We start from the raw sequence: 207253 nt of genomic DNA on the forward strand, positions 1-207253 counted from the left end.
AAAAACGCTCGGCTGGGATACCCCAGCCGAGCGTCTTCGTGATCTACTCACCAGCTAAGAAGCAGGCGGTGTTGCGACGACCCCTGAAATCCAAGCGGGCGATGGGGCCGTTCTCGCGTTCGCGGGAGTCTTCCGGGATCATGCGGCCACCCGTCGAGGCATGTGTCGGCGAAAAGCCCCATGTCCCGCTGGCGATTCTCGACCGACCGGGACGCCGCACCCACACCTCCGGGATGTCCAACTCTGGATCAATGATGCGAAGGGGTGCCGGACATGGGGATCACGAGTCCGCAACCCATTCCCGGTGTCCCCCAGGGGATATATCCGACTCCTATCCGAAGCTGCTCGCCGAGGTAGTCGATAGACGATGCCCTGCCACCCGGTTTGGTCGTGCGGCAGGGCCTTTCGCACGCCTAGAATTCAGACCGACCCGACAGGCCGCACCAACAAACACTCTTGCTGATCGAATACCGTTGCACTACAGCATTTTTGGACTACATGGATCTTGGATCGCGTAGTCGGATCACAGTGTTCTTGGGAGGGGCTCACATGAAATCAAGGTTTCGATTCGCAACCGGGGTTGTCGCAGCTACCGTCGCCGCGTTCTTCTCCGTACCAGGAATCTCGGCGGCCGAACCACCCCCGGCGTCGCACATCGTCCACGTCGTCCCGGTATCGGACAGTTGCTTCCACGAATGGGACGTTAGTTGGTGCAGCTACAACGAGTGCGTGACCGATGTTAGGCGCGCAAATCCTGATCTGCGCATCCATGACTTCTCGTGCTACCAGGATTCCGCATCCGGACGCTGGCACTACAACTACGACAGAAAATAGTCGCCGTAGCGGATATCAACCGAGAATGTGCCGCCATCGCATCGATGGCGGCACATTCTATTCTGCACAGAGCTGCCGAATGTCCTGCTCGACACAGCCTGAATAGGTGCTACCGGGGTGCACGGCGCTGCCACCGATAAGGAGGCAGCGCCGTATTCTGCGTGCGCACCCGAGCTGACGCTCGGGTCAGCGACCGGCGTCCTGGAATGCCTTGACTGCGGCTTCCAGTTCATCCAGCGCCTTGCCGAAGTCCTGGAAGTTGCCCGTGCGCATGGCATTACGCACATTCTCGAGCTTCCGGTTCAGCTCCGCTGCGGCAGCGTCCTTCGCGGCCGATGAACCCAGCGGCGGAGTGACACCGGCAGGCGGCGGGGTGACACCGGCAGGCGGCGGCGTGGAGCTCTCCACCGGTGGCGGCACCGCACCGGGTACCGGTCGCGACGCGGGATCACCCCCGAACGGGGTAGCCAGCGCACCGGCCCCCGGCACCACCTGGTTCAGCGCCTCGGCCAAGGTCGAGGCGTAGCCGACCTTCACACTGCCCGCCGCGTCACGGTAACTCACCAACACCCGCAGAAGCTGCGGGAAAGTGGAGGTGCTCGGCCCGGTATTCCGTTCGTTGTAGAACGGCTCCACGTAGAGAATTCCACCATCGGCGATCGGCAAGGTCAGCAAATTGCCATACTTGATCTTGTTCGAGTTGGACAGCAGGGTCTTCTCGCGTGAGACGTCGGGCGCAGTCGTCATTCTGTTCTGTGTCTGCTGCGGTCCCAAGGTCTGAGTGTCGGTCGGCAATCGCAGAACGGTGAATTTGCCGTACCCTTCCGGATCTGCCCGCACGGAGATATACGCGGACAAGAACTCGCGGTTGTAACCGACCATGGCGCTGGTCAGGTTGAACACCGGCTTGTTCGTCTGCGGATCGCCCAGCAGCACGTAGAACGGCGGCTGTTTGAAGTTGCCACCGCCGTCGACAGTCGGGTCGGACGGCACCGACCAGAACGCGTTGTTGGTGAAGAACTCTCGTGGATCGTCGACATGATATTTGGTCAGCATGTCGCGCTGCACCTTGAACACATCTTCCGGATACCGGAAGTGGGCCCGCAACTCCGGTGAGATCTCGCTCTCCGGCTTGACCGCGCCGGGGAACACGCCGCGCCACGCCTTCAACACCGGGTCGGAGGAATCCACCTCGTACAGGGTCACCGTGCCGTCGTAGGCGTCGACAGTGGCCTTGACCGAGTTACGGATGTAGCTGACTTCCTTGCGCGGCAGCAGCCGGCCGGTCTTCTTGTCGATGCTGTCCTCGGCACCCTCCAACGAGGTGCTCTGCGCGTAGGGGTAGTTGTCCAACGTGGTGTACGCATCGACGATCCACTGGATCCGGCCGTCGACGACCGCCGGGTAGGCGTTCCCATCGGTCGTCAGCCATGGCGCCACCTTCTGCACCCGATCGCGCGGGCTGCGGTTGAAGATGATCTTGGAGTCGTCGCTGATGGCCGAGGAGAACAGGATATTGCGCTCGGCGTACTTGGCCGCGAAGGCCAATCGGTTGAACCAGTTGCCGATCGATACTCCGCCCTTGCCGGTGTAGGTGTACTGCGCGGTGTCGGAGTCGTATTCGCGCGGACGCTGGCCTTCCATCGAGCCGACAATGGCGTAGTCCGGATTCGCCTGCGAGATCAGCTCGCCGTAGTACACCCGCGGCTGGTCGACCTTGATCCGTTGCTTGTCCGTCGGGGTGAACAGATCGCTGACCATGAAGATCGGGTAGCCGCTGTCGCTGCTGCCACCGGTCGCGTTGGGATCCTCGGACTGCGGCTTGTTGACGCGGTTGGCCGGGGCGGCGACGAAGCCATTGCCGTGGGTATAGACGGTGTGGCGGTTGATCCAGTCGGTCTGGTTCCCGCTCAGCGCCGCGGGGGACAGCTCACGGGCCGCGACGATGTAGTCCTGGATATCGCCATCGATGTTGTAGCGGTCGATGTCCAGCGACTCGGGGAAGCCGTAGAAGTTCTTCAGCTGCCGTAGCTGAGTGAAGGTGGGCGACAAGATGTTCGGATCGAGCAGCCGGGCGTTGCCGATGGTCGCCGCATCGACCGGGACATCCAACGGGTTCTTGCGGCTTTCGCCCTTGTAGTCCTTGTAGTCGATCTTGTCGTTGGTGATGCCGAACGCCTGCCTGGTAGCGGCGATATTGCGTTCGATGTACTCGCTTTCCTTATCCGCGGCATTCGGGCGCACCGAGAACTGCTCGACAACCAGCGGCCACACCGCGCCGACCAGGATCGACGACAGTACGAGCAGAGCCGCGGCCATCGCGGGTACCCGCAGATCGCGGAGCACGATGCCGGCGAAGAAGGCCACCGCACAGATCACCGCGATGGACAGCAGGATCAGCTTGGCGGGCAGCACGGCGTTGATGTCGGTGAACGAACCACCGGTGAAGGTCGGCTCCTTACGGCTGCTGGAGAGCAGTTCGTAGCGGTCGAACCAGTACGCGACGGCCTTGAGCAGCACGAAAAGCCCGGCAAGCACCGCGAGTTGGATGCGCGCGGGACGAGTCAGGGTGCCTTCCTTGCCCGAAAGCCGCAGCCCGCCGAAGACGTAGTGCGTCACCAGGTTCGCGAAGAACGCGATGACGACAGCGACGAACAACCAGTTCAGCACCATCCGGTAGAAGGGCAGATCGAATGCGTAGAACCCGACATCCAGGTTGAACTGCGGATCCTTCTGCCCGAACGAGCCACCGTTGAGGAACAACTGCACGGTGACCCAATTCGACTGCGCCACCAGGCCCGACAGCAGACCGAGCAGGACCGGGATGCCGATGCCGAACAGCTTCAACCTGCTCATCACGGTGGTGCGGTAGCGCGCGATCGGATCATTCGGGCCCGCGACGGGGATGAAGACCGGACGAGTCCGATAGCCGAGCAGCAGCGCCAGCCAGGCGACTAGGCCGACGAACACCGCGACCACCAAGAACAACAAGAATCGGGTACGCAGAACGGTGAGGTAGACGTTCCGGAAACCGACCTCGCCGAACCACAGCCAGTTCGTGTACGTGTCGGTCAGTCGTGGTCCCAACAAAAGCAGCGCCGCCACAATGATGGCCGCCACCAGCAGCACTCGGCTGCGTCGGGACAACGAAGGTAAGCCGGTGGGGGGCCGCATGCCCACGATGCCACTCTCCAAGGTCCGGCGGCACTCGCACCGATATTTCGGCCGATGCGCCGCAGTCCGATGTTGCCGATGGTCCTTGCGGACCCTCTTCCGCGCCCACTCTACGGAATCGGACACCGTTCAGACGGCAGGGCCGCAATTGCGCAGACCAGAGGGCCGGCGCTAACCCGGACCGGCGATTGGCGATCGTCCGAGCGTTTGATTGGATATCTGCGTGACCGCTGACCTGCACGCCGAACTCGTCCTCGCCCGCTCCGTCCGGGAGGTGGCCGAATTCGTGGACGCCGAGGGCTGGGGGCACCCTCCGCAGATGTTCGCGCTGGTGCGCACCGCCGATCTGGTCGCGGCCGAGCCCGGCCTCATCGATCAGCTCGATGACGGCAACGAGCTGACTCCCGTTGCCCAGGAATCCTTTCCGGACGACGTGACCGGCGGGTCGATGGCACTCGACGAGTTTCTCGCGACCACGAGCTGGCCCGACGCCGTGGAGGGCTGTGTGCTGGTGCAGGAAATCGTGGTGCTCCCACCGGACGCCGAGAGCACTCTCGATGACGCGCTCGCGCCTTTGCTCGCCGACCACGACGCCGCCGACGCCGCCGCGCGCGCAGCGGCCGAAGCGCACCCGGAACGTCGTGAGGCGCGGCTGTTCGCCGCGGTGCTGCGCGAGGGCACGTCGCTGGCGCTGCTGCAGGTGCGGCCGGAGGAAGCGGAAGACTTCGGCGACCTGGATCTGCGCACGTACCCGAACCTGGCGCCCAACGTCATCGAGGCCCTGCACCACACGTTCGAGTAACCGCCGACGGCTGCGCGGCCGACCGAGCGAAGGCGAGGCAGCCGCAGAAGCGCCGGGGCGAGCGAAGGCGAGGCAGCCGCAGAAGCGCCGGGGCGAGCGAAGGCGAGGCAGCCGCAGAAGCGCCGGGGCGAGCGAAGGCGAGGCAGCCGCCTAGTTGCAGGAGACCGTCGGCTTGCCCGCGTTGATGTCGTTGAGCGATGCGACGGCGCCGTCGAGGTTTTCGACCTTCACCAGGCGCAGGCCGTCCGGAGTGCGCTGCTTGGCCTCATTGCAATTGGCGGCTGGAACGAGGAAGGTTTCCGCGCCCGCGTCACGGGCGGCCATCATCTTGTACTGGATGCCGCCGATCGGGCCGACCTTGCCGTCCTGGTCGATGGTGCCGGTGCCCGCGACGAACCTGCCGCCGTCGAGTTCACCGGGTGAGAGCTTGTCGATCAGCGCGAGGCTGAACATCAGACCTGCCGAGGGACCGCCGATGTCGGCGAGATTGAAGGTGACCTGCATCGGGGGACGCGCGCCTTCGGTCGGTGTCAGACCGAGGTAGCCCTTGGCCGCGTCGTCCGGACGGGGGGCGAGGGTGATGTTCGCGCTCTGCTCGGCATTGCCGCGCCGGAACACGATCGTGATCTGGGCGCCGGGCGGCTGCGAGGACACGGCGGCGACCACGTCCTTCGGCGTGCTGGCAGGTGCACCGTTGATGCTGATCAGCTCGTCGCCCGCGGCGAGCACGTCCTTCGCGGGGCCGTCGTCGCCGACCTTGCGCACCAGCACGACCGTCGGCAGGTGCAGATGGTGCAGTGCGGCCACCTCGGCGTTGCCCTCGGAGTCCTTGAAGTCCTGCTGGTTGTTCTTGTCGATTTCCTCACGCGGCACTCCGGGCGGATACACCTCGGCGCGCGGCACGAGGCCGTGTTCGCCGCTGACCCAGAAGCCGAACGCTTCGAAGACGTTGAGCCCGTCGCGCACCGAAACGGTGGTCATGTTCAGGTGCCCCGTGGTGGGGTCGAGCACCGCACCCTGCACATCGACGACCTGCTTGCCCTCGACCTCACCGAGGGTATTGAACGTCGGCCCTGGTCCGAGTGCGACGAACGGCACAGTGAATACGCTGCCCGCGACACCGAGCACGAGCACCGGGATCAAAGCGGCAACGAGGGTGAGGATCCGTCGATTCACCTCGACCACAGTAGTGACCGCCTGCACCGATGCGCGGCGCAGGCGTGCATTTACCACGTCCGGGTGTCCCTTGTGTTCGCGCCGCGCGAACACAAGGCCCCCATGACGCACGCGTAACGTAAGGGGTATGAGCGACCTCCCCTTCGGATTCTCGAATCGCGATGATGACGACGCGCGCAAGCGTGGCGAGGAGCCGAGCGGTCCCGATGCGAACAACCCGTTCGGCTTCGGTGCGGGCGGCTTCGACCCGTCGCAGCTCGGACAGATGCTGACCTCGCTCGGACAGATGCTCAGTGGCATGGGTCAGCCGGGTTCGGCCGCGGGCGGTCCGGTGAATTACGACGTCGCCAAGCGACTGGCCCGCCAACAGCTCGGAGCCGACCTGACCCCGTTGACCTCGGGTGCGGCGGGCGCCGTGACCGATGCCGCGCACCTGGCCGAGGTCTGGCTCGATGGCGCGACCACCTTGCCCGCGGGTGCGACCAAGACCGCGGCATGGACGGCCAACGACTGGATCGAGGAGACGCTGCACACCTGGAAGCGGCTGTGCGATCCGGTAGCCGAGCAGATCTCGGGCATGTGGACCTCGCAATTGCCCGAGGAGGCAAGGGAATTCGCGGGTCCGATGGTGGGCATGCTCGGCCAGATGGGTGGCCTCGCCTTCGGATCACAGCTCGGGCAGGCGCTGGGGCAGCTGGCCAAGGAAGTCCTGACCTCCACCGACATCGGTCTCCCACTGGGACCGAGCGGTACCGCAGCGCTACTGCCCACGGCCATCTCGGAGTTCAGCGCCGGGCTGGAGCAGCCGGAGAGCGAGATTCTGGTGTTCCTCGCCGCCCGCGAGGCAGCCCATCAGCGACTGTTCGGTCATATCCCGTGGCTGCGCCAGCAGGTGCTCGGCGCGGTCGAGGACTATGCGCGTGGCATCAAGATGGATTTCTCCGCGATGGAGCAAGCGGCGCAGGGCATCGACCCGATGTCGTTGAGCGATCCCTCGAAGCTCGAGGAGCTGCTGTCGCAGGGCACCTTCGAACCGCAGACCACCCCGGAGCAGAAGCAGGCCCTCGAACGCCTGGAGACCCTGCTCGCACTGATCGAAGGTTGGGTCGAGGTCGTCGTCACCGAGGCGGTCGGCGATCGCCTGCCCGGCGCGGGCGCGCTCGCCGAGACGCTGCGCAGGCGCCGCGCCACCGGCGGCCCGGCCGAGCAGACCTTCGCGACCCTGGTCGGCCTGGAGTTGCGGCCGCGCAAACTGCGTGAGGCGGCCACGCTGTGGCGGCGTTTGACCGCCGACGCGGGTGTGGAGGCACGCGACGGCATCTGGGCGCACCCGGATCTGCTGCCGGATTCCGACGATCTCGACTCCCCTGCCGGCTTCATCGACTCGGTGATCGGCGGCGGTGCCACCGCGTTCGACGATCCGCTGGCCCAGCTGGCCGAGACCGAGGCCCGCGAACGCGACGAGGCCGAGCGCAACCGGGCCGCGTCCGACAAGCCCGGCGCCGACGGCCCCGACCTCCGCAAGGACAGCGACGAGTCCTGAACTGCTCTGTCAGTACCGCGAGCCCCTGTGGATAACTACAGGTTTCGCGGGGATTCCGGCCGTCGCTGGTCCGCATACTGCTGGCCATGACAACAACGATCCGCCCACATGGTCCGATGCTGCATCCCCGGGTGACGATCCTGGTGCGCCCCTCTGGTGTGGTCCAGCTCGGCTGGGACCCGGAGGGCGCACTACTGCTGCACCCCGCCGAGCTGACCGTCGACACGGTACTCGCCTTCCTGCGCCTCTTGGACGGGCTTCAGACCAGACCGCAGCTCATCTGGCGAGCCGGAGAACACGGCATCGCACCGGAGCGTGCGTTTGCCCTGCTGGCCGAGATCGACGATGCGGGCCTGCTCGTGCACCACGGCGATACCGCGGGACCTGTCCGTGCCGTGCGTGTACACGGATTGGGTCCGCTCGCGGACGCGGTGTCGGCCGGACTGCGTCGGCTCGGGCTGCGGCCGAGCCGCTCCCGGGACTACCGTCCCGACACCACGGTCACCGATTGGCGGGCCGACCTGGTGGTGCTCACCGACTCGCTGGTGATAGATCCGCGTCTCGCCAGTGACCTGGTGCTGCAACGGATTCCACATCTGCACGTCCGCATCCGTGACAACAAGGGCGTCATCGGGCCGCTGGTGCTGCCCGGGATGACCAGCTGCTTGCGCTGTGTCGACCTCATCCGCTGCCAATACGACCAGGATTGGCCGTTGCTCGCCGCGCAACTGCTCGGCCGGGTCGGGCACGCCTCGCCCGCCGGTATCGCGGCGACAACGGCGTTACTGCTCGGCGAATTCGAGGCGATCCGCAGTTGTTCGCCCCGCCACGAGCTGGCCACTCTGAACTCCACCGTCGAGCTCGATCTTGCTTCGCATGTGATCGAGCGGCGCGAGTGGCCGCCGCACGCCGCATGCGGATGTCGCGGCATCTTCGCTGGTCCGGCCACATGATGGTGGCGATTCTCCCACTCTGCCAAGCAGAGACATCACCGTGCGATGGCACAGTGCCGGGTCCGTCCGCCATGATGGGTACGTGTCCGAGATTGTGCGTCGTCGCTCATCCCGCAATGCCAAGTTAGCCAAGATTCCGCTGGGGATCGCAGGCCGAGCCGCCGTAGGGTTCGGTAAGAAGCTGGCCGGTGGCGACAAGTCCGAGATCAACGCCCAGTTGAACCAGAAGGCCGCCGAACAATTGTTCACCGTGCTCGGTGAGCTCAAGGGCGGCGCGATGAAGTTCGGGCAGGCGCTGAGCGTGATGGAGGCGGCGGTTCCCGAGGAGTTCGGCGAGCACTACCGCGAGGCGCTGACCAAGCTGCAGGCCGCCGCGCCCCCGATGCCGGCCACAACCGTGCATCGAGTGCTCGACCAGCAGCTCGGCACCCAATGGCGGCAGCGATTCCAGTCCTTCGACGACACTCCGGCCGCATCGGCCAGCATCGGCCAGGTGCACAAGGCGGTCTGGTCCGACGGCCGAGTCGTCGCGGTGAAGGTGCAGTATCCCGGCGCCGACGAGGCCCTGCGCGCGGATCTCAAGACACTGTCGCGGATGACGGGTCTGTTCGCCTCGGTGATTCCTGGGGCCGATGTGAAACCGCTGCTGGCGGAGATCACCGAGCGAACCGAAGAGGAACTGGACTACCGCAACGAGGCAACCAACCAGCGCGCGTTCGCGAAGGCGTTCGACGGGCATCCCGAGATCGTGGTGCCCAAGGTGGTGGCCAGCGCACCGAAGGTGATCGTCACCGAATGGCTCGACGGCACCTCTGTCTCGGCGATCATCCAGCAGGGTGCGCAGGATCCCGAGGGCACCCGAGTGCTGCGCAATCGCGTCGCAGGTCTGATGGGCAAGTTCCACTTCTCCTCACCCGAGACCGTCGGCCTGCTGCACGCCGACCCGCATCCCGGCAATTTCATGATGCTGCCCGACGGCAAGCTCGCGGTCATCGATTTCGGTGCCTGTGCACCCATGCCCGACGGCTTCCCCGAGGTGCTCGGCCGCATGCTGGCGCTGGAGGTTGAGGAGCGCTTCGACGAGCTGACGGAACTGATGTACGACAACGGCTGGGTGATTCCCGGTCGCACGATCACTGATAAGGAGATCGCCGACTACCTACGGCCTTTCACCGACCCGGTGCAGACGGATTCGTTTCATTTCACCCGTAAGTGGATGCAACGGGTGGCGGGCAAAGCGTCCGATCTCACGAGTCCCGAGATGAAGACCGCACGTGCCCTGCAGCTGCCCGCCGAATACTTGATGATCTTCCGCGTCCTCGGCGGCTCGGTCGGCATCCTGGCCCAGCTCGATGCGGAACTGCCGTTCATGCAGTTGGTGAAGACCTGGATGCCGGGCTTCCGGGAAGAGCGCACAGCCAGCTGACTTCGAAAGACGAACGGGCCGTTCACCACTGGCCGGTGTCAACGCAAAAGAGCCGCCCACCTGATCTCGAGGTGAGCGGCTCTTGTGCTTTCTCGTTCGTGGGCCCCGATCCGGGGTGAATCGACCGGATGGGCCTCAGCGACCGGAGGGAGGGAGGTCACAGGTCTCGGCATCATGCCTGCACTTCGCTGACGCTCAGTTTCGGCACGACGCTGAGGCGCTGCGCCGAGGTGAGCTCGCGACGCTCGCTCATGCCGAGATCGCGACCTTGCGCGGACGTCCGCGTGGGCGCTTGCGGGCGATCACGACACCCTGGTCGAAGATCTCACCGCCCCAGACACCCCACGGCTCGCGCCGATCCACAGCTGCCGCCAGGCAGCCTTTACGGATCGGGCAGGACTCGCACAGCGTCTTGGCCTGCTCCAGCTGGGCAGGGCTCTCGGCGAACCAGAGATCAGGGTCTCCGGCTCGACAAGGCAGGACCTTCGTAACCTCCCGAGTGCGGGTGGGCAGTGCCACGGTTCGGCATGTCACGCCAGCGGTGGCCTGCGGCCAGCTCTCTGCGGTGAACACGTCGTTCTCCTTCAGCTCGTTTGCAGCGGTTCGTTTCGTTTCTTCTGCGAAACCGGTGCCGCCGGCTGAAGGGCCGGGAAAAAAATACTGGCCACGGTTTCGCTTCGGGCGATCCGTGGCCAGGAGGTCGGGGTGTTCCCTACCTAGGTCGACATCTGTGTCGATTCCTGATCACGGTCGCTGGGTGTGCGGTGCGGAGGCGTGCTGCCTGCAGGTCCGCCGGTGCATAGCCGGCTTCGAATGCGTCGGTGCCGACGGCCGCTTCCACGGCTGCCGGGTGCCAACCCGCGCTGGGCTTGTCCTGCGTGAGGGTGCAAATGGGGGAATGCATGTGCGTAAATTGCGCCCGCTCCCCGAATACACCGACGCCGGACAGACCGATCCCCTGCAAAGCGAGGATCCCCCGGGAGGCCGACACGACGGGTGCATTCACCGCAACGTCGTTCGCGTTGAAGTTCATGTAATCGTTCATTGGTCTGCCTCCCTCCTTAACTCGTTGTCTGTCGCTGAACTCTGCGCGCCGAGATGACCTCCCGGTGCGTGATTCCCACCATATGCAATGTCGGCAGAACCGACAACCTATTTTCTACCTGCGGTTTTGTGGGCTTGACCGCAGCCGGGACGCCACAATCGCCAGCACGTCCGCGCCGTATTGATCGAGCTTCTTCGACCCGATCCCCGGGATCGCCGCCAGGGCGTTGTCGTCGCCGGGCAGTTGCTCGGCGATCGCGGTGAGTGTGGTGTCGGTGAACACCACGAACTCACGGACCTCCAGTGCCAGCGCTTTCTCTTCCCGCCACGCCTGCAGCGCCGCCAGTAGCTCGGCGTCCAGTTCCGCGGGGCAGCGCCGACAACGACCGAGCATGGTGGCGTAGGTGCCGATCAGCGGTTTGGCGCAGACCCGGCAGGATGGGCGAATCCCGTTCGAGCTGATGCCGGAGGCGGGCGCTGCGATCCGCGAAGCGGGGGAATCATCGGGGACCAAGCCATTGAGGAACCGGGAGCGCCGACGCGTGCGCCTGCTGCCCTCGCCGCGCGACAACGCCCAGGACAGCTGTAGGTATTCGCGGGCCCGGGTCACACCGACGTAGAGCAGGCGGCGTTCCTCTTCCAGCGCCGCCTCATCGGCGACCGAGCCGTTGTCGCCGAGCACATGTGCGATCGGCAGCGTGCCGTCGGCGAGACCGACCAGAAAAACCGCGTCCCACTCCAGGCCCTTCGCCGCATGCAGCGACGCCAGCGTCACGCCCTGGACGGTCGGTGGGTGCCGTGCCTCCGCGCGGGCGCGCAGTTCGTGCAGCAGACCGGGCAGGTCGAGCTGGTCATCGTGACCGATGAGTTCCTCGGTCAGCCGCACCAGTGCCACCAGTGACGACCAGCGCTCCCGCGCCTGCGCGCCCGCGGGTTCGGCAGCGGTGAGTCCGAGCGGGCCGAGCACCGCCTTGACCAGGTTGACCAGGGCGCTTCCGCTGCGTGCCTGGTCGGGCAGATCATCGCGCGCCGCGGTCGTGCGCAACGCTTGCACGGCCTGCCTGACCTCGGCTCGCACGAAGAAGCCCTCACCGCCCCGCAGCTGATACGGGATGCCGAGTTCGGTCAGCGCCTGTTCGTAGGCCTCCGACTGCGCGTTGATGCGATACAGCACCGCAATCTCCGCGGCGGGCATGCCTGCCTCGATCCGCCGCTTGATGAATCGCGCCACGGCGGCGGCCTCGGCGGGGGCGTCGTCGTATTCGGCGAACACCGGTTCGGGTCCGTCGGGCCGCTGACCGATCAGCTGCAGCCTGGTGCCCGCGATACGGCCACGCGCGGCGCCGATCACTCGGTTTGCCAGCGACACCACCTGCGGGGTCGAGCGATAGTCGCGTTCCAGCCGAATCACCCTCGCCTCGGGGAAGCGCCGGGAAAAGTCGAGCAGATAGGCGGGAGTGGCGCCGGTGAAGGAGTAGATCGTCTGGTTCGCGTCGCCGACCACCGTCAGATCGTCACGTTCGCCGAGCCAAGCGTCGAGCACCCGCTGCTGCAGTGGGGTGACGTCCTGGTATTCATCGACAACGAAACTCCGGTAGCGGCCACGGAATTCGTCGGCCACCGAGGGAAAGTCCTCCAGCGCGGCGGCAGTGTGCAGCAGCAGGTCGTCGAAGTCGAGCAGTAGGCCGTCCGGCGAGGTCTTGAGTGCTTCGTAGGCGAGGTAGACCTCGGCGACCCGCGCCGGGTCGTAGGGCGGCTCGCGCCGATGCTTGGCCACCGCGGCGGGATAGTCCTCCGGCGCGATCAGCGAGGCCTTCGACCATTCGATCTCGCTCAGCAGGTCGCGCACGCTGTCGGTGGCCGAGGATAGCCCGGCCTTGGTCGCGGCCTGCGCCACGATCGGGAACTTTCGATCGATCAGCTGCCACGGCACCTCGCCGACGACCTGGGGCCAGAAGTACTTCAGCTGGCGCAGTGCCGCGGCGTGGAATGTGCGTGCCTGCACCTGATTCGCGTCACCGCCGAGACCGAGTTCGCGCAGCCTGCCGCGCATCTCCCCCGCTGCCCGCGCGGTGAATGTCACCGCGAGGACCTGATCAGCCTTCACATGCCCGGCCGACACCAGATGCGCGATCCGGTGGGTAATGGTCCTGGTCTTACCGGTGCCTGCGCCCGCGAGCACGCACACCGGCCCTCGCGGCGCGCGCACGGCGGCAGCCTGCTCCGGATCGAGGGCGGCGAGGTCGAGTGCTGGCACGGGCTCCATCATGACAGCGCCGACCGACAAGACCGCCGCCTGCCAACGGCGCGACGAGGCCGACAGGTGGTTGTTCCGGATATCTGTCACTTGATCAGGCTATTTGTCGCCGTCGGTTGGTGATGTGCGACTCCCAGCTATGCATGGGCGGTTCCCAGCTGTTGGTGGCGGAGCTCGGCGGCAAGGGCTATCGGCCCTCGATCCGAACTGCATGGTCACGTGTGGATGTTGAGGCTTCGTCGGTTCCAGAGGGTGAGGTGACTGCTGGTGGCGATCGCGAGGGTGAGTCCGGAGGGGGAATCCGGCGGCGCGAGTTCACGGCCCGTGATCGTGTACGAATCCGCCAAGTAAACCTGGGGGCCTGGGTCCGGAGTAATCGCCGAAATCCAACGAAATTTGGGATGCCCACCCGGTAGAGCGTGATTCGGCGATTCCGGTTGGGGGTCGGGCTTGTCGGTGCTCGGCTCGGCTGCCGATGAGGTTGGTCGGAGCCACCCAGCCGCGGGACCCGACAGCGACGATCACCACCCGCACCCCGAGGGCCGGCGCGATATCCCGGTGCAGCCAGCCATGGGCACCATCGGCCCAGTTTCTGCTGCTAGGTTGCGGCAGTGGAGACAGCGGGCCTGGACAGGTTGCAAACATTGCTGGCCGGACAGTCGTTGAGCCCCGACGAGTGGTGGCGCCTGGACAAAGGCGAGGTGGCAGCGCTGCTCGACGAAGTGCGCGAACAGGCCGGTGCCGCAGATCCGAACATGCGACAACAGATTTGGGATGCCCTGGATCGAGTTGTCGACGAACGGAATCGAGACAACCTCCTCGCACTCGTGATCACGCGTTTCGATGCAGAACAGTTCCGGAGGGTGCTGACCGACACCGATCCGGAGGTCCGCCGCCGAACATGGCGGTCGCACACAGTGCGGGGTCGGTTCACCGAGGTCGTGATGGAACTGCTGGCGGATGAGCATTTCGACTACACCTGGCCGGACTGCATCGAGATGCTCCGCGAGCCGACGCCATTCAACGACCTAGTCCGCGCTCTCGCGCAAGCACCGAAGGATGGTTTGCGCGAACGGCTCTGGGTCGCGCTCGGGCTCCCGGCCGACACTCGCGCACCCGAGTTCCTGCCGGACCACTCGTCTGCGACGCTCGTCTCGTGCACATTCTGCCCGGAGTCCTATGACGACGTCGCCATACACGAGTGCCGGCATCTTCCCATTGTCGTGACACTGCTGGGGAGTTCGCTCGACGAGGTCCGCCAGCAGACAATGAAGTCACTGATGGTGTTCGGGCTCGGCGTGGTCGATACCTTGCGGTCGATACCACGAGCAGACCGGAAGGTGCGGCGCGGAGCCCTCGCCATGCTGGCCGAATTCGGGTGGCACCTGCTACCTTCCCGCGACCTGATGACGCTGGAGCGGTTGATCCGAAGCAAACAGCAGGCCGAAACACCCGAAACACTGGACTTCGCATGTCTATCCGGATCGTGGTACGCGCTGCCGACCACCGATCAGAACGCCGTCCTGGACGCCCTCGACCTGCGCGACCCGGTTCCCGTGACCCTGCGAATGGGATTCGCCCCCTTGCGATTCACGCCATGGCAGCGGACACACCCCATGACCATGTACCTCGAGACCTGGGCAGGCGTGCACGGCTTCGCCGAGTGGAACGCCGAAGCCACCAGGGATGCCTACCTCCGAGATTTCTACCACCAGGTGTTCGTCACCCCGGCACTCGACGGCTGGACATTGGTGTTCCACAAGACCAAGACCCTGCCCGCCGCACTGGACACACCCCTCGAACAGCAGCGACTCGAAATGTACATGCGCATGGAGCAATTGAGCCTTCGATTCGGAACAGCACAGTGGTTCGAACAACGACCCGACAGCTACGCGCCGGGAGAATGCTGGAGCCAATGGTGTCTCGCACAGGACGGCGACATCCGCATGCACTGCGTATCATCCGGCGATGTACGGATCCGTCGATCCGACGAGATCGACCCGACCGCACCGCTCGACCGACTGTACGCATGGCTGGAAACCAACGGCCACCGATACGAGACACACACCGCACCGGCGGACAACGATCGCGTCGAGGCATACGTGGCCACGCTGCAAAAGCACGACCACGAACGCTACCTGCCGGATGACGAAGACGAACTCGACTCGGCAAGCACCATCCAAGACCTGGTCTTCGGCGCCCGAGGAGCATCGCGGCGGTTGTCGGTCAACCTCGAAGCTCTCGGCCCACACACTCACGTCCAGGGCACGGGAGTGCTCGCCGTACCAGCACACCTACGACACCGGCCACGCCGCGGCGCACTACCGATCTAGCCCGCCCGGGTTCCCGCACAGTCGGGCCGCAGCCCCCATTCGATCGAACAGCCGGAGGCGTCGGGCCAGTCACACCGCTGCTGCCCACGCCCCCGCTCGGCGACTTAGCGCGGTGTCCGGCGCTCTACCCGGCCTCTCGACTGGAGGTGCCGTGCCGCGCCTCGACGAATAGAGACCGCGGCTACCCGAGGTCAGGGGGTCGCGCGGTCGCGCAGTTGGGTGAGCGCACCCGCGAAGGCACGCCCGTCCACGCCGAGCGGAGCGAAGAATTCGCTGTCGCAGTTCTCGACCGCGACCAGGGCCCGATTGGCCAGCGTCACGCCGGTCTGGGTCGGCACCAGCGCCTTTGCCCTGCGGTCGTGCGGATGATCGCGGCGTTCGATGAGGCCCTTCTGTTCCAGCGTGCGTAGGACTTGTGAGGTCATCATCGGGTCGGTAGCGGCATGGTCGGCGAGGTCGCGCTGCATGACCGGCGCTTCTTCGCGGGTGGCCAGGTAGGTCAGCGACGCAAGCAGGACGAACTGGACGTGGGTGAGGTCGAATGGAGCCAGGGCCGCGCGCTGAGCCGCCTGCCAGCGGTTGGTCACTTGCCAGAGCAAGAGCCCCGGGCTTTCGTCGGCCTCCGCGAACCTGCTGCGCAGGCCGTTGTCGGATCGGTCCGCACTCATTTGCCTCCCTCGACGCCGTCGAGCATGGCGTGTGCGATCAACGCGTAATCGTGCGCACTGAGTTCTATCAACCCACGACGCAGCACCATTCCCCAATTCGGCACGCTGGTGAGCTCCAGTTCGGCGCGCAGGCTCTCGATTGGGACTTCCTGTGCCTCGGTCCGGTAGCTCACCGACCGGCGCCACGGCTGGAAACAGCCGCCGTCGGGGATCTGCTGCGGGTCGGCCTGCCACACCGGCCGGTCGTCGACGGTGCCGAGGGCGGTGAACGCACGGATCGGCGTGCCCGCTCGCATCCCTTCGCGCGGCGAGTAATAGACGAACCCGTCGCCGGGGCTCAACCGCTCGACCGCGGACCGCTTGCCGTGGTTGGCCTGCGCGATGCCCAGCTCGACCCCGCGGCGGACATGTTCTCTGGAAACGACGCCGAGCCAGTACCTGGTCGGCGTGCCGGATCGAGCTGTATCGATACTTGCCATACTTTTACTATGCGCGCTTATTAAATAGCGCGCAAGCGCCGACCGATGGAACAGGAACGCACCACCGGACGTTGCACGATCCGTGACTGACGCGACGCCTGACCTGACGATGTACTCGACCACCTGGTGCGGTTATTGCCGCAGGCTGAAGACCCAGCTGGACGAGGCCGGTATCACCTACGTCGAGATCGACATCGAACAAGACCCGACATCGGCCGAATTCGTCGGCAGTGTCAACAACGGCAACCATGTGGTGCCGACGGTGAAGTTCGCCGACGGCTCCACCGCGACCAACCCGTCGCTCGCCACGGTCAAGTCGGCACTTGCCGCAATCGCCTGACCGACCATAGATCCGAATAGCACATCCGCGCGGACCGAATGCGGCCCGCGCGGATTCGCCCGCTTGGCACGCGTGGTCAGTCGAGCGCTGCCCAGGATTCGACAATGGTGCGGGCGATGGAGATCGAGCCGGGCAGCAGCAGTCGCGTGTCCTCGGTCTTGGCCGACCAATCCCCTGCCGTCAGCGCCTCGCGCACCTCGGCGCGGGTGAACCAGTGTGCCTCGGCGATCTCACCGTCGGAAAAGACCAGTGGCTGTTCGGGATCGGCCACCGCGGCAAAGCCGAGCATCAGCGAGCGCGGGAACGGCCACGGCTGGCTGCCGAGATAGTGGATGTCGCGCACATCGAGCCCGACCTCCTCGAGCATCTCGCGCTCGACACAGCGTTCCAGCGACTCGCCCGCCTCGACGAAACCGGCCAACAGCGAGAACAACGACTGCGGCCAGCTGTGCTGACGGGCCAACAGCACCCGGTCGCCGCCATCGTGGATGAGGCAGATGACCGCGGGATCGATGCGCGGGAATTCCTCGTATCCGGACTCGGTGACCCGCGACCAGCCGCCTTTGGCCGAGACCGTGACAGTGCCGTCGGCGCTGTTGAAACCGGCCTTGTCATGCCAGTTCAGCAAGGCGATAGCGCTGGAAAGCAGGCCGGCGGTGAAATCGTCCACCCCGCCTGCCATGGCACGCAGGTCGGTCAGCGACCCGGTCACCTCGGGATCGCGCACCGCCCATAAGTGGATGCCTTCGTCGATACCGAGGAACACCGCCTCGGGGCTCGGCTCCGCGGCGAGTTCGATCGCCGAATCCAGCACCAGCGCGCCGTCCTCGAATTTGACCTGACCCCGCCGGTTCACCCGTAGCAGCTTGGCCTCGGCCCAGCCCTCTTTCAACGCCTGCGCATCGGCCCTGACCTCTTCGGCTCGATCGACGACGGTACGGGACAGCAACGGAACATCATTGAGCTGAAATGCCACGCTTCGAGACTAGCTGCCGCCGGAAACGCCGGTTCTCGCGCAGGTACCGGGCGCAGGCGATGTCACTTGGACACGCGACGAATGTAGAGCAATTTGTCACCGGCCTCGATGGCGTCGACTTCGGGCTCGCCGACCCGGATCAGCTCGCCGCCGCGCACAACACCGAGCACGATGTCGCTGAGATGCCTCGGCGAGCCGCCGATCTCGGAGGCCTCTACCTCGCGTTCTGCGACCGCGAAACCCTGTTCGGGGGTGAGCAGGTCCTCCATCATTTCCACGACGGTCGGCGTCGTGGTGGAGATACCGAGCAGCCTGCCCGCGGTCTCCGAAGACACCACCACCGAGTCCGCGCCGGATTGGCGCAGCAGATGGGTGTTTTCGGCCTCGCGGATAGCCACTGCGATCTTGGCCGCCTTATTGAGCTCGCGAGCGGTGAGCGTCACGAGGACAGCCGTGTCGTCCCGGTTGGTGGCGACCACGACCGCCGCCGCATTCTGCGCGCCGGCCAGCCGGAGCACATCTGATTGGGTGGCCGAGCCGTGCACCGTCACCAGCCCGGCACTGGCGGCGGCCTCCAGCGCGACGACATCGGTGTCGACCACGACGATGTCGCTGGCCTGCACGCCGTCGCCGATCATGGCGTCGATCGCGGTGCGACCCTTCGTGCCGTATCCGACGACCACGGTGTGATTACGCACGCTGCGCCTCCAACGCTGAATCTTGAATGCCTGCCGGGAGCGTTCGGTCAGCACCCCGAGTGTGGTTCCGACGAGCACGATGAGGAAGAGAATGCGCAGCGGAGTGATGATGACAATGTTGGCCAGCCGCGCCTCTGCCGTCACCGGAGCGATATCGCCGTATCCGGTGGTGGACAGCGACACCGTCGCGTAATAGAACGCGTCGAGGAACGACAGCTCGTCACCGGAATTGTCGTGGTATCCGTCGCGACCCAGATAGACCACCAGCGCCGCGCTGAACAGCAGCGCGATCGCGAAGGCCACCCGGCGCGACAGCGAAATCCATGGACTCGTCTGTATTTCCGGAATGCGCAACACACCCACCAGCGCGAAATCCGGGTGGTCGGACACTCCTGGCCTGACTCGATCACCGAGCACCGGAATCACCCACCCTGTTGCGCGCCGAGATCGCTGTCCCCGGCTCTCCTTGTCCCTCCGGCACAGCACGGGAGCCTACCCGGTCAGCGCTGCGATGCCTGTTCTCGACTCGAACAGGAGACGAATGCAAGGGTGAGGCGTGGCAGATAGCACTCTCGTCCCGCACGACACCGGCCGACGGCCCGCACTGATGCTCGCGGCGCTGCTGTTCGGATCCGGCGTATTGCACTTCGTGTGGCCGAAGCCGTTCGATTCGATCGTGCCGCGCGCGCTGCCGGGCCGGGCCCGCGATTACACCTACGCCTCCGGTGTCGCCGAACTGACCGTCGCCGCCGCGCTCGCGCTGCCACGCACCCGTGGCTTCGGGGGTCGGCTCGCGGCGCTGCTGTTCATCGTCGTGTTCCCCGCGAATGTGCAGATGGCCGCCGACGTGCTCGGCAATCCCCAGTCGCCGCGGGCATTCAAGATCGGGACGGTGCTGCGACTGCCGCTGCAGTTGCCGCTGATCACTCAGTCGCTGAAGGTGAGCCGACGGGCGCGGCGCTCCTGATCAGCTCGGCCAATTCGTCGGGGCCGGGCAGCGCGACCGGCGCGATGGTGCGTCCGGAGCGCACGTAATGGAAAGCGGCGCCGACCCGGTCGAGCATCTCCCGCTCGGTGCCACCGGCACGCGCCGCCATCAGCCGCGCCCAGGCCAGCCGATACACCGCCAACTGCATTGCGACCGCGGATTCCTCGGCGGCACCCGGCTCGGCGCCGGTCTTCCAGTCCACCACTATCCAACGGCCGCCCGGCTCGGCGAACACCGCGTCCATCCGGCCGCGGATGACAGTGCCGGCGATGGAGGTTTCGAACGGGATCTCCACCTCGAGCGGGCTGCGGTGCGCCCATGGCGAGTTCAGGAATGCGTCCTGCATCCTGGTCAATTCCACGTCAACGCCCGCGTCGGCGGCGCTGCTATCGGCGGCGCCCGGTAGCTCGTCGAGGCCGAGTAGCCGATCGGCACCGAACCACCGCTGCACCCAGGCGTGGAAAGCGGTGCCGCGGCGCGCCAAGGGATTCGGCGGGAACGGGAGCGGACGGCGCAGGCGCGCAGCGAGTTTCGTAGGATCGGCGCGCATCTCGACGAGTGCGGTCGCCGCGATCTGCCCCGGCAGTTCCACCACCTGTGCAATCGCGCGAGCCGCTTCGTGTTCGGCAAGGAGGGCATCGACGTCGGCGGCCCAGCCGTCGGGGTCGTTGTCCACGCCGGTCGGGTCCGGGCCGTCGGGGTCGCCGTCGGCTCCGGTCCGGTCCGGGTCGCCGGGGGCACGGACGGCTGCGGTCGGTTTCGGGTCGTTGGGGCCGCGGTCGGCAACGACCTCTCGGCCGTCGGAGTCACGGTCGGCCTGCTTTCGGCCGTCGGAACCCCCATCGGACCCGGGCCGGGTCCCGCGGCCGGGATCGTCTTCCACTCCAGCCTGTTTCGGGCGGCTGGCATCGGCATCGGCATCGGCATCGGCATCGGCATCGGCATCGGCATCGGCATCGGACAAAGCTTGCGTGTCGGTGGGTCCGCCTACTATCACTGCTATGTCGTCCGAAGCATCGAACTCCGCCATCAGTTGGAGCTGCACGGGCTCGACTGTGGCTGTGGCGGATGCCGATTCCCTTTGTACGAGTAGCTCTTCCAGGGCGGCGCGGACCAGTGCCGCGCCTTGCTCGATGGGATCGCGACGGTTGCCGAGTGGGTCGCGGGGCCACTCGGCGGTGGCCGGGTTATCGGTGAAGGGGTTGACGGCGTCGACGGCGGGCGGGTCGTCCCAGCGGTCGATCTCGACGGCGCCGTTGGCCGGGCTGTCGGGGGACTCGCCGGCGTTTTTGAGTTCGAGGAGAAAATCCGACGGGCCCTTGGGGGTGGTGCCGGTCTCGGCCCAGTGGTGGGCCGAAACAAGTAGAACCCGTTCGGTTCTCGTGAGTGCGACGTAGAACAGGCGGCGGTCCTCATCGAGGCGTCGGCGGTCGAGAGCTTCTTTGTGCACCTTGATCGCGCGGTCCAGATCGGCGCGGTCGTAGAGATCCGACAGGTCGAGGACCGGAACGCCTTCGGTGGCGTCGTCCTGGTGGCGATCGCCACGCAAGGTGGTCGGCAGTTCGGCAAGCGCGCCGAGCCAGCTACCCGAGGCTGCTCCGGACGGAAACACACCGCGCGCCACGTGCGGGACGGCGACGATCTCCCATTCGAGCCCCTTCGCGGCATGCACGGTGAGCACCTGCACGCGATCGCGGGCCACCTCGACCTCACCCGGTTCCAAACCGTTCTCCACCGATTCGGCCGCGGCGAGGAAGGCGAGCAACCCGCTCAACGACGCTCCTGAATCGCTGGCATATCCCGCGACCACCTCGGCGAAGGCATCGAGATGCTCGCGCCCGGCTCCTGCACCCGCCATCGCCCGCCTGGCCTGAGTCTCCACACCGACCCCGATGGTGCGTTCGACGTCGGCGACCAGTTCCGCGAGCGGCTGGCCGCTGCGCTCCCGCAGTGCGGCGAGCTCCCTGCCGAGCGCGACGATCCGCGTGAATCCCGACTCCGAATACTGTTCCTGCGGACCGGGATCGGCGATCGCATCGGCCAATCCGGCCTGTTCGGACGGTTCCGGCGCCACCTCGCGCAGCGCCGCGGCAAGGGTGGTCGAATCGGTGATCTCGTTGGCCTCGCCCGTGGTAAGTCGGCTGATCGATAGGTCGCGGGCGCGACGAGCGAGCGCCGCGATGTCCGCGACGCCGATCCGCCAGCGCGCGCCGGTGAGCACCCGCATCGCGGCACTGCCCGCGCCCGGTTCGGCGATCAGGCGCAGTGTCGCGACGATATCGGCTACTTCCGGTGTCGCGAGCAACCCACCGAGACCGACGATCTCCACCGGAATTCCCTGCTCGCGAAGAGCTTCCGCGAGCGGGGCCGCGTCGGCGTTACGTCGAACGAGCACCGCAGAGGTGGGCGGCGGTTCGTCGGCGGCTCGACGCACCGCCCATTCATCGGCAATCCGGACCGCCACCCAGTCCCGTTCGTCGGCGACGGTTTCGGTCAATGCCAATGCCACGACGCCCGACTCCGCATCAGGTTTCGCGCGCAAGGCGTCGACGGTCACCCCACCCGCATCGATCGCGCTGCGCCGCAACGGCTCCGCGACCAGGTTCGCCAAGGCGAGCGCCTCCGGCGGATTACGCCAGCTGGTCAACAGCGGCAGAGTCGGCGCGGGAACACCGGGGGCAGTGGGAAAGTCGGTCGCGAACCGGGGCAGGTTGGCCGCGGAAGCGCCGCGCCAGCCATAGATCGATTGCATCGGATCACCGACGGCCGTCACCGCCAATCGCTGCCCGACCTGACTGGCGTGCACGAATAAGGAGGAGCTGTCTATATTTTCGGACGTACTCGGCCGGGTATACGCGACAGCGGCAGACCGCTGATCGCCATCCGACCGCTGGCTCACGCTCGAACGATGATCAGAGACCGCAGGCCGGCCCGCGTACGCTGGCGGGCTGGAGGCCGACCCTGCGTTCGAGCCTGACGTCGCACCTGTGCCCGACCTGGCATCCGCGTCGGGGTGCCCACTCGAGTGCGACTTCATATCGGCGCTCGGCTGGACATCCGAGCTGGATCGCGCGCTCCGGTTCGACCGCGCTTGCGAGTACCAGGCCGAGCCCACGGTGGCATCGGTGCCCGACGCGTCGCCACCGGACGACCGCTCGCTCGAGTCCGACTCAGTTGAGCCCGTCCCGTCAGCCGAGTCCGATGGCAGTCCGGGGCCTGGCGGCAGACTGAGGTCCGACGCTGCACCGGAGCGTTGCCGGTCACCCGAGCGCGGTAGCCGGCCCCGATGCTGCGACGGGTCGAAATCCCGTGGCGGCTCGAGATCCGGAGGAGCCTCGAAATCCGGCGGTGGCTCGAAATCCGGCGGTGGCTCGAAATCCGGAGCGGGTGCAAGGTACGCCGAGGGCTCGAAGTTCGTGGGCGGGGCAAGATCCGATGCGGGCTCGAAGTTCGCGGACCGGGCAAGATCCGATGCGGGCTCGAAGTTCGTGGACGGCTCGGTCGCTGGAAACTGGGCACGGCGGGGTGGCTCGACGGCGGTTGGACGTGCGGCAGTTGTCGAGGCTCGATCGGGTTGGCGCTGTTGCTCGGCAGGTGGTGTGCCACCGAACAATGCGGAGAGCAGGACGCGTTGGGCGTGGCCGGTGTCCTGGTATTCGTCGAGCAGGACCAGACGGAAGCGGGCCCGTTCGGCGGCCGCGACCTCGGGGTGCTCTGCGGCGAGGCGGGCGGCCAGGGACATCTGGGCGCCGAAGTCCAGGGCGCCGCGCCGGCGCAGCGCCTCGGCCAGTTGCTGAACCAGCGGCAGGAGTGCGACGCGTTCGCGTTGTACCTGAACGATATTGAGCAGCGTCTGGCTCGGTCCGCCGCGCTGGCGCGGCCCTGCGGGCAGCGTGAATACCAGTTTTTCGAGTTCGGTATGTGCTTCGGCCAGCTGTTCGGGTTCCACCAGGTGCTCGGCGAGCTGTCCGGACAGCGCGAGCACCGCCTCGGTCACCGACACCGGGGTGCGCTCGGTATCCAGGTCACCGTCCCAATTGCGCACCACCTGGTGCGCGAGCTGCCAGAGCTGGGTTTCGGTGAGCAGCGTCGCCGCGGGTTCCACCGGAAGCAACAGTCCATGTTCGGTGAGCAGCCTGCCCGCATATGAGTGATAGGTGCTGATCTCCGGCTCGGCGCCGGCCAACTGCGCGCGCAATTCGCCACTGACATCCAGATCGCGCAACAGCGGCGACCCTGCCAGCCTGGCCAACCGCGTACGAATGCGAGAGGTCAACTGCTGTGCGGCTTTTCGGGTAAAGGTCAACCCGAGCACCTCATCGGGCAGCACCAGCCGATTGGCCACCATCCACACCACCCTGGCGGCCATGGTCTCGGTCTTGCCCGCACCCGCACCGGCCACCACCAGCGTCGGCCCCGGCGCAGCCGCGATCACCGCAGCCTGCTCATCGGTTGGCGGCGGCAAACCGAGCGCCTCCGCCAACCGATACGGCGTGACCCGACTCACGACTGCGCCTCGCGACCACGCGGCACCGCAGCCGCTGAAGCTCCAGCGCCGACGGCCCGATCGTCGCGCTCGAGGTACTCCCTCACTCGTCGGTCACCTGCCTCCCGGTGTCCTGAACCGGGCAGCTGCCCGCGACCGAGCAGTGCCTGCAGCCATCGTTGCGCATGGCGAGGTAGCTCGGCCCCTGGGTGGCCGCCGCCGCGTCGTGAATGGTGCCGCGCCAATTCTCGAGGGCTTCGGCATCCAGCGGCAACTGCATGCGCTGGGTCGCGCCTTCCTTGCTGCTCGGCTTGGCGACGTAGACCAGCCGTGCCCCACCGGGCTCCGTCCGCATGCCACCACGCACACCGGCGCCACCCAGGTCAGCAGAAGACATCCGAACTCCAGCGCCGACACCGGCCATACCGCCCGGTCCCCCTGGTTCGCCCGTGCCGAGTTCTGCATCGTCGGGCACGCTCCAGGATTCAGTGGTGGCGCGCCTCGATTCGAGGGCGGGAGAGCGGGATTCAGGGCTGACACCTCGGATTTCGGTGTCGAAGCCACCCGATTCACCGTGTCGGTTGTCATCCGGCGTGCCCATGGTCGGGTCGAGCGCACCCATCGCCGCGGCCACCTGGTAGGTCGCGAGTTGGGCGTGGTCGGCGGCGGCTTGTTTGGTGACAGGGGACTTGCCGGTCTTCACGTCGACGATCACGAAGCGGCCGAGGGCGTCGCGTTCCAGTCGATCGACTCGGCCGCGGATGCGGACGGGGCGTTCGTCGTCAGCGCGTGCGGGTAATACGCAGTCCACCGGGATCTCGACGCCGGCCTGGGTGAGTTCGCCTCGGGTGTTGCGGACCCAGGCCATGAATGTCTCGAGCATGGCCTCGGTGCGGCGCAACTCCTGGCGGGAGTGCCAGCCGGTGCCGGGATCGATAGCCTGCCATGCCTTGTCGAGGGCAGCCAGCACCTGCGCCTCCGGCACTTTTCCGGCCAGCGCTTGGACCAGCGTGTGCACCAAGTTGCCTTTGACCGCGTGTGGGTTGTCACCATCGGTGCCGCCGTGGCGTTCCAATGCCCAGCGCAGTGGGCAGGTGCGCAGGAGCTCCACCGTGGACGGCGACAGCGCGACGGCGGCGTCGTCCTCGTTCCACAGGGACCGTGATGAGCTGAGATCGGCTGTGCCGTACCAGTCTTCGGGGTGCGTACCGCGAATGCCCGCACTCGCGAGCCGGGCCAATTGGTGGGCCGCGCGGCGCCTGCGGTCCGGATCTGCCTCGGGATCACAGACCACACCGCGCATTTCGGCAACCAGGGAATGCATCACCAGGGCCCGGCCGGGATCGGCGACCGGAAGAGCGCCGGGTTCACCGTCGTCGTCGTGTCCGAGCAGCTCGGCCAGGAAACGGGACGGCACGAGATCACGGTCGCCCGATACCGATTCCACCGCAGTGACCAGCAGCGATTGCCGAGCCCTGCTGCATGCCACCAGCAGCAGCCTGCGTTCCTCGGCCAGGATCGGCGCCGCGCGGCTCACGCGCTCTCCGGCATCAGCGATCCCCGCTGTCACATCGACCAGATCCTCGTTGCCGAGCAACGTGCCGCGCGGACGCGGATTCGGCCAAATGCCTTCCTGCACCGCGGCAACGGCGACCACATCCCACTCCCGACCCGTGGACGCGTGCGCGCTGAGCAGCGCGACCGCTTCTCCCGGCGCGGTCAGCGCGGCCGTGTCGTGTGGGATCTCCTGTTGCAGTAGGTATTCGACGAATCCTTCGATGCCGGCGCGCGGCAGCCGGTCGACATAGGCCGCGGCAGCGTCGAAGAGGCCGACCACGGCGTCGAGGTCTCGATCGGCCTGCATCCCGATCGCGCCACCGCGTTCGGACTGCGCGACCCAGCGCCGCTCCAGTCGCGACCCGGTCCACAGCGCCCACATCACGTCTTCGAGTCCAGCGCCTTTGCCCCGCGCCTTCCGAGCCCGATCCAACGCGTCGAGGACCCGGCGCAGCGGTGCGGCCTCCACGTCGGTCAGCCGCTCGACGAGCTCGCGGTCGGCGTTACCGATCAACAGATCCCGCAGCACCTCCGCCGAGGACCGATCCAGCAGGCCGCTGTCGTCGTCATCTCCCGCGAATCCGACGCCGGACTTCGATCCGTTCCGTTGCGACTCCAGCACGCTGCGTCGAATCCCACGCCGCAGCCTGCGCAGACTGATTTGATCGGCGCCACCGAGCGGCCCACCGACCAGGTCGAGCGCATCCTCGTCGGAGAAGATCGGCTCGGTCGTCGGTGGCGCACTACCCTTGGCCGGCTCGCTCGCGAGTACAGCGCGCAAGGCGAGCAGCATCCAGGCCGCGCCGCGTCGTCGGGCCAGCGGCGCATCGAGCGCGGGTTGCTGCACCGGTACCCCGGCTGCGAGCAGCGCGCGCCGCAGTGGTGCCAGCGATAGCGGCACCGAACGCACAATCACCGCCATGCGCGACCACGGCACGCCCGCCGTGAGATGGGCGCGCCGCAAATAGTCGGCGATCAGCCCGGCCTCCTTCGCCGGCGTTGCCAGCACCCGGACTCGCACCGCGGTACCGTCGTCTTCCGGTTCGGTATCGCGCCTCGGCAACGACAACCGTTGCGGCGCACTGCCTGGCAACTTGGCCGCGATCCTGGCCACGGCCAGTTCCACCTGACCGCCGGATCGGTGGTTGTCCCGCAGGATGATTCGCTGCCCCTCCGGCACCTCGAGGTCGGCGACGAACCGGGTGTCCGCACCACGGAAGGTGAAGATGCCCTGATCCGGGTCGCCCGCGATCACCGCAGTCTGCGCGGTGTTGCCGATCACTCGAATCAGCAACGCGGCCTGCGGATCCAGATGCTGGGCGTCGTCGACAAGGAGATATCGGATCCGAGAGCGTTCCGCAGCAAGCAGGTTCACGTCGCTTGCCAAGGCGTCGAGGGCGGCGCCGACGAGTTCGGCCGCGTCCAGTGCGGGTGCGGTCGCCTCGGGCGCCTCCACCCCCACCGACCAGCGCAGCAGCATCGTCTGCTCGTACCGCACCGCGAATTTGCCCGCCGCCACCCACTCCGGCCGAGCATGTTCACGGCCGAGGCGGACCAGGTCCTCCGGCCCGAGCCCGCGCTCGGTGGCCCGCAGCATCAGGTCGCGCAACTGTTCGGCGAACCCACCGAGACTCAGTGCGGGCTGTAACCGCTCGGGCCACAATCCGGTCGCCCCCGCCGCGATATCGAGCAGGTCGCCGCGCAGCATCTCGCGAACCACGGCATCCTGCTCGGCACCGGTCAGCAACCGTGGCGGCGGGTTGCCGTGCGCGGTGGCGTGCCTGCGTAACACCGAGAAAGCGTAGGAGTGCAGTGTGCGCACCAGCGGCTCGCGCGTCGCACCGGGTACACCTGGTTCGGCGGATCCCGGGCCGGTCAGCCGGGCGGTGATGGCATCACGCAGCGCGCTCGCGGCCTGCTTCGAATGGGTCAGCACCAGCACCGATTCCGGGTCGGCTCCCGCGGCGATCCGATCGGCGGCCAGGTCGATCAGCAAGGTGGTCTTGCCGGTGCCCGGCCCGCCGAGCACCTGCCATGGCCGCCATCCCGGGCGGATCGGGCCGATCGCGGCCTGGGCGTCCAACAGCGCGCGAACATCGGCACCCCAGACCCGAGGCCGGGGTGCCGCCACGTTTCGGCGAACAAGTCGCACCGCGCTATCCGATCGCACCACGCGGGCTATTGCAACAGACGCGACCGACACACCCTGCGCCGCTCCGGGTCGGCTGGGGCTGCGACGGGTTTCGACACACGTCAAAATAGATGCCGTGTCCCCTCTTCATGTCCACCGCTTCGGGCCCGCCGACGGACCGGTCGTCCTGGCCCTGCACGGCGTCGTCGGCCACGGCAAGCGCTGGGAAGCCATCGCAACCGAACACCTGCCCGATGTCCGGATCATCGCCCCTGACCTGCGTGGACATGGCCGTTCAACCGGGCTGCCGCCGTGGAATTTCGAGACCATCGTCGCCGATCTGGCCGGAGTGCTCGCCGCGGAAACCGACGAACCCGTAGTGGTGGTCGCGCACTCGTTCGGCGGTGCGTGTGCGCTGCACCTCACCCATAGCCATCCGGAATTGGTCCGCAAGTTGGTGTTGCTCGACTCGGCGATCGCCTTGGAACCGGAACTGCTGATGGACGTCGCGGTGTCGAGTCTGGCGTCGCCGGACTACGTCGACGTCGAGCATGCGCGTCGAGACAAGATGGCGACCGGGTGGAGCGAGGTGGACCCGCACCTGCTGGACGCGGAACTGGCCGAGCATCTGATGCCGACCGCCGACGGCCGCGTCGGCTGGCGGATCAGCCTGCCCGCCGTCAACTCCTACTGGGGTCAGCTCGCGCGACACTATGTGCTGCCGCCGCGCGATCTGCCGACGGTGCTGGTACAGGCCATGAAGGTGGTGCCGCCATTCGTGACACCGGAGTTCCGTGCCGCCCTGATCGAGCGGCTCGGCGACAATCTGACACTGCTCGAATGGGACTGCGACCACATGGTGGCCCAGATCCGGCCCGCCGAGACGGCGGCGCTGATCCGATCGGTGCTCTGACCACAATGGCCACCTCGGATGCCCAGGTCGAGCTGGTCCGCGCCTTGGTCGCGACGATCCCGCTCGGCCGGGTGGCCACCTACGGTGACGTCGCCGCGGCTGCGGGGCTTTCCACCCCGCGCACGGTCGGCTGGATCATGCGCACCGACGCCGCGGATCTGCCATGGCATCGAGTAATCGGGGCAGGCGGCAAGCCGGCCGCGCATCTGGCCGAGCGTCAGCTACGCCTGCTCGCCGAGGAAGGTGTCACGATCCGTGACGGGCGAGTCGACCTGCGCGCAGCGCGCTTCACCTTCCCCGACACACCGAACGGGTAGTGCCGCGCAATCCCGGCACACCGCCCACGTTCGACGGTTACCGTGGAAGTCATGTCCACCCGCCTGGCATGTGTCGTGTTCGATGCCGACCAGCCACGGTTCGTCGCGAACTTCTGGGCCGAGTTGCTCGGCTGGGGGGTGACCGTGGACCGCACCGACGAAGTCGATGTCGCGGCCCCCGACCCCGACGGCCTCGAGCTGGCCCTGACCTTCCTGCCCGCGCCGCGCACGAAGCGCGGGAAGAACCGCCTCCACCTCGACCTCGCCAGTCGCTCCATCGACCACCAGCGCGTGCAAGTCGATCGGGCGCTGTCGCTCGGTGCGCGCCGGATCGACATCGGCCAGGGGATGGTGCCGTGGGTGGTGCTCGCCGATCCGGAGGGCAATGAATTCTGTGTGCTGGAGCCGAGGGAGGAGTACGTGGACACCGGCGCGGTCGCGGCGATCGTCATCGACACCCACAACCCGGTCCGGCTTGCCGAGTTCTGGTCGGCCGCGTCCGGCTGGCCGTTGGAACACGCAGGCGCGCAGGTAGCCGGCCTGCGCTCGGCGACGGGGCTCGGTTCCTGGCTGGAGTTCGTATGGACGCCCGATGTGAAGTGCGGACGCAATCGACTACACCTGGATCTGTCCTCCTTCCCCACCGACGACCAGGCGGAGGAGGTCGCCAGGCTCCGCGCGGCGGGCGCGACCCAGATTTCGACCGGGGATGTCGGTGGCGCGCCGGGGCAGGTGCTCGCCGATCCGGAGACCAATGAGTTCTGCCTGCTCCGACCGGCCTCGAGCTACACGACGGTCTGATCGACCGCGCCCGCTTGGGCGGTTGTGCGGTGCCGACGAATTAGCATGTCGGCCATGTTGTTCCTCGCTCCAGGTTTCGGCTTGTGACGGCCGCCGACGCGATCATCCTCGCGGGCGGACGTGCCAGCCGCATGGGCGGCGTGGACAAACCTGCCATCGTCATCGGCGGCCGATCCATGCTCGACGCGGCCCTTGCCGCCGTCGCAGGCTGTGTGCGCATCGTCGTCGTCGGGCCGCAGCGGCCGGAGCTGAGCTCCGCGATCCAGCAGGTTCGGGAAGTCCCGCCGGGGTCGGGACCCGTGGCCGCGGTCGACGCGGGCTTGCGGGCGCTCGGCGCCGCCGCGTCGCCACTTGTGGTGGTGCTCGCCGCGGACATGCCGTTCCTGACCGCGGCGGTGGTCGTCGATTTGATCAGGCACGCCACCGAATCCGGCGCGGACGCGGTGTTCGCCGCCGACGAGTCCGGGCGGCCGCAGTACCTCACCGGAGTGTGGAGACGCTCGGCGCTCGCCGCAGCCCTCGCGAAGCTGGATTCGCTGGTCAATCAGCCGATGAAGGCGCTGGTTCCGACCGATACGGCGACCGTGGCGATGCCCGGAATAGCCGATTGCGACACCGACGAGCAGGTGCGGCGCGCGCGAGCGGCGGCCCGGACGGTGGACGACACGACCGCCACGAGCGCTGCGCCGCAGGCGAACCCGCCCGCGCCCTCCCGGTCGGCAGGGGCCGGACCGGCGCGACCGACCTCGATGGTCGCCACGGCGCGCCGGGAGCGCCCGGCACTGACTCTCGACGAGGCGCGAAACACGCTGCGCACCGATATCCCTCGACTGACCGCGTATCGGGCCGACCTGCGTTCGGTCCGCGGCGCGGCACTGGCCGCGCCGTTGTCGGCCGTCGGCCCGCTACCACGCTTCGATGTGTCGGCGATGGACGGCTACGCGGTCGCAGGTAACGGCCCGTGGCGGTTGCGCCGCGATGTCGGCTTCGCGGGTGGGAAGCGCCCTGTCGGGTTGCTGACCGGAGAGGCAGTGCGCGTCGCCACCGGCGCGCACGTGCCCGACGGCACCACCCACGTCGTGCGGGACGAGTTCGCGAGGATCGACGCGAACAACAACACCCTGCACCGGCTTCCCGACACCCCCGTGCGCGAGGACATCCGCCGCAGGGGCGAGGACCGCGGCCGCGGCGATCTGATCGCACCCGAAGGCACCCCGGTCAGCGCGACCCTGATCTCGGCAGCCGCCAGCGTAGAGGCGACCGAAGCGCTGGTCCGCGGCCCGGTCCGGGCCCGGATCGTCATGACCGGTGACGAAATCCGTAGCCGGGGCCCCCTGCGTGCCGGCCAGACCCGCGACTCCATCGGCCCGGTGCTGCCGGACATGTTGTCCTGGTACGGCATTCACACCATCGCCCGCGTCCATCTGCGCGACACCCCCAATGGATTCGACGAAGTCCTCACCGCGGCAACCGATTGTGATGTCCTGGTGGTCGTCGGCGCAACCGGAGGCGGCGCCGCCGACCAGCTGCGCGGCGCTTTGACCCGTGCCGGCGCGAGGATCCTCGTGCACCGCCTACGCCTACGCCCCGGCGGTTCCACCGTCGTCGCGGAACTTCCCTCGGGTACCGCCGTCCTCGGTCTGCCCGGCAACCCCTTCGCCGCCGTCGCCATCTTGATGGCGCTGGCCCCCGCCCTCGTCGACGGCCGCATCGGCAGTCCACCGCGGCGCGCACTGACCGGCCCCCTGCACAACGCGGCCGAGATCGCGGGCCCGGTCCCCCGAATCGTCCCGGCCCGTATCGACCAGGGCGGCGGCTGGCACGGTGATGCCCACTTCCGAACCACTCATCTCGGCGGCCTCGTCGACCGCGACGGCGTGGTCATCGTCCCCACCGAAGCCACCGACGGCGATCAGGTCGAATTCCTGCCTCTGCTCAGCTGATTCCGACCGCCTATTTCCGCCCGTTTCCACCGAAATTGCGACGATTCGACCGACACATCGGCATTTTCCTTCCGCGATTGATGCCCGCTCGCTATTGTGTGGTTGTTAGGCGAACATTAATCACCCGGAAAGGACCGAGTGGAGATGGCTGAAAAGTCCAAGAAGACGCCTAAGAAAATGCCCAAGCAGATGCCTCGGCAGCAGCAACAGCAGCGCCAGGAGCAGGGCATGCCGCGAGCAGGCGGGAGCGCTGAAGGCCAGAAGATGATGCCGGACCAGCAGCGACGCCAAGGCGAGCACGACCCCAACCGCATCGATCGGCGGCCGGGGCAGCACTGATCCAAGTCCTGTAAAACGGGCCGCTGGTTCCTGCAATGCAGGAATCAGCGGCCCGTTTCAATTATGGGGATAAATTCGAACTTTCGCCGCACGCACCGATACGCAACAGCTATTCGGAATCGACATACACCGGCTTTCTGGCGACAGTCGGATCCGGAGTCGGCACCGCATCGAGCAATCGATGTGTGTAACCCTCGCGCGGGCGAGCGAAATCATCTGCCACCGGTCCGTTTTCGACAACGGATCCGGCACGCAACACCACGACCCGGTCGGCCACATGATGCACGACGGCGAGATCGTGGCTGATGAACAGGCAGGCGAAGCCGCACCGGCGCGGAGATCCGCGAACAGGTCGAGGACCTGAGCCTGGACCGAGACATCGAGCGCGCTGGTCGGCTCGTCGGCCACCAGCAGTCATGGCGCGAGGGCAAGAGCGCGCGAGGGCGACCGTTGCCGCTGGCCGCCGGAGAGCTCACTCGGTCGGTGTGTGGTGTAGTCCCGTGGCAGACGAACGGATTCCAGCAGATCGCGGACCTTCGCACGCGACGGCGTCTCCGCCGCGAACCTGCTGCGCGACCCGCAGGCCCGCACACCGAACAATATTCCGAGATGACAGGACACCGCGACTTCTACCGCGACCTGGAAGCTGCTGTCTCTGCACGATCCCGGCGCAGACATCGATGCCCGGCACTGCCGGCTGTTCGATCTGCGCACCGATCCGACCGAGCTGCACGACCTTTCGCAACAGTACCCGGACAAGGCCGCCGAACCGGCGACGGCCTGGGACGAATCTGCCTGGGCCAATGCGGTTTTCCCGCTGCTGACGCGGTGACTTACACCCCCGGCCCGATCCGCGTTCCCGAGGCCACCATCGAGGCGGTGCAACACGCAGCGGAATTCGTTGCCGAGTAGGCACTTTGCCGACGGTATTTACCTACGAGGTAATTGTCCGACGTATCCGCGCGGCATACGTTCGGTAAGTCGTCCGATAGTGACGGTGCTGTCCAACGAAAGGATACGACCGTGCCCGCCTATGGTTTCGCCCATCTGCGCAGCCGACGCAATCACCCGGACATCATCGAATACCTGGAGCGCATCCAGCGGACCCTCGATCCTTTCGCGGGCCATTTCGTCATCCACGGCCCACCGACCGAGGTGGTGGAAGGTTCGTGGCCCGGCAGTATGGTGCTGATCGAGTTCCCGGGGATGGCCGAAGCAAAGGCCTGGTACGACTCTGCCGCGTACCAGGAGATCCTGCATCTGCGCACCGACCACATCGAGGGCGACCTTCTGCTGATCGAGGGTGTGGGACCGAACTACGACCCCCGCGAGCGGGCGGCGAAGCTTCGGGCGCAGGCGTGAGCCGATTTTTCGACACCGCGCCTGGTCGGATACCGTTGACCAGGCACAACAGCACTCTTCACGACTAGAAGGACGCACCTGATGGACGACAGTTCCCTTATCTGGGACGACGGTGCGCTGGTCACCATCGACCAGCGCGGGCTGCCGCATGAGGTACGGGAGCTGCGGCTCACGACGGTCGATCAGATCATCGACGCCATCCGGGTGCTTGCCATCCGCGGCGCTCCGGCAATCGGGATCGCGGGGGCCTTCGGGGTGGTCATCGCTACTGCCGCGAACACGGCCGATGGTGTGGTCGATGTGGCACGCGTGGAGGCCGACGCCGAGCGCATCACCGCAACCCGGCCCACCGCAGTCAACCTTGCCTGGGCGGTGCGCAGGGTAACGGCCGAGGTGCCGCTGGGTGCGGACGCGGTGCTCGCGGAGACGCTGGCCATCCTCGCCGAGGACGGCCGGGTCAACCGGGCCGCGGCAACGAATGCCGCCGATCTGGTGCAAGAGCTCTGCCCGGATCGCCCGCTACGGGTGCTGACCCATTGCAACACCGGCAGGCTCGCGACGAGTACGTTCGGCACGGCGATCGGCACGCTTCGGGTGCTGTTCGAGCGCGGCGCAATCGCGGACGTCCTGGTCGACGAGACCCGTCCATTACTACAGGGCGCACGCCTGACGGCTTGGGAGCTGGCCGAGGCGGGCATCCCTCATCGCCTCACCATCGACTCCGCGGCGGCCTGGGCCATGGCCACTGGTCAGGTCGATTGTGTCCTGGTCGGCGCCGATCGCGTCACGGTCAACGGCGACGTCGCGAACAAGATCGGGACCTACGCACTCGCGCTGGCCGCCCGCCATCACGGGATTCCGTTCATCGTGGTGGCGCCCGAATCCACCCGCGACCCGAATATGGCGACCGGTGACGACATCGTCGTGGAACAGCGAGCCGCTGCCGAGGTCACCGGATTCGCAGGTGTCCCAACAGCTCCCGAGGGCACCGCGGTTTTCAACCCGGCCTTCGACGTGACACCCGCAGACCTGGTGACCGCCGTGGTCACCGAACTCGGCGTGGTGCACAGCGCGACCACACGAACTTCGGATCCGGGTACGGCGATCGCCGCCATCGCGCGCGAACTCTATGAACGCGGCTGGATGCCTGGCACCGCGGGCAATACTTCCGCGCGCACCGGCGCGAACGCCGTGATCACCGGCAGTGGCCTGCCGAAGGGCGAGCTGACCGAGCACGACATGGTGACCGTCCGCATCTCGGATTCGACGCCATTGCCGCAGCAGACACGGAAACCCTCGGCGGAGACCACCATTCACACTGCTATCTACCGGACGACCGACGCCGCCGCAGTCGTTCACATCCATCCGCCGTATGCGACAACCCTTTCGACGCAGACCGGTTCCTCGGATGGAGTGACCACCCTGCGCATTACCGACTTCGAACTCATCAAGGGACTCGGCGGCACCGACCCGGCATCCATCGATATCCCGGTGTTCCCCAACTGGTCCGACGTTGCGCGAATCGGTGCCGACATCGAGCGGCACCTGTCCGAGAATCCCACCGCGCCACCAGTTCTGGGCATCACCGGCCACGGCATCACCACGTGGGGGGACAATCTTTCCCAGGCACGTGACCGCGCCGAATGCCTCGAGGCATTGTCCGAACTGGTGATTCGCACCGGTCGACGGCAGGCGTTCGCCGCTGGCGACTGCTCGCAGGTCGCTCGAAAGAGCATGGCGCGCGAGGAGATCCGCAACCCGACCGACACCACCGACCACTCCTCTCCACCCAACCTCTGATAGGAGGATGGCGCTTGCGCTCCCCAGGAACGAGGGAGCGTCAGCGCCGAACACCCGATGACGCTTTTGCAGGTGATGGCCGCCGACGATGCCGACAAGGTGCTGCTGCGGACCACCGACGACGCGGTGATCGCCGCCCAATTGGCCGACCGCGGAATCACTTTCGACCGCTGGCCGGTGGTGGACAATGCGGCCGACACCGCATCGGACGCGCTGCTGGCCGAGTACACCGACCGGGTCACCGAGCTCAACGCCTCCGGGCGATACCGACACATCGACATCGCGCGCATCCATCCCGACGACGCGAACCCCGAATGGCCGCGGATCGCCAAGGGCGCCCGCGAGAAGTTCCTTGATGAACACCGGCACGCCGAAGACGAGGTGCGCTTCTTCGCAGGCGGCCGCGGGTGCTTCTACCTGCACCTCGATGATGCGGTGCTGGCCGTCGTCTGCGAAGGCGGCGACCTGCTCTCGGTCCCGGCCGCAACCCTGCACTGGTTCGATATGGGCACCCGCCCCGATTTCATCGCCATCCGTTTCTTCGAGGAAGAAGACGGCTGGGTCGGCGATTTCACTGGTGACCGCATCAGCGAAGGTTTCCCGACCCTCGACCAGCTGCTCGCGGCGCCGTGATCGCCGCGGTCGTCGTCGATATCGAAGGCACCACCAGCCCCACCAGCTCGGTGCGCGAGGATCTGTACGGCTACACCAGGGCCAGGCTTCCGGAGTGGCTTGCCGAAAACCGGACGGGGGCCGCCGTCCCCATCATCGCGGCGACCAGGGCGCTTGCCGAACGCCCCGACGCCGACGCGGCCGAGGTGGCCGCGATCCTGCGCGATTGGCTCGGTTCGGATGTCAAGGCGGAGCCGCTCAAGGCAGCGCAGGGACTGATCTGTCACGAAGGCTTCCGCTCCGGCGCCCTGCACGGCGAGTTCTTTCCCGACGTCGCGCCCGCGCTCGCCGCATGGCGGGCCGCCGGACTCGATCTCTATGTGTACTCGTCGGGATCGGTACGCAACCAGCAGGATTGGTTCGCCTTCGCCCGCGGTGGCGAACTCGCCTCGCTGATCGGCGGCTATTTCGACCTGTCCACCGCGGGGCCGAAACGGGAGTCCTCGTCCTACGAGAAGATCGCGGGCGCGATCGGTACGCCCGCCGGGCGGATCCTGTTTCTGTCCGACCACCCCGATGAACTCGACGCCGCCGTTGCCGCGGGGTGGTCGGCGATCGGCGTCCATCGGCCCGGCGAACCCAATCCGCCGCGACCACCGCACCGCTGGGTCGACTCGTTCACCGAAGTCCACCTGCGCTGAGTCCTCTCCAGCTGCGCTGACCCACCCCGAGCTGCGCCGAATCACGCCAACCCGCGCCGAGCCGTTCTCAGCGGTGGCCGACCCGCGTGCTCAAGCGCCGGAGATGCCGATCTGGCTGCGCGCCGCATCTCGGTGACCGTGCTGTACGGAGGCGAAGATGCGACGCGCATGCACCGCGACGGGACTGGTCGACCAGGGCGCCATGGCGGTGGTGAACATGAGCTCGCACCAGGACATGGCAGGAACATCGCCCGCGGCCAGCGTTGCGATGAGCGACATCTCGGTGTCGTGGCCCGCCCACGCGGCGAGCAGCCAGGCCGTGTCGAGCCTGCCGATGAATTCCTCGGCATCCTCCGGCAGACCGTGCGGGGTATCGACAGCGAGATGGACGACCGCGGCGATCGCGTGCCGCATCCTGGCATCCAATCCGACGGCGTCGTGCAGCAGCAGCGCTTCCAGCGCGGAGCGCAGCTCTACACCGGGGTCGAAGGCCGAGTTGTCGACCATCGGGTTGCTAGCGCGCGAGCTGCGAATCATTGGAACTATCTCCTTCGAGTCGGTATCGAGTTGTGGGTGCGCGATGACCGAGCGCAGAGCGCACGACTCGAGCACACCGGGTCGGCCGTCCTCGACCAGGCTGACCAGCGCACCCGGGTTCCAGTCCAGCCTGCCGAACGCCAGGCACCAGTCCAGCGCCGGATTGTCCTCGGCTACCACCACATCCAGCGCCAATCCCGACATCGACGCGGTGCACGCCAGGGTGACGGCATCTACGTCCGGTTCGGTGATGGTCAGATGCAGGGTCGCTTCGTCATGGCCCGCGTCGGCGCGAGCCCGGCCCGCCAACCAGACCGCGCGGGCCGCGGCGGCCATTGCTCCGGCACGGCGGTCACCGTGCGGATGATCGAGATCGGTATCGAGAAAGGGGCCGTACCAGAGCGCTCGGCCCTCGTCCCCGCATACCGCGAAGGTGCCGTTCGAGCAGTCCGCGGCCGCAGCCAGCGTGATGTGGGGCACCAGTTGGATGTCATTCACCATGAAACACTCACTCCCGCAATGTGCGCGCAACCTGTCCTCATCGGCCGGATACTCGCGAGGTCGTCACCAACTTCCCGAATTTCCCGATAAGCGGATCAAATACGCTCCGACACGGCTTGTCCAGAGAATCGATAACATCGTGCAAACCCTGTGATGTACTTACACCGGACAGTGAAACTCCGCCCGGATGCAACACTCAACTGTGTAGCGCATCCGGTGGGCAATACCGTGGCCGGCGACCTTTTGAGCGGTACCGTCACCGTCATGCCTTATGTTCAATCCGGCTCGGTCACAGTTCATTTCCAGCAGAGCCGGAGTCGCGGACCTGTTCTGCTGCTCGCCCACGGATTTCTCATGGACGAATCTATGTTCGATCCTGTACGGAAACCCCTGACCGCCGCGGGAATCAATGTGGTGACGTGGGACGCGCGCGGCCACGGCGGAACAAGAGCACCACGCGACGAGCCGTTCACTTATTGGGATCTAGCAGCCGACGCACTTACGGTTTTGAATGCGCTCGGTATCGAAAAGGCCGTCATCGGCGGGATGAGTCAGGGCGGTTACGCGGCGCTGCGCACTGCTCTGCTCGCACCCGATCGCGTACTCGGACTTGCTCTGCTCGATACCGAGGCAGGCGCGTGCAGTCTGCCCGAATGGACGCACTACCGCGCTTTCTTCGACGCTTGGTGTGGTCAGGAAGAACCCCTTGCGCTGATCGCGGAGGCCCTGGCGCCGCAGCTGATCGGCGGTCCGGACCCGGCCGCGTGGACGCGCTGGATCACCCGCTGGCGAGCGGGTGATCGCCGCGCTATCCGCGCGGCCGCGCATTGCCTGATGACCCGGGATTCGGTGCTGCACCGACTGCCCGAAATCGAGGTGCCCGCGCTGGTTCTGCGTGGCAGCCTCGATGCATCCAGCACCGCGATCAAGTCGGCGGCGTTGGCCTACGGGCTCCCCGGCGCGTCCGGAGTGGTCACGGTGCCCGATGCCGGGCACGGCGCGGTCTGGACCCATCCCGAGCTGGTAGCACCGCCATTGCTGCAGCTCATGTGCCGTGCACGCTACGAACCGAACGATTCCGTTGTGGGCGCGGTCGCAGGGCACGAGGTGCGGATGCCGAGAAAGAATTGGACCCTGCCCGGATAGTTACCAGAGTCCACCCGGAACATCTGGACATCGAGGCTGTAGCACTCGTCGGTATCGAGGTCACGAACATACATCGGCTGGTCTCTGCCGTAGATGGTGCGGCCCGCGGCCCACATGGCTCGAAATTCCGGATAGTGGCCGAGCTCGTCGAGCAGTTCGGCAGACCACGCGGTGTCACCCGATTGGCCGATGAGGCCACGCAGCCAGTCCACCGTGAGCGCGGCCTCGCGCCGCCAATCGACCATGACCCGTTTGGACAGCTCGTTGCCGAAAAACCAGCGCAGGATATTGACGTCCTCGACCAACCCGGGAAAAGTGGCGTCGTAGGCGTCATTGCACGCCAGAATGTTCCATCTGGTGTCCAGGTAGCTGGCGGCATTCGGCTCATGCAGTCGCAGCCCGTTACGCATGTCATCACTGATCTCGGCACGCAACTGCGACACGCCGGGAAACGTTTCTTCGGACAGCCCGGCCAGATCGCAAAGATGTCTACGCTCGGCATCTGCCAACGGGCTGATCCGATCCAGATAGGCGATCAGCGAGGTCACCACCGCCTTGGTCGGGTGATCGCGATCGCCGCCCTCGAGATGAGTGATATAGCTGGAGCTGACCCCCGCGGCGAATGCCAGCTTTTCCCGGGATATGCGCCGATCGTCACGCAAACGGCGCAGCAGCCCCCCGAACGTAGGGGGGCGTAATTGATTCTCTTCACCGGCATCGGTCGACTTGCTCAACACAGCAATCCACTCCTATGAAGCTGTAGTCGTATCAACAAGTTGGGTACATCTACACCAGAGCAAGCCGAACAGTTCGCGCCGCCCGCGGCGCGCATTCGATCGGGCCGGTCACGAGACCATCGTCGGCGCTGCGAGTCCGCTCCATGGGAGTCGATATTAAACGATGTTCGTTCTTTATATTCGAAGCACACGCCGCCTAATAGCAACGTTGTAGCAATATTCACGAAGTCGAATCCGGCTCGCAGCCACCAACATTCGAGACCGCCGAGACCCACATCGGCAGCCCAACCGAAGCCTTGACACCTCGACGATCACCCGGCCGACCGGACTCGCTGAATGGTTGCAGGCCACGAAATCCGCTCGACGCCGCCGCGGCCGTGCCGATCCGGCCGCCGCGCGGTCCAGACATCGACTGTCGTGATCGCGGCGACCGAATCGCGACGCGGTTCGAGAGGACAGCCCATCGAAGCCCGACCGCACCCGGCGCGGTGGCCGGACCCTCCGACATCTCGACGCTGCCGACCGATGGCAACACGCACCGCCGCGCAGGCACCGCCACCGGCGGCCGATCCGATCGCGGCCTCGACCCCCTACACGTACGAAGAATAATCCGCCTGCACGACGGCCGCCGAAATTATCGGCAAATGCACAGCGACACGGCACGGTGCTTGCAATAATCGCTCCGCACGTCCTATCCGCAGGACCACAGGGCACGGCAAGCCATCCACGGCACCCGTCGAGAACGTGTTAACAAATGTAAAGCAAACAATAACCAGCGGTTTCCAAAGCTTCACCGGCACGCCCCCGAAACACTTGCCGGTAGCGGCATTTCAGCCGGTCAGACCGCATCGACGCTGGTCGCACGCAGGTCAGCAGCGATTCGCCGCTACCGCACGGTGACCGTGATATTGCCGCGACCTCACAGCTCACCAAGCGCAGACGCGCGTTGTGAGAGAACCATTTTGACGCGCCACCCGACCTCCCTACAGTCGGAGCATCAGCCCGATTTCACAGCTCGAAGGGGGCGTCGTGGTTAATTCACGCACTCGGGGCTCCGCGCCCTCCGATTCGGCCGATCGGCCATCGCCCGATGCCGGCGATGCGCTCCTTCGATTGGGCAAATATTTTCGGCGCGGCGAGGCCTCCGCCGATCAACGCAGCCTGCATCAGGTCGGCGGGCGCAGCGCCGACGAGTTCTACCGAGATCGGTGGTCACACGACAAGGTCGTGCGCTCCACACACGGGGTCAACTGCACCGGGTCGTGCTCATGGAAGATCTACGTCAAGGACGGCGTGATCACCTGGGAGTCCCAGCAGACCGACTATCCCTCGGTTGGTTCGGACAAGCCCGAGTACGAGCCACGCGGCTGTCCGCGCGGGGCCTCGTTCTCCTGGTACACCTACTCTCCGGCGCGAGTGCGCTACCCGTATGTGCGCGGCGTGCTGTTGGAGATGTACCGGGAAGCCAAGGAACGCTGTAAAGATCCGGTGCTGGCCTGGGCCGATATCGTCGAGGATCCCGCCAAGGCCGAGCGCTACAAGACCGCGCGCGGCAAGGGGGGTTTCGTGCGGGCCGAGTGGTGGGAGGCCGCGGAGATCGCCGCTGCCGCGCACGTGCACACCATCAAACGCTACGGTCCGGACCGCGTGGCGGGCTTTTCCCCCATTCCCGCCATGTCCATGGTCAGCCATGCTGTCGGCGCCCGGTTCATCTCCCTGCTCGGCGGTTCGATGCTGTCGTTCTACGACTGGTACGCCGATCTCCCGGTGGCCTCACCACAGGTGTTCGGCGACCAGACCGATGTTCCGGAATCAGCCGACTGGTTCGATGCGGGCTACCTGATCATGTGGGGCTCGAATGTGCCGGTCACCCGAACACCGGACGCCCATTACATGACCGAAGCCCGCTATCGCGGGCAGAAGGTCGTTGTGGTGTCGCCCGACTATGCCGACAACACCAAGTTCGCCGACGAATGGGTGCCTGCGCGTCCGGGAACCGACGCGGCCCTCGCCATGTCGATGGGGCACGTCATCCTGAAGGAGTTCTTTGTCGATCGCGGCACGCCGCGGTTCCTGGACTACATCAAGCGCTACACCGACTTGCCGTTCTTGGTGTGCGTGGATGACCCGGAGGGCTGGGACGCCGACGGCGTCTATCACCACGACGGCGCGGTGCCCGGCAAGTTCCTTACCGCCGCCGACCTCGGCCGGACCGGTGAGGGTGTGGAGCACAAGCCGGTGCTGCTGGACGAGGCGGGAAAACCCGTGGTGCCCAATGGTTCGCTGGGACACCGTTTCAGCGCGAGCGATGCGGGCAAGTGGAACCTCGACCTCGAAGGTGTCGATCCGCTGTTGACCCTGCACGGCAGACCGGATCAGCAGCCGGTCACGGTGCGGCTGCCGCGCTTCGATTCCGACAAGCCTGGCGTACTTCTGCGTGGCGTGCCGACCACGATGATCGGCGGCAGGCGCGTCACCACGGTCTTCGACCTGCTGTTGGCACAGTATGGCGTCGGCAGGGACGGGCTGCCCGGTGAGTGGCCGACCGGCTACGACGACGCCTCCCAGCCCTATACCCCGGCTTGGCAGGAGACCATCACCGGCGTTCCCGCCGCACAGGCCGAGCGGATCGCCCGCGAATTCGCCGACAACGCCGACAGATCCGGCGGCCGCTCGATGATCCTGATGGGGGCAGGCACCAACCACTGGTTCCATTCCGATCAGATATATCGCGCCTTCTTCACCCTCACCCTGCTCACCGGATGTCAGGGCGTCAACGGCGGCGGCTGGGCGCACTATGTGGGCCAGGAGAAGTGCCGACCGGTAACAGGTTGGGCGACTTTGGCTTTCGGCCTGGACTGGCAGCGCCCACCACGGCAGATGCAGGGCACCGTGTTCTGGTATCTGAGCAACGACCAGTGGCGCTACGACCCGTTCACCGCACAGGCTTTCGCCTCCCCGTTAGGCAGTGGAGCTTTCGCGGGACGGACCGCCGCCGACAATATCGCGCTGGCCAGCCGACTCGGTTGGATGCCGAGTTACCCGACCTTCGACCGTAATCCGCTCGACCTCGCCGACGAGGCCGACGCGGCGGGCAAGAGCGCCCCCGACCACGTGGTGGACAGCCTGAAGTCGGGCACGCTGAGTTTCGCCTGCGAAGATCCCGACGCGCCGGAGAACTTCCCGCGCTGCCTGACCGTATGGCGCGCCAACCTGCTCGGCTCCTCCGGCAAGGGCAACGAATACTTCCACCGGCACCTGCTCGGCGCGGACTCCAACCTGCAGACCACCGACGACACCGGCGTGCGACCACAAGAGCTGGTCTGGCGAGAGAACGCACCGACCGGGAAGCTCGATCTCCTTCTCTCCCTGGACTTCCGGATGACAAGCACCACCCTGTTCTCCGATATCGTGTTGCCCGCCGCGACCTGGTACGAGAAGCACGACCTGTCCTCGACCGATATGCATCCCTTCGTGCATGCCTTCTCCCCCGCCATCTCACCACCGTGGGAGGCCAAGACCGATTTCGATGCCTTCCACCGGATCGCACGCGGCTTCTCCTGGATGGCCGAAAAGCATCTCGGCACGCGCAAGGACATCGTCGCGGTGCCGCTGCAACACGATTCGCCCGATGCGCTCGCACAGGTCGGCGGTCGGGTGCTGGACTGGAAAGCCGGTGAGTGCGAGCCGATTCCGGGCAAGACGATGCCGAAGATCGTGGTGGTCGAGCGGGACTACTCGAAGATCGCGGAGAAGATGGCCGCACTCGGACCGCTCGTCGAAACACTCGGTGTCACGACCAAGGGCGTCACCACCCATCCTGACGAAGAGGTCGCCTACCTCGCCGGTGTGAACGGCACCGTGGTTTCCGGTGTGGCGCAGGGTCGCCCGTCGCTGGCGAAGGATACGCACGCCGCGGAGACGATCCTCGCGTTGTCCGGCACCACCAACGGCAGACTCGCGGTCGAAGGCTTCCAGGCGCTGGAGCGACGCACCGGAACCCAGCTGGCGGATCTGGCCGCCGAGCACGAGGGCAAGCGAATCACTTTCGCCGACACCCAAGCCCGGCCGGTACCGGTCATCACCTCACCGGAGTGGTCGGGTAGCGAGACCGGCGGGCGCCGGTACTCGCCGTTCACCATCAACACCGAGCGGCTCAAGCCATGGCACACCCTGACCGGGCGTCAGCACTTCTATCTCGACCACGACTGGATGGTCGAACTCGGCGAGCAACTCCCGATCTTCCGGCCCCCCTTGGACATGACTGCCTTGTTCAGCGAGCCGGATGTGGGTGAGGTCGGCGCAGGCGGTGTGACAGTCCGGTATCTCACACCGCATTCGAAGTGGTCGATCCATTCGGCCTACCAGGACAACCTGCACATGCTGACGCTCTCCCGCGGCGGCCAATCGATCTGGATGTCGGAGAAAGATGCGGCGAAAATCGGTGTGGCCGACAATGATTGGATCGAAGCGGTTAATCGCAACGGCATCGTCGTCGCACGCGCGATCGTCAGCCATCGGATGCCGGAAGGCACTGTGTTCATGTATCACGCCCAGGACCGGGCGGTGGGTGTGCCACGCATCGAAACGAGCTCCGAGATCAATGATGCGCGCGGCAAGCGCGGCGGCATCCACAACGCGCTCACCCGCATCATGATCAAGCCCTCACACCTCATCGGCGGCTATGCGCAGCAATCCTTCGCGCTGAACTACCACGGCCCCACCGGAAATCAGCGCGACGAAGTGACGACGATCCGTCGTCGCTCGCAGGAAGTGGAGTACTGATATGCGCGTGATGGCACAGATGGCCATGGTGATGAACCTCGACAAGTGCATCGGCTGCCACACCTGCAGCGTCACCTGCAAGCAGGCCTGGACCAATCGTGGTGGCACCGAGTACATGTGGTTCAACAACGTGGAAACTCGTCCAGGACAGGGCTATCCACGGCAGTACCAGGATCAGCAGAAGTGGAAGGGCGGCTGGGAACTGGGCAGGCGCGGCAAGCTGACGCTGAAATCCGGCTCTCGGATGAAGCGGCTGCTGAACATCTTCGCCAATCCGGACTTGCCGACGGTGACCGATTACTACGAGCCGTGGAGCTACGACTATGACAACCTGCTGTCGGCTCCGGCCATGGACACCACGCCGGTTGCCCAGCCGAAATCACTGATCACCGGGAAGAACACCGACATCACCTGGGGCGCGAACTGGGATGACGACCTCGGCGGCGGCCCGGAGCAGGTCGGCAAGGATCCACTGCTCGCACGGTTGTCGGATCAGGTGAAGCTGGAGTTCGAGCAGACCTTCATGTTCTACCTGCCGCGGATCTGCGAGCACTGCCTCAACCCGTCCTGCGTCGCCTCGTGTCCCTCGGGCGCGATCTACAAACGCTCCGAAGACGGCATCGTGCTGGTCGATCAGGACAAGTGTCGAGGGTGGCGGCAGTGCATCACCGGCTGCCCGTACAAGAAGATCTATTTCAATCACAAGACCGGCAAGGCCGAGAAGTGCACCTTCTGCTACCCGCGCGTGGAAGTCGGCATGCCGACGGTGTGTTCGGAAACCTGTGTAGGGCGGCTGCGCTACATCGGCGTGATGTTGTACGACGCCGACGCCGTGCTCGCGGCCGCGTCTGTCACCGACACCAAGGACCTCTATCCGTCGCAGCTGGGTGTTTTCCTCAATCCGCACGACCCCCGCGTGGTCGCCGAGGCCGAACGCGCCGGGATCTCACCGGAATGGATCGATGCCGCACAGAACTCGCCGGTGTACAAGCTGATCGTCGATTACCAGATCGCACTGCCACTGCATCCGGAATACCGGACCATGCCGATGGTCTGGTACGTGCCACCGCTGTCGCCGGTGGTGGATGTGCTGTCGGAGACCGGTCACGACGGCGAGAGCGCCTCGAACCTGTTCGGCGCCATCGACGCACTGCGCATCCCGATCGAGTACCTCGCCGAGCTTTTCACCGCCGGTGAGGTCGGGCCGGTGCGCGCCGCGCTCCAGCGGCTCGCGGCGATGCGGTCTTTCATGCGCTCGGTGAATCTCGGGGTGGAACCGGATCCTTCGATCGCACCGTCGGTGCGACTGGAGCCGGAGGAGATCGAGGCGATGTATCGGCTGCTCGCCATCGCGAAATACGAACACCGCTATGTGATTCCGACTGGTGCGGGGACCCAGGCGCACGAGTTGGACTCCCTTGCCACCGGTTGCAGCCTGGACACCGACGGCGGGCCGGGTATGACGGCATTCGACACCATGGTCGAGAAGTTCCACCTCACCGACACCAATGGTGCTGCGCCGGAGGAGAAGTCGAATCGCATCAACCTCCTGAATTGGGACGGGCGCAATACCGAGGGATTGCTTCCTGCCGCGAACGGCGCCAATGGCAACGGCCACGGCACGAACGGCGCGGCGGGGAACGGCGTGGCGCGCGATGCTTCGGCCACCACGCCGACCGGAGCACAGCGATGAGTCTGCTGAAAGTGCGCAGGCGACCCGAACCGGTCGTCCCGATGCCCGAGCGGGACCGCCGCCTGGTGTGGCGGATCGCCGCACTGCTGCTCGACTACCCCGGCGAGCAGTTGCTGGCCGAGCTCGACCAGATATTCGACGCCGCAGCGCAATTGCCCGTCGAGGTCCGCCCACACCTCCTGGACTTCCTCGCCCATCTGCGTAGCGTCACGCAGCTCGAGCTCGCGAAGAAATACGTCGAGACCTTCGATATGCGCCGCCGGTCGAGCATGCACCTGACGTTCTACGCCTACGGCGACACCCGCAAGCGCGGGATGGCGCTGCTGCGGTTCAAGCACGCCTACCGGCATGCGGGCGTCGAGCTCGGCGACGAGGAATTGCCCGATCACCTGCCGGTGCTGCTGGAGTTCGCGGCGACTATCGACCCGATCGGCGGCGAACGACTGCTCGGCGAGCATGTGCCGGTGATCGAACTGCTACGACTGTCGCTGGCCGACAACGGTTCCCCGTATGCCGGGGTGCTGGCTGCCGTGGTCGCCACCCTGCCGCCACTGACCACCGCGGACCGGCGGCGCATTGCCGAGCTGGCCGCGCAGGGCCCACCGGAGGAAGAGGTCGGACTCGACACCTTTGCCATGGACCCCGCGCTGTTCGACGGATCGGGAGGCCGCCGATGACGACAACCTTCTGGATGACGCTGCCCTACGTGGCGTTCACCTCGTTCCTGCTCGGTCACCTGTGGCGCTATCGCAACGATCAATTCGGATGGACCACAAGGTCATCGCAGATCTATGAGAGTCGATTGCTGCGCCTGGGCAGCCCGCTGTTCCATTTCGGCATGCTCGGCGTGATCGGCGGACATGTGCTCGGTGTGCTGATACCGGAGTCCTGGACCACAGCCGTCGGCATCTCCGAGCACACCTACCACGTGGTCGCGGTATCGGCGGGCTCTGTCGCCGGACTCGCGGTGCTGCTCGGCGTCGGCATCCTGCTCTACCGCCGCGTCACCGTGCCCGCCGTCCGGAAGGCAACCACCCGCAACGACCAACTCATGTACGCGCTACTGGGTGCGGCTCTGGTCACCGGCCTGCTCAACACCTGGGGCAGCAACCTGCTGTGGGGCACCTACAACTACCGCGAGACCGTCTCCCCGTGGTTCCGTAGCCTTTTCACACTCCACCCTCGGCCCGAGCTGATGGTCGGGACCCCGTGGACCTTCCAAGTCCACGGCCTTGTCGTGCTGACACTCATCGGAATCTGGCCCTACACCCGCCTCGTCCACATGTTCAGCGCCCCCGTCGGCTACCTCACCCGTCCTTACATCGTCTACCGCAGTAAAGAATCCAACGCTCCCGACAAGCGCCGCTATGCCCGTGCCTGGGATGCCCCCGTCACGCCGGAACACTGGCGCTGACCCCGAGTTCGGGTCCTCTCACCCGATGCCCGACAGCCCCGCCCCCACTAGAACCCAAGACCTCGGAGGGCGGGGCTGTCCATATCGTGAGCGGCCCTATCCGGGCTCAGGCCTGGCCGTAGGCGTCCTGAAGAGCGCGCAGGTCGATCTTGGACATGCTGCGCAGTGCGGTGGCTACAGCGGCGGTCTTGGCGGGGTCGGCGCCCATCATCTTGGCGAGTGCGGCGGGGGCCACCTGCCAGGACAGGCCGTAGCGATCGGTGAGCCAACCGCACGGCCCCGGCTCACCGCCCTCGACCAGCGCGTCCCACAGGCGATCGACCTCGGCCTGGGTGTCGACGATGAGCTGCACCGACGCGGCGTCGGTGAGCGGGTGCCCCGGGCCGCCGTTCATCAGGGTGTAGGACTGGCCGTCGAGTTCGATGGCGACAATGAAAGCCGAACCGTCCGGGTGGCGGGTCACCTCGACGACGCGGGAGTTCGGCACGATCTCGGTGTAGCGGGTTGCGGCTTCCTCGGCCTGGCTGTCGAACCAGAAGAAGGTGGTGACGGTCATGGTGGCTCCTTGCTCGATGGCTGACGTGCTGTCACCCTTCGGTCGGAGCCGCCTGCCGCGCTTCGACGGATGTCGGCAGATTTCTCCGAGATTCTTTTCGCGGGCGCGGGGTGCCGATCAGGCGCAGGGCGGGGCGTCCGCGTCCTGGAAGAGAGGTTTGCCGGTGGGCGGGGCATAGACCGCATCGAGGACCAGCGGTTCGGTGCCGAGGTTCCGCCCGATATGGACATTCCACGAGCCGGCGGGTTCGTAGATGACCTCGCCCGTGCGGTACACGGGCGCGCCACAGTCCGGGCCGGGGTGGGTCAGAATGCCGGAGCGAACGAAGGCGAAGACCGGGCCGTCGTGGTAGTGCCACCCGGTGGAACCGCCTGGACCGATGGTGATTTCGCGGACGACGAGGTCCGTTCCTGCCACCAAGGGCAGCAGCCCGGCCGGTATCTGTGTTTGTGCCAAGGTGACCGCCGTGATGTCCGAACCCGGGGTGGCCTGCGCGGTGGCCGCGCCCAAGGATGAACCGCCCAGCATCAGCACCGCAATGCCCACACGTATGAATGGGGTCATCGAAGCAGCCTAGTCATCCGCACCCGACACGGGGAAGATCCGCCCGGCCGAGAATTCCTCGGCCACTGAAGCATTCGGTCAATTTGCACCGATTGTCCGATATGCCGTATCCGGTATGGCTCGCGGAATGCGAGTTCACCCACTATTCGTCTATGGCTCAGTGGTGTCGAGTTGCCGGACGCGCCGCGGACGTACAGCATCGGATGCCATGCCGTCGAATTCCTTGAACCCCGCGGGTGATGTTCCGGACACCGGAATACCGGCTGGCTCGGCCGCCCATATGACGATGGACGAGCAACACGAGTGGCATCGGGCGTTCCTCCGCCGCCACACGGTTTCCCGGCGCAATATCCTGCGCGGTGCGGCCGCCGCCGCAGCGGTCGCGGCAGTCGGCGCCTCTCCGTTCGGTAAGCGGGCCTACGCCGAAGGCACACAGCTCGCGGTCGGCGGGCGACACGTCGGATACGGAGCGGATGCGGCGAGTCAACTCCGGTTCTCCGGCCAACTGTCCCGTTCGCCCGCGGGTACGAAGGTCTTTCTGGACCACGGGCCGACGCCGGCGCTCGGCGGGACCGTCGAGGCCGAGGTCCGCAATCTGCTCACCCAGGTGCCCTCGAGCGACGGCGGGGTGCTCGCCGCGGAACAGTTCTATGTGCACGCGCCGGTGGACGGGCTGCCGGGGCGATTGCCGCACTTCTACCGGTGGCGGACCTCGGACGGCTTCCTCGGCGACATCCGGACCGCGGCCCCTGCGATGCCCACCGCCCGCGGCGCGATCGTGCCGTTCCGCTTCACCATGATGGGCGACCAGGGCACCGACGAGACTCCAGGACAGCCGCTCGGTGTCGCGGCGGGCGATTACGACGACAAGTACTACAAGCCGGACAACGACCCGACAGCGCCACACGCGTCCAACGTGCTGCGCCAAATCGCCTCCGCCACACCCGATTTCCACATCCTTGCCGGCGACATCGCCTATGCGGACCCCTCCGGCGCCGGCAAGCCGAATCGGTTCGTGGCCCACGGCGCGCAGCTACCGAGTGGATTCGACAAGTTCAATCCGTATGTGTGGGATGTCTACTTCGGCGCCATCGAGCGCAGCGCCGCTCAGACGCCGTGGCTGTTCGCCACCGGCAACCACGATATGGAAGCGACCTACGGAAGCCACGGCTACGCCGGTCATCTGGCGCGCCTGGATTTCCCCGGCAACGGACCGGCCGGGTGCCCCTCGGCGTATTCGTTCACCTACGGCAATGTCGCGGTCCTCTCGCTCGACGCCAACGACGTCTCCTATGAGATTCGAGCGAACACCGGGTATTCCGGTGGGGCGCAGACGAGTTGGGTCGAACAAACCCTCGCAGGCTACCGCGCGAACCCGGACATCGACTTCATCGTCTGCTTCTTCCACCACTGTGCCTACTCGACCACCGAAGCGCATGCCAGCGACGGCGGCGTCCGCGATGCCTGGACCGGGCTGTTCGACCGATATCAGGTGGATCTGGTGTTGCAGGGCCACAACCATGTCTACGAGCGGACCGACCCGATTCGCGCAGGCGCGGCGACGAAGGTCGCGGGCGACAACTCCCTCGTCTACCCGGAGACCGACGGCACCGTCTACTACACCGTCGGCGGTGGCGGACGGCCCCGCTACGACTTCCAGCCCGGCTCCCGAGAATCGTTCCGCGGCAACGAGTTGCCGGATACCACCGTGCCCGACAGCTACGTGTGGACGCCCGGCGGCGACAAGCAGGACGAATCGGCCCCGTGGTCGCGGGTCCGCTTCCGCAACTACTCGTTCCTGCGCGTCGATGTCCGGCCAGGCATCTTCGCCAGCGAAATGGAGGTGGTCGCCGTGGACGAATACGGTCGCGAGTTCGACCGCGTCACCTTCCGGCGGCTGGCCAGGCCGTAGCTCGACTCATCACCTCTTCGCGGGCAACGAGCGGGCGTAGTCGACACTGCGCTCCACCCACTCGTGCAGCGCCTCCTCACTCACCAGCGCTTCGTCGGTGACCCGCAGCCAGCCGCGCATCGACCGGCCGCCCATCACCATCGTCTCGACGAAGTCGTTGGCGAGCAGTTCGTCGGATTGCTCGGGATCGACCCTGGCCAGCAGCCCGCCCTGCCCGCTCGCCGCCACCGCCATATTGCCGCCGATCAGGAATGCCAGACCACCGAACATCTTCTTCTCGGTCAGGTCGGGTCCGGGTTCGATGAGCTCCCGGATCCGGTCGGCCAGTTCCACGTCGTATGCCATGGTCACATTGTCGCCCCGGGTACCGACAGGTTCGCGGCATCGCTTCCGGTGCGGCGACCCGCTCGCCTGCGGCTATGCGCCGATAGCCGCGGCGAACATCGGCCAGGACTCGTGCAGGTCGTCTTGCCAGTAGGCCCAGGCGTGCGTGCCGGGGCGCAAGTTCACCACAGCGGGGATGCCGAGCGCGGCGAGGCGGTCGACGAAGGGGCGGGTGCAGCCGCCGATGATGGTTTCCATGACGCCACCGACGAGCATGCGGTCCGCCAGCCGCGCGGGATTGCCGTCGATGCCCGGGTCGCTGAGGGTCTCGTGCACGCCGGGAGCGCCGTTGCCCGCCGAAACATAGAGGGCGACGCCGCGCAGGCGCTCGGTCTGCACCATCGGGTCGTGCTCGGCCCACGCCGGGTTGTCGGGTGCGCCCCACATGTTGTCGGCATTCGCGCCGAACGGCGCGAGCGAGGCGTGGACATAGGCATTCGCCGCCGGGTCACTGGTTCGCGGACACCCACTGTAGGCGCCGACCGCCTGATAGAAGCCGGGTGCGCCGATCGCGAGGTTCAGTGCGGACGTCGCGGACATGGACAGTCCCGCAACGGCATTGCGGCCGGTCATCCCGAATCGCGCCTCGAGCAGCGGGGGCAGCTCCCTGGTCAAGAAGGTCGTCCACTGATTGCGGCCGAGCGCGGGATCGTCGCGCAGCCAGTCGGTGTAGTAGGTGGCCCGCCCGCTCATCGGCAGGATCACGTTGACGTTCTTGTCCGCGAAGAATTCCGCGACATCGGTGCGGCGCGTCCACGCGCCGCCCTCTTCGCCGCCGTCCACAGCATTCAGCAAATACAGAGCAGGCGCGCCAGGACCTGGGTGCGACATCCACAGTGTGATCGGACGATTCATCGCCGCCGAGTGGACCACCACCTCGAGTTGCCGTCCGCCGAGCGGGCGCACATCGAGGATGCTGGAGTCGTTCGGGTCGGCCGCAGCCACCGTAGCTGGGGCTATCGCAGCCGAAAGGGCAATGACGGAAACCAGGCATCGCAGCAGCCGGTACATGATCTGGATTCTTGCGCATCGAAACGCTGGGGGCTCGGACATTCGCCACGCGTGTTCTCCAGCCGAAAGCACCCGCATGTCGACGCCGCCTTCGGGTGCCGGATAGGCGCGCAGCTTGCTTTCAGCAATCGATCAGTGGAGCGTGCGCGGCTGATCCCGGGGCGGCGTGCGACCGGTAGGCATACAGCCACTCCGCGCCTGCGACGAGGAACGGGACGCCAGTGTTCATCACTCGCCGAAGCAGGATCGGGAAGTTCTACCCCCGCCGGCGCCGGCAGATTCGGCGATTCGCTCGAGGCACCGACCGCAGGATCGGACCGATCATGGTGCTTGCCCTCGCGCTCCAGGGTGGACCATGGACGAGGTTTCGAGTCGCCACACCATCAGGTGCAGCCCGATACCGGCACGACAACCGACTCGTGGTGCACACCATAGTGATCGATGATGTAGTCGGTCAGCGGTCCGAGCTCGCGATGTGTGACGACCACACCTTTCGGCGTTCCGGTGGTACCAGAGGTGTAGATCAGATAGGCGGGATGACCCGGCCGCAGCGCACGCGCCCGGTCGGCATTGCCGACCGGGGAGCCCGCCCGCCTTGCCGCCCGCCCGACCGCGCGCGGATCGTCGAGCGCCAGCCAATCGATGCGGTGCCGACCGAGGTGGTCTACTCCGACGTACAGTGCCGCGTCGGTATCACAGTGCGCCGCATCATCAGCACTGCGCCGAGGTACGTCGCCCGTGCCATATCGGGCCGCGTCATCGGCAGCGAAGTCGACACCGTCATCCTGCGAGAATTCACCCGAACAGGGCAGGCTCGGCCGTATCGCGGCGATCGTGAGTCCTTGACGTGCACCGGAATCCGCGATCACCGCGGCGATGCGACAGGCAGGCTCGCTCGGATCGACCGGCACGAAGCAGGCACCCGTCTTGGCCACGGCCCACAGTGCCAGCAGGGATTCCGGGGAGCGCGGCACCGCGACCACGACGAACTCACCGGGCCCCGCACCATCGGCCAGCAGTTCCCGCGCCCAGCGCGAGGACGCCTCGTCCAACTCCCGGTAGGTCATGCCGTGCCCGCCCGCACGCAGAACGACCGCTTCGGGAACGATCCCCGCCTGCGGCAGTTCCGGTGGCAACCGGGTCCGCGCGAGGTCGGCGCACACGCTTCGCCGCGCCTTCGGCACGGTGTCGTCGCCGACTTCCGTCACAACGCCTCCCCGCCATTTCGGAAAGCATGCCGCTGAAGAATGTCCGGGCAAACCTACGGCATCCGATAGGCAGGCGCGGGTATTCCACGCCGTCCGGATGTCACCCTGGACAGGGCTATGCCGGAACCCTCGGGGCGTGGGCGGATGCCGATTACGCAACCACCTCCGCGAGTACGTCATCGAGATCGCTGGCGGTGACGCCGAAAGTGTTCCGGATGGCCGAATCGTCGACGATGAACTTCCGGTGCGACATGTGGTAGGTCTCGAACAACTCGATCCAGAACGGGTCGGTGTTGCCGAGCAGCGTCAGTTCCCGATCCGTCATCACCGAGAGCTGCGGCGCAGGCGCGCCTGCCACAGCGGCGAACCGCTCGGCAACCGTACGCACGGTGGATGTGATCGTCGGCGCCAGCCAGGCCCTGCCCCACGCCCTATCGTCACGGGCCACCGCGATCAGTGCGGCCGCGGCGTCGCCGATCGCGGTGTAGGGATGGGGCAAGTCGAGTTCCTGAGGCACCAGCGCAAGCTGTCCGGCGAGAACTTTCGGCTGCACCACGATCGAGAACAGCGACACCGCGCCCGCGCCGAGGTACTGCCCGGCCCGGACCTCGGTAGCGCGCAGCCTGCCCGCATCATGTGCGGCCTTCGCCTCCTGCCACATCTGCGCACGCACCCGACCCTTGGGCCCGGTCGCGGCGAGCGGTGCGTCGTCGGTGACAACGCTGTCCGACGGGCCGTAACCGTAGGTATTGCCGAGCATCACATAGTTCGCTCCGGACTGCTCCGCGGCGGACTGGATGGACCCGAACAAGGGCGGCACTGTCTGCGGCCACGTGTGATAGGCGGGCATGGCCAGGTTGAACACGGTGTCGGCGCCCTTCGCCAGTGCGGTGAGGGTGGCTGTATCACCGGCGTCGAGTGCGATCCGTTCGATATTCGGATGCTCCGGGCCTGTCCCGCTACGGCTGACCACCCGTACCCGGTCGCCGGATTCGGCCAGCCGAATCGCGGTTGCCGATGCGGTGCCGCCACGGCCGACAATGACATGTGTTGACATGCGAATTCCCTTCTTGGACAGGTTAATTCACGCAAATCCCGGGCGCGGACGCCGGTTGCGGTTCGCGTGGGATCAACTGTGCCCGCAGCGCCGGAGGTAGGCTAGTGGCCCAACAGCCAGCTATCCCAAGGATCAGGCCATGAAGACTGTGGCAGTTGTCGCCGTAGCGCCGGTGAAAGCCTTCGACCTCGCCATGCCCGAAACACTGCTCGGTGCGGTGGCGACGGACGGCGAGCCCGGGTACCGGATAGTGGTGTGTACCGCCGAGCCCGGCGTGGTGCGGGCCACCCTGGGTGGTTTCGATGTCGTCGTGACGCGCGGCCTGGACGCCATCGACGAGGCGGACACGGTCATCGTGCCGAGCACGGGTAGTCGTGGCACGGCCGACGATGCCACTGTGGCGGCGTTGCGGCGCGCCGTGGAACAGGGCAAACGCGTCACCTCCATCTGCAGCGGCGCCTTCGTACTCGCCCAGGCGGGCCTGCTCGCGGGCCGCACCGCAACCACCCATTGGGGACTTGCCGACGAACTGGCCACGATGTTCCCCGACGTGACCGTCCGCAGCGACGCCCTGTTCATCGAGGACGGACCGATGACCACCGCAGCGGGCGCTGCCGCCGGAATCGACCTGTGCCTACACCTGATTCGTCGCGACTACGGCGCGGCCATCGCCAACGCGGCCGCCCGCGCCGCCGTCGTCACACCGGTTCGCCCCGGCGGCCAGGCCCAATTCGTCGACGCCCCACTGCCGCCCGAGAACGGTCTTTCCCTGGCCGCCACCCGCAACTGGGCCATGGAACGCCTCGACACTCCCCTGTCCCTCGACAAGCTAGCCGGTCATGCCCGCACCAGCGTGCGCACCCTTACCCGCCGCTTCCACGAGGAGACCGGACTCAGCCCGCAGAAATGGCTACTACATCAACGCATCCAGCGGGCACGGGAACTGCTCGAGTCCACCACACTGCCGATGGATCAGGTGGCCCGCCACAGCGGCATCGGCTCCGCGGAATCGTTGCGTCAGCACATGATCCGCCACGTGGGCATCCCGCCGACCGCCTATCGGGCCTCGTTCACCCGGGCCCCACACCGGACCGCCTGAAGACGGCGTCCGATCCGACACGGCCGCACACCTCGTGCGGCGAATCCCCGAGCGCCCACGATCGCACCCAGGACCACCGATCCAGACGTGGTCGTTCCTTCCCGAGGTCGTGTACGCAATGATGAGCAGAGCCCTGGTAGGCGGACTCCGGCCACTGCGATCCGCTGGTGGAACGGGAGTCGGAACGCGCCGCTACCGCCGTCGGTCGGCAATTCCGCGCCGAGGTGACGACAGCGAGACAACCGTGCGTTCAGCGTGCGCGGACGCGGACCAATTCGTGTGCGGCGGTGCGATAGCGGTTGGCGATGAGGCGGACGACAGCCGGATGGACGCCGATCGGCTCCGCGACGCCGTCGGCTCCCGCCTCGTGCAGCCGCTGCTGGAACAAACCGTGCGCCAGCAGGTAAGAGGCGATGAAGACGCGTCGAGCGCCCGAATCACGCAGTGCCGCGACCACGTCCGGAACACGGGGCGCTCCGGTCGCGACGTAGCCGATACGGACCGGTGCGCCGAGGTGCTCGGCAAGCATCGCCGCGGCACGCCGAACATCCTGGCGCGCCCTGGCATCGGAGGATCCCGCGGCGGCGAAAACCACCGCGTCACCGGGACGCCAACCTGCGGCGCGCAGGCGCATGGCCATGACCCGGGCCAACGCCGGGTCCGGGCCCATGGCCGCGGTGACCGCGACGGCGGGGTGGCCGCTTTCCGATACTTCCCGTGGCACATCTTGATACACGTGGTACCCCGAGGCGAGGAACGCCGGAACTACCACGGCCGCAACGGCTTCGCCCGCGGCGTCGGTCAGGTCACGCAGGACTTCCGACGGCGAAGGGCCGAGCACATCGACGAATGCGGTACGCACCCGGAGCCGCTCGTCCTCCGAGGTACCGGGACAACCGGCGTCGCGCCCCGAAACCGCGGCGCCGAGTTCCCGCGTCACCGCCTCGGCCAGCGCGGCGATCATCTGCACGCCCTTGGTGCTTCTGGTGCCGTGCGCCACCAGAACCAGGGCCGGAGCCGTCACCAGCTCCCCGCGACCTGTGCGTATCGCGGCGCTCGCGCCGGTGTGGCAATGCCGGACGGATCCGGACGCGGATAGTTGTCGGTGCATTCGACGGCGTCCAGCGCCAGCCGATAGCCACGTTTGACCACAGTCTGGATCGCTTTCGGCGCGCCGAGCCCGGCACGCAGCCTGGCAATCGCGGTTTCCACGGCATGCGTGTCGTCACCGCCGCCGGGCAGCGCCGCGAGCAGATCCTCACGGGACACGACCCGACCGGGCTGCCGAGCGAGCGACCGCATCAATGCCATCGGCGCGGGCGCCAGCTGCCGTACCGATCCGTCGACGACGACACACGCGCCGCGCACGCTGATCGTGTGCCCCGCCGCGTAGATTCGATTCGCGCGCCGGGGCAGCTCCTCGGCGACATGCCTGGCCAGCGCACCCAGCCGGGCCCGGCCCGGCATCGTGGTCGGCACCCCGAGTTCCTCGAGCGGCGCCGCCGTGATGGGCCCGACGCAGGCAGGCAGCACCCGACCGCGCAACGCGTGCAACACCCCCTCGATCAGCCCGGTTTCCTTGGCGCGCATCAACAGTGACGCCACTGCCGGCGCACTGGTGAAGGTCACGCAGTCCAGGCTTCCGGTGACGATGGCCTCGATCAGGTTGTCCATCGGACCCTGATCCTCCGGCGGGATCCAGCGGTACACCGGGACCGGAACGACATCCGCTCCCGCACAACGCAATACCTCACAGAAGTCGGGAACCGGCTCCCATTCGGTGGTGGCACCGTGCAATTGGACCGCGATCCGCACGCCTTCGACGCCCTCGGCGAGCAGATGGTCGAGCACCTCGGCCGAAGACTCCGAGGCCGGCGACCACTCTTCGCGCAGTTCCGCGGCGCGGATCGCCCCCTTGGCTTTCGGACCGCGCGCGAGCATCCGGACCGAAGCCAGCGTGGTGCGCAGATCTTCGGCGATCCCCCAGCCCTCGGCCGCCTCCATCCAGCCGCGGAAGCCGATTCCGGTGGTGGCCACCGCGATCTGCGGCGGATCCTCGACGAGCAGGCGGGTCACCCGCTCCAATTCGGTGTCGTCGGCGAGTGGAATGATCCGAATGGCCGGAGCGGAGACGACACCGGCGCCTCGTCGAACCAGCAGCGTGGCGAACTCGTCTGCTCGCCTGGCCGCCGTGATGCCGACCGTGAATCCGGCCAGGCAGGCGCCCGCATCGATTGTTGTCATGCCGATCCACCGTCCGCGGAGGAGTCGAGCTCGGTGACGACCGGCTCGTTGGAAATCGAAACGATGCCGTCGTAGACCCGCACCGCGTACACCGGCAGCGCTGCCGAATCGTCGTCGAGGCACTGCCCGTCGAGCAATGAGAATGCCTGCTTCAGCAGCGGCGAGGCCACCACAGGGATGCCGCCGCGATCACCGACGATCCCGCGCGACATCACGGCCGCTCGACCGATCGGGTCGATATTGCCGACGGCAGCGAGTGTGCCGTCCGATAGCAGGAACAGGGCAGCCTGCCTGCCGCCTTTCAGCAACACCGCAACGCCGCGGCCGGGAATCAGGTAGTCGAGCCGGCAGGCCTGCGTCCAGCCGGTGGTGGCCACTGCGGGAATACCGGGGGTATCGATCACGGTCATCGGTGTCATCCTCCAAACGCCTTACCCATTGGTACCGGCGTCCTGTTTCTAGGGGGTTACGCGGTTATTGCCCGCTCGAGGCAACCGGGATTTCCGGCATCCCGAGCAACACCGGAACCTTTCGTTCCCCGCTGTCGTCGAACGAAATGGTCGGATCCGACTCTTCGGGAGCGTTGACGAAGGAGACGAAGCGCGACAGCTTCTCTTCGTCGTCGAGCACCGCGGCCCATTCGTCGCGGTAGCCGGCGACATGCTGAGACATCGCGGCCTCGAGATCCTCGGCGATGCCCAAGCTGTCCTCGCAGATGACCTGCTCGAGGTAGTCCATCCCGCCCTCGAGGGCCTCTTGCCATGGCGCGGTGCGCTGCAAGCGGTCGGCGGTGCGAATGTAGAACATCAGGTACCGGTCGATGTACTTGATGAGTGTCTCGTCGTCGAGCTCACCGGCGAGCAGCACCGCGTGCTTGGGCGTGAGACCACCGTTGCCGCCGACGTAGAGGTTCCAGCCGTTTTCGGTGGCGATGACACCGACGTCCTTGCCACGAGCCTCCGCGCACTCACGAGCGCAACCGGACACCGCCAGCTTCAGCTTGTGTGGCGAACGCAGGCCGCGGTACCGCTTCTCCAGCAGCACGGCCATGCCGACCGAGTCCTGCTGGCCATACCGGCACCAGGTGGAGCCGACACAGCTCTTCACGGTCCGCAGCGACTTGCCGTAGGCGTGGCCGGACTCCATGCCGACATCCACCAGACGCTTCCAGATCAGCGGCAGCTGTTCGACCCGCGCGCCGAACAGGTCGATACGCTGACCGCCGGTGACCTTGACGTAGAGACCGAACTCCTTGGCCACCTCGCCGATGGTGATCAGCTGGTCGGCGGTGACCTCGCCGCCGGGCATGCGCGGCACCACCGAATAGGTGCCGTTCTTCTGCAGGTTGGCAAGGAAGTGGTCGTTGGTGTCCTGCAAGGCCGCTTGCTCGCCGTCGAGGATGTGTTCGCTCGAGGTGGAGGCCAGGATGGAGGCGACCGTCGGCTTGCAGATATCGCAGCCGGTGCCCGTGCCGTGCTTGGCGATCAGGGCCGAGAAGGTGCGGATACCGGTGACCTGGACGATCTGGAACAGCTCGGCCCGGGACTGGCCGAAGTGCTCACACAGCGCCTTGGACATCTCGACGCCGGACTGCTCCAGCAGCTTCTTGAGCATGGGAACGCAACCGCCGCAGGAAGTTCCAGCGGAAGTGCAGCTCTTGACAGCGGGTACGTCGCAGGCGCCGTCGGCGATTGCCCCGCAGATCGCGCCCTTGGAAACGTTATTGCAGGAGCAGATCTGGGCGTCGTCGGGCAGTGCGTCCGCGCCGAGTTCGGCACCGGCCGGCGAGATCAGCGCAGCGGGCTCGGCAGGCAGCGGACGACCGACCAACGGACGCAGTGCCGCGTAGGCGGTGGCATCGCCCACCAGGATGCCGCCGAGCAGGATCTTGGCATCGTCGGAGACAACGAGTTTCGCGTAGGTGCCCTTGGCAGCGTCGTGCAGAACCACCGACAGCGCGCCCTCGGTGGTGCCGTGCGCATCACCGAAGCTGGCCACGTCGACACCGAGCAGCTTGAGTTTGGTCGACATGTCCGCGCCGGGGAATTCGCCTGCGCCACCGAGCAATCGGTCCGCGACGATCTCCGCGGTGGTGTAGCCGGGAGCGACCAACCCGTAGCAGGTGCCCTCGACAGCAGCGCACTCGCCGATCGCGTAAACGTTCGGATCCGAAGTCCGCAGGCCGAGGTCGGTGATGATGCCGCCGCGCGGGCCGACCTCCAGACCGGAGTCTCGGGCGATCTGATCGCGGGGGCGGACACCGGCGGAGAACACCACCAGCGCCGCGTCGATCACCGTCTCGTCGGAGAGGGTGACCTTCAATCGGCCGGCCGGCGTGCTGTCGGCGGCAGTCTCGATCGACGAGGTGCCGACACCCGTGTGCACTTCCAGGCCGAGGTCGCAGACCAGGCGCTCCAGGATCGCGCCGCCGCCCTCGTCGACCTGGGCGGGCATCAGCCTGGCGTTGAACTCCACCACATGCGGAGTCATCCCCAGCAACCGCAGCGCGTTGGCCGCCTCCAGGCCGAGCAGACCGCCGCCGACGACCACACCGACCGCACCGGGACCTGCCGCCGTCGCGGTCGCCCGGATGCCGTCCAGGTCGTCGAGGGTGCGGTAGACGAAGCACTCCGGCAGGTCGTGGCCCGGCACCGGCGGCACGAACGGGTACGACCCGGTGGCGAGCACCAGCGCGTCGTAGGCGATGGTGTCGCCCGCGGAGGTGGTGACTTTGCGGGCCGCCCGGTCGATGGCCTCCGCGCGCTGACCGAGGCGCAGCTCGACCAGGTCGTCGCCCGCGTACTCGTTACCAGGCAAGGCGAGCGCGCTCGTATCCCACACCCCGACGTAGGAGGAGAGACCGACCCGGTCGTAGGCGGGCAGCCGCTCTTCGCTCAGGATGACGACCTGCCATTGGCCTGCCTCGTCCCTGGACCGCAGTGCCTCCACGAACCGGTGCCCGACCATGCCGTGGCCGACGACCACCGCGATCTTGCGCTGAGCGGGTTCGACTGTCGAGTTCATGACTGTCCTCCGTTGATATTTCGGCGTCAGGCTCGGGCCGACGGGCTCGCGGACGTGGAGTTGGTGCTGCTCGAGTCGATGGCCTCGGCCTCGAGGACGAGTGCCTCGGCCTCGACGACGACGTCGGAATCGAGGCTCGTGGCGGTGGAGGTCGCCCGCATGCTCGGGCGGCGCAGGAAGACCACCCAGGTCAGCGCGGCGCACGCCACATAGAAGGCCATGAAGACCCAGAACGCGGTGGTGGCCGACGCGGTCGAGGCGTAGGAAGACCGCAGCACCAGGTTGATGCCGACCCCGCCGAGCGCGCCGATGGCGCCGACGAAACCGATGAGGGCGCCGGAGGTGTTCTGCGACCACGCGGCCTGGGAGGCCTGGCTCACGTCCAGACTCTTGGACTTGGCGTCGAAGACCGACGGGATGATCTTGGTGACCGATCCGTTGCCGATGCCGGACAGCACGAACAGCGCGATGAACCCGCCGATCAGCGCGACCATCACCGCACCGCTCGGCACACCGCCGTTGCGATCACCAACGGTGCTGGCCGCCGCGACGATGACGGCCGCGACCATCATCGCCCCGAACACGTACATGGTGACCCGGCTGCCGCCGATCTTGTCGGCCCACTTGCCGCCGTAGGGTCGCGCCAGCGACCCGAGCAACGGTCCGATGAAAGCGATCTGCGCGGCATGCAGTGCCGCCTGCGCAGCGGTATCGCCACCGGCCTTGAAGCTGATCTGTAGCACCTGGCCGAAGGCGAAACTGTAGCCGATGAAGGAACCGAAGGTGCCGATGTAAAGGAACGCGATCGCCCACGACTGCGGCACCCGCAGCGCCGTGATCATGTAGGACAGATCGGCCTTCTGGTTGCGCAGATTGTCCATGTACAGCGCGGCGCCGACACCGGCCAGCGCTACCAGCAGCAGGTAGGCAGCGCAGATCAGCGAGGCGTAGCCGTTGCCGAGAGTGGCGATGATCAGCAGACCGAGCAGCTGGATCACCGGGACACCGATATTGCCGCCGCCCGCGTTCAGACCGAGCGCCCAGCCCTTGAGCCGCTGCGGATAGAAAGCATTGATATTGGTCATCGAGGAGGCGAAATTGCCGCCACCGAAACCGGCGAAGCCCGCGACCACGAGGAAGGTCGTGTACGAGGTGCCGGGCTGGTTGATGAAATACAGCGTGAGCAGCGTCGGAATAAGCAGCAGCACAGCGCTGAAGATGGTCCAGTTGCGACCGCCGAACCGTGCCGTCGCGACGGTGTAGGGAATCCGCAGAATCGCGCCGACGAGGGTCGGCACCGCGACAAGGAAGAACTTGCCCGCCGGATCGATGCCGAATGTGTCGGTGGGCATGAACAGCACCATGACCGACCAGATCGACCACACCGAGAAACCGACGTGCTCGGCGAAGACCGACCAGATCAGGTTTCTTTTGGCAATGTCTTTGCCGCCTGCCTCCCAGGCCGCGACATCTTCGGCATCCCAGCGCTCGATGTTGTGGTTACGCGTCAGCGTGCTCAACAAGGGCCTCCCAAAATCGGTTAGCCCAACCGTAGGAAACGGGTATTGCCGAAATGCTGCGCGAAATGACCGTCAAATCAACGGTTGCTCACGATTACCCGGCCGCACAGGTGAGAACCCACCGAATGTTTCGGGTATATGACGCAACGGTTTCCGCGCGTCACAAACAACCGACCTCGACATCGGCAGCCGACGCAGGGTGTGACGCACAGCATGCTCGGCCCATCACGACCTCGCAACTCGACGCGAGGTTCGGTAATCGCGACGAACGCCGGCCGCCGACGCTATTGATGCCAGGTGTCTTCGAGCATCCGCGGCTTGCAGGCCTGCCACGCGCCGGTGAGCAACACCAGCACCGCGACGCTGAGTAACGCGAACGGTGCGAGCCAACCGCCGGTCGCGGTGTGCAGCATGCCGAACAACAGCGGCCCGACGCAGGCCACGGCGTAGCCGACGCCCTGGGTGAAGCCCGACAGCGAGGCCGAGCCCTGCGGGGTTCTGGTGCGCAGGTTGATCAGTGTGAGCGCCATCGGGAAGGTGCTCGGGCCGAGGCCGAGCAGCACCACCCACAGCACCGGTGCGCCCATCGGTGCGATCAGCAGTCCGGCGAAGGCGATGAAGAAGAACAGCGCGCAGCCGACGACGAAGGGGAAAGGATTGCGGAAGCGCGCAACGATAGTCGGTGCGGTGAACGCGGAAACCAGCCCGACGAGCGCGAAGAGCGCGACCATGGTGCCGCCGAAAGCGTCGCTCGCACCGGCCTCGCCGAGGATCTCGGGCAACCAGGTGAAGATCGAGTACGTGGTCAGCGAGGTCATGCCGAACATGCCCGCCATGCCCCAGGCCACCGGCGAACGCCACGCCTTGCCCTTGGGCTCGCGCCTCGCGGCAGGCAAACCGGTCGAGTCGACAACGTCGCGGCCGCGGCGATCGCGCAGTACGCCGATCCACGGCAGCGCCGCGGCGAATCCGAGCACCGCCCACAGGCCGAGCGAGATCCGCCAGCCGTGCGCCTCGGCGACGGGGACGGCGATGAGGGCTGGCACGACGGTGCCGAGCTGCACCATGGTGATGTACAGCGAGCTCACCACCGCGAGCCGGTCCGGGAAGTACCGCTTCACCAACGGCGGGATCACCACGTTGCCGATACCCATGCCACCGAGGGCGAGGGCGGAGAAGACGAACATGGCAGCGGTGCTGCTGATGGTGGCCCTGATCAACATGCCCAGCCCGGCCATCAGCATGGCGACCATGGCGGTGCGTTCGAGCCCGAGCCTGCGCACGAAGATCGGCGTCAGCAGACCGGACACCGCGAACATCGCGGTCGGAATCATGCCGAAGACGCCGATCACGGCGGTCGAATAGCCGATGTCGGCGCCGATTCGCTCGGCGAGCGGACTGAATGCGGTGACCGCAACGCGGAGGGTGAGCGCGGACACGACAATGGCACCGAGGATCAGGAGGCGGCCCTCGGTCAGCGCACGTCGGCGTTGCTCGACCCGGTCGGCTACCAGGCGAGTTGTCGTCTCCTCGAGGGTTGCGGTCACCGAGAAATCATAGGATGACCCGATGATAGGAGGCAACCATTTGTGATGGGCGGTACTCTGTTCCGGTGCAACCAGTCCGGCGCACCAGCCTCATAGCCCAGGTCACCGAACAGCTGCGTGCCGAAATCCGTTCCGGCCGTTGGCCTATCGGCTCTCGCATCCCTACAGAACCGGAGCTCACCGAGCTAACGGGCACCGGTAGGAATACCGTGCGCGAGGCGGTGCAGGCGCTCGTCCACGCAGGCATGCTGGAGCGCCGACAAGGCTCCGGCACCTACGTGATCGCCGCCTCGGAGGTCGGCGGCACACTCGCGAAGTACTTCGCCGACGCGGAGGAGCGCGACGTCCTGGAGCTACGCCAGGCCTTGGACTCCACCGCTGCCGCGCTCGCCGCCCGCCGCCGCGACGACTCCGACATCGCGAATTTGCGACACCTGCTGGTCGAACGCAATCAGGAGCACTGGAACGCGGAGAACGTGGCGGCCATCGAGGCCGACGTCGAACTACATCGCGCGATCGTGGTCGCCAGCCACAACGCGGTATACCTCGAGTTCTACGACTCGTTGTTGCCGACCATCGAACAGGTGATCCGCGCGCGGACCAAGAAGTCCGACGACGCGTTCGACGCGGAGCACAACGAGTTGGTGCAGGCCGTGATCGACGGTGACCCCGATCGAGCCGCTCAGGCGGCGACCTGTTTCCTGGCCACGCTCATCGCCGAATATCCCGCACGTGACGAACAAGCGCGGTAGGTAACCGAGTGGTCACCGGGCGGCGTCCCACCATGTGAGTCGGAATTGCCGGGAACGTCACCGACGGCCACTCACACGCAACAACCGGCTTCTACCTTTGTCTCGACCGTAGCTGGGCAACAAGCCGAGCCCAATCGAGAGGAAGCCGATGACCGCCACAGTAGCTGCCACCGGCAAGCATTCGGACACAACCACTTTCGAGCACCAGAAGCGTGGTCGCTGGCTGGATACTTGGGAGCCCGACAACGCAAAATTCTGGGAATCGGGCGGCAAACTCACCGCTCGTAAGAACCTGATCTTCTCCGTGTTCGCCGAGAATCTCGGCTTCAGCGTCTGGGTCATCTGGGGCACCGTGGTGACCAGCATGGGCCTGGCGGGCTTCGACTTCCTGGCCGGTCTCGGCAAGGGCAACCCGACCGCGGTGAGCAATGCCCTACTACTCACCTCCACCCCGACACTGGTCGGCGCGGCGTTGCGCATTCCCTACACCTTCGCCATCCCCAAGTTCGGCGGGCGAGCCTTCACCGCCTTCAGCGCCGCGATGCTGTTGATCCCGACCTCGGGCCTGGCCTATTTCATCAATCACCCCGGCACACCGATGTGGGTGTTCATGATCCTGGCCGCGCTCGCCGGTGTCGGCGGCGGCAACTTCTCGTCCTCGATGGCCAACATCAACTTCTTCTTCCCCGAGGGCAAAAAGGGTGCGGCACTCGGTATCAACGCCGCGGGCGGCAACCTCGGCGTCGCCCAGACCCAGTTGGTGCTGCCACTGCTGATCACGCTCGGCACGCACATCATGGCCAAGGACGCGGCGGGCTACCGGTTCGGCATCACCCTCTCGGTCCTGGTGTGGATGCCGTTCATTCTGATCGCGGCCTTCGGTGCGCTCCGGTACATGGACAGCATCAGCACTGCCAAATCCGATGGCAGGTCCTACAAGCTGGCGCTGACCAACCGACACACCTGGGTGATGTCGTTCCTCTACATCGGCACATTCGGCTCGTTCATCGGGTTTTCCTTCGCCTTCCCGACCTTGATCAAAGCCAACTTCCCCGACCTCGCCAAGATCGGCTGGATCACCACGCTCGGCAATCTCGCGTTCCTCGGCGCACTGGTCGGCTCCTTCAGCCGCCCGTTCGGCGGTTGGGTGTCCGACAAGGTCGGCGGCGCCAAGATCACGGTGTACGTCTTCGGCGGTATGGCGGTGGCGTGCGCGCTCATCTTGGCCGCGCTGGAGCTGAAAAGCTTCCCGCTGTACCTGATTTCGTTCCTACTGCTGTTCGTCCTCACCGGCATCGGCAACGGCTCGACCTACCGGATGATCCCCTCCATCTTCAGCGCCGAGGCCAAGAAGTACGCCTCCGAACACGGCCTGGATGCCACCGACGCTGTCGCATCGGCACGGCGGCAGGCAGGCGCCGCCATCGGTGTCATCGGCGCAGTCGGCGCGGCGGGGGGATACGTGCTGCAGCAGGCACTTCGCTTGTCCAACATCAACTTCCACAGCATGACCCCCGCGTTCTGGACCTACGCGGCCGCCTTCCTCGTGATGGCCACCGTCACCTGGTTCTTCTACCTGCGCTCCACGCTCGGCGTCGGGCGGATCCCCTCGCTGGCCTACGCCAACGTGTAATCACCAGCGCCGCAGTACAAGCCGAACGCCACACCGCTCGTTCCGACTCAGGTCGGGACCCGAGGTGTGGCGTTCGGCTTTCACCCGTCTCGCCCCCCTCGCGGCACCGACGCTTTACGCTGGAAAGCGGACTCACATCGGGGTGACAGAGGTGAGCATTTGAATATCAGCAAGAAGTCGCAGACACCGTTGTATCGGACTGCGACGCGGGAGGACCTTGCCGACATCGCCGCGTTGGAAAAGCAACAGCTCGGGGACCTGGCCTACTCCTCTGTGATCCTGCGCCAATTGTTCGATTTGCACGGATCACACTGGGTGGTGGCCGAAATCGGCGGGCACGTCTGCGGATACGCGATCGTCGGCATCAACGCGGCGCAGCTGGCGTGGGTGCTCGGGCTGGCCGTCGCCGGTGCCCACCAGCGGCGCGGCCTGGGCACCGCGCTGCTCGATCGGGCCATCGCGAGCTGCCGCGCCGCCCGCGTCGACCGGATCTTCATCACCGTGCGACCGACCAATCAAGGCGCCGCCGCCATGTACAAGAATGCGGGCTTCCGTTGGGTCGGCCACGATCGGCGGTATTTCGGCGACGACGAGCCGCGCGACGTGCTGATGCACCGGATCCATCGCACTGCCCTCGCACCACCGATCGCCGGACCGAACGACAAGCGTTGGCTCAAGCCATCGCCGGAGCCGACCAATAGCCGAATTCCATTGCTATGGTGGAAATAACGTCTTGCCGACGTGTCACTCCCGGGGGAGATCTACATGTCCGATCAACCGGATCTGTCATCCACTTTCGTCGCGTCGATGACAACCCGGATCCATCGGCACGCCGCTGTGTACGCAGAAGAGATCATCGACCACCTAGCCGGTCTCGACGGCCGATACCGGCAGCCGCGTGAGGAGCGGCTGCTCGACTCCTTCAACACGCATGTCGAAACCGTCGTCGCCAGTTACGAACCGCCCGGCATCCGGCGGCGTGGCGACAGCCTGGTGTTCACGAATCTCTATGGCGCCACCCGCGAACCACATACCGACGACGACGAACACGGCACCGTTCCGCTGGAATTCCTGGCCGCCCTGCTGGCCGCCGAGGTCGAGTTCCGCGGCCCGCTGCGGCTCAGCGGCACCCAGAACACCATGCTCGCCGAGGTATACGAACGCCTCGGCGACTGCCTGCGCTCGGCCGGACTGTCCGGTCACGCAGCACTCGCGTTCCGGCGCGCAGGTAGTCTGCACCGCCAGAACGAGGACGACGACGATGCCGACCGATGTGGCCTCGCCCAGGCGCGCGCCCGGTTCGAGGCGCTGCCGCCCGGCTGGCGCCGGACCGGCGGCCATATCTCGGACCTGTTGTGCGGCTACGGATATCAGCCATTCCGGCTCCTCTCCTGGATGGCTCTGCTGCTGGTCGGGTTCACACTCACCATCAGCTTCCTCGCCGGTGTGGAGGTGCCTGCGACGTTCTATCTGTGCCTGATGAACTTCCTCAACCCAGTCGGCGTCGGCGACACCACAGACATCGGCGGCGTCGGCCAGACCCTGCTGGTGATCGAAGCGTACGTCGGCACGGTCTCGACCTCGGTGTTCTTCGCGCTGCTCGTCCGCAGGTGGTTCCGGTTGTGACACGGCTACCAGTTCGTCGTGGATACCTTGGCTTCACGCAATGCGGCCAGCGTCGCCACCGAAAGCCGGTTACGCAACTGCCCTACCCGACTGTCCCAATCACGAGTGAACCCCGGCCTGAGCTCCAGCTGCTGCCACAGTCCGAGGAACCGCGGCGGAGTGTGCGCTCCCGGCATCCACAGATGCGCGAGGTGTTCGAGGACCGCGGCGAGGACGCGCGCGGAATCCGGGCTCGCCGTGTCGTACCGATCCGCCTCCTCGACCGCGTTGACCACCGCGGTCAGCAACCAGTCGTGCATCGCGAGGTCGGCGCAGAACTGTTGGGCCACAGCCAAATCCTCGACATCCCGGACGGTGATCTGCACGGTGCGGACCTCGTCGTCCTCGAGCCGGAACTCGACATGCGGAACCTCCACGGCACCGAGCCCGGCAGTCCACTGCAATCGAGTCGAACCGGTCAGCAGCGGCGACCGCTGATCCAGTCCGCTATCCAACCGCACCCTGGCCAGCAGCCGCTCGCTGATCGAACCGAGGTCCAGGGTGTCCGGCCCCATCGGCCGGTGCAGGAAACCGTGCACCAGGTCTGTCCCGACGTCACTTCTGATCTTGTTGATCACCTCGGTCACCCCGCCCCTGCGCAGATAGTGCTCCCACTTCTCGCGCTGCGGCCTGGCGGCCCGCACCACTGCCGTGCGCACCGAACTCTGCAGCACCCGGCCGCCGACCACCACGGCATCGGTGGCCACCGTCCCCCTGGCCTCCACCTTGGCACCGGTGCCTGTCGCCAGCAGACAATCCACGCCCACCAGGATGCTGGGCGAAATCGCCATCGGAATGGGCCGCTCCCACGACCGCACCGGACGACCTGGCTTCAACGCCAGCAGATTACGAACCTCGACACGGCTCAATGCTCCCGAGGCCGGCACCAAGCAGGTGCGGACTTCGCCGAGGACGATGAGCGTGCGCTCCGGAAGGACCATCGCATCGGCCATCTCAGGCGGTCGTCGCCCGGCCGGCCCAGGTTTCTGGGACGAACAGGTGCTCGAGTCGATGGCTGACCGGACGTGGCACCGTGACACCGTCTTTGACACCACTGCGCACCGCGAGATCGATCACCTCGTCGTCGATCTCGAGATGGCCGAGGATGACCTCGACCGCATGCTCGATGCTGACGTAGGTGCGCGGCAGAATCGACACCGCCCGATAGGCGGCGAACGGGTGCGCGTCGGGGTTCAACTGCACCACGGCGGGTAAATCACGCCACGCATTCGGCCAGGTGAATTCGCCGTCGGAGACGGGCCACAGTTGTGGTTGCGCCACCGGGGCGCCGTGGTATCGCAGGAGATCCAAGCGCATCAACTGCCACACCGACGCCAGGAAGGGGCAGGCCCATACTCGGTCCGCATCCGCTCGAACCCGCGACTTCTTGGTCGGCACGGCCCACAACTGGGTGTCGAGAAAGATCGAATGCTCGCGCCGACCGTACTCCTCGGCGGGCCGGTATTCACCGCTGCGCATCGCCTGCACCGTGTCGTAATCGGAAGATCGGCGACCGTTGCACAGCCAGCCCGATACATCGGTGGGCGGCCTGCGCCCTGTCGTCCGCAGAATCGGTTCCGGCACGATCCAGGAGGCGACCATCTCAGCAAGCGGGATCCGCGCACCGGTCGCGACACCGTCCACGTACACCGGGGACTCGAAGCAACCTTCCTCCCGGGCCAGATAGTCGATCGTCATACCGCATTCATCGGCGGCTTTGAGCAGCTTTCCGATGATCTGGCTCGGGTCGGTGTCCGGGCCGAAGTAGTCATCGATCAGAAAGCACGTACTCACCTTGGCCTTCGGTCCGAATTCGTCCTTCGCATAACCGATATTCGAGTCGAGGCGCCTTTTGACCTCTTTGAACTGCGCCCTGATCCGATCCTCGCCATTGGTGAGGTCGTTCATATAGAAATGCCCGACCTCGATAGACAGATGCGAAAGCGGCGCCGATGTGATCGTCGCGCTTGCCGTCGCCTCGCTGTAGCCCGCAGCGGTCTCCACTGGCGATCGAAATCCTTCCTGGAAGGGGGTGGGTCAGAACGTTTCCCACACAGCGTCATCGGTGAGTTGACGGGCGAGTTCACCGAAAGCAGTGGTGGTCTCGATGTTGGCGATCTTCGCGTCGACATCGGCGTCGAGGATCACTTGTTCGCGCCACTGCAGCATCGGCTCCATCGGCGTTTCCCCGAGCAGCGTGCTCTGGCCCAGTTTCTTGGTGGACGCCAGCTTTTTGAGCGCCGCATTCTGTTTCAGTAGCCATCGTGCCTGCGCGGATTCGTCATTGCCCGGTTGTGTGAACGGGTTGGGGACCGCCGTTCGAATGAACCGAATCGACTCGCGCAGCTTCTTCTCGTCGTGCCCGTACCCGACACCGGACTCCAGCAGGCCACTCGGACCGTGCACCAGCGAGCTGGCCGCCATGATGTGCTGTCGCGTCCAGCGGTGGAAGATCAACCAGCGGACGGTCTCTTCGGCGAGCTGCGGGTGCGCTGTCGCCTCGAGAACGAGCTGCGCCGCCGCCGAACGCCCCGCGCTGAGATCAACGATGACGACATGGAATTCACCCATCACCTTCGAAAGCAGCTTCACACACTGTTCGACCATGGCGGTTCCGGTTGTCGGGAATTCCGCGCCGCCCTCGTCACCGGGAAATAGTACGAGCTTTCCGGAACGCATCGGCATGCGACACAGTTCGACACGATCGGATTTGGCGCGCACATCGATTCTGGTCGTCGTCTCTTTTTCGTTCAGTAGATAGGAGTGCAGCCCGGTGCCGTCGGAAATGCCACGTTCCACCGCGCCGATCTCGAACAGCGCTCCCGCGGTCGGCGAGCCGAAATCGAAATCCAGATACGCGACGTTCTTGCCGCTCATACACAGCCTGAAAGCGATGTTGCAGCTGGTCACCGAGCGACCGGTGCCACCTTTGTCGGAGGTCGAGAACACGAGCATGGCGTCAGTTGCTCCTCATCGCGTCCTGGTCGGCGTAGGCCAACTCGTCGAGTTGGTCCAGCGCTCGCATCGTGAGAACGACTGCGGTTCCGGGCCTTTCGTCGATCAACCGTCGTGCTCGGTCGAGATGGCGTTCGATGCGCGCGAGCGCCCTTCGGTTGGCCGTGAAGTCGGCGGCATTGACCTCGAGCAATTCGCGATTGAGCAAATGTTCGGCCTCGTTGAGCAGTGCCACCGCGTCGTCGACCAGTGTCACCGGACGCAAGGGCAGCGAGCGATAGGTGCGGTCGGCGGTGACAAGACCCTCGATCACCCGCTCCGTCAGATACCACGACGGCTGCGACGGCGAGGTGTCCGTCAGACCGAACGCACGTGCGGAATCGTCCCACAGCCCCGCGGCAGGCCCCTCCTGGATGACCCGCGAATCCAGGTGCTCCATGACCGATTTCGCGAGTTCCATCAAACGGTCGCGAGCGGTCACATTGCCGGACAATCTGGCCGCCTGCAGAATTCTTTTGAGCAGCACCGGCGCGAAGTCGGAGACGATCCAGGACAGCCTGGGGCCATCGCCGATGTCCTCGGTGCCGACGAGTGACATCCGCACCCCGGGCACATGCACAGCCACCGAGGGGTCGTCTTTGGTGACGCGTCGGGTGATTCGGCCGCGCCGCGCCAATTCGTCGAAGATCTCCACCGCTCGTGTCAGATCCTCGTCATTGGCGGTGCGGTTGACCAGATCCTGGATCAGCACCGCGGAAACGACGAGGCTGTAGTAGTCGGATTCCTGACCGTCGGAGGTTCGCCACGGGATGTCTTCCAGCGGCCAGCGGCCTGCGCCGAACCGGGCGACCGTCGACCAATAGAGCTGGGTGAGATGCCAGCGCGTCTGCAACGCCTCGGCCAGCCTGCGCTGGGTCTCGTCGAGCAGGTCCAACTGCCGGGTCCGCTGCGAGGTGAGGTCGTTGATGCCGTCGAGCGCGACGACGCTGAAATACAGATAGGGGCGTGGATCCGCGGCACCGGGCTGATCGGCGATCTTGGCCTGCACGAAGTCGATACTGTCGGCCTTCTTGGCGATGCCCCACGTCCAGCCACACTCGAAGAGCATGTCCTCGGCACCGAGTTCGGCGCCGGGAACAGTGGCGAGCTTGATGCCGCGCAGCTGGGTACGCACCGGTTCCAGACCACGAATAATGTTCTCCGCCATTACCTTCGGAGGCTGACCGGTCTGGTTCAGCATTCTGATGATCGTCTCGCCCGGTTCCGACTTCGTCGATACCGTGTTGACCACGAAACTTCGCAGCAGACCGACCATCGCCGACGTCAGCCGGATACTGATCTTCTCGCTGAGCACGTGGATGCGTTCGCCGAGCTCTTTGGCTTCATCGTAGGTCTGCCCCTGCACGAACCCTCGGAAGACCCGAAGAAAGCCCAGCGCCGCGATACTCAGGGTCAGCGACATGGAGTACGAGTCGACGACCTCGATCTCGCGTTGCACTGAGGTCGGCTCGAGCCCGCCGTTGGCCCGAAGATAGCTTCCCGCAGCGAATTCGGGCTCACCGTTGGGGTCGGTGTGTTTTTCGATGTACTCCTCGAGCACGCGCACGATGACCTCACCGATCCGCGTCGCGCCGCCCATCGCCTCGAGGGTGTCCCTGACGTCCTCGGCCATGTCGTCCGGCCGGTCGAGCGCTAGCACATTGATTTCGGTGGCGGGATACAACAGGCACAGCAACTGCTCGGCATCACTGATCGAGTTGGTGCCGTCCCGACCGCCCCACTGCCACTCGCCATCCTTATAGCAGGTGGCGATCAAGGTCTTCCAAACATTCAAAATCTGTGCCCGAGGCTGAATTCTCACCTGCCGCCGTCCTCACCCCATGTCGCAGACATCAAGCAACCCAACGGATTACCGCACCGGCGACTTCGTCCAAATTAGCACGGGCGCCACACTTTTCGCGCGGCCTCCGCAAGGGTAGATCCAACCTGACACCGACGTCTGCGGAGCCAGGTTTGCAACCGTCAGAGCATGCGCGACTGCCGAACAATCGGGGCAGTCGTCGAAGCAGAACACAGCCGCCGGACCGCGGCGGTTGTCAGAGCATAGAGCAATCGTGACGCAGGCCACAGTCAGCCCCCCGACGGGCCCCGGAGCAGCAGATCGACAACTTCTCAGAGCATGAGGCGGACCATGTCCGCGGTGCGGGCGAGACCGGGGAAAGCCTCCGGGGTCGACCGCGGGTGCAGTGCATGCACGGCGAGCCGAAACATGACCGCGCGCAACAACATCTGCGGCCATTCCGGAAGATCGGACCAGCGCTCGAGCAGACCGTCGTCGGCACCGCCCCACGCCAACGCATCCACCACGATGACCCCGGCCGCCCATGACGCCGGGCGCCAATAGGGGGTGAGGTCGGTGAGACCAGGGGTGAGGGCGCCCGCGAAAAGAACAGTGCCGAACAAATCACCGTGCACCAGCTGAGCAGGCGACTGCACCGGCTTGCGCAAGGTAGCCAACTGGCCGATGAGCTCCATGCTGCGCACGCCGTCCGGCGAGGTGGCAGGTGGCGTGCCACCGGACCGCAGGCTGCGCAGCGGCACCGCCTCCCAGGCGGCGCGGTCGGCCGCGACGAACACATCCACGTCCACCCACGGTGCCACCGGCGGCTGCACCAGAAAGCGGGGCCGCTCGAGTTTTGCCGTGGCCTGATGCAGGCGCAGCGATACCGAGATCACCTCGTCGTGGCGCGGCTCGGGAATCCCCTCCAGGAAAGTGTCTGCGCGCCAACCGGATACGACATACCGGCCGTCGGTTGCACGGACCGGCCGGGCCAGTCGCAACCCGTCGACCTTCAATGTCTCGCGCACTTTCGCCGACCACGCCGCTCGGGCATGATCGGCAACGGGACTGAGCACCACGTCACCGAGACGCCAGCCGCCGTCCCAATCTCCCAGCGAAACCGGGGTCACTTCGCGCAGACCGAACGTGGCGCGCACGTGCTCGGGAGGTTCCACAGAAGTCACGGCCGTACCGTACTCCCAGCATCTGCCCCATAAAGAGTGCCGCGCCGAAGTATCCGACGGCCGGTCCACGACGCCGCCGGGACCCATGCCGGGACCCGGACGGCGCAGGCGCGCGAAGGCGCGTCAGTACACCGGCAGGGACGGATCGACCTGGTTGGCCCAGGCGATCACACCGCCCTGCAAGTGGGTGGCGTCGGAGAAACCGGCGCGCTTGAGTGCGGCAAGGGCTTCCGCGGACCGGACCCCGGTCTTGCAATGCAGCACGATCGGCCGGTTCTGCGGCAGCTCCGAGAGCGCGTCACCGGAAAGGATGCGGTCCTTCGGGATCAGTGTGGCGCCATCGATGTGCACGATGTCCCACTCGACCGGCTCACGGACATCGATGAGCTCGATCTCCTTGCCCGCATCGATGAGCTCCTTCAGCTCCCGCGCGGTAATGGTGGAACCGGCCGCGGCGGCCATGCCCTCTTCGGACACCACACCGCAGAACGCCTCATAGTCGATCAGCTCGGTGATCGGCTGACGCTCCGGATCCCGGCGCAGCTTGATGGTCCGATAGTTCATGTCCAGTGCGTCGTACACCATCAGCCGACCGAGCAGCGGCTCGCCGATGCCGGTGATCAGCTTGATCGCCTCGGTGACCATGACCGAACCGATCGAAGCGCACAGCACGCCGAGCACGCCGCCTTCGGCGCAGGACGGCACCATCCCGGGCGGCGGCGCCTCCGGGTACAGATCGCGGTAATTGATGCCGCGGCCGTCCGGAGCGTCCTCCCAGAACACCGAGACCTGGCCCTCGAAACGATAGATCGAGCCCCAGACATAGGGCTTGCCTGCCAGCACCGCCGCGTCGTTGACCAGGTAGCGGGTGGCGAAGTTGTCGGTGCCGTCGACGATCAGGTCGTACTCGGCGAACAGCTCGACCGCATTCTCCGGCTCCAGCCGGATCTTGTGCAGCCGGACGTCGATGCCGGAATTGATCTCCAGGATCGAGTCACGCGCGCTGTCGGCCTTCGGGCGGCCGATGTCGGACTCGCCGTGAATGATCTGTCGCTGCAGGTTCGACGCGTCGACCTCGTCGAACTCGACAATGCCGAGGGTGCCGACACCGGCGGCCGCCAGATAGAGCAGCGCGGGCGAGCCGAGTCCGCCTGCGCCGATCACCAGCACCTTGGCGTTCTTCAACCGTTTCTGCCCGTCCACCCCCAGATCGGGGATGATCAGGTGACGGCTGTAGCGGGCGACCTCGTCCCTGGTCAGCTCCGCGGCCGGCTCGACAAGCGGCGGGAGGGACTTAGGTGATGACACGTCCAGGACTCCTCGAATCGAATTGGCCGATCGCAGTGCGGTAGCCGCGCTCCTGGCGCGACTCCTCTTTGTCCAACACCGACGACCGGACCGTTCTTCCCGCCCCATCGTCCCGCATTCACGGGTCGCCCTACCCGCGGGGGTAAGGCCAGGGGTTGAAGCGACAGCGCTTGCCGTCCATCGGGACCACGCCGTCGGGATCGAGCGCGGCGATGTCATTGTTCTTGATGCCGAAGGTCTGCTGCATCATCACCGGCGCGAGTCCACCGTCGGTCTCGCAGGGCTGATGCTGGTGGTAGCCGATGGCGTGACCGACCTCGTGGTTGATTTGATACTGCCGGTAGGAGCCGATATCGCCCTCGTAGGCGATCGCGCCGCGCACCCATCGCACCTCGGAGAGCACCACCCGATGCTGGTCGGCGTTGAAACATGAGGAGTCGATCGGGATGTCGAAACCGCATGCCTTGCGCGCGGATTCGCGCGAGGCGAGGGAGACGCGGAAGTCCGGTCGGCCCTGATCGATACGCCGGAAAGCGAACTTGCTGTCGTGCGCCCAGCTCTTCGGGTTGGCCAGGGTGGAGTCGATCATCTTGGCGACGGACTGGTCGCCGCCGAATCCGGAGGTGTCGACTCCGTCCTCGATCTCCACGGTGTAGCTGAACTCGAACTCGGTGCCGGTACCGATCTGGCCGGTGGTTCCGGGCACCATATGCCAAGCGCCGGTACCGGTTTCGGTGAACGCGCCACCGTCGGGCAGTGCCCCGGACGGCAGATCGGTCGGGAAGTGACCGTCGCCGGGCGGTGCTCCGATGATGCCGGCGGATGCCGCGTGGGGGCTCAGCCGCCCGAATCCTGGTGCGCCGCCCGCGGCGCTCGCCGCATCCGGTCCGCCCCGCACCGCGTCCACGATCACCAGCACGGTGACCACGAACAGCACCGGAAGCGCGTAGGCGCGCCAGCCGTAGGTGGATACGAATCTGCCCAGGGCACTTTGCTTTTTGGTATCGCGTTCCGGCCGCGGCCGCTGACGGCCCTCGTCGGGTGCGGTGGGATCCCAACGGGCCCGCAATGGCTGGTGGGATCGGTCCGCGGGTTGGCCGAGACCCAACGGGTCATAGACCTCGACCCTGGCTGGATCACGGGTGGTTCGGGACCGCGCCGAGGGGCCTGCCCCTGCAGAACCGGACGCGTCGGAGCCGGCGGGGCGGTGCGCATTTCGCCCGCCGCCGGGTCTTTCCGGTCGGTCGGTCACACACACCAGACTCTCACAGCGCACAAGACCCGAAAGCCGGGCACACCTCCAGACGCAGTTTGCTGCGACATTTCTCACCAGCGGGCAGGCGTGGGCACCCGGGTCCGCATATGGTCGATGAACGGGTATCGTTCATGGGATACCCGGTGTACATCCCCTCTTGCCGGGGCATCGACTGGGAGAGCCGAAAATGACTGACCTCGTGGACCGGATGACGTCCCGCAGATCGTCGTCCGCCGCCGTGGCACCGACCAAACGCGGTACCCGGCTTCCACGCGACGAGCGACGGCTACAGCTGCTCGCTGCGGCAAGCGAAGTGTTCGTCCAGCGCGGCTACCACGCCGCGGGTATGGACGAGATTTCCCAATGCGCAGGCGTCAGCAAGCCGGTGCTCTATCAACACTTCGCGAGCAAGCTGGAGCTTTACCTGGCGGTGCTACAGAACTACGTCGACATGCTGGTGTCGAGTGTCCGGCAGGCGCTGCGCTCCACTACCGACAACCGGCAGCGGGTGCGCGCCGCGGTGCAGGCGTATTTCGATTTCGTCGACAATGAGATGCAGGGCTTCCGACTGGTCTTCGAGTCGGATCTGACCAGCGAGCCGCAGGTGCAGCGTCGGGTCGAGCAGGCCACCGAGGCCTGTGTGGACGCGGTGTTCGATCTCGTGGCACACGATTCCGGGCTGGACCCGTATCGCGCCAGGATCCTCGCCGTCGGCCTGGTCGGCACCAGTCAGTTCACCGCCCGCTACTGGCTCGAGGCGGACCGTCCCATCCCGAAGGAAGAGGCGGTCGACACCACCGTGCAGCTGGCGTGGGGTGGCCTGTCACACGTGCCGCTGCACCCCATCGCCTGAGGGTTTCCTCCATTCATCGGTCGTTCCGGAGACTCGTCCGGGACGGCCGATTTCGTCTGCTCGTGCGGCAGGTCGCCGAAAAGCAGCGAATGCCGCAACCGTCGTCCTTCGAACGACAGTTGCGACACCCGGTGGTTTTCAGCCCGAATACGCGGCGGAACGAGCTCAGACGGCGGCGAAACCGACCCGGCCGCCGGTGGGCGTGCCGATCTCGACATAGGCGACCTTGGCGGCCTGGATCAGGAACTTGCGCCCCTTCTCGTCGGTCAGCGCCACGACACCGCTTTCGCCGCTCAGCGCACCGGACACCAGCGCCTCGACCTCGTCGGGAGTCTGCGAGCTGACGATCACGATCTCCCGCGGGCTATCCGAAATACCGATCTTGACCTCCACGGCCAACCTCCGAACCTAGAGTCCTGTGCGGCGTGCGGACCTTGGTCCACCCGAGCGCTCTTCGCTGTCCGATCAAGGCTAGTGCAGGGCCGTATCACGCAGGCACACGACCACCTGCGCTCTCAGCGAACAGGGCGCGCCCGTTGCTGAGGCCGGTTACTTGGGCTCGACGAGCTGGATTTCCAGTTCGATCTTCACGGTGTCACTGAGCATGCCGGGCAGCAGTCCGCCGACGCCGAAATCGGTGCGCTTGATCGTGCCGGTCGCCGAGAATCCGGCGTGCCGATCGCCGGTGGCCCCGAGTTCCTGCACACCGCCCCACTCGACCTCGAGCGTGATCGGCTTGCTGAGGGCGCCGAGCGTCGCTACCCCCTCCACCACGAACGACTCGGTGATCCGGACCGGTTCGACGGCACGGAAGGACAGCGTCGGCCGGTTGGCCACATCCAGGAAATCCGCGTTGCGGACGTGGGCGTCCCGATCGGCGTTGCCGGTGTCGAAGGAGTCCAGATCGATGACGGCGCCGATGGTGGCCGCCCCGGATTCCTCGACGACGAACTCGGTCTCGAAGCGCGAGAACCGACCACGGACCTTGGAAATGCCGAGATGCCTAATACTGAACTCGACCGAGGAATGCAGTGGATCGAGCGCCCAAGAACCCGAGCTGAGCGAAGTGGAGGCTGCGGTATTGGATTCGGAAATTGTCATGCTTCGACGATTGTCGCGTCACGATCGCGTAGCCAGACCGCCGTTATCCTGGACCTGACAGGGCGCGGATAACCGTCCCAGGACAAGGCACGATGGAAACATGGCACGAAACGGATTCGCGGAATTCCTGATCGCGCGCCGCGCCGAATTGCGGCCGTCGGATGTCGGGATGCCCGAGGGTGGGCGCCGCCGCACCCCCGGGCTGCGCCGCGAGGAGGTCGCGGTCCGCGCCGGGGTGAGCGCCGACTACCTGGCCAGGCTGGAACAGGGCAGAGACACCAATCCCTCGGTGGCGGTGATCGATGCACTGGCCAAGGCGCTGATGCTGGAAGGCAAGGACCGCAACCACTTCAGCTGGCTCGCACTGACCTCCAGCAACGAGGCACGGTGCCCCAAGGCCTCGTCCGCGGAGGAAACCCTCAGCCTCGGCATCCAGACGATCCTGCGGGCGCTGCATCCCACCCCCGCCTTCGTCGTCGGTAGGCGGCTGAACGTGCTCGGCTGGAATCCGGCATGGGAGGACCTGGCGACACCGCTCGGCCTGCTCGACGATCCGGCGCACGTGAATCTGGCCTGGTACACCTTCATGCACCCGCTGGCACGAAAGGTCGTGCGGAACTGGTCGGAGGCCGCGGATGTTTTCTCGGCCGAGCTGTGCCGGGCCAAACTGCGCTGGCCCGGCGACGAAAAGCTACTCGAGGTGATCGAGGCGTTGCATCACCATCCCGATTTCGCGGGGCGCTGGCAGCCGCATCGCCTGCAGGAGCGCATTGTCGCCGAGTTGGATCTCGACCATCCCGAGCACGGCGCCATGAAGGTCGCCTTCGAGATGCTGGACACGGGCAACGACCAAAGCATCATCGTCTGGCTCAGCGACCACACCCAGGTCCGCGCCCCGGAACTGCGCCTGGTGTCCAAGCGCGCCGTCAACGAGTAACCGGGTCAGATACCCAGCACCGCCATGCGTTCGGCGTGGCTGGCCTGCATGCGCTCGAACAGCGCCGCGATGCCGTTGAGATCGCCGGTCGCGGTCAGCACCAGCTCGGTGAGTTCGTCGCGCTGAGCCATCACGTATTGCGCCTGGGTGATCGCCTCGCCGAGCAGCCGCCGGCCCCAGAGGGTGAGCCGATCGCGTTCGGAACGGCTGGTCGCGACCGCGCGCCGCACCTCCTCCACCACGAATTCGGAGTGGCTCGTCTCGGCGAGCACGTCCCGGACCACGGCGGCGACCTCGGGAGTAAGAGCGCCTGCGATCTCGGTGTAGAAGTCGGCGGCGATGCCGTCACCGACATAGAACTTCACCATCGACTCGAGCCAGGTCGAGGGGTCGGTGGAGTCGTGGTAGGCGTCCAGTGCGCGCACATAGGGCGCCATCGCGTCGAAGATGTCGACGCCGCGCTCGGCCAGTGCCGACTCCAGGGTCTCGAAGTGCCGCATCTCCGCGGCCGCCATCTTCGCGACCGCGACCTTGCCGCGCAGTGTCGGGGACAGCTTGGCCTCTTCGGCCAGGCGATAGAAGGCGGAAATCTCACCATAGGCGAGCACCGCGAACAGCTCGGTGACTCCCGAGTGGTCAGCGGCGATGGACGAAACATCTAGCGCGGCAGATGACTGGGCTCCCATGCCACACAGCCTAGTACTCGACTCACGCAGCTTCCCGCAGGAACTTGTCGAGGTAGGTCCACGTGGTGTCGCGGGCAGTCAGGCCCGCGAGGATACCGAGGTGGCTGCCCGGGGCCGTTTCGTAGCGCACGGACTCGGCACGAGCGAGGGTCCGAGTGCCCGCCTCGACCGCGGCGGCCGGGGTGATGACATCGCTCGGCCCGCCGACGAGCAGCACCGGCGCGGTCACCTGCGCCAATTCGATCCGTCGCTGACCCAGGTGCACGACGCCGCGGCCGATGTCGTTGTTGAGAATCAGCCTGCCCCAGAGCTGGCCGTAGAAGCGGCCGGGATACCCCGGCATCTCGGCCATGAAGCGGTCGATCGTCTCCATTCTCGCCAGGGTTTCGGTGCGCGCGATATTGCTCGCCACGAACCACGGTCGGGTGAGTTCCCTGTCCCATGCGGTCACCTTGTAGGCGAACCGCGTCAGCGCGGCCGGGATGCCGCCCGCCGCGCGCACGGCCGTCGAGGTCGCGATCCCGCCGGTGAGCTTGGCGACCGCCCGCAGCTGCGGAATGCCGGTCATCTTGTCGTAGTCCAGCGGCGAGCCGACCGCTGTAATGGACCGGATCGGCAGCTGCCGGTGTGCGGCGGCGGCGAGCAGCGCCAGCGTCCCACCGAGGGACCAGCCGACAAGATCGACCGGCCGACCGTTCTGATCGGCGCAGGTGCGCAGGATCGCCTCGGGCAGGATGTCGTCGATCCAGTCCTCGAAGCCCATCCGCCGATCAGCAAAGGTGATCTCGCCGTAGTCGACGACATACGGCGTGCGGCCGGTGTCGAGCAGGAACCGGGCCAGGCTCTGATCGGGCCGCAGATCGAAGCAGCTGGCGGGCGCGGCGAGCGGCGGCACGAGCAGGACCGCCTGCCCCGGTGCCGTGCCGGCGGATTCGGGTCCCTCGAACCGGCGCAACTGTCGGTGCGGTTCATCGGAAAGCACCGTCGACGGGGTCGGGTCCGGCGCCTCGACGCCGGGGCCGAAGGTCAGCGCCCAGGCATTACGGGCGGCGATGGAGACGGTGTCTGCGAAGCTCACAGACAAGAATCTCTCACACGGCGGTACCCGCGGTAACAGGCAAGTCCGATTCGCGGCTACGGGTGTCCCATTCCGATGGGATTGATCGGCGGCACCAAGGATGTCTGCACCTGCTTCACCAGTGGCGCGAGGACATCCATCAGCTCGGCGCTCGCGTCCTGCGACAACGTCGAAAGCGCGCCGTTCCATGCGGCATCGTCGGTGCTCGCCTCGACTCGCTGCAACAATTCCGCGCCGCCGACCGTCAGTGCGGGACTCGTCGGCTCACCCGTGATCAGGCCGCGGGCGCGCAGTTCGTCGGCGTTGTCGGACCACTCCTGCTCCGACCAGCCGCGCGCGGACCGCATGACCGACGCGGGCACCTTGCCTGCGGCCACCTGGATCACCAAGGCCTGCGCGCCGGTCAGTCCGTGCGCGACCAGCGCGGCCACGTGCCCGTCACCGCGGTGCTCACGCAACGACGTGGTGAGCTGCCACAACGCGGCGACCGGATCCTGCGACAACGGCAATTCGGCATTCGCCGCGAACAGCGCCCGCCCGGTGCGATCCGCCGCACGCACCACCGGTGCCAGCAACTCGACGCCGCGAGCACATTCGGCATTCCCCGCGCCCGCGCCGCGCAACAGCCCGGTCGACACGGCGAGTCTGGCCTCGAGGCTGTGCTGCGGGGTCGACCTGGTCCAGGCATCCGGCAGCGCTTTGCCGACCATGTCGGGGTGGAACCCGGCGAAGGTCGCCACCACGGTGCCCGCCGTCACAGCGCCGAGTGGGGCCGCCCGGAATGCGAAGTATGTCTGCCAATATCCGCGCAGGCCGATCGCGACTCCGGCCTCCTTGATCGGCGTCCCGAAATACACCACGTCGTGCAGTGGTTCGAGGCTGGTCCAGATTCGTCGCGCACGATGAATTGCCATGTGGCGCAGCGTACGTCGGCGAGCCGCGCGAGGAAACCGGACTTTTGTGTCGAATTTATCGCGGCGGCAATTCGAGCCGTGCACAATATCACGCTACAATCACTGCGGACAACGAAAAGTTTCGCCCGACCGAGTCGCCGAATCGCATGGTCACACGGGCACCGGGTGCGAGGTTTTCGACGTCCAGGAAAATGTGCGCGCACCAGATCCGCATCACCACAGCGCCGCGCCGATGTCTCCAGGTAGCTGCCGTATAGACGGCACCCGCTGACATCAGGCTGTAGCCGGAGTGAGCATCACAGGCGGATACGTGGTTGTCGCGGGCCGACCGGTCCGCCCCACGCCTCGTGCGCGCGTGACGCGCTAACGAGGAAAGGCACGAACCTGAGCAAGATCACTATCGAACAGGAACCGGGCTTGGCAGACACGCTGCTGACCGCCGAACTGGACGAAACCCACACTGCACCGACTTTTGCCGAATTGGGCGTGCGCGAGGAAATCGTACGCGCACTCGGCGAGATCGGAATCGAACGCACTTTCGCGATCCAGGAACTCACCCTTCCGTTGGCGCTCGCCGGTGAAGATCTCATCGGTCAGGCGCGCACCGGCATGGGTAAGACATTCGGATTCGGTGTGCCGCTGCTGCATCGCATTGCCACCGCCGACACCGGAACCACACCGCTGGACGGCACCCCACGGGCCCTGATCATCGTGCCCACCCGCGAGCTGTGCATCCAGGTCACCCAGGATCTCGAGAACGCAAGTAAGTATCTGAAGAACCATCAGGGCTCACTACGCGTGCTATCGATCTACGGCGGCCGTCCCTACGAGTCCCAGATCGCCGCGCTGCGCTCCGGCGTCGACGTTGTGGTCGGCACCCCGGGCCGCCTGATGGACCTGGCCGATCAGGGCCACCTGATCCTCGGCAAGGTCGGCGTGCTGGTCCTCGACGAGGCCGATGAAATGCTCGACCTCGGCTTCCTGCCGGATATCGAGCGCATTCTGGGCATGGTTCCCACACAGCGCCAGACCATGCTGTTCTCGGCGACCATGCCGGGCCCGATCATCACCCTGGCCCGCACCTTCCTGAGCAGGCCGACGCACATCCGCGCCGAGGAGCCGCACGATTCCGCCGTGCACGACCGCACCGCGCAGTTCGTCTACCGCGCGCACGCGCTCGACAAGAGCGAGTTGATCGCCCGCATTCTGCAGGCCGAGACCCGCGGCGCGACGATGATCTTCACCCGCACCAAGCGCACCGCGCAGAAGGTGGCCGACGACCTGGCCGAGCGCGGGTTCTCCGTCGGCGCGGTGCACGGTGACCTCGGACAGATCGCCAGGGAGAAGGCGCTCACCAAGTTCCGCAAGGGCACCATCGATGTGCTGGTCGCGACCGATGTCGCGGCGCGCGGCATCGACATCGACGACGTCACGCACGTCGTCAACTACCAGTGCCCGGAGGACGAGAAGACCTACGTGCACCGGATCGGTCGCACCGGCCGCGCCGGCCGCACCGGCGTCGCGATCACCCTGATCGACTGGGACGAACTCAATCGCTGGGCGAGCATCGACAAAGCGCTTGGTCTCGGTATCGCGGAGCCGGTCGAAACATACTCGCGCTCACCGCACCTCTACTCGGAGCTCGGTATCCCGGAGGGCGTGACGGGCACCGTCCGCAAGCCGAAGGTGGAGCGCGACGAGGACGCCGTTGTCGTCGAGCGGCCCGCGCGTGCCCCACGCAAGCGCAACCGCAGGCGGACAAGGGCCGGGGAGCCGATCGACACGGCCGAGACCACCGGCACCGAGGACGGCGTGGTCACAACATCCTCCGAGACCGTGGCACCCCTCGACAACGCCGACACCGAGGACGCGAACTCCGAGAAGCCTGCCCGTCGCCGTCGCCGTAGGCGCAAGCCCGCAGGAGATGCCGACACGGTCACCGACACCGGCAGTGCGGACAGCGACACCACCGACAGCGGGACCGCCGCGACCGACAGCTCCGATAACGGGGCCGCCGGGGTGCCCGCGAGCGCGGACAACGGCGGCGAGGACGCCGAGTCGGCCGATCAGCCCGCACGACGTCGACGTCGTCGGCGCAAGCCCGCGGGCGAGAACGGCAGCGACATCGCCGCAGAAGCAGGCGCCGCGGCCACGGCATCGGTCTAGTCCGGCGGATCCGCTACTCTCGCAATCGTGCTCGCACCTGAGCGGCGGACGCGCGCCGACATCATCTCCGCAGTCGCGATCGCCGTGCTCGTGGCGATCGCGGCGGCGTTGGTGTGGGCGCGCGGCGACGCCATCGGCACCGAATCGCTGACCGCGGAACACCCCGTGCCGACCCCGCCCGCCGCGGACCAATTGCCGACCACTCTGCACGAACTGTGGCACGCGCCCGACGGGGCAACGGCACGCGCCCTCGTCGCCGGTGGCGCGGTGGTCACCGGCGACGACGGCATCGTCGTCGGCCGCGATCCGCAGACCGGTGCGCAATTGTGGCTGTATCGACGCGACATGCCCCTGTGCGGGGTGGAGTCGCAATTCGGCACGGTGATCGCGGTGTACCGGGATCAGCGGGGCTGCAGCCAAGCCACCCTGCTCGCGGGCGAGGACGGTTCGCGGCGCACCGCCCGCAGCAGCTACATGGACGAGACACTGCAGTTGTCCGTCGACGGCACCTACGTGCTCGCCAAGGGACCGCAGCGGCTGGAGATGTGGCGCTCGGATCTGGTGCGCACCCTCGAATACGGCTATGTCGACGCGCCGGTGAATGTGAAAACTCAACCACGCAAGGGTTGCTCCCTACTGTCGGCCGGGTCGAGCGCCTCTCGAGTCGCGGTGCTGGAACGCTGCCCGGAAGACCCGGCCAACCGGCTGACCGTGCTCAACCCGGCACCGAAAGACAACACCGTTCCCGAGGAGCACGGCTCACACGTGCTGACGGGGTCGGGCACCGATTCCGCCGACGCCCGGGTGATCGCGGTGTCGGACAACCGAATTGTGCTGTACCTACCCGGCGGGCCCGTGGCCCCGGGCGTGGAAGCCACGACACCTCGCCTCGCCGTCTACGACGGCACCGGTAATCCGCTTATGGTGCACCAACTTTCGGCGCCGCTGACCGACAAGGCGACAACAACCCGAATCAGCTCGGCCTTCTTCGTTTTCACCGGCAACAGCGTGATCGCGCTGAGTGCTAGCACTTTCGACCCACTGTGGACCATTCCGAACGCCCTCGGCGGACCCGCGTTCATGGCGGGCAGGCTGCTCGTTCCGGTAGCCGGAGGGCTCGCCGCCGTCGATCCCGCTTCGGGCACCGAGCTTGCCCGCATCCCGGTGCTTCGCCAGGGCTCCGAAAACGCCCCCATCTCGCTCGCTGTGCTCGGCACCACGGTGCTGGAAAAGCGCGGCACGCAGCTGTACGCCCTCGGCCAGTGACGACCGGTTTCGAGAGCACATGGGTAGCCCACCGGGTACCGGCCGACAACCCGAGACCGCACCGCCGGCCGCCCACGCCACCGTCGCGGTAGCTAGTCTGGCCTGAAGACGCGAAAGAGGCGGGAAGCAACCATGTCTGCACTCGATGACGCCCGGCTCGTGCTGCTCCGGCACGGCGAAACCACCTGGTCGACTCAGCGCCGCCATACCGGGCGCACCGATCTGCCGCTCACCGAGCACGGCGAAGAGCAGGCCCGCCGGGCCGGTCAGCTGCTGATCGAGCTGAAGCTGCGCGCTCCGCTGGTGCTCACCAGCCCACGCCAACGCGCCGTGCACACCGCCGCGCTGGCGGGGCTCACCGACACCGCGGTCGACGACGATCTGGCCGAATGGGACTACGGCGACTACGAGGGTCGCACCACCGCGGAAATCCGCCGAACCGTCCCTGGCTGGACCATCTGGACCGGTCCGGCGCCTGGCGGCGAGACCGCCGACCAGGTGCGCGCGCGGGCCGACCGGGTGCTGACCTCGGTGGAACCCGCACTGGCCGAACGCGATATCGTGCTGGTGGGGCACGGACACTTCTCTCGAGCACTGATCACCCGCTGGGCCGAGCTGGACCTCAGGGAGGGCCGCCGCTTCACCATGTCGACCGGGGCGATCAGCGTCCTCGGTTACGAACACGACGTGCGAACCATCCTGGCGCACAACCTCGTTCCCGCACCGAACGGAGCACCCCTGTGACTCGATCCGGCAACGGCGTCATCCGCCGTGCGACGCCCGCCGACGTGCCCGGTCTCGTCGACCTGGTCTATGACCTCGCCGAGTACGAAAAGGCACGAGATGAGTGCACACTGACCACCGAGCAGCTGCACACCGCGCTCTTCGGCCCGACGCCTGCGCTGTTCGCTCACGTGGTCGAGGAGGACGCCGGACTGGTCGGCTGCGCCATCTGGTTCCTGAACTTCTCCACGTGGAAGGGTGTGCACGGCATCTACCTGGAGGACCTGTACGTCAAACCGGAGACCCGGGGCAAGGGGTACGGCAAGGCGCTGCTGACCACGCTCGCCGAGGAAGCCGTCGCCAACGGTTACGGCAGGGTCGACTGGGCGGTGCTGACCTGGAACACCCCGTCCATCGATTTCTACAAGTCGCTCGGCGCCGTCGGACAGGACGAGTGGGTCGGCTACCGGCTCGAGGGCGCGGCTTTGGACGCACTCGGGCGCGGCGGCAACTAGTCGCGCAGCGGGGCGAGAGCAAGGACCGACATGCGGGTGAGCGCCCCGGCCGAGTGGCCGACCACAGCAGCTGAGGCAGCGGCGATACAGGACGAGCTCCGCCCGTCGGTTGTCACGGAGAATCTTGCTACAGCAGAGTTTCGGACCGTCGCCGGGCTGGACTCGGCCTATCACGACAACGGGAGGTTCGCCGCCGCCGTAGTCGTATTGGACAGCACCACACTGGAACCCGTCGACACCGCGGTCGCACACGGCACCGTCACCTTCCCCTATGTGCCGGGCCTGCTCGCGTTCCGCGAGTTGCCGACCACCCTCGCGGCGCTCGAAAAGCTCTCCACCACACCGGATCTGCTGGTCTGCGACGGCCAGGGCCTGGCCCATCCGCGACAGTTCGGATTGGCCTGTCACGTCGGCGTACTCACCGAACTGCCGACCATCGGTGTGGCCAAGTCGGCGTGGGGCGACTACACCGAGCCCGCGCACCGACGCGGCGCGACCGCCGACATCACCATCGACGGGCAGATCGTCGGCCGCGTGCTGCGTACCAGGAGCGGGGTCAAGCCGGTCTTCGTATCGGTCGGCCATCTCATCGACCTGGACACCGCCTGCGCCCAGGTCCTTGCGCTCGCCCCGCGCTACCGGCAACCCGAGACGACTCGGCAGGCCGATCAGCTCTGTCGGCAGGCGTTGCGGACCGCCACCGGAGCCTGAGCGGCACCACCACTATCCGGTCCGCGGCCCGTCATTATCGATGCCGTACTCCTGTGCCATCCATCGCGACGAGGGCGGCGCGAACAACAGCACCAGTGCGGCGATCACCACGACGCCGAGCAGGACTCCGTAGATAGGCTGGTGTGAGTCGGTGAGCAACGACCAGGTGACCGGCAGCAACAACAGCTGAGCGATCACCGCGATCGCCCGGCCCCAGCGGTGGCCGAGCAGTAACCCGATGCCCGCGGCGAGCACGGCGCCGCCGAGGATGCCGAACCACGCCGCGGTGCCGTACCCGCTCGTGGCGCTCTGGTCATGCCCGAGCAGCCCTCGGACCACCAGCACGATCGCCGCGACCACGGCGGCGCCGCCCTCCAGTGTCACCAGTCCACCCGCACCGCGCACCGTGGTCGGCACACCGGAAAACTCGCCCTTGTCGGTCTCAGCCACGCGCCAAGCCTAAACGGCCACCACCGGCGCGCGCCCGAGCGCAAGGCTGTCGCCGGACCGTCTCGGTCAGCGCGCGATTAGGCTTTGAAGAGTGCGGACGTTGCTGATCGTGAATCCCAATGCCACCTCGACTACACCGGCGACACGGGATCTGCTGGCACACGCCCTGGAGAGCCGGACTCAGCTGACCGTTGCGCACACCCAGCATCGCGGGCACGCGGCGGAATTGGCCCAGTGGGCATCGACCAATGAGATGGATCTGATCGTCGTGCACGGCGGCGATGGGACGGTCAACGAAACCATCAATGGTTTCCTGCCATTGCCCGAGCTCAACGACGGTCAGGCATGGCTGCCTCGGCTCGGCGTGATCCCGGGCGGATCGGCGAATGTCTTCGCGCGGGCGCTCGGCATTTCGCCGGATCCGGTGACCGCGACCAACCAGTTGATCGATCTGCTCACACTCGACCGCGACCGCAAGATCGGTCTCGGCATCGCCGATGACCGTTGGTTCACCTTCAGCGCCGGAGTCGGACTCGACGCCGATGTGTGCGAGGCGATCGACGCCAGCCGCGCCAACGGCCGAGCGGCCACGCCCGGACACTACGTCCGAACCACCGTGCGCCAATTCTTCCGCGCAAAAGGCAAGCAGCCGAGCGTCCGGATCGAGATCCCAGGACACGCACCGGTGGACGGTGTCCATTACGCATTCGTAACGAACGCCAGTCCATGGACCTACCTGAACTCCACGCCGGTGCACACCAACCCCGGCACCACCTTCGAGACGGGCCTCGGCGTGTTCGCGGTGCGGTCGATGGCGGTGGTCCCGACCCTGATGCTCGCGCGCCAGTTGCTGGCAACCAATGGAAACCCCAAGTCTCGCAACCTGTTTCGCGAGGACGATGTTCCGTCGGTGCGGATCCACGCCACAGAGCCCATCGGCCTGCAAATCGATGGCGATTTTATCGGAAAACGCAACATGGTGGATTTCACAGCTGTGCCCGACGTGCTCGCCGTCGTCGCTCCGCGACCTTCCTGAGCACGAAACGCGCGCAAAACATCGCGTTTGCGCTGCGAAAACCGGGTAGAGCGAGTACAAAGGACCCGGCAGGTTCCCCTAGGGGAACCTTGAGAGCGTGAGCTTCCCCACGGTGCACCAGATACCTATTGACATCTACGGTGTTCGTGAAAGCATTCACAAGCAACCGTGCGGAAACATTCGAGTCGCACAAGTGAACGATCCACAAACCGTAGGCGCCCTTTTCGGCGCCCAGCAAAGGAGCAGAGGAATGGACTGGCGCCACAAGGCCATCTGTCGCGACGAGGACCCCGAGCTGTTCTTCCCGGTGGGTAACAGTGGTCCTGCGCTCGCGCAGATTGCCGATGCCAAGCTGGTCTGCGCTCGCTGCCCCGTTACCGCCGACTGCCTGTCCTGGGCCCTGAAGTCCGGGCAGGATGCCGGCGTGTGGGGTGGAATGAGCGAGGACGAGCGCCGCGCGCTCAAGCGTCGCAACGCGCGCACCCGCACCCGCACTGTCGTCTGATTCTCGAGGCGACCAGCGTTACCGGGCCATTCAGCCCGGACCGGTAACGCATTGGGCCCGGCACCTTCCGAGGTGCCGGGCTGATTTGTTTTTGTAGCTGTGTTTTTGGCAGCGCCTGCGGCGCTGCGGGTTCGCGGCCCCCTTGGTCTCGCTGCCGAGAGGCCGAGACTCGCGCCTGCGGCGCATGCGCTTCGGCCTCTCGGCAGCGAGACGGGCCGCGAACTCTAGTGCTGGATCTCGCTTCGCTCGGAAGGTGTCATCGTGCCGAGTGGGGGTGTTGGTCGTTGAACTCGCGACTTTATGGATGCGTTCGGCCGTTGTGGGTGGCAGGCACCGCGCGGTTCGGTCGCGAAAGGTGGCAACAGACCTGGTGGGGCACCAGTGGCGATCCTACGGTTTCGGTGGATGCGCTTCGGCCGGTGCGGGAGGGGGACAGGCCGCTAAACCCTGGTGCCTGCGCGCACACTTCGCCCGAAAGGCGTCCTCGTGGCTGGGGGGTAGCGGGATTGCCCGCGACCTTGGTGGATGCGCCGGCATCGATCGTGAAGCGAGTTGCGAATACCGAATGTTGATCATGGAGCGATCGAAAGTTGTTGATTGCCAAGGGGATCGTCGGGGTTGATGTCACCGTTCAGGTCAGCGACCAGAGCGGCGGCCCAACGGGACTCGCAGCACGGCGTCCGTGCCGACGTCGGCGCCGGGGTGCAGGCCGATCGAACCGCCCAGTTCGGCGGTGACCAGGGTGCGCACGATCTGTAGGCCGAGGCGGTCGGAGGATTCCAGGCTGAAGCCGGGCGGCAGCCCGCGGCCGTCGTCGCTGATGATCACATCCAGCCAGCGCGCCGACCGCTCGGAACGGATTGTCACCGAACCGTTCTCGCCGGAATCGAAGGCGTGCTCGATGGCGTTCTGCACCAGCTCGGTCAGCACCATCACCAGCGGCGTCGCCCGCTCCGCGGAAAAGACACCGAGCGAGCCCGCCCTGCGCACCTTGATTCGCGCGGTGTGCACGGTGGCGACATCGGCCATGATCGGCAACAGCCGGTCGACGACCTCGTCGAGATCGACCTCTTCGTCCACCGACATCGACAGCATCTCGTGCACGGACGCGATCGAGGTGACCCTGCGCACCGACTCGGTCAGCGCGACCTGCGCCTCCTCATTCTCGGTGCGACGCGCCTGCAGCCGCAGCAGCGCGGCCACCGTCTGCAGATTGTTCTTGACCCGATGGTGGATCTCCCGGATGGTCGCGTCCTTGCTGAGCAATGCCCGGTCGCGGCGTTTGACCTCGGTAACGTCCCGCACCAGCACCGCGGCACCGGCCAGCTCACCGTGCGGGCGCAGCACCAGGGTGCGCAGCAGCACGGTCGCCCCGCGGGCCTCGACCTCCATCCGCCGCCCGGTCCGGCCTGCGAGCGCGGCCTGGATATCGCCGACCACCTCTTGCGCGTCGAACGGATCGGTGATCAGCGACCGTGTGGTGACAGCGAGATCCTGGCCTGCCAGATCCGCCTGCAGACCCATACGGTGATAAGCGGACAAGGCATTCGGGCTCGCGTAGACCACGATGCCTTCGGTGTCGAGGCGGATGAAGCCGTCGCCCGCACGCGGGCTGGAGTGCGTCGCGGCGCGGTCCTCCGTGGTCGGGAAGGTGCCGTCGGCGATCATTTGGCACAGGTCGTCCGCGCAGGCCACATACGCGATCTCCAGGGTGCTGCGCACCCGGGAACGCTGCAGATCGGTGTCGCGGCTCAGCACGGCGATCACATCGTCGCCGCACCGCACCGGGATGGCCTCACGAATGGCATGCACCGGATGCGGGTGGTAGACCCCTTCGGCCTCGGCATCGCTGTCGGCGCGCACGATTTTGCCGGTCACCAATGCGTCGAACACCTGCGGATGGTCGGCCTGGAGGGCGAGCCCACCCACCCGATCCTCCGGATGCACGGTGGGCGCTGTCGTCGGACGGCACTGCGCGACACAGACGATGTCCGCGCCATCGGTGATCGGACCCGCACCGACCCACAGGAGCAGATCGGCGAAGGACAGATCGGCGAGCAGCTGCCAGTCCCCCACCACCCGCTGCAGATGGTCTACTGCGACGCCGGGTAGGTCGGTGTGCTCGGCAAGGAGCTCGCTCAGTGTCGCCATGTTCGGTCTACCGCTTCGGTTCGCTCAGGAAATGACGGCGATCAGGTCGCCCTGCTGTAGGACCTGACCGGGCACGACGACGATCGAGGTGACTTCACCGTCGATCTCGGTGAGCACGGGGATCTCCATCTTCATGGACTCGAGCAGCACCAAGGTCTGGTCCTGTTCCACCTTGTCGCCCACTGCCACTTCGACGGTGAGCACTGTCGACACCATCTCCGCGCGCACTTCCTCAGGCATGACACCCCATTCACTCGTCGGCGCTGCATCCGCTGCGGGTACAGCCAACCACACATGAAACAATGGCCTTCAACAGAAGGGAGACTACCGATGGGTAAGCGTGGTCGTAAGAAGCGCAGCCGCAAGGGCAGCGCCGCAAACCATGGCAAGAGGCCGAACGCCTGAGCCGTTGCGCTGACAGAACACGAGCGGCACGCTCCTCCAGGACGGAAGAGCGTGCCGCTCAGTCGTTTCGGGGGTCGCCCGCGATCAGGACTCGGTCGCGTGCGGCGATTCGTGGGTAATCGTCACCGATCGGCGGATCTCCACGGTCAGCCGGTCACGCAGCGAGTCCGGTGCGCGGTCGCCACCGCATTTGCGGCTCAGCAGACCCTTGATCTTCTCCTCGATGCCGTAGGCCTCGATACAGGGCGAGCAGTGATCCATGTGATGCTGCAACCGAGCGCGGGTCGCGGCGTCACATTCACCATCGAGCATCAGCCAGACATCGGCGAGCACCGCAGTGCAGTCGAGCTCCATATCGGGGTCGCGCTCCGTACTCACTGCTTGACCTCCTGGCGTTCCGCCTCGTTGCGGTTGAATCCACGTTCACGCGCCACGTCCGCGAGCAAACCCTTCAGCTGCTTACGACCGCGATGCAACCGGGACATCACCGTACCGATGGGGGTACCCATGATGTCGGCGATTTCCTTATACGGAAAGCCCTCCACGTCGGCGTAGTACACCGCCATCCGGAACTCCTCCGGCAGCTCCTGCAGTGCGGCCTTGATGTCGTCGTCGGGCAGCGCGTCCAGCGCCTCGACCTCGGCCGAACGCAGACCCTGTGAGGTGTGCTCGGCGGTCGCCGCCAGTTGCCAGTCGGTGATCTCGTCGGTCGGGTACTGCGCGGGCTGACGTTGCTTCTTGCGGTAGGAGTTGATGTAGGTGTTGGTCAGGATCCGGTACAGCCAGGCGCGCAGGTTGGTGCCCTCTTTGAAGGACTTGAATCCCTGGAATGCCTTGACGTAGGTCTCCTGAACCAGATCCTCGGCGTCGGCCGGGTTCCTCGTCATGCGCAGCGCGGCACCGTACAGCTGGTCGAGCATCGGGAGCGCGTCCCGCTCGAACCGCTGCGCCAGCGCGGTTTCGTCGACCGCGGCGCCGACCTCACCGTCGGTCACCACATCGTCGTCGCTCGTCACACGTGTCCCTTCGATCGCCGTACCTGCCAAATCTACCGGCAGCGGCATTTCGAACGGGAACCGGTCATTCGTCGGCGACACCGCGGTCCATACCGGACGTTCCTCGATCAGAACGGGCACCCGACTTCTCCTTTGCGTCGTGCACAAGGCTGCTTGTGTATTTGCGTCAACAGACTCGGCCCCGGCTGTGTTCCCACGGCAACGTCACGGCATCGAAAAGCCATTGCCCGGAAAAGCCATTGCCCGCCTGTGCCGTCACGCAACTAAGGTGTCCGCCATGGCAGGAGCCTCGACCCCGGCGATCCGCACCTTGACCAAGGCCGGAGTCGCCCACCATGTGCACGCCTACCCACACGACCCGCGCGCCGATTCCTATGGCACCGAGGCGGTCGACGCGCTGGCAGGCGAACTCGGCCTCGACGCCGCGCAGATCTTCAAGACCCTGGTGCTCGAGCTGTCGACGGGAACCCTGGCCGTCGCGGTGCTTCCGGTGCCGAATATGTTGTCGCTCAAGGCAGCTGCCGCGGCGCTCGGAGCACCGAAGGCGGCGATGGCGGACAAGGCGAAGGCCGAACGGGTCACCGGTTACGTGCTCGGCGGCATCTCACCGCTCGGGCAGCGCAAGCTGCTGCCCACCGTGGTGGACGCCTCCGCACTGACCTGGGATCGGGTGTTGTGCAGCGCGGGGCGGCGGGGGCTCGAGATCGAGGTGGCGCCGGGCGATCTGGTTCGGCTGACCAATGCGGTCACCGCGCCGGTCACATCGGTGTAATCGAACCCGAATTCCCGGCTATCTGTGCGTTACTGGACGGACCCAGATTCGTCCGACCCGAGGATGTGATGCGAAATGTCTCTGCGCACCATGATCGTCTCCCTGTTCGGTGCGCTGGTCCTAGCTTGTGGTTCGGTCGCGTTACAAGCTCCCGGGGCCGCGGCCGCGCCGGACCTTCCCTCGGTGACTCAGATCGCCGACTTCCCGTTCGATGGGCTCGGCGCCGACGACGCACCGAGCAGAGAGGGCACCCCGAAGCGGGATGAAAAGGCTGATAAGGCTGAGAAACTCGGCGGTGGTGTCACCACCAAGGTCATCGATCTGATCACCGGCATCATCAAGTGCGGGCTGAATATCGCAACGCCCAGCGTCAAGTGCCAGCTCTGAATCACCGCTAGCGACACACCGATAGGCCGGGCGGTCACAACAGGCTGATCTGCCCGGCCTGTTCGGTGTCCGCCGCGGCACCCGATACCCGGGCCAGCAGTTCCGGACCGTTGTTGCGCACGCTGTTGACCAGATCCGGCACCGGCCGTGCCACGATGCCGGCGACGGCGTCGATACCGGGGGTCTCCAGCAGGGTGGCGGGTGCGGGATGGTCCGGATCGAGCCAGGCGTCCCAGTGCTCCCTCGGCATCGGCAACGGCATCCGATCGTGGATCCGCGTCAGGTCGCCGACCGCGTCCGTGGTCAGAATCGTGCACGACAACAGCGGCTCGCTCGCCTGCTGCGCTCGATCGCGCCACACCGACCACAGACCGGCCATGTACAACCGGGAACCGTCGGCGGCCGACATATAGAACGGATGCTTGGCCACCTTCCCCTTGGCCCCGGCGAGCGCATCGGGCTCGACGACCCATTCGTACCAGCCGTCCATCGGCACCAGGCAGCGCCGATACTTCACCGCGTCGCGGAACGATGCGGTGGTGGCGGCCTTGTCGGCCCGGGCATTGAACAGTGGCTTGCCCTTGACCGGAACGCCGGGCTCGGCGGTTTTGGTCCACGTCGGGATGAGGCCCCAGCGCATTCGCCGGATCCGCAGCCGCGGATCGTCGTCTTTGTTTCCGTGCTCGTGGCGTTCGACGACCGTCAGCACCTGAGTGGTCGGCGCGACGTTGTAGTTGGTGAAGCCACCTGTCCGCGCGTCGGTTCCGGCATCGGTCTCATCGATGGCGTCCAGCTCGACGGCAAGCCGGCCGGGATCGGTGGTCGTCGCATATCGTCCGCACATATGTCGATACTCCCACCGAGGGCCGACAGAGTCGGGAACAATTGGTAGGCAGTAGGTGACCTTGTGAGAGTTCTGACATAGCATTCTCTCAAGGAATGGGCGGTAACTTATGTTGCTCGTTCCGGCATGCGCACCGATCGCCACGTCCGGCCGCCGTTACCGGCAAGAGGAGAAACCCACCGTGACCACCATCGAGACCACCCCTGCCGCGCCAGACACCGCGTTGACCTCGGTCGACCCTGCCACGGGCGAGGTCATCGCCACGCACACCGTCGCCGATGAAGACGCGGTGCGCGCGGCGGTGGCCAAGGCTCGCACCGCCGCCGCGACCTGGGGGACGCTGAGCTTCGACGAGCGCCGCAAGCACCTGCTGCGCTGGTCGACCCAGCTGGTCACGAGTTCCGACGAGTTCTGCGCGCTGATCCACAAAGAGAACGGCAAGCCGCTCGACGACGCCTTCCTGGAGCTGATGCTCGCACTCGAGCACATCGCATGGGCAGCCAAGAACGCCAAGAAGATCCTCTCGCCGAAGAAGATCTCGCCCGGCCTGCTGATGTCGAACTTCTCCGCCCGCCTCGAGCAGCGCCCGCTGGGCGTCGTCGGCGTGATCGGCCCGTGGAACTACCCCGTCTACACCCCCAACGGCTCCATCGCCTACGCGCTCGCCGCGGGCAATACCGTGGTGTTCAAGCCGAGCGAATTCTCCACCAGCATCGGCAATTTCCTCTCCGAGGCCTTCAAGAAGGCCAATCCGGAACTGCCGGAAGGCGTTTTCGAGACCATCAACGGCTTCGGCGTGACCGGCGCCGCGCTGGTCAAGTCCGGTGTGGACAAGCTCGCGTTCACCGGCTCGACCGCCACCGGCAAGCGCATCATGGCCGCGGCAGCGGACTCGCTGACCCCGGTGCTGCTGGAATGCGGCGGCAAGGACGCGGTGATCGTCGCGGATGACGCCGACATCACCGCCGCCGCTGACGCTGTCGCCTGGGGCGCCACCGCCAACAGCGGCCAGACCTGCGCGGGCGTGGAGCGGGTGTACGTGGATCGCTCGGTGCGCGACGCATTCGTCGCCGAGGTGAAGCGCATTCTGACCGACATCAAGCCTGGATCCGGCGCGGGTGCCGCCTACGGCCCGATGACCATGCCGAGCCAGGTCGACATCGTGCGCCGCCATATCGAGGACGCGCTGAAGAACGGTGGCACCGCTGTCCTCGGTGGGCCGGAATCGGTGAAGGCACCGTTCATCGAGCCGGTGGTGCTGGTCGATGTGGACGAGAACTCCGAAGCGGTGTGCGAGGAGACCTTCGGCCCGACCATCACCATCCGCACCGTGGACGGCGTGGACGAGGCGGTCGAACTGGCCAACAAATCCAAATACGGCCTGTCCTCTGCGGTGTACTCCAAGAAGAACGGCCTGGAGATCGCCCGCAGGCTGCGCGTCGGCGCCACCTCGGTCAACTCCGTGCTCGCCTTCGCCGCCATCGCAGGCCTGCCCTTCGGCGGCGTCGGCGATTCCGGCATCGGCCGCATTCACGGCGAGCCCGGCCTGCGCGAATTCTCCCGCCCGCACTCGATCGCCGTGCAGCGCTTCGCCATCCCCGGGATGGCGCTGCTGAGCTACTCGCGCACCGACTCCACCATGAAGCTGTTGCGCAAGCTCGTCCCGTTCCTCCACGGCCGCCACAAGTAAGCCGATTCCTGGAAACCGCCCGGCCACCGACAAGCCCGTGGCCGGGCGGCCAACTCACCGAGCGGGCAGGTGCCGAGATGACCCAACAGCACCCGAACAAAGTGGCAAGCTCGGCGGCGGTGCCGACCGCGGCCGCCCTCAGGATGACTCTCGGTAGCGGGCGGCAATCGCGGCGGCGCGGTTGCGCAGGGAAGTACGCAACGAACGCGGGGCCAGGGCTTCCGCGTCCGTGGTGAGCTGCCACAGCGCCCATTCGGCATGCCGTGAATCTTGGAAGGTCACCTCCAGCCGCAGCCAACCGTTCACGTCGGGTTCCTCGGTGCGGACGGCCAGTGCGGTGCTCACCAGATCCTCCCTGCGCGCGGGGTGCACCCGTACCAGCACGGCGATGTGGTCGCCGCCGGTCCGAAACTGTGTGCTGCGTTCCTGCCAGGCCAGGTCCAGATCGACCCGGTCCGGTCGCTGTGCCGGTTCGGGAAGTTCCTCTGCGGCCAACACCCGCGACAGCCGGTAGGTGCGGTCCGCGCCAGATCTCGTGGCCAGCAGGTAGCCCTTGTCGCGAACGATGACCAGGCCGATCGGGTCCACCGTGCGCCACTTCGGGGTCTGGTCGAGGGCGGCGTAGTGGATGCGCAGCTTGTTTCCGGCGAATACCGCCCGCCGGACCTCGGCCAATATGGTGGCGGGCACCTCCTCAGCGGCCAGCCGACGCGACAGCAGATCGGTCTCTGGGTCGATGAGCAAACGCTCGGCCACGTCAGCGGCGGTGTCCCGATAGCTTGCGGGTAGCGCGTCAACCACCTTGAGCATCGCCGAAGCAAGCGCCGAGCCGAGGCCGAATGCTTGCGCGCCACGCCGCGATCCGGCGACCAGCAAGGCAAGCGCCTCGTCGTGGTTGAGCCCGGTGAGCTCGGTCCGAAACCCAGGTAGCAACGCGAAACCACCGCGCCGGCCGCGTTCGGCGAAAACCGGGACACCGGCCGCGGACAGCGCCTCGATGTCGCGCAACACGGTGCGGGTGGACACCTCTAACTCGTCGGCCAGCTCGGTTGCCGTCAGCCGACCACGCTGGCGCAGCAACAGCACCAGCGACACCAACCGGTCGGCGCGCATACGAAAAACTCTATCGAATACACGACACAGGATGTCGTGATTCGCTGGGAGGCTTACCACCACGGCGTCACAGACAGCAGCTACCGGGCCGATGGACGTACGTACTTCAACGAATCGAATGGAGCTGATGTGGTGGCGGAACGAACGGCAGTCAACCCGGTGACGTGGTCGATGGAGATAGGGTTCAACCAGGGAGAGCTCGTCTCCGGGCACACCCGAACCTTGTACTGCTCCGGGCAAACCGCGATGAGCGGCGACGGCAAGCCCCAACATGCCGGCGACATGGCCGCGCAGGTGGCGCTGAGCCTCGACAACGTGGAGGCAGTGCTCGCAGAAGCCGGCATGTCCCTGGCGAACCTCGTCCGGCTCAACGTCTACACCACCGACGTCGATCTGCTTTTCCAGCACTACGGCGTGCTGGCGTCGCGGTTGGGCGCTTCCGGGGTGTCACCGACTACCACGATGCTCGGGGTCACCCGGCTGGCGATCCCTGGCCAGATGGTCGAGCTCGAGGCAACCGCCGTCGAGTGATGCCACTTCGCCGCCTCCGGTAGAGCTGCCGGAGGCGGCGAGTATTACACCGGCCGGACAGCCAACCGCCCGCGGCACGCTCACCCGTGCCGTCACCACGTCCAGCCCAGCGACGACTAGAGTTCGCGGCCGGTCTCGCTTCCGAGCGGCCGAAGCGCAGGCGCGGCGGGCGCGGCAAAATCAACACCGCCCGCGTGTCCGAGTGCGCGATGGGCGAAGATGGACGGGTGAGTTTCTGGCCAGCGCCCCATGTCGATGTCCCTGTGCACGCGACCGTGACCTTGCCCGGATCTAAATCCATTACCAACCGGGCCTTGATCCTGGCCGCCCTTGCCGATGGCCCTTCGACGATCTCCGGCGCGCTGCGCAGCCGCGACACCAATCTGATGATCGGTGCGTTGTGCGCCATGGGCGTTCGCATCGAAGGTGACGGCGACACGCTCACCGTCACACCCGCGCCGCTGGGCGGCGGCACTGTCGACTGTGGCCTTGCCGGCACCGTGATGCGGTTCCTGCCTCCGGTGGCGGCGCTGGCGAGCGGCGATGTGGCGTTCGACGGCGATGAGCAGGCGCGGGCCAGGCCGCTGGGCACCATCCTGGAGGCACTGCGCAGGCTCGGCGCCGATATCGACGGCGGCGCGATGCCTTTCACCGTGCACGGCAAGGGCGCGTTGCGCGGTGGCAAGGTCACCATCGACGCGTCGGGGTCCTCCCAGTTCGTGTCGGGGCTGCTGTTGTCGGCGGCCCGGTTCGACGAGGGCGTGATCGTGCACCACGACGGCAAGGCGCTGCCCTCGATGCCACATATCGAGATGACCGTGGAGATGCTGCGGCGGGCCGATGTCGCCGTTGAGGCTCCAGCCGACAGTCGCAAGGCCCAGACCTGGACGGTCGCGCCGGGGCCGATTCGCGCGGTGGATTGGGATATCGAGCCCGATCTGTCCAATGCCACACCGTTCTTGGCCGCCGCCGCGATCACCGGCGGCGAGGTACGCATTCCGCATTGGCCGCGGATCACCACCCAGCCCGGCGATGTGATCCGGGAAATCCTGGTGCGCATGGGCGCCGAGACGAGCCGCTTCGACGGCGTGCTCACAGTGCGCGGCCCGGAGCGCCTGGCGGGCATCGACATCGACCTGCACGACGTCGGCGAGCTGACCCCCACCGTGGCAGCCCTTGCCGCACTGGCGGATTCGCCGTCCCGGCTGCGCGGTATCGCGCATTTGCGCGGCCACGAGACCGACCGCCTCGCGGCACTGTCCACCGAGATCAACCGGCTCGGCGGCAATGTCACCGAGACCGAGGACGGGCTGGAGATCATCCCGGCCCCGCTGCACGGCGGCGTCTGGCACTCCTACGCCGATCACCGAATGGCAACGGCGGGTGCGATTCTCGGACTGCGGGTGCCCGGTATCGAGATCGAGGACATCGGCACGACAGCGAAGACGCTGCCCGGTTTCGTCGCGCTGTGGGAGCAGATGCTCGATCCGACATTCTCGAACCAGGGAGCGGCACGCTGAGGCGTCGCGAGTACGACGAATCCGATGTCCGGGTGCGCCCGGGCAAGAGTTCTCGTCCCCGCACGAAAACCCGTCCGCAGCACAATGATGCGGAATCCGCGATGGTTGTCGCGGTGGACCGCGGCCGCTGGGGTTGTGTGCTCGGCAGTGACCCGGATCGACCGATCGTCGCGATGCGGGCCCGCGAACTCGGCCGCACTCCGATCGTGGTCGGCGATCAGGTGGACGTGGTCGGTGATCTGTCCGGAAGACCCGACACCCTCGCGCGCATCGTGCGTGTTTCCGAACGCCGAACAGTGTTGCGCCGCACCGCCGATGACACCGACCCCTTCGAACGGATCGTGGTAGGCAATGCCGAACAGCTGTTCATAGTGGTCGCCCTCGCCGACCCGCCACCGCGCACCGGTTTCGTCGAGCGCGCCATGGTCGCCGCGTATGCCGGTGGGCTGGAACCCATCCTGTGCCTGACCAAACACGACCTGGCCGCCGAATCCGAATTCGCGGCCGCCTTCGACGATCTCGACCTCACCATCGTCTATGGCGGCATCGATGATCCGCTCGGCCCGATCAACGAACTCCTCGACGGCACCCTCACCGCGCTGATCGGCCATTCCGGCGTCGGCAAGTCGACATTGGTGAATCGTCTTGTCCCCGAAGCGGATCGGGCCGTCGGCATCGTCTCCGGTGTCGGCAAGGGCCGCCACACCTCCACCCAATCCGTCGCGCTGCCCCTGTCCGCGGGCGGCTGGGTCATCGATACTCCGGGCGTCCGCTCCTTCGGCCTCGCCCATATCACCCCCGACGACGTCATCTCCGCCTTTGCCGACCTGGCGGCCGCCATCGAGGATTGCCCCCGCGGCTGCACCCATCTGGGTCCACCCACCGACCCCGAATGCGCTCTCGACCTACTGCCGGGCAAGGAGCGCCGAGTAGCCGCGATCCGCCTGCTGCTCACCGCCTTGAACTCCAACGACTCCTGGAAACTCGACCGCGGCGAGTGAGAATTCGGGAGTGCCGGGCGGCCTCGGCAACTCTGCTGCACCGACTGGGCAACCACTCGCACACGAACCGCCTCTACCGCCTTCCGTGAGCTCGGTCGCATCATTCGCACGATCATGCTGGCGCGGTTATGTACGAATCTGGCTTACGAAGCAGATCACCGCGATCACGCATAAGGTCGAGGCGGTTCACGGCGATGCGGAATGGTTGATGATCGTCGCGCGTTCAAGACCGTTCATGACCAGTTGCCATGGACAAAGGTTCCACTCATGTTGCCAGGAAAGTTCGACCGATTGAATCCAGCCTGTACCGAGCGAAGCTTACGCCTTTCTCGTACGGCACCTACTCATAAACGGCAGCAGCAAGTCGAGTTCCCGAGCAAGCGACCCCGATCCTGCACCTAGTGGTCGAGGCCGCTCCGGAACAACTGCGACAACGAGTGTTAGAAAGGGCATTCTGCGCTGCTACTGCACCATGCTGTCCCTGATTCACGTGCCCGATGGAAACAATACTTCCCAGTTCCCTTGGCGGCATTGTGTCCGAAGCAAGAGGTGCAATTTGCGGACCGGCTCTGCAACTACCGCCATGTGCACATCCACTCGGTATCCCTCATCACCTAACAGGGTGGCATAGTCGTTGATCGCGGCAACACTACTGATTGCCGTCTCCAGAAAAATGTCGGCTTGCAATCCGATCGCATAGTCCAGCGCCATCATCGCCCATGATCGTGCATCCTCGACTACAGCATCTTGAGTACGCGTCTCGCCGGTCCATATCAAATCCCAATCCGCCGGATGGTAAGCCGCCAACAGATCTGGATCTATCATTACACCTGCTGCGCCTGCCCGGTCGTTTCGGAGCCTGCGGATCGTGCTGCTCTTGCCCGAACCCGCTGCGCCACCGACGATAATCGCCCGGGGATTGCTTTCTCGGGTGCCGATAACGATTTCGGGGAGGATCTTCTGATCGAAGATTGCGGCTCGCTCGACAGCATTGAGCGGGAACTCAGCGGGTTTCGATAGTGACCTTCCTCCAGTCTGCGTTCGCAACTCGCGAATTGTCGGACCATGGGTCCGAATGACATCGATGACTTCAGCCTGATCCGCTTGGTCGAGGTCGTGCAGTGCCGCGAGATAATAGAGCCGCTGGAGCGTGTGCCGGCCAGCGGCTTGTGCATCCGGCGGGTCGCCGTGCTCGACAGCTCTTTGCGCCGCAGAATATCCGGCTATCAAGCTGATGATGATATCCCGTGCGCACTCGTAGTACAGCCCGTCATCCTGTTCCATACCTCATTGCCCCTTACTGTCTTGTCCCTCACTACCAACCTCTGTCCTGTCGGCACCGCTGTCGACCGTGTCCGACATGCCGGCCGGAGACGGAGTCTTGCCCTGAACCCACTGTTCGGCATCCCGTTCGATAACGTCGGCGTCACCCGCGAGACGTTCCCAGCGTTCTGCATCCAGCGGATTCTCCTGAGCTTGCAGAGAAACCCAGTCGCGGAAATTCCCGAGCCGGTCGTTAAATGATTGCGACTCCCCCGCGGACAGTGGTTCATTACGCTTGGCCTCCAGCACCTCTGCGGCGCGGGGGGGCTCGGGCCACTCTCCGGACGCATCGCGCTCGATGTGGTAGAGGTCCCCTTCGCGGCTCGACACGGCCAAGCCGTGGACGTTAACTGGAGGGTTGTCCGACTGCAGCATTCGAATCGTCTCCCCCGACCCTGAGACACCGGCATCATGGATCTCCAACGGAGTCAGCAATCCGACTCCCGTGTTATCTCGCTGCTCCATATACCTGGTGCGCGTCGACAACCGGCTCTCAGGCGGCGCTACCGCCAATGTCTTCACCGTCGCGGTATACCGTTTCTCTACGAAGCGGCCGATCATTTGCGCTGTTCCGCGGGGGTTCATCAGGGTCTGTTCGAGTAACACGTTGTAGTGGTTGTCGGTCGCGTGATCTACGCACTTGCTCATCAGTTTCCAGGCGTCATCGATGAGCAGGTGCGTGGCGGTATCGTCGTGCCCGACGATCTCGTCATATCGGGGGAGATACTTCATAAACGTATCCGCGGTCCCGATATAGACGGCTCCACCACGTCCTTCGAACGAGGCGAGCAGGTCAGGCACCATAAACGACTTTCCCGATCCGGGCTGCCCACCGAGGACCAGCACCTCGGGGTTGTCTACGCTACTCAGGTTCTCGCCGCCGAATATCCTAGGATAGACCTTCTGCCGAAAGACTTCGTTCAACTCGTCGTCGGAGAGAGAAATCTCGTCCGCCCGAATCCTTAACCCGGAATCAACGTCTGCCGAACCGATACTATGAACACCGCGGAACTCCTTGTCTCCGTCGGATAGTGTTCGGACCGCGTCCTCGGCTCCATGAGCCAGGGGACGGATAACGTGTTCGGCATCAGCCCTTGCCATTCTGGCAATGCCGCCGCTCAAGTCTCGGACGCCTTGAAGAACTGCCTGCACAATCTCTTCGGATCGGATCAGCAAAATAATGCCCTCGGCCTGCCCAGCACAGCTTCCTCGCCTTCTCCCAGCGCCGTCGCGAGGGTCTGGGTGGCCATGCGATCGGCGATCATCGGTCGGGCCCGTGATTGCGACCGAGAAGGGCCTCACCGCAATCAGCGGATTCTTACGTGCGTATCTGTTGGTACAGGGGTTTTTGTTGGGTGACGGTGTCACGCCGGCCGTGCGGTTCGGTCGCGTTGGAGGTACTGCAACGACTCTTGGAAACTCGACCGCGACGAGTAGGGCTACGGCTGTGGCACGGCGGCGGCGCCCGCGGCGGCGACGCACACCGTCCCGGCTGTCCACGGGACGTTGCGGGTGATCACCACGATGTGCTCGGCACCGAAGTCTGCCAGGTCTTTGCACCGGCGCGCGAATTCGATAGCCGACTCCCCTGGCGCCAGAGCCGTCGTGACGGTCTTCTCGATGTCGCCGTACGGCCTGCCGGTCTCGGCGCAGTGCTCAGCAAGCACGGCGAGCTTGTGCCGCAGCGTCTTTCCGCGGTCGGGGATGTCGAACAGATTGCAAGCATCGGCGTATCGCGCGACCAACCGGAGTGTCCGGTGCTCCCCCGCACCGCCGACGAGGATAGGCGGGTGCGGGCGGCGCAATGCGTTCGGGCTGTTCGCCGGATGCTCCAGCCGGTAGTGGACGCCGACGAACGGTGCAGTGTCACCTGCCCACATTTGACACGCCAGCCGCAGCGTCTCCTCCAGACGCTCGAAGCGTTCGGAGACCGACGGCAACGACAACCCCATCGCGAGTGCTTCATCCTGTTGGTAGCCTGCGCCGATACCGAACCGGGCGCGACCACCGGTCAGCACATCGAGGGTGCTGATCGCCTTGACCATCACGCTCGGCGGGCGGAAGTGCACCGCCGTGACCAGGGTGCCGAGGCGCACCCTTTCCGTCTGTGCCGCAAGGAATCCCAGCGTGGTGCATGCCTCGAGCATGGCGTCGTCGATCGCACTCATCGGATCGGCGGGAAGCAGATGGTCGGGCACCCACAGCGTATCGATGCCCGACTCATCCGCGACTCGCGCGATTCGCGTCAGATAGTCGCGCAGCCGTGGCGGGCCGCCCGGCACGGTGAAGTTCGTCATGCTGATACTGACCCGCATCGCGGCGCTCCTCAGCTCGCGGGGGACTGGAACGGCATCGCGCCGATCGGGGACAGATGCATTCCGGCCAGCGCCCACCGCAGGCCGTCATGGGCGAATATGTGCGTGGCACGGAACGAGCCGTCGACCGACGTGCCCTGGAATTCGGCCTCCTGGGTGTGCACACCGACGGCGACGGCGGCGTTGCCGTACTCGCGAACTGTCACGTCATGCCAGGTCAGCGCCTTGATGACCAGTCCACCCGCACGATAGCGCGCTAGCCACCGCGGTTTATCGAGGACGAAGCCGAGTGGTCCGACCAGGGTGAAATCGTCGGTCGTGATGAGGTCGAGTTCGGCGGTATCCGCGCGCTGTTCGGCCGCGGCCCAACGCGCGCTCAGTTCCAGGATGTCATCGGTGATCGTCATGATTGCCGCTCTCTAATCGTCCAGACGTACTGTCACTGTAAAAATACAGTTACTATACGTCAATGGCAATCATGACCGCTCGATCGACCCGGCGTGTGGGCGCGCAAGAAACTCCAGACCGCGCTGCCGATCATGCGCAAAGCCCGCGGCACAGTCACCGAACCCGGATCCGCCCCCCGCCACTCAGCTAAATATCCTGCCCTGCAATCATTTTCGAGAACCCGATTCAATCCTGCGCACTCGGCGCGGACCCGATGGCCGCTTACCGCCAACGCCGCTTTGGACACCCAGAACCGACGATGAACACATCCATGGCCCGTCGGACCCGCCAGGAGCGCCTGCGGCCGCCTACTCAGCGGAAAGTGGACCCGAGATACTAGGCCAGATCGTCGGCCAACGCGGCCCGCTGAGCGAAGCCCAGGTACCCATCGGGTCGCACGACATAGACATCGCCGCCTTCGGCGCGGTACATGCGCGCGAAGTCCGCACCACGGTCACCGATCACCGGCAGCACCGCCTCCTCGACAGCGGCACCCGGCGCCGCAACGAGGTATACGTCCATTCGCCCATGTGCCGCACGACGGGCGGCATCCGCAAGGCTTTCCCGTGCCCTGATCGCATCGCTACCGGTGCGGTCGTCGGCGTAGAGGAGGGAGGACCACCGCACCGGCATTCAGGACGCGCACAACCTTGCGTGGAAACTCGCGCTGGCGGTCACCGGCGTCGGCGCCTCGGGCCTGCTCGCGAGTTATGACGCCGAACGTCGGCCGGTCGGCGCGGAGGTCTCGTTTTTGCGGAAGCCCGATGAACGCGTAGGGCAGGGTGGTCTCCATCCTGGATACCTCGGCGCGGTTGACATACACGATCTGGCCGCGCAGCTGGATCGAGGCGTCGAGCACCTCGCGCAGCACCCCCACACCCTCGAATACTTCGAGGGTTCGCGGCTGGATTCCGCTTGTCATAGCTGATCGCTACAGCGTATCGGCGGTTCGCCTAGTGCCCGTCGTGCTGCCCCGGCGCAAATGGCCACTCCTCGAACCACACGCAACGCCCGTCCGGATCGAACCGCAGAACCCACAAATCGCGCCACCGCGACGGCTGATCCCTGGCGTACTCGACCGCAACCCGGACGACGGCGGTGGACCCATCCACCGCAACGATCTCCGACCGCATGGTGAACACTTCGTCGGGCCCATCCCGCCCGGCCTCCCAAAACGCCTCCAGCGCAACCAACCCGACCACCGGCTCCGACCATGGTGACATCTGATACCCGACATCGGCGGCGAACAGCTCACCCAGTTCCCGCGTCCCCGGCGTCCGCCAGGCCCGTTCGTAGCAGGCGACCCACTCCTCGACAGCGCTGCAATCCATACCTCGAACCTAGCGGTGCACCCGCTGCTCCTGCGGTATTGCAACGCGAAGGCGCCCATGGACTCGGAGTCCATGGGCGCCTGTGCAATTCGGTTCCGATTGCGGCCGTCAGTGCCTGCGGCGGGTCTTCGGGGCGCGCTTCGGCTTGGCCTGGTCGCGGGCCGCCTCCCGACGTTCACGGCGGGTGCTGCCGTCGCCGTACTCCTCGGAGTCGTCGTGCACCTGGGCGCGTCCATCCTCGGCAGGGCCCGAGTAGTGGAAGCCGCGAGAGCCGGAATCGTCGATGCCCTTGGCACGCAGCGCAGCCGGTGCACCGTTGGGGACGGGGGCCTGCTGGGTAGGCAGCGGACGGGGAGCCGACATCGCACCGACCGGCGAGCGCAGGCCGGTGTCCACCGAAACTCCCTCCGGCTGCGGCTGCTGGACCTCGACCTGCAGGTTGAACAGGAACCCGACCGATTCCTCCTTCAGACCCTCCAGCATCGCGGAGAACATGTCGAAGCCTTCGCGCTGATACTCGACGAGCGGGTCGCGCTGCGCCATCGCGCGCAGGCCGATGCCCTCCTTGAGGTAGTCCATCTCGTAGAGGTGCTCGCGCCACTTGCGGTCCAGCACCGAAAGCAGCACCTGGCGTTCGAGATTGCGCATGCTGCCGTCGCCTGCGAGACCGTCGATCTCCTGCTCGCGCTTCTCGTACGCGTCATGCGCGTCGTCGAGCAGTGCGTCGGCCAGTTCCTCACTGGTCAGGTCACCCGCCTCACCGACCGTGGTCTCACCGGTCAGCTCCTTGACGTCGAGGCCCACCGGGTACAGCGTCTTCAACGCCGCCCACAGCTTGTCCAGATCCCAGTCCTCCACATAGCCCTCGGCGGTGGCTCCGTCGACATACGCGCTGATCACGTCGGTGATCATGCTCTGGACCTGGCCCTCCATGTCCTCGCCGCGCAGGATCCTGTTGCGCTCGCCGTAGATGACCGTGCGCTGCTGGTTCATCACCTCGTCGTACTTGAGCACGTTCTTGCGGATCTCGAAGTTCTGCTGCTCGACCTGGGTCTGCGCGCTCTTGATCGCCTTGGAGACCATCTTCGCCTCGATCGGCACATCGTCGGGCAGGTTCAGCCGCGTCATGATGGCTTCCAGCGCCGCGCCGTTGAAGCGGCGCATCAGCTCGTCACCCAGCGACAAGTAGAAGCGGGACTCGCCGGGGTCACCCTGGCGGCCGGAACGACCACGCAGCTGGTTATCGATACGCCGCGATTCGTGCCGCTCGGTGCCGAGCACGTACAGCCCGCCCGCGTCACGCACGGTCTCGGCGTCGTCGGAGGTCGTCGCCTTGACCCGCTCCAGCGTGGGCAGCCACGCGGCCTGGTACTCCTCCGGCGTCTCGACCGGATCGAGGCCCTCCTTGCGCAGGATGATGTCGGTGATGATGTCCGGGTTGCCGCCGAGCACGATGTCGGTACCACGACCGGCCATATTGGTCGCCACGGTCACCGCACCGGGCCGACCGGCCTCGGCGATGATCTCGGCTTCCTTCTCGTGGAACTTCGCATTCAGGACGTTGTGCGGGATACCGCGCTTGGTGAACTGCTTGGACAGGTACTCCGAGCGTTCGACGCTGGTGGTACCGATCAGCACCGGCTGGCCCTTTTCGTGCCGCTCGGTGACGTCATCGACGACCGCGGCGAATTTGGCCTCTTCGGTCTTGTAGATCAAGTCCGACTGGTCCGCGCGGACCATCGGCTTGTTCGTCGGGATCGGCACCACGCCGAGGGCGTAGATCGAGTGCAGCTCGGCCGCCTCGGTTTCCGCGGTGCCGGTCATGCCGGAGAGCTTGTCGTAGAGGCGGAAGTAGTTCTGCAGCGTGATCGTGGCCAGGGTCTGATTCTCCGGCTGGATCTCGACGCCTTCCTTGGCCTCGATCGCCTGGTGCATGCCCTCGTTGTAGCGACGGCCGACCAGGATGCGTCCGGTGAACTCGTCGACGATGATCACCTCGCCGTCACGGACGATGTAGTCCTTGTCGCGAGCGTAGAGTTCCTTGGCCTTGATGGCGTTGTTCACGTAACTGACCAGCGGCGAGTTGGCAGCCTCATAGAGGTTGTCGATGCCGAGCTGGTCCTCGATGAACTCGACGCCTGCCTCGTGCACGCCGATCGTGCGCTTCTTGATGTCGACCTCGTAGTGCAGGTCCTTCTTCAGCAGCGGCGCGATCCTGGCGAACTCGGCGTACCACTTGCTGGAAGCGTCCGCGGGACCCGAGATGATCAGCGGGGTGCGCGCCTCGTCGATGAGGATGGAGTCGACCTCGTCGACGACGGCGAAATTGTGGCCGCGCTGCACCAGATCGTCCAGCGAGTGCGTCATGTTGTCGCGCAGGTAGTCGAACCCGAACTCGTTGTTGGTGCCGTAGGTGATGTCGGCGTGGTAGGACGTGCGCCGCTGCGCAGGCGTCATACCGGACAGGATCACCCCGACCTCGAGACCGAGGAAGCGGTGCACCCGACCCATCCACTCGGAGTCGCGCTTGGCGAGGTAGTCGTTGGTGGTGACGATGTGCACGCCGTCGCCGCTGATCGCGTTCAGGTAGGCGGGCAGCACCGAGGTGAGCGTCTTGCCCTCACCGGTCTTCATCTCGGAGATATTGCCCAGATGCAGCGCCGCGCCACCCATGATCTGCACCTTGTAGTGCTTCTGGTTCAGCACTCGCCAGGAGCCCTCGCGCGCGACGGCGAACGCCTCGAGCAGCAGATCGTCCAGCGACTCGCCGTCGGCGTAGCGTTCCCTGAACTCGTCGGTCTTGGCCCGCAGCTCGGCGTCGGTGAGCAGCTCGATCTCCGAGCCGAGCGCGATAACCTCGTCCGCGAGATGGGCCAGGCGCTTGACCGTCCGACCCTCACCAATCCGTAGCAACCTCGTCAGTGTCAGCGCAGGCACGAGTCTCGTCAGTCCTCTGGTCGGTGTGTCATCGTGTTGTCGGCCGCCGCCCGCGTCAGGCCCGTGTGCGGAGCCCGGCCGGGCCGGTGCGCACGGGCCCGCCGGGTATGACGGAATCCGCAGCACGCTTCATGGTAATGCGGCACCCATGGTAAGCGTCGACGAGCAGCGTTCTGCTGCCTCACCCCGGCCCCGCCATATGGTCCCGCCCGTTACTTGCCACCGTACCCGCCGCGCGGCACACCTCCCAGGCACGGTCGGGTACCACAGTTGGTCGCACGCGCAGGTCGGCGCATCTGTCCCGAACCACGGCCCCAGCGAACTTTCAGCGAATCGAATTGCTACGGAACCTGTTCCAGTCCCGATGTCGTACGATGTAAGCCGTCTATCGTCCCCGCGCGGACCCACCCCTGGTAACGGTCTGCCCGCGAGGAGACGACATGCAATGTCGGCAGGGCAGCGCAGCTGATGCGGAGCCGGACAGTGACGCCCGTCTGCTGTGCACAACCCTTCCCCTTGTGATCGAATCGAGTTCACCGAGCTCGGGTCGGCGCAGCCTGCCACCGACCCGGACAGGGTAGAAGAGGTGTGCCGGTTTCGCTGGATGTGCCACAGGGGAAGAGGCGAACCGTTGTGGAGTGAACACAATCGGCGTCGACCAAGGCGTCGGAAGGAGCACCGGGCAGCGTGATCACGAGATTGTCGCCGCAGGACGCGGCGTTCTATCGGCTCGAGTCGAGTAGCAATCCGATCCATATCGGCTCTCTCGCGATCGTCCGAAACACCGACCCCACTCCCGGATCCGACGAACCCGCACTCGACTACGACCGGCTGGTCGATCTCGTCGAGGCCAGGCTCGCGCTGGTGCCGCGCTATCGCCGCAAGGTCCGCGAGATCCCGTTCGCGCTGGGACGCCCGGTCTGGGTGGAGGACAGCGCCTTCGACATCACCTACCACATTCGACGGTCGGCGCTGCCCGGTCCCGGCACCGACGAGCAGCTGCACGACCTGGTGGCACGGCTCGCCTCGCGGCCGTTGGACCAGAGCAGGCCATTGTGGGAGATGTACCTGATCGAGGGTCTTTCCGACGGCAGGCGCGCGATCTTCACCAAAACGCATTCGGCGCTCGTCGACGGGGAAACCGCACTGGAGATCGGACACGTCATCCTCGATGCCAGCGCCTCACCACGCGCTTTCGCCGACGACGCCTGGCACGCGCCGCGCGAACCCAACGAGATGGAACTGTTCGTCGGCGCCGTGACCCATCTGGCCGCGCAGCCGCGCGAGGCACTGGAGGTGGCCCGCCATGCGAGCGCGAGCGCGTTCGCGGTGATCGGGGCCGCGGGCAAGGCGGTGGACTCGGTCGTGTCGGCGGTGCGCGTGGCGACCGCGGGCGCGCCCGACAGCCCGCTCAACGCCAAGACCTCCCGCAACCGCCGGTTCGATGTCGTCCAGACCGACCTCGAGGACTACCGCAAGATCCGCAAGCGCTTCGACTGCTCGATCAACGACGCCATCCTCGCGGTGGTCACCGGCGCACTGCGTAACTGGCTGCTGTCGCGCGGCGAGGCGCTTACCGAGTCGACGGTGCTGCGCGCGGTGGTGCCGATGTCGGTGTACGTCGAGGGCGTCGACGGCGACCAGCCGCAGTCTGCCAGCGAGGTGTCCTCGTTCCTGATCGATCTGCCGGTCGGCGAACCGAACCCGGTGATGCGGCTGTCGCACATCTCGCACGCGACCGACGCCACCGGCAAGCAGCGGCGCGGAGTCAGAGCGCGCACGCTGGTGCACCTGGCCGGGTTCGCTCCGGCCAGCCTGCATGCGATGAGCGTGCGGGCGGCGAGTACGTTCGCAGAGCACACGTTCAATCTGGTGATCACCAACGCGCCGGGTCCGCAGACGCCGATGTTCATCGGTGGCGCGCGGATGCTGGAGATGTATCCGGTGTCGCCGCTGCTACGCAATCAGGCCTCGAGTATCGGGATCACGTCCTACGACGGGCGCGTCTTCTACGGACTCAACGCCGACCGCGACGCGATGGCCGACATCGGCGTGCTGGCCGCGTCGGTGCACGAGTCCATGGAGGAGATGCTCGGTGCCTGTATCTGACCAGAACAAGCTGCGGGTCTACATCCCCGCGACGGTGCCGATGCTGCGCGAACTGGTGGCGAACCGGGAATTGCGCGCGGTCAGCGGCACCGCTTTCGCGGTGACACCCGCGCTACGCGAGGCCTATGCCTCCGGCGACGACGACGAACTGGCCGAGGTCGCGATGGGTGAGGCCGCCCGCGCTTCGCTGCGGCTGCTCGCCGCCGAACGCCAGGAGCCCGCGGAATCGGCGGACTACGACCCGGCCGACGGTGCCGACGCCGAGCCGACGGCCACGCACAGCCACAGCCACAGCCCGGTATACCGGCGCGCGGTGATCGCCGCCGATGTGCTCGGCGCGAAACTGCGCTCCGACCTCGATGACGCCGTGGTGCGATTGACCGGTCCCATCGGCTACGACCAGATCGCCTCGGTGCACGTCGACCTCGCCGAGGCCGAGCCCCAGGTCGCCAAGGCCGTCGATGTCGTCGACGCCGCCGACCTCGGCGACACCGATGCCGAGTTCGTGCTCGGCGACGCCGAAGACCACCAGCTCGCCTGGTACGCCGCGCAGGAGCTGCCCTTCCTGCTCGAATTGCTGTGAGCGACACCCTCGTGCGAGGCCCGCGCAGCTAGATCGCCTATCGAACCTGCCGATCCCCGCTCGAACCTACGATGCCGTAACCTGACTGCAAGGCGGCCGTGACAGCGGCCACTACGACAGGGAGACGAACGGCAGCGATGGTCTTGAAAAAAGGGGGATTCTCGGTGCGGGGTGTTCGGGAGTGGCTGGAAGCACCGGCCGCCGAGGTCGCCGAGCGCGGTGGACGGCTGAACGTCTTGCGCGGCGCCGTCGCCCGGGTCACCACCCCCCTGCTGCCCGATGATTACCTGCATCTGGCCAACCCGCTGTGGTCGGCACGCGAGCTGCGCGGGCGAATCGTCGAGGTGCGCAAGGAAACTGCCGATTCGGCAACCCTGGTCATCAAGCCCGGCTGGGGATTCGACTGGAAGTACGAGCCGGGTCAGTACATCGGCATCGGCATCCTGATCGACGGCCGCTGGCATTGGCGGTCGTACTCGCTCACCTGCCCGCCGAACTGGACCGACCCGGAACACGGCAGCAAGCGGCTGATCACCATCGCGGTCAAGGCCATGCCGGAGGGCTTCTTGTCCAGCCACCTGGTCAGCGGCGTCGCCGCGGGCACCATCGTGCGGCTCGCCGCGCCGCAGGGCGGCTTCGTGTTGCCCTTCCCGCCGCCGGAGAAGGTGCTTTTCCTCACCGCGGGCAGCGGTATCACCCCCGTCATGTCGATGTTGCGGGCCATGGATCGTCGCGACCGGGTGACCGACGTTGTGCACGTGCACTCCGCGCGCACCGACGACGACGTGATGTTCCGCGCGGAACTGCGCGATATGCACGATCGGCACCCGAGCTTCTCCTCCCATCTGCAGCTCACCAGCGAGCAGGGCAAGTTCTCCCTCACCGCACTGGACGAGCAGTTCCCCGATTGGCGCGAGCGGCAGACCTGGGCCTGCGGCCCGGCCGCGATGCTCGACGAGATCGAACACCATTGGCGCGATGCGAACATCGCCGATCGACTGCACGTGGAGCGCTTCGAAATCGAGCGCTCCGCGGTCGGCGAGGGTGGCACGGTGACCTTCGGGAAGACCGGCCGCAGCGCCGAGGTCGACGGCGCGACCAGCCTCCTGGAGGCAGGCGAGTCGGCCGGGGTCCAAATGCCCTTCGGCTGCCGGATGGGCATCTGCCAAACCTGCGTGGTGACGATAACTTCCGGACATACGCGCGATCTGCGCAACGGTGACGAGCGCCGCGAGGGCGACAAGGTGCAGACCTGCATCTCGGCCGCGGCGGGCGACTGCACACTCGACGTGTAACAACGGGCACCGCGAGCGCACCGTAGCCGGAGCAGCCGCCAGGTACCCTCGAGGTAATTCCAGCAGCGAAAGGACCCCGGTGGCCATCACCGACATCAAGACGTTCGCCCATCTCACGGCCGCGGACATCGAAACACTGGGGCAGGAGCTCGATTCGATTCGCCGCTCGGTGGAGTTGTCGCGCGGTGAACGTGACGCGAAGTACATTCGCCGCACCATTGCCGCGCAGCGTGCGCTCGAAGTCGCCGGCCGCGCGGTGCTGTTCGGCAGCCGCAACCGTTGGGCGTGGCTCGGCGGCACGGCTCTGCTGTCGGTCGCGAAGATCATCGAGAACATGGAGCTCGGCCACAACATCAGCCACGGGCAGTGGGACTGGATGAACGATCCGGAGATCCACTCGAGTTCGTGGGAATGGGATATGACCGGGCCGTCGTCGCAATGGCGGCGGGCACACAACTACTCCCACCACACCTATACCAACGTGCTCGGCAAGGATGAGGACCTCGGCTTCGGCATTCTGCGAATGACCCGCGACGAAGAGTGGCGGCCGATCCACCTGGTCCAGCCGTTCGCGAACGTTCTGCTCGCCGCCACCTTCGAGTGGGGCATCGCGCTGCACGACTGGGACATCGAAAAGCAGCTGTCCGGCACGCCCAAGCACCTGATGTCGGAGCCGAACAAGGAGTTCGCCCGCAAGATCACCCGTCAGGTGGCCAAGGACTTCGTGTTCTACCCGGCACTCACCGGCCCCGCGTGGAAGAGCACGCTGAAGGCCAACGCGACGGCCAACTTCGTGCGCAACCTATGGGCCTACGCAGTGATCTTCTGTGGCCACTTCCCTGACGGCGCAGAGAAATTCACCGTCGAGCAGCTCGAGGGCGAGACCAGCGGCGAATGGTACCTGCGGCAGATGCTCGGCAGCGCCAACTTCAAGGCCGGTCCGGTCATGGCCTTCATGAGCGGCAACCTCTGCTACCAGATCGAGCACCACCTGTTCCCCGATCTGCCGAGCAATCGGTACTCGGAGGTCGCGGTGCGCGTTCGCGAGCTGTGCGACAAGTACGACCTGCCCTACACCACCGGCTCGCTCGGCAAGCAGTACCTGCTCGCCTTCCGGACCATCCACAAGCTGGCGTTGCCGGACCGGTTCCTGCGCCGCACCGCCGACGATGCCCCCGAAACCTCCTCGGAGCGCAAGTTCGCGGGCATCTCCATGCCGACCATGCCGTCGATGCCGAACACCGAGCGGTGGGCAGACCGGTGGAACGAGACGCACTGGCTGCCCGTCGACCCTGAGACCGGCCAGCGACGCGGTCTGCGTTCGGCGCTGAACGAGGCCAAAGTGGTGCTGAAGGAGAAGGCACGGCACGAGAAGGAAGTACTGCGCGAGGCCAAGGTGGCGCTGCAGGAAAAGGCCAGGCAGGAACAGGCGACCCTGCGTCGGAAAGCCGTGCGGGAGCGGGCGTTACGCCGCATTCGGCGCAAGCGTTGATATAGCAGCTCCTCCCGATCCCTGCAATGGGGGATTTGCCACATTCAGAGGCCCGATCCCGCAACCTACGGTCTCGTAACTTACGGTACTGTAACCGCCATGGCGATCTCGGATGTCAAGGAATACGCACACCTCACCGAAGCCGATGTAGAAGCGCTCGGCGCGGAGTTCGACGCGATCCGCCGCGATATCGAAGCCTCGCGCGGCGTGCGCGACGCGCAGTACATTCGCAACGTCATCCGACTGCAGCGCGCCCTCGAAATCAGTGGCCGCGCGGTACTGTTCGCCAGCTTCCTGCCGCCGGCCTGGCTGGCGGGCGTCGTTCTGCTCAGCACCGCCAAGATCATCGAGAACATGGAGATCGGGCACAACGTCATGCACGGCCAGTGGGACTGGATGAACGATCCCGAGGTTCACTCCAGCTCGTGGGAATGGGACAACACCGGACCGTCCAAGCACTGGAAGCAGACGCACAACTACCTGCACCACAAGTACACCAACGTGCTCGGCATGGATGACGACATCGGCTACGGGCTGCTGCGCGTCACCCGCGACCAGCGCTGGAAGCCGTTCAACATCGGCAACCCCGTCTACAACCTGCTGCTGCAGCTGTTCTTCGAATACGGCGTCGCGGTCCAGCATCTGGAACTCGGCAAGGTGGGTCGGTACAAGGAAGGCTCACCCGAGCGCGCCGAGTTCGAGGTCAAGCGCCGCGAGGTGCTGTTGAAGATCGGCAAGCAGGTCGGCAAGGACTATCTGCTGTTCCCGCTGCTGACCGGTCCCGCGTTCCTCTCGACGCTGACCGCGAATATCGCCGCCAATATGGTCCGCAACGTCTGGACCAACGCGGTGATCTTCTGCGGACACTTCCCCGACGGCGCCGAGAAGTTCACCAAGGCCGATATCGACGGTGAATCCAAGGGCCAGTGGTACCTGCGCCAGATGCTGGGCAGCGCGAACATCTCCGGCGGCCCCCTCATGCATTTCATGACCGGCAACCTGAGCCACCAGATCGAGCACCACCTGTTCCCGGACCTGCCGAGCAACCGCTACGCCGATATCGCGGTGAAGGTGCGTGCCCTCGCCGAAAAGTACGACCTGCCCTACACCACCGGCTCGATGCCGGTGCAGTACTTCAAGTCCTGGCGGACCATCCTCAAGCTGGCGCTGCCCAACAAGTACCTGCGCGCCACCACCGACGATGCCCCCGAGACCGCCTCGGAGCGCAAGTTCGAGGGTGACACCCTGCCGACGATCGACCCGATCACCGGCAAGCGCCGGGGCCTGCGCACAGCTCTCACCGAGAGCCGTCGTCGTTTCACCCGTCGCGCCGTACCCATCGGCTGATCGGCAGCCCATACCGTTCGCCTTCCCCTCGGCGACTGCCTCGACCGCGGCGCTGATCGACCGACGCACCTCATATCCCGCAGGCAACCGTCGACGCGGAGACAACCCGCGTCCCGGGTGCGGGTGGCGGTTCGCTGCTGGTTGACTGGGCCCGTGTGTGCTGATCATTTGAGCGTGTACGACACTATCCGGTTGCGTCGGGATGTGCGTGCGGAGTTCATCGGAGACGTCGTCGACGATGCGACGCTGTGGCGAATTCTCGATGCCGCGCATCGGGCACCGAGTGTCGGCAACTCACAGCCGTGGGACTTCGTTGTCGTGCAAGATCCGGTGACTCTGCGTAGGTTCGCCGACCACGTCGCGGATAAACGGATCGAATTCCGGGATGCACTACCGCCGGAGCGTGCGGCGACCTTCGAGCCGATCAAGATCGAGGGCATTACCGAAAGCGGCACCGGCATCGTGGTCACCTACGACCACAACCGCGGCGGTCCGCAGGTGCTAGGGCGGGGCACCGTCCCCGAAACCGGTGTCTACTCCGCGGTTCTGGCGATCCAGAACCTCTGGCTGGCCGCGACCGCGGAGCAGGTCGGCGTCGGCTGGGTGTCGTTCTACGACGCGGAATTCCTCACCGAGCTCGTCGGCCTCCCGGACGGCATCCGTCCGATCGCCTGGCTCTGTGTCGGCCCGGTCCACGAATTCCAGCGGGTCCCCGATCTGGAACGGTTCGGCTGGCGCACCGGACGTCCCCTGACGGACGCGGTGCACCAGGAGACCTACCGGCACTGAGCAGCCGGGCTCAGACGCGCTCGAGTACCGCCGAGGCGCCGATGCCACCCGCGGCACAGATGCCGAGGAGAGCGGCACTCTTGCCGGTGCGGGCGAGCTCGTTGGCCATGGTGGTCACCATGCGGGCGCCGGTCGCGCCGAACGGGTGGCCGAGCGAGACCGAACCCCCGTGCACGTTGAGTTTGTCGATGTCGACCGCGCCGACCGCGGTGTCCCGGTCGAGCCTGGTCTTCGCCCATTCGTCGCTGGCGAGTGCGGCGAGCACCGACAGGGTCTGGGCGGCGAACGCCTCGTGAATGTCGACGAAGTCGATATCCCCCAAGGACATTCCGGCCTTGTCCAAGGCCCGTGGCATGGAAATAGCGGGGCCGATGAGCACCTGGTCGGTCGGGTCGACACTCACGTAGCTCCAGGAACGGAATGCGGCAAGCGGCCGGTAGCCGAGTTCGTGTGCCTTCTCCTCGCTCATCAGCAGTACCGCGGCGGCGCCGTCGGTGAGCGGGCTGGCATTGCCTGCGGTGACGCTGCCGTCGGCGGCGAATACCGGCTTCAGGCGCGCGAGCTTCTCGATGCTGGTGTCCCCGCGCACCAACCCGTCACGCGCCACCTCGACACCCTCCGGGGTGCGCACCCGCAGCACTTCGTCGTCGAAACGTCCCGACTCGATGGCGGCGGCGGCACGCTGGTGCGAACGCGCGGCGAATTCATCCTGGTCGGCGCGGCTGACGCCATGAATGCGGGCCATCTTCTCCGCCGACTCCCCCATCACCTCGCCGGTGGTGCGCTCAGCGATCTTCGGCCTGCTCGGCAGCAGATCGGTGAACGGCGCGAGCTGGGCGATCGCAGACAGGTAGTCCTTCGGCTTCGGCTTGCCGAGTGCGAGCGGCGCGGCCGCGTGCACCACCTTCTGCGGCAGCTTCACCTCGGCATTGCTGGTGGAATCGCTGCCGCCGGCGATCATGATGTCGTACTCGCCGCGCTCGATCGCCGCGACCGCCGACGTCACCGCCTGCAATCCGGACGCACAGGCCCGCGTCACCGTGTACCCCTCGCACCCGGCGTCGAGCCTCAAATCCAGCGCGATCTCCCGAGCGATGTTCGGCGCAACGCTCGGCAGGATCACCCCGCCCCACACAATGGCCTGCACCTGCCCGCCCGGCAGCCCGGTCCGCTCCAGCAGGCCCCGCACCGAAGCATCCGCCAATGCGATCGAATCCATTCGCGTGTAATCGGTGAACGCTCGCACGAACGGCGTCCGAGCACCGGAAACAATGACAGCACGGCGAGCAGCTTTGGTAGCCATGGGTTTTCCCTTCGAGAGCCTCGACCCCCTAACTTACTCCAAGGTAAGTTCCTGCGCCACGCCCCGGCTCAGCGATCCCCTCCAGTGCCGCTGAGCCGGTTCGTCGCCGGTGAGCCGGTCTGCCGCGCGCCATTGCGCAACAGACCGGGCGCCAGTCCCGGCGAACGCCCCTGCTCGTTCCGGAACTACCCAAAGCCGACACTTTGCAAGGCCGACGTCGTCCACTCGGCGCCAAGAAACAGTAGCAATTTTTTCATGGATTTTTCAAATATTTTCTATCAACTTGTCTTTTTGGCTACGCTGGATCTACCATGAGGCCCACTATGCAGAGCCCTTCGGAGCTGTCGCGACAGAAGCGCTTCGGCCGAATCATCAAGGAGCGCCGGGATGAACTCGGCCTCACCCAGATGCAGATCGGTGATCTTGGAGGGCCCTCGGCGCCGACGATCAGGAAGATCGAAGACGGCGACTCGGCAATCAGCACACACACGCTCAACAAACTCGACACGCCCCTGCGCTGGCTGCCGGGCAGCGCCGCGCGCACCTACGCGGGCGGCACCCCGGCCGCACAGGACATCGACGTGCACGCGCCGAAATCCGACGAATCGATCGTGTCGGGACCCGATTCGATCCGCTTCGAAATCTCGGACCTGACCGGCCTGCTCGCGGCGGCCGGCCGACTCAACGACGCCGTCGAGCGCGGCCGAACAACCGAACCCCATGTGGTCTCGGCGATTTCGGACCTCAACGCCGTCGTCTCCCGATTATCGGCGCGCTATGCGACGGCGATGCTCGAACGCAACGGCGGGCCGGGTAGGCACCTGCATCCGCTCGTCGAGATGGCATTTGCGCATCTGCTGGAGGTGCCCGCCGAGGCCGACGATCCGACAGAGTTCGAAGAGCGACGCTATCGCCGCTGGTTGGCAGGCCGGACCGAGGACATGGACCCTACCGCCGAGGCCCGGTTTCGGGCCCGCTGGCTGGCAGCCAACAATGGTGCGACACCGATCCGGAACGGCAGGCACTGAGGGTGAAGGACATGACCGACGACGCGGCAGCCCGAGCAAGTCTCACGCTCGGCCAGAAGATCAACCGGCTGTTCGCCACCGTGCACCCACGCTCGGCCCCCGAACGCAGTACGTCCTCGGTGGCCGAGCACGTCAGCGAACAACTGCGGCGCGAGGTCCGCGAGAGTGACATCGACAGATTGCGCCGCGGTGAATTCGACGGAGCGGCCGCCGCGGTCGATACCACCGTGCTCGCCGCGATCGCCCAGTGCTTCGGCGTGAGCGCCGACTACCTGATCACGTCGGGGCAAGCCGCGGTCGCGATCGACCGGGAATTGGAGCTGCTCGCGACCATGCGCGACGCCAATGTCGCCAGCATCGCACTGCGCGGTTCCGACATCGATCCGGCCACGCTCACCACCATCATCGAGAGCGCCGATCGACTCGGGCCACCGACTCGGTAATATCGTCTCCTACCGGGGCGGGAACCGTAGTGCCGCTGTAGGTAGGAGATCGAATCGAATGGCCGGTTTGGACAACCGATTTCGGGAACTTTCCCGCACCGTCCCCATACCTCACCCGTGGGATCTGCCGACCTATCTGAACACCGTCGCCGCTCATCGCGGCCGCACGATAACCCTGCTTCCCGTCGACACCCCCATCCTCTCGGGCACCGGCTGCGGCACCGGCAGCGGCCTGTGGATCGCCAAGCACGACAGCGACATCATCGCCTACGGCGCGGACACCACCGAATGGCATGCCGAGCACATCATCGTGCACGAACTCGGGCACATGCTGCTCGGACACGGCGCCGAACCGTCACGTCCTCCGACGCAGAATTACGCCGTGATCGCCGACCTGCTCCCCTCGATCTCCCCGGAATCCATCGCACACGTCCTCGGTCGCAGCGATTACGAATCCACCCGCGAGCGCGACGCCGAAACCTTCGCCGACCTCGTTATGCTCCAGGCCATGCGCCCCCAACGCCGAGAATCCTTGCTACACAAGACATTCTTCCGCGACAGACGGTGAACGACCGCGCGCATCGCAGTTCTCCGGGCATCCAACTCGGTGCGCTGAATACCCGGAGAGGCGCAGCGCGGTAACTACGCGAGCCTGATAAGGCCGTAGTCGAATGCGTGACGACGGTAGACAACCGACGGTCGGTCGGTCTCTTTGTCCTGGAAGAGGAAGAAGTCGTGGCCGACGAGCTCCATCTGGTAGAGGGCGTCATCGACAGACATCGGCGTCGCGGCATGCACCTTGGTGCGGACGATGTGGCCGGGGCCTGCCGCGTAGTCCGTTGCCTCCGACGTTTCGGAAGCACGGCGGCCTTCAGCCTCGGGATGGGCGTGCGCGGTAGTGGATCCGTCGTCGAGAACGAAGAGAGAATCGTCGACCAGGTCCGCGGTGGCCTGGGCAACGGACACCGGAGTCTTGTCGCCGTAGTGAACTCGGCGCCGATCCTTGGTCCGGCGCAACCGGCTCTCCAGCTTCGCGGTCACCGATTCGAATGCGGCATAGAAACTATCCGCGCAGGCCTCCGCCCGCACGATCGGACCCTTGCCGCGCGCGGTGATCTCGACTCGCTGACAGCTCTTGCGCTGTCGACGATTTCGTTCGTGAAAGAGTTCGACGTCGAAGAGGAAGATCGATGGATCGAAGCGTTCGACTCGGGAGAGTTTCTCCGCGACGTAGATTCGGAAATGATCGGGTACTTCGACGTTGCGACCTTTCACAACGACGTCCGCGCTAGGGGTCCTAGGACGGTCCGCTGGGGGTTGCTCTGTCTGATCCTGGGTGCCGGAATCCAGCACCAAAGAATCGGCGTCTTTCACTGAAGGTCGTGAAGAAGTCGTCACGCGTACCTCCCGGATATGGCCGCACAAACCGATGCACGTGCGGCGGGATGAGCCGTGCCGATTGACAATCTCTCGGCACTTGATGTCCGAGGCGCCACCTCCAAACTGCCGGTTCGGGTGTGTGACCGCGACGGTAGTACGACATCGGGCGGTCCGCCAGTGTTCACGCAAATTTCCCGGAGTCAAGCAGCACACGTCACCACCACAGCGTGTACCCGCACCCCGTTACCGGCCAGTATTCGGACCGATTCGGAGGCGGTGGCTCCGGTCGTCAGCACGTCGTCGACCAGCGCGACCTCGGCATTCTCCGGTATCATCCCGCCGCAGCGACTGCGCGCCACCACGATTCGGCCCCGCAGATTCTGCCGCCGCCCACTCGCTGTCAAGCCCACCGAATCCCGCACGCCCCACCACACCCGCAACATCGGTACCACCCGGCAATCGGGCAGCCACCTCGCCGCGGCATGAGCCGTAAGCACCACGGGATCTCCGCCCCGACGGCGCGCGGCCACACTTCTGCTCGGCGCCGGAATCAACACCAGCGGCCGACCATCGGCCCGCAATAGCGCTAACGCAGTCGACAGTGCCATGCCGAGCGGCTCCGCCAAGTCGCGGCGCCCGTGCTCCTTGGCCGAGAGTACCGCCCGCCGCCCTGGACCCGCATATCTCGTGAGGGCCCAACACGGCACCCCAGGCTCGGTACGCGGCCGCACCCGCACCGGCCCGCGTGTCAGCACAGCCGCGCAATCGGCGCACCAACCGACCCCTACCACCCCGCATCCAGCGCAGACCGACGGCAGCACAAGATCCAGCAGTGTCCGCATCACCCGAGTGTGCGCGCACCCACCGACAGGTTCGATCGACCGATCTCGCGACGTAATTCGAGCGTTGTCACTGCGATGGCCCGTCGGCTGGTCACCGATTCCGTTCCAGCACAACCGGGACGCCGCTACCCGGGGTCCGAAGCACTGATCGGGTTACCGGTAGCGTTCGAGCGCACGCAGGCGACCTGACAACCGCGACGATCAGCCGGGCAGGACCGGAATGGCGTTCGCGCCGAGACCGGGTACCTCACGCCAGTAGGGCTCACCACCACCGGGGTTACTGGTCAACTCCAATACCGCGCGCAAATCCGCGACGTACTGGTGTTCCGGTGACGCGCTCACCAGCCGCACCGGCGGGGTCAGATTCTGACTCGTCTGCGGGAGCGGTTGGGATCCATCCACGGACACACTGCTGACCGGGTCGACATCGCCCGCGCGGGCGATGAGCAGGGTGTCGGCACCTAGCCAGTCGACGGAGACAGCGGCCGTACTCAGTCCGACAGCCAGCGGAAGCGGTGAGGTCAGGGCGTACTTGCCGTTCGGTTGTGGGACGACGACCGCTACATAAACCTTGCCGTCGGCGATCACCGCGGCGCGCACCCCGGTTCGAGAGATCCGCAGTTCGGTTATCGGCAATCGGAATGTCAGGCCCGGAATCGCCGAGGTGAGCGCCGAGATGTCGACATTCTGTACCGACACGGTTCCGGTGGCCCGGTCGTTGACCGCACGGATCACCCGTTCGCCGTCTATGACCGCCCATGCGGCACTGCCGTCGGCATTCCAGGATGGCCTGCTGATGGTCGTGCCCTCGGCGACCGGGAACGCATTGCCGCCGTAGCTGCCGACCATCAGCGTGCGCGGCGGTTCGGGTGGCGGCCTGCCCGCATCGGCGACGGCGGCGACAAGTTGACCGTCCGGCGACAGCCCTACCGACTGCAAGTTGTTCACGGCACCGAAGTAACCGGGCGGGGTGACCATTCCGTCGGCAGTGACCTGCACGAGGGATCCGTTGCGCAGGGCGTGCAAGCCGATCCGATTCCGCGTATGTGTCGCCACGCTGAGATGGTCGACGTCGGCGACCGACCAGCCGTTGGCGGCGAATCGATCGTCCAGCGGTTTGCCGTCGGCAAACAGCATGTACGGGCCGAGGATGTCCGCGCCCGACAGCGTGAGGACCACCTGCCCGGCGAGCAGTTCGCGGTCGCGAGGCGACAGGTTGGCGACGCCCGCGAAGTCGAGGCGCACCCCGCCGAGCCCGACGCCGACTTCACCGGGATCGCTGCCCGCCTTGGTGATCGGACTACGCAGCGCGACCGGCGGAGCCAGCTCGTTGCGCACCACGGTCGACAGTGCGGGCGCGCTGCCCTCGGTGAGCAGAGTCACCAGTCGTTGGGCCAATTGATTCTTGGGAACCGCGATCCACCGCAGATCGGGGACCACGGTAGTGCCGGAGGGGTCGACGAAGTAGAGCACGTAGCGCCGGTAGGACTTGGCGAACGCGGAGTGGTCCATGATCACGCCGTCGGGCAGCTGGTCGATGCGCCACTCGCCGTCGACCTTCGACATTTCGATCTTGTTTTCCAATGGCAAGTCGTTTGCCCGATAGGCGCCGTCCGGCGCCAGCTCACCGATCTTGTGTGTGCGGATCACATAGGTCGCTTTGTCTCCGGCACGAGATTCACGCAGCGTGTCCGTCTTCTCGACGATCGTCGTACTCGCGGTGTCGTCCCACTGCGCCGACGCCGACGGCGTCATGTACTGCCGCGCGGCCAGGTGCCGGTTGGTCGGGTCCGCGGTGGCCTGCAGGAAGTCGCGTAGCAGCAGGTCGGGATCGCGTCCCGCGATGGGCGGCGGCGGTCCGTCGTTGGTCGGCTCCCTGTTGATGGTGCCGAGTGCCTGCGGCGCCGAGGACTCCGGCAGGCTCGCGCAGCCGGTCAGCATCAGCAACGCCGCGATGGCGGCCGCACCGAGCGCGGACCGCCGGCGCGACATCGGAGACCAGGCACGCATCCTCATCACTGTATGTCCCCCGGTTCGGCGGCTTCGGCGTCGGCGACGGCACTCTGGTCGACCTGCGGTCCCGCGCCGTTCGTTACCTCGGCACGCTCGACCGGCTCCTGCTCCGGCACTACTGGCGCGGGCTGCTCGGCCTCGCCGTTCCCTGGCACGGCGCCGACCGCACGCAGCTGCGCGTGCTTGCGCAACGCAGGCTCGAGCGGCAGCGGGCTGGCACCGAGCTTCTTGCCGCGCACCAGCGGTAGCGTGAGCCGGAAGCAGGCTCCGACGCCTACCTCACCCCACGCTTCCAGCTTGCCCTCGTGCAGGTTGGCGTCCTCGACGCTGATCGACAGCCCGAGTCCGGTGCCACCGGAACGACGCATCCGCGACGGATCCGAGCGCCAGAATCGGTTGAAGACGAGCTTCTCCTCGCCAGGTCGCAGACCGATGCCCTGATCGCGGACGATCACCGCGACCGCATTGGCGTCGAGATCGCCGCGCATCCGGATCAGCACCGGCTTGCCCTCGCTGTGGTCGATCGCGTTGGCGAGCAGATTGCGCAGCACCCGCTCGATGCGGCGCGGATCGACCTCGGCGACCAGTGGATCCTCCGGCAAATCGATCACGACCTCGACGCCGGCCTCCTTGGCCAAATGCCGGACGGTCGAGATCGCGGCCCGCGCACACATCCGCACGTCGAGGGATTCGACCTGGAGTTCGGCGACGCCCGCGTCATGACGGCTGATCTCGAGCAGATCGTTCAATAGACCCTCGAAGCGGTCCAGCTCGGTGACAAGCAGTTCGGCACTGCGGGCGAGTGCCGCGTCGAGATCGTCGCTGCTGCCGTGGATCAGATCTGCGGCCATGCGCACGGTAGTCAGCGGAGTCCGCAGCTCGTGGCTGACATCGGAGGTGAAGCGGCGTTGCAGATTGCCGAACTCCTCCAGCTGGGTGATCTGATTGGACAGGCTTTCGGCCATCTCGTTGAAGGCCTGGGCCAGCCGCGCCATGTCGTCTTCGCCGCGCACCAGCATGCGCTCCTTGAGCCTGCCATCGGCGAAACGGCCCGCGATTCGCGCGGCCGAACGGATCGGCAACACCACCTGACGGGTGACGAGCGCGGTGATCGCGGCGAGGAGAACCAGCAGCACAATGCCGCCGATCATCATGGTGCCGCGCATCAACGACAGGCTGCGTTCCTCGTTGGCCAGCGGGAAGATCAGATAGATCTGCAGCGTCGGAATCTCGGCGCTCGGGCTGCCGATGATCAGCGCACGGCCACGGTAACCATCGGGGTCGGAGACCGTGGCGAACTGGTAACTGACCTGGTTGCGCTCGACATAGCGGCGCAGCTCCTCCGGCACCTCCTGGATCGGACCGGTCGCGATCTGCTGCAGCGGCGTGCCGCCGACGATGCTCAACGCCGAGTCGAAACTGCCTGCCGCACCACTGGACTGACCGGTGCCGCCACGGTTGGACAGCGCGTTGCGCGCGTCGGCGAGGCGCTCCCGCTGGGTACCGATGTCGTGCACGCCCGCGAGCTGGTTCTCCACCGTGTTACGGGCGCGATCCATCTCCTCGACCGCCGCGTTGATCTTGGCGTCGAGTAATCGATCGGTGATCTGACTGGTCAACACCACGCCGAGGATCGTGATGACGATCAGCGACAAGGTGAGTGTGGAGACGATGACGCGCAGTTGCAACGAACGACGCCACACATGGCCGAGCGCGGTGCCGACCTCCTTGAACCAGGCGATCACCGGTGCGAGCGATCGTTCGAGACGCTGGGCAATCCCTTCCCCATCGTTCGAACGATCGGCATCGCTTTCGATCACGGGGGTCCAGCCTTGTAACCGACGCCGCGGACGGTGAGCACGATCTCCGGGTTCTCCGGATCCTTCTCGACCTTCGCGCGCAGTCGCTGCACGTGCACGTTCACCAGGCGGGTGTCGGCGGCATGCCGATAGCCCCAGACCTGCTCGAGCAGCACCTCACGGGTGAACACCTGGCGGGGCTTGCGGGCGAGCGCGACAAGCAGATCGAACTCCAGCGAAGTCAGCGAGATCTGCGCGCCGCCCCGCGTCACCTTGTGCGCGGGCACGTCGATGACGATGTCGGCGATCGACAGCAGCTCGGCGGGCTCCTCCTCGGTGCGGCGCAGGCGGGCACGCACCCTGGCGACAAGCTCTTTGGGCTTGAACGGCTTGACGATGTAATCGTCGGCACCGGACTCCAGACCGAGCACGACGTCGACCGTGTCGGTCTTCGCCGTGAGCATCACGATCGGAACTCCGGAGTCGGCCCGCAGCACACGGCATACATCGATGCCGTTCATGCCGGGCAGCATCAGGTCCAGCAACACAAGATCGGGGCGGATCTCTCGAACCGCCGCCAGCGCCTGCGTACCGTCGCCGACCACATGCGGGTCGAACCCTTCCCCGCGCAAGACGATCGTGAGCATCTCAGCGAGCGCCATATCGTCGTCGACGACCAGAATCTTGGGCTTCATAATTACTATGGTGTCATCTCTCCGGCTCGGATCGGGCCGCCACGCCAACACTCGTGGGATCCCGCGGCACATCCAACCTTATCGGCCTGCCATTTCGGCTAGTCGCGAGGCCAGTGAGTCCGGATCGTCATCGGATCGGTATATCCACCACCGGCCGTGCCAGTCCCGTTCGGCCAGCGCGCGGTACACCTCCAGGGTCCGCTGCTGCAGTCCGCCGTCGCGTTCGTAGGCATCGAGAGCGCGGCTGTCGTCGAGTTCGCCTCGGCTGCGGGCACGCTCGGCCGCGACCTCCGTCGAGACGTCCAGCAGCACTTGCAGCGTCGGCTCGGGCATGCCGAACCTGCCGAACTCCAATTCGGCTGTCCAACGCGCGATCTCGCCGTCCATGGATTGGTGCAGCCGGGCCGCGTTGTAGGCCGCGTTCGAGGCCACGTAGCGGTCCAAGATCACGATGTCATTGTCCGCCAAGAGTTTCGACAACTCGTCACGGGCATCGGCCCGATCGAGCGCGAACAGCAACGCCATTGCATAGACCGACGCCGCGAGATCACCGTGCCCGCCGTGCAACGCCTCGGCGGCGAGATCCGCATGCACCGAACGCCCGTAACGTGGGAAGGCCAACGTGGCCGTCCGCAGCCCCCGTGCGGCGAGCACCGCGACGACGGCGTCGGTCAGCGTGCGTTTGCCCGCACCGTCGAGGCCTTCCACCGCAATCAACACGCCCATGGTCAGGAGGCTACATGCGCCGTGTTCGGCACCGAACGACAGTGTCCCGCCGACCGCTGGGGTCGGCGGGACACATGTTCTTCACCGCGCGTGTTCAGTGCCGACGAGGCGTCAGTACCGGTAGTGCTCCGGCTTGTAGGGGCCTTCGACGTCGACGCCGATGTACTCGGCCTGATCCTTGGTGAGCTTGGTCAGTGTGCCGCCGAGCGCCTCGACGTGGATCTTGGCGACCTTCTCGTCCAGGTGCTTGGGCAGCCGGTAGACCTCGTTGTCGTACTCGTCCGGCTTGGTCCACAGTTCGATCTGCGCGATCACCTGGTTGGAGAAGCTGTTGGACATGACGAACGAAGGGTGACCGGTGGCGTTGCCCAGGTTCAGCAGGCGGCCCTCCGACAGCACGATGATCGACTTGCCGGACTCCTTGAACGTCCACAGGTCGACCTGCGGCTTGATGTTCAAACGCGTTGCGCTGGAACGCTCCAGCGCCGCCATGTCGATCTCGTTGTCGAAGTGGCCGATGTTGCCGAGGATGGCCTGGTCCTTCATCGCCTTCATGTGATCGAGGGTGATGATGTCCTTGTTGCCGGTCGAGGTGATGACGATGTCGGCGTTGCCGATCGCCTGCTCGACGGTGACGACGTCGTAGCCGTCCATCAGCGCCTGCAGCGCGTTGATCGGATCGATCTCGGTGACCTGTACCCGGGCGCCCTGTCCGGCAAGCGATTCCGCGCAGCCCTTGCCGACATCGCCGTAGCCGCAGATCAGCACCTTCTTGCCGCCGATGAGCACATCGGTGCCGCGGTTGATGCCGTCGATCAGCGAGTGCCGGGTGCCGTACTTGTTGTCGAACTTCGACTTGGTGACCGAGTCGTTGACGTTGATGGCCGGGAACACCAGCTCACCTGCGGCGGCGAACTGGTAGAGCCGCAGCACGCCGGTTGTGGTCTCCTCGGTGACACCCTGCACCGAGTCGGCGATCTTGCCCCACTTGGTCTTGTCGGTCTCGAAGCGCTCGCGCAGCAGGTTGAGGAAGACCGTGTACTCGGCCGAGTGATCCTCGTCGGCGGGCGGCACCACGCCGGCCTTCTCGAACTGCGCACCGCGCAGCACGAGCATGGTGGCGTCGCCGCCGTCGTCGAGGATCATGTTGGCGGGCTCACCCGGCCAGGTGAGCATCTGCTCGGCGGCCCACCAGTACTCCTCGAGGGTTTCGCCTTTCCAGGCGAAGACCGGGGTACCTTTGGGTTCCTCTACGGTGCCGTTCGGACCGACGACGACGGCCGCGGCGGCATGGTCCTGGGTGGAGAAGATGTTGCAGGAGGCCCAGCGCACCTCCGCGCCGAGACTCACCAGAGTTTCGATCAGCACCGCGGTCTGGATCGTCATGTGCAGCGAACCGGAGATCCGCGCACCCTTCAGCGGCAGCACCTCCGCGTATTCGCGGCGCAGCGCCATCAGACCGGGCATTTCATGCTCGGCGAGGCGGATTTCCTTGCGGCCGAACTCGGCCAGCGCCAGGTCGGCCACCTTGTAGTCGATGCCGTTGCGGACATCGGCGGTCAGGGACGTGCGTGCGGGAAGTTCTGAGGTCGTCATCTGCCTCTATCAGCCTCTCCTGGTTCGTCAGTACCGAGGCAAGGCTAGTCGCTGAATCAGCCCCTGGACTATGCGGCTGCCTCGCCTTCGCTCCCCCCTGCGTGGGCGAAGGTCGGACTTCGTCCGGCAGGGTCCATTATGCGGTCACTCCGTAGGACGACAGAATCCGGCGGCGCTTGCGTGGCTGAATGTTCGCCAGGGTGATGTCACCGTCGTAGTGCGCGAGCACTCGGTGATCCATCACAGCGCGCCACAACGGCGGAATCGTCGCGTACACGATCATCGTGGCGTATCCGGCAGGCAATTGCGGCGCCTGCACCGAGCTGCGCAAGGTCTGGTATCGACGGCCGGGATTGGCGTGATGGTCGCTGTGACGTTGCAGATGGAACAGGAAGATATTGGTGACCAGCCGGTCGCTGTTCCAGCTGTCGCGCGGCGAGCATCGTGCGTAGAGCCCGTTGGGCCTGCGCCCACGCAGCAACCCGTAGTGCTCGACGTAGTTCACCGTCTCCAACAGGGCGATCCCGATCACGGCCTGCAGCAGCAACCAGGGCAGCGCACGCCAGCCGACCACGCCCAGCAGCAGACCGAACAGCGCCAGGCTCATCGACCACGCTTGCAGAATGTGGTTGTGCACGCTCCACCAGCGGTGACCTTTGCGCGTCAAGCGCTCGCGTTCCAGGGTGATCGCCGAGCGGAACCCGCCTGCAACGGTGCGCGGCAAGAACTCCCAGAGCGACTCGCCCATTCTGGCGCTGGCCGGATCCTCCGGAGTCGCCACCCTGGCGTGATGTCCACGGTTGTGCTCGACGAAGAAATGGCCGTAGCACGACTGCGCCAGCGCGATCTTGGCCAGCCAACGCTCCATGTGCTCGACCCGATGTCCGAGTTCGTGCGCCGCGTTGATCCCGATGCCGCTGACGAATCCCAAGGTCGCCGCGAGCCCGAGCTTGTCGACAACGCTCAGCTCGTCACCCGCCCACATGTAGCTGGCGATGCCGAGTCCGATCAGCTGGATCGGCAAGAAAAGGTAAGTGCACCAACGGTAGTAGCGATCGTTGGATAGCAGTTCGTAGTCCTCGTCACGCGGGTTGTTGCCGTCGTCGCCGATCATCCGGTCCAGTACCGGAATGACGATCAGCACGATGATCGGGCCCACCCACCAGAACACGACCGCGCCGGTGTGCAGGACCAGTTGTGATGGCAACAGTGCGCTGGACGGAGCGATCAAACCCAAAATCCACAGATGGCGTTTGGGGTCCGGCGACCCCGGCGGTTTGCCAGCCGAATGCACGTTTGCCCACCTAAGTAAGTACCCCAATTCGGACGCCTGACAATACATACAGACTTTCGGACCATTCCACACCGGGAAGGTCTCGAAAGTGTCAACGGTTACATGCCTAGCAGTTGCTTTTCAAGGAACTTCTCAGGCAACCTCAGCCACCGCACCCTTCCGGCAAACCGACGGCGCTCCCACAGCGACGCTAACTCCGCTCGCGTGCCGCCAGAATTGCCTCGACGTACGGACTCAGCAAATCGCTCAGATCGGCCGGCGCGTTCCGCCCTGGTGCGGGCGGTGTCGGGATGTAGCTCAGAGCGATGCGCACGAGCGCGTGTGCGAGAACCGTCGACTCCGCCGCCGTCGCGGCCACCCAGCTGTGCTGGAACGCGATGGCGAGCCGTTCGGTGGCATGTTCGAGCAACGGCCCGGCGTCGAGGGTGATCAGTCGCAACAGGTCCAGCTTCACCTCGCCCGCGAGCAGTGACTGCACCAGTGGATCGGCGGCGGCTTCGAGGAAGAAGCCGCCGAGTCCCTCACGGAACGCGGACCTGACGTCACCGACATTGCCGTCGATCGCTGAACGGACGTGATCGACCAGATCGTCGGCCAGACGCAGGGCGTAGGACTGCGCGAGGCCCGACCGCGATCCGAATTCGTTGTACAGGGTCTGTCTGCTCACCCCGGCCCGGGCCGCCACATCGCCGAGGGTGATCTTCGACCAGTCCCGTTCGGTGAGCAGTTCCCGCATCGCGTCCAGGACCGATGTGCGCAGGAGTTCCCGCGCCGCCTCCTGATACGGAACCCTCGGTCCTGTGCGCGGCATACCCGCGACACTGTCACGGCGATATGCCGCAGTCAAAATCTCACGACCGCTCGATCTCGACCATGTAGAAGTCGGCCTTCGCCGCGCCACAGTCCGGACAGGTCCAGTCGTCTGGGATGTCGTCCCAGCGGGTGCCCGGCTCGATGCCGTCCTCGGGCCAGCCCTTGGCTTCGTCGTATTCGAAGCCGCACTGGATGCATTGGAACAGCTTGTATTCGGTCATGAGGCAGCTCCCATCAATTCGAAGTCGATTTTTTCCCGCACCCCACAGTCCGGGCAGCACCAGTCGTCGGGCACCTTGTCCCAGGCCGTCCCCGCCGGGAATCCCTCGTGCGGTGCACCTTTCGCCTCGTCGTAGAGGTAATCGCAGACGGGGCAGCGAAACGCGCTCATAGCCCAGCCGCCTCGACACCCGAACCCGCGGCCGGCGAGCCGACGCCGTAGCGGGCGATCACCTTATCCCGCTTGGCCGGATGGATGTTCGCGCGCGTGACGTCGCCGTCATAGTGTGCGAGCACCCGCTTGTCCATCACCCGACGCCATAGCGGCGGGAAGTAGGCGAGCAGGATCATGCTCGCGTAGCCACTCGGCAGGTTCGGCGCGCCGTCCCAGCTGCGCAGCGTCTGATAGCGCCGCGTCGGATAGGCGTGATGATCGCTGTGGCGCTGCAGGTGGTACAGGAAGATATTGGTGACGATGTGGTCGCTGTTCCAGCTGTGCACCGGAGCGGGCCGCTCGTAGCGCCCGGATGCGGTGCGCTGGCGCACCAGACCGTAGTGCTCCAGGTAATTGACCGCCTCGAGCAGGCTGAAGCCGATCACCGCCTGCAGAATCAGATACGGCAGCACGCCGATACCGAACACCGCGATCAGCACCGCATACAGCGCCACCGACATCAGCCAGGCGCTGAGCACTTCGTTCTGCAGGCTCCACGGCTTCTTGCCGAGCCGGTCGAGACGCACCTTCTCCAACCGCCACGAGGAGCTGAAGCCACCCCACACGGTGCGCGGCCAGAATGCCCAGAACGATTCGCCCAGACGGGAACTCGCCGCATCCTCCGGGGTCGCGACGCGCACGTGATGACCACGATTGTGCTCGATGTAGAAATGGCCGTAGAACGACTGAGCCAGCGCGATCCGCGACAGCCACCGCTCCAGGTCGACCTTCTTGTGGCCGAGCTCGTGCGCGGTGTTGATGCCGATGCCGCCGATCATGCCGACGGTGATCGCCAGGCCGATCTTGTCGATGAGGTGCAGACCGCCGTCGATGCCGAGCCAGCTGACGTTGTCCGCGGCGATCAGATAGCAGGCCATGATCAGCGTCGCGTACTGGAACGGCAGGTACAGATAGGTGAGGTAGCGGTAGTACTTGTCGTTCTCCAGGTACTCCATCACCTCGTCGGGCGGGTTGTCGCCGTCCGGTCCGAAGAAAATGTCGGCCAGCGGAATCAACACATAGACCAGGACCGGGCCGAGCCAGAACGGCACCTGCGCCAGCCGATGCCAGCCGATTTCATTGAACGCCCAGACCAAGGGCAAGCCGATGGTGAATAGACCCGTCGGTGCGAACAACCCCCACAACCACATGTACCGCTTGCGGTCACGCCACGCAGGCGCCTCGACCTGGCGGCCCGAGGTATCGGCTTGTGTCGACATCGTTGTCTCTCCATTCGAGCGGCACATCACATGTGATGTGCAGTACTACTTCAATTGACATTAGAGATCAACATGTCTTCTGTCTAGACAAATCGGTCATTTTGTAAAGATCGGGAATGGCACCGCACCAGCTGTCACCACGCAGAAGCGACGCGCCCGCTCGGGGACGGAGAGCAGAGGGCAGAGGGCAGAGGGCAGGGACAGAGCGTGGCCCGCCCAACCCGTGCGGATCCAGGCGCTACCACCCCTCGACACACGTGTCGACCCCAACACCCGCGCGGCAACCGAGCCCCGATGCATGAATGTCCGGTCGCCACAAAGGGCGCGCCACCGGGGAGGTAAATAGCGATCGGGCGTAGTGAATTGGCGGCCGCCACGGCGCTCAGCGGCCACCATTCGACTACCGCCGATGAGTGAGGTCAGTGCAGTAGGACGTCGCTGTCCGGGGGCAGTGCGTTGATCGGCCACCAGCGCAGGTCGGTGGATTCGGCGCTGCGAATCGGGACGGCGCCGGCGGGGGCGACAATCCGGAACAGGAGATCCAGATGGCGGGTCGGGACGCCGAGTGAGCAGGTGATCGGATGTGCTTGCGCGCCATATAGTTCCGGATCCAGCCACAGATCCGTCAGGCCGGACTCTTCGGTTGCCTCCCGCAGTGCGGCGGCGGGTACCGTGGCATCGGATTCCTCGCAGTGGCCGCCGAGCTGGATCCAACGGCCGACTCGGGGGTGCAAGGTCAGCAGCACCTCGCGCTCGTCGTGCGAAAACACGACCGCCGACGCGGTGATGTGACCGGGGACGTGCTCACGCAGGCAACCACGTGGTGCCGAGCCCAGAAACGCCAGCATCGCCTCCCGCAGCGAGGCGTCGGGGCCCGATGCCGGACGCCACGATTCCAGCAACTCCGTCGCCGAGGCATGCAACGAACTCGCGCTCATCGATCCGCACCCCGGCTCGGGATCCGCACTCCTTGGAGGCACCGACGACGGGGGCAGATCTCGGGACGGGGGGCGAGGTCTTCGTGGGTCACAGTTCGACCAGGCCGTGACCAGGGCCGTACACCGGGCGCGGAGTCAGTTCCTCCAGCGGATGGCCGATGGCTATGCCGCCCAAGGGGTTCCAGTCCTCGTCGAGGCCGAGGATGTCGCGGGTGATCTCCGGCGCGAAGATGGTCGAACCGATCCAGCAGCTGCCGAGACCCTCGGTGGCGAGGGCGACCAACAGCCCTTGGACGGCCGCGCCGACCGCGACGGTGAACATGGTCCGCTCGTTGGCGCGGCGGCGCTCATCCGGGTAGTCGTGCGCACCGTCGGGCACGCAAAACGGGATGATCACCTCCGGGGCGTCGAAAAGGATTCGGCCGCGGGCGATTCGACGCTCCACCCGCTCCGGCGGCAGCCCATCCGCGGTGAGGTCCTCGCGCCACTTCTCCGCCATCGCCTCCAGCAGCTGCTTACGCAGGCCGGGTTTGCGCAGCCACACGAAACGCACCGGGCGGGTGTGGTGGGGCGCGGGCGCGGTCAAGGCCACCGCGACAGCGGATCGGACGCGCTCGGGATCGACGGGTTCGTCGGCGAACTGCCGCACCGACCGGCGCAGCAGCACCGCCTCCGAGCGGCCCCTCTCGATGGCCTCCGCGGTGCCGAGCCAGAACAGGTCGTCGGTGCCTCCGCGCAGCAGGTCCGTGGCGGTGGAACCGTCGTCGGTGACCGGGAGCCCGCGCACCACCGCGACCGGGACACCGCCGAGCTTGCCCTTCACCAGGTCCGCGGCGGCCGCGAGTTCATCGGCGATCGCGACCTGCGTAACGTGCAGTTCGTTGCCCTGCCCGTCGACCGCGCCCGCGTAGTCGTGCAGTACCCGAAGTCCTGCGGCGCCGATGGCGGCATCGGTCTGACCATTGCGCCAAGCCCGGCCCATGGTGTCGGTGACGACCACGGCGACCTGCACCCCGAGTCGCTCGGCGAGGGCTGTGCGCAATGCCTTGGCGCTGGCATCGGGATCGGCGGGCAGCAGCACCAATTCGCCCTGTTCGACGTTGGATCCGTCGACTCCGGACGCAGCCTGCACGATGCCGAGCTTGTTCTCGGTGATGAGGGTGCGACCCTTACGCGCGAGTACTCGCACGGCCTCCTGGTCGACCAGCGCGCGGCGCGCGGCGTCGCGCTCTTCCGGGTCGAGCGGGGCCGCCACGATTCTGCCCTCGGCCTTGGCGATGATCTTGCTCGTCACCACGAGCACATCGCCGTCGGCCAGCCATGGCGCGCAGGAGGCGATGTGTTCGGCGACGTCGTCACCGGGGCGGAATTCCGGCAGTCCGGTGATCGGCAGAATCGTCAGCTCGGCGGCCGCGTGGTCGGTTTCGTTCACGGCTTCACTCCCGCGAGGTCGAGCGCCTCCCGCACCATCTCTGCGGTGGTCGGCGGATCGGTCATCAACAAGGGCACGCTGCGCACCTCTACGCCGGGCACATCGGCGGTGTCGGTGGTGTGGATCAACCAGCCGTCGAGGATGCCGGTGGCGGACCGGGCACCGTAATAGCGGCCGATCGCTTCGGCCGTGGTCTCGACGCCGATCACCGAAAGGCACTCGTCGGCCATACCGCGCAACGGCTTGCCGTCGATCACCCCGGACACCCCGATCACCTTCGCCTCCGTAGTGCGCAGCGCGCCGCGAATACCCGGTACCGCGAGGATCGCGCCGATGCTCACGACCGGGTTGGATGGGGCCAGTAATACGACATCAGAATTGGATATGATCTCAGTCACATTTGGTGCAGGTTTCGCCTCATCCGCCCCAATTGTGGCGAATCCGTGAGTCTCGATGTCCGCGCGGTAGCGAACCCACCACTCTTGGAAATGGATCGCGCGACGTTCGCCAGGGTTGTCGGGGTCGCTCACAACCACGTGTGTTTCGCATCGATCGTCCGTTGCCGGGATGAGTTTCACGCCCGGCTGCCACCTATTGCAGAGCGCCTCGGTCACCGCCGAAAGCGGATACCCGGCGCGCAACATTTCACTGCGAATCAAGTGTGTGGCGATGTCTCGATCGCCGAGTCCGAACCAATCAGGCTGCGCGTGATATTTGGCCAGCTCTTCCTTGGCGTGCCAGGTTTCGCCGAGCCTGCCCCAGCCCCGGTCGGTGTCAATTCCTCCGCCGAGGGTGTACATGCAGGTATCGAGGTCGGGGCAGATGCGAAGGCCATGCATCCAGACGTCGTCTCCGACGTTGACGATCGCGGAAACGTCTGCCTCGGGCAGCAGTTCTCGAACGCCCTGAAGGAAGCGCGCGCCACCGACTCCGCCCACTAGGACGGCGATCCGGGGCCCGCTGGCGGGTGCGGTGTCCGCTTGTTGTGGAGTCACATCCGCACAGCCTATGCGGTACCGGAGCTGCCGCAGTTCATCTTATATTTGCTGCTCATTTGCTATTTGGTGCTTCAAGATCAATCTGGAATGCGGTTGCGGATAGTAACGGAATTGCGACGGCGGCTTGACCATCGACACGTCCGGCGTGTCTAATCACAGTCATGTCATTTCGGGTTCGCGTGAGAGATCAAGGCGCGGACAACTTTTCGAACAGATGTTCGCATCGAAATGACAAGTTCGGGGATGTCCGCGGGACAACGTCGCGGGGTACGGCCGTCGGTGTGCGTGTTGGTCCGACGGAAAGAATCATTCTGCGCTAACACACAGTGAGGAGGCGGAGCGATGGCCAACGAAATGGTCTCGCCGACCGATTCCACAGCAGGCGCAGCACGTGGCGTCTGCGCAGATATCGGCCGGATCGAGCATGAGGGGGGTAACGAAGTCTCGGCACCACCCCGGCTCAGCCTGGTCGTGACGGGCTTCGACGAGATGTTCGAATCCATCGAGGAGCAGTGGCAGGAGCGCGCCCTGTGCGCGCAAACAGATCCCGAGGCGTTCTTCCCCGAGAAGGGCGGCTCGACCCGCGAGGCGAAGCGGATCTGCCTGGGCTGCGAGGTACGCGACGAGTGCCTGGAGTACGCACTCGCGCACGATGAACGCTTCGGCATCTGGGGCGGCCTCTCCGAACGCGAGCGGCGCCGCCTGAAGCGTGGCATCGGCTAGAAGACATGCGGCCAGCCTGCCTCGATGCACACCTTCGCGGCGGGCTGGCCTAGATTTTGTTTCATGGCGCATTTTCGGAACCGACGACCACCGACCGCCCGGTCGGTGATCCGCCGCGGTCGTGGGCTGCGCGGGCCGATGTTGCCGCCGACGGTGCCCGCGTGGCGAACGCGCGGCCAGCAGTTCGATCGGCTGGTACTGGAGGCGTTCGCACCACTGGACACCCGCTGGCACGACCGGCTGACCAAGCTGGATATCGCGGTCGACGATGTACCGAAAATCCGTCCGCTGCACCCTGATTCGGTCACCTGGCCGGACGAGGTCGTGGCCGACGGACCGGTGCCGCTGTCGCGGCTCATCCCGGCCGGCGTCGATCGGCACGGCGTGGCCACCCGGGCCCGCGTCGTGCTGTTCCGCAAACCGCTCGAACTGCGCGCGGGCGATCCAGAGGATCTGGTGGATCTGCTCCGCGAAGTCCTCGTCCAGCAGATCGCCACGTATCTCGGGGTCGATCCCGACCTGATCGACCCGGAAGGCGATTAGCGCGAGATCAGTTGTCCCCGAGCGACTCACTAACGATCGATCCGGACAAGTCTCACCCATTACCTGAGCGTGTCTGCCTCCATCGGACGGCGTGGCGGGTTACTCTCATCGTCGTGATCCCCATGCGTCGTTGCTGCCGACCAGGCTGCAAGAATCCGGCAGTCGCGACGCTCACCTATGTGTACTCGGACTCGACGGCAGTCGTCGGACCGCTGGCGACGGTGGCCGAGCCGCACTCCTGGGATCTCTGCGAAACACACGGTTCGAGGATCACCGCCCCGAAGGGCTGGGAAATGGTTCGCCACGAAGGCGGATTCTCTTCCAGCACACCGGATGACGACGATCTGACAGCATTGGCCGAGGCGGTACGCGAGGCGGGACTGCGCCGCCGCCCGCCCGAGCACGATCAGCGCGGCTACTCCGACTACGCCCCACCGCCCCCGCGAGCCACCCGCACCGGTCGCCGCGGCCATCTGCGAGTGCTGCCCGACCCGCCGAGCTGACAAGAGGCGGGACCGTGTCAGGGGTGTCCCAGGCAACCACTAGGGTGGTTCCCATGACAGTCGCGCGCTCTGCCGAATTCGTGAACGCGGTGATCAAGGCTTATGACGTTCGCGGAGTGGTCGGTGAACAGATCGACGCGCAATTCGTAAGGGACGTAGGGGCTTCCTTCGCCAGGCTGATGCGCGCCGAGGGCGCGACCCGCGTGGTCATCGGCCACGATATGCGGGACTCGTCGCCGAGTTTGGCCGCCGCGTTCGCCGACGGCGTCCTCGACCAGGGTCTCGATGTGGTGCACATCGGCCTCGCCTCCACCGACCAGCTGTACTTCGCCTCCGGCAGCCTGGACTGCCCCGGCGCCATGTTCACCGCCAGCCACAACCCGGCCCGCTACAACGGCATCAAAATGTGCCGCGCGAAGGCACTGCCGGTCGGTCAGGACACCGGCCTCGCCACGATCAAGTCCGAGGTCGTCGCGGGTGTGCCCGTTTACCACGGCGCACGCGGCACCGCCACCGAGGTCGACCTGCTCGCCGACTATGCGGCCTACCTGCGCGGCCTTGTCGATCTCGACGAGATCCGCCCGCTGACCATCGCGGTGGACGCGGGCAACGGCATGGGCGGGCACACCGTGCCCGCGGTGCTCGGCACCCTGCCGCAGCTGAAGATCGTGCCGCTGTACTTCGAATTGGACGGCTCGTTCCCCAACCACGAGGCGAATCCACTCGATCCGAAGAACCTGGTCGATCTGCAGGATCTGGTACGCGAGTCCGGCGCCGACATCGGACTCGCCTTCGACGGCGACGCCGACCGCTGCTTCGTGGTCGACGAGAACGGCGAGCCGGTGTCGCCCTCGGCGATCACCGCCCTGGTCGCCGAGCGCGAGCTCGCCAAGGAGCCCGGCGCGGTCATCATCCACAACCTCATCACTTCCCATGCGGTGCCGGAGCTGGTCACCGAGCTCGGCGGGACACCGGTGCGCACCAGGGTCGGCCACTCGTTCATCAAGCAGGAAATGGCTGCCACCGGTGCGGTATTCGGCGGTGAACACTCTGCGCATTACTACTTCCGCGCCTTCTGGGGTGCGGATTCCGGGATGCTCGCGGCGCTCCACGTGCTTGCCGCGCTCGGCGAGAAGGATCGGCCGATCTCGGAGCTGATGTCGTCGTACGCAACATATGCGGCCTCCGGAGAGATCAACTCGACAGTGGCGGACGCGAAGGAGCGGACGATGGCAGTGGTCGAGGCATTCGGTGACCGCACGGTATCGGTCGATCGACTGGATGGGGTGACCGTGCAGCTGCCCGACCACGCCTGGTTCAATCTTCGCGCGTCGAATACCGAACCGTTGCTCAGGCTGAACGTCGAAGCCCGATCGCCGGAGGAAGTAGACGCACTCGTGACCGAGATTCTGAGCATCGTTCGCTCCTGACTGGAATAGTGGAATCACAGGCCTTGGATTCGCCCGATCTGGGTTCGGTGTGGATGGCACAGAGCGATGAGGGGAGGTGGGACGCCCGATGATCGCTGGAACACCGGTGCTCGACCTCGACGATGCTGCTTCGCTAGAGGCAGCCGATGCAGGCGGCGCCCTACGCTCGGCCGCTTCCGGTGGCGCTCAGGTGCGCGCTACCGCCGCAGCTGTCGCTGAGGACACGCTGATACGCCTTGCCGACTTACGCCCACGCAGCGTCGTGCTCGTCGCCGGCGCGGGTCGTGCGGCCCGCGCCGCCGGGCTGCTGGTCGCCGCGCTCGGCGATCGCGCGAGCCTGCCGATCGTGCCCGTTGCTTCACTGCCGCCGTGGGTCGGTCCGCTCGACGTGGTCCTGGTCGCCGGTGACGACGCGGGCGATCCACGACTGATTGATGCCGTCGACCGTGCGGTGCGCCGCGGCGCCGAGGTGGTGGTCGCGGCTCCGCACGAGGGACCGCTACGCGCCGCTGCGGCAGGCCGGGCGGCTCTGCTGGAGCCGAGGGTCCAGGTGCTCGACCACAATCGCCTGCTGCGCTTCCTGGCCGCGGGAATGGCCGTCCTACGCATCGTGGACCCGGCCCGCGCGGGCGCGGCGGTGCCTGATCTCACCGAGCTCGCCGATGTGCTCGACGCGGAGGCGCTGCGCGACGGCCCACACAACGAGGTCTTTCGCAATCCGGCCAAAACCCTCGCCGCGCGCATGCACCAGCGCGGTGTCGTATTGGCGGGGGACTCCCCCGCCACCGCCGAACTGGCCGAGCACGGGGCCGAAGTGCTGCTGCAGTCGGCGGGCCGGGTGGCCGCAGCGGTGGGCCTGGCCGAGGCCGTCGCCGCCAATCCTCGAATGGTGGAGGCCGCAGGGCAATCCGCGCCGAATTTCGATCCGCTGTTCCACGACGAGGAGCTCGACGGACCGGTGCCGGTGGAGCGCATGCGCGTGTTCGTGCTCAGTTCCGATGCCGACCAGTCCGCCGCGCGGCGCAGGCTGGCCGTCTTCGGGGCCGCCGGGTCCGGATTGGTGGACGCCGATCTGGTGCGCGCCGATGTCGACCTGCTGCACACCACACTCACCGACCCGTCCGTCCCGACACGCGCCAGACAGGACGACCCCGGCCTCGGCACCACCGGGCACGGCACCGAGCTCGAACAGCTCGCGGTGCTCACACTCAGACTGGAAATGGCGGCCGCCTATCTACGGCTGCTCGGTTCGCGCGGGAGTGCGACCGAGAGCCAGGGGCAGTACGGGGGACGCTACTAGTGCACGAACTCGTTGGTGCGCTGCGTTCCTACGCTTGGGGTTCACGCACCGCGCTCGCTCAGTTGTGCGGCCGACCGGTACCGTCCGCGCATCCGGAAGCCGAACTGTGGTTCGGTGCGCATCCCGCCGATCCCGCGCACGTGCGCATCGACGGCAACACCCGGTCACTGCTGGAGCTGGTCGCTGCCGACCCGGATCGGGAATTGGGACCCGCCGCATCGGAATTCGGTGGCAGGCTGCCGTTCCTGCTGAAGATCCTGGCCGCAGAGGAACCGCTCTCGCTGCAGGCACATCCGAGTTCGGCGCAGGCCAAGGCCGGATTCGAACGGGAGAACCTGGCGCGGGTGCCGTTCGACTCGCCGATGCGTAACTACCGCGACGAGAACCACAAGCCGGAACTGGTGGTCGCGCTGGATCGGTTCGAGGCACTCGCCGGGTTCCGTGATCCACTGCGCACCGTCGAGCTGTTCCGCGCCCTGGACGTGCCCGGGTTGCATCCCTACGCGAACCTGCTTGCCGCGCAACCGGATTCGGCCGGTCTGCGAACGCTGTTCACCACCTGGATCACGCTGCCACACGCGGCGTTGAGCACGCTGCTGCCCCAAGTCCTCGATGGGTGCGTGCAATACCTGTCGGGCAGCGCTGCCGCACCCAAGGGCAGGCGCGAGTTCGCCCCCGAGGCACGCACCGCGCTCGAGCTCGCCGAAGCCTATCCGGGCGATGCCGGAGTGCTGGCCGCGCTGCTGCTCAATCGGCTCACCCTGGAACCAGGACAGGGCCTGTTCCTCGCGGCCGGCAATCTGCACGCGTATCTGCGCGGAGTCGGTGTCGAAATCATGGCCAACTCCGACAATGTGCTGCGTGGCGGTCTGACACCGAAGCATGTCGACGTGCCCGAGCTGTTGCGGGTACTGGACTTCGAACCGATCGACCTGCCGGTGGTGCTGCCGGAACCGGTGGGCGACGGCTCGGTCCACTACCGGACCCCAGCACCGGAATTCGCACTTCGCCGCTTCGATCTGACCGCGGGCTCGGCACACGTGCCCCTCACTGCGGCAGGGCCCGGGATCGTGCTCTGCACGTCGGGCACGGTCCGCTTGCTGCACGGCGACGAACAGTTGGTGCTGGAGCGCGGCACGGCAGCCTGGATCTCCGCTACCGACACCGGCATTCGCGCCCAAGCGGTGGAAGGCAACGCCCAACTATTCTGCGCGTGCGTGGGGGCTGTTTGATTGGCAGCGCCTGCGGCGCTGCGTGTTCGCGGCCCCCTTGGTCTCGCTTCCGAGCCGTCGAGACTTGCGACTTCGTCGCGTGCGCTTCGACGGCTCGGAAGCGAGACGGGCCGCGAACTCTAATGCTCGGTCTCGCTGCGCTCGGAAGACATCATCGTGCCCAGTGGGGGCGTTGGTAGCTGAGGTTGCGACTTCGGTCGGTGGTCATGGACTGCTGTGGAGGTGGGAGGCCACGGCAAACTCTGATGCCGGATCGTGCTGATGCCGGATCGTGCTGCGGGCGGAAGGTGCCATCGTGTCGCGCCGGAAAAGCGGCGGTGCGGACAGTTGCGACTTCGCCGCATGCGCTTCGACGACTCTGAAGCGAGACGCCTGCTCGGAAGGCGCCATCGTGCCTATTGGGGCCTCGGTAGCGGGACTTGCGATATCGGTGGATGCTCTGATACGTCGGGGTCGCGGACTCTGGTGCGAGAAAGGGCGCGTCGCGCCGAGACGCTGGATCGGCGGTGGATGGTGCGACTCCGGGGATGCGGTTGGGCGCTCCTGGTGGGAGACGGCCGCGAACCTTCGTGCTCGATCTCGCTACGCCTGAAAGGTGTCCTCCTGCCGAGAGGCCGCATCGGTGGTGATGGTCGCGACTTCGGTTGCCGGGGGTGTTCATCGGGGCAGCACTTGCGACCTTAGGATTTTGTGCGCGGCGGGCGCTTTGCCAGTTGGCCGTTCGAGTGCGGTCGGCGGACAGGCTAAGTTAACCAGGATCGGACAGAGCGGAGAGAGGACCAAACCGTATGTCGGCTGGTGGTGGCAAGAAGGCGATCATCGCCGCGTTGACGGCGAACGCGGGTATCGCCGTGGCGAAGTTCGTCGGCGCGGCGATCACGGGTTCGGCGTCGATGCTTGCCGAAGGCGTGCACTCGGTGGCCGACACCGCCAATCAGGGGCTGTTGCTGTTCGGGCAGCGCCGCGCTGAGCAAGAGGCCGACGAATTGCACCCGTTCGGGTACGGGCGCAACCGCTACTTCTACTCCTTCATCGTGGCCCTCGTGTTGTTCACGCTGGGCTCGGTTTATGCCATCTACGAGGGCATCCACAAGATCCAGCATCCGGAGGAGCTGAGCTCGCCGATCGTCGCGGTCGCGATCCTCGGTATCGCGATCGCCTTGGAGGGCTTCAGCTTCCGCACGGCCATCCACGAATCCAGGCCGCTCAAGGGTGATTCGAGCTGGTGGCGGTTCATCCGCAACTCGCGCAGCCCGGAACTGCCCGTGGTGCTGCTGGAAGACAGTGGCGCGCTGGTCGGCCTGGTGTTCGCTTTCGCCGCGGTGGTGCTGACCATGGTCACCGATGAGCCGATCTGGGACGGCATCGGCACGCTGGCTATCGGCATCCTGCTCGGGGTCATCGCGATCGTGCTGATCATCGAAATGCAGAGCCTGCTCATCGGCGAGGGCGCCACACCCGACGAGGACCGCGACATCCGCGCGAACCTGGTCGACGACACCCGCATAGATCGGGTGATCCACGTGAAGACGCAGTACCTCGGACCGGAGGAAATGCTCATCGCCGCCAAGGTGGCGATCACTCCGGGACTGGACATCGAAGACATCGCCGCCGCCATCGACGCTGCCGAAGCCAGGGTCCGCGCCGCCGTGCCCGCGGCTCGGATCATCTACCTGGAGCCGGATCTGTACCGCACGCCGACCAGCTGACCCGTACCGGCCGGATCACGATTCAGGCTGTACCCCAACGCTATCGGGGTGTCCACCGGCGCTGTGCTCCGCCGCGAGCATCGCGCATGCTCGATCTGGTGAGATCGGCTGGACTCGGATGCCGATCCAAGGCCGGTGGATACTGACCGAATGGGAGCATTCAGCGTCTGGCACTTACTCATCCTGCTCGTCGTTCTCGCGATAGTCGTCGTGATCGTGAAGTCCCGCTCGAGCGCCCGAGCGGGATATCAACCACCCACCACGATCGCTCCCGGCTGGTACCCCGATCATGCCAACCCCGCAGTTGTCCGGTGGTTCGACGGCTACCAGTGGACCAACCACACCCAGCCCCGCCAATGACCCCGTAGTCCCGGGCGCTGCACGCCGAACGCAGGCAGCGCCAAGGCCCCTCACCGATGTTCGACCAGCGGCCGCACCGGGTTGCGGTCAGGCGCAACACTATTGCCGAGCAGGGGTTGCACGCAGCCGATCGGCAGGGGGTTGGCAATGCGGAAATGTGTTGTGGGTCCAAGCAGGCCGCTAGGCCGATACCTGCGGTGTACGCAACAGGTCGAGCGGGTCGGTGTCGATACCGAACTCCCGCCACAACACGTGCCGGGCAGCGTGTAGGCCGTTCATGCCGTGGACGCCGGGACCCGGTGGGGTCGACGCCGAACAGAGGTAGACGCCGGGCATCGGCGTTGCATAAGGGTTCCACCTCGGAGTGGGCCGGAAGGCGGTCTGACGCAACGTCATTGCGCCTGCGGAGATATCACCACCGACGTAATTGGCGTTGTGGGAAGGCATTTCGGCGCCGGTGCAAACATGCGAGGCCAGGATCAGGTCGCGGAATCCGGGGGCGAAGCGTTCGACCTGCTTGATCACGGACTCCGTCATGTCGCGGGTCGAACCGTTGGGCACGTGCGCGTAGGTGTAGAAGGTGTGACCACCCGCCGGGGCACGGCTCGCATCGACGACACCGGGCTGGATGGCGAGCACATAGGGTCGCGCCGCGTGTTGCCCCGCGGCGATGGTCTTTTCGGCTGCCATGGCCTGCGCGCGTGTGCCGACCAGGTGCAGGGTCCCGGCGAGATCGCAGCCCTCGGCCTGCCATGGCACCGGCCCCGACAGCGCGAAGTCGACCTTGCACGCGCCGCCGCCGTAGCGAACGCGACGCAGGCGCGCGGCGTAACGTTCCGGTAGCCGCGAACCCGCGATACGCAGCAGTTCGGCTGGGGCCGTGTCCAATACGATCGCGTGAGCGCCGTCGAATTCCGCCAGTGAGTCCACCCGATGGCCGGTGACGACGCGGCCACCGAGCCGCTCGAGTTCGGCGATGAGGGCATCCGGAATCGTTCGACTGCCGCCGCGCGGGAGCACCCAACCGCCCGCATGCGCGAGGGTGCCGAGCAGCAGACCAGCACCGACGGCGGGAAACGCGCGCGGTGGGGTGATCGCGTGCGTGGCGACACCGGTCAACAGCGCCGGCGCGGCCGACTGGCGAAAACGCATGTTCCACAACGGTGTTCCCTGCTCCATCATGCGCAGGCCGAAGCGCACCGCGGTCGCGAGGTCGCCCGGAAGATGGCGCAGATCCGACATCGCCAGATCGACCACCTCGCGCCAATGGCCGACGAGCGGTCCGAACAGTGAACGCCATGCCGCGCCGTCACGGCCGAGGCCGTCCACGGTCCTGTCGAGGTCACGCCAGGCCAGCCCGGCGGTCCCACCGTCGAGTGGATGCGCGTAGGACACCTGCGGTACAAGCAGTTCGACCCCGTGCGCACGCAGGTCGAACGCACGGAAGAACGGGGAGGCAAGCGCCATAGGATGCGCACCGGCGCACACGTCGTGCCGATAGCCGGGAAGGGTCAGCTCGGCGGTCCGGGAACCGCCGCCCGCGGCGGCCTGCGCCTCGTGCACTTCCACGTCGAGCCCGGCTCGCGCCAGTGTCACCGCCGTGGCGAGCCCGTTCGGTCCAGATCCGACCACTACAACATCAGGCATATTTCCACTCTGCCTTGCCCGCCGCTAGGACGCTCTGATCTGCCGCGCACGACACACCGTCACCTTCGGGCTCACTCCCGACCGGCTGTCCACTGACTCATCAGGATCTCGATGCGCCGCGCACGCAGGTCCGGGCGAAGCCGTCCGCCGCGATCCAGGGTCGCCACCCCGTGCAGCGCGGCCCAGACCACCTCCGTTCCCGTTTCGAGATCGTTCGCGCCCGCGAAGGGTGCGTAGGCGGCCTCGATCTCGCCGTACGAATCCTTCAGCGCCTTCGGCGCTTCCGGACCGAACTTCAGCTCGGTGGTCAGTACGAACATCGCGTCGTAGCGAGCCGGATTGGCGGTGGCGAAGTCCAGGTAGGCCCGCGCGATCGCCTCCAATGCCGCGGCCGGGTTCGATGCGCCGGTGCGCGCCGCGTGCAATGTGGCGGCGAGGTCCTCGAAACCCTGTGTCGCGACTGCCGACACGATGGCCACCTTGCCCGTGAAATGGCTGTAGAGCACCGGCTGGCTGTATTCGATCCGTTCGGCGAGGCGACGCACCGTCACCGCCTCCCAGCCCTGCGCCTCGGCGAGTTCACGTGCGGTGTCGATGATTCGCTGGTGCCGCTCGGCCCGTTCGCGTTCCTTGCGATTCTGGATGCTCATGAAGAAATACTAGCAGCGCTAGACAAACTACCGAGGATCAGTTAGCGTTGCTCTTGCATCTAGCGACGCTAGATTTCAAGCATCCAGAACACGCACCAAGGAGCAATCGCCATGAACATCTCCCGCATCGCCACCGTGCTTTCGCTCATCGGCGCGGCGTTCATCCTCTACATCGGCCTCAGCTACCTGGTTACGCCGGAAACCATCGCCACCGGATTCGGCCTGCCGGAATGGCCCAAGGGCGACGCCGTCGCGTTCATGAACCTGAAGGGCGTACGCGACACCGTCTCCGGGGTGCTGATCCTGGCCCTGCTGGCACTGCGGCAGCGGTACGCCCTCGGCATCACGATGCTGGTCCTGGCCCTGATCCCGACCGGCGACATGCTGACCGTACTCAGCTGGAACGGCTCGACCGCCGCGGCCTTCGGCATCCACGGCCTCACCGCCGTTCTGGTCGCCCTCGCAGGCGGACTGCTGATCCGCGAGCACAACACGTCGACCAAGAAGGTCACCGAGTCGGCTTCCACCACCGTCGCGGCGTGATTCAGACCACACACCCCCGCTCGCCGATGAATTCGCGAGCGGGGGTTCGTCTATTCCACCGAACGTCCGAACAAGCAGGAGATGACCACCATGTCGACCAAGCCGCACGGCCCCGCGTCCTACTTCCCGTCGATCGAGGCCAAGTACGGCCACACCGTCGACGAGTGGAAGTCCCTGATGCGCCAGTCGGGCCTGGCCTCGCACAAGGAACTCGTCACCTGGCTGCAGGGCGAGCACGGCTTCGGCCACGGCCACGCGACCGCGATCACCCAGCACTACCTCAACCCGGAGAAGTGGGCATCCTGACCCGCACACCACGAAAGGGCCCGCAGATCCTGCGGGCCCTTTCGTTTCAGGTTGCAGCTGGACGGCGCCCTCTCCGCGCTCGGACGAGCACAGGATTGTCGATGGGCTCCGTCCGGCTACGTGCAGCTAGGCCGGGACCAGGTCCTTGGTGTCGGGCTCGGGCTGCGGCCGCGGATCGTGGTCATCGTCGACCATGGTCCGCTCGTCGAAGGGCAACTTGCGGTCGAGCACGGTGCGAACTCGATCGACGTCGATCGTCTTGGTCCAGGTGCCGACCAGCAGGGTCGCGACCGCGTTGCCGGAGAAATTGGTGAGGGCGCGGGCCTCGGACATGAAGCGGTCGATACCGACGATCAGGCCGACACCGTCGAGCAGCTCCGGGCGGTGGCTCTGCAGTCCGCCTGCCAGCGTGGCAAGTCCGGCGCCGGTCACGCCCGCCGCACCCTTCGACGCGACGATCATGAACAGCAGCAGGCCGAGCTGTTCCCCGATGGCCAGCGGCTTACCCATCGCGTCGGCGATGAACAGCGAGGCCATGGTCAGATAGATGGCGGTGCCGTCCAAGTTGAACGAATATCCAGTCGGCACAACAACACCCACCGTGGTGCGCTCGACACCGAGGTGTTCCATCTTCGCGATCAGCCGTGGCAGCGCCGACTCCGAAGACGAGGTGCCGACGATCAGCAGATACTCCCGCGCCAGGTAGCGGACCAGCTTGAAGATCGAGACACCCGACACCGCCCGCAGCAGCACACCGAGCACACCGAAGATGAACACCAGGCAGGTCAGGTAGAACGCGATCATCAGCAGCGCGAGCTGCTTCACCGCATCGAGCCCGGTCTTGCCGACCACGTTCGCGATCGCACCGAACGCGCCGATCGGCGCCAGCCACAAGATCATCGACAGGATTCGGAACACCAACTTCTGCAGCGTCGCCACACCGCGCAGCACCGGCTCGCCCGCACTGCCCATGGCCTGCACCGCGAATCCGACCAGCAGCGCGACGAACAGCGCTTGCAACACACTGCCCGCGGTCAGCGAGGAGATCAGCGTCGTCGGGATGATGCCCTGGACGAAGTCCCAGGTACCACCGGCGGCATGTGCCTGATCCGCCAGCTTCGCGCCCTGTTTGGCGGTCTTGGCGATGTTCATGCCGGTGCCGGGTTCCAGCAGATTGCCGACCACGAGGCCGATGCCGAGCGCCACCGTCGACATCACCATGAAGTACCCGATGGCGAGGCCGCCCACCCTGCCGACGGTGGCCGCCGCCCGCACCGAACCGATGCCGAGGACAATGGTGCAGAAGATGACCGGTGCGATCATCATCTTGATCAGGTTCACGAACATGGTGCCCAGCGGCGCCATCGACTGACCCACACCGGGCGCCGACCAGCCGACCAGAATTCCCGCTCCGACGGCGACGATGACGGCTATGTACAGCCAATGGGTACGGTCGCGCCGCTGCTGTTGCGTTGTGTCGCTCATGGCGAGTGCTGTCCTCTTCAGTGGTACCGGCGTGAGGTGGGTCACCACCCCTTGTGCACAATGTTGGCGGCCGGAGTGATGCCGGTCACGCTTTGGTGCATTTCGTTCAAGAAAGACAGTGTTCAGCGGAGGACAGTTCGTGAGAGGTGGTCGCCTAGCCGGCGCGGCCAGACGCAGTCTGTCCGCACTCCTGCGTCCGGCCGAACGCATCCGAGGCGGTCGCCGCTCATTGGCCGGGCAGGCATTCGTGCTGCAGCTGGTCGTGCTCGCGCTGATGATCGGCATCGGAGCAGTCCTCGCGGTAGTCGATGCACGCCACGACAGCGATGTGACGACCACGCGCGAGGTCACCGATGTCGCCGTGGCGGTCGCGCAGGCGCCGTCCACCCTCGCGGCGGTGCACTCCCCTGATCCCACGGCGCTGCTGCAACCGGTGACCGAGCGGATTCGCAAGGACACAGGCATGGACTTCATCGTCGTGATGGCGCCGGACCGGACCCGGTTCACCCACACCACGCCCGAACGCATCGGACAACCCTTCGGCGGCAATATCGATCGAGCGCTGGCCGGGCAGACGTTCACCGAGACGTACGCGGGCACCCTGGGGCCATCTATCCGCGCGGTGACACCGATCTACGACGACGGCCGAGTGGTCGCGCTGGTGTCGGCGGGAGTGACCCGGGCCCGCATCGGCGACCAGGTCGCCACCCAGCTACCGGTGATCCTCGGCGTCGCGTTCGCCGGACTGGTGGTCGCGGCAGCGGGGTCCTTCCTGCTCAGCAGGCGGATTCGCCGCCAGACCCATGGCCTCGCACCGGACGAACTGCGCGCCATGTACGAGCAGCACGACGCGGTGCTGCACTCGATCCATGAAGGTCTGGTGGTGTTCGGTCCGTTCGCCGAATACGCGGAGGTTGTCAACGACCAGGCGCGCAAGCTGCTCGACCTGCCGTCCGGCCCGGTGCAGCGCACCGATCTGCCGCTGTCGATGCAGCGGATGAGCTGGGGCGTGGTTCGCGACGAGATGCATGTGACCACCGATCGGATACTGCTGGTCAACCAGGATGTGGTGGCCTGGGAAGGCCGCCCGATCGGCACCGTGATGACCATCCGTGATCACACCGAATTGCGCACTGTGATGGGCGAACTCGATTCCGTGCGCGGATTCGCGGAATCCCTGCGGGCACAGGCGCACGAATCGGCCAATCGGTTGCACACCGTCGTCACCATGGTGGAGTTGGGCCGCTACCGAGAGGCCGTGGAATTCGCGACCGCCGAACTCGAACTGTCCCAAACGCTGATCGATCGGCTGCTCACCTCGGTCGGCGACCCGGCACTCGCGGCGCTGCTGCTCGGCAAGGTGAACCAGGCCGCCGAACGCAGCGTCGAACTGACCATCACCGAGGACACTGCCCTCGACTCGACCGCACCGCTGTCCGCGCACGAAACAGTGACGTTGGTCGGCAATTTGATCGACAACGCCATCGACGCGGCCGCGGACGGGGCCGACGGCTGGGTGGAGGTAACCGTGTGCCAGCAGGATTTGGCAGACGACACGGCTACCGATCAGGATTCGGCGCTGTACCTGCATGTCGCCGACAGCGGCCCCGGGATGTCCGCGCAGACATTCGCCCGTGCCGCCGAACGCGGCTATTCCACCAAGGCCGACCATCAAGGGCTCGGTTTGGCGCTGGTGCACCGATTGGTCGCCAGGCACGGGGGCGCGATCTACACCGAGCGAGATCCGGAAAGCGCAGTCGCCGTGACGATTCCACGAAAGGTCGCACCATGATCCGGGTCCTGATCGTCGAGGACGAACCACTGATCGCCGAGGCGCATCGCGCCTACGTCGAACGAATCCCAGGCTTCACTCCGCTCGGCATCGCGCACACCGGTCGCGACGCGATGCGCGCCGCCGCCGACAACGCGGCCGAAGGCACTCCGATCGACCTGGTGCTCATGGATATCGGCCTGCCCGACGCCAGCGGCCTCGACGTCGCCGCGGCGCTCACCGGCCTCGCGCCGCGCCCCGATGTCATCGCGATAACCTCGGCCCGCGACCTGGCCATGGTCCGCACTGCGGTGTCCCACGGTGTCGTGCTCTACCTGCTGAAACCGTTCACCTTCGCGGCATTTCGCGACAAACTCGAACGCTACCGCGAGTTCCGCACCGCACTGCCCGCAGGCGAAACCGCGATTTCCCAACAGGATATCGACCGCGCCCTCAGTGCCTTACGCACCTCCGATCAGCGTGCTACCGCACCCAAAGGCGTTGCCCCGCAAACACTCGACGAAATCTCCCGGGTGGTCCGCGACGCTCCGGACGGCGTCACCGCCGCGGACACCGCGACCACCGTCGGTGTCTCCCGCATCACCGCATGGCGCTACCTGGAGAAGCTGGCCGAGGACGGTCTGGTCGACCGCCGCTCCGACTACGGCCGGGCAGGCCGGCCGAAAACCCGTTATCTGTGGAAGATTCGGAGCTAGTCCCCGGTCAGCTCAGTCCTGGGTAGACGAAATGGCTCGGGCCGCCGCCGGGCTGACTGGAGCCGGTGACCGAGGGAACGTTGAAGGGCAGCCGAATCAGCTTGTGCGGGTTACCTGCCCGATCGGCCTGCCAGCAACCGAGGGTCACGCCGTGGAACGCGCTGCATACGATTCGGGTGCTGGTCCCGAACGGTGAGGTGAGCCGGTCACGGGAAACGAGCGGGTTCCAATAGTCGAGGTCGCCCGGGGTAAGGAAATGTTTGGTCTCGAACGGTGCCGTCGGGCTCGGTTCGGTCGGCACCGGCGGCCATTCGTCGGCGGCGGCGACACCCGATGCTCCGAGGAGAACCGCGGCGGTGATCGCCGTGACACCGGTGAGCTGCGACATGCGGCGAGAGAGAGTAGTCATACTTCGTCCTTTCCGACCATGCAGTACGCGAGGCGCGGCGGCCGGACCGAAACTGCCGCCGCCGAAGGACATGTCGACGGCGGCAGGCTGGTCATTACACGTCGGTGGAGAAGCGGATCCCGCCGTCGGGAATGTCGACGCCGGGCCAGACACGGGCGCCGCGCAGTAGCTCACAGCGGGCGCCGACATTCGCGCCGTCGCCGATGACGGCGTCACGGACCAGGGCGCGGGGGCCGATCCGAGCACCGAAACCGATGATCGAGCGCTCGACGGTGGCACCCGCTTCGATGCGGGCGCCATCGAAGAGCACCGCGCCGTCGAGGCGCGCACCCGCACCGACCTCGGCACCGCGACCGACCACGGTGCCACCGATCAGCACGGCGCCCGGTGCGACGCCCGCACCCTCGTGAACCAGGAATTCGCCGCGCTGGCCCGGCAACGCCGGTGAGGGCGCAATCCCGCGCACCAGGTCGGCGGAGCCGCGGACGAAGTCCTCGGGTGTGCCCATGTCCCGCCAGTAGGAGGAGTCGACGTGACCCTGCACGCGGGCACCCTCGGCGAGCAACGCCGGGAATACCTCCCGCTCCACCGAGACCGGACGACCGGCCGGGATCTTCTCGATGTATTCGCGACGGAAGACGTAACAGCCCGCATTGATCTGGTCGGTCGGCGGATCCTGGGTCTTCTCCAGGAAGGCGGTGACCCGGCCGTTCTCGTCGGTCGGCACGCAGCCGAAGGCGCGCGGATCGCCGACCCGGACCAGATGCAGCGTCACATCGGCCTTGGTCGACTCATGTGTGTCGAGGATCCCACCCAGGTCGGTGCCGCCGAGCACGTCACCGTTGAACACCATGATGTTGTCCGCGCGCAGCTTGGGCAACACATTGCGGATACCGCCTCCGGTGCCCAGCGGCTCGGTCTCGGTGACGTACTCCAGTTCCAGGCCGAGCTCGGAGCCGTCGCCGAAATGCTCCTCGAACACCTCCGCCTTGAAGGAGGTGCCGAGCACGACGTGGTTGATCCCGGCATCGGCGATGCGGGCGAGCAGATGCGTCAGGAACGGCAGCCCGGCTGTCGGCAGCATCGGTTTCGGTGCCGACAGGGTCAGCGGACGCAGCCGCGTGCCCTGCCCACCGACCAGAATGACGGCGTCGGTGCCTGCATTTCCTGCCATCGAGCTCCCCTGTTCACAGTGGATTGTTCGGCTGTACCGGTTGACGCGGCTAGCTCTGCGCCTGTTGACGCAGCGCAGATCGAACCGCAATCCGTGAGCGGATCGCAAGTCCAGCGCGCAGCGCGAGCCGCAGAGGTGCCTGCCACCAGTGCGGATGCCGGTCGGCCTGGAAACGGTATGCGCTCGCGTGGTGCGCGGGCAGCATCAGTTCCGGGTGCCTGCCCGCGGCGTGCCCCTTGGCGTGGGTCACCTCGGCGGACGGCACGAACACGTTGTGCCAGCCTGCCTTGCCCATCCGGTCGCCGAAGTCGACGTCCTCCATGTACATGAAGTAGCGGGAGTCGAAGCCGTCGATGGAATCGAAGGCTGCGCGCCGCACCAGCAGGCACGATCCCGACAGCCAGCCGACGGTCCGCTCGGAGATCTCCTCGTTTTCCTGCCGGTAACGCCGCGTCCAGGGATTCGACTTCCACACGGTGCCGAGAATCGCGTGCCCGGCCCCGTCGAGCAGGCCGGGGACCGAGCGCGCCGAGGGGTAGGTGCTGCCGTCCGGTTCGAGCACCTTCGGGCCGAGCGCGCCCGCGCGCGGCCAGCGCTGCGCGGCGGCGAGCAGTTCATCGATGGAATCGGCGCCCCAGCGGATGTCGGGGTTGGCGATGATCACGAACTCGACGTCGGGATCGATCTCCGCGACGGCACGGTTGATCGCACCGCCGTAACCGATATTGCCGCCGGTGCGTAGCAGTCGCACGTGCGAATTCGCCTCGGCCGCCAGTTCCGGCGTGCCGTCGACGGAACCGTTGTCGGCGAGAATCACCTGTGGTTTCTCGCTGGTCGCGTCGGCCAACGTGGTGATGAAGTGCTCGAGGTGCTCGCCCGGTGAATAGGTCACCGTAACGACAACAAGCCCACCTGGGGCCGCGGAATCGGAAGCGCTCACGCCCGCGGCCTGCGCCTCGCTCACGCTCGGCTCCGGCATGACCGCTTGGGCGGCTGTATCTCTGGTTCGTTCGCTGCGCTCACTCACGACCGTCCAGCCTAGTCGGACCGGCCCGACAGCGCGTCCCCGAGTGCTTCCTGCCAATCTCGTAGCGGAGCGAGCCCGGCGCCGATCCACGCATCGTTGGACAACACCGAATATGCCGGGCGCCGTGCGGGTCTCGGAAACGCGGTCGAGTCACACGGACGGACCCGGGCGGGGTCGGCGCCGATTCCGGCGAATACCGCCTGCGCCAGTTCGAACCAACTCGCCTGGCCGGCATTTGTGGCGTGCAGCACTCGGGGCGCGTCCGGCCGGTCGACCAGCTCCAGCAGACCGGCCGCCAGATCGGCGGCATAGGTCGGGGACCCGATTTGATCGTCGACCACATCGATGGTGTCGCGTTCACGTTCCAGCCGCAGCATGGTGGCCACGAAATCATTGCCCACCCCCGTGTACACCCACGCGGTCCGCACGATGTGCGACTGCGGCGCCAGTGCCGATACCGCCCGCTCACCGGCCAGTTTGGACTGGCCGTACACGGTCGAGGGACCGGTCGGACCGGCGGTGTCGTACGGCTTGTCGTCGGTGCCGGGGAACACATAATCGGTCGAGAGATGGATCAGCCGCGCACCCACATCGGCGCAGGCGGCGGCGAGCACGGCGGGTCCGATCTCGTTACAGGCGAAGGCCGCATCGGGCTCGGATTCGGCTTGGTCGACGGCGGTGTAAGCGGCGCAATTGAGCACTACGTCACCGGGTTCGACAATCGCGCGCACCGCGGCCGTGTCGGTGATGTCGAGTTCACGGTGACCGAAGGCACGGGCGGCGGGTGCCCGGCGGAGTATCTCCTGTCCGAGCTGCCCCCGTGCCCCGGTCACGATCAGACGTCCTGGGGCTGCGGTGTCGGCGGTCACGGCCGCAAGTCTGGCACGCCGTGGCACCTGAGGTTGATGTCTGCCGCGGTAACCGTTGGTTAGCCTTGATCGACGGGCACGGGGGACTTACCAGAAACGGGGCGGTCCGGCGCTGCCAGGAGAGAACCTGAGTCAGGCGAGAGGATGCAGAGTTGCCGCAGCGGAGCAGGAGGACCTCGGCGCGATCGCGACTGTCCGGCGCTGATGCCGGACCCTTCGTGGCCGGTCCGCTGCGCCTATTCATCGCGGCGGGTGCGGTATTGGTGCTTGTCAGTACCGGTTTCGCCTGGCACAGCGTGGATTACCTGATCTCCAATATCGAACGCATCGGCAACCTCGGCCTCGGCGGTGGCCGCGACGGCGCCGTCGACATCCTGCTCGTCGGTGTAGACAGCCGCACCGACGCGCACGGAAACCCGCTGAGCAGGGACGAGCGGGCCATGCTGCACGCGGGGAACGAGGTGGGCACCAATACCGACACCATTGTGCTGATGCGCGTTCCGAACGACGGTCGCTCTGCCACCGCCATCTCCATCCCCCGCGATTCCTACGTCGACATCCCCGGCCTCGGCATGGGCAAAATCAACTCCGCCTATGGCGCGACCAAGGAAACCGAGCGGCTGAAGCTGACCAATCAGGGTGTTTCCGCGGCGGACGCGGAAACACAATCCACCCAGGCCGGCCGCCAGGCACTGATCAAGTCGGTGGCCAACCTCACCGGGATCACCGTCGACCATTACGCCGAAGTGAGCCTGCTCGGCTTCGTGCTGCTCACCGACGCGGTCGGTGGTGTCGAGGTCTGCCTGAACAGCCCGGTCGACGAATGGATGTCGGGCGCCGACTTCCCGGCGGGCCGCCAGCGGCTCGACGGCCCGCAGGCTCTCGGTTTTGTGCGCCAACGCCATGATCTGCCGCGCGGTGACCTGGATCGGATTGTGCGCCAGCAGGTCTTCATGGCGCAGTTGGTCGCCCAGGTGCTCACTGCGAAAACGCTGGCCAATCCGGGCAAACTCCAGCAACTCAGCAGTGCGGTGGGGCGGGCCGTCGTCCTGGACGATGATTGGGATGTGCTCTCGTTTCTCCAACAGCTACAGGACCTTTCGGGTGGCCAGGTGAAGTTCGAGACGGTGCCGGTCACCGATCTGAACAGCATGACGAGCAATGGTGAATCGGTGGTCCGCGTCGATCCCAAGGCCGTCAAGGCTTATGTGGCGTCGCTGGTCGACGGCAAGACCGACCGGCCCACCGAATCGACGATCGACCCGAGCACCGTGCACGTCAGCGTGTTCAACGCCAGCGGCATCGGCGGACTCGCCGGGCAGGTGGCACAGGCATTGACCACCAAGGGTTTTCATGAGGGTTTGGTGGGCAACTACACCGGCCCGAGCGTGACCAGCAGTCGGGTGCTTGCCACGAGCACCACGGACCCGAAAGCCAAGGCGGTGGCGAAGGCGCTGGGTGGGCTCACGGTGGTCGCCGATCCGTCGTTGTCACCGGAATCGGTCAGCGTCGTACTGGCGAGCGACTATTCTGGGCCGGGCTCGGCTGCGAGCAGCATGTTCGACCTCTCCGGGACGTCGTCGGCCACCGCAACACCGGTCCCGCCCGCCCCACCGATCGACGCAGGCCAGACAGGACCGAAATGCGTGAACTGAACTATGCGTGACAAAGCCAAGACCCTGACCCTCACCGAGGCGGTGCTCGACCCGATCCTCGAACGCGAGCCTGCGGGTCCGCGCATCACCTATTACAACGACGCCACCGGCGCCAGGATCGAGTTGTCCGGGCTGACCCTTGCGAACTGGGCGGCCAAGACCGCCAACTTGATTCGCGACGAGTTCGGCCTCAGTCCCGGTGCCCGGGTCGCGGTACTCCTGCCCGCGCACTGGCAGACCGCTGCGGTCCTGCTGGGCTGTTGGTGGGCCGGTGCCGAGGTGGTGTTGGGGCCCGATCCCGACGCCGATCTGGCCCTGGCCACCGCCGAGCGACTCGACGAAACCGACGGTGTCGCCGAGGTTGCCGCACTGTCGCTGGACGCGTTCGGCATGCCCGTCCGCGACCTGCCGATCGGCATCACCGATTTCGCCACCTCGGTGCGCGTGCACGGCGACCAGTTCCTCCCGCGCGGAGCCGGCGTGGCGTTGGATGGCATGCCGGTGTCCGAGGTGCTGGCCGAAGCGAAGAAATCCGCACTGCTGCAAGGATTTTCCGAGGGCGACCGGGTGTTGTCGAGCGCGCCGTGGGATACGCCCGCCGAGCTGATCGACGGGCTGATCTCGGTGCTGGCGGTGGGCGCCTCGCTGGTGCAGGTGGTCAACCCGGACCCAGCCCAATACGACCGACGAGTGGAATCCGAGCGGGTCACCGTTCGGCGCTGATCGAATCCGACGTGCACCGGTGAGAGTTCATCGTTGGCTGGGATAATGGGTTCGTGCGCGGGTGCGGCGCCTCCTACCACGGTATAGGCCGCCTATCCGACCACAGGACGTTCCACAACCGCACCCGAATCCGTACGGTGGATGTATCGCACAACGATGGGGTTGGTGAGAATGAAACCGCAGTATTGGCTCCGTTGGTTCTCAGTACAGGGCGCCCCTCGGCTGGCCTTGCGAACACAGGCGTGGCGCGGTGATCAGTTCGCTCAACTGATGGGTGGACCGAGCGGCCTCGACAACCCATATCCACTCATCGAGCATCTGCGCACGCAGGTGACGCACGGACCGAGCAGGCTGCTGCACACCCCGATCGCGTGGGCTGTCTTCGACCACGATCTGTGCCGAGCCATTCTGCGGGACACCCGTTTCGGTGTGCGAACCACTGAAAGCTTCAACATCCCCAAGCCGCTCCAGCAGATCGCTGATCGCTTCCCGCTGCCGCCGAGCCCGGTCGAGCCGCCATCGATGCTGGTGATCGATCCGCCGGAGCACACGGCGATGCGCCGCCCGGTCTCCTCGGCCTTCACCCCGCGGGCCATCCGCAAGCTGCGTGACCGCGTCGAAACCGTCACCGAAGAACTGCTCGGCGCGCTGCCCGCCGGCGGCTCGGCCGACCTGATCGAATCCTTTGCCGCACAGGTCCCCATCGCGATCATCTCCGAAATGCTCGGATTCCCCGAACGCGACCGCAAGCTCTTCCTCGACTGGGGCGACAAGGCCACGCCACTGCTCGACGTCGGCATCTCCTGGCGCACGTTCCGCCGCGGGGTGGGCGCGATGGACGTCATGAACGACTACCTCGGGGACCACATCGAACGGCTGCGGCGCGAACCGGGTGACGACATCCTCAGCAACCTGGTCACCGCCGGTGAACTGGATACCTTCGCCCTGAAGGCGACCGCCAGCCTGCTGATGGGCGCCGGTTTCGAAACCACGGTCAACCTTATCGGCAACGGCGTCGTGCAACTTCTCACCCACCCCGAACAGCTCGACCGGCTGCGCGCCGAACCGGAACTGTGGCCGAACGCCATCGAGGAGGTCCTGCGCATCGACGCTCCGGTACAGACAACGGCGCGCACCGCCCTGTCCGACGTCGAACTCGACGGCGTCGCGATTCGGAAAGGCAGCACCATCGTGCTGTCATTGGCAGGCGCGAATCGCGACCCCGCGGTCTTCACCGATCCGGCGTCCTTCGATGTCGCCCGCTCGAACGCCAAAGAGCACCTCACCTTCAGCAGCGGCATGCACTCCTGCCTCGGTGCGAGCCTGGCCCGAATGGAGGCCGTCTACGCTCTGCAATCGCTGTTCGACCGCTTCCCCGACCTCACCCTCGACGGCCAACCCCGACGCCGCAAACTTTTCACCCTGCACGGGTATGAGCACATGCCGGTACGCCTCGGCCACCGCGCGAGCACTCCGGCCGCCCAGGAACCGACGACCGTCTAGTCGGCGGCGCGGCTGACAGGCTGGGCGTCAGGCACGACAGAATCGCGCCCGCGGTCAGCAGCGTCGACCCTGCGGAACCAGTGAGGCCGTCGACGAGGGGGACCGATTTCCTCATGACGCCTCCTCGACTCATCGACTCGAATTCCTTCCACCGTGTTCCGAACAAGCGCGCAGACGACGAGCACCGCACCGACCACGATGACGGTCAGCGGCAAGCGCAGCACGGCCACTGTGATTCCGACAGTGCCGAGTACAGCGATCGCGACAGTACGTCCGACCAAGACGGAGAACGGGTTGTCATCTTCGGCCGGAAAAGCAACACCCACCCATTGGACGAGAAGAACCGACCCCACACATCCCACGATCGGCAACGGACTTTCGACCACATGGTCGATATTCACAAGGCCGGCGATTATTGTCCCGGGGACGAGGAATATCGCGAAAACCACGATGTGCGCCTTGATCAGCCGACCGTAGATCGCCCACGGCGAAGCCGGCCCGCCGACCATCATCCGCAAAGGAAGTGTCGCGGCGAACTGATAGAAGCCTCCGACAGTCAGAACCACGAAGCCCCACAGGGGATTCACGACGGGGTTGATGCACAGGAACGTAAAGGTCGCGAGCGCAACCCATGCGGCGAGCCAGGTCTGCGCGCTGCGGATAAGCGCCCTGTCATAGGGGTTCAGCCGGCCGAGGACCCTTAGCTCGAGCGAACAATTGAGGTAGCGGGAAGCGTTGACATGTTGGTGGGGAGTCAGCCGGATCATGATCACCGTCAGCGCGCCTGCGATCGTCAGGAAGGCACCGAGCATCACAGCGAATCCGTCACTGCGCGAGAGCCATCCGAGGATGCCGACCCAGACCAGCGGATCGGTGTGGTCCAGGTAGGCACGGCTGACTTGCGAGGTGATCGAGCCGAGCTGTGTCGCATATCCGAGCAGGAGCGCGAACATGGCGACGATCATGACGGGGCCGCCGATGCGGCGCAGCGGCAGACGGGCGAGCGCTGCGGCCATCAGCTGATAGACGACGCCGAGCACCAGATAGGTCAGCACCGCTGGAAAGACAATCGCCTCCAGTAGACGAGGAACCACGGCGGGCCCGCGCAGCAATATCGACGCACCGACCAAGCCGGCCGACAAGATGCCGGTCACCGCGGCAATCATGGCGGCCTCACAGATCAAGAACCCGGCGGCGCGCTCACGGTTGGTCAGTGGTAATCGAAAGCTCAGCGCGAGCATTCCCTGCGCGTTCGAGAAGAGGGTCTTGACGATCAGGAATGCGATCTGCGCCCACAGCACGACCGCGATCGCCGCCATCGTGAACAGCAGGCTCCATGCCTCGTCGTCCATCGACAGCGAGTCGAGGAAGATGTATACCGCCCCAACGAATATCGCTATCGGTACGACAACACCAGCACCCGCGAGAAACGTGGCGAAGCCGGACCGTAGGGCGCCGATGTGCAGCACTCTCCGAGCGAAATAGCGCAGCAGCATCCGCGCCAGCGTCACCGAGTGCAACAACCTCACCGACGCCTCGTGTTCGTGTCGAAGTGACCGAACACCATGCTCGCGAGCGATCCGTGCTCCGCTACCAAGTCCGGTGTCGGCGCATCCGCGACCACGCGACCGAGATCCAGGAACACCGTCCGGTCCGCGAGACGTTCGAGCAAGGCGAAATCGTGAGTGCACAGCAAGATCGACGAGCCGTCGTCCCGGAACCGGCGGAACTCCTTCTCGCAGAGATATAAAGCCTCGATGTCGATGCCGTTGAGGGTCTCGTCGATGACCGTCAAGGGGCGACGCATGAGCAGCGCCGACACGAGTTGGGTCTTCTTGCGCATCCCGTGCGAATAATCCTCGATCAGGTCGTTGTGCCGCCCCGCCATCGAGAAACGCAGGAACATATCGCGCAGCACCTCCCCGTCCACGGCGGCACCGTAGAGCTTGCCGAGGGTGTCGATGTACTCCCGACCGGTGAGGAACTGCGGCAGATAGTCGTTGCTGGACAAGTACATCGCGATGGACCGCGCCGCGGTCGACGAGTGATCGTTGCCGCCGACGCTGATGGCCCCGGACTGCAGGCGCAGCAAGTCGAAGACGGTCTTGATCAGGGTCGACTTTCCCGACCCGTTCGGACCGATCAGGCCGACGATCTCGCCCTCGGGGATCGTCAACGAAACGTCGTCGAGCACGTTCACTCGCCCGTCATACGAGTAGCAGACCTTCCGAATATCGAGCAGCGTCACCGCATGCCTCCCCTTCAGCGGCGCCAAGTCCGCGGATGAACGTGCCCCAGCTGCACGTGACCAACCCCCAGCGACCTCGGCCGCTGGGGCCATCCGCGCTGACACACCTTCGATTATGCGCAGCGGTGCCTGGACGACGCGATCAATCGACGACTTCTTCGCCGACCCGTACATCGGATCAAGGAGCTCAGCTGAAACCGACGGCCTGCTCGCCCCACGCCGTGTGCAAGTCCCGGTCAGGGTTGTCCACCACACGATCGATCGCGTCGATCAGCAGGGTGGCGCGGTTCGACAGGTGGTAGGGCGGCCAGTGTTTCGAGCCGTCCAGCGCCGCGGGAACGCCGTGCGTGGCGAAGGCCAGCCAACGGCGCATCATCCGGCCGGATACCTCGGTGGCCACCTTGCGGCCGCCGAGCCAGAAGGTCGGGTCGTGGTTGAAGGTACCGAAATTGCCGAAGACGTAAGGTAATTCGGTGGCATGGCCCGCGCCGACGCGCGCGGCCTTCAACATCGGCGTCGCATGATCGAAGCGGTACATCCAGGTCGGTGAATGCTGGGCGTGCGCATCGGCCACCCAGTGGGCGGGCATTCGGAACGCCGCGTCGGTGGACATGGCGAGCGCGCCGCGGGTCTTGTCGAGATCAGGGTAGGCCGAGGTGATTTCGGCGATCCGCTCGTGTGACATCTCCGGGTGATTGGCGGCGACATCGCGCAGCATGGCGTTCACCGCGTCCGGTGTCACCGGCATGATCGGCGAACGGAACACCCGGAACAGCGAGGCCTCGTCCTTGTTGGTCCCGATCATCAGCGGGATCCGGTGTGAGCGCCCGTGCTGGAAACGGTCGATCGGATAGGTGGGGAGGAGGGTGCCGTCGACGACGGGTGCCGCGGCCAGCCTGCCCGGCTCTTTCAACGGGATCTCGTCGAGCAGCACGCCGGCCGCGGTCACGATCCGTTCGAGCGGGCATTCGAGCAGTTCACTCACCCTCGATGCGGGCAATTCCAGCAGTTCCACAAACCGCTGTGCGACACCCGCGGCTCGCTCGTGTCCGAATACCGTTGTGGCGGGCGGACTTTGCGCAATGGCCTGGTGGAACAAGCCGGCCGAACGCGGTGCGGTCAGCAGTGCCGTCACACACCCGGCCCCCGACGACTCACCGAACAGCGTCACATTGCCGGGGTCACCACCGAATCCGGCGATGTTGTCGCGCACCCATTCCAGTGCCGCGATCTGATCGAGCAGACCGAGGTTGGGGGTGAAGGCGTCCGACAACGAGGACAGATCCAGAAACCCGAGTGCGCCGAGCCGGTAATTGACACCGACCACCACCACGTCACCGGTTTCGACCAGCTTGCGGCCGTCGTAGATACCCTGTGCCGCGGTGCCGAGGCAGTACGCACCGCCGTGCAACCACACCAGCACCGGCCGTGGTTCACCTGATTCGGTGGCGTGCGGCGGCGCCCAGACATTCAGCCAGAGGCAATCCCCGCCCATCCGAAATTCCGAATCGACGGGAACCATGGGGCCGATAGTCTGCGGGGCGATATCCCCGAATCTCACGCAATCCCGAATTCCGTCCCACGGCTGCGGCGGCATCGGGGGCTGAAACCGGTTCGGCCCCGAGACGGCAGCCGCGTACGGGATGCTGCGCCACACGGCAACCCTGCCGTCCCAGCGGCCGCGCACGTGTCCCGACGTTGTTCGTGCGACTGGCGCGGCGCCTTCCACAGCCGAGCTCGGTTCCCTCTCGAACTGAGTGCTCATCGTCCGCACCTCCTGCCCACGACCCCGGTCGGAATGCTGCGAATTCGCTCCGCCCGGGTCCGGTTCTTCGTGATCTCTGCTTCGAGAGTACGTGTGCACCGTGAGCGGGATGGGTGAGACGCTTCCCACGGTTGCGGGACGCTACGCTGGAGCGATGCCGAGTTACAGCTTCCGGTGCCGCAGCTGTGGCGACACCTTCGACGTGAATCGCCCGATGGCGGAGTCCTCGAATCCGGCCACCTGCCCGCACGGCCACGACGACACGGTCAAGCTGCTCACCACGTTTGCCACGATCAGCCGGGGTGGTGGCGGCACACCGCAACCCGCGGCCGCGCCGCGTCCTTCGGGCGGCGGCTGCTGCGGTGGCGGCTGCTGCGCCTGACGCGCGTCGGGTTCGATCCGCGGCGAGGCCGAGCTCAGTCCCGCTTGTCAGCGTGGCCGAGATCACGATCCGGCTGGACCCGGTCGCGCACCCGTTGCTTGAGCACGGCGATATCGGGGAACCCGCCGTCGGCTTTGCGCTCCCACACCTGCTCGCCGTCCACGGTGATACGGAAGACACCGCCCGATCCCGGGATCAGCGCGACCTCGCCGAGGGCGGTTTCGAAGGTGCTCAGCAGTTCCTGCGCCATCCAGCTCGCCCGCAGCAGCCACCGGCACTGGGTGCAGTATTCGATCGCGACTCGCGGCATGAGGGGCACGCTACCGGTCATGGTTCGATGACACCGTCCAGGTAGACCCAGGCGCCGTCCTCCCGGCCGAACCTGCTGACTTCGTGCAACGATCCACGGGCGCCGTCGGCCCGATAGTGTGCGATGAACTCGACGGTGCCGACATCGTCGAACGGACCACCGCGCTCGGTGCGCACGATCTCCAACAACAGCCACCGCTGCCCGGGATCGAGCTCGAGATCCGCGGGGCGGGTGCTCGAATGCCACGAGCGCCGAAGATATTCGGTGTCACCGATCGCGAATGCGGTATACCTCGACCGCATCAACGCCTCGGCAGTCGCCGCAGGCCGCTCCCCCGCAAGCACCGGACCACAGCACTGCTCGAACGGCTCGCCGCGTTTGCACGGACACACCTCGGTTTTACCCATCCCCACATCGTGCAAGCCCGGCGAACTCGACGGCACTCCGGGTCCTCGAAGGGGCCGGAGGTGTCAGCGGCGTGTTCGGCTGCGGGCGCCACACATCTCATCGCACTCCCACGCAGGCCAGCGCCGCGGCGATCGAGGCGGTTTGTTCGCGCCAGCGGCGCAGGTCGGTGACGCTCGGCGCGAGCTCGTAGTCGTAGTGATGGGCGGCGCGCGACAGCGCCGCCCATACCGTTGCGACCTGCGCGGCCGTCTCGGAGCCCGCGAAGACGGGCAATGCCAGCAGCTGCGCGCGCATCGGGCAGCGCGCCAGCTCCGGCGCGACCCGCGCCCACAATTCGTCGACGCACTGCTCGAGGGCCAGGCGCAGAATCCACACGGTCGCGCGCGACCACAGCCCGTCGGCGTCGGTCACCGACCCGTCGAGCAGCCGGTCGACGGCATCGAAGCGTTCGGCGACAGTCGGCCGAGGCAGTGCGCGCGGATGACCGGCACCCGATCGGCGCGCAGGACCGGAACGGCCCTGGCGCCGCCGCGGCTTGTAATGCGCACTCATACGCGTAACCAGGCGACGAACTTCTCGGTGTCGGCGATCAGATCGCGCATACTGCGGCCGATCGGCACATGCGCGCCCGCAGTCGCGTCGCGCAGCGCATCCACCACCCATTTACCTTCGCGGGCGAGGTGTTTGTTCAGATCGTCGACGCGCCCGGACACGCCCATCACCGCGAGTGCGACCATCGCGCGGGTGGTCTGCGCGCCCTCGATGTAGCGCTCCACCTCGCGATGGTCCATGCCTTCGGCAAGCAGGTTGCGCCTGGCCCGCGCCAGGCTGGCCGCCTCCACCGCGGAGCGGCAGCAGGTGGCGACGAGTTCATCGGCGATCGCTTGCGGCAGCTGCGGGGTCTTGACCAGCGAGCGCGCGTCATCGAGGTAGCGGCGCACCGGGTCGCTTGCCATCCTGACCTCGATCACCGAACGCTCGCGCCGCTGGACCTCGAGCACACAGGCGTCCAACTGCATGCGGCGGACGGCCTCGGCCAGCCGCTCGTCGTGGGTGAACACGATCACCTGGCGCGTCCACGCGACGACGGCGAGCACCCTGGCCAGCCCGTCCACCTTCGCCGGGTCCATCGCCTGCACCGGGTCGTCGATCATGACAAAACGGAACGGGCTCTGTTCGACGGTCGCGCGCGGCAGGAACAGTGACAACCCCAGCGCGTGCAACTCGCCCTGACTCATCACGCCGAGCGCCGCACCGTCGACATCGTCGACGGTGACATCGAGCAGCACCCGCCGCGCGGTTCCGGCATTGCCCTGCAACGTGATTGCGCCGAGTTCCACATTGCTCTGCTGCCGCAGCGAATGCCAGACCCAGCGCGCCGTAGTCTCCAGCGGCGCCATGCGTTCACCGCGCAACCCCGCGGTCGCGGACTTGAGCCAGTCCTCGGCCCGCCGGACCGTGCGCAGCACGCCGGCCTGCGCGGCCACCCGCCGAGCTCCGTCCAACCAGCCGACAAGGCGGGGCACCAGCGGGGACCACACTTCGTCGATCCGGCTCAGTTCCTTGCGGGTGCCCTGTTGCAACAGATCGAGTTCGTCGACGAGCCGCGCATGCGCACAGCGCAACTGCTCGGGCAGCTGGGCGGTGTACTCGGCCGAGCTCAGCGCGGACCAGTCCGACCAGGCTCTGCGCACCGCGGTGGTGTCCACGGTGGGTGGGTAGCCGGGGTCGAAATCCAGTTCCGCGGGCACATGTTGCGGCAATGCCCGCGCCGCGCGCAGGGCTCGATGCAGCTCGGCACGCGCGGTGGCGAGCGCATCGACACGGGCGGTCAGCGCGGCGATCGAATCATCGGCGGCGCGCGACCATGCGTCGTCCAACTCCCCACGGCCGCATACCGGGCACGCGCAGCTACCGCCGGCGGCAACATGATCGCGGGCCTTGCGCAGCAGCTCGAGTACCCGCAGGTCGGCTTCGGCGTCCGCGGTGGAATCGCGAGCCAGCATGGTCGAACAGTGCTCCAGGCGCTTGGCCACCGCCTCGACCTCGGCGTTGGACGGGATGGCCAGTCGCACGATCGCGCGCAGGCCCGCGGGTCCGGACGGATCGTCGGCGGAACCGAACACCACACGGCCGATCGCGGTGAGATCCGGTTGGGCGGGGCGCAGCAGGCCCGCGAGCCGGATCGCGCGATCGTCGGCCACCGACTCGAGCGTGGCGATCAGCCCGAGCCGCTGCTGCCGCGAATCCCGCACCACACGTTCCAATTCCAGCCGGCGCGCGCGGATCCGTTCCTGCGCCACGGTCAGTTCGTCGAGGCCGAGCAGCTGGTGCAGCGCGTCGAAGAGGTCGCTGGGTTTGCCGTCGACCAGCGCACCGAGTTCGCTGTAAGACAGGAAAGGGCGGTACAGGTCGAGCAGTCCGGACCAGCGGTCGGTATCGAAATCCATTGGCGGACCGGGTGGTCGCTGTTCAGTCCAGCGTGCCGCGCCGAGCTCTGCCTCCGGTGTCCATTCCTTGGCGATGGTCAGCTCGGAATCGCTTCCCGTGGTGAGCAACTCCAGCTCGATACGCGTCGAGTCGGACTCGTGCAGGTTGCGCCAGCCCTCCCGCCAGGCGGCGGACCTGCCCTCCCAGCGGCGATTGCCGCCGGTCAGCGCCAGCTCTGCGGCCTCGGCGAAGCTGGATTTCCCGCTGCCGTTGCGTCCGACGACCAGCGTCAAACCGGGGCCCGGCGGCAGTTGCAGCGATACCTCGGGTCCGATCCCCCGGAAGCCACGCACCCGGATCGTGCGCAGGAAGATCCCGGAATCATCGAACTCTGTTGTGTGGTTGGGAGATTCGGTGCCCAGCGCCTGCAATACCGCGCGCGCCACATCGGGGGTGACCGTGGGATCGGTGGCAAGTCGGCGGGCAACCACCTCGGTGAGACGCGGCACCGCTTCCGTCGCCGGGTCGGCATCGGGGTCCGTGCGCATGCGAAACCCCCTCCACCACCGAACGGCGTCCTGGCGACCCCAGGGCCCGGCATCACTGTCGAAAGCTGTGCGAAACGCTACCCGATCGTGTCGAATTCGCCCACCGCGCGGTTCGAACGCACTGGCAGGGGCTCGAACCTGCCCGCGGGGATGGTATGGCCATCGAGCGGCAGGGGAATGCGCTCGATGTCCACCCCTCGCCCACCCCGGCGGGCAGCTCGATGGTGTCTCTCACCCGACGTGGGTGGCTCGGTCGAGCCGAACAGAACAGAATGACAGAAACCGACCGGTAAGGCAAGGTGCCGTGGTCTCGAATTTTTCGGCCACACAGCGATTTCCAGACAAAACCCGAGGGTAGCGCGGCACTTGTCGGTGGGCTGCGGTAGAAATCCGGTCAACCGAGAAACGGGGGAACACATGACGCACAGCCGAGCGGGAGCCGCCCGATGACGGCACCGTGGACCGAGGAACAGGTCAGCGCCCTGGCGCCGGATGCGAGCTCGCTGTCGGCCGCGCGAAAGCTGGCCGGGCGCTGGCACGGTGCGGGGTATCGCGACACCGCGCTGTGGGGCCTCTGCAAAGGCAGCGGTGCCAAGCCGTATCAAACGATCGTCGATCTGGCCGGTCCGGCGTATAAATGCTCGTGCCCGAGTCGCAAGTTTCCGTGCAAACACGCGCTGTCACTGTTGCTGAGCTGGTCGGGCGGGACTGTCGAAGAGGCGACACAGATCGCCGCGTTCGCCGCCGACTGGATCACCGGCCGCGCTACCCGCGCTGCGGCGAAACCTGCTGGTGAAACCGCCACGCGCACGCCGAATCCGGCCACGGTCGAGCAGCGTCGGGTGTGGGTGACCGCAGGGCTGGAGGAACTCGATATCTGGCTCGCCGATCAGGTACGCACGGGGCTTGCCCAGAGCGATCGGTCCTTCGGGGCCTTCGAGGCGATAGCCACACGGATGGTCGACGCACAGGCGCCCGGTATCGCCTCGGCCCTGCGGAAATTGCCTGCCACGGTGGTAACCAGCGCGGATTGGCCGGAGCTTGTCCTGCGCGAATTCGCGCGGCTACACCTGCTCGTTGCCGCGCATCGTCGCATCGACGACTTGTCGCCCGCATTGGCGGCGAGCGTTCGCTCCCACATCGGATATTCCGCGCGGGCCGAGAGCGTGCGCGACGAGCCTGCTGTGCGCGACAGCTGGATGGTGCTCGGCGTCCGTACCAGCGAGGAGGAACGGCTCCACACGCGGCGAAGCTGGCTGTACGGCAGGCAGAGCCGGAGTTGGGCACTGCTCGTCGAGCACTCGTTCGGTGCACCGAGCTTCTCCGCGGAGGTGCCCGCACCCGGCATGATGGCCGACGCCCACCTGCACTACTACCCGGGGGCCGCGCCGTTGCGCGCACTGTGGGGCGAACGGTACGGCGCAGCAGAACCATTCACCACCGTGCCGGTCACCGCCGAGGCAGGCAGCATCGCCGCCGCGCTCGACGCGCACGCGCGGGCGCTCGGCGCGGATCCGTGGCTGCGGTCGTGGCCGGTCCTGCTCACCGACGTGGTGCCGGTTCCTACCGAAAATGGTTGGTATATTGCGGAATCCGACGGCACGGCGGTCCCGGTCGTGCCGATCGAACAACCGTGGCGGCTACTCGGCGTATCCGGCGGTCATCCGGTGACGCTTGCCGCGGAGTGGACTGCCGATGGCCTTGTCCCGATCTCGGCGTTCACCGCGGGCGAAGTCGTCGACGTGAGCGGCCAGGGACTCACCGCTCGCAGCGCCGGGAATTCGGCTGCCACGCAGTCGCCGGATGCCGCAGACCTGACGTCGGTCGCATTGCTGGGCACCGCGCGCCGCGCCCCGGACCCGGCGCGGCTCGACCCACCTGTCGCGGCCGCAGCAGCCGAACTGCGCTCCGAACCCGCATTGCTGCTGCTCGAATCTGTCGCACTGCGTGACACTTTCGCGCGTGGCGGGGTAGCCGCGGGCACCGCAACCCTGCCCGAACCCGCCGAGGACGACACCCGGCGCCTATTGCCGAGGCTCGCGGCGTCCCGGCTGTCGCGCATGGTGGCCGACCGATCACCGTTTCTGACGGAATGGTTCGCCGCGGCAGCGCCGTACGACTACCGCGCCCCCGATGCACTGTGCGGACTGTTACTGGAACACGCGAAGACGAACGCCGAGCTGCGCGAACCCCTCTTGCGCCTGGCCGGTGCGCGCGGTCGCTGGTTGGCGGTACAGCATCCCGAGTGGCGAAACATGTTGCGGCACAATGTGGCAACTCCGCCTGCGGAGGTATGGCAGTTCGGCAGGCCGCCCGAGCGGCGGGATTGGCTCACCGATCTACGCCGTCGCGACGCGGCAGCCGCGCTGGCGGCGCTGACCGCGGCGTGGTCGAAAGAGTCCGGCCCGCTGAAGGCGGAGCTACTCGCCGTCCTCGCCGAGGGGATTTCGGCGGCCGACGAGGCGCTGCTCGAGACGGCGTTGGACGATCGCCGCGCCGACGTCCGGCGCACCGCCGCCGGACTGCTCACCCTGCTGCCCCACTCGGCGTTCGCCCATCGGATGACCCGGCGCGCGACTCAATGGCTGAACAACGTCTGGGCCCCTGCCGAAAACGGTGCGCTGCGTGCGCATCTCACCATCGAGCTGCCCGACGCACTCGACACCGCAGATCACCGGGACGGCATCGCCGACCGCACGGTGGAGTTCACCTACCGGTGGGGCGGCGCACCCGACGTTTGCGCGGGCCGCGTCCGCCAGCTCGTCGCCGCGACGCCGCTGGCACACTGGGCGGCGGCGCTGGGTACGCCGAATAATCCGGCCACACCGGAGCAGGCGACGCGGGCCGCCATCGCCGACCGGTTCCGGCAGCCGGTCTTCGACGGCTGGGTCGATGCCACACTGGCGCAGCACCATCCGGCGTGGGCCCGCGCCCTGTTCAACGCCGGCGTGCCGTCCGATCTCGCCATGCTGCGCCGCCGTGAGCTGTTCGCGCTGCTGCCGCTCGCCGACCGGACCGCGCACCTGCTACAGCTGGACGGATCGTGGCTCTCGGAGCTCGAGGCACTGTTGCCGGCCATGGGGCACCCGTGGCCGGAACCGTTGGCCCAGCATCTGATTCTGCTGCTGTTCGAACGTGCGCGCGCCGCATACCAACCGCCGGGGACCCATCGCCCCGGCGCACACGGCGCGACGCCGAGCGCACACCGGTCACTGCTCGCCGCAGCGGCCGCGCACCTGCCGCTCGTCACAGCTCCCGCGGTCACCGTGGTGGCCCGCCGTTGCGACGATCCCGCCTGGGAGCAGGCCTTCAACCAACTCGCCCACGACCTCAACCACCGCTCGATGATGCTCGAGGAGTTGCAGTGACCACCACCGCCGTGTCCACCGGAGACACCAATTCGGACCTGTTGCGCCCCCATGCCGAACAGGCATACGCCCACGAACTGCTGGCTCTTTCCGCCATCGACGACCGCCCGCGCCCGCCCTCGTGGCGGCTGTCGCCCTGGGCCGTGGTCACCTATCTGCTCGGTGGCACGCTCGACAACGGCACCGTGATCACCCCGAAGTACGTCGGCCCGCGCAGGCTCATGGAGGTCGCGGTGGCCACCCTGGCCACCGACCGGGCGCTGCTGCTGCTCGGTGTGCCGGGCACCGCCAAAACCTGGGTGTCGGAACATCTTTCGGCTGCCATTTGCGGCGAGTCGACGCTGTTGGTGCAGGGTACCTCCGGTACCGCGGAAGAGGCGATCCGCTATGGCTGGAACTACGCGCGACTGCTGGCAGAAGGACCCAGCGAAGGCGCGATGGTGGCTTCGCCGGTGATGACAGCGATGAGTCGCGGCGCGATCGCCCGCATCGAAGAACTCACCCGCATCCCCTCGGATGTGCAGGACGCGCTGATCACTGTGCTGTCGGAGAAGACGCTGCCGGTCCCCGAGCTCGGCACCGAGGTGCAGGCCGCCAAGGGCTTCAACGTCATCGCCACCGCCAATGACCGCGACCGCGGCGTCAACGACCTGTCCTCGGCGCTGCGCCGCCGCTTCAACACCGTGGTGCTGCCGCTGCCTGCCAGCGAAGACGACGAGGTCGCCATCGTCACCCGTCGCGTGGAACAACTCGGCTGCGCGCTGGAACTACCCACCATTCCCGCCGCCGCCGAGGAAGTGCGCCGCGTCGTACGCATCTTCCGGGAATTGCGCTCCGGTATCACCGCCGACGGCCGCACCAAACTCAAGTCCCCGTCGGGCACCCTGTCCACCGCCGAAGCGATCTCGGTCATCACCAACGGCATCGCCCTCTCCGCACACTTCGGCGACAGCGTCCTGCGCGCCTCCGACATCGCGGGCGCTGTCCTCGGCTCGGTGATCAAGGACCCGGTCTCCGATGCCGTCGTCTGGACCGAATACCTGGAAGCCGTCGTCCGCGAACGCCCCGACTGGTCCGATTTCTACCGCGCCTGCCGCGACGTGAACGGGTGAACTACACCGCCGAATCGGCACGGCTCGGTACCGCGACAGCCGGGATGTGCACACGTACAGCGATATTCGACCCGAGGTAGCTGGGTGACGCACGCAGACGCCGACACCGATATACACCCGGAGACCACAAACCACACGGATGCCTGCGCGCAGGCCGACAACCGCACGACATCGGTGCGCACAGCCCGGCAGGCGCGGCGCGGAAACAAGGGGGTAGCACCGTGATCCAGACGTATCCCGGCGTAAACACCAACGACACGCGAACACGAACGCGCAGCGCGATGACGGCGACCCGTTACAGGTCGGCGACGGACCAGTGACTCGAGTATTCGGTATCCGCCATCACGGGCCGGGTTCGGCCAAGTCGCTGCGCGCGGCGTTGGAGGCGTTCGGGCCCGATGCGATCTTGATCGAGGGTCCGGCGGATGCCGATCCGCTGGTCGGTTACGTTGCCGTGGAGGGGATGGCACCGCCGGTGGCGCTGCTCGCCTATGTGCCGGACACCCCGGCCAAGGCGGCGTTCTGGCCGTACGCGGTGTTCTCTCCGGAGTGGCAGGCGCTGCGGTACGCGGTGGAACACGGTGTGGCTGTGCGGTTCTGCGACCTGCCCGCCACGACCGTGCTCGCCCGCGACGACGAACCCGGCGATCACATCGACCCGCTGGCCGAGTTGGCCGCGGCTGCCGGATACGACGACGCCGAACGCTGGTGGGACGCGGTGGTCGAATCGGCGGCCGATTCCACCGCTTTCGAGGCGATCACGGAAGCGATGGCGGCAATCCGCGAGGCCGCCGCCGCGGGGACACTCGGTGCCAGGACCGACCGTAACGGAGAACTGATCGAAGACAGCACCTCCGAGAACGGCACAGTCGTCGTCGAATCGCAGAGTGCGCCGCGAGTGCCGATCGCGATCGACGAACACACTCTGCGGCGTGAGGCGTACATGCGGCAGACGATGCGCAAGGCGCTCAAGGACGGAGCACAACGGCTCGCGGTGGTCTGCGGTGCGTGGCACGCGCCCGCCTTGGTCGGCAAGCTCGGACCGGCGGCCGCGGATATGCGGCTGCTCAAGGGATTGCCGAAGGTGAAGGCCACCGTGACCTGGGTGCCGTGGACGCATTCACGGCTGGCCTCGGCGTCCGGTTATGGCGCGGGCATTACCTCACCGGGCTGGTATCACCATCTGTTCACCCAGACCGAGCAGCCCATCGCGCGGTGGCTCACCAGGGTGGCCGGGGTGCTGCGAGCGCATGATCTGCCGGTCTCCAGTGCGCACATCATCGAATCCGTCCGGCTCGCCGAGACTCTCGCAGTGTTGCGCGATCGTCCACTTGCCGGACTTTCCGAGGTCACCGAGGCGGTGCGTGCGGTGATGTGCGCGGGCGACGAGACGATGGTCCGGTTGATCGGCGCCGAACTCGTCGTCGGAGAGGCCCTCGGCGCCGTGCCGGAGGGCACGCCCACCGTGCCGCTCGACGCCGATCTGCGGGCCAAGATCAGAACGCTGCGTATGAAGCAGGAGGCCGTATCGCGGACCCTCGATCTGGACCTGCGCAAAGAACGGGAGGTCGATCGTTCCCGGCTGCTGCATCGGCTGCGCCTGCTCGGCATCGGTTGGGGCACACCGACCACCGGGGAGGTGCGCAGCACCGGCACCTTCCGGGAAACCTGGACACTGGAATGGCGGCCGGAGTTCGCGGTCTCGATCATCGAGGCCTCCCGCTGGGGCACCACCATCCGCACTGCCGCCGAGTCGAAGATCCTCGATCTGGCCAACCGCGACGGCAGCACTGTCGCCGACCTCACCGCCGCATTGGAAACCGCACTGCTTGCCGACCTCGGCGGAGCCACCGACGGCCTCATCTCGCGACTGGAGTCGGTTGCGGCACTGGATCATGACGTGAGCCACCTGCTCGCCGCCCTACCGGGTCTGGTCCGCACCCTGCGCTACGGGGATGTGCGTGGCACCGATACCAAGGCGCTCATCCATGTCGCCGACGGTCTGCTGGTGCGCATCTGTGCGGGTCTCCCCGGCGCGGTCACCGGGCTGGACGCCGACGCCGCCGAGCAACTGCGCCGCCTCCTCGACGCGGCCCACACCGCCATCCACACCAGAGACGACGGCTGGGCCACCCAGGAGTGGCTCGCAGCGCTGCATCGCCTCGCCGACCGCGACGATGTCCATGGCGCGCTGGTCGGCCGCGCCGTCCGGCTGCTCTGCGACGCGGGCATCATCGATGAAACAGACTCGGCACGAAGGCTTTCGGCCGCGCTGTCGATCGGCAACACCGCCGCCGCGAAAGCCGCCTGGATCGACGGATTCCTCGGTGGACGCGGCCTCTTACTCGTCCACGACAGAGAGTTGCTGCGCCTCATCGACGATTGGCTGCGTGAACTCGGCGACGACCAGTTCGTCGAGACACTCCCCCTGCTCCGCCGTACCTTCGGCGCTTTCGAATCGGGGGAACGCCGCGCCATCGGCCAGGCGGTTCGCGACGGCGGTGCACTCCGAACCAGCAACACCGACAGCACATCCTTCGACATGGACCGGGGATCGATGGCGATGCACACGGTCGCCGAGATTCTGGGAGTCGCCGGATGAAGTCCTCAGCACCACAACAATCCCGGGACACGCGGCTCACCCGAGCCGACCGAACCATCCCGCACAAAACCTGGCACGCTCGCAACGCCGGAAGCAGCATTCCCAGCAACCGACCCACCGACGACACCCAAACCACGGGTGACACCAGAACCATCGTGAAGCCACCGGATGAACCCTCGCAGCGCTATGTCCGTCGCGCGAACACCTCCGGCTCGGGCACCAGCACTTCGAACTACGTGACCATACAAACGCTGACCATCGACTTCCCCGGAGTTCCTGGATGAACGACATCGATGAAATACAGTCCCGGCGTTGGCGTTTGGTGCTCGGGACCGCTGCCGATCCGAGCCTCGGCGGCCTCGGATCCGGCGACGACCAGGCGATGGACGCGGCATTGTCGGCCCTGTACAACACCGACGACATCACACCGTCCGGCAAACGCGCGGCAGGCCTCGGTAGCTCGGCACCGAAAGTCGCTCGCTGGCTGGGCGACATCCGCACCTATTTCCCGTCCACGGTCGTGGAGGTAATGCAGCGCGACGCGGTCGACCGGCTCAACCTGACGCAGCTGCTGCTGGAACCCGAGCTGCTGGAAGCGGTGGAGCCCGACGTCCACCTCGTCGGCACCCTGCTGAGTCTCAATGGCGTGATGCCCGAAACCACCAAGGCGACCGCGCGAATGGTGGTGGAGAAGGTCGTCCGCGAGATCGAGCAGCGCATCGCCGCACACACTCTCGTGGCCGTCTCCGGCGCGCTGAACCGCGCCGCCCGAATCGGCCGCCCCCGCCTGCGCGATATCGACTGGGACCGGACCATCCGCAAGAATCTCGCGCACTACCTGCCCGAACACCGCACCGTAGTGCCCGAACGCCTCATCGGGTACGGCCGCAAAGCCCAGGCGGTGCACCGCGATGTGGTGCTGGCCATCGACCAATCCGGCTCGATGGCCTCCAGCGTGGTCTACGCATCGGTGTTCGGCGCGGTGCTCGCTTCGATGCGCGCGCTGAAGACGTCGCTGATCGTCTTCGACACCGAAGTCGTCGACCTCACCGAACAACTCACCGACCCCGTAGACGTCCTGTTCGGCACCCAACTCGGCGGCGGTACCGACATCAACCGCGCCATCGCCTACTCCCAGTCACTCATCACCCGCCCCGCCGACACCCTGTTCGTCCTCATCTCCGATCTGTACGAAGGCGGCATCCGGAACGAAATGCTGCGCCGCGTCAACGCCATGAAGGAATCCGGCGTCCAGGTGGTAGTCCTGCTGGCCCTTTCGGATGAGGGAGCCCCCGCCTACGACCACGACAACGCCGCCGCCCTGGCCGCCCTCGGCGTCCCCGCCTTCGCCTGCACCCCCGACAAATTCCCCGATCTGCTGGCACTGGCCCTGGACCGAGGCGACATCCAATCCTGGGCCAACACCAACGCCGGCCGACCCTGACCCCACGCCCGGAACATCACCGAGCACCTCAGGCCCTCACTCGATTCGAGATCCCTGATCTGCGCCGAATTCCCGCTTCAGCCGCTCGCCGGGCGCAGTCAAATGGCGGTCGAATACAGCCGGGGCGACCACCATCCGACTACGTTCGACGGACTACCGGACACAGAGCGGCTGCCCGGCGGCCCGATCATCTGGTGATGGCTACCGTCGATTCCACCGGGCCCATCACGCCCCACGCGGTCGCCGACTCGGGCACTACGAGCGGGTGCAATGCCGCCGCCACCGCGAGCAGTGTGATCGCGACGATGGCGTCGAGCCAGTAGTGATTGCCGGTGCCTATCACCACCAGCGTGGTGAGCACCGGATGTGCCAATGCCAGCCAGCGCCATGGGGTTCGGGTCGCCGCGACCACAGCGAAGGCGAGCAGCAGCGCCCATCCGACGTGCAGTGACGGCATCGCCGCGAGCTGATTCGACAGGCCGCCGGAATCGGGTGCGCCGTAGACCGATTGGCCGTGGATGGCGGCGAGGTCGACGAACCCGTATTGCGGCAGCATGCGCGGCGGTGCGAGTGGCATCAGCACATGCACCACAAGCGCGCCGCCGGTCAGCGCCACCATCAAGTTACGCGTCCACCGGTAGTGCTCGGGCCGGAAAGTCCACAGCCACAACAGCACCGCGACCGCGACGGTGAAATGCGCTGTGGCGTAATAGACGTTCGCGGGCACTGCGAGAAAACTCCGGTCGACGAAGAGCGCTTGCACCGTTGTCTCCTCCGGCAGTCCCAGCCGGTCTTCGAAACCGAGGATGGCGTACGCATTGCCCATCGCGTGCATCGTGTCGTCGGCGGTGAACATGCGACCGACCCGATAGGCCACATACAACACGGTGATCAGCGCGAGCTGACCGATCGCCTCACCACCCCTGCCGCGCACCGCGGCCCGCACCCGTTCGGCCCGTTCGGCGAGCGCCGGCGGAAAACTCACGCCGGGACCACCGAAACCCACTGCCACCATCGCCAGCGGCTCCCTTCCTCATCGAAGCAGGCCGCCATCTACAATTAAGTGGAGTAACAACCTCCGCTTACCGTAGCATCACCATCCGCTTCAATTCACCACTGTGTGACCGGAGAGACATAGTTCCGGTCCTGGCGCGAAGCCCAGCGCATCAGCTCCGGGACACCGTTATATCCAAGTGCTGTCGGAGTATCGAGCGCCGTTCGACGGAATGACCGCAGCCGATCCCCGGTCGGCGCGCCGCAGGTGAGCCGGCGGGAGGATCTCCTACCCCGAACCCACCGTGCCGCAACCGGTTCCCGGCTCATACGGTGAGGGTGACGTCCGCTCCGCTGAACAGCAGGTCGGGCTTGCGCGTGTTCGCCGATGTCACCTCTTCCGACAGACGCGCCAGTGGCGCGAGTTCGCGCAACTCGCGCAGGAACACCTCGACCGCCAGGTTGGCCAGTTGCTTACCGGGGCAGACGTGCTTGCCGAACCCGAAGGTCAGCGGCAGCTTGCCGCCACCACGCAGATCGAGCGGGTTCCGGAATGCCGCCGGATCGCGATTGGCGGCGGCGAACATGACCAGCACGGGCCCCGCCGCGAGTTCTGTGCCGCTGCGCAGGGTCATCGGTCGGACCGCGCGACGTTTCCATGCCACCAGGCCGGGGTCTAGTTGGAGCACTTTGACGGCGACCTGCGCGGCGGCGTTCTGATCCGCGAGCAGATCCCACCACTCCCGGCCCGGGCCACTCAGCAATCGCTGCACTCCCTGCTGAATGCTGCCGCTCACGGTGTGCACCCCCGCCGCAAGGGAATTCGCCATGGCGGACACGGCGACGCGACGGGGAACGCCCGCGTCGTGCAGGCGGCTCGCGAAGCCAGTCACCCGGTGGCGCCGGCTGCGCTCGACGGCCTGGCCGCTCACCGTGAACAGCTGGCCGAGCGCCCCCACCGCCTCGGCCAGTTCGCGGCCACGCATCCGACGGCCGAGCAGCCCGGATTGCGCACCGCTCCACACCGCCACCTGCGGCCAGTCCGCTGCGGGCAGGCCGACCGCGGCGCCGCCGACGCGCGCGGCGTAGGCGATCGACAGTGCCGTCACGTCCAGCCGCGCCACGATCCCCTCATCGAGGCCATGCAGCGCATGGTGAAAGTGCTCCACCATGGCCTCGATCCGCTGCGGCCGCTCGTCCCGCGAAATCGTGAAATGCCCTGCCGGACCGGCCATGGTGTCCCACACCTGTTTGTGCAAGGTGTCGTCGGTCAGGTTTGCGGTCGCCTTGGCAGGCAGTGGAACCAGGTGTCGGACGAAATGCGGAATCGCCCGTGGTGTGCCCGCGATTCGCGGGAATTCCACCAGCGGATCAAGCGAATTCCCGTTGGAGAGGGCGGGATCGGCCGCCTCCAGTACGTCGCGCACGTCATCGTATTTCCAGATCATCCGCAGACCGGAGGAATGGAGATAGGTCGGATCAGGCCAGTCGTGCAGGCGCTCGTACCGTTCGTCGCGTTCCTTGAACGACAACTCATTCGAAGTTTGCTCCGCAAACGGAAACTCCGCGACCATCCTATGCACCTGCCGACCATCAAGTACCGCCGTAACCCGCACGATGCTACGTGGTCGCTATGCACTTGCCACAGATGGCAATTGGCAGGTGGCGGCGCCCCGACCACGCGCGCTGAGGTCAGCGAAGCCAGACCTTCTTGTTGAGGAACAGCAGCGGAACAACCGTTCGTTCGCGTTCATCCGCGCCGTGATGTCGCGGTGGTGAGTCGGTGCTGGTAGGTCTGATGCGTTATTCGGCCGGGACTGCGGCGACGCGGCGGTGGCGCGTCCAACCGCGGACGCCGATGGCCAGGGGTGCCAGGACGGTGAGGAACCCGGACACGGGCTCGAATACGAGACCGAACGCAGTGAGAACAGCGGTTGCGGCGAGGATCGGCACCGACACGTAGCCGCGAGTTCGCTCCGCATCGATCACGGCGATCCCGAAGCAGACGGCGGCAACTCCGAACGCGGTGAACCAGAACGAGAGCTCGGCCTCCTCGTAACCGCCCGCCCATATGGCAACACCGAGCGCGGTGTGGGCCGATCCGATGAAGACGAGCAGTGCGCCCATGAGCGGGAACCTAGTTTTTGAATCCACATTCAGAAACTCTGCCTTAAGCTGTCCCGCGTGGCAAGACCCCGGCGATTCACCGATGATCAGGTCCTCGACGCGGCGCGCGATCTGCTCGCCGATCCGGCGACGACCCGGCCGAGCATCGCCGCGATCAGCGCCGCCTCCGGCATCCACACCGGGTCGATCTACGTGCGCTTCGCCTCCCGCGAAGAATTGCTCGCCCGGCTGTGGCTTCGCTCGATCCGGCGCTTCCAGACCGGGATCATCGCCGCTCTTTCCGGGCCCGACCCGCTACTCGCCGCCGCGATGTACCTGACGCGGTACTGCCGTGAGCACCCGACCGAAGCCCGCGCGATGAAGATGTTCCGGCGCAACGAACTGCTCGACGTGGGCCCTGAGGAGCTGCGCGTCGCTATCGCCGCGGTCAACGACCGAATGGACGACGCGCTGCGCGCCGCCGTCGTCGCGGAGTTCGGCGACGATGATGAACACCGCATGGCGATCGCGGTGGCCGCCGTCAAGGCCATTCCCTACGGGCTCGTCCGCGAGTACATCGCGGCCGCGGTGCCCATTCCGGACTGGGTCGACGACGTCACCGCCACCGCGACGGCGGCCGTTGTCCACGAGTTACGCCCGACCAGCCGTTAGATCTGCCAGTACCGAGTGTCACTGCAGCACTGAGTGACCGGCCGTCAGGGCGATAAGCCCTACAGATCCGCGATCGCCGCGAGGGGCGGTGTGCGTGCGGCTCGGATGCCGGGCCACAGGGCCGCGAGAACACCGACGACAGCCGAGCACACCAGAACGAGCACCAGTTGATTCCACGGGATCGCGATCTGATCGATGCCCAGGTCGCGCAGGGTGCGCAAGAATCCGACACCGAGACCGAGACCGAGCAGCATGCCGACGATCGCGCCGAACACCGCGATCAACATCGATTCCAGATAGATGGTCCTGCGCACCTGCGCGCGCTGCATTCCGACCGCGCGCAGCATGCCGATCTCGCGACGTCGCTCCACCACCGACAGGGCCAAGGTATTGATGATGCCGAGGATCGCGATCACCACCGCAAGCGCGAGCAGGCCGTAGAGGATCGCCAGCAGCGTGTTGATCTGCTTGCCCTGTGCGCCCTTGAATTCCTCCGGGTTCTGGACCTGAACGACTACGAATTGCTCGGTCGCCTTCTCCAGGTCGGCGCGCATCTCGGTGAGGTCCGCGCCAGGCTTGGCCTTGATCAGCATCAGGAAATTGGTACGGAAGTTGAGCGGCATGGTCTCGTCGTACAGCTTGGGCGACACCACCATCGGACCGAGCAGCGGTGTCTTCTTGTAGATGCCCGTCACAGTCAGCTGAATCTTCTTGCCGTCCAGACTCACCACGGTGACCTGATCGCCGACCTTCCAGCCCCGGTCATCGGCTTCGTCCTCCGAGACCAGCACGTCGCGGTCGCCGAGGGTGTCGGTACCGCGAATCATGTCGTAATTCAGTACTCGGTCGAGTTGCCCGTCCGGCGAGGTGCCGATCAGCTGATCGTCGCCGACCTTCAGGCCGACGCCCCGAATCCCGACTACGTCGGCCACCTGCGGCACCGACTTGCGCACCGCGTCGCCCGCGCCGAGCGGCACCCCGATCAGCTGCGGGCCGGCCAGCACGTAGTCGGCGTTCACGCCCTTGTCGACCAGCACGCTCACACTCGCCTTCGCCGATGCGCCGAGCATGCCGATCGCGGTCACCAGCATCAGTCCGAGGGTGAGCGCGAAAGCCGTTGCGGCCGTTCGGCGCGGATTGCGTGCGGCGTTGTTGCGCGCCATCCGCCCGATCGACCCGAACGGGCGAATCAGCACGCCGAGCACCGCGACCACCGGCCGCGACACCGCGGGCGCGGCGAGCAGTACGGCCAAGATCAACGCCAGCGCGCCGATGCCCACCGTCAACGCGGCATGGCCGCCGGTGGATCGCGCACCGATCACGACGAGGACGACGCCTACCACCGCCAGCACCGCACCACACAGGGTGCGCACCCGCAATGATTCACCGGCAGCGGCGAATTCTTCCCGCATCGCCTCCACGGGCGGGATCTTCGCGGCCCGCCGGGCGGGCGCGTAGGCGCTCACCAAGGTGACCAGCAGTCCGACGAGCATGCCGACCACGATCGTGCGCGGTCGCACCGCCATCGAACCGGTCGGCAACCCGAGATCGAAAGCATTGAGCAGCGCGGAAAGTCCGAACGCCAGACCGATGCCGCCCGCCAAACCGATGGCGCTGCCGATCACTCCGATGACGAAGGCTTCCGCAACCACTGACCGCCCGACCTGCTGCCTACTCGCTCCCACCGCCCGCAGCAGTGCCAATTCCCGTAGCCGCTGGGCCACGATCATCGAGAAGGTGTTGTAGATGATGAACGTGCCGACGATCAGCGCGATCGCACCGAAGGCGAGCAGGAAATAATTGATGAAGTTCAGCGCGTTGGAGATTTCCTTCTTCAGATCGGCGCGCACCTGCTCGCCGTTCTGCACCTTGTAGTCCTTCAAAGTGGCCGAAAGCTGGTCGCGCAGTTGGTCGCCCGGGATACCTGCGGCGGCGATGTCGATGTAGGCGACGTGCGTGCCGTCGGTGAACAGCTTGCGCGCCTGCGTGTCGTCGAACAGCAGCCCGATGAAGCCGCCGGTGTCGGAAGGCACCTCGTAGATGCCGGACACTGTGACGTCGATGGGTTGACCGTGCGACGGGATGAGGATCTTGGTCTTGTCCCCCACCTTCAGCCCGGCGCGTTCCGCGCCACCGGTGTTGATCGCCATCTCGCCTTCGTGCGCGGGCGGGACACCCTCGACGAACGCGTCCGGTTCGGCGACCGCCTTGTCCGGTGGCAGATACGACCGCCCGAAGGTGGGCGCGCCACCGGTCTGCACGGCCTTCTTGCCGTCCGGGTACAGCAGCACCACCGGACCGTTCACGCTCGGCGCGGTGGCCCGGACCCCGGCAGTCTTCGCAATCTGGTCCACCACGCTCTGCGGAACACCGAGGGCCTGCCGTTCCTTGGGACTCACCCGAACATCGACGCCCTTGGCCTGATTGGCGAAGATCCCGTCGAAGGTGCGTTGCAGGGTGTCGGTGAACACGAACGAGCCCGCGATGAACGCAGTGCCGAGCACCACCGAGAGCACAGTCAGCGCCAACCGCACCTTGTGCGCGGCGAGATTGCGCAAGGCCACCTTGCGCATCGGACTACCGGCCATCACTGATGTCCCTGCCTGGTGTAGGAGACCGAATAGGACTGTGTCGCGCTCACGCCTGCTCCAGGGCCTTCATCTTGTCGAGCACCGATTCCGCGGTGGGATCGCGCAGCTCGTCGACGATCCGTCCGTCCGCGAGGAAGATCACCCGGTCGGCGTAGCCCGCGGCGTGCGGTTCGTGGGTCACGATGACGACCGTCTGCCCGAATTCGTCCACTGCGGCGCGCAGGATGCTGAGCACCTCCTCGGAGGCACGCGAGTCGAGATTGCCGGTCGGTTCGTCACCGAAGATGATCTCCGGCTTGCCCGCGAGCGCACGCGCGCACGCAACTCGCTGCTGCTGTCCGCCCGACAGCTCACTGGGCCGGTGGGTGAGCCGGTCGGTCAGCCCGAGCCGTTTGAGCACCGTGTCCAGCCAGTCCTGGTCCGGCTTGCGGCCGGCGATGTCCAGCGGCAACGTGATGTTCTCCAGCGCTGTGAGCGTGGGCACCAGGTTGAACGCCTGGAACACGAAGCCGATCCGGTCGCGCCGCAGCCACGTCATCTGTTTGTCCGACAGCCCCCGCAGATCGGTGTCGCCGATCCGCACTGTTCCGGAGCTCGCGCCGTCCAGACCCGCCAGGCAGTGCATCAGCGTCGACTTACCGGAGCCCGACGGCCCCATGATTGCGGTGAACTCTCCCTTCGCGAACTCGACCGATACGCCGTCCAGCGCTTTGACCTGCGTATCTCCTGATCCGTAGACCTTCATCAGGTCGATGGCACGGGCCGCGACATCGGTCGGAACCGCCGTTTCGGCGGTGTCGGTACCCACAGCGTGCGAAGTCATGCAGTCCAGTCTGTCTGCGATCGCGCCACCGCGCCATCGGGGAGAACCCCGATGACTCGAGTATCGATCACCCGACACGCGGCAGCCGCCGCTACACAATCGCCGGTTCGGCGTCACGCAGTTGGTCGAGCATGGTGGTCAAAGCACCCGTGAGTCGGTCGGTGTCGGCGGCAACCGGATCGAGGCCCGCCGCGGTGATGGCGCGGGTCATCGTCCGGTAGGTCAGCAGGCCGCGTCGGGTCGGAAAGACCAGGACGCGTCTGCGGTCGGTGTCGTCGACCTTGCGGTGGACCAGGTTCTCGGCGATCATCGCGTCGATGAGTCTGGTCAGGCTGGCCCCGGTGAGCAGGGTCGCCTCGCCGAGGTGTGACATCGGACGTCCGGTGCCTGCGGCGACCGCGGTCAGCACGTGCCAGCGTGCGACGGAAGTTTCGCCGAGACTGGTCGCGACGACGCGGTCCAATTCCTGTGATGCCCGACGTACAAGTCGCGCCAGCTCCTCCAAGGCGGCGGGGGCAGTGCTATCGTCCACCGCAGCACTATATACAACGCCGTATGGTATTGATTCAGATGGAAATATACGGTGATTCCCTTGCCGCCCTCAGGTTTTCGTGGCCGTCGCGATACCGTGGACATTGCGCTGGTGGTGCCGCAGAGCGGACCGGCGGGCTTGTTCGGCCCTTCCTGTGAGGCCTGCGCCACCCTCGCCGTCGACGACATCAATACCGCGGGTGGCATTCTCGACCGCCCGGTCCGGATACATGTCGTCGACGCGGGCGCGCCGCTGCCCGTACTGGCCGCCCGGATCGACCGTATGATCAGCACCGGACTCGTCGACGGTGTCGTCGGCTGGCATCTGTCCAACGCCCGCAAGGTGATCACTCCGCAGACCGCCGGACGCGTGCCCTACATCTACACGACCTTCTATGAGGGCGGCGAGGATTCCGACGGCGTCTATATGGTCGGCGAGACCCCCGACCAGCAGCTCTTCCCTGCCCTGCGCTGGCTGCGCGCGCAACACGGCATCCGGCGCTGGTGCGTCATCGGCAACGACTACGTGTGGCCGCGCGAAACTGCGCGAGCCGCAGCGGAATTCGTGGCGACAACTGATATCGAGATCGTCGGTGAGAGCTATGTCCCACTCGGCGGACGCAACTTCCGCGGCGCGCTGGATCTGATCGAACGCTCACCCGCGCAGGGAGTTCTGGTCTTCATGGTCGGCGCCGACTGCGCCGCCTTCAACCAGGCGTTCGCCAGGGCGGGCCTCGACGAGCATCGTCTGCGGCTGAGCATGATGATCGGCGAAGATGTGCTGTACGCGGGCGGCCCCGAGAGCACCCACGGCTTGTACACCGCCAGTGGCTATTTCGAGAGTCTGGTCTCCGCCGAGAGTATGGACTTCGGCGCGAGATATCTCCGGCGGTTCGGCGCGTTCGCGCCCGCGTTGAACAATATCGGCGAATCCTGCTACGAGGGCCTGCTGTTGTTCGCATCCCTGGCCGAGGCCGCCCGCAGCCTCGATCCGCGTTCCATCGAAAGCCGTTCCGCCGGTGTCAGTTACGGCGGTCCACGCGGTGAGGTCCGCGTCCGTGGTGCCCACACCACCCAACCGGTCTACCTCGCCGACGCGGACGCACTCGACTTCACCGTGCTGGCCGAACTGACCTCCTGATTTCGACCGGGCCCGGCCGGCCTGCTGTCGAGTGCCGAATCGACCGCGCCACACCTGCGTCGACCCGAAATTCGGCCACCACTGACCGACCGGTCCGTGGCTCGCCTAGGCGCCGTTCGGGGGAGCTCAGCTTTTTCAGTGGTTGCCGATCGCGCCGAGCGAGGTGCGCAGATCGGTGGGATCGGTGTTGGCCCCGCACAGGATCACGGCGACCCGCTCGCCGCGACCGGGCCGGTACGCGCCGGTCGAGAGCGCCGCAAGGGCCGTCGCCGAGCCGTGCTCGACCACAAGACCGTATCCCTCCCAGAGGGATCGGCGGGCCCGGATTATTGCGTCGTCGTCGACGACCACCGACCGTACTTCCGCGCTCCTGGCCCAGGAGAGGGCGGCGGCGGAAATGCGGGGCGCGCCGAGAGAATCCGCGGCAATCGAGTCGATGTCCACGTCCAGGACGGCATCCGCGGCCAGCGCCGCGTGCAGCGCGCAACTGCCCTCGGGCTCCGCGCCGACCACTCTGATACCGCGACCGTCGGCGACCGCGGCGACACCGGAGAACATGCCGCCCGCACCGACCGCGAGCACGATCGTGTCCAACTTCGGTATGGCGCTAAGGCTTTCGAGCAGGATCGTGCCCGCGCCCGCTGAGGTCAGATTGTCGTCGTGGGTGTAGGCGTCGATCGCGCCGGTGCGGGCCATGAACAGCCCCGCGTTGTCCCGCGCCTGCTCCGGGGTCCGGCCGAAAACGCGCACATCGGCGCCCAGTGCGCGCAGCCGATCGATCCTCGCCTTCGCGGCCGACTCCGCAAGGAAGATGGTGGCGGGAATACCGAACATTCTGGCCGCCCAAGCGAATCCGATGTCGGCATTGCGCCCGGTGGCCGAAACGATGCCCGCATCGGGCACCGTGCCCGCCGCGAGCATGGCAGCGAGCAGATTGGCCGCACCCCGTGCCTTGAACGAGCCGGTGTGCTGCATGAATTCGAGCCCGAGGAAGACCTCCGCCCCCGGGGCATATTCCGGGCCTGCCTCCACTACGGTGAGCGGTCGCACGAGTCCGGCAATACGCTCGGCCGCGGCTTCGACATCCACCAGGGACGGGGTACAGATACCGATCACCCGGCAGCCTCCTCACGATCTATGGCCCCGTCGGGGACGTTAGACATGGAGTACGCCGGGCGGTATCGGGCATCTGCCCTAATTTGCCGAAGACTGCACCGTCCCCGACCTGTTCCGATCGGGGACAGCACAGCCAAAACCTACTATTTGGAAGTATCTGCGCTCCACCGATCCAGTGCAATGTAGGCGGGTTGCCACTGGTGGAAATACGCGACGCGGACCGGCTCCGGCAGCGGTGCGAGGACCGTATCGACAGTCTGCTCGTCGGCGCCGTCGAGCAGCCACGGAATCAGTTGTGGCGCATCCGGTCCGATTCTGCTGCCGTGCAGCTGACCGAACGCCTGCCATTGCGGCAGCGTGACCGTTGCCTGGATCAACGGCAGCGCCTGTTTTTCTTCGTGCTCGAGGTGCCCGACCAGGGCGGTGACCAGCGCATCGACCAGGTCGCCGAGGCGCTGCGAACCACTCTCGCGATCGGCGAAGGCCACCTCGATCGCCTCGATCAGCGGATCGACGGCGCCGTGCTCGGCTTCCATGGCGTCGAGCAGCGCCAGTTCCGAGGGGCGCTCGGCCAACGTCTCACGCATCACCGGCCAGAGCGCATCGTCCTCGGCGGTGTGGTGGATATGCAGGGATTTGGTGAACATCCGCCAGCCCACCGCAGTAGACAGGATCTTGCGCGGGTCGTCGTCGATCCGGCTGGTGATCGTGGCGATCCGCTCCAGTTCGCGCCGCAGCGCGTGGTGCATGGCGTACATGGTGGTCATGTCGAGCGTGGCGCTCATGGGTACTCCTCATTGTCGAGCGTGAGCTGCGGCTGGGCCGAGGGTGCGTGGTCAGGGGGTCCTTTCGAGGAGTCGAGCTGGGACGAGTCGATCGGGTCGGTGTGCGCGACGAGTGGCCAGTCGTTGGCCACCCGGCCCGCGAGAGTGAGGTAGTTGTCGAAGATGGCGAGGGCAACGCAGGCGATGATGTCGACAAGGTCCGCGTCTGCCAGCTCCGCGCCTGCCTGGGTGAGCTCCGCGTCGGTGACCGCGCCGCGCTGCCGCAACAGTGCGGCGGCGAAGCCGAGCACCGCCGCGTCCTTCGGGTCCTGCGCGGTACCCGCGCGAGCGCGATCTACCTCGTCTCGACGCAGCCCGTTCAGACGGGTCCCGACGAAGCTGTGCGCGGACAAGCCGTAGTCGCAGCCGTTCTCCTGGGAGACGAGCACCCCGATCCGGGTGCGCGTCGCTGCGGGAAGGCCGCTGTCGCACAGCGCGGCGACGAGGTCGAGATAGCCGCGCAACGCGACGGGGCTGTTGGCCATGGCCTTGGCGACATTCGGCGTGATCCCGAAACGCTGTTGCGCTTCGGCGAACAGACGCCGGGTCGCACCGGTAGTTGCTTCCGGCTCGATCAGGGGGATGTGCGGCATGAACACACCTTCTTGGACCGAGTTGATACTTTGGCGATGCTTCGAAGATGGGTGTTCTATGGGTGGCTTGGTCGGTGTTCGTTTCACGGTTCTCGGACCGGTCGAGGTCGTGGTGGACGGTCGCGCATTGCCCGCGGCACCACGGCATCGTGCGGTGCTGGCCTGGTTGTTGTTCAATGCCGGGCGGGTGTACAGCAACGAGCGACTGATCGACGCCGTCTGGGGTATGGAGCCGCCCGGCACCGCGCGCTCGCAAATTCATGCCGCGATCACCGCGATCCGCCGAGTGCTGAGGGAAGCGGGCGTCGCCGAGGTACTGGAGACCAAAGCCGCCGGATATGTCGTGACGCCCGAACCCGGGATGCTCGATCTCGATGAGTTCACCCGGCGGGTCGGCGCAGCTCGGACATTGACAGCACACGATCCGACGGCCGCGGTGGGCGAACTGCGGGCCGCGTTGTCGCTGTGGCGGGGCGAGGCACTGGCCGGCCTGAATGCCGATTACGTCGCCTCGACGCGTCTGCTGCTCGACGAGAAGCGGATCGGAGCCTTCGAACAACTGGCCGAGATCGAGCTTTCCCTCGGCAGACACGACCAGATACTCGATGAGCTGCGCGCCCAAGTCGCGGCAAACCCATTGCGGGAGAAACTATCCGCGCATCTCATGCTCGCACTGCACCGAGGGGGACGGCAGGCCGACGCACTCGCGGTCGCACGAAGTTTTCGCACGGGGCTCGCCGAATCGCAAGGGCTCGATCCGGGTAGCGCGTTCGTCGCACTGGAACAGGCCGTCCTACGGGACGACCCGGCGACGCGGCCACCCGCGCAATCGCGTGTGCCGAGCACCGCACCAACGACTGCTGATCTCGCGCTGGGCTCCGCCATCTCCGGCTCCGAGACTGCTGGGACCACATCGCCGGATTCGGGATCGAACGGTCCGACACCGCCCCCGCCTGCGACCTTCACATCGACGCAATCGGAGTCCGTGCTGCACAGTGCACCACGATCGGGTTCGACGATCGCAGTGCCGCAGCCGGCCTCTACACCTGTGGCGATATCGACCAGAGCAAACTTCCTCCCTTACGACATACCGGATTTCGCCGGCCGCAGCGCCGAACTCGACCGCCTCATCGATTCCCTCGACGACACCTCGGTGACGATCCGCGCCATCGACGGCATGGCGGGTATCGGCAAGACCGCGCTGGCGGTGCACGTGGCGCACCGAGTTGCCCAGCGCTTCCCCGACGGCCAGCTGTTCATCGATCTCCAGGCGCATTCGGCGAATTCGGATCCGGTCCCGGCGGATGCGGCGCTGGAAATCCTGTTGCGCCAGTTGAGAATTCCCGATGCGAGCATTCCGACCTCGACGGTGGACCGTGGCGCGCTGTGGCGCGCTGAGCTGGCCGGACGCCGGATGGTCGTCGTATTCGACAACGCCGCGGATGCCGACCACGTCCGCCCGCTGCTGCCGAGCGCGGGCGCAAGTCTCCTGCTCGTCACCAGCCGCAGGCGCCTCGTCGATCTCGATGGCGCGCAGGCACTTTCGGTCGATCTGCTGCCCGCCGACGCCGCCGTCGGGTTGTTCGAACGGATCGTCGGAGCCCGGGCGATCGCCGAACCGCTTGCGGTGCTCGATGTGCTGCAACTGTGCGGCTTCCTGCCGCTGGCCGTACGGATCGCGGCCGCCAGGCTGCAGCATCGTCCGCGCTGGACCGTCGAATATCTGGCCGGAAGACTGCGCGACGAACGCCGCAGGCTCGCCGAATTGTCCACGGCCGAACGGGGGGTGGCTGCCACCTTCGCGCTGTCCTATCGCCAGCTCGAACCCCCGCACCAGCGAATGTTCCGCCTACTGGGCCTCCATCCCGGCCGCGACATCGATGCCGGTGCGGCGGCAGCGCTGGCCGACAGCTCCGTCGACGATGCCGAAATGCTGTTGGAAGATCTGTTGGACGCGCACGTCATCGCTCAGCACGAGCTCGGCCGCTACACCTTCCACGAGTTGCTGCGGGAGCACGCCCGCGCCACCGCGGCCGAAGAAGAAACCAACGACAGCCGAAACGTCTCCCGCGCACGGCTGTTGGAGCATTACCTGCACACGGCACGCGCGGCCGTTGATCTGCTGTTCCACTACAGCGCGCAACACCGTCGCCCACTGCCGGAGCCGAGCGGACAGGTACCCCTCTTCCTCGACGCTGCGACAGCTGCCCGATGGCTGGATGCTGAGCGCGAAAACCTCATTGCCACAGCAGGTTACGCCGTCGAACACGGCCTGCCCGCCTATGCGCGCGACGCGGCCGAAACCCTGCGCCCCTATCTCGACGGGCACTCCCGCCACACCGATGCCGCGCGCCTGCACACCGTCGGCCTCAGCGCGAGTAGGCAACTATCGGACCGCAGCGGCGAAGCCCGTGCGCTGACCGACCTCGGCTGGGCCCACTGGCGCGACGGGGACTTCGAACAGGCCGTCAGCCGATCTACTCGGGCGCTGGAGGTATCTCGCGAGATCGGCGACCGGCTGCAGGAAGCTCGAGCACTGAACACGCTCGGCAATCTCGCCTGGCGACGCCGCGACTACGACCTGGCGCGCCGAAACCTCGAGCACGCACTGCAATTGTCGATCGAGGCCGATAACCGGGTCGGCGAAGCGCATGTGCGCGGCAATCTCGGCATGGTCTTCGCGGCGGCCACCCGCTATACCGAGGCCGAAGACCATCTCGACCGAGCTCTTGCGCTGCACCGGGAACTCGGCAACCAACGCGGCGAGGCGCTCGCCCTCAACAACCTCGGCGTCATCGCCCGCGGCACCGGACAATTCGAACTCTCCCTCGCCAACCACGGCTGCGCCAGGGACCTCTACCGCATGTTGGGCAACCCCGGCGATGAGGCCGCCGCCGTCAACGGACTCGGCGAAACCGCTCGGTGCGGTGCCGATCCCCGCCGAGCCATCGCCGATCACACCACCGCGCTCGAACTCGCCGACGCGGCAAGCAACCTCCCCGAACGGGCCCGTGCCCACGACGGGCTGGCCCGTGCGCACGATGCCCTCGGCAACCTGGACGATGCCCGCGCGCACGGCAAGTCGGCATTGGAGCTCTACACCGAACTCGGTGTGCCGGAAGCCGATGACATGCACGCTTTTCTCGACTCCTTGCCCTGAATCCCGCGACTTACGGTGCCACACCGGAGGCCGGGCGCCCCGCTATTCGAGGATGAGCAGCGCCGATTTCTCCAGGCGGTCGGCTATTTCGGAGTAAGAGGCATAGCCCATCCCCGCGCGGACGAGAGCGCCCGCGTAGAGAAGTTCCAAGGATTCGACGACGTCCGGGTCGGCGTCGGGGCCGAGGGCGCGCAGCAGGCGTTTGCGGATTTCGGCGCCGATGCGGGCACGCAAATGCGCGACGTCGGGGTCACGGCCCAACAGCGCGCTGGTGACCGCCCCGGACAGTTCCTGTTCGTCGGCGACGAGCAAAGCGATATTGCGCAGCTCCGCGAGCACCCGGACCGTGGGGTCCGGGTCCTCGCTGACCGGCACTGCACTGGAAACCAAACGTCGCCAGAAGATCTCCGCGACGAGGTGTTCCTTGGAGGAGAAATAGGTGTACGCCGTGGCGGTGCCGACGCCGGCCGCCGCGGCGACCATTCGGATCGTCATCCCCGCGAAACCCTCGCGGGCAAGGACTTCCACCGCTGCTCTGGTGAGCTTGTCGACGGTGTCGGCCTGCTTCTCGGTGAGGCGGCGCCGGGTCGCCTCGAGGATGATGGACTCGCCTTCGGACATGTGTCTAGATCCTACTTGGCGGCGGCGAAGCCGGCGCGGCGGCCATAGAAGCTGCCGTCGCCGAGGGACGCGCCACTGACATAGCCCCCCGCGCACAGACCCGAAGTGCAGCGTCCCGCGGCGAACAATCCGGCGATCGGTTCGCCCGACACGTGCAGCACCCGGGAATCGAGGTCGGTGCGCAGACCGCCGAGAGTGAAGCCCGCGGTGAAGCCGCGCATGTCGAACGCCGCGAGTGGAGCGCCGATCGGCTTCACCCACTCCGGTTTCTTGCCGAGCAGCGGATCCTTTCCGTCGGCGGCGTGCAGGTTGTACGCGGCGACGGTGCCCTGCAGGGTCAGCGTCGGCAGACCCATGTCCGCCTCGAGCTCGACGACCGTCTCCGCAGCCCAGGTCGGTGGCTGCCGGAAGAAGGGAGTGGAGGTCTCGGTGGCGAGCGCGGCCTCGAGCGATTGCTCGTCGATGATCAGATACGCCTGATTGTCCTGCTGGATGAGCGTGGCCTGCCCGATCCGACCTGGGTAGGTGTCCTCGGGGATGTAGCGCTGGCCGCGGCCGTTGACCAGGATGCCGCGCGCCATCATCTGCGGGTCACCGAAGAACGCGACCTCGGTGGCGTCCATGTGTGCCAGCTCGGCACCGAGGGCTTGGGCGAGGCGGATGCCGATGCCGTCGTGCTCCTCGATCGCGGCGGCGGGCCTGCCGATCAGCCGCGGCGCATAGCCCTCGATCATCTTCTGGTGATACGCGAAACTGCCGGTGGCCAGGACAACGCCGCGTTCGGCCCTGATGGCGATCTGTTTGCCGAATTGAGTGGCGATCACGCCGACGACGCGGTCGGTGTCATCGATGATCAAACGCCGGATCCTGGTGTCGTATTCGACGCGGACCCCGAGTCCGTCCGCGGTTTCGGCAAGCGGCTTCATCAGCATGTAGCCGCCGCTCTTCTGCCCGATGCGCTTATCCGCCATCTGCGGAACATGCCCACGCGGTGCGGGTTTCGCGATCTCGTTGAAGGGTGCGGCATTCTCGCCACCGGAGTACATCAACCCCTCGTCGTGCGGCGGCTCCCAGCCCGGCTGACCCCAGAACGCCTCGCGGAACGGGACACCACAGGAGACCAGCCAGTTGTAGTGCTCGACGCTGCCCTGGCAGTAGTCGGCGATCTTGGCCTTGTCGACGCCGGGGCCGAGCGCCGCGAGCAGGAACGCCTCCATGTTCTCCGGAGAGTCCTCGAAGCCGAGTGCCTGCTGCAGCGGCGTGCCGCCACCGAGGTAGATGAACCCGCCCGCCATGGCCGCCGCGCCGCCCCAACCGCCGGTGCGTTCCAGGATCAGCACATCCGCCCCGGCCCGGGCGGACTCGATCGCCGCGCACACCCCCGCAATGCCGTACCCGGCGACGACGACGTCGGCCTCCTTGTCCCACTCGGAGATCGCACTGGCGCGCAGTGGCCGAATTGTCGCGGCATCAGACATGTTCTGTGTTCCTTACTGTTCTGCTCGGTCGGACCGCGGTGCGTTGTCGAGCTGTCCCGCTCGCTCGCGTGGCAGGCGCTCCGACGGTCCTGTGCTGTCGACTACTGTGCCGCTTCGGGCCGCCCGGCGGATCGAACTCGGCAACTCGATCGCTCTACTCCGCCGCCGCGGCGGATCGTCCGTCCGCCGCGGCGGACTGCTCCGCGGCATCCGCCTGCTGCCGACGCGCGGCCTTCTTCTGTTGGCCGACGATGGTCCCCACCAGCAGATCGAGCTTGGTGCCGTTGGGCCAGCCGACGTAATGGCACAGGAACAGTGCGATCTCGCGCAACTGTTCCTCGGTGAGCTCTGCATTGCGCAGCGCCGCGCCGATCTGGATGCCCGCGGTGTCGATCGCGCCCTGGGCGGTCAGCGCGCCGAGCAAGATCAGCCGCCGGTCACGGACGGTGAGCGCGGGGCGCGACCAGATATCGGCGAAGAGATGATCGGCGGTGACGGCGAAGTGCGCGCCGGGGTAGTCCTGGAACTCGGTGCCGTAGACCTCGGCCATCTTGGCCAGCCCACGCTTGCGAACGGACTCGGCCGAGCCGTTCGACGGTTGATCGCTCATCGAGATTCCCTTTCTGATGCGGCAGCGCCGACGCCGAGTCCCGGTCCCAGTCGATCGAGGGCCAGTTCGGTCAACGGCAGTGCGATGCCGAGCCGGGCGCCCAATTCGAGGGCGAGGGTGAGGTCCTTTTCGCCGAGATCGCGAACGTGGCCGAGGATCGGCAGCCAGAAATCACCCGGCTCGATCGGCGCGGTGCGGTCGCGCAGCATGATCGCGCCGGGGCCGCCGGTCACGGCATCGGAATGGCGCACGACCTTGCCGAGTGTGGTGAGGTCCAGCTCTGCCCCCTCGGCGAGCCGCTGTGCCTCGGTGGCGGCGGTGAAGGCGACGAAGTGGAGTAGGTTGCGGGCCAATTTCATTCGGGTGCCCGCACCCACCGGACCCGCGTGCACCACGAGGTCGGCGAAACAGCCGAAAGGGCCACGGACCCGCTGGAATGCTGCGTCGCTGCCGCCGACCATGACGGCCAGCCTGCCGCGGTGCGCACCGGGCGCACCACCACTGACCGGTGCGTCCACCAGCTCGACGCCGTGCTCGGCGCATTGGCCGGCGAGCTCGACCGCGGTCCGATCGCTGATCGTGGAGTGCACGGCAACCACGGTTCCCGGCGCGGCGGTGTGCAGGATGCCCGTCGGCCCCGCCACGACAGCACGAACCTGCTCGTCGTTCAGCACGGTCACCGAGATGACGGCGGCCTGCTGCGCAACCTGTGCCGCGCTGCCTGCCGTCTGCGCCCCCGACTCGAGCAACGGCTGGAGTGCGTCCGGTCGCATGTCACACACCGTGAGCCCGCCGGGCCACTCCAGCAGCCGCTTCGCCATCGGCGCGCCCATATTGCCGAGACCGATGAAGCCGACCCGGAATTCGGCAGCGGACCCATGCGCTGCCTGCTCGGATCGCTCCGCCCGCGCACCCGCGCTCATGACCGGAACACTTGTCCGCCGTCGACATTGAAGATCTGGCCGGTGACCCAGCTCGCCTCGTCCGAGAGCAGGTAGAGGCAGGCGCCGACCAGGTCCTGCGGCGTCCCCATCCGTTTGAGCGGCAACCGGTTCACCATGTCGGTGACGATCGCCTCCGGTGTCACCGTCTTGGTGGCCTCGGTGTCGATCGGTCCTGGCGCGATGGCGTTGATCCGAATCTTGGAGCCGCCCAGCTCGAAGGCCAGCTGCTGGGTGAGGCCGTTGACGCCGACCTTCGCGAGACCGTAGAAGCTCGAGTAGGTCCATGCGGCCGTGGAGGATTGGTTGACGATCGAGCCGCCACCGGCGGCCATCATGGGCTTCCACACCGCGCGGGTCATGTTCAGCGCGCCGTCCATGTTCACGCCCATGAACTTCTTGTAGTACTCCCATGGCACCGTCAGCAGCAGGTTCAGCTTCATCTCGCCGTAGATGGCCGCATTGTTGACCAGGTGATTGATGCCGCCGAACTCACCGACGGTGAATTCGGCCAGCGCCGTGGCGGATTCGGGTTCGGACACATCGACCTCACCGAACACCGCAATACCGCCGTCGGCGACGATCTGCTCCGCGACCGCCTTTCCACCCGCCACATTACGGTCGGCGACAACGACTTCGGCGCCTTCGGCGGCCAGCGCCGAGGCATACACCGCGCCGATTCCCTGTGCGGCACCGGTGACGATGACGGATCTTCCCGTGAAACGGGCCATGAAGTCAGCTCCTCTGGTCAGGCTTGGTAGGCGATCAGCTTGGTTTCCAGGTATTCCTCGAAGCCGGCGACACCCATCTCCCGGCCGAGACCGGACTGTTTGTAGCCGCCGAACGGGGCGTCCGCGGAGTACCAGATGCCGCCGTTCACGCTCAGCGTCCCGGTCCGAACGCCCTCGGTGACGCGCCGAATCCGGTCCTGGTCACTCCCCCAGACCGAACCCGACAGCCCGTAGGGGGAATCGTTGGCGATCCGGATCGCATCGTCGTCACCGTCGTAGGGGATGACCACCAGCACCGGACCGAAGACCTCTTCGCGGGCAACCGTCGAGGTGTTCGCGATATCCGCGATCAAGGTCGGCTCGATGTAGAAGCCGCGCTCATGGTTCGCGGGCCGCCCGCCACCGGTGACGATGCGACCCCCCTCGGCGACGGCGATCTCCAGGTAGCGCTCGACGCGAGCCCGCTGCCGCTGTGAAATCAGCGGGCCGCAGACCGTGCGCGGATCCGCCGGATCACCGGGCACGATCCCGCCCAATGTCGCCGCGGCGATCTGCACCGCGTCGTCATAGACCGCGCGTGGGACCAGCAGACGGGTCGTGAGGGCACAGCCCTGTCCAGCGTGCACGCACACCGAAAAGGCCGCAACACCCACGGCAGCCGCGATATTCGCGTCGTCGAGCACGATGAACGCCGACTTGCCGCCGAGCTCGAGGAATGCCTTCTTCAGCGTGGTCGCCGCCCCCGCCATCACCGCTTTCCCGGTCTGCGTCGAGCCGGTGAAGCTGATCATGTCGACCCGCGGATCGGTGGTCAATCGCGCGCCGATCGCGTGGTCGGCGGAGGTGACGATATTGACGACGCCCGGCGGGATGTCGGTGTGCTCGGCGATCACCGCACTGATGGCCGCCGCACACCACGGCGTGTCCGGAGCGGGCTTGAGCACCAGCGTGTTTCCGGCCGCGAGCGCCGGTCCGAGTTTCGCAAAATTGATCTGGTGCGGGAAGTTCCATGGAGTGATCGCACCGACCACGCCGACCGCCTCCCTGCGCAGCACCCGGCGGGTCTTGATGCCCATCGGCTCGGCGACGCCGAGATCCGTTTCCCAGCTGTATGTTTCGGCCAGCGATGCCGAGTAGTCCAGGTCGGCGACCGGGCCGTCCAATTGCGGGCCCCTGGTCAGCATCGTCGGCGCGCCCGCCTCGGCGACGGTGATCTCCCGCAGCTCGTCGACGTGGGCTCGCAGCGCGGTGCGCAGCTGTTGGAGGCAGCGTGCGCGGAAGGCGTGATTGCGCGACCAGTCGGTGTCGTCGAACGCGGCGCGGGCGGCGGCGATGGCCGCGTCCATATCGCCGCCGCCCGCGTCAGCGGCCTGACCGAGGACTTCCTCGGTCGCCGGGTTCACGGTGTCGAACATCCCATCCGCGCCTGCCACCAGCTTGCCGCCGATGAGCAGGCGGGATTCGGCGTTGGGCAGGAGACTGCTCATGAAGGGCTCCGATACTGTCTGGACACGTGTACGGAATATAGTCTCGGCACTCGATAGGGTGCAAGAACATGTTTCAGATTTTTCGTCGTTCGGTCAGCGACATCCACCCTCGACGATCATCAGCACCTACCCAGAAGCCACCCCGACGCCGACGCACGAATCCTGCAGAATCGTTGTCGGAATCACCCCTCGGTGGTACCGTCCAGACACATGTCCAGCTATGTGTCTCTCAATGGTGACGCGGCAACTTTCACCGACGAGAACTCGTTATCGAATTTCGGGACGGCGCGATGACGGCGGCTTCAGTGGAACCGTTGACGTTCGATCCATACGACTACCGATTCCATGAGGACCCCTACCCCACTTATCAGCGGCTGCGCACCGAAGCGCCGCTGTACTACAACGCCGAACTCGACTTCTGGGCACTGTCTCGACATGCCGATGTGACCGGCGCGTTCCGCGACAACGTCCGGTTGTCGAGCGCCAACGGAGTGTCGCTGGATCCCGCCGCTTGGGGACCGCACGCACACCGGGTGATGTCGTTTCTGGCGATGGACGACCCGCGGCACCTGCGGATGCGCAGGCTCGTCTATAAGGGCTTCACGCCGAAGCGGGTGGCCGAAATGGCCGACCGCATCAAGGAACTGACCCTGTCCTACCTCGAACCCGCACTGGCGACAGGAACTTTCGACTGGATCGACGAGGTCGCGGGCAAGCTGCCGATGGACGTGATTTCCGAGCTCATGGGCGTGCCGGAACCCGATCGCGCCGAGATCCGCAGGCTGGCAGATCTGGTCGTACACCGGGAGGACGGCGTGCTCGATGTGCCGATGCCCGCCGTAGAAGCCTCGATCCGGCTCATCGGCTACTACAGCGACATGGTCGCCGCACGCAGGCGCTCCCCCGGCACCGACCTCACCTCGGCGCTGCTGAATGCCGAAATCGACGGCGACACACTGTCGGACGAGGAGATCATCGGGTTCATGTTCCTGATGGTCGTCGCCGGCAACGAGACCACGACCAAACTGCTGGGAAACGCGCTGTACTGGGGCGCGAAGAACCCGGCGGAATACGCGCGGGTCCTCGCGGAGCCGGAACTGGTGACCGACTGGGTCGAGGAGACACTGCGCTACGACACCTCCAGTCAGATGGTCGCGCGCAGTGCCGCCGTCGACATCGACCAGCACGGCCGCACCATCCCGGCGGGCGCCAAAGTTCTGCTGCTGATCGGCTCCGCGAATCGTGATCCCGAGGTGTTCACCGACGGCGACAGCTATCGCATCGGCCGGACCGACAAGGCCGGACTCGCCAGCTTCGGTGCAGGCGTCCATTTCTGTCTCGGCGCGCACCTGGCCCGGGTGGAGGCGGGAGTCGCATTGCGCGAATTCGTTTCGCGGGTTCGGTCCTATGCCGTCGCCGATGCCGGCATCGTGCGGGTGCACTCGACGAACGTGCGCGGGTTCGCCCACCTTCCCATCGTCGTGGAGGCGAGATAGTGCCACGTTTCGAACCCCATCCCGCGCGCAGGCCCGCCCTCGTCGCCGGTGCGTCCTCCGGCATCGGCGCCGCCACCGCGGTCGCGCTCGCCGAACTCGGGCACCCCGTCGCGCTCGGTGCGCGTCGCACCGACCAATGCGAGGCGCTGGCGCAGCAGATCCGCGACAGCGGAGGCGAGGCCCTCGCACACCGGCTGGATGTCACCGATCCCACCTCGATCGATGCCTTCGTCACCGCGGCCGAGGCGGCGCTCGGCCCCACCGAAATCCTCGTCTCCGGTGCGGGCGATATCGAATTCGGCCCAGTGCACGACATGGCACCGGACCGGTTTCTCCAGCAGGTACAGGTACACCTCGGCGGCGCACACCGGCTCGCGCATCGGGTACTGCCCGGCATGATCGCCCGGCGGCGCGGCGATGTCGTCGTGATCAGCTCCGACTGCGCCGTCGAGCCACGCCCGCACACCGGCGCCTACAGCGCGGCGAAAGCCGGACTCGAAGCCATGGTCGGGCAGATGCGGATGGAACTGGAGGGCAGCGGTATCCGCGCCTGCCTGGTCCGGCCCGGCCCGACCTCGACCGGCATGGGCATGAACTCCACGCCCGAGGTGATCGGGCCGATGCTGGAGTCCTGGAAAACCTGGGGATTCGCCCGCCACGGATACATGCTGCGCGCCGCCGACCTGGCCACCGCGGTGGTTGCGGTGGTCTCCACACCGCGTGGCGCACACCTGGTGCTCGTCGAGGTCCAACCCGAAGCGCCGCTCCTGCCGATCCCGGACAGCGCCGCGAACGAGCAAGACAGGAGCGAGCCTTGAGGGTCATCGCCGATCTCGACCTGTGCCAAGGGCACGCGGTCTGCCAGGACGAGGCACCGGGAACCTTCACCGTGCCCAAGCGCGGAAAGGTGGAAATCACCGATCCGACACCCGGGTCGGCCGCGGCCGCGGATGTCGAGCGTGCCGTGCGCTACTGCCCGACACAGGCCCTGTCGATCATTGCGGACGAGCCCGCAGCAGGTAGGAAAGGAACACGGTAATGCCAGGTTTCGAACGCAGCGAGCTCGACGAAATGGTCCGGCGCTGGGTACTGGAGAACCAGCGCTGCGAGGACAAAGGCGATTGGAAACCGCTCGCCGAGATGTACACCGAGGACGCCACCTATGGCTGGAACTACGGCCCCACCCAGGAATTCATGGCGGTCGGACGCACCGAGATCCGCGAGCTCGCTCTCGGCCAGGAAATGGACGGACTGGAGGGCTGGTCCTATCCATATCAAGAGTTCGTGATCGACGAGCGCAGCGGCAGCGTCATCGGCTTCTGGAAGCAGGTGGCCGATGCCAAGCGGCCCGATGGACACAACTACAGCCCGGAGGGCATCGGCGGCAGCTGGTTCCGCTACGGCGGCGACTACCAATGGTTTTGGCAGCGTGACTTTTTCGACCTCGGCAATGTCTCGCAGTTGTTCTTGGAGATGATCGCGGGCAAGGCGCTGTTGCCCGGTATGCAGAAGCGGATCCAGCGATCGATGTCCGGAAAGCCGCTACCCGGCTGGTACAAAGTCGGCGAAGCGCCGGTTCCCCTGTGGTGACCGCCATGTCGCGCGGCGGCTTCGACCACCTGCCGAGGGCAGCGCTGGCCGCACTGCTGCCGGAATTGCTGCTGTGCGGCCAACTGATCGACAGATCCGGCCTGCCGCACGCCCTCGCGGCGTTCGGCCGTGATGGCATGACCGCGATCGCCATCGAGGAGTGGCAGCTGGCCAGCCCCGTCTACACCCGTCGCATGCAGCGGGCGCTCGGCTTCGTCGGCGACGATGTCGCGACCATCTTCAAAGGGCTGCAACTCGATATCGGCGCCCCACCGCAGTTCATGGACTTCCGATTCCGCGTCGAGGACCGCGACCACGGGGAATTCTGGCTGGATCACTGCGGTGCGCTGATGGATGTCGAGCCGATGGGCGAGGATTTCGTGGTGGCGATGTGCCACACTATCGAGGATCCGACCTTCGACGCGACAGCGCTGGCGACCAACGCGCACGCGCAGATTCGGCCGATTCACCGCCCACCGCGCAGGCCCGCGGATCGCCATCCCGTGTGCGCGTGGACCGTCACCATCGATCCGGCCAATGTCGCACCGACTGCGCCGCGCTACGCGGAGCTGGTAGCGGCTTCCGCGGCAGCCGGTGTCGAACTCGGGGCGATCGACCCCGACGACCAGGGCCGGGCGAACTATTCCGGTCCGCTGCTCAGTGATCTCCGTTTCGCCGACTTCTCGAAATCGGCATTGGTACGGATCGCCGACGAAGTGTGTCTGCAACACCATCTACTGACCCTGGGATTCATGATCGCGGTGCGCTCACGGCTCGGTGCCGATGTCGTTTCGGCTTCGGCTGCCGACACCGCTTCCGGTGGTGGCGGTGGCGCTTCCCGCGCCGGTGACGGTGCTCCTGGTGTCGGTGACGGTGCTTCCGGTACCCGCACCGACGGCCCTTCCAGTCGTGATAACGCGAGGGAACTCGGCCGCAAGCACTTCACCGGCATCGCGGGCATCAGCTCCGAGCGCATCCGTGCCGTGCTCGGACTCGGTGCTGATCGCGCCGCACTCGCCGAGGTACTGCGGCTGCATCCGGCCTGGAACCCGCTGCCCTACACCGGTGTCGAAATCACCGAAACCAGCGATGCCGTGCTGCTGCGTATTCCGCACCGGAGCGGCGCGGTAGCCGACGGCGTGTGGCCCGCGATGATCGACGCCGGCCACCTCGCACCGTTGGACGCGATGGCCAGGGGCGTGAACCCGCGCTTCGCCACCCGTGCCGTGGCCACCGACGAGCATGGGTGGACGGTCGAAATGTCGCTTGCCCCACAACCGTTCCGCGAGGCGACCGAGGTGACACTCACTCGGTACAGCACCGGCGCGTCCTTCACCTTCACCGACCGCGGCATACCGCTGCCGCTCACCGTGCTCTGAGGCCCGCACCGAAAGAGTGAATTGCCATGTCCTGCAACTTCGCCGACCTGTTCGAACACGCCGTCGACGCCATGCCCGACCGGGTCGCGCTGATCGTCTGCTTCAAGGTCCGAGCGGTCCCCATCAATATCAACTACCGCTACGGCGTCGAGGAATTGCGGTACATCTACGACAACGCCGACCTGGGAGTGCTGTTCTATCACGCGACATATGAGCGGGGGGTGGCTGGCCAAAACCGGGGCGGTGCCGATCGGTTACTACAAGGACGAGGAGAAGACCGGCAGGTTGCCCAAGACCGTCGACGGCACCCGGACGGTGGTCACCGATGATCGCGCGCGGGCCGAGCGGGACGGGTCGGTCACCCTGATCGGCCGCGGCAACATGGTCGTCGATACCGGCGGTGAGAAGGTATTCGTCGAAGAGGCCATGTGCGCGGACACCTCGCGGGCTACAAAGTTCCGAGGCAGATCTGGATCGCCGCGGCGATATCGCGAACACGCAGTGGAAAGCCCGACTACCGCTGGGCCAAGGAGTACTCGGCGGGTCGCGCGCCGGATCACCGGGCGGGTCGTTGATGTGGACTATCTGCGCGAACAGCCTGGTCGCGACAATGAGAACGTGTTCTAATTCGGACGTACCCGCCGTTGTCCTTGGGAGAATCCGATGAGCACAACCGAAAAGACCACAGAGTCGGCGAGCACCGTGCCTGCCCGGATCACCGAGGAGCTGATCGGCAGGCTGACCGGGATGGTCGCTGCCGATGCCACCGCCGACGATGCCGCGGCACCGTACCCGATGATCGAGGTCTACACCGGATCGGTGGTCGGCGAACTGCCGCAGTCAACGCCCGCGGACATCGCCGCCGCCTACACCACCGCCCGCGCCGCACAGAAAGAATGGGCCGCCTGGCCGCTGCGGCGCCGACTGCGCATTTTCGAGCGCGCGCACGAACTGCTACTGGCCGAGCACGAAACCATCGCCGACCTCATCCAGATCGGCTGCGGCAAGATCCGCCGCATGGCCGTCGAGGAATCCTGCGACGTGCCGATGGTCATCAGCCACTACCTCAAAACCGCGAAGCGGGTGCTGCGACCGGTCCGCCGCGGCGGCCCGATGCCATTGCTGACCGGCTCGACCGAACAACACCGCCCGAAAGGCGTCGTCGCGGTCATCGCGCCATGGAATTTCCCGTTCGCGATCGCGCTGTCGGATGCGATGCCCGCGTTGATGGCGGGCAACGGTGTCGTCCTGAAGCCGGACAACAAGACCGCGCTGTGCGCGCTGTTCGGAGTGGAACTGCTCTATCGCGCCGGGCTGCCGCGCGGACTGTTCCAGGTCGTCTGCGGCGAAGGCCCCGCGGTGGGCCCGACGCTGATCGACAACGCCGACTTCGTGATGTTCACCGGCTCGACCGCGACCGGCCGGATCGTCGGCGAAGGCGCGGGCCGCAACCTGATCGGCTGCAGCCTGGAACTGGGCGGCAAGAACCCGATGATCGTGCTCGACGACGCGAATCTCGACGACGTCGTGCCCGGCGCGATCTTCGCGGTGTTCGCGAACTCCGGCCAGGCGTGTATGCATATCGAGCGGATCTATGTGCACGACCGCCTCTACGACGAATTCGTGCGCCGATTGGTCACGGCGGCCGAAGAATTGGGTTCGAAGATCGGCGCGGCCTACGACTACACACCGGAATTCGGCTCGCTGGTGTCGGTCCAGCACCTGGAACGCGTCGCGGCCCATGTGGACGACGCCCGCGCGAAGGGCGCGACGGTGCTGACCGGCGGCACAGCACGCCCGGACATCGGACCTGCCTTCTACGAGCCGACCGTGCTGACCGACGTCACACCCGAGATGACGCACGCAACCATGGAGACCTTCGGCCCGGTGGTCAGCGTGTACCGGTTCCGCGACGAGCAGGAGGCGATCCGGCTCGCCAACGACACCAGCTACGGCCTGAACGCGAGCGTGTGGAGCCGAAACCTCGCCCACGCCCACCGCATCGCCGATCAGCTGGAAGCAGGCAACATCAATATCAACGACGGCTTCGTCGCCACCTACGCCGCCAAGGCCACACCGTCGGGCGGCGTGAAGCAGTCCGGCGTCGGCACCCGGCACGGCGATCAAGGCCTGCTCAAGTACACCGACACGGTGAATGTCGGCGTCCAGAAGCGTCAGGTGCTCAACGCCCGCGCGGGCATGCCCTACGAGAAGCAACTGAAGATGACCCTGACGACACTGCGGCTCATGCGCCGAGCCCGGCTGCGCTGAGCGCGTCTCGTCTTTTCCCCTTAGGGAGGCAACCATGACGGTATTGCCGGCAGGCTTCGATTTCACCGACCCCGCGCTGTGGGAAAACCGGAGACCGGTCGAGGAGTTCGCGTGGCTGCGCCGCACCGCGCCGGTGTGGTGGAACGCGCAATCCGACGACACCTCGGGAGGCTTCCGCGACGGCGGGTACTGGGTGGTCAGCACACTCGCCGACGTCAAAGAGATCTCACGGAATCCGGACCTGTTCTCCTCCCAGGAGAAGGGATCCATCATCCGGTTGCCCAACGACACCACCCCCGAGCAGATGGCGGTAACCGGTGCGCTGCTGGTGAATATGGATCCGCCCAAGCACACCAAGACCCGGCGGATCGTGTCGAAAGGGTTCACCCCGCGTGCGGTGGAGGGTCTGCGGGCGGCGTTGACCGAACGCGCCGCCGCCATCGTGCATGCGGCCAAGAAATCCGGCGGCGGTGATTTCGTCCAGCAGGTTGCCGTCGAACTGCCGCTACAGGCGATCGCGGAACTACTCGGCGTCCCGGAGGCCGATCGGCACAAGCTCTTCGACTGGACCAATCAGACCCTCAACTACGACGACCCGCAGTACGGCGACACCACCTCGGCCTCCACCATGGCCTCGGCCGAACTGCTCGGGTACGCCTGGAACATGGCCGAGCAGCGCCGCGGCTGCCCGGCCGAGGACATCGTCAGCCAATTGGTCAATGCCGACGTAGACGGCGAGCACCTCAACTCCGACGAGTTCGGGTTTTTCGTGATCCTGCTCGCGGTAGCGGGCAACGAGACCACCCGTAATGCCATCACCCATGGGATGAAGGCGTTCGTGGACAACCCTGAGCAATGGGAGCTCTACCAGCAGCAACGCCCACGGACCGCGCCCGATGAGATCGTCCGTTGGGCCACCCCGGTCACGGCCTTCCAGCGCACCGCGACGCAGGACACCGTACTCGGGGGCCAACAGATCGAGCGGGGACAGCGGCTGGGGATCTTCTACAGTTCCGCGAACTTCGACGAAGGCGCCTTCGAGGACCCGTTCACCTTCGATGTGCTGCGCAACCCGAACCCTCACGTCGGCTTCGGGGGCACCGGTCCGCACTACTGCGTCGGCGCGAACCTGGCACGCCTGGAGATCAACCTGATGTTCAACGCCATCGCCGACGTGATGCCCAAGATCACCCAGGTGTCGGATCCGGTACGGTTGCGCTCGGGGTGGATCAACGGAATCAAGAAGTGGCAGGTGCGATACGAGTGAGCCTTCGAAATATTCCATTGCGCACGCTGTCCGGCGACGCGACGACCCTGGGCGAGCTCGCCGGGGACCACGCTGTGCTGCTGGTCAACGTGGCTTCGAAGTGCGGCCTGACGCCGCAGTATTCCGGGCTGGTCGAGCTGCAGAAGACCTACGGACCGCGCGGATTCACCGTGATCGGGGTGCCGAGCAACCAGTTCATGGGTCAGGAACCCGGCACGGCCGAGGAGATCCAGGAATTCTGCTCCATCACCTACGGGGTGGATTTCCCGCTGCTGGAGAAGACCGACGTCAACGGCGAGGACCGGCACCCGCTCTACAGCGAGCTGGTCGACACCGCGGACGTGGACGGCACGAGCGGTGATATCCAGTGGAACTTCGAAAAGTTCCTCATCGATCGGGACGGCAAGGTGGTCGGCCGGTTCCGGCCGCGGACCGAACCGGACTCCGCGGCTGTCATCAACGCCATCGAAGCGGTTCTGTAAAAGTCTTTCAACGAGCCGGAATCGAGGGTGACACACCGCTCGATTCCGGCTTTGCTGTGTCTACGCCATCGCGAAGCGCAGCAGGGCCTGCTTGTCACCCTGCTTGATCTGGCCCTTGCGGTTGAGCACTTCCAGTTGCCAGCCCGCACCGGAGCGGAAGGCCCGTGCGACCGCATTGGCGTTGTCGTTGCCCAGCAGCGACGGCCAGATGTCGGCGACCTGTTCGGCGCTGCCGCCGGTCGCGTCGTACACCTTGAACGAAATGTTGTTGGCCTTTTCGAACGAGCTGCCCTTCTTGAAGGCAGCGGCCACGAACACGATGGAGTCGATACCGCCGGGCACATCGGCGAAGGTGACGTGCACCGATTCATCGTCGCCGGAGGCGGCGCCGGTCTGCTCGTCACCGGTGTGCTGGACCGAGCCATTGCCCATCGGGTCCAGCGAGTCCAGGCCGGCGAAACGCACCGGCTCGGGGCCTTGCATGAGGATGGCGATCAGATCCAGGTCCACTCCGCGCTTGCGGCGCAACAGCCCCATCGCACCGCCACTCGTGCCGGCCGACGGATCCCAGCTCACCCCGACCGTCAGTTTGGTGATGCCGTTGAGATCCGCGGCGCCATCTTCTTTCTTGAGCGTGATCATGCGTTTCACAGTACAAGCGATCCGTATCCCGGTGCGGCGCAGAATGTTCCTGTTCACACCCGGGCAAGGTGGGCGCCGTCTAGGGCTTTCGACGCCTGCGGTAGCGAACGGTGCACGGCTGTTGTAGCTGCACGACCATCTTGCTGTGATCGTTGCGGTAGCTGTCGGAGGACTGGGCCATCTCGAACTCCCAGTCGCGCAACAGAATCGAGAAAATGGCCTTCAGCTGCATGAGCGCGAACGCCGCGCCGACACAGCGATGCCTTCCCGCACCGAACGGGATCCACGTCCAGCGGTTGACGATATCTTCCTGATTGGGGTCGAGGTAGCGGTCGGGATCGAAGTCCTCCGGGTTCGGGAAGTCCTCGGGGATGCGGTTGGAGATAGCGGGCGTGGCGGCGACCAGGTCGCCTTCCTCGATCCGATACCCGCAGACCTCGAATTCGCCCTTGGCAACGCGCATCAGGATGATCAGCGGTGGATGTAGTCGCAGTGTTTCCTTCAGCACGGCCTCGAGCTGCGGGATTCGGCGCAGCGCGGCGAAACTGACGTCGGAACCGTCGACGTACAGTTCGTCGAGCTCGCCGACAACCCTGGTCAGCAGGTCAGGATGCCGGAGTAGTTCGATCACCGTCCAGGCCGCGGTGCCGGAGGTGGTGTGGTGGCCTGCGAACATCATCGAGATGAACATGCCGGTGATCTCGCTGGCACTGAAGCGCGGATTGCCGTGCTCGTCGGTGATGGTGATCAGGATGTCGAGCATGTCACGGTCCGATTTGCGCGCAGGCGGATTCGCGACGCGGCCGTCCATGATGCCCTGTACCAGGTCGACGAGTTCGCGGCGCGCCTCGTCGCGGCGGCGGAAGCTTTCGATCGGCGCGTAGGGGTCCACGTAGGCCAGCGCATCGGTGCCGCGCTCCAGATCGTGGTAGAGCCGCGCGAAGCGGTCGTCGAGTTCGTCACGGAATCTGGTCCCGATCAGGCAGGCCGAGGATGTGTAGATGGTCAGTTCGGCAAAGAAATCGAGTAGGTCGATCTCGCCCTCGTCATCCCAGCGCGCGAGCATTCGCCGCACCTCGCGCTCGATCGTCGCGGCGTGCCCGCGCATCTGCTCACCGCGTAGCGCCTGGTTGTGCAGCATCTCCTTGCGCCGCTCGGGGCTGGCGTCGAAGACGACGCCCGCGCCGAAGATCGGTTTCATGAACGGGTAGGCGGCGCCCTGATCAAGATCCTCGTCGCCGGAGCGGAAGAAGAACTCGTTGGCCTGCGCGCCCGACAACATGATGACGCGCCGTCCGGCTAGGTCGAACGACCCGACGTCACCGCATTCGGCCCGGACTCGGCGCATCAAAGTCAGTGGATCGACCCGGAATTCGTCGAGGTGGCCGTGTTCGTGCTCGCCTCCGGAGACCCGCCGCGGTTTTACCAGGGTCATGGGAAAATCCTCCCGGGATAGCTGTCCAGACGTAGAATGGACAGGTGTCTGGACAGTACTACGACACGTCAGGCCGGGCAAGCATCCGGCATCGCGAGCGGGGCAACGACGCACCCGTCTCCAGGCAGGTGAGTCATGCGTTCGAAGCAACAGACCGAGGGGCCACGATGGGTGATCGCCCGCAGCCTCTGGCAGGCATCACACTGGAAAATCGCCGGTGCTGCCCTGGTTCTCGCGATGGCCACCGTCATTGCCGCCGTGCTGTCGATGTACTCGGGCAGGTACATCTCGACCGCATCGGTCACCGTCGACGCGCCCCGCGCGGGACTGGTGCTCGACCGCGATGCCAAGGTGAAGTTTCGCGGCGTGGAGATCGGCCGGGTGGCGGCGATCGCCCGAGCCGGGGACCGCGTGCGGCTGCGAATGGATCTGGATCCCGATCTGCTGCGTCGGGTCCCCGACAACGCGAGGGTGGACATCCACTCCACCACCGTCTTCGGTGCGAAGTACGTGAACTTCCTTGTTCCGAAACGGCCTTCGGGCCGGTCGTTGCTGCCCGGCGCGCAGGTGACGGCCGAGGCGGTGACCGTCGAATTCGATACGCTGTTCCAACATCTGGCCGACCTGCTTGCGAAGGTCGAGCCCGGCAAGCTCAACGCCACCGTGAATGCGCTCGGCACCGCCCTGCAAGGGCGCGGCGCGACGCTCGGCCATCTCCTCTCGCGCACGGATTCCTATCTGCGCGATATCAATCCGAGCCTGCGGTCACTGCGACCGGACCTGGACGCCACCTCCGAGGTCACCGGTCTATATGCCGACACGGCCGGAGATCTGTTACGCACCATGGAAAATGCCACCACCACGAGTGTGGCGATCATCGACCAGCAGTCGGATCTCGACACGATGCTACTGAACCTCGTCGGCTTGACCGACACCACGGGCGCGGTCCTACACGAGAACGAACCCTCGTTGATCGCGTCGCTTCAGCTGCTGCGCCCGACGACCTCGGTGCTGTATGCCTATGCGCCCGCACTGGACTGCGTCGTCAACGCCCTCGGCGAACTGATGCCCATCGCCGAGGAGATCTTCGGCGGCCGATACCCGGGCGCATATTTCAACTCGAGCTTCATGTTCGCGGCCGAGCCGTACAAATACCCTGACGACCTGCCGAGAGTGCACGCCACCGGCGGGCCGCACTGCCATGGCGTCGATGATCGGGTGCCCGGCAGCCATTCCGACTACATCGTCACCGACACCGGCGAAGGCCGCCCATTCATACCGTCGACCACCCCGCACCCGAACAACCCGCCGGTATTCGAGCTGCTGTTCGCCGGACTGCCGGGCGTGGGCGGGCGCTAGCCTCGGCGCTCAGCTGTGAGGCTGTCTCGCCACAGCGAAAGCCGCTGCTCCGTGGCTGATCGGTCTGGGACACTGCGCCTCTCGGTGGTTTTACTCGGCACCGCTCGGAGACGGGCTCGGTTTTCCGAGTCCAGGCTTCGGTTTCCGAGTCCAGGCTTCGGTTTCCGAGTCCAGGCTTCGGTTTCCGAGTCCAGGCTCGGTTTCCGAGTGCAGGCTCGGTTTACCGAGTCCAGGGCACGCGACCCAGTATCGGCCGCACTCCATTGGCTTACCAAGCAGTGCTGGGCGCGTCGTGTGCCGTCCCCGACTTTCTCTTCCGCAGCTTTTGGAAGTAGGCACCAGCTTCCAGCGTGAGGACTGGCTGTGGTGCCGTTCTCGAGCCCTTCCCCCACACACACAAGAGCAGAGAAACGGTATCGCGCGTAGTCAAATGGTGGTTGGCCACGCTGGCGGATTCACGTGGTCGATGCAACAGGGGCAGTGTTGGACAGTACCTGGTCGAGGATGTAGGTCGGTGTTCGGAAGCCGTGGCGTTTGCGGGGT

Annotated in this window: 183 protein-coding genes and 2 pseudogenes; 86 read left to right on the forward strand and 99 right to left on the reverse strand. The window is 66.3% G+C overall.

Annotation, left to right across the window (positions count from 1 at the left end; all coding sequences use genetic code 11):
- Positions 1-1020 precede the first annotated feature (1020 nt).
- Positions 1021-4014 (reverse strand): UPF0182 family protein, encoded by a 2994-nt coding sequence (locus AB0M74_RS16550; protein WP_366527105.1) that lies wholly within the window; start codon positions 4012-4014, stop codon positions 1021-1023.
- Positions 4015-4231: 217 nt separating this feature from the next.
- On the opposite strand from AB0M74_RS16550, the gene AB0M74_RS16555 reads away from it, so the two are divergent.
- Positions 4232-4810, forward strand: coding sequence for a PPA1309 family protein (locus AB0M74_RS16555; RefSeq protein WP_366527106.1), 579 nt, complete (start codon positions 4232-4234; stop codon positions 4808-4810).
- Between the two features lie 150 nt (positions 4811-4960).
- Here the strand turns inward: AB0M74_RS16555 and AB0M74_RS16560 are convergent, their stop codons facing one another.
- Positions 4961-5986, reverse strand: a complete 1026-nt coding sequence (locus tag AB0M74_RS16560; RefSeq protein ID WP_366527107.1) for a PDZ domain-containing protein — start codon at positions 5984-5986, stop codon at positions 4961-4963.
- A gap of 127 nt (positions 5987-6113) precedes the next feature.
- Here AB0M74_RS16560 and AB0M74_RS16565 point away from each other — a divergent pair, with 127 nt between their 5' ends.
- From AB0M74_RS16565 to AB0M74_RS16575, 3 genes are all read left to right on the forward strand, one after another.
- Positions 6114-7529, forward strand: a complete 1416-nt coding sequence (locus AB0M74_RS16565) for a zinc-dependent metalloprotease (protein WP_366527108.1) — start codon at positions 6114-6116, stop codon at positions 7527-7529.
- A gap of 86 nt (positions 7530-7615) precedes the next feature.
- Positions 7616-8482 carry a hypothetical protein gene (locus AB0M74_RS16570; RefSeq protein WP_366527109.1) on the forward strand — a complete coding sequence of 289 codons (867 nt, stop codon included), beginning with the start codon at positions 7616-7618 and terminating at the stop codon, positions 8480-8482.
- 82 nt (positions 8483-8564) lie between these two features.
- Entirely contained in the window at positions 8565-9908 is a 1344-nt protein-coding gene (locus AB0M74_RS16575; protein ID WP_366527110.1) for an AarF/UbiB family protein, read from the forward strand.
- A gap of 249 nt (positions 9909-10157) precedes the next feature.
- Here AB0M74_RS16575 and AB0M74_RS16580 read toward each other — a convergent pair whose 3' ends face one another.
- The 3 genes from AB0M74_RS16580 to AB0M74_RS16590 form a co-directional block, all read right to left on the reverse strand.
- Positions 10158-10442 (reverse strand): WhiB family transcriptional regulator, encoded by a 285-nt coding sequence (locus AB0M74_RS16580; RefSeq protein WP_366527259.1) that lies wholly within the window; start codon positions 10440-10442, stop codon positions 10158-10160.
- Between the two features lie 178 nt (positions 10443-10620).
- On the reverse strand, positions 10621-10953 hold the full coding sequence (locus AB0M74_RS16585) for a hypothetical protein (RefSeq protein WP_366527111.1): 333 nt from the start codon (positions 10951-10953) through the stop codon (positions 10621-10623).
- A 114-nt stretch (positions 10954-11067) separates the two neighbouring features.
- On the reverse strand, positions 11068-13221 hold the full coding sequence (locus AB0M74_RS16590) for an ATP-dependent DNA helicase UvrD2 (RefSeq protein WP_366527260.1): 2154 nt from the start codon (positions 13219-13221) through the stop codon (positions 11068-11070).
- A 599-nt stretch (positions 13222-13820) separates the two neighbouring features.
- On the opposite strand from AB0M74_RS16590, the gene AB0M74_RS16595 reads away from it, so the two are divergent.
- Positions 13821-15542, forward strand: a complete 1722-nt coding sequence (locus AB0M74_RS16595) for a hypothetical protein (RefSeq protein WP_366527112.1) — start codon at positions 13821-13823, stop codon at positions 15540-15542.
- Positions 15543-15733: 191 nt separating this feature from the next.
- Here AB0M74_RS16595 and AB0M74_RS16600 read toward each other — a convergent pair whose 3' ends face one another.
- Together AB0M74_RS16600 and AB0M74_RS16605 are read right to left on the reverse strand one after the other, a co-directional pair.
- Complete coding sequence (locus tag AB0M74_RS16600; RefSeq protein WP_366527113.1) at positions 15734-16210, reverse strand: MarR family transcriptional regulator; 477 nt, start codon at positions 16208-16210, stop codon at positions 15734-15736.
- Positions 16207-16689, reverse strand: coding sequence for an EVE domain-containing protein (locus AB0M74_RS16605; RefSeq protein ID WP_366527114.1), 483 nt, complete (start codon positions 16687-16689; stop codon positions 16207-16209). The genes AB0M74_RS16600 and AB0M74_RS16605 overlap by 4 nt, the downstream gene beginning before the upstream one ends.
- A 109-nt stretch (positions 16690-16798) precedes the next feature.
- On the opposite strand from AB0M74_RS16605, the gene AB0M74_RS16610 reads away from it, so the two are divergent.
- On the forward strand, positions 16799-17029 hold the full coding sequence (locus tag AB0M74_RS16610; RefSeq protein ID WP_366527261.1) for a mycoredoxin: 231 nt from the start codon (positions 16799-16801) through the stop codon (positions 17027-17029).
- Between the two features lie 76 nt (positions 17030-17105).
- On the opposite strand, the gene nudC is transcribed toward AB0M74_RS16610, so the two are convergent.
- Complete coding sequence (gene nudC, locus AB0M74_RS16615; protein ID WP_366527115.1) at positions 17106-18005, reverse strand: NAD(+) diphosphatase; 900 nt, start codon at positions 18003-18005, stop codon at positions 17106-17108.
- 62 nt (positions 18006-18067) lie between these two features.
- Positions 18068-19120: an NAD-binding protein gene (locus AB0M74_RS16620; protein WP_366527116.1), complete on the reverse strand. Its 1053-nt coding sequence runs from the start codon at positions 19118-19120 to the stop codon at positions 18068-18070.
- Positions 19121-19259: 139 nt separating this feature from the next.
- On the opposite strand from AB0M74_RS16620, the gene AB0M74_RS16625 reads away from it, so the two are divergent.
- On the forward strand, positions 19260-19670 hold the full coding sequence (locus AB0M74_RS16625) for a hypothetical protein (RefSeq protein ID WP_366527117.1): 411 nt from the start codon (positions 19260-19262) through the stop codon (positions 19668-19670).
- Here AB0M74_RS16625 and AB0M74_RS16630 read toward each other — a convergent pair.
- Both AB0M74_RS16630 and AB0M74_RS16635 read right to left on the reverse strand, forming a co-directional pair.
- Positions 19627-24198 (reverse strand): UvrD-helicase domain-containing protein, encoded by a 4572-nt coding sequence (locus tag AB0M74_RS16630; protein ID WP_366527118.1) that lies wholly within the window; start codon positions 24196-24198, stop codon positions 19627-19629. The two genes, AB0M74_RS16625 and AB0M74_RS16630, sit on opposite strands and share 44 nt — an antisense overlap.
- 82 nt (positions 24199-24280) lie before the next feature.
- Positions 24281-27904, reverse strand: coding sequence for an ATP-dependent DNA helicase (locus AB0M74_RS16635; RefSeq protein ID WP_366527262.1), 3624 nt, complete (start codon positions 27902-27904; stop codon positions 24281-24283).
- Between the two features lie 88 nt (positions 27905-27992).
- On the opposite strand from AB0M74_RS16635, the gene AB0M74_RS16640 reads away from it, so the two are divergent.
- From AB0M74_RS16640 to AB0M74_RS16660, 5 genes are all read left to right on the forward strand, one after another.
- The gene (locus AB0M74_RS16640) at positions 27993-28778 is read left to right on the forward strand and encodes an alpha/beta fold hydrolase (protein WP_366527263.1); all 786 of its coding nucleotides are present in this window, start codon (positions 27993-27995) and stop codon (positions 28776-28778) included.
- Positions 28779-28783: 5 nt separating this feature from the next.
- Complete coding sequence (locus tag AB0M74_RS16645; RefSeq protein ID WP_366527119.1) at positions 28784-29095, forward strand: MGMT family protein; 312 nt, start codon at positions 28784-28786, stop codon at positions 29093-29095.
- A gap of 51 nt (positions 29096-29146) precedes the next feature.
- Entirely contained in the window at positions 29147-29896 is a 750-nt protein-coding gene (locus AB0M74_RS16650) for a VOC family protein (RefSeq protein ID WP_366527120.1), read from the forward strand.
- 83 nt (positions 29897-29979) lie between these two features.
- Positions 29980-31839 (forward strand): NTP transferase domain-containing protein, encoded by a 1860-nt coding sequence (locus AB0M74_RS16655; RefSeq protein WP_366527121.1) that lies wholly within the window; start codon positions 29980-29982, stop codon positions 31837-31839.
- Positions 31840-31983: 144 nt separating this feature from the next.
- Positions 31984-32178, forward strand: a complete 195-nt coding sequence (locus AB0M74_RS16660; protein WP_366527122.1) for a hypothetical protein — start codon at positions 31984-31986, stop codon at positions 32176-32178.
- Between the two features lie 109 nt (positions 32179-32287).
- On the opposite strand, the pseudogene AB0M74_RS16665 reads toward AB0M74_RS16660, so the two are convergent.
- Positions 32288-32718 (reverse strand): annotated as a pseudogene (locus AB0M74_RS16665) (ABC transporter ATP-binding protein); the annotation flags it as partial.
- Between the two features lie 483 nt (positions 32719-33201).
- Here AB0M74_RS16665 and AB0M74_RS16670 point away from each other — a divergent pair.
- The 4 genes from AB0M74_RS16670 to mtnC all read left to right on the forward strand — a co-directional run bounded on the left by AB0M74_RS16670 (position 33202) and on the right by mtnC (position 36653).
- Positions 33202-33540: a DUF1330 domain-containing protein gene (locus tag AB0M74_RS16670; RefSeq protein WP_366527123.1), complete on the forward strand. Its 339-nt coding sequence runs from the start codon at positions 33202-33204 to the stop codon at positions 33538-33540.
- A gap of 81 nt (positions 33541-33621) precedes the next feature.
- Positions 33622-35340 (forward strand): S-methyl-5-thioribose-1-phosphate isomerase, encoded by a 1719-nt coding sequence (gene mtnA, locus AB0M74_RS16675; RefSeq protein WP_366527124.1) that lies wholly within the window; start codon positions 33622-33624, stop codon positions 35338-35340.
- A gap of 57 nt (positions 35341-35397) precedes the next feature.
- Positions 35398-35973 (forward strand): cupin, encoded by a 576-nt coding sequence (locus tag AB0M74_RS16680; protein ID WP_366527125.1) that lies wholly within the window; start codon positions 35398-35400, stop codon positions 35971-35973.
- Positions 35970-36653: an acireductone synthase gene (gene mtnC / locus AB0M74_RS16685; protein ID WP_366527126.1), complete on the forward strand. Its 684-nt coding sequence runs from the start codon at positions 35970-35972 to the stop codon at positions 36651-36653. Before AB0M74_RS16680 ends, mtnC begins: the two co-directional genes overlap by 4 nt.
- Positions 36654-36743: 90 nt before the next feature.
- On the opposite strand, the gene AB0M74_RS16690 is transcribed toward mtnC, so the two are convergent.
- Entirely contained in the window at positions 36744-37691 is a 948-nt protein-coding gene (locus AB0M74_RS16690) for a hypothetical protein (RefSeq protein ID WP_366527127.1), read from the reverse strand.
- A 264-nt stretch (positions 37692-37955) separates the two neighbouring features.
- On the opposite strand from AB0M74_RS16690, the gene AB0M74_RS16695 reads away from it, so the two are divergent.
- Entirely contained in the window at positions 37956-38837 is an 882-nt protein-coding gene (locus AB0M74_RS16695) for an alpha/beta hydrolase (protein ID WP_366527128.1), read from the forward strand.
- Here the strand turns inward: AB0M74_RS16695 and AB0M74_RS16700 are convergent.
- Positions 38753-39574: a helix-turn-helix transcriptional regulator gene (locus AB0M74_RS16700; RefSeq protein WP_366527129.1), complete on the reverse strand. Its 822-nt coding sequence runs from the start codon at positions 39572-39574 to the stop codon at positions 38753-38755. The genes AB0M74_RS16695 and AB0M74_RS16700 overlap by 85 nt on opposite strands.
- A gap of 1113 nt (positions 39575-40687) precedes the next feature.
- Here AB0M74_RS16700 and AB0M74_RS16705 point away from each other — a divergent pair.
- From AB0M74_RS16705 to narI, 4 genes are read left to right on the forward strand one after another with little or no spacing between them, the layout of a single operon-like run.
- Positions 40688-44359, forward strand: coding sequence for a nitrate reductase subunit alpha (locus AB0M74_RS16705; protein ID WP_366527130.1), 3672 nt, complete (start codon positions 40688-40690; stop codon positions 44357-44359).
- Between the two features lies 1 nt (position 44360).
- Entirely contained in the window at positions 44361-46052 is a 1692-nt protein-coding gene (narH, locus tag AB0M74_RS16710; RefSeq protein WP_366527131.1) for a nitrate reductase subunit beta, read from the forward strand.
- Complete coding sequence (gene narJ, locus AB0M74_RS16715) at positions 46049-46729, forward strand: nitrate reductase molybdenum cofactor assembly chaperone (RefSeq protein ID WP_366527132.1); 681 nt, start codon at positions 46049-46051, stop codon at positions 46727-46729. The genes narH and narJ overlap by 4 nt, the downstream gene beginning before the upstream one ends.
- Positions 46726-47466, forward strand: a complete 741-nt coding sequence (gene narI / locus AB0M74_RS16720; RefSeq protein ID WP_366527133.1) for a respiratory nitrate reductase subunit gamma — start codon at positions 46726-46728, stop codon at positions 47464-47466. The genes narJ and narI overlap by 4 nt, the downstream gene beginning before the upstream one ends.
- Positions 47467-47572: 106 nt before the next feature.
- Here the strand turns inward: narI and AB0M74_RS16725 are convergent, their stop codons facing one another.
- Positions 47573-48022 (reverse strand): VOC family protein, encoded by a 450-nt coding sequence (locus tag AB0M74_RS16725; protein ID WP_366527134.1) that lies wholly within the window; start codon positions 48020-48022, stop codon positions 47573-47575.
- 117 nt (positions 48023-48139) lie between these two features.
- Positions 48140-48586, reverse strand: coding sequence for a cupin domain-containing protein (locus tag AB0M74_RS16730; RefSeq protein WP_366527135.1), 447 nt, complete (start codon positions 48584-48586; stop codon positions 48140-48142).
- 208 nt (positions 48587-48794) lie between these two features.
- On the opposite strand from AB0M74_RS16730, the gene AB0M74_RS16735 reads away from it, so the two are divergent.
- The gene (locus AB0M74_RS16735) at positions 48795-50498 is read left to right on the forward strand and encodes a metallophosphoesterase (RefSeq protein WP_366527136.1); all 1704 of its coding nucleotides are present in this window, start codon (positions 48795-48797) and stop codon (positions 50496-50498) included.
- Positions 50499-50507: 9 nt separating this feature from the next.
- Here the strand turns inward: AB0M74_RS16735 and AB0M74_RS16740 are convergent, their stop codons facing one another.
- From AB0M74_RS16740 to AB0M74_RS16755, 4 genes are all read right to left on the reverse strand, one after another.
- Complete coding sequence (locus tag AB0M74_RS16740) at positions 50508-50843, reverse strand: TfoX/Sxy family protein (RefSeq protein WP_366527137.1); 336 nt, start codon at positions 50841-50843, stop codon at positions 50508-50510.
- Between the two features lie 72 nt (positions 50844-50915).
- The gene (locus AB0M74_RS16745) at positions 50916-51893 is read right to left on the reverse strand and encodes an alpha/beta hydrolase family protein (RefSeq protein ID WP_366527138.1); all 978 of its coding nucleotides are present in this window, start codon (positions 51891-51893) and stop codon (positions 50916-50918) included.
- 383 nt (positions 51894-52276) lie between these two features.
- A complete protein-coding gene (locus AB0M74_RS16750; protein WP_366527139.1) occupies positions 52277-53101 on the reverse strand; it encodes an AMP-binding protein in 825 nt (274 codons plus the stop codon).
- Positions 53102-53252: 151 nt separating this feature from the next.
- Positions 53253-54158, reverse strand: a complete 906-nt coding sequence (locus tag AB0M74_RS16755) for an NAD-dependent epimerase/dehydratase family protein (RefSeq protein WP_366527140.1) — start codon at positions 54156-54158, stop codon at positions 53253-53255.
- Positions 54159-54297: 139 nt separating this feature from the next.
- Between AB0M74_RS16755 and AB0M74_RS16760 the strand changes: the two genes are divergently transcribed.
- Positions 54298-55257 (forward strand): helix-turn-helix domain-containing protein, encoded by a 960-nt coding sequence (locus AB0M74_RS16760; RefSeq protein ID WP_366527141.1) that lies wholly within the window; start codon positions 54298-54300, stop codon positions 55255-55257.
- Between the two features lie 250 nt (positions 55258-55507).
- Here the strand turns inward: AB0M74_RS16760 and AB0M74_RS16765 are convergent, their stop codons facing one another.
- From AB0M74_RS16765 to AB0M74_RS16790, 6 genes are all read right to left on the reverse strand, one after another.
- Positions 55508-56281 carry a CbiX/SirB N-terminal domain-containing protein gene (locus tag AB0M74_RS16765; protein ID WP_366527142.1) on the reverse strand — a complete coding sequence of 258 codons (774 nt, stop codon included), beginning with the start codon at positions 56279-56281 and terminating at the stop codon, positions 55508-55510.
- Positions 56278-57501 (reverse strand): uroporphyrinogen-III synthase, encoded by a 1224-nt coding sequence (locus AB0M74_RS16770; RefSeq protein ID WP_366527143.1) that lies wholly within the window; start codon positions 57499-57501, stop codon positions 56278-56280. The genes AB0M74_RS16765 and AB0M74_RS16770 overlap by 4 nt, the downstream gene beginning before the upstream one ends.
- The gene (gene nirD / locus AB0M74_RS16775) at positions 57498-57911 is read right to left on the reverse strand and encodes a nitrite reductase small subunit NirD (RefSeq protein WP_366527144.1); all 414 of its coding nucleotides are present in this window, start codon (positions 57909-57911) and stop codon (positions 57498-57500) included. Before nirD ends, AB0M74_RS16770 begins: the two co-directional genes overlap by 4 nt.
- A gap of 64 nt (positions 57912-57975) precedes the next feature.
- The gene (gene nirB / locus AB0M74_RS16780; RefSeq protein ID WP_366527145.1) at positions 57976-60525 is read right to left on the reverse strand and encodes a nitrite reductase large subunit NirB; all 2550 of its coding nucleotides are present in this window, start codon (positions 60523-60525) and stop codon (positions 57976-57978) included.
- A 26-nt stretch (positions 60526-60551) separates the two neighbouring features.
- Complete coding sequence (locus AB0M74_RS16785) at positions 60552-62048, reverse strand: nitrate/nitrite transporter (RefSeq protein WP_366527146.1); 1497 nt, start codon at positions 62046-62048, stop codon at positions 60552-60554.
- A gap of 281 nt (positions 62049-62329) precedes the next feature.
- Positions 62330-63559, reverse strand: a complete 1230-nt coding sequence (locus tag AB0M74_RS16790; RefSeq protein ID WP_366527264.1) for an MFS transporter — start codon at positions 63557-63559, stop codon at positions 62330-62332.
- A gap of 98 nt (positions 63560-63657) precedes the next feature.
- Here AB0M74_RS16790 and AB0M74_RS16795 point away from each other — a divergent pair, with 98 nt between their 5' ends.
- From AB0M74_RS16795 to AB0M74_RS16810, 4 genes are all read left to right on the forward strand, one after another.
- The gene (locus AB0M74_RS16795; RefSeq protein WP_366527147.1) at positions 63658-64344 is read left to right on the forward strand and encodes an FCD domain-containing protein; all 687 of its coding nucleotides are present in this window, start codon (positions 63658-63660) and stop codon (positions 64342-64344) included.
- A gap of 148 nt (positions 64345-64492) precedes the next feature.
- Positions 64493-65977, forward strand: a complete 1485-nt coding sequence (locus AB0M74_RS16800; RefSeq protein ID WP_366527148.1) for a nitrate/nitrite transporter — start codon at positions 64493-64495, stop codon at positions 65975-65977.
- A 159-nt stretch (positions 65978-66136) separates the two neighbouring features.
- Positions 66137-66706 carry a GNAT family N-acetyltransferase gene (locus AB0M74_RS16805; RefSeq protein WP_366527149.1) on the forward strand — a complete coding sequence of 190 codons (570 nt, stop codon included), beginning with the start codon at positions 66137-66139 and terminating at the stop codon, positions 66704-66706.
- Between the two features lie 36 nt (positions 66707-66742).
- Complete coding sequence (locus tag AB0M74_RS16810; RefSeq protein ID WP_366527150.1) at positions 66743-67603, forward strand: hypothetical protein; 861 nt, start codon at positions 66743-66745, stop codon at positions 67601-67603.
- Positions 67604-67608: 5 nt separating this feature from the next.
- Here the strand turns inward: AB0M74_RS16810 and AB0M74_RS16815 are convergent, their stop codons facing one another.
- From AB0M74_RS16815 to AB0M74_RS16845, 7 genes are all read right to left on the reverse strand, one after another.
- Entirely contained in the window at positions 67609-68595 is a 987-nt protein-coding gene (locus tag AB0M74_RS16815; protein WP_366527151.1) for an SCO2521 family protein, read from the reverse strand.
- A gap of 1 nt (position 68596) precedes the next feature.
- Positions 68597-69646: an SCO2522 family protein gene (locus AB0M74_RS16820; RefSeq protein WP_366527152.1), complete on the reverse strand. Its 1050-nt coding sequence runs from the start codon at positions 69644-69646 to the stop codon at positions 68597-68599.
- A gap of 33 nt (positions 69647-69679) precedes the next feature.
- Positions 69680-70597, reverse strand: a complete 918-nt coding sequence (locus AB0M74_RS16825) for an SCO2523 family variant P-loop protein (protein ID WP_366527153.1) — start codon at positions 70595-70597, stop codon at positions 69680-69682.
- A 4-nt stretch (positions 70598-70601) separates the two neighbouring features.
- Positions 70602-72458 carry an SCO2524 family protein gene (locus tag AB0M74_RS16830; protein ID WP_366527154.1) on the reverse strand — a complete coding sequence of 619 codons (1857 nt, stop codon included), beginning with the start codon at positions 72456-72458 and terminating at the stop codon, positions 70602-70604.
- 311 nt (positions 72459-72769) lie between these two features.
- Positions 72770-73621: a TIGR02569 family protein gene (locus AB0M74_RS16835; RefSeq protein ID WP_366527155.1), complete on the reverse strand. Its 852-nt coding sequence runs from the start codon at positions 73619-73621 to the stop codon at positions 72770-72772.
- 123 nt (positions 73622-73744) lie between these two features.
- Entirely contained in the window at positions 73745-74929 is a 1185-nt protein-coding gene (moeZ, locus tag AB0M74_RS16840) for an adenylyltransferase/sulfurtransferase MoeZ (RefSeq protein WP_366527156.1), read from the reverse strand.
- Positions 74930-75059: 130 nt separating this feature from the next.
- A complete protein-coding gene (locus AB0M74_RS16845) occupies positions 75060-76037 on the reverse strand; it encodes a DUF3152 domain-containing protein (protein WP_366527265.1) in 978 nt (325 codons plus the stop codon).
- A gap of 334 nt (positions 76038-76371) precedes the next feature.
- On the opposite strand from AB0M74_RS16845, the gene AB0M74_RS16850 reads away from it, so the two are divergent.
- Positions 76372-77037 (forward strand): TetR/AcrR family transcriptional regulator, encoded by a 666-nt coding sequence (locus AB0M74_RS16850; RefSeq protein WP_366527157.1) that lies wholly within the window; start codon positions 76372-76374, stop codon positions 77035-77037.
- A gap of 165 nt (positions 77038-77202) precedes the next feature.
- Here AB0M74_RS16850 and AB0M74_RS16855 read toward each other — a convergent pair whose 3' ends face one another.
- Both AB0M74_RS16855 and AB0M74_RS16860 read right to left on the reverse strand, forming a co-directional pair.
- Complete coding sequence (locus tag AB0M74_RS16855; RefSeq protein WP_366527158.1) at positions 77203-77430, reverse strand: DUF3107 domain-containing protein; 228 nt, start codon at positions 77428-77430, stop codon at positions 77203-77205.
- 156 nt (positions 77431-77586) lie between these two features.
- On the reverse strand, positions 77587-78138 hold the full coding sequence (locus AB0M74_RS16860; protein WP_366527159.1) for a YceI family protein: 552 nt from the start codon (positions 78136-78138) through the stop codon (positions 77587-77589).
- A gap of 100 nt (positions 78139-78238) precedes the next feature.
- Here AB0M74_RS16860 and AB0M74_RS16865 point away from each other — a divergent pair, with 100 nt between their 5' ends.
- Positions 78239-79075: a helix-turn-helix transcriptional regulator gene (locus AB0M74_RS16865; RefSeq protein WP_366527160.1), complete on the forward strand. Its 837-nt coding sequence runs from the start codon at positions 78239-78241 to the stop codon at positions 79073-79075.
- Between the two features lie 5 nt (positions 79076-79080).
- Here AB0M74_RS16865 and AB0M74_RS16870 read toward each other — a convergent pair whose 3' ends face one another.
- The 3 genes from AB0M74_RS16870 to AB0M74_RS16880 are packed head-to-tail and all read right to left on the reverse strand — an operon-like array spanning position 79081 to position 81753.
- Positions 79081-79761 carry a ferritin-like fold-containing protein gene (locus AB0M74_RS16870; protein WP_366527161.1) on the reverse strand — a complete coding sequence of 227 codons (681 nt, stop codon included), beginning with the start codon at positions 79759-79761 and terminating at the stop codon, positions 79081-79083.
- A gap of 22 nt (positions 79762-79783) precedes the next feature.
- Positions 79784-80839, reverse strand: coding sequence for an alpha/beta fold hydrolase (locus AB0M74_RS16875; protein ID WP_366527162.1), 1056 nt, complete (start codon positions 80837-80839; stop codon positions 79784-79786).
- Positions 80840-80895: 56 nt separating this feature from the next.
- Positions 80896-81753: a hypothetical protein gene (locus AB0M74_RS16880; RefSeq protein WP_366527163.1), complete on the reverse strand. Its 858-nt coding sequence runs from the start codon at positions 81751-81753 to the stop codon at positions 80896-80898.
- Positions 81754-82170: 417 nt separating this feature from the next.
- On the opposite strand from AB0M74_RS16880, the gene AB0M74_RS16885 reads away from it, so the two are divergent.
- The 5 genes from AB0M74_RS16885 (at position 82171) to nfi (ending at position 87134) form a co-directional block, all read left to right on the forward strand.
- Positions 82171-83919 carry a DEAD/DEAH box helicase gene (locus AB0M74_RS16885; protein ID WP_366527164.1) on the forward strand — a complete coding sequence of 583 codons (1749 nt, stop codon included), beginning with the start codon at positions 82171-82173 and terminating at the stop codon, positions 83917-83919.
- Between the two features lie 27 nt (positions 83920-83946).
- Positions 83947-85185: a hypothetical protein gene (locus tag AB0M74_RS16890; RefSeq protein ID WP_366527165.1), complete on the forward strand. Its 1239-nt coding sequence runs from the start codon at positions 83947-83949 to the stop codon at positions 85183-85185.
- A gap of 132 nt (positions 85186-85317) precedes the next feature.
- Positions 85318-85929 carry an acid phosphatase gene (locus AB0M74_RS16895; protein ID WP_366527166.1) on the forward strand — a complete coding sequence of 204 codons (612 nt, stop codon included), beginning with the start codon at positions 85318-85320 and terminating at the stop codon, positions 85927-85929.
- Positions 85926-86423, forward strand: a complete 498-nt coding sequence (locus tag AB0M74_RS16900) for a GNAT family N-acetyltransferase (RefSeq protein ID WP_366527167.1) — start codon at positions 85926-85928, stop codon at positions 86421-86423. Before AB0M74_RS16895 ends, AB0M74_RS16900 begins: the two co-directional genes overlap by 4 nt.
- 30 nt (positions 86424-86453) lie before the next feature.
- Positions 86454-87134, forward strand: a complete 681-nt coding sequence (nfi, locus tag AB0M74_RS16905; RefSeq protein WP_366527168.1) for a deoxyribonuclease V — start codon at positions 86454-86456, stop codon at positions 87132-87134.
- Positions 87135-87146: 12 nt separating this feature from the next.
- On the opposite strand, the gene AB0M74_RS16910 is transcribed toward nfi, so the two are convergent.
- The gene (locus AB0M74_RS16910) at positions 87147-87584 is read right to left on the reverse strand and encodes a hypothetical protein (protein ID WP_366527169.1); all 438 of its coding nucleotides are present in this window, start codon (positions 87582-87584) and stop codon (positions 87147-87149) included.
- Between the two features lie 91 nt (positions 87585-87675).
- On the opposite strand from AB0M74_RS16910, the gene AB0M74_RS16915 reads away from it, so the two are divergent.
- Both AB0M74_RS16915 and AB0M74_RS16920 read left to right on the forward strand, forming a co-directional pair.
- Entirely contained in the window at positions 87676-88620 is a 945-nt protein-coding gene (locus tag AB0M74_RS16915; RefSeq protein ID WP_366527170.1) for a diacylglycerol kinase family protein, read from the forward strand.
- Positions 88621-88870: 250 nt separating this feature from the next.
- The gene (locus tag AB0M74_RS16920; RefSeq protein WP_011211115.1) at positions 88871-89125 is read left to right on the forward strand and encodes a WhiB family transcriptional regulator; all 255 of its coding nucleotides are present in this window, start codon (positions 88871-88873) and stop codon (positions 89123-89125) included.
- Positions 89126-89761: 636 nt separating this feature from the next.
- Here AB0M74_RS16920 and AB0M74_RS16925 read toward each other — a convergent pair.
- The 4 genes from AB0M74_RS16925 to AB0M74_RS16940 form a co-directional block, all read right to left on the reverse strand.
- The gene (locus tag AB0M74_RS16925) at positions 89762-91276 is read right to left on the reverse strand and encodes a histidine kinase N-terminal domain-containing protein (RefSeq protein ID WP_366527171.1); all 1515 of its coding nucleotides are present in this window, start codon (positions 91274-91276) and stop codon (positions 89762-89764) included.
- Between the two features lie 24 nt (positions 91277-91300).
- On the reverse strand, positions 91301-91516 hold the full coding sequence (locus tag AB0M74_RS16930) for a biotin/lipoyl-binding carrier protein (RefSeq protein WP_366527172.1): 216 nt from the start codon (positions 91514-91516) through the stop codon (positions 91301-91303).
- A gap of 249 nt (positions 91517-91765) precedes the next feature.
- Entirely contained in the window at positions 91766-92035 is a 270-nt protein-coding gene (gene rsrA, locus AB0M74_RS16935) for a mycothiol system anti-sigma-R factor (RefSeq protein ID WP_366527266.1), read from the reverse strand.
- 20 nt (positions 92036-92055) lie between these two features.
- Positions 92056-92679: a sigma-70 family RNA polymerase sigma factor gene (locus AB0M74_RS16940; RefSeq protein ID WP_328413341.1), complete on the reverse strand. Its 624-nt coding sequence runs from the start codon at positions 92677-92679 to the stop codon at positions 92056-92058.
- Positions 92680-92974: 295 nt separating this feature from the next.
- Here AB0M74_RS16940 and ybaK point away from each other — a divergent pair, with 295 nt between their 5' ends.
- Positions 92975-93469, forward strand: coding sequence for a Cys-tRNA(Pro) deacylase (gene ybaK / locus AB0M74_RS16945; protein ID WP_366527173.1), 495 nt, complete (start codon positions 92975-92977; stop codon positions 93467-93469).
- A gap of 75 nt (positions 93470-93544) precedes the next feature.
- Complete coding sequence (locus tag AB0M74_RS16950; protein ID WP_366527174.1) at positions 93545-93856, forward strand: hypothetical protein; 312 nt, start codon at positions 93545-93547, stop codon at positions 93854-93856.
- Between the two features lie 34 nt (positions 93857-93890).
- Here the strand turns inward: AB0M74_RS16950 and AB0M74_RS16955 are convergent, their stop codons facing one another.
- Positions 93891-94700: an SOS response-associated peptidase gene (locus AB0M74_RS16955; protein WP_366527175.1), complete on the reverse strand. Its 810-nt coding sequence runs from the start codon at positions 94698-94700 to the stop codon at positions 93891-93893.
- Between the two features lie 181 nt (positions 94701-94881).
- Between AB0M74_RS16955 and AB0M74_RS16960 the strand changes: the two genes are divergently transcribed.
- Positions 94882-96390 (forward strand): aldehyde dehydrogenase family protein, encoded by a 1509-nt coding sequence (locus tag AB0M74_RS16960; RefSeq protein WP_366527176.1) that lies wholly within the window; start codon positions 94882-94884, stop codon positions 96388-96390.
- 138 nt (positions 96391-96528) lie between these two features.
- On the opposite strand, the gene AB0M74_RS16965 is transcribed toward AB0M74_RS16960, so the two are convergent.
- Complete coding sequence (locus tag AB0M74_RS16965; protein WP_366527177.1) at positions 96529-97503, reverse strand: WYL domain-containing protein; 975 nt, start codon at positions 97501-97503, stop codon at positions 96529-96531.
- 171 nt (positions 97504-97674) lie between these two features.
- Here AB0M74_RS16965 and AB0M74_RS16970 point away from each other — a divergent pair, with 171 nt between their 5' ends.
- From AB0M74_RS16970 to rsgA, 3 genes are all read left to right on the forward strand, one after another.
- A complete protein-coding gene (locus AB0M74_RS16970; RefSeq protein WP_366527267.1) occupies positions 97675-98034 on the forward strand; it encodes a RidA family protein in 360 nt (119 codons plus the stop codon).
- A 209-nt stretch (positions 98035-98243) separates the two neighbouring features.
- Positions 98244-99554, forward strand: a complete 1311-nt coding sequence (gene aroA / locus AB0M74_RS16975) for a 3-phosphoshikimate 1-carboxyvinyltransferase (RefSeq protein ID WP_366527178.1) — start codon at positions 98244-98246, stop codon at positions 99552-99554.
- Positions 99551-100555, forward strand: coding sequence for a ribosome small subunit-dependent GTPase A (gene rsgA, locus AB0M74_RS16980; protein WP_366527268.1), 1005 nt, complete (start codon positions 99551-99553; stop codon positions 100553-100555). The genes aroA and rsgA overlap by 4 nt, the downstream gene beginning before the upstream one ends.
- A 486-nt stretch (positions 100556-101041) precedes the next feature.
- On the opposite strand, the gene AB0M74_RS16985 is transcribed toward rsgA, so the two are convergent.
- The 5 genes from AB0M74_RS16985 to AB0M74_RS17005 form a co-directional block, all read right to left on the reverse strand.
- Positions 101042-101839 carry a zeta toxin family protein gene (locus tag AB0M74_RS16985; protein ID WP_366527179.1) on the reverse strand — a complete coding sequence of 266 codons (798 nt, stop codon included), beginning with the start codon at positions 101837-101839 and terminating at the stop codon, positions 101042-101044.
- Between the two features lie 3 nt (positions 101840-101842).
- Positions 101843-103000, reverse strand: a complete 1158-nt coding sequence (locus tag AB0M74_RS16990; RefSeq protein WP_366527180.1) for a zeta toxin family protein — start codon at positions 102998-103000, stop codon at positions 101843-101845.
- A 317-nt stretch (positions 103001-103317) separates the two neighbouring features.
- Entirely contained in the window at positions 103318-104193 is an 876-nt protein-coding gene (locus tag AB0M74_RS16995) for a TIGR03560 family F420-dependent LLM class oxidoreductase (RefSeq protein WP_366527181.1), read from the reverse strand.
- Between the two features lie 11 nt (positions 104194-104204).
- A complete protein-coding gene (locus tag AB0M74_RS17000; RefSeq protein ID WP_366527182.1) occupies positions 104205-104600 on the reverse strand; it encodes a nuclear transport factor 2 family protein in 396 nt (131 codons plus the stop codon).
- A gap of 376 nt (positions 104601-104976) precedes the next feature.
- On the reverse strand, positions 104977-105162 hold the full coding sequence (locus AB0M74_RS17005) for a hypothetical protein (protein ID WP_366527183.1): 186 nt from the start codon (positions 105160-105162) through the stop codon (positions 104977-104979).
- Between the two features lie 103 nt (positions 105163-105265).
- Here AB0M74_RS17005 and AB0M74_RS17010 point away from each other — a divergent pair.
- Positions 105266-105385: pseudogene (locus AB0M74_RS17010) on the forward strand (FAD-dependent monooxygenase); the annotation flags it as partial.
- A 208-nt stretch (positions 105386-105593) separates the two neighbouring features.
- On the opposite strand, the gene AB0M74_RS17015 reads toward AB0M74_RS17010, so the two are convergent.
- Positions 105594-105971, reverse strand: a complete 378-nt coding sequence (locus AB0M74_RS17015) for a nuclear transport factor 2 family protein (protein ID WP_366527184.1) — start codon at positions 105969-105971, stop codon at positions 105594-105596.
- Between the two features lie 108 nt (positions 105972-106079).
- Positions 106080-108908 (reverse strand): preprotein translocase subunit SecA, encoded by a 2829-nt coding sequence (gene secA / locus AB0M74_RS17020; protein ID WP_366527185.1) that lies wholly within the window; start codon positions 108906-108908, stop codon positions 106080-106082.
- Between the two features lie 687 nt (positions 108909-109595).
- On the opposite strand from secA, the gene AB0M74_RS17025 reads away from it, so the two are divergent.
- The 6 genes from AB0M74_RS17025 to bluB all read left to right on the forward strand — a co-directional run bounded on the left by AB0M74_RS17025 (position 109596) and on the right by bluB (position 116523).
- Positions 109596-111017 carry a wax ester/triacylglycerol synthase family O-acyltransferase gene (locus tag AB0M74_RS17025; protein WP_366527186.1) on the forward strand — a complete coding sequence of 474 codons (1422 nt, stop codon included), beginning with the start codon at positions 109596-109598 and terminating at the stop codon, positions 111015-111017.
- 40 nt (positions 111018-111057) lie between these two features.
- Complete coding sequence (locus AB0M74_RS17030) at positions 111058-111600, forward strand: hypothetical protein (protein WP_366527269.1); 543 nt, start codon at positions 111058-111060, stop codon at positions 111598-111600.
- Positions 111601-111737: 137 nt separating this feature from the next.
- Positions 111738-112895, forward strand: coding sequence for a ferredoxin reductase (locus tag AB0M74_RS17035; protein WP_366527187.1), 1158 nt, complete (start codon positions 111738-111740; stop codon positions 112893-112895).
- 79 nt (positions 112896-112974) lie between these two features.
- On the forward strand, positions 112975-114387 hold the full coding sequence (locus AB0M74_RS17040) for a fatty acid desaturase (protein ID WP_366527188.1): 1413 nt from the start codon (positions 112975-112977) through the stop codon (positions 114385-114387).
- A 99-nt stretch (positions 114388-114486) separates the two neighbouring features.
- Complete coding sequence (locus tag AB0M74_RS17045; RefSeq protein ID WP_366527189.1) at positions 114487-115734, forward strand: fatty acid desaturase; 1248 nt, start codon at positions 114487-114489, stop codon at positions 115732-115734.
- Between the two features lie 168 nt (positions 115735-115902).
- Positions 115903-116523, forward strand: a complete 621-nt coding sequence (gene bluB / locus AB0M74_RS17050; RefSeq protein WP_366527190.1) for a 5,6-dimethylbenzimidazole synthase — start codon at positions 115903-115905, stop codon at positions 116521-116523.
- Positions 116524-116533: 10 nt separating this feature from the next.
- Here the strand turns inward: bluB and AB0M74_RS17055 are convergent, their stop codons facing one another.
- Positions 116534-117826 (reverse strand): acetyl-CoA C-acyltransferase, encoded by a 1293-nt coding sequence (locus AB0M74_RS17055; RefSeq protein WP_366527191.1) that lies wholly within the window; start codon positions 117824-117826, stop codon positions 116534-116536.
- A gap of 323 nt (positions 117827-118149) precedes the next feature.
- On the opposite strand from AB0M74_RS17055, the gene AB0M74_RS17060 reads away from it, so the two are divergent.
- The 3 genes from AB0M74_RS17060 to AB0M74_RS17070 are packed head-to-tail and all read left to right on the forward strand — an operon-like array spanning position 118150 to position 119865.
- On the forward strand, positions 118150-118854 hold the full coding sequence (locus AB0M74_RS17060; RefSeq protein ID WP_366527192.1) for a helix-turn-helix transcriptional regulator: 705 nt from the start codon (positions 118150-118152) through the stop codon (positions 118852-118854).
- A gap of 11 nt (positions 118855-118865) precedes the next feature.
- Positions 118866-119297, forward strand: coding sequence for a hypothetical protein (locus AB0M74_RS17065; RefSeq protein WP_366527193.1), 432 nt, complete (start codon positions 118866-118868; stop codon positions 119295-119297).
- A 58-nt stretch (positions 119298-119355) separates the two neighbouring features.
- Positions 119356-119865: a hypothetical protein gene (locus tag AB0M74_RS17070; protein ID WP_366527194.1), complete on the forward strand. Its 510-nt coding sequence runs from the start codon at positions 119356-119358 to the stop codon at positions 119863-119865.
- A 74-nt stretch (positions 119866-119939) separates the two neighbouring features.
- Here the strand turns inward: AB0M74_RS17070 and raiA are convergent, their stop codons facing one another.
- The 15 genes from raiA to cofD all read right to left on the reverse strand — a co-directional run bounded on the left by raiA (position 119940) and on the right by cofD (position 135428).
- Positions 119940-120647 carry a ribosome-associated translation inhibitor RaiA gene (raiA, locus tag AB0M74_RS17075; protein WP_366527270.1) on the reverse strand — a complete coding sequence of 236 codons (708 nt, stop codon included), beginning with the start codon at positions 120645-120647 and terminating at the stop codon, positions 119940-119942.
- Positions 120648-120877: 230 nt separating this feature from the next.
- The gene (locus AB0M74_RS17080; protein ID WP_366527195.1) at positions 120878-121519 is read right to left on the reverse strand and encodes a ComF family protein; all 642 of its coding nucleotides are present in this window, start codon (positions 121517-121519) and stop codon (positions 120878-120880) included.
- A gap of 201 nt (positions 121520-121720) precedes the next feature.
- On the reverse strand, positions 121721-123529 hold the full coding sequence (lpqB, locus tag AB0M74_RS17085) for an MtrAB system accessory lipoprotein LpqB (protein ID WP_366527196.1): 1809 nt from the start codon (positions 123527-123529) through the stop codon (positions 121721-121723).
- Positions 123530-123534: 5 nt separating this feature from the next.
- On the reverse strand, positions 123535-125274 hold the full coding sequence (mtrB, locus tag AB0M74_RS17090) for an MtrAB system histidine kinase MtrB (protein WP_366527271.1): 1740 nt from the start codon (positions 125272-125274) through the stop codon (positions 123535-123537).
- A 74-nt stretch (positions 125275-125348) separates the two neighbouring features.
- Positions 125349-126035: an MtrAB system response regulator MtrA gene (mtrA, locus tag AB0M74_RS17095; RefSeq protein ID WP_366527272.1), complete on the reverse strand. Its 687-nt coding sequence runs from the start codon at positions 126033-126035 to the stop codon at positions 125349-125351.
- A gap of 69 nt (positions 126036-126104) precedes the next feature.
- Positions 126105-126752, reverse strand: coding sequence for a dTMP kinase (locus AB0M74_RS17100; RefSeq protein WP_366527197.1), 648 nt, complete (start codon positions 126750-126752; stop codon positions 126105-126107).
- A 111-nt stretch (positions 126753-126863) separates the two neighbouring features.
- On the reverse strand, positions 126864-128348 hold the full coding sequence (gene ahcY / locus AB0M74_RS17105; RefSeq protein WP_366527198.1) for an adenosylhomocysteinase: 1485 nt from the start codon (positions 128346-128348) through the stop codon (positions 126864-126866).
- 136 nt (positions 128349-128484) lie between these two features.
- A complete protein-coding gene (locus tag AB0M74_RS17110; RefSeq protein ID WP_366527273.1) occupies positions 128485-129588 on the reverse strand; it encodes an alkane 1-monooxygenase in 1104 nt (367 codons plus the stop codon).
- A 244-nt stretch (positions 129589-129832) separates the two neighbouring features.
- The gene (locus tag AB0M74_RS17115; RefSeq protein WP_366527199.1) at positions 129833-130453 is read right to left on the reverse strand and encodes a TetR family transcriptional regulator; all 621 of its coding nucleotides are present in this window, start codon (positions 130451-130453) and stop codon (positions 129833-129835) included.
- 40 nt (positions 130454-130493) lie between these two features.
- Positions 130494-130676 (reverse strand): rubredoxin, encoded by a 183-nt coding sequence (locus AB0M74_RS17120; RefSeq protein ID WP_063047281.1) that lies wholly within the window; start codon positions 130674-130676, stop codon positions 130494-130496.
- Positions 130673-130846: a rubredoxin gene (locus tag AB0M74_RS17125; RefSeq protein ID WP_366527200.1), complete on the reverse strand. Its 174-nt coding sequence runs from the start codon at positions 130844-130846 to the stop codon at positions 130673-130675. Before AB0M74_RS17125 ends, AB0M74_RS17120 begins: the two co-directional genes overlap by 4 nt.
- Positions 130843-132108 carry an alkane 1-monooxygenase gene (locus tag AB0M74_RS17130; protein ID WP_366527201.1) on the reverse strand — a complete coding sequence of 422 codons (1266 nt, stop codon included), beginning with the start codon at positions 132106-132108 and terminating at the stop codon, positions 130843-130845. Before AB0M74_RS17130 ends, AB0M74_RS17125 begins: the two co-directional genes overlap by 4 nt.
- A 419-nt stretch (positions 132109-132527) precedes the next feature.
- Positions 132528-133046, reverse strand: a complete 519-nt coding sequence (locus AB0M74_RS17135; protein WP_366527202.1) for an NUDIX domain-containing protein — start codon at positions 133044-133046, stop codon at positions 132528-132530.
- Positions 133047-133134: 88 nt separating this feature from the next.
- Positions 133135-134478 (reverse strand): coenzyme F420-0:L-glutamate ligase, encoded by a 1344-nt coding sequence (locus AB0M74_RS17140; RefSeq protein ID WP_366527203.1) that lies wholly within the window; start codon positions 134476-134478, stop codon positions 133135-133137.
- The gene (gene cofD / locus AB0M74_RS17145) at positions 134475-135428 is read right to left on the reverse strand and encodes a 2-phospho-L-lactate transferase (RefSeq protein WP_366527274.1); all 954 of its coding nucleotides are present in this window, start codon (positions 135426-135428) and stop codon (positions 134475-134477) included. Before cofD ends, AB0M74_RS17140 begins: the two co-directional genes overlap by 4 nt.
- Positions 135429-135965: 537 nt before the next feature.
- On the opposite strand from cofD, the gene AB0M74_RS17150 reads away from it, so the two are divergent.
- The 8 genes from AB0M74_RS17150 (at position 135966) to AB0M74_RS17185 (ending at position 143276) form a co-directional block, all read left to right on the forward strand.
- The gene (locus AB0M74_RS17150) at positions 135966-136199 is read left to right on the forward strand and encodes a WhiB family transcriptional regulator (RefSeq protein WP_040709504.1); all 234 of its coding nucleotides are present in this window, start codon (positions 135966-135968) and stop codon (positions 136197-136199) included.
- A gap of 63 nt (positions 136200-136262) precedes the next feature.
- Complete coding sequence (locus tag AB0M74_RS17155) at positions 136263-136742, forward strand: metallopeptidase family protein (RefSeq protein WP_328405384.1); 480 nt, start codon at positions 136263-136265, stop codon at positions 136740-136742.
- A 122-nt stretch (positions 136743-136864) separates the two neighbouring features.
- A complete protein-coding gene (locus AB0M74_RS17160) occupies positions 136865-137245 on the forward strand; it encodes a DUF3499 domain-containing protein (protein WP_328413358.1) in 381 nt (126 codons plus the stop codon).
- A gap of 53 nt (positions 137246-137298) precedes the next feature.
- Positions 137299-138675, forward strand: a complete 1377-nt coding sequence (locus AB0M74_RS17165; RefSeq protein ID WP_366527204.1) for a phosphomannomutase/phosphoglucomutase — start codon at positions 137299-137301, stop codon at positions 138673-138675.
- An 88-nt stretch (positions 138676-138763) separates the two neighbouring features.
- Positions 138764-139975: a tobH protein gene (locus tag AB0M74_RS17170; RefSeq protein ID WP_366527205.1), complete on the forward strand. Its 1212-nt coding sequence runs from the start codon at positions 138764-138766 to the stop codon at positions 139973-139975.
- Entirely contained in the window at positions 139975-141207 is a 1233-nt protein-coding gene (gene manA / locus AB0M74_RS17175; protein WP_366527206.1) for a mannose-6-phosphate isomerase, class I, read from the forward strand. Before AB0M74_RS17170 ends, manA begins: the two co-directional genes overlap by 1 nt.
- A gap of 788 nt (positions 141208-141995) precedes the next feature.
- Positions 141996-142916 (forward strand): cation diffusion facilitator family transporter, encoded by a 921-nt coding sequence (locus tag AB0M74_RS17180; protein ID WP_366527207.1) that lies wholly within the window; start codon positions 141996-141998, stop codon positions 142914-142916.
- Between the two features lie 150 nt (positions 142917-143066).
- Positions 143067-143276 carry a DUF2510 domain-containing protein gene (locus AB0M74_RS17185; protein ID WP_366527208.1) on the forward strand — a complete coding sequence of 70 codons (210 nt, stop codon included), beginning with the start codon at positions 143067-143069 and terminating at the stop codon, positions 143274-143276.
- Between the two features lie 180 nt (positions 143277-143456).
- On the opposite strand, the gene AB0M74_RS17190 is transcribed toward AB0M74_RS17185, so the two are convergent.
- Both AB0M74_RS17190 and AB0M74_RS17195 read right to left on the reverse strand, forming a co-directional pair.
- Positions 143457-144923, reverse strand: a complete 1467-nt coding sequence (locus AB0M74_RS17190) for an NAD(P)/FAD-dependent oxidoreductase (RefSeq protein ID WP_366527209.1) — start codon at positions 144921-144923, stop codon at positions 143457-143459.
- A gap of 71 nt (positions 144924-144994) precedes the next feature.
- Positions 144995-145573 carry a TetR/AcrR family transcriptional regulator gene (locus AB0M74_RS17195; RefSeq protein WP_366527210.1) on the reverse strand — a complete coding sequence of 193 codons (579 nt, stop codon included), beginning with the start codon at positions 145571-145573 and terminating at the stop codon, positions 144995-144997.
- A gap of 111 nt (positions 145574-145684) precedes the next feature.
- On the opposite strand from AB0M74_RS17195, the gene AB0M74_RS17200 reads away from it, so the two are divergent.
- Both AB0M74_RS17200 and AB0M74_RS17205 read left to right on the forward strand, forming a co-directional pair.
- Positions 145685-146116 (forward strand): DUF4267 domain-containing protein, encoded by a 432-nt coding sequence (locus AB0M74_RS17200; protein WP_366527211.1) that lies wholly within the window; start codon positions 145685-145687, stop codon positions 146114-146116.
- Between the two features lie 90 nt (positions 146117-146206).
- Positions 146207-146422, forward strand: coding sequence for a DUF4287 domain-containing protein (locus tag AB0M74_RS17205; RefSeq protein ID WP_366527275.1), 216 nt, complete (start codon positions 146207-146209; stop codon positions 146420-146422).
- 126 nt (positions 146423-146548) lie between these two features.
- Here the strand turns inward: AB0M74_RS17205 and AB0M74_RS17210 are convergent, their stop codons facing one another.
- Complete coding sequence (locus AB0M74_RS17210) at positions 146549-147907, reverse strand: cation:dicarboxylase symporter family transporter (RefSeq protein ID WP_366527212.1); 1359 nt, start codon at positions 147905-147907, stop codon at positions 146549-146551.
- 274 nt (positions 147908-148181) lie between these two features.
- Here AB0M74_RS17210 and AB0M74_RS17215 point away from each other — a divergent pair, with 274 nt between their 5' ends.
- Together AB0M74_RS17215 and AB0M74_RS17220 are read left to right on the forward strand one after the other, a co-directional pair.
- On the forward strand, positions 148182-149699 hold the full coding sequence (locus AB0M74_RS17215) for a sensor histidine kinase (RefSeq protein WP_366527276.1): 1518 nt from the start codon (positions 148182-148184) through the stop codon (positions 149697-149699).
- On the forward strand, positions 149696-150394 hold the full coding sequence (locus AB0M74_RS17220) for a response regulator (RefSeq protein ID WP_366527213.1): 699 nt from the start codon (positions 149696-149698) through the stop codon (positions 150392-150394). The genes AB0M74_RS17215 and AB0M74_RS17220 overlap by 4 nt, the downstream gene beginning before the upstream one ends.
- 7 nt (positions 150395-150401) lie before the next feature.
- Here the strand turns inward: AB0M74_RS17220 and AB0M74_RS17225 are convergent, their stop codons facing one another.
- The 4 genes from AB0M74_RS17225 to rfbD form a co-directional block, all read right to left on the reverse strand.
- Complete coding sequence (locus AB0M74_RS17225) at positions 150402-150803, reverse strand: hypothetical protein (protein ID WP_366527214.1); 402 nt, start codon at positions 150801-150803, stop codon at positions 150402-150404.
- Positions 150804-150897: 94 nt separating this feature from the next.
- Positions 150898-151977 carry an NDP-sugar synthase gene (locus AB0M74_RS17230; protein ID WP_366527215.1) on the reverse strand — a complete coding sequence of 360 codons (1080 nt, stop codon included), beginning with the start codon at positions 151975-151977 and terminating at the stop codon, positions 150898-150900.
- A 49-nt stretch (positions 151978-152026) separates the two neighbouring features.
- The gene (locus tag AB0M74_RS17235) at positions 152027-152917 is read right to left on the reverse strand and encodes a glycosyltransferase family 2 protein (RefSeq protein ID WP_366527277.1); all 891 of its coding nucleotides are present in this window, start codon (positions 152915-152917) and stop codon (positions 152027-152029) included.
- 98 nt (positions 152918-153015) lie between these two features.
- On the reverse strand, positions 153016-153873 hold the full coding sequence (gene rfbD / locus AB0M74_RS17240) for a dTDP-4-dehydrorhamnose reductase (RefSeq protein WP_366527216.1): 858 nt from the start codon (positions 153871-153873) through the stop codon (positions 153016-153018).
- Positions 153874-154091: 218 nt separating this feature from the next.
- Between rfbD and AB0M74_RS17245 the strand changes: the two genes are divergently transcribed.
- The 3 genes from AB0M74_RS17245 (at position 154092) to AB0M74_RS17255 (ending at position 157754) form a co-directional block, all read left to right on the forward strand.
- Positions 154092-155528 carry an LCP family protein gene (locus tag AB0M74_RS17245; RefSeq protein ID WP_366527278.1) on the forward strand — a complete coding sequence of 479 codons (1437 nt, stop codon included), beginning with the start codon at positions 154092-154094 and terminating at the stop codon, positions 155526-155528.
- 3 nt (positions 155529-155531) lie between these two features.
- Positions 155532-156251 carry a TIGR03089 family protein gene (locus AB0M74_RS17250; protein WP_366527217.1) on the forward strand — a complete coding sequence of 240 codons (720 nt, stop codon included), beginning with the start codon at positions 155532-155534 and terminating at the stop codon, positions 156249-156251.
- Between the two features lie 171 nt (positions 156252-156422).
- Positions 156423-157754 carry a cytochrome P450 gene (locus AB0M74_RS17255; RefSeq protein WP_366527279.1) on the forward strand — a complete coding sequence of 444 codons (1332 nt, stop codon included), beginning with the start codon at positions 156423-156425 and terminating at the stop codon, positions 157752-157754.
- On the opposite strand, the gene AB0M74_RS17260 is transcribed toward AB0M74_RS17255, so the two are convergent.
- From AB0M74_RS17260 to AB0M74_RS17270, 3 genes are all read right to left on the reverse strand, one after another.
- Positions 157751-159283, reverse strand: a complete 1533-nt coding sequence (locus tag AB0M74_RS17260; protein ID WP_366527218.1) for a hypothetical protein — start codon at positions 159281-159283, stop codon at positions 157751-157753. The two genes, AB0M74_RS17255 and AB0M74_RS17260, sit on opposite strands and share 4 nt — an antisense overlap.
- On the reverse strand, positions 159280-160002 hold the full coding sequence (locus tag AB0M74_RS17265; protein ID WP_366527219.1) for an ABC transporter ATP-binding protein: 723 nt from the start codon (positions 160000-160002) through the stop codon (positions 159280-159282). Before AB0M74_RS17265 ends, AB0M74_RS17260 begins: the two co-directional genes overlap by 4 nt.
- A 187-nt stretch (positions 160003-160189) precedes the next feature.
- The gene (locus AB0M74_RS17270) at positions 160190-161767 is read right to left on the reverse strand and encodes a carboxylesterase/lipase family protein (protein ID WP_366527220.1); all 1578 of its coding nucleotides are present in this window, start codon (positions 161765-161767) and stop codon (positions 160190-160192) included.
- Positions 161768-161921: 154 nt separating this feature from the next.
- Between AB0M74_RS17270 and AB0M74_RS17275 the strand changes: the two genes are divergently transcribed.
- On the forward strand, positions 161922-162149 hold the full coding sequence (locus AB0M74_RS17275; RefSeq protein WP_366527221.1) for a zinc ribbon domain-containing protein: 228 nt from the start codon (positions 161922-161924) through the stop codon (positions 162147-162149).
- A 34-nt stretch (positions 162150-162183) separates the two neighbouring features.
- Here the strand turns inward: AB0M74_RS17275 and AB0M74_RS17280 are convergent, their stop codons facing one another.
- The 4 genes from AB0M74_RS17280 to AB0M74_RS17295 all read right to left on the reverse strand — a co-directional run bounded on the left by AB0M74_RS17280 (position 162184) and on the right by AB0M74_RS17295 (position 165845).
- Positions 162184-162459 (reverse strand): SelT/SelW/SelH family protein, encoded by a 276-nt coding sequence (locus AB0M74_RS17280; protein WP_366527222.1) that lies wholly within the window; start codon positions 162457-162459, stop codon positions 162184-162186.
- Between the two features lie 17 nt (positions 162460-162476).
- Positions 162477-162866 carry a YchJ family metal-binding protein gene (locus tag AB0M74_RS17285; protein ID WP_366527223.1) on the reverse strand — a complete coding sequence of 130 codons (390 nt, stop codon included), beginning with the start codon at positions 162864-162866 and terminating at the stop codon, positions 162477-162479.
- Positions 162867-162963: 97 nt separating this feature from the next.
- Complete coding sequence (locus AB0M74_RS17290) at positions 162964-163419, reverse strand: hypothetical protein (RefSeq protein ID WP_366527224.1); 456 nt, start codon at positions 163417-163419, stop codon at positions 162964-162966.
- Positions 163416-165845, reverse strand: coding sequence for an AAA family ATPase (locus AB0M74_RS17295; RefSeq protein ID WP_366527225.1), 2430 nt, complete (start codon positions 165843-165845; stop codon positions 163416-163418). Before AB0M74_RS17295 ends, AB0M74_RS17290 begins: the two co-directional genes overlap by 4 nt.
- Positions 165846-166291: 446 nt before the next feature.
- Between AB0M74_RS17295 and AB0M74_RS17300 the strand changes: the two genes are divergently transcribed.
- The 5 genes from AB0M74_RS17300 to AB0M74_RS17320 all read left to right on the forward strand — a co-directional run bounded on the left by AB0M74_RS17300 (position 166292) and on the right by AB0M74_RS17320 (position 174371).
- Positions 166292-169213: an SWIM zinc finger family protein gene (locus AB0M74_RS17300; RefSeq protein ID WP_366527226.1), complete on the forward strand. Its 2922-nt coding sequence runs from the start codon at positions 166292-166294 to the stop codon at positions 169211-169213.
- An 11-nt stretch (positions 169214-169224) separates the two neighbouring features.
- Positions 169225-170325: an AAA family ATPase gene (locus tag AB0M74_RS17305; RefSeq protein WP_366527280.1), complete on the forward strand. Its 1101-nt coding sequence runs from the start codon at positions 169225-169227 to the stop codon at positions 170323-170325.
- A gap of 316 nt (positions 170326-170641) precedes the next feature.
- Positions 170642-172927, forward strand: a complete 2286-nt coding sequence (locus AB0M74_RS17310; protein ID WP_366527227.1) for a DUF5682 family protein — start codon at positions 170642-170644, stop codon at positions 172925-172927.
- Positions 172924-173211: a hypothetical protein gene (locus tag AB0M74_RS17315; protein WP_366527228.1), complete on the forward strand. Its 288-nt coding sequence runs from the start codon at positions 172924-172926 to the stop codon at positions 173209-173211. Before AB0M74_RS17310 ends, AB0M74_RS17315 begins: the two co-directional genes overlap by 4 nt.
- The gene (locus AB0M74_RS17320) at positions 173208-174371 is read left to right on the forward strand and encodes a VWA domain-containing protein (RefSeq protein ID WP_366527229.1); all 1164 of its coding nucleotides are present in this window, start codon (positions 173208-173210) and stop codon (positions 174369-174371) included. The genes AB0M74_RS17315 and AB0M74_RS17320 overlap by 4 nt, the downstream gene beginning before the upstream one ends.
- Positions 174372-174558: 187 nt before the next feature.
- Here the strand turns inward: AB0M74_RS17320 and AB0M74_RS17325 are convergent, their stop codons facing one another.
- The 3 genes from AB0M74_RS17325 to AB0M74_RS17335 form a co-directional block, all read right to left on the reverse strand.
- Complete coding sequence (locus tag AB0M74_RS17325) at positions 174559-175386, reverse strand: phosphatase PAP2 family protein (protein WP_366527230.1); 828 nt, start codon at positions 175384-175386, stop codon at positions 174559-174561.
- Between the two features lie 304 nt (positions 175387-175690).
- Positions 175691-176938, reverse strand: a complete 1248-nt coding sequence (locus AB0M74_RS17330; RefSeq protein WP_366527231.1) for a hypothetical protein — start codon at positions 176936-176938, stop codon at positions 175691-175693.
- Between the two features lie 229 nt (positions 176939-177167).
- Positions 177168-177491: a DUF6463 family protein gene (locus tag AB0M74_RS17335; protein ID WP_366527232.1), complete on the reverse strand. Its 324-nt coding sequence runs from the start codon at positions 177489-177491 to the stop codon at positions 177168-177170.
- A gap of 57 nt (positions 177492-177548) precedes the next feature.
- Between AB0M74_RS17335 and AB0M74_RS17340 the strand changes: the two genes are divergently transcribed.
- On the forward strand, positions 177549-178142 hold the full coding sequence (locus tag AB0M74_RS17340; protein WP_366527233.1) for a TetR/AcrR family transcriptional regulator: 594 nt from the start codon (positions 177549-177551) through the stop codon (positions 178140-178142).
- Positions 178143-178201: 59 nt separating this feature from the next.
- On the opposite strand, the gene AB0M74_RS17345 is transcribed toward AB0M74_RS17340, so the two are convergent.
- The 3 genes from AB0M74_RS17345 to AB0M74_RS17355 all read right to left on the reverse strand — a co-directional run bounded on the left by AB0M74_RS17345 (position 178202) and on the right by AB0M74_RS17355 (position 182088).
- A complete protein-coding gene (locus tag AB0M74_RS17345; protein ID WP_366527234.1) occupies positions 178202-180730 on the reverse strand; it encodes an FtsX-like permease family protein in 2529 nt (842 codons plus the stop codon).
- 49 nt (positions 180731-180779) lie between these two features.
- Positions 180780-181556 carry an ABC transporter ATP-binding protein gene (locus AB0M74_RS17350; RefSeq protein WP_366527235.1) on the reverse strand — a complete coding sequence of 259 codons (777 nt, stop codon included), beginning with the start codon at positions 181554-181556 and terminating at the stop codon, positions 180780-180782.
- 91 nt (positions 181557-181647) lie between these two features.
- Positions 181648-182088, reverse strand: coding sequence for a MarR family transcriptional regulator (locus tag AB0M74_RS17355; RefSeq protein ID WP_366527236.1), 441 nt, complete (start codon positions 182086-182088; stop codon positions 181648-181650).
- A gap of 51 nt (positions 182089-182139) precedes the next feature.
- Here AB0M74_RS17355 and AB0M74_RS17360 point away from each other — a divergent pair, with 51 nt between their 5' ends.
- Positions 182140-183228, forward strand: a complete 1089-nt coding sequence (locus AB0M74_RS17360; protein WP_366527237.1) for a substrate-binding domain-containing protein — start codon at positions 182140-182142, stop codon at positions 183226-183228.
- A 135-nt stretch (positions 183229-183363) separates the two neighbouring features.
- Here AB0M74_RS17360 and AB0M74_RS17365 read toward each other — a convergent pair whose 3' ends face one another.
- From AB0M74_RS17365 to AB0M74_RS17375, 3 genes are all read right to left on the reverse strand, one after another.
- Positions 183364-184344, reverse strand: coding sequence for a pyridoxal-phosphate dependent enzyme (locus AB0M74_RS17365; RefSeq protein ID WP_366527238.1), 981 nt, complete (start codon positions 184342-184344; stop codon positions 183364-183366).
- Between the two features lie 143 nt (positions 184345-184487).
- Positions 184488-185129: a hemerythrin domain-containing protein gene (locus AB0M74_RS17370; RefSeq protein ID WP_366527239.1), complete on the reverse strand. Its 642-nt coding sequence runs from the start codon at positions 185127-185129 to the stop codon at positions 184488-184490.
- Positions 185126-185761, reverse strand: coding sequence for a carboxymuconolactone decarboxylase family protein (locus AB0M74_RS17375; protein WP_366527240.1), 636 nt, complete (start codon positions 185759-185761; stop codon positions 185126-185128). The genes AB0M74_RS17370 and AB0M74_RS17375 overlap by 4 nt, the downstream gene beginning before the upstream one ends.
- Positions 185762-185819: 58 nt before the next feature.
- Here AB0M74_RS17375 and AB0M74_RS17380 point away from each other — a divergent pair, with 58 nt between their 5' ends.
- A complete protein-coding gene (locus AB0M74_RS17380) occupies positions 185820-188921 on the forward strand; it encodes a tetratricopeptide repeat protein (protein WP_366527241.1) in 3102 nt (1033 codons plus the stop codon).
- A gap of 42 nt (positions 188922-188963) precedes the next feature.
- On the opposite strand, the gene AB0M74_RS17385 is transcribed toward AB0M74_RS17380, so the two are convergent.
- The 6 genes from AB0M74_RS17385 to AB0M74_RS17410 all read right to left on the reverse strand — a co-directional run bounded on the left by AB0M74_RS17385 (position 188964) and on the right by AB0M74_RS17410 (position 194789).
- The gene (locus tag AB0M74_RS17385) at positions 188964-189542 is read right to left on the reverse strand and encodes a TetR family transcriptional regulator (protein ID WP_366527242.1); all 579 of its coding nucleotides are present in this window, start codon (positions 189540-189542) and stop codon (positions 188964-188966) included.
- Between the two features lie 11 nt (positions 189543-189553).
- Positions 189554-191020: an FAD-dependent oxidoreductase gene (locus tag AB0M74_RS17390; RefSeq protein WP_366527243.1), complete on the reverse strand. Its 1467-nt coding sequence runs from the start codon at positions 191018-191020 to the stop codon at positions 189554-189556.
- 154 nt (positions 191021-191174) lie between these two features.
- Complete coding sequence (locus AB0M74_RS17395) at positions 191175-191630, reverse strand: carboxymuconolactone decarboxylase family protein (RefSeq protein WP_366527244.1); 456 nt, start codon at positions 191628-191630, stop codon at positions 191175-191177.
- Positions 191627-192553 (reverse strand): NAD(P)-dependent oxidoreductase, encoded by a 927-nt coding sequence (locus AB0M74_RS17400; protein WP_366527245.1) that lies wholly within the window; start codon positions 192551-192553, stop codon positions 191627-191629. Before AB0M74_RS17400 ends, AB0M74_RS17395 begins: the two co-directional genes overlap by 4 nt.
- Positions 192550-193302: an SDR family oxidoreductase gene (locus AB0M74_RS17405; protein ID WP_366527246.1), complete on the reverse strand. Its 753-nt coding sequence runs from the start codon at positions 193300-193302 to the stop codon at positions 192550-192552. Before AB0M74_RS17405 ends, AB0M74_RS17400 begins: the two co-directional genes overlap by 4 nt.
- A gap of 17 nt (positions 193303-193319) precedes the next feature.
- Positions 193320-194789, reverse strand: coding sequence for an aldehyde dehydrogenase (locus AB0M74_RS17410; RefSeq protein ID WP_366527247.1), 1470 nt, complete (start codon positions 194787-194789; stop codon positions 193320-193322).
- Positions 194790-195079: 290 nt separating this feature from the next.
- On the opposite strand from AB0M74_RS17410, the gene AB0M74_RS17415 reads away from it, so the two are divergent.
- The 9 genes from AB0M74_RS17415 (at position 195080) to AB0M74_RS17455 (ending at position 203274) form a co-directional block, all read left to right on the forward strand.
- Positions 195080-196285 (forward strand): cytochrome P450, encoded by a 1206-nt coding sequence (locus AB0M74_RS17415; protein WP_366527248.1) that lies wholly within the window; start codon positions 195080-195082, stop codon positions 196283-196285.
- On the forward strand, positions 196285-197103 hold the full coding sequence (locus tag AB0M74_RS17420) for an SDR family oxidoreductase (protein ID WP_366527249.1): 819 nt from the start codon (positions 196285-196287) through the stop codon (positions 197101-197103). The genes AB0M74_RS17415 and AB0M74_RS17420 overlap by 1 nt, the downstream gene beginning before the upstream one ends.
- On the forward strand, positions 197100-197324 hold the full coding sequence (locus tag AB0M74_RS17425; RefSeq protein WP_366527250.1) for a ferredoxin: 225 nt from the start codon (positions 197100-197102) through the stop codon (positions 197322-197324). The genes AB0M74_RS17420 and AB0M74_RS17425 overlap by 4 nt, the downstream gene beginning before the upstream one ends.
- Positions 197324-197875, forward strand: a complete 552-nt coding sequence (locus AB0M74_RS17430; RefSeq protein WP_366527251.1) for a nuclear transport factor 2 family protein — start codon at positions 197324-197326, stop codon at positions 197873-197875. Before AB0M74_RS17425 ends, AB0M74_RS17430 begins: the two co-directional genes overlap by 1 nt.
- Before the next feature lie 5 nt (positions 197876-197880).
- On the forward strand, positions 197881-199254 hold the full coding sequence (locus AB0M74_RS17435; protein ID WP_366527281.1) for a hypothetical protein: 1374 nt from the start codon (positions 197881-197883) through the stop codon (positions 199252-199254).
- A gap of 210 nt (positions 199255-199464) precedes the next feature.
- Entirely contained in the window at positions 199465-199881 is a 417-nt protein-coding gene (locus AB0M74_RS17440; RefSeq protein WP_366527252.1) for a hypothetical protein, read from the forward strand.
- A 36-nt stretch (positions 199882-199917) separates the two neighbouring features.
- Entirely contained in the window at positions 199918-201525 is a 1608-nt protein-coding gene (locus AB0M74_RS17445) for a succinic semialdehyde dehydrogenase (protein WP_366527253.1), read from the forward strand.
- 34 nt (positions 201526-201559) lie between these two features.
- Positions 201560-202792, forward strand: coding sequence for a cytochrome P450 (locus AB0M74_RS17450; protein ID WP_366527254.1), 1233 nt, complete (start codon positions 201560-201562; stop codon positions 202790-202792).
- Positions 202789-203274, forward strand: a complete 486-nt coding sequence (locus AB0M74_RS17455; RefSeq protein WP_366527255.1) for a glutathione peroxidase — start codon at positions 202789-202791, stop codon at positions 203272-203274. The genes AB0M74_RS17450 and AB0M74_RS17455 overlap by 4 nt, the downstream gene beginning before the upstream one ends.
- A 60-nt stretch (positions 203275-203334) precedes the next feature.
- On the opposite strand, the gene AB0M74_RS17460 is transcribed toward AB0M74_RS17455, so the two are convergent.
- Together AB0M74_RS17460 and AB0M74_RS17465 are read right to left on the reverse strand one after the other, a co-directional pair.
- A complete protein-coding gene (locus AB0M74_RS17460) occupies positions 203335-203916 on the reverse strand; it encodes a TerD family protein (RefSeq protein ID WP_366527256.1) in 582 nt (193 codons plus the stop codon).
- Between the two features lie 79 nt (positions 203917-203995).
- Positions 203996-205351, reverse strand: coding sequence for a cytochrome P450 (locus tag AB0M74_RS17465; RefSeq protein ID WP_366527257.1), 1356 nt, complete (start codon positions 205349-205351; stop codon positions 203996-203998).
- Positions 205352-205486: 135 nt separating this feature from the next.
- Here AB0M74_RS17465 and AB0M74_RS17470 point away from each other — a divergent pair, with 135 nt between their 5' ends.
- Positions 205487-206710, forward strand: a complete 1224-nt coding sequence (locus tag AB0M74_RS17470; RefSeq protein ID WP_366527258.1) for an MCE family protein — start codon at positions 205487-205489, stop codon at positions 206708-206710.
- The last annotated feature ends 543 nt before the right edge of the window (positions 206711-207253 follow it).

It is taken from the genome of Nocardia sp. NPDC051463, from assembly GCF_040681975.1.
Taxonomy (GTDB): Bacteria; Actinomycetota; Actinomycetes; order Mycobacteriales; family Mycobacteriaceae; genus Nocardia.

Coding starts and splice junctions, on each gene's coding strand:
- AB0M74_RS17390 (WP_366527243.1), bottom strand. CDS start 191,020: ATGTCTGATGCCGCGACAATTCGGCCACTGCGCGCCAGTGCGATCTCC.
- AB0M74_RS16770 (WP_366527143.1), bottom strand. CDS start 57,501: ATGACAACAATCGATGCGGGCGCCTGCCTGGCCGGATTCACGGTCGGC.
- AB0M74_RS17215 (WP_366527276.1), top strand. CDS start 148,182: ATGATCGGCATCGGAGCAGTCCTCGCGGTAGTCGATGCACGCCACGAC.
- AB0M74_RS17190 (WP_366527209.1), bottom strand. CDS start 144,923: ATGCCTGATGTTGTAGTGGTCGGATCTGGACCGAACGGGCTCGCCACG.
- AB0M74_RS17325 (WP_366527230.1), bottom strand. CDS start 175,386: ATGGTGGCAGTGGGTTTCGGTGGTCCCGGCGTGAGTTTTCCGCCGGCG.
- AB0M74_RS17220 (WP_366527213.1), top strand. CDS start 149,696: ATGATCCGGGTCCTGATCGTCGAGGACGAACCACTGATCGCCGAGGCG.
- AB0M74_RS17060 (WP_366527192.1), top strand. CDS start 118,150: ATGCAGAGCCCTTCGGAGCTGTCGCGACAGAAGCGCTTCGGCCGAATC.
- AB0M74_RS16755 (WP_366527140.1), bottom strand. CDS start 54,158: ATGTCAACACATGTCATTGTCGGCCGTGGCGGCACCGCATCGGCAACC.
- ahcY (WP_366527198.1), bottom strand. CDS start 128,348: ATGACGACCTCAGAACTTCCCGCACGCACGTCCCTGACCGCCGATGTC.
- AB0M74_RS16690 (WP_366527127.1), bottom strand. CDS start 37,691: ATGGTGAATGACATCCAACTGGTGCCCCACATCACGCTGGCTGCGGCC.
- ybaK (WP_366527173.1), top strand. CDS start 92,975: ATGGCAGGAGCCTCGACCCCGGCGATCCGCACCTTGACCAAGGCCGGA.
- AB0M74_RS16870 (WP_366527161.1), bottom strand. CDS start 79,761: ATGGGAGCCCAGTCATCTGCCGCGCTAGATGTTTCGTCCATCGCCGCT.
- AB0M74_RS17375 (WP_366527240.1), bottom strand. CDS start 185,761: ATGCCGCACATCCCCCTGATCGAGCCGGAAGCAACTACCGGTGCGACC.
- AB0M74_RS16995 (WP_366527181.1), bottom strand. CDS start 104,193: ATGCGGGTCAGTATCAGCATGACGAACTTCACCGTGCCGGGCGGCCCG.
- AB0M74_RS17380 (WP_366527241.1), top strand. CDS start 185,820: ATGGGTGGCTTGGTCGGTGTTCGTTTCACGGTTCTCGGACCGGTCGAG.
- AB0M74_RS17250 (WP_366527217.1), top strand. CDS start 155,532: ATGCGTGACAAAGCCAAGACCCTGACCCTCACCGAGGCGGTGCTCGAC.
- AB0M74_RS17320 (WP_366527229.1), top strand. CDS start 173,208: ATGAACGACATCGATGAAATACAGTCCCGGCGTTGGCGTTTGGTGCTC.
- AB0M74_RS17035 (WP_366527187.1), top strand. CDS start 111,738: ATGGTCTTGAAAAAAGGGGGATTCTCGGTGCGGGGTGTTCGGGAGTGG.
- narJ (WP_366527132.1), top strand. CDS start 46,049: ATGAGTCTGCTGAAAGTGCGCAGGCGACCCGAACCGGTCGTCCCGATG.
- AB0M74_RS17405 (WP_366527246.1), bottom strand. CDS start 193,302: ATGGCCCGTTTCACGGGAAGATCCGTCATCGTCACCGGTGCCGCACAG.
- AB0M74_RS17255 (WP_366527279.1), top strand. CDS start 156,423: ATGAAACCGCAGTATTGGCTCCGTTGGTTCTCAGTACAGGGCGCCCCT.
- AB0M74_RS16800 (WP_366527148.1), top strand. CDS start 64,493: ATGACCGCCACAGTAGCTGCCACCGGCAAGCATTCGGACACAACCACT.
- AB0M74_RS17275 (WP_366527221.1), top strand. CDS start 161,922: ATGCCGAGTTACAGCTTCCGGTGCCGCAGCTGTGGCGACACCTTCGAC.
- AB0M74_RS17150 (WP_040709504.1), top strand. CDS start 135,966: ATGTTCGAATCCATCGAGGAGCAGTGGCAGGAGCGCGCCCTGTGCGCG.
- AB0M74_RS17330 (WP_366527231.1), bottom strand. CDS start 176,938: ATGGTCGCGGAGTTTCCGTTTGCGGAGCAAACTTCGAATGAGTTGTCG.
- AB0M74_RS16810 (WP_366527150.1), top strand. CDS start 66,743: ATGTCCGATCAACCGGATCTGTCATCCACTTTCGTCGCGTCGATGACA.
- AB0M74_RS16730 (WP_366527135.1), bottom strand. CDS start 48,586: ATGACCCCATTCATACGTGTGGGCATTGCGGTGCTGATGCTGGGCGGT.
- AB0M74_RS16590 (WP_366527260.1), bottom strand. CDS start 13,221: ATGATGGAGCCCGTGCCAGCACTCGACCTCGCCGCCCTCGATCCGGAG.
- AB0M74_RS17030 (WP_366527269.1), top strand. CDS start 111,058: ATGCTGCGCGAACTGGTGGCGAACCGGGAATTGCGCGCGGTCAGCGGC.
- AB0M74_RS17470 (WP_366527258.1), top strand. CDS start 205,487: ATGCGTTCGAAGCAACAGACCGAGGGGCCACGATGGGTGATCGCCCGC.
- AB0M74_RS17120 (WP_063047281.1), bottom strand. CDS start 130,676: ATGACCGAATACAAGCTGTTCCAATGCATCCAGTGCGGCTTCGAATAC.
- AB0M74_RS16950 (WP_366527174.1), top strand. CDS start 93,545: ATGTCTCTGCGCACCATGATCGTCTCCCTGTTCGGTGCGCTGGTCCTA.
- AB0M74_RS16600 (WP_366527113.1), bottom strand. CDS start 16,210: ATGAGTGCGGACCGATCCGACAACGGCCTGCGCAGCAGGTTCGCGGAG.
- AB0M74_RS17300 (WP_366527226.1), top strand. CDS start 166,292: ATGACGGCACCGTGGACCGAGGAACAGGTCAGCGCCCTGGCGCCGGAT.
- AB0M74_RS17135 (WP_366527202.1), bottom strand. CDS start 133,046: ATGAGCGCGAGTTCGTTGCATGCCTCGGCGACGGAGTTGCTGGAATCG.
- AB0M74_RS17080 (WP_366527195.1), bottom strand. CDS start 121,519: ATGCGGACACTGCTGGATCTTGTGCTGCCGTCGGTCTGCGCTGGATGC.
- AB0M74_RS16920 (WP_011211115.1), top strand. CDS start 88,871: ATGGACTGGCGCCACAAGGCCATCTGTCGCGACGAGGACCCCGAGCTG.
- AB0M74_RS17130 (WP_366527201.1), bottom strand. CDS start 132,108: ATGTCGACACAAGCCGATACCTCGGGCCGCCAGGTCGAGGCGCCTGCG.
- AB0M74_RS17335 (WP_366527232.1), bottom strand. CDS start 177,491: ATGGGCGCACTGCTCGTCTTCATCGGATCGGCCCACACCGCGCTCGGT.
- AB0M74_RS17210 (WP_366527212.1), bottom strand. CDS start 147,907: ATGAGCGACACAACGCAACAGCAGCGGCGCGACCGTACCCATTGGCTG.
- AB0M74_RS17070 (WP_366527194.1), top strand. CDS start 119,356: ATGGCCGGTTTGGACAACCGATTTCGGGAACTTTCCCGCACCGTCCCC.
- AB0M74_RS16740 (WP_366527137.1), bottom strand. CDS start 50,843: ATGGCATACGACGTGGAACTGGCCGACCGGATCCGGGAGCTCATCGAA.
- AB0M74_RS17200 (WP_366527211.1), top strand. CDS start 145,685: ATGAACATCTCCCGCATCGCCACCGTGCTTTCGCTCATCGGCGCGGCG.
- AB0M74_RS16735 (WP_366527136.1), top strand. CDS start 48,795: ATGCCGTCGAATTCCTTGAACCCCGCGGGTGATGTTCCGGACACCGGA.
- nirB (WP_366527145.1), bottom strand. CDS start 60,525: ATGAACTCGACAGTCGAACCCGCTCAGCGCAAGATCGCGGTGGTCGTC.
- AB0M74_RS16895 (WP_366527166.1), top strand. CDS start 85,318: ATGTCTGCACTCGATGACGCCCGGCTCGTGCTGCTCCGGCACGGCGAA.
- AB0M74_RS16850 (WP_366527157.1), top strand. CDS start 76,372: ATGACTGACCTCGTGGACCGGATGACGTCCCGCAGATCGTCGTCCGCC.
- nirD (WP_366527144.1), bottom strand. CDS start 57,911: ATGACCGTGATCGATACCCCCGGTATTCCCGCAGTGGCCACCACCGGC.
- AB0M74_RS17270 (WP_366527220.1), bottom strand. CDS start 161,767: ATGAGCACTCAGTTCGAGAGGGAACCGAGCTCGGCTGTGGAAGGCGCC.
- AB0M74_RS17395 (WP_366527244.1), bottom strand. CDS start 191,630: ATGAGCGATCAACCGTCGAACGGCTCGGCCGAGTCCGTTCGCAAGCGT.
- AB0M74_RS17195 (WP_366527210.1), bottom strand. CDS start 145,573: ATGAGCATCCAGAATCGCAAGGAACGCGAACGGGCCGAGCGGCACCAG.
- AB0M74_RS17160 (WP_328413358.1), top strand. CDS start 136,865: ATGCGTCGTTGCTGCCGACCAGGCTGCAAGAATCCGGCAGTCGCGACG.
- AB0M74_RS17165 (WP_366527204.1), top strand. CDS start 137,299: ATGACAGTCGCGCGCTCTGCCGAATTCGTGAACGCGGTGATCAAGGCT.
- AB0M74_RS17155 (WP_328405384.1), top strand. CDS start 136,263: ATGGCGCATTTTCGGAACCGACGACCACCGACCGCCCGGTCGGTGATC.
- AB0M74_RS17385 (WP_366527242.1), bottom strand. CDS start 189,542: ATGTCCGAAGGCGAGTCCATCATCCTCGAGGCGACCCGGCGCCGCCTC.
- AB0M74_RS16865 (WP_366527160.1), top strand. CDS start 78,239: ATGGCACGAAACGGATTCGCGGAATTCCTGATCGCGCGCCGCGCCGAA.
- AB0M74_RS17005 (WP_366527183.1), bottom strand. CDS start 105,162: ATGGACGTATACCTCGTTGCGGCGCCGGGTGCCGCTGTCGAGGAGGCG.
- AB0M74_RS16660 (WP_366527122.1), top strand. CDS start 31,984: ATGGCTGAAAAGTCCAAGAAGACGCCTAAGAAAATGCCCAAGCAGATG.
- AB0M74_RS17465 (WP_366527257.1), bottom strand. CDS start 205,351: ATGACCCTGGTAAAACCGCGGCGGGTCTCCGGAGGCGAGCACGAACAC.
- AB0M74_RS17415 (WP_366527248.1), top strand. CDS start 195,080: ATGACGGCGGCTTCAGTGGAACCGTTGACGTTCGATCCATACGACTAC.
- AB0M74_RS17185 (WP_366527208.1), top strand. CDS start 143,067: ATGGGAGCATTCAGCGTCTGGCACTTACTCATCCTGCTCGTCGTTCTC.
- AB0M74_RS17230 (WP_366527215.1), bottom strand. CDS start 151,977: ATGGCAGGAAATGCAGGCACCGACGCCGTCATTCTGGTCGGTGGGCAG.
- narI (WP_366527133.1), top strand. CDS start 46,726: ATGACGACAACCTTCTGGATGACGCTGCCCTACGTGGCGTTCACCTCG.
- AB0M74_RS16970 (WP_366527267.1), top strand. CDS start 97,675: ATGGAGATAGGGTTCAACCAGGGAGAGCTCGTCTCCGGGCACACCCGA.
- AB0M74_RS17280 (WP_366527222.1), bottom strand. CDS start 162,459: ATGCCGCGAGTCGCGATCGAATACTGCACCCAGTGCCGGTGGCTGCTG.
- AB0M74_RS17295 (WP_366527225.1), bottom strand. CDS start 165,845: ATGCGCACGGACCCCGATGCCGACCCGGCGACGGAAGCGGTGCCGCGT.
- AB0M74_RS16695 (WP_366527128.1), top strand. CDS start 37,956: ATGCCTTATGTTCAATCCGGCTCGGTCACAGTTCATTTCCAGCAGAGC.
- lpqB (WP_366527196.1), bottom strand. CDS start 123,529: ATGCGTGCCTGGTCTCCGATGTCGCGCCGGCGGTCCGCGCTCGGTGCG.
- nfi (WP_366527168.1), top strand. CDS start 86,454: ATGCGGGTGAGCGCCCCGGCCGAGTGGCCGACCACAGCAGCTGAGGCA.
- AB0M74_RS17115 (WP_366527199.1), bottom strand. CDS start 130,453: ATGCCGCGCACAGGACCGAGGGTTCCGTATCAGGAGGCGGCGCGGGAA.
- AB0M74_RS17180 (WP_366527207.1), top strand. CDS start 141,996: ATGTCGGCTGGTGGTGGCAAGAAGGCGATCATCGCCGCGTTGACGGCG.
- AB0M74_RS17170 (WP_366527205.1), top strand. CDS start 138,764: ATGATCGCTGGAACACCGGTGCTCGACCTCGACGATGCTGCTTCGCTA.
- AB0M74_RS17410 (WP_366527247.1), bottom strand. CDS start 194,789: ATGAGCAGTCTCCTGCCCAACGCCGAATCCCGCCTGCTCATCGGCGGC.
- AB0M74_RS17440 (WP_366527252.1), top strand. CDS start 199,465: ATGAGCGGGGGGTGGCTGGCCAAAACCGGGGCGGTGCCGATCGGTTAC.
- AB0M74_RS16645 (WP_366527119.1), top strand. CDS start 28,784: ATGGCCACCTCGGATGCCCAGGTCGAGCTGGTCCGCGCCTTGGTCGCG.
- AB0M74_RS17290 (WP_366527224.1), bottom strand. CDS start 163,419: ATGAGTGCGCATTACAAGCCGCGGCGGCGCCAGGGCCGTTCCGGTCCT.
- AB0M74_RS16605 (WP_366527114.1), bottom strand. CDS start 16,689: ATGGCAAGTATCGATACAGCTCGATCCGGCACGCCGACCAGGTACTGG.
- AB0M74_RS16745 (WP_366527138.1), bottom strand. CDS start 51,893: ATGTACCGGCTGCTGCGATGCCTGGTTTCCGTCATTGCCCTTTCGGCT.
- AB0M74_RS17345 (WP_366527234.1), bottom strand. CDS start 180,730: ATGGCCGGTAGTCCGATGCGCAAGGTGGCCTTGCGCAATCTCGCCGCG.
- mtnA (WP_366527124.1), top strand. CDS start 33,622: ATGGACGACAGTTCCCTTATCTGGGACGACGGTGCGCTGGTCACCATC.
- AB0M74_RS16965 (WP_366527177.1), bottom strand. CDS start 97,503: ATGCGCGCCGACCGGTTGGTGTCGCTGGTGCTGTTGCTGCGCCAGCGT.
- AB0M74_RS16825 (WP_366527153.1), bottom strand. CDS start 70,597: ATGCTCGTGTTCTCGACCTCCGACAAAGGTGGCACCGGTCGCTCGGTG.
- AB0M74_RS16880 (WP_366527163.1), bottom strand. CDS start 81,753: ATGGCAATTCATCGTGCGCGACGAATCTGGACCAGCCTCGAACCACTG.
- AB0M74_RS17435 (WP_366527281.1), top strand. CDS start 197,881: ATGTCGCGCGGCGGCTTCGACCACCTGCCGAGGGCAGCGCTGGCCGCA.
- AB0M74_RS16610 (WP_366527261.1), top strand. CDS start 16,799: ATGTACTCGACCACCTGGTGCGGTTATTGCCGCAGGCTGAAGACCCAG.
- AB0M74_RS16680 (WP_366527125.1), top strand. CDS start 35,398: ATGACGCTTTTGCAGGTGATGGCCGCCGACGATGCCGACAAGGTGCTG.
- AB0M74_RS17450 (WP_366527254.1), top strand. CDS start 201,560: ATGACGGTATTGCCGGCAGGCTTCGATTTCACCGACCCCGCGCTGTGG.
- AB0M74_RS16930 (WP_366527172.1), bottom strand. CDS start 91,516: ATGCCTGAGGAAGTGCGCGCGGAGATGGTGTCGACAGTGCTCACCGTC.
- AB0M74_RS16650 (WP_366527120.1), top strand. CDS start 29,147: ATGTCCACCCGCCTGGCATGTGTCGTGTTCGATGCCGACCAGCCACGG.
- AB0M74_RS17125 (WP_366527200.1), bottom strand. CDS start 130,846: ATGAGCGCGTTTCGCTGCCCCGTCTGCGATTACCTCTACGACGAGGCG.
- AB0M74_RS17225 (WP_366527214.1), bottom strand. CDS start 150,803: ATGACTACTCTCTCTCGCCGCATGTCGCAGCTCACCGGTGTCACGGCG.
- AB0M74_RS16955 (WP_366527175.1), bottom strand. CDS start 94,700: ATGTGCGGACGATATGCGACGACCACCGATCCCGGCCGGCTTGCCGTC.
- AB0M74_RS16925 (WP_366527171.1), bottom strand. CDS start 91,276: ATGGCGACACTGAGCGAGCTCCTTGCCGAGCACACCGACCTACCCGGC.
- AB0M74_RS16585 (WP_366527111.1), bottom strand. CDS start 10,953: ATGAACGATTACATGAACTTCAACGCGAACGACGTTGCGGTGAATGCA.
- AB0M74_RS17400 (WP_366527245.1), bottom strand. CDS start 192,553: ATGAGCGCGGGTGCGCGGGCGGAGCGATCCGAGCAGGCAGCGCATGGG.
- AB0M74_RS16985 (WP_366527179.1), bottom strand. CDS start 101,839: ATGGAACAGGATGACGGGCTGTACTACGAGTGCGCACGGGATATCATC.
- AB0M74_RS17460 (WP_366527256.1), bottom strand. CDS start 203,916: ATGATCACGCTCAAGAAAGAAGATGGCGCCGCGGATCTCAACGGCATC.
- AB0M74_RS16570 (WP_366527109.1), top strand. CDS start 7,616: ATGACAACAACGATCCGCCCACATGGTCCGATGCTGCATCCCCGGGTG.
- aroA (WP_366527178.1), top strand. CDS start 98,244: ATGGGCGAAGATGGACGGGTGAGTTTCTGGCCAGCGCCCCATGTCGAT.
- AB0M74_RS17350 (WP_366527235.1), bottom strand. CDS start 181,556: ATGACTTCGCACGCTGTGGGTACCGACACCGCCGAAACGGCGGTTCCG.
- AB0M74_RS16725 (WP_366527134.1), bottom strand. CDS start 48,022: ATGACCGTCACCACCTTCTTCTGGTTCGACAGCCAGGCCGAGGAAGCC.
- AB0M74_RS17205 (WP_366527275.1), top strand. CDS start 146,207: ATGTCGACCAAGCCGCACGGCCCCGCGTCCTACTTCCCGTCGATCGAG.
- AB0M74_RS17065 (WP_366527193.1), top strand. CDS start 118,866: ATGACCGACGACGCGGCAGCCCGAGCAAGTCTCACGCTCGGCCAGAAG.
- AB0M74_RS17100 (WP_366527197.1), bottom strand. CDS start 126,752: ATGGGCGTGTTGATTGCGGTGGAAGGCCTCGACGGTGCGGGCAAACGC.
- AB0M74_RS17000 (WP_366527182.1), bottom strand. CDS start 104,600: ATGACGATCACCGATGACATCCTGGAACTGAGCGCGCGTTGGGCCGCG.
- AB0M74_RS17045 (WP_366527189.1), top strand. CDS start 114,487: ATGGCGATCTCGGATGTCAAGGAATACGCACACCTCACCGAAGCCGAT.
- narH (WP_366527131.1), top strand. CDS start 44,361: ATGCGCGTGATGGCACAGATGGCCATGGTGATGAACCTCGACAAGTGC.
- AB0M74_RS16860 (WP_366527159.1), bottom strand. CDS start 78,138: ATGACAATTTCCGAATCCAATACCGCAGCCTCCACTTCGCTCAGCTCG.
- AB0M74_RS16565 (WP_366527108.1), top strand. CDS start 6,114: ATGAGCGACCTCCCCTTCGGATTCTCGAATCGCGATGATGACGACGCG.
- AB0M74_RS17015 (WP_366527184.1), bottom strand. CDS start 105,971: ATGGATTGCAGCGCTGTCGAGGAGTGGGTCGCCTGCTACGAACGGGCC.
- AB0M74_RS17055 (WP_366527191.1), bottom strand. CDS start 117,826: ATGGCTACCAAAGCTGCTCGCCGTGCTGTCATTGTTTCCGGTGCTCGG.
- AB0M74_RS17315 (WP_366527228.1), top strand. CDS start 172,924: ATGAAGTCCTCAGCACCACAACAATCCCGGGACACGCGGCTCACCCGA.
- AB0M74_RS16815 (WP_366527151.1), bottom strand. CDS start 68,595: ATGGCCGATGCGATGGTCCTTCCGGAGCGCACGCTCATCGTCCTCGGC.
- rsrA (WP_366527266.1), bottom strand. CDS start 92,035: ATGGAGCTCGACTGCACTGCGGTGCTCGCCGATGTCTGGCTGATGCTC.
- AB0M74_RS17370 (WP_366527239.1), bottom strand. CDS start 185,129: ATGAGCGCCACGCTCGACATGACCACCATGTACGCCATGCACCACGCG.
- AB0M74_RS16760 (WP_366527141.1), top strand. CDS start 54,298: ATGAAGACTGTGGCAGTTGTCGCCGTAGCGCCGGTGAAAGCCTTCGAC.
- AB0M74_RS17430 (WP_366527251.1), top strand. CDS start 197,324: ATGCCAGGTTTCGAACGCAGCGAGCTCGACGAAATGGTCCGGCGCTGG.
- AB0M74_RS17285 (WP_366527223.1), bottom strand. CDS start 162,866: ATGGGTAAAACCGAGGTGTGTCCGTGCAAACGCGGCGAGCCGTTCGAG.
- AB0M74_RS17445 (WP_366527253.1), top strand. CDS start 199,918: ATGAGCACAACCGAAAAGACCACAGAGTCGGCGAGCACCGTGCCTGCC.